This window comes from Pseudomonas sp. 20-5 (assembly GCF_056782835.1).
This window is the reverse complement of record NZ_CM165584.1, coordinates 5169904-5397433: the sequence shown is the minus strand read 5'-3', so window position 1 is coordinate 5397433 and position 227530 is coordinate 5169904. Positions and strand designations below refer to the sequence as shown.

Genomic DNA, 227530 nt, shown 5'->3' with positions numbered 1-227530 from the left:
CCGGCAAGCTGTTCCGCCTGCGCGGCAAGGGCGTGGCCCCGGTGCGCGGCGGCGGCGCCGGCGACCTGATGTGCAAGGTGGTGGTGGAAACCCCGGTGAACCTGGACAAGCGCCAGCGCGAGCTGCTCGAGGAGTTCCGCAAGTCGTTGCAGAGCGACACCTCGCATTCGCCCAAGGCCAGTGGCTGGTTCGAAGGCATGAAGCGTTTCTTCGACGACCTATAAACAAAGCCATGGGCGCGGCCTGACAGCCGCGTCCGGGTTCCGCGTGGAGTGGTTTTATGCGACGTATAGCCGTAGTGGGCGCCGCCGGGCGCATGGGCAAGAACCTGATCGAGGCCGTTCAGCAGACCGGCGGTGCCGCCGGGCTGACGGCGGCGGTGGATCGTCCGGATAGCACCCTGGTGGGGGCGGACGCCGGCGAGCTGGCCGGTCTCGGCCGGATCGGCGTGCCGCTGTCCGGGGACCTGGGCAAGGTCTGCGAGGAGTTCGACGTCCTGATCGACTTCACCCATCCCTCCGTAACCCTGAAGAACATCGAACAGTGCCGCAAGGCGCGCCGCGCGATGGTCATCGGCACCACCGGCTTCAGCGCCGACGAGAAGCTGCTGCTGGCCGAGGCGGCGAAGGATATCCCGATCGTCTTCGCTGCCAACTTCAGCGTCGGCGTGAACCTTTGCCTGAAGCTTCTGGATACCGCGGCACGGGTGCTGGGCGACGAAGTGGATATCGAGATCATCGAGGCCCATCACCGGCACAAGGTCGATGCACCGTCCGGCACCGCCTTGCGCATGGGCGAGGTGGTAGCCCAGGCGCTCGGCCGGGACCTCCAGGAAGTGGCGGTCTACGGACGTGAGGGGCAGACCGGCGCGCGGGCGCGGGAAACCATCGGCTTCGCCACCGTGCGCGCCGGCGACGTAGTGGGCGACCACACCGTGCTGTTCGCCGCCGAGGGCGAGCGCGTGGAGATCACCCACAAGGCTTCCAGTCGCATGACCTTCGCCCGTGGCGCGGTGCGTGCGGCGCTGTGGCTGGAGGGCAAGGAGAACGGCCTGTACGACATGCAGGATGTGCTCGGCCTACGCTGAGGCGCTGCCGCACGTCGTCTTATTGGTGGACCGGAATGTCGCGATTCTGTAAACTACAGCTTTAGTGTGTCCACTAAAAGCAGCGCAGCATGAATCGAAAAAAAGCGGGATGACTCTTCACGGTGTCATCCCGCTTTTTTACACCTGCGCGACCAGTCAGGCTTGATTTACGGGAGGTCTTCTTGACTAAGCCAGCCATACTTGCACTTGCCGACGGCAGCATTTTTCGCGGTGAAGCCATCGGTGCCGACGGTCAGACCGTTGGCGAGGTGGTGTTCAACACCGCCATGACCGGCTACCAGGAAATCCTTACCGATCCTTCCTACGCCCAGCAGATCGTCACCCTGACCTACCCGCACATCGGCAATACCGGTACCACCCCGGAAGACGCCGAGGCCAACCGTGTCTGGGCCGCCGGCCTGATCATCCGCGACCTGCCGCTGATCGCCAGCAACTGGCGCAGCAAGCAGTCGCTGCCTGACTACCTGAAAGCCAACGGCACCGTCGCCATCGCCGGCATCGATACCCGTCGCCTGACCCGTATCCTCCGCGAGAAGGGTTCGCAGAACGGCTGCATCCTGGCTGGTGCCGACGCTACCGAGGAACGCGCGCTGGAGCTGGCTCGCGCCTTCCCCGGCCTGAAGGGCATGGACCTGGCCAAGGAGGTCACCACCGCCGAGCGCTACGAGTGGCGCTCCAGCGTCTGGAACCTGGAAAGCGACAGTCACCCGGAGATCCCGGCCGGTGAACTGCCGTATCACGTGGTGGCCTACGACTACGGCGTCAAGCTGAACATCCTGCGCATGCTGGTGGCGCGGGGCTGCCGCCTGACCGTGGTGCCGGCGCAGACGCCGGCCAGCGAAGTGCTGGCGCTGAACCCGGACGGCATCTTCCTTTCCAACGGCCCCGGCGACCCCGAACCGTGCGACTACGCGATCCAGGCGATCCGCGAATTCCTCGATACCGAGATCCCGGTGTTCGGCATCTGCCTCGGCCATCAGTTGCTGGCCCTGGCCTCTGGCGCCAAGACCCTGAAGATGGGCCACGGCCACCACGGCGCCAACCACCCGGTGCAGGACCTGGACAGCGGCGTGGTGATGATCACCAGCCAGAACCACGGTTTCGCGGTCGACGAGAGCACCCTGCCGGACAACCTGCGAGCCACTCACAAGTCGCTGTTCGACGGTACCCTGCAGGGTATCGAGCGCACCGACAAGGTCGCTTTCAGCTTCCAGGGCCACCCCGAGGCGAGCCCCGGTCCGCATGACGTCGCCCCGCTGTTCGACCGCTTCATCTCGGCGATGGCCGAGCGTCGCTGAGGAGCAGAGCCATGCCGACCCTGGGGATAACCGATTTCTGGACCTACGTGCTGGGTGTGGTTTTCGTGATCCTGTTGCCCGGGCCGAACTCGTTGTTCGTCCTCGCGACTTCGGCCCAGCGTGGCGTGGCGACCGGCTACCGGGCCGCCTGCGGCGTGTTCCTCGGCGACGCGGTGCTGATGCTGCTGTCGGCCCTTGGCGTGGCGTCCCTGCTGAAGGCCGAGCCGATGCTGTTCATCGGCCTGAAGTACCTCGGTGCGGCCTACCTGTTCTATCTCGGCGTCGGCATGCTGCGGGGCGCCTGGCGCAAGCTGCGCAATCCCGAAGCGACGGCGGCGCAGGCCGAACAGGTGGATGTCCACCAGCCGTTCCGCAAGGCGCTGCTGCTCAGCCTGTCGAATCCCAAGGCGATCCTGTTCTTCATCTCCTTCTTCATCCAGTTCGTCGATCCCGGCTATGCCTATCCGGGTCTGTCGTTCCTGGTGCTGGCGGTGATCCTGGAACTGGTCAGCGCCCTTTACCTGAGCTTCCTGATTTTCACCGGTGTGCGGCTGGCGGCCTGGTTCCGCCGGCGGCAACGGTTGGCTGCCGGCGCCACTTCGGGCGTCGGCGCCCTGTTCGTCGGCTTTGGTGTGAAGCTGGCCACCGCAACCCTGTCCTGATTATTGCAACGAGAGTCCCATGCCAAAACGTACAGACATAAAGAGCATCCTGATCCTCGGTGCCGGCCCCATCGTGATTGGCCAGGCCTGCGAATTCGACTACTCCGGCGCCCAGGCCTGCAAGGCCCTGCGCGAGGAGGGCTACCGCGTCATCCTGGTGAACTCCAACCCCGCGACCATCATGACCGACCCGGCGATGGCCGACGCGACCTACATCGAGCCGATCAAGTGGGCCACCGTGGCCAAGATCATCGAGAAGGAACGCCCCGACGCGCTGCTGCCGACCATGGGCGGCCAGACTGCGCTGAACTGCGCCCTGGACCTGGAGCGCCACGGCGTGCTGGAGAAGTTCGGCGTGGAGATGATCGGCGCCAATGCCGATACCATCGACAAGGCCGAGGACCGCTCGCGCTTCGACAAGGCGATGAAGGATATCGGCCTGGCCTGTCCGCGCTCGGGCATCGCCCACAGCATGGAGGAGGCCTACGGCGTGCTCGAGCAGGTCGGCTTCCCCTGCATCATCCGTCCGTCCTTCACCATGGGCGGCACCGGCGGCGGTATCGCCTACAACCGTGAAGAGTTCGAAGAGATCTGCGCCCGTGGCCTCGACCTGTCGCCGACCAACGAGCTGCTGATCGACGAGTCGCTGATCGGCTGGAAGGAATACGAGATGGAGGTGGTCCGCGACAAGAAGGACAACTGCATCATCGTCTGCTCCATCGAGAACTTCGACCCGATGGGCGTGCACACCGGTGACTCGATCACCGTGGCACCGGCGCAGACCCTGACCGACAAGGAATACCAGATCATGCGCAACGCCTCGCTGGCGGTATTGCGCGAGATCGGCGTGGAAACCGGCGGTTCCAACGTGCAGTTCGGCATCTGCCCGAACACCGGGCGCATGGTGGTGATCGAGATGAACCCGCGGGTTTCCCGCTCCTCGGCCCTGGCCTCCAAGGCCACCGGTTTCCCGATCGCCAAGATCGCCGCCAAGCTGGCGGTCGGCTACACCCTCGACGAACTGCAGAACGACATCACCGGCGGTCGCACCCCGGCGTCGTTCGAGCCGGCCATCGACTACGTGGTGACCAAGATCCCGCGCTTCGCCTTCGAGAAATTCCCGAAAGCCGATGCCCGCCTGACCACCCAGATGAAGTCGGTCGGCGAAGTCATGGCCATCGGCCGGACCTTCCAGGAGTCGGTGCAGAAAGCCTTGCGCGGCCTGGAAGTCGGCGCCACCGGCTTCGATCCGAAGCTCGACCTGAACGACCCGGAGGCCGACAGCATCCTCAAGCGCGAGCTGACCGTGCCCAGCGCCGAGCGTGTCTGGTACGTCGCCGACGCCTTCCGCGCCGGCAAGAGCGTCGAGGAAGTGTTCGAGCTGACCCGCATCGACGAATGGTTCCTGGTGCAGATCGAGGACCTGGTCAAGGACGAGGAGAAGGTCAAGACCCTCGGCCTGTCCTCCATCGATCGCGAGCTGATGTACAAGCTCAAGCGCAAGGGCTTCTCCGACGCGCGCCTGGCCAAGCTGCTCGGCGTCACCGAGAAGAACCTGCGCAGCCATCGCCACAAGCTGAAGGTACTGCCGGTCTACAAGCGCGTCGATACCTGCGCCGCCGAGTTCGCCACCGACACCGCCTACATGTATTCGACCTATGAGGAAGAGTGCGAGGCCAACCCGTCGAGCCGCGAGAAGATCATGATCCTCGGCGGCGGTCCGAACCGCATCGGCCAGGGCATCGAGTTCGACTACTGCTGCGTGCACGCGGCGCTGGCGATGCGCGAAGACGGCTACGAGACCATCATGGTCAACTGCAACCCGGAAACCGTCTCCACCGACTATGACACCTCCGACCGCCTGTACTTCGAGCCGGTGACCCTCGAGGACGTCCTTGAGATCGTCCGCGTCGAGCAGCCCAAGGGCGTGATCGTCCAGTACGGCGGCCAGACCCCGCTGAAGCTCTGCCGCGCCCTCGAAGAGGCCGGCGTGCCGATCATCGGCACCAGCCCGGACGCCATCGACCGTGCCGAAGACCGCGAGCGCTTCCAGCAGATGGTCCAGCGCCTGAACCTGCGCCAGCCGGCCAACGCCACCGCGCGCAGCGAAGACGAGGCCCTGGCCGCGTCCAAGGCCATCGGATATCCGCTGGTGGTTCGCCCGTCCTACGTGCTGGGCGGGCGGGCGATGGAAATCGTCTACCAGGAAGAAGAACTCAAGCGCTACATGCGCGAGGCGGTGCAGGTTTCCAACGACAGCCCGGTGCTGCTCGACCACTTCCTCAACTGCGCCATCGAAGTCGACATCGACGCGGTATGCGACGGCGAGATCGTGGTGATCGGCGCGATCATGCAGCACATCGAGCAGGCTGGCGTTCACTCCGGCGACTCCGCCTGTTCGCTGCCGCCGTACTCGCTGCCGCAGCACATCCAGGACGAGATCCGCGAGCAGGTCAAGAAAATGGCCCTGGAGCTTGGCGTGGTCGGCCTGATGAACGTGCAGATGGCGGTGCAGGGCGAGGATATCTTCGTCATCGAGGTCAATCCGCGCGCCTCGCGTACCGTGCCGTTCGTCTCCAAGTGCGTCGGCGAGTCGCTGGCCAAGGTCGCCGCCCGCGTCATGGCCGGCAAGACCCTGGCCGAGGTCGGCTTCACCCAGGAAATCATCCCGCCGTTCTTCAGCGTCAAGGAAGCGGTGTTCCCGTTCGCCAAGTTCCCCGGCGTCGATCCGATCCTCGGCCCGGAAATGAAGTCCACTGGTGAAGTGATGGGCGTCGGTGATAGCTTTGCCGAAGCCTTTGCCAAGGCTCAGTTGGGGGCCAGCGAGATCCTCCCGACCGCCGGTTGCGCCTTCATCAGCGTCCGCGAAGACGACAAGCCGTTCGCCGCCCAGGTGGCTGGCGACCTGGTCGCGCTGGGCTTCGAAGTGGTAGCCACCGCCGGTACCGCGCGTGTCATTGAGGCCGCGGGCCTGCCGGTGCGTCGCGTGAACAAGGTGACCGAAGGTCGCCCGCACGTGGTGGACATGATCAAGAACGACGAGGTCACCCTGATCATCAACACCACCGAGGGCCGGCAGTCCATCGCTGACTCCTACTCCATTCGTCGAAACGCCCTGCAGCACAAGATCTGCTGCACCACCACCATTGCGGGTGGGCAGGCGATCTGTGAGGCGCTCAAGTTCGGTCCCGAGAAGACCGTTCGGCGTCTGCAGGATCTCCACGCAGGAATCAAGGCATGAGCAAGTTCCCCATGACCGTCCAGGGCGCCCGCGCCCTGGAAGAAGAAGTGAAACACCTGAAGGGCGTGCTGCGCCCGCAGATCAGCCAGGCCATCGCCGAAGCGCGTGAACTGGGCGACCTCAAGGAAAACGCCGAGTACCATGCGGCGCGCGAACAGCAGGGCATGGTCGAGGCGCGTATCCGCGACATCGAGGCCAAGCTGTCCAACGCCCAGGTCATCGATGTCACCGCCATCCCGCACAGCGGCAAGGTGATCTTCGGCACCACCGTCGACATCGCCAATGTCGAGACCGACGAGACCGTGACCTACCAGATCGTCGGCGACGACGAGGCGGATATCAAGGGTGGCAAGATCTCGGTGAATTCGCCGATCGCCCGTGCGCTGATCGGCAAGACCGAAGGCGATGCCGTGCTGGTGAGAACCCCGGGCGGCGACGTCGAGTACGAGATCGTCGAGGTTCGCCATATCTAAGCGCGCCCCGTTGCGCGCAGGCGCGATCAGTTGGCTGCTGGCCCAGACGTTCTGGGTCGGCGGCCTCTGGTTGCTGCAGTTCGTGGTCCTGCCTGCGTTGGCCAAGACCGGACTGGCGCCGCTGCTGGTGGAAACCGTAGCCGCGGCGTTGACGCCGCTGCTGATCGGCTTCGCCGGATTCTGTGCGGTGCTGCAGGCGCTGGTGTTGGTGTCGAGCCACGGGCCGAGGAGCCTTTGGCGAGACCTTCGCGGTCAGCTGTTGCTCGCCGTCGCGCTGCTCTGCCTGGTGTACTTCCTGGTGCGTGGGCTGGCGCCCGAGGCGGTGCGCTGGCTGCTGTTCAACTACCTGGCGGTGGCGATGTGTGGCCTGCTGCTGGTGTTGCAGCCGGTACCGGGGCGGGACGAGGAATACGTCTGAACCAGGTCGGGAAGTTTCCCGACCTTGGTTGGATGGGACATCAGATGCCGGCGAAACGGCTGATGTTCGAGAGATTCTTGTTCGGCTTCGGGTTCTTCCGATAGACCAGCGCCATCTTGCCGATGCTTTGCACCAGGTCGCTGCGCGACTGCGCGCAGAGTTCGTCGAGCAGGGCGCGGCGATCGTCGCGCTCGGCCAGCGCCAGTTTCACCTTGATCAGTTCGTGATCGTTGAGTGCGCGCTCGAGTTCGGCGAGAACGCCTTCGGTCAAGCCGTTCTCGGCTACGATCAATACCGGTTTCAGGTGGTGACCGATAGATTTGAACTGTTTCTTCTGCTCTTGAGTGAGCGCCATAATCAGACCCCTGGGAAAAAGTCGTCTATTTTACCCCAGTTTTAGTCCAAGTGATGCTGCCCCCGCCGACCGGGGGTGCCCGAAGAGGTATTCCGTGGCCCGCTCCAAAACCAGCCAGCGTTGGCTGAAAGAACATTTCGACGATCCCTACGTGAAGATGGCCCAGCGCGATGGCTATCGCTCGCGCGCCAGCTACAAGCTGCTGGAGATCCAGGAGAAGGACCGCATCCTGCGTCCGGGCATGACCGTGGTCGACCTGGGCGCCGCGCCGGGCGGGTGGTCGCAGGTCACCAGCCGGGTGATCGGCGACCGCGGCCGGCTGATCGCTTCGGACATCCTCGAGATGGACAGCATCCCCGACGTCACCTTCATCCAGGGCGACTTCACCGAGGACGCGGTGTTCGCGCGGATCCTCGAGGCGATCGGCGACCATCCGGTAGACCTTGTGATTTCCGATATGGCCCCCAATATGAGTGGAGTGCGGGCCGCCGACCAGCCGCGCGCCATGTATCTCTGCGAACTGGCGCTGGACCTGGCCGGCCGTGTGCTGCGGCCGGGCGGCGATTTCCTGATCAAGATCTTCCAGGGCGAAGGTTTCGACCAGTACCACAAGCAGGCCCGGGAAATGTTCGACAAGGTACAGATGCGCAAGCCCCTGTCGTCGCGTGATCGTTCGCGGGAACAGTATCTGCTCGCACGCGGCTTTCGCGGGGAATAGACTGGAATGATTGACCCTATAGCCTGTCTATTGGTCGATGACCTGTTGTGCCGGGACGGGCGAGGGTTCATAAAGGGTTACAGACAACGCCTGCGTGCGCGGGCGCTTGTGTAGTACTTTTGGCCGGAAGGAGTCTGGCCGTCGTGTGAAGCGGTTTCCAGGACGGAGCCGGCTTCAGAGGGTAGTCAATTGAACGACATGGCAAAGAATCTGATTCTGTGGCTGATCATCGCGGCGGTACTGGTGACCGTGATGAACAATTTCTCGAGCCCGAGCGAGCCACAGACGCTGAACTACTCGGACTTCATCCAGCAGGTCAAGGATGGCAAGGTCGAGCGAGTGACCGTGGATGGCTATGTCATCACCGGCAAGCGTAGCGACGGCGATACCTTCAAGACCATCCGCCCGGCGATCCAGGACAACGGCCTGATCGGCGACCTGGTCAACAACAACGTCGTGGTCGAGGGCAAGCAGCCCGAACAGCAGAGCATCTGGACCCAGTTGCTGGTCGCCAGCTTCCCGATCCTGGTGATCATCGCCGTCTTCATGTTCTTCATGCGCCAGATGCAGGGTGGCGGCGGCGGTCGCGGCGGCCCGATGAGCTTCGGCAAGAGCAAGGCGCGCCTGCTGTCCGAGGATCAGGTCAAGACCACCTTCGCTGACGTCGCCGGCTGCGACGAGGCCAAGGAGGAGGTCAGCGAGCTGGTCGAGTTCCTTCGCGATCCGGGCAAGTTCCAGCGCCTGGGCGGCCGTATCCCGCGCGGCGTGCTGATGGTCGGCCCGCCCGGCACCGGCAAGACCCTGCTGGCCAAGGCCATCGCCGGCGAAGCCAAGGTGCCGTTCTTCACCATTTCCGGTTCCGACTTCGTCGAGATGTTCGTCGGCGTGGGCGCTTCCCGTGTCCGCGACATGTTCGACCAGGCCAAGAAGCATGCGCCGTGCATCATCTTCATCGACGAGATCGACGCCGTCGGCCGCCATCGCGGCGCCGGCCTGGGCGGTGGTCACGACGAGCGCGAGCAGACCCTCAACCAGTTGCTGGTGGAGATGGATGGCTTCGAGATGAACGATGGCATCATCGTCATCGCTGCCACCAACCGTCCGGACGTTCTGGACCCGGCGCTGCTGCGCCCGGGCCGCTTCGACCGCCAGGTGGTGGTCGGCTTGCCGGATATCCGCGGGCGCGAACAGATCCTCAAGGTGCACATGCGCAAGGTGCCGCTGGGCGACCATGTCGATCCTGCCGTCATCGCCCGCGGTACGCCCGGTTTCTCCGGCGCCGACCTGGCCAACCTGGTCAACGAGGCTTCGCTGTTCGCCGCGCGCTCCAACAAGCGCATCGTCGACATGCGCGAGTTCGAGCTGGCCAAGGACAAGATCATGATGGGCGCCGAGCGCAAGACCATGGTCATGTCCGAGAAGGAGAAGCGCAACACCGCCTACCACGAAGCCGGCCACGCCATCGTCGGTCGCCTGGTGCCGGAGCATGACCCGGTCTACAAGGTGTCCATCATTCCGCGCGGACGCGCCCTGGGCGTGACCATGTTCCTCCCCGAGGAAGATCGCTACAGCCTGTCCAAGCGCGCGCTGGAAAGCCAGATCTGCTCGCTGTTCGGCGGCCGTATCGCGGAAGAGATGACCCTCGGCTTCGAAGGCGTCACCACTGGCGCTTCCAACGACATCATGCGTGCTACCCAGTTGGCGCGGAACATGGTGACCAAGTGGGGTCTGTCCGAGAAGCTCGGCCCGCTGATGTACGCGGAGGAGGAGGGCGAGGTGTTCCTCGGCCGTAGCGCCGGCAGCCAGCACGCCAATGTGTCGGGCGAGACCGCCAAGATGATCGACCAGGAAGTCCGGCGCATCATCGACGACTGCTACGGTACCGCCAAGCGACTGCTCGACGAGAACCGCGACAAGCTGGAGATGATGGCCGACGCACTGATGAAGTACGAAACCATCGACTCCGACCAGATCGACGACATCATGGCCGGTCGCGTGCCGCGCGAGCCGCGTGACTGGCAGGGTGGTTCGGGTACCGGCACCCCGCCGGCCAACCTGGAAGAGTCGGGCCGCCGCGAGAACACCCCTCCCATCGGTGGGCCGGCCGGCGAGCACTGAGAGCCCTGAATGAGCAATCCGCAATACCCGACCCGACTGCCTTGCGGCAGTCGGGTTCTTGATTTGGCCCGCCCACATGTCATGGGCATCCTCAATGTCACCCCCGATTCCTTTTCCGATGGCGGCCGTTACGACCGGCTGGACGATGCCCTGCGGCATGCCGAGCGCATGGTGCGGGAAGGCGCAACGCTCATCGACGTCGGCGGCGAGTCGACCCGTCCCGGTGCGCGCAGCGTTTCTCCGACGGAGGAGCTGGAGCGGGTCGCTCCGGTAGTCGAACGCATCGCTCGCGAGCTGGACGTCGTGATTTCGGTGGATACCTCCACGCCCGCGGTCATGCGCGAAACTGCGCGTCTCGGAGCGGGTCTGATCAACGACGTCCGTTCGCTGCAGCGCGACGGTGCGCTGGATGCTGCGGTGGATAGCGGCCTGGCGGTCTGCCTCATGCACATGCGTGGAGAACCGCAGACCATGCAGGATGCGCCTGCCTACCAGGATGTGGTGGCGGAAGTCGGCGCGTTCCTGCAGGAGCGTGTGAATGCCTGCGTGGCGGCCGGAATCGACCGCGAGCGGCTGTTGCTGGATCCGGGTTTCGGTTTTGCCAAGACACTGGAGCACAACCTGGTGCTGTTCAGGCATCTGCAGGCACTCCATGGCCTGGGCTTGCCGTTGTTGGTCGGCGTTTCGCGCAAGAGCATGATCGGCAAGGTACTGGGGCGGGAGGTGGACGAACGCCTCTACGGCAGCCTAGCTCTGGCGGCCCTGGCGCTGGCCAAGGGCGCACGGATAATTCGAGTGCATGACGTGGCGGCGACCGTCGACGTGATGCGAATGATCTCCGCCGTTGAAATGGCGGATTGAGCACGGAAGACAAAAGATGAGCAGAAAATACTTCGGGACTGACGGTATCCGTGGTCGTGTTGGCGAGTTTCCGATTACTCCGGACTTCGTTCTCAAGCTGGGCTGGGCGGTGGGCATGGCCTTCCGCCGGCAGGGCAACTGCCGGGTCCTGATCGGCAAGGACACGCGCAGCTCGGGTTACATGTTCGAGTCGGCCTTCGAGGCCGGGCTCTCCGCTTCCGGCGCCGATACCCTGTTGCTGGGACCGATGCCTACCCCCGGCATCGCCTACCTGACGCGGACTTTCCACGCCGAGGCCGGGGTGGTGATCAGCGCTTCGCACAATCCCCACGACGACAACGGCATCAAGTTCTTCTCCGGGCAGGGGACCAAGCTGCCGGACGACGTCGAGCTGATGATCGAGGAGCTGCTCGATGCGCCGATGACCGTGGTGGAGTCCGCCCGTCTCGGCAAGGTTTCGCGGATCAATGACGCGGCGGGGCGCTACATCGAATTCTGTAAGAGCAGCGTGCCGACCAGCACCGACTTCAACGGTCTCAAGGTCGTGCTCGACTGCGCCAACGGCGCTACCTACAAGATCGCTCCCAGCGTCTTCCGGGAACTGGGCGCGGAAGTGACGGTGCTGGCGGCCAGCCCGAATGGCCTGAACATCAACGACAAGTGCGGTTCCACTCACCTGGATGGCCTGCAGGCTGCGGTGGTCGAGCACCATGCCGACCTCGGCATCGCCTTCGACGGCGACGGCGACCGGGTGATGATGGTCGACCATACCGGTGCGGTCGTGGATGGCGACGAACTGCTTTTCCTCATCGCGCGCGACCTGCAGGAAAGCGGGCGCCTGCAGGGCGGTGTGGTCGGCACCCTGATGAGCAACCTCGGCCTGGAGCTGGCTTTGCAGGAACTGCATATCCCGTTCGTGCGGGCGAAGGTCGGCGATCGCTATGTGATGGCCGAACTGCTGGCTCGGAACTGGATGCTGGGAGGGGAGAATTCGGGACATATCGTCTGCTGCCAGAACACCACGACGGGCGATGCCATCATCGCGGCGCTACAGGTGCTGATGGCGCTCAAGCATCGCGGCCAGACCCTGGCCGAGGCGCGCCAGGGGATTCGCAAGTGCCCCCAGGTGCTGATCAATGTGCGCTTCAAGGGCGAAAACGATCCGCTCGAGCACCCCTCGGTGAAGGAGGCCAGCGTCCGCGTCACCGAGCAAATGGGCGGGCGCGGTCGTGTCCTGCTGCGCAAATCCGGCACAGAGCCGTTGGTCCGGGTGATGGTCGAGGGTGACGAGGAAGCTAGCGTTCGTGCCCACGCCGAACAGCTGGCAAAAATTGTTTCTGAGGTATGTGCTTGATTTTGCTTGCCAGTCTGGAAACTGTTGAGTAACATCTGCGCCCACTTTGCCCCGCGAGGTACAGCATGCGTCGACCCTTGGTGGCCGGTAACTGGAAAATGCACGGTACGCATTCCAGTGTGGCCGAGTTGATCAAAGGCTTGCGTCAGCTGGCGTTGCCGGGCGGAGTCGATGTAGCTGTGATGCCACCTTGCTTGTTCATCAGCCAGGTCATCCAGGGCCTGGCCGGCAAGGCGATCAATGTAGGTGCGCAGAACAGCGCCGTCGAGCCGATGCAAGGCGCGCTGACCGGTGAGACTGCTCCCAGTCAGTTGGCGGATGTCGGTTGTAGCATGGTCCTCGTGGGCCACTCGGAGCGTCGCCTGATTCTCGGCGAGAGTGACGAGGTTGTGAGTCGCAAGTTTGCCGCGGCTCAGTCGTGCGGCCTGGTGCCGGTGCTGTGTGTCGGGGAGACCCGGGCGGAGCGCGAGGCGGGCAAGACGCTGGAGGTTGTCGCAAGGCAGCTGGGAAGCGTGATCGACGAGTTGGGTGTTGGAGCTTTTGCTCGCGCAGTCGTGGCTTACGAGCCGGTCTGGGCGATCGGGACCGGGTTGACCGCGTCCCCCGCGCAAGCCCAGGAAGTGCACGCGGCGATCCGCGCGCAACTGGCAGCGGAAAATGCCGAGGTCGCAAAAGGTGTGCGACTCCTTTACGGCGGCAGTGTAAAGGCGGCAAGTGCAGCCGAGTTGTTCGGCATGCCGGATATCGATGGGGGGCTGGTAGGTGGAGCCTCCCTCAATGCGGATGAGTTCGGCGCGATCTGTCGTGCCGCGGGAAGCTGAAGATGCTGGAAAAGGTCGTAATTGTCGTGCACCTGCTGATGGCATTGGGTCTTGTTGGCCTGATCCTCGTTCAGCATGGCAAGGGTGCGGATGCAGGGGCTTCTTTCGGTGCAGGTGCTTCGGCAACTGTTTTCGGAAGCCAAGGTTCCGCTACCTTTTTGAGTCGGATTACTGGTATACTGGCAGCGGTTTTTTTCTTGACCAGCCTTGGCTTAGCGTACTTCGCTAAAGAAAAGTCTGATGCTCTGCAACACATCGGGCTGCCGGATCCGGCAGTTCTGGAGCAGAAGCAAGAGAAAGCACCGGCCGCTGACGATGTGCCGGTTCTTCAGGAGCAGTCCAAGCCTGCGGAAAGTGCAGGCGATGTACCGGCGGCTCCTGAACAGAAGTAAGAGAAAGGTTTCTGCCGAGGTGGTGGAATTGGTAGACACGCTACCTTGAGGTGGTAGTGGCCATAGGCTGTAGGGGTTCGAGTCCCCTCCTCGGTACCATATAAGCAAGCCCCGTCCTGCGGGGTTTGTCTCTGCAAGGTTCGGTTGACCCATCAAGGTGTCGGTCGTATAATCTTGCACCAGCTTTGACGCGGGGTGGAGCAGTCTGGTAGCTCGTCGGGCTCATAACCCGAAGGTCGTTGGTTCAAATCCAGCCCCCGCAACCAGTTTTTCAGGGCCCCTTTTTAGGGGCTTTTTGTTAGCTGGACAGTCCATGCCACGGTTCCGAGTGGCAATTTAGGGATGGGCGTTTCGCCCATTTTTTGTTTCTACGACATACGCGAGGCGATCAGGTGTCGAGCAAGCTAGAACAGTTGCAGGCCTTGCTGGCCCCTGTGGTCGAGGCGCTCGGCTATGAGTGCTGGGGCGTCGAGTTCATTTCCCAGGGTCGTCATTCGGTGTTGCGCGTCTATATCGACCGCCCCGAAGGCATCCTCATCGATGACTGTGAAGCCGTCAGTCGGCAGGTCAGCGGTATTCTCGACGTCGAAGACCCGATCAGCGGCGAGTACACCCTGGAGGTGTCCTCTCCGGGCATGGATCGGCCGCTGTTCACCCTCGAACAGTTCGCCAAGCATGCCGGCGAGCAAGTGAAGATCAGGCTGCGTTCGCCCTATGAGGGGCGGCGTAACTACCAAGGCATTCTCCGTGGTGTGGAGGAGCAGGATGTGGTGGTCCTGGTGGACGATCACGAGTACCTGCTGCCGATCGATTCGATCGACAAGGCCAACATCATTCCCCGTTTTGATTGAGACGCGAATCCGCGGATCCAATGGATTGAAAGGCGAGGCGTACAATGAGCAAAGAAGTACTGCTGGTTGTTGAGTCGGTATCCAACGAAAAGGGCGTACCGGCCGGCGTGATTTTCGAGGCGCTGGAGCTGGCTCTGGCGACCGCCACCAAGAAACGTTTCGAGGACGAGGTCGACCTGCGCGTCGAGATCAATCGTCATAACGGCAGCTACGAGACTTTCCGTCGTTGGCACGTCGTCGCCGACGAGGACTACCAGGACCCCGCCACCGAGATCACCGTCGAGGACGTCCAGGAGCAGAAGCCGGGCGCGAAGGTCGGCGAGGTCATCGAAGAAAAGATCGAATCCATCGAGTTCGGCCGCATCGCTGCGCAGACTGCCAAGCAGGTCATCGTGCAGAAGGTCCGCGAGGCCGAGCGCGCCCAGGTGGTCGATGCCTACCGCGAGAAGGTCGGCGAGATCATTTCCGGTACCGTGAAGAAGGTCACCCGCGACAACGTCATCGTCGATCTCGGCAACAACGCCGAGGCGCTGCTGGCCCGCGACCAGATCATTCCGCGCGAGACCTTCCGCGTTGGCACCCGCGTGCGTGCCCTGCTGAAGGAGATCCGTACCGAGAACCGCGGTCCTCAACTGGTCCTGTCGCGTACCGCGCCGGAAATGCTGATCGAGCTGTTCCGCATCGAAGTACCGGAAATCGCCGAGCAGTTGATCGACGTGATGGCCGCCGCCCGTGACCCGGGCTCGCGCGCCAAGATCGCCGTTCGTTCCAAGGACAAGCGCATCGACCCGCAGGGCGCCTGCATCGGCATGCGCGGTTCGCGCGTCCAGGCGGTATCCGGCGAGATCGGTGGAGAGCGGGTGGACATCGTCCTGTGGGACGACAACCCGGCGCAATTCGTGATCAACGCCATGGCTCCGGCCGAGGTGGCGGCGATCATCGTCGACGAGGATACCCATACCATGGATATCGCCGTCGCCGAGGACAATCTGGCGCAGGCTATCGGCCGCAGTGGCCAGAACGTCCGTCTGGCCAGCCAGTTGACCGGCTGGACCCTGAATGTGATGACCGAGGCGGATATCCAGGCCAAGCAACAGGCCGAGACCGGGGATATCCTGCAGCGCTTCGTCGACGAGCTGGATGTCGACGAGGAACTGGCCCAGGTACTGGTGGAAGAGGGCTTCACGACTCTTGAGGAAATCGCCTACGTACCGATGGAAGAGATGCTCAGCATCGATGGCTTCGACGAAGACATCGTCAACGAGCTGCGCTCCCGTGCCAAGGATCGCCTGCTGACCAAGGCCATTGCGACCGAAGAGAAGCTCGCCGACGCACAACCGGCAGAAGACCTGCTCAGCCTCGATGGCATGAGCAAGGAGCTGGCCCTGGACCTGGCGCTGCGTGGCGTAACCACCCGTGAAGATCTGGCCGAGCAATCGATCGACGATCTGCTCGACATCGACGGCATGGACGAAGAGCGTGCCGGCAAGTTGATCATGGCCGCCCGGGCCCATTGGTTCGAGTAAGCAGTCGCGGCCTGAGGAGAGAAGTGCATGACGCAAGTCACGGTGAAAGAACTGGCCCAGGTGGTCGACACACCGGTGGAGCGCCTGCTGCTGCAGATGCGTGACGCAGGTCTGCCGCACACCAGTGCCGAACAAGTTGTAACGGATAGCGAGAAGCAAGCCCTGCTGACCCACCTGAAAGGCAGCCATGGCGATCGCGCCAGCGAGCCGCGCAAGATCACCCTGCAACGCAAGACCACTACCACGCTGAAAGTGGGTGGCAGCAAGACGGTGAGCGTCGAAGTTCGCAAGAAGAAAACCTATGTCAAGCGCAGCCCCGACGAGATCGAGGCCGAGCGCCAGCGCGAACTCGAGGAGCAGCGCGCGGCGGAAGAGGCGGAGCGTCTGAAGGCCGAAGAGGCCGCTGCCCGCCAGCGTGCCGAAGAGGAAGCGCGCAAGGCCGAGGAAGCTGCGCGTGCCAAGGCTGCCCAGGAAGCAGCGGCTACTGCCGGTGCCGAGCCTGCCGTGGTGGCGGATGTCGCGGTTGCCGAACCAGTGGCCAAGCCTGCCGCCGTGGAAGAGCGCAAGAAGGAAGAGCCGCGCCGCGTGCCCAAGCGTGACGAGGACGATGACCGCCGCGACCGCAAGCACACCCAGCACCGTCCCTCGGTCAAGGAGAAGGAAAAGGTTCCTGCTCCGCGCGTGGCTCCACGCAGCACCGACGAGGAAAGCGATGGTTACCGTCGCGGCGGTCGTGGTGGCAAGTCGAAGCTGAAGAAGCGCAACCAGCACGGGTTCCAGAACCCGACAGGACCGATCGTGCGTGAAGTGAACATCGGTGAGACCATCACCGTAGCCGAGTTGGCCGCCCAGATGTCGGTCAAGGGTGCCGAAGTCGTCAAGTTCATGTTCAAGATGGGCTCCCCGGTGACCATCAACCAGGTCCTGGACCAGGAGACCGCCCAACTGGTCGCCGAAGAGCTGGGCCACAAGGTCAAGCTGGTCAGCGAGAACGCGCTGGAAGAACAACTGGCCGAGTCCCTGAAGTTCGAAGGCGAGGCAGTCACCCGCGCGCCGGTCGTCACCGTCATGGGCCACGTCGACCACGGCAAGACCTCGCTGCTCGACTACATCCGTCGCGCCAAGGTCGCCGCGGGCGAGGCCGGCGGCATCACCCAGCATATCGGTGCCTACCACGTCGAAACCGAGCGTGGCATGGTGACCTTCCTGGATACCCCCGGCCACGCCGCGTTCACCGCGATGCGTGCCCGTGGCGCCCAGGCGACCGACATCGTGATCCTGGTGGTCGCGGCCGACGACGGCGTCATGCCGCAGACCCAGGAAGCCGTGCAGCACGCGAAAGCGGCGGGCGTGCCGATCGTGGTCGCGGTGAACAAGATCGACAAGCCCGAGGCCAACCCGGACAACATCAAGAACGGCCTGGCCGCTCTCGACGTGATCCCGGAAGAGTGGGGCGGCGACGCTCCCTTCGTCCCGGTTTCGGCGAAGCTCGGTACTGGCGTCGATGAACTGCTCGAAGCGGTCCTGCTGCAGGCAGAAGTGCTCGAACTGAAAGCCACTCCGTCGGCCCCGGGCCGTGGCGTGGTGGTCGAGTCGCGCCTGGACAAGGGACGCGGCCCGGTGGCCACCGTGCTGGTCCAGGACGGTACCCTGCGCCAGGGCGACATGGTGCTGGTCGGCATCAACTACGGTCGTGTCCGCGCCATGCTCGACGAGAACGGCAAGCCGATCAAGGAAGCCGGCCCGTCGATCCCGGTCGAGATCCTCGGCCTGGACGGTACGCCGGATGCCGGTGACGAGATGACCGTGGTCGCCGACGAGAAGAAGGCCCGCGAAGTCGCCCTGTTCCGTCAAGGCAAGTTCCGTGAGGTGAAACTGGCGCGTGCCCATGCCGGCAAGCTGGAAAACATCTTCGAGAACATGGGCCAGGAAGAGAAGAAGACCCTGAACATCGTCCTCAAGGCCGATGTGCGCGGTTCGCTCGAGGCTCTGCAAGGCTCGCTCAGCGGCCTGGGCAACGACGAAGTGCAGGTCCGCGTGGTCGGTGGCGGCGTCGGTGGCATCACCGAGTCCGACGCCAACCTGGCGCTGGCTTCCAACGCGGTGCTGTTCGGCTTCAACGTGCGCGCCGACGCCGGCGCGCGCAAGATCGTCGAAGCCGAAGGTCTGGATATGCGTTACTACAACGTGATCTACGACATCATCGAGGACGTCAAGAAGGCCCTGACCGGCATGCTCGGCAGCGATCTGCGGGAGAACATCCTGGGCATCGCCGAGGTGCGCGACGTGTTCCGCTCGCCGAAGTTCGGCGCGATCGCCGGCTGCATGGTCACCGAGGGCATGGTGCACCGCAACCGTCCGATCCGCGTGCTGCGCGACGACGTGGTCATCTTCGAAGGCGAGCTGGAGTCTCTCCGTCGCTTCAAGGACGACGTCGCCGAAGTGCGTGCCGGCATGGAGTGCGGCATCGGCGTGAAGAGCTACAACGACGTCAAGGTCGGCGACAAGATCGAAGTGTTCGAGAAGGTCGAAGTCGCACGCAGCCTTTGATGGCGAGTGCGTAACCACAGCGCCCGGGCCGGCTTCCAGCTGTCCCGGGCGTTTGTCGCTTTTTTTTCCAGTGACCGGGTGTCGCTGGAGGCAGGTTGAAAAATGGCAAAAGACTACAGCCGTACCCAGCGTATCGGCGATCAGATGCAACGCGAACTGGCTCAACTGATCCAGCGCGAGATCAAGGACCCGCGCCTGGGCCTGGTCACCATCACCGGTGTCGAGGTCAGCCGCGACGTGGCGCACGCCAAGGTGTTCATCACCGTCATGGGCCAGGACGATGCCGGCAAGATCGCCCTGAACATGGAAATCCTCAACGACGCCGCCGGCTACCTGCGCATGCTGCTGGGCAAGTCGATGAAGCTGCGCAGCGTGCCGCAACTGCATTTCCACTACGACGAAAGCATCCGCCGCGGCGCCGAGCTGTCGGCGCTGATCGAGCGTGCGGTGGCCGAAGACGGCCGCCGCCACGGCGACGAGACCGAGGACTGAGCGTGGCCCAGGTGAAGCGTATCCGCCGCTCCATCAGCGGCATCCTGGTGCTCGACAAGCCGCGCGGCATGAGTTCCAACCAGGCACTGCAGAAAGTCCGCTGGCTGCTCAATGCCGAGAAGGCCGGCCACACCGGCAGCCTCGACCCGCTGGCCACCGGGGTGCTGCCGCTGTGCTTCGGCGAGGCGACCAAGTTCTCCCAGTATCTTCTCGATGCCGACAAGGGTTACGAGACGGTGATGCGCATGGGCATCACCACCACCACCGGCGACGCCGAGGGCGAACTGCTCGCCGAGCGGGACGTGACCGTCGGTCGGGACGATCTCGAACAGGCCCTGCCGCGCTTCCGTGGCGACATAGAGCAGGTGCCGCCGATGTACTCGGCGCTGAAGAAAGACGGACAGCCGCTGTACAAGCTCGCCCGTGCAGGAGAGGTAGTGGAGCGCGAGGCGCGTTCTGTTACTATTACGCGCCTGGATTTGCTCTCCTTCGAGCCGCCCTGTGCGACCCTGGCCGTTTCCTGCAGCAAAGGCACCTACGTGCGTACGCTGGTGGAAGATCTCGGCCAGGTCCTGGGCTGCGGCGCGCACGTCGCGGCACTGCGGCGGACCCAGGCCGGGCCGTTCGCCCTGGCCCAGGCGATCACCCTCGAGACGCTCGAACGCGTGCATGCCGAAGGTGGTCCGGAAGCGCTGGACCAATTCCTGATGCCGGAAGACAGCGGCCTGTTGCATTGGCCGGTGTTGCAGTTGTCCGAGCACAGTGCGTACTACTGGCTGCACGGGCAGCCGGTGCGGGCCCCGGAAGCGCCGAAGTTCGGCTGGCTGCGGGTGCAGGATCACACAGGTCGTTTCATCGGTATCGGTGAAGTGACCGACGATGGGCGTATCGCCCCGCGTCGACTGATTCGGTCATAAGACCGATACGAGGGTGGCTGTCAGCAGGCACGGTCACTCCTCCTTTTAAAACACGGGAAGCGATTCCCGGCCTGTTCACTCAGAGGAAGCCCATCATGGCACTGAGCGTTGAAGAAAAAGCGCAGATCGTTAACGAATACAAGCAAGCTGAAGGCGACACCGGTTCCCCGGAAGTGCAGGTAGCCCTGCTGTCCGCCAACATCAACAAGCTGCAGGATCACTTCAAGGCCAACGGCAAGGATCACCATTCCCGCCGTGGTCTGATCCGTATGGTTAACCAGCGCCGTAAGCTGCTGGACTACCTGAAGGGCAAAGACGTGTCTCGCTACACTGCCCTGATCGGCCGTCTGGGTCTGCGTCGCTAAGCGACGCCGGTCGGCAGCTTGAAGCAAGGAGCTGGAAGTCTGGCGTCGATACCCGCACACGAGGCGGGTATCGGCGTCGGGCTTCCAGCTTCGCGCTTTCTAGGAATCGATTCGGGTCCGACTCCCGGCATTCCACCGATTTCCCCCAAGGCAACATAGAAGGTAAAGACACCGTGAACCCGGTAACCAAGCAATTCCAGTTCGGTCAGTCGACCGTCACTCTCGAGACCGGCCGTATCGCTCGCCAGGCCACCGGCGCCGTACTGGTCACCATGGACGACGTCAGCGTGCTGGTCACCGTGGTCGGCGCCAAGTCGCCGGCCGAAGGCCGCGACTTCTTCCCGCTGTCCGTGCACTACCAGGAAAAGACCTACGCCGCAGGCCGTATCCCCGGTGGTTTCTTCAAGCGTGAAGGACGTCCTTCCGAGAAGGAAACCCTGACCTCGCGCCTGATCGACCGTCCGATCCGTCCGCTGTTCCCCGAAGGTTTCATGAATGAAGTGCAGGTCGTCTGCACCGTCGTTTCCACCAACAAGAAGTCCGATCCGGACATCGCCGCGATGATCGGCACCTCCGCCGCCCTGGCGATCTCCGGCATTCCGTTCGCCGGCCCGATCGGCGCCGCCCGCGTCGGTTTCCACCCGGAAATCGGCTACATCCTCAACCCCACCTACGAGCAACTGCAGAGTTCCAGCCTCGACATGGTCGTGGCCGGTACCGAAGACGCCGTGCTGATGGTGGAGTCCGAGGCCGACGAACTGACCGAAGACCAGATGCTCGGTGCCGTGCTGTTCGCCCACGACGAGTTCCAGGCGGTGATCCGTGCCGTCAAGGAGCTGGCCGCCGAAGCTGGCAAGCCGGCCTGGGACTGGAAAGCCCCGGCGGAAAACACCGTGCTGGTCAACGCCATCAAGGCAGAGCTGGGCGAAGCGATCTCCCAGGCCTATACCATCACCATCAAGCAGGACCGCTACAACCGTCTGGGCGAGCTGCGCGACCAGGCCGTGGCCCTGTTCGCCGGCGAGGAAGAGGGCAAGTTCCCGGCTTCCGAGGTCAAGGACGTATTCGGCCTGCTGGAATACCGCACCGTTCGCGAGAACATCGTCAACGGCAAGCCGCGTATCGACGGTCGTGACACCCGTACCGTGCGTCCGCTGCGCATCGAAGTCGGCGTGCTCGGCAAGACCCACGGTTCCGCGCTGTTCACCCGTGGCGAAACCCAGGCCCTGGTCGTCGCGACCCTCGGCACCGCGCGCGATGCCCAGCTGCTGGATACCCTGGAAGGCGAGCGCAAGGACGCCTTCATGCTGCACTACAACTTCCCGCCGTTCTCGGTAGGCGAGTGCGGCCGCATGGGCAGCCCGGGTCGTCGTGAAATCGGCCATGGCCGTCTGGCCCGTCGTGGCGTCGCCGCCATGCTGCCGACCCAGGACGAGTTCCCCTACACCATTCGCGTGGTTTCCGAGATCACCGAGTCCAACGGTTCCAGCTCGATGGCCTCCGTGTGCGGCGCCTCCCTGGCGCTGATGGATGCCGGTGTGCCGGTCAAGGCGCCGGTCGCCGGTATCGCCATGGGCCTGGTCAAGGAAGGCGAGAAGTTCGCCGTCCTGACCGACATCCTCGGTGACGAAGACCACCTGGGCGACATGGACTTCAAGGTTGCCGGTACCGACAAGGGCGTCACCGCCCTGCAGATGGACATCAAGATCAACGGTATCACCGAAGAGATCATGGAGATCGCCCTGGGCCAGGCCCTGGAAGCTCGCCTGAACATCCTCGGCCAGATGAACCAGGTCATCGCCAAGCCGCGCGCCGAGCTGTCCGAGAACGCCCCGACCATGCTGCAGATGAAGATCGACTCGGACAAGATCCGCGACGTCATCGGCAAGGGCGGCGCGACCATCCGTGGTATCTGCGAAGAGACCAAGGCCTCGATCGACATCGAGGACGATGGCAGCGTGAAGATCTACGGCGAAACCAAGGAAGCCGCCGAGGCCGCCAAGCTGCGCGTCCTGGCGATCACCGCGGAAGCCGAGATCGGCAAGATCTACGTCGGCAAGGTGGAGCGCATCGTCGACTTCGGTGCCTTCGTCAACATCCTGCCGGGCAAGGACGGCCTGGTGCACATCTCGCAGATCAGCGACAAGCGCATTGACAAGGTCACCGACGTGCTGCAGGAAGGCCAGGAAGTGAAGGTTCTGGTGCTCGACGTGGACAACCGTGGCCGCATCAAGCTGTCGATCAAGGACGTGGCTGCCGCCGAAGCTTCCGGCGTGTAAGTCGAGTCGTGATCGATGAAAACAGGGCCCTCGGGCCCTGTTTTCGTTTCCGCGACACGCTTCTCGGCGAAGGGGCGAATCCTTGCATTTTGCAAGCCCTGTCATCCCCAATTCGGCATTCTGCAACCGTCTCGCTTCCAGTCTGTTTTTTAACTTATTGTTTTTAAAGGATTTTATTTTAGAGGAAAACTGGCACAGCGCTTGCGATATCTACTATGCAACTGACGCCAGGAATGGCTGCAGTTTTTCGAAATCCATAGGAGAAACCGCAATGAAATTCAGCAAACTCGCTATTGCCGCTGCTACTGCCACTGCTCTGAGCTTCTCGATGGCCAATGCGTTCGCTGCCCAGCCCATCAGCCTGGCGGCCAACGACACTATGCAGAAAACCGAAGAAGCGGTTTCCGATACCTGGATCACCAGCAAGGTGAAATCCAGCCTGATCGCCAACAAGAATGTCAGTGGCGTCGATATCAAGGTCGAGACCAACAAAGGTGTGGTTTCCCTTTCCGGCAACGTGAAGAGCGATGCCGAGCGTGACCTGGCGATCGAGACCGCCAAGGGCATCAAGGGCGTGAAAGCCGTTTCCGCCGATGGCCTGAAATCGGTCGAGTAAGCGCCCGAGCCGAACGATCCCTTTTCCCTCGTCACCAGGAGGAAGACCGATGAATTCCGATGTGATCAAAGGTAAGTGGAAGCAACTCACCGGCAAGATCAAGGAGCGTTGGGGCGATCTAACCGACGACGATCTCCAGGCTGCCGACGGACATGCCGAATACCTGGTCGGCAAGCTGCAGGAACGCTATGGCTGGTCCAAGGAAAGGGCCGAACAGGAAGTTCGCGACTTCAGCGACCGCCTGTGAACAGGTAGAAAGAAGCCCCGCCGGGATTGCCCGGCGGGGCTTTTTCATGGGCGCTGGATTCAGTCGCCGCGCCGGCTCTGGATGGCGCTGAGGCGGTTGCCCTCGAAACGGACGAAATACAGCATGCCGTTCCATGGGCCATAGACCCATTCCTGGACCTCGACCTCGTAGCGCTTGCCCCATTCCCCGACGACCTCGCGATAACCCAGGCTGTCGCGGCTGCGTGGCTCGCCGCAGCGCGCAAGGACGTCGGCGCTGCTGTCGCCGGTACTCACCAGGCGGCTGCCGCAACGCAGCGAATCGGCCTGAGCATGTGCCAACGGCAGCAGGGACAGCAACGCCACCAGCCCGGTGCGCGGAAGCGAGCGATTCAACGCTTGAACTCGATGCGTTTCAGCTTGTTGGCTTCGAAGGTCAGTATGTAGGTCACGCCGTTGCGCGGGCCGTACACCCACTCCTCGACCTTGAATTCCCGCCGATCGTAGCTGCCCAGGGTATAGCCGACGTCGTCGCGGTGATCCGGATCGCCGCACTTTTGCTGTACTTCGAAGGCCCGGTCGCCGACGCTGACCAGCGCACTGCCGCAACGCATGGTGTCGGCCTGCGCGCTCGCGCAGGCAAGGTAGAGCAGGGGGGCCGCGAGGGCGGCGAATCGCTTGTGCAAGGTATCACTCGCTATCCAGGTGCAGTTGGGTGTCGACATTACCCTTGTCTTCGCCTTCGGCGAAACTGACGTCGATCAAGTAGATGCGATCGTCCGGCAACTGGCCTTTCTCCACCAGGTAATCCTTGATCCGGGTGGCCCGGGCCTGGCCGATCTGGCGCAGCAGCACCTGGCTCTTGGCCCAGGAAGCGATCACCGCTTCGCGCATCTTCGCGGTGCGTTCGTCGCTGTCCAGTTCCTTCCACTCGGCCGGTGGCTGCTGCTTCAGGCGGGTCCGGTAGATGCCTTCGAGCAGCGGTGCCTGCATGTTCTCCGGCACCTCGAGCTGCTTGGCGTCGCTCGGTACCTTGTCGCCGCGACGCTGGAGCATGCGGTAGTAGGTGTTCTGGTATTCCAGTTCGAGACGCTTGGCGCCGATCGAGGGACCGTCAGCCGCGGCGGAGGCCACGCCTTCCACTTCCAGGCGCAGCGCCGGCCGCTCCTTGAGCGCATCGGCGAGCTTGTCGAGGTTGGCCTGGGCTTCTGGCGTCAGCTCGTCGCTGCCCGCGGCGAAGGTTACCGTGCCGAGATCCTCGTTACCGCCGGCGGCTAGGCCGGCGATGAACTTGAACGGCGCCTGCACGGCGCGCAGGACCAGGTTGCGCAGGGTCTGCCAGACGATCGGCATGACGCTGAACTCCGGGTTGTTCAGATCACCGGCCACCGGCAACTGGATATCGATGTTGCCCTTGGTGTCCTTGAGCAGGGCTACCGCCAGCTTCACCGGCAGGTCCACAGCATCCGGGCTGTCGACCTTCTCGCCGAGTTGCAGGCCTTCCAGCAGGACCTTGTTTTCCGCTTTCAGTTGGCTACGTTCGATCTGGTAGTGCAGGTCCAGGTTGAGTCGCCCCTTACGGATGCGGTAGCCGGCGAACTTGCCGGAATAGGGCGTCAGGGTGGTCAGCTCGACGCGCTTGAAGCTGGTGGTGATGTCGAGCTTCTTCAGCGGGTCGAATGGGTCCAGTTCGCCGGCGATGGTCACCGGTGCGTACTTGTCGACCTTGCCCTTGATGTCCACCTTGGCCGGCTGCGAGTTGCGCGTGTCGAGGGTGCCGACTTCGCCGCTGAGCTGCTGGATGGCGGTACCGAACGGCGGCATCAGGGTCAGGTCGGCGAAGTTCGCCGAGCCGTTGTTGATCCGTACGCCGCCGATGTGGATGCCCAGCGGCTTGCTCGCCGGCGCATTCTTGCTTTCGGCGGCGGTCTTGCCGGACGAACTAGCCGGTTGCGGGATGATCAGCTCGCTGACGTTGGTGCTGCGATCTTCGTTGATGATGAAGCGGGCGTAGGGCTCCTCGAAGGACACGCTCTGGATCGACAGGCTGTCCTCGTGCCGGTAGGCGAGGCCGTTGAGGGTCAGTTTGGTCCATTTGACGAAGTCGCGGTCCTTGATGGTATCCAGGGTATGCAACTGGCTGACTTCGGCGCTGCCGTCGACGCTGAAAGCCAGCGGCTCGACGCTCTTCAGGTCGACCGCCAGCTCGCTGCCAAGGAAGCCGCTGCGCAGTTCCAGGCGGATGAACGGCGAGATGTAGGCCTGGGCCACGCGCAGGTCGATGTCGCGGGTACTGACCTTGAGCCTGGCGCTGACCGGGTCGAGCACCACCTGGCCGCTGGCCTGGACCTGGCCGCGGTTGCCGAGGCTGGTCTTGAGCTTGAGGTCGAAGGGGGTCTTGCCGAGGCTGTCGACGTTCTGCAGGTCGAGGTCCAGCGGGCCGACTTCCAGCGGGACCTCGGTGGCCGGCTGGCGATCCACCAGGTGCGCCTTGTAGCCGCGCAACTGGGCGTCGCGCAGGACGATGTGCCAGGGCTTGGCAGGCGTCTCCGCGGCGGCTTTCGTACTTTCCGGCGGAGGCGTCTTTGCAGTGCCGGCGAGCTGTTGCGGAGAGTCGCTGGCCGCCTTGTCGATCTCCGCAGTCTTGGCCGTTTCCTGCCCGGTTGCCTTGCCGGTCTTCGGAGCCTTGCTCGTCTCTTGCTTGGCTACCTTGTCGGCAGCGCCTTCCGCGGCCTTGGCGGACTCTTTGTCGTCCGTTGCCCTTTCCGTCTCGGCGACGCTGGCGTCCTTCTCCGCCGGCCTGTCCTTGCCCGCGTCGCCCGAGGCTATCGCGGCTGCCTTGGCGGCACCGTCGGTTGCCGGTTCGCTGGTGGTCTTCGCCGCGTCGGTCGGGGCAGCGGCGGGATCGGTGTTTTCCGCCGGCTTGGGTGCAGGCGCCTTGCGTGGCGGCGGAGTGAAGTCGGCGAACAGTTTCTGCCAGTCGAGCTGGCCGTCCTTCTCGCGCGCGGCCCAGGCCTCCAGGCCCTGGCTGCGGACTTCGCCGAGCACCACTTCCTGCTTGGCCAGGTCCAGGGTGGTAGCGGCCACGTCGAGGCTGGCGAGCTTGGCCAGCGGCTTGCCCTGGGGCGAATTGATGCTGAAGTCGGCGAGTTTCAGCGCGGCCTTGTCGAGCAGCAGCTGGGTGTCCTTGGACAGGTCCAGGCGATAGTCGCTGGAGAGGCTGACCACGCCGTTCTCCAGCACCAGCGGGGCATTGTCGCGGACATAGGGCCACCAGGCCTTGAGCTGGATATCCTTGACGCTCAGGTGGCCCCTGGACGTGATCGGCACCAGGGTCAGGTCGCCTTCCCAGTCGAGGCGGCCGCCGTTCGGGCCGGTGGCGACCAGGGTCATCTTCGCGCCGTCGTCGGGCAGGGTGCTGAGGTTGTGCAGCTCGAAGCCCAGCGGATCGAAGCTGAAGTCCACCGGCTCGCTCGGTCGCAGGTCCTGGAAGTGCAGGCTGCCCTCGGCCAGTTGGATGCGGTCGATGCGCAGCGGGAACGGGTCGCTCGGCTGTTCAGGCTCGGGCGATTCGCTCGGCGGGATCCTGAACAGGCTGGCCAGGTTGAGCTGGCCCTTCTCGTCGAACAGCAGTTCGGTATGCGGACCTTCCAGCTCGACGTCGGCCAGGTGCAGCTGGCGTTTCCACAGGCTGTCCAGCTGCAGGTTGGCGTACAGCCGGCGGAAGGCGAGCTGGGGGTTCTTCTCCTCGCCCAGGCGCAGACCCCAGAGGGTCAATTCCAGGCTGAAGGGGTTGAATTCGATACGTTCGAGACGTGCGGGGACGGTGGCGTATTGCGCCAGTTGCTGGTTGGCGACGCGCAGCCCGATGCCGGGTATGAGCAGGAAGCCCAGCAGGCAATAGACGAGGAAGGTGATCAGCAGGGCGCTGACAGCGCGTTTCAGTCCTTTGGGCATGGCTCTCTTTCGTTTTCCGTTCTAAGCGGTGCGTTGGAGTATGGCACGGCCTCAAGGTTCCGACCGTGATTCGCGCCGTTTCAGAGCCTTTGGACGGGTATTCTTGCTGTCACGGCACGAAAGTTCAGTGGCTCACCGGCGGCAGCCCCATGCGCCGGCAGGCTCGATGCATCGAAGCGTTGCGCACCGCCCAGCGCAGCAAGGGTACGCTGCGCCTGACGCTGCCGCGGATCAGGCGGCGTTGTAGCGGACTGAACGGGAGGTCGAGCATCGATCCGGCCCATTCCGGCAACAGCTCGGCGCCTGCGCGCAGCATCAGCGCGCCGAACGGCCTGGCCAGGGTGCTGGGCGCTGGTGCGTTGAAGAGAATCCGCACCACTTCGCGGGTGCGTTCGTCGCAACGCAGGCGTGGACGCATGGCCTCCAGGTAGGCGGCGATCTGCTGGCGGTCGCGCGGTACCGCGCGGGCGCCGAGGCGTTCGGCGACCAGGGCGATTTCCGAGTAGTAACGGTCCTGCTCGCTGCCCGGCAGGTCGGGATTGAGATAGCGCAGGTAGGACTTGAGAAAGCTGCTGACCTCGGCGACATGCACCCAGGTCAGCAGGTCCGGGTCGCTGGCGGAGTAGGGCGTGCCGTCGGGCAACTGGCCGATGACGCTTTCGTGGATGCGCCGGACCCGCTCGATCAGTCGCTCGGCATCGGCCAGCGGGCCGTAGGTGGTGGCCGAGATGAACTGACCGGTGCGACGCAGGCGCCCGAGCAGGTCGTCGCGGAAATTGGAGTGGTCCCACACCCCCGCCAGGGCCAGCGGATGGAGCATCTGCAGGAGCAGCGCGCCGATGCCGCCGATCATCATGCTGCTGAAGTCGCCGTGGACCTTCCAGCAGGCGGCATCGGGGCCGAACAGGCCCGGATCGCCTTTCGGCGACTCGAAGTCGACACCGCCGACGGCGAGCCCGGTAAGGCTCAGCACCTGGCTTTCGATATGGCGACGGACGCTTTCCATGGGGGGCTCGCTACGACAGGGCAGGCACGAGCTTAACCCAGGCGCCGGAGAGACTGGAACCGTCCCGCGCCGCAGGGCGGCGGGACGGTTGCGCGGGTCAGCGGTTGAGGCGGTTGTCGATCAACCCCTGCACCACTCCCGGATCGGCCAGGGTCGAGGTATCGCCGAGACTGTCCAGCTCGTTGCAGGCGATCTTGCGCAGGATACGCCGCATGATCTTGCCGGAGCGGGTCTTCGGCAGGCTGGGCGCCCATTGCAGGTGATCCGGCTTGGCGAAGCTGCCGATCTCCTTGCCGACCAGGGCCAGCAATTCCTGTTGTAGCGCCTCGCTGGGCTGACTGCCGGCCATCAGGGTGACGAATGCGTAGATGGCCTGGCCCTTCACATCATGCGGGCAGCCGACCACTGCCGCCTCGGCCACCGCATCGTGCAGGACCAGCGCGCTCTCGACCTCGGCGGTGCCGATCCGGTGTCCGGAGACATTGATCACGTCGTCGACCCGGCCGGTGATCCAGTAGTAGCCGTCCTCGTCGCGGCGCGCGCCGTCGCCGCTGAAGTAATACCCGGGGTAGGGCTTGAAGTAGGTGTCGATCATCCGCTGGTGGTCGCCGTAGACGCTGCGGATCTGACTCGGCCAACTGGCCTTGATCGCCAGTACGCCGCTGCCCGCGCCGTCGATTTCCTTGCCTTTCTCGTCGAGCAGCACGGGTTGCACGCCGAAGAACGGGCGGGTAGCCGAGCCTGGCTTTAGCGCAGTGGCGCCGGGCAACGGGGTGATCAGGATGCTGCCGGTCTCGGTCTGCCACCAGGTATCGACGATGGGGCAGCGCTTCTCGCCGACCACCTGGTAGTACCATTCCCACGCCTCCGGGTTGATCGGCTCGCCCACCGAGCCGAGCAGGCGCAGGCTGCTGCGCGAGGTCTGGCGGACCGGGGCGTCGCCTTCGCGCATCAGCGCGCGGATCGCGGTCGGCGCGGTGTAGAAGATATTCACCTGGTGCTTGTCGATCACCTGCCAGAAGCGCGAGGCGTCCGGGTAGTTGGGCACGCCCTCGAACATGAGGGTGGTGGCACCGTTGGCCAGCGGGCCGTAGACGATATAGCTGTGTCCGGTGACCCAGCCGACGTCGGCGGTGCACCAGTAGACGTCGCCATCGTGGTAGTCGAACACGTACTTGTGGGTCATCGCCGCGCCGAGCAGGTAGCCCCCGGTGGTGTGCAACACGCCCTTCGGCTTGCCGGTGCTGCCGGAGGTATAGAGGATGAACAGCGGGTCCTCGGCGTCCATCGCTTCCGCCGGGCAGTCGGCTGAGGCCGCGTGGAGCGCCTCGTGGTACCAGATGTCGCGACCTTCGACCCAGGGTATGTCGCCCTGGGTGCGCTCGACCACCACCACGGTAGAGACGTCCGGGCAGTCCTTCAGTGCCTTTTCCACATTCTGCTTCAGCGGGATGTACTTGCCGCCGCGCACGCCCTCGTCGGCGGTGATCACGGTGCGGCAGTCGGCATCGAGGATGCGGTCGCGCAGCGAGTCCGGCGAGAAGCCGCCGAACACCACCGAGTGCACCGCCCCGATACGGGCGCAGGCGAGCATGGCGTAGGCGGCCTCGGGAATCATCGGCATGTAGATGCAGACCCGGTCGCCCTTTTCCACGCCGCGGCTCTTCAGCACGTTAGCCAGGCGGCAGACGTTGTGGTGCAGCTTGCGGTAGGTGATGTGCGCGGATTCGCTGGGGTTGTCGCCTTCCCAGACGATCGCGATCTGTTCGCCGCGGCGTTCCAGGTGGCGATCGATGCAGTTGTAGGCGACGTTCAACTGGCCGCCCTTGAACCAGGTGGCCTGGCCTTTCCTCAGGTCGCCGTGGTGGACGCTGTGCCAGGGCTTGAACCAATCGAGGAAGGCCTTGGCCTGCTCGCCCCAGAACTCGTCGGGGTTCTCGACGGATTGGCGGTACAGGCGCTGGTAGTCGTCGTCGTTCAGGTAGGCACGCTGGCGGACGGCGTCCGGCACCGGGTGGACGCTGATCTCGAACATGGCGGTTTCCTTTGTTTTTCTGCTCCGCAAGGTGTCGAGAGACCGCACGCGGCCCCTCTCCAGGTTCGACCAAGGGTGGGCCAGGCGAGAGCCATGTTCAAGTGCCAAAGACGCGAGCGGGGAAGGCGCGGGGGTCAATCGCCGGACGGAATGAAAAAGCCCGGCCTAGGGCCGGGCTTTGGGGAGAGGCGGATCAGCCGCGATGGCGGCCGCGGAAGAAGTCGATCAGGCCTTGGGTCGAGGCGTCCTCGGCCGGGGTTTCCTCGCTGCCGACCAGGCGCGAATAGACACCCTTGCCGAGTTCCTTGCCAAGCTCCACGCCCCATTGGTCGAAGGCGTTGATGCCCCAGAGGATGCTCTGTACGTAGACCTTGTGCTCGTACATGGCGATCAGCGCGCCGAGGCGGCGGGCGCTGATGCGCTCGACCACCAGGGTGTTGCTCGGTCGGTTGCCCGGAATCACCTTGTGCGGCGCCAGGCGCTGCACTTCGGCTTCCGGCAGGCCCTTGGCGCGCAGTTCGGCCTCGGCCTCCTCGCGGCTCTTGCCGAGCATCAGCGCCTGGCTCTGCGACAGGCAGTTGGCGTACAGCCACTGGTGATGGTCGGCCACCGGGTTGTAGCTGCTCACCGGGACGATGAAGTCCGCCGGGATCAACTGGGTGCCTTGGTGCAGCAACTGATGGTAGGCGTGCTGGCCGTTGCAGCCGACACCACCCCAGATCACCGGCCCGGTGCCGCTGGTGACCGGCGTGCCGTCCTGGCGCACGCTCTTGCCGTTGGATTCCATGTCCAGTTGTTGCAGGTGGTCGGTGATATTCCGCAGATAGTAGTCGTAGGGCAGGATCGCGTGGCTGTTCGCGCCCCAGAAGTCGCCGTACCAGACGCCGAGCAGGCCGAGCAGCACCGGGATGTTGCGTTCGAACGGCGCGGTCTGGAAATGCTGGTCCATGTTATAGGCGCCGGACAGCAGTTCCTTGAAGTTGGAGATGCCGATGGACATGGCGATCGGCAGGCCGATGGCCGACCACAGCGAGTAGCGGCCGCCGACCCAGTCCCACATGGGGAAGATGTTTTCCTCGCGGATGCCGAAGGCGATCGCGGCTTCCTTGTTGCTGGAGACGGCGATGAAATGGCGGTAAAGCTCTTCCTCGGTGCCGCCCTGGGCCAGGTACCAGGCGCGTGCGGCCTGGGCGTTCTTCAGGGTTTCCAGGGTCCCGAAGGACTTGGAGGAAACGATGAACAGGGTGGTCTCGGCGTTCAGGCGGCTGGCCAGTTCATGGAACTCGCTACCGTCGATGTTCGCCAGGTAGTGGCAGCGCACGCCTTTCTGGGCGAACGGCAGCAAGGCTTCGGATACCAGTTGCGGGCCGAGGAAGGAGCCGCCGATGCCGATGTTCACCACGTCGGTGATCGGCTTTTCGGTATAGCCGCGCCACAGGCCGTTGTGCACGTAGCCCACCAGCTCGGTCATCTGGTGCAGGACGCGGTGGACTTCCGGCATCACGTCGACGCCATCGACCAGCACCTTGTCGCCGATCGGTCGACGCAGCGCGGTATGCAGTACCGGCCGGCGCTCGGAGGCATTGATCGCCTCGCCGTCGAACATCGCCCGGATCGCGTCGCTCAGCCGTGCTTCCTCGGCCAGCTTCACCAGCAGGTCGATGGTGTCCTGGCGAATCAGGTTCTTCGAGAAGTCGAGGAACAGCCCACAGGCGCTGAAGGAAAACCGCTTGAAGCGCTCCGGATCGTCGATGAACGCCTGGCGCATCCTGAAGTCCTGCAGTTCCTGGCGATGGGCGGCCAGGGCGCGCCAACTGTCGAGTTGCGTGGCATCCAGCGGAGTGAGGTGGTGCTTCATGGCTGACCTTCTGGTTGGAATTCGATGGCGCACTTATTTGAACATGAAAAAGCCCGGATGAAACCGGGCTTTATCCAGAGGGGGCGAGGTCAGGCGACCTGTATCGGAATCGCCTCGCTGGTATGGCTGAGCTGGTTGCCCGGCGCCATGTACAGCATGCGCGGCTTGTGGCTGGCCAGTTCGGCTTCGCTGTAGTGTGCGTAGGCGCAGATGATCACGCGGTCGCCGACCTTGGCCTTGTGTGCCGCGGCGCCGTTCACCGAGATCATCTTCGAGCCGTTCTCGGCGCGGATCGCATAGGTGGTGAAGCGCTCGCCGTTGTCGACGTTGTAGATCTGGATCTGTTCGTACTCGCGGATTCCGGAGAGGTCCAGCCAATCGCCGTCGATGGCGCAGGAGCCTTCGTAGTCGAGGACGGCATGGGTGACTTCGGCGCGATGCAACTTGGCTTTGAGCATTATGGCGTGCATGGGGCGACTCCTATCGGGTCCGCGGGGGGCGGCAGAGTATGGCGAGTCCGTGGTGAGCGCTCAAGCCCCCGGGAACCGGGGGCTCGGCATGCGTCAATCGAGGTGGACTGAGAGGTTGTCGATCAGCCGCGTACTGCCCAGGTAGGCGGCGACCAGGATCACCAGTTGGCGGTCGCCGGGTACCCCGGGGCGCAGGCTGATCGGCTCGCGGATTTCCAGGTAGTCGGGGCGCAGCCCGGCCTGTTCCAGGGCCTGGCGGGCGTCGGCGAGCAATGCCGGGAAGTCCTCGGCGCCGGCGCGGATGCGTTCGCCGAGCTGCCGCAGGGTGCGGTAGATCGCCGGGGCGGCGGCGCGCTGCTGCTCGTCGAGGTAACCGTTGCGCGAGGACAACGCGAGGCCATCGGCGGCGCGCACCGTCGGCTCGCCGAAGATCTGCACCGGCAGGTTGAGGTCGCGGACCAGCTTGCGGATCACCGCCAACTGCTGGAAATCCTTTTCGCCGAACAGCGCGAGGTCCGGCTGGACCATGTTCAGCAGCTTGCTGACCACGGTCGCCACGCCTTCGAAATGGCCGGGACGACTGGCGCCGCAAAGACCTTCGGAGACGCCGGGAACATGGATGCGGGTCTGCCCGTCCATGCCGTCGGGGTACATTTCCTCGACGGTCGGGGTGAACAGCAGGTGGCAGCCGGCTTCGAGCAGGCGTTCCTGGTCGGCTGCGAGGGTTCGCGGGTATGTGTCGAGGTCTTCGCTGGGGCCGAATTGCAGCGGGTTGACGAAGATGCTGACGACCACGAAGTCGGCGCGTTCGCCGGCTTTCTTTACCAGCGCGGCATGGCCGGCGTGGAGGTTGCCCATGGTCGGCACGAAGCCGATGCGCTTGCCTTCGCTGCGGGCGCGCGCCACCGCGGCGCGCAGTTCACGGACGGTCTTGACGGTGTTCATGCGTTGAATCCGTGTTCGGCGGCGGGGAAGGACACGTCCTTGACGGCGCGGACATAGGCCGCGATGGCGGCCGGGATGCTCTCCTGGCCTTGCATGAAATCCTTGACGAACTTGGGCGAGCGGCCGGTCAGCGAGAGACCGAGCATGTCGTGCATGACCAGCACCTGGCCATCGGTCGCCGCACCGGCGCCAATCCCGATCACCGGGATCTTCACCGCCTGGGTGATCTCTTCGGCCAGCACGCTGGGCACGCACTCCAGCAGCAGCATGGCGGCGCCGGCCTGCTCCAGGGCGATGGCATCGGCGCGCAACTGGCGCGCCTGGGTTTCCTGGCGGCCCTGGACCTTGAAGCCGCCGAACAGGTTGACCGCCTGCGGGGTCAGGCCGAGATGCGCGCAGACCGGCACGCCCATCTGTGCCAGGCGGGCGATCGGCTCCGCCAGCCAGGCCCCACCCTCCAGCTTGACCATGTGTGCGCCGGCCTGCATCAGGCGGACCGCGTCGGCAAGGGTCTGGGCCATGGAATGGCTGGATTCGAAGGCCAGGTCGGTGACGATCAGGGAACCTTTGTTACCGCGTTTCACGCAGGCCGTGTGATAGGCCATTTCCTCGTTGCTGACCGGCAGGGTGCTGTCGTGACCCTGCAATACCATTCCGAGCGAATCTCCGACCAGAAGCACGTCCACGCCGGCCTGGCTGGCGGTGTGGGCGAAGGTGGCGTCGTAGCAGGTCAGCATGGCGATCTTCTCGCCGCTCTGCTTCAACCCTTGCAGGGTGGTCAGGGTTACATCAGGCATGGAAAGGCTCCTCGTTGGGCCGGTGATGAGCCGGCGCGGGGCAAACGGCCACTTATAGTCCGGATGGGGTGGCTCGAAGTCAATTGCAGGTGTTACCGCATTGTTACGGCGTTACTGCCACTGCCGAACGCCGCGCCGCCTGCGGTTGCGCGCGCAGTGTACGCCCATCCGCGGCGTCCTTCGTCAGCTTTTCGGTAACAGTGTGAAGAGCCCGCCGCGAGGTATCCGCGCAGCGGCGGGCAGGCAGGGTCAGGCGCCCGGAAGGCGTTCGATGCCCTCGAACGGACAGGCCGCGAGCAGCTCCGGCAGGTGGCGGCCATCGGGCAGGCGCAGGTCGGGGGCGAGATCGGCGAGGGGATAGAGCACGAAAGCGCGCGCCTGCATGTGGTAGTGCGGCACCTTCAGGCGCGGCAGGTCAAGCAATTGTTCGCCGAACAGCAGGATGTCCAGGTCGAGCGTGCGCGGACCCCAGCGCAGGTCGCGGACGCGCCCTTGTTCCAGTTCGATGGCCTGCAGGGCGTCGAGCAGGTCGAGCGGCGCCAGGTTGGTGTCGAGGGCCGCCACGCCGTTGACGAAGCGCGGCTGGTCGGCGGGGCCGAGCGGGTCGCTGATATAGAGCGGCGAGACGGCGACCAGGCGGGTCTCGGGAAGCCGCTCGAAGGCATCGAGGGCAGCCTGGATCTGCTCGCGCGGTTCGGCCAGGTTGCTGCCCAGCGCCACGTAGACGCGCTGGATCATTCGCCGCTTCCGCCGCTGCCTTCCTTGCGCGGCCCGCGGCGCCGACGGCCGCTGTTGCCGCCGCGGCGACGCTTGCGCGGGGCGCTGCCGTCTTCCTGGCTGACCAGGTCGCGGATCATGTTGCGCCGCTCGCTGTCGCTGACTTCCTGGTAATCGGTCCACCATTGGCCGAGTCCTTCGGTTTCCTCGCCGGCACTTTCGCGCAGCAGGAGGAAGTCGTAGCCGGCGCGGAAGCGCGGGTTTTCCAGGAGCAGGTCGGCGCGCTTGCCCTGGCGTCGCGGCAGACGTTCCTGCATATCCCAGATCTCGCGGATCGGCAGGGTGAAACGCTTGGGAATGGCAATCCGCTGGCACTGTTCGCTGATCAGTTCGTGGGCGGCTTCCTGCATCGCCGGGATGGCCGGCATGCCTTTCTCCTGCAACTGCGCGACGCGCGCCGGCAGGGCCGGCCAGAGCAGCGCGGCGAAGAGGAAGGCCGGGGTTACCGGCTTGCCCTGGCGAATGCGCGCATCGGTATTGGCCAGGGCCTGGCGGATCAGCTTGCCGGTGTAGTCGGGGTTGGCCTGCAGTGCCTTGGCGCTGGCCGGGAACAGCGGCGCGAACAGTTCGTACTCGACCAGCAGTTCGAAAGTGCGCTCGGCCCGGCCGGCGAGGAACAGCTTGAGCACCTCGTCGAACAGGCGCGCCGAAGGGATTTCCCGCAGCAGCGGGGCCAGCCGGCGAATCGGCGCGGCGCTGTGCTTCTCGATTTCGAAGTCGAGCTTGGCGGCGAAACGTACCGCCCGCAGCATCCGCACCGGGTCTTCCAGATAACGCTGCTCCGGATCGCCGATCAGGCGGATCAGGCGATTGCGGATGTCGTGAACGCCATTGGCGTAGTCCAGCAGCCGCTCGCTGGTGACGTCGAAGTACAGGGCATTGATGGTGAAGTCACGGCGCTGGGCGTCGTCTTCCAGGCTGCCATAGACGTTGTCGCGCAGGATGCGGCCGCTTTCGTTGCTGGACGCGCGGCTATCGCCATCGTCCTGGCCTTCCGGATGATGGGCGCGGAAGGTGGCGACCTCGATGATCTCGCGGCCGAAGTGCACGTGTACCAGTTTGAAGCGGCGGCCGATGATCCGCGCGTTGCGGAATTCGGCGCGGACCTGCTCCGGCGTGGCGCTGGTGGCGACATCGAAGTCCTTGGGAGCGATGCCGAGCATCTGGTCGCGTACGCAGCCCCCGACCACGTAGGCCTGGTAGCCGGCCCGCTGGAGGATCTCGACGACCTTGACGGCGTTCCGGCTGAACTGGTCCCGGCGCAGGGAGTGCTGGTTGTTACCGATGACTTCCGGGGTTGTACGGACGGCGCGCGGACGGCGCAGGGGGGAACGAATGGTCTGGATCAGCTTTTTCAGCATGGATGTGTTATCGGGAGCACGATGTGGGTGATTGCACGCCTGCGTTGCTCAAACAGGACGGACGTCGGGTAATGCTGCGGCATTATCAGGACCTCTCGGGCGAGGCGTGTTCTGTACCCGTTGAATGTTTGGCCCCGCGACGCACAGGGCGTCCCGGGCGCCGGAACCGACTGCGCCATGCATCCTGACAGAAACGAACAGGGGCCGTACATCCTGTTCCCGCGAAGCGGGAGAGGGCCGGGAAGGCTGCGGTGAATCTGGCAAGGCATGCGGATGGCCGCATAGTCTGCGCGGATTCTAGCATTGGATGGGGAAATGGTGTAAGGCGAAGGAAAAACGGGGAAAACGGAGGGAGGGGGTGAAGCTACTGGGGGAGCCGAAGCTCCCCCCCAAGTAGGTGCGTGCTTTGTTTTTATTATGATTTCGGGCTTGTTGTTTTTGTTTGTCGACCCGTCCCTTGAGCCAGTCGCTTCAGGGATATCTCCCAGGCTGGGAGTTCAATAGCAAACGGATTGCTTTGGTCGCTGATGCTGCCATGATCGTCGAGCGATCCAACCAGTCTGTGCGCTGCCTCAAGGCAGTTTTATTCTTCTTCCGACTGGCTGCGGGACGGGTCCCGACAGCAACTCCTCTCCAAAAGAATCAGTTAGCTGCGCCTCCGCGATTTTGTTTTTGTTGTGCTGGAGTCGTTACGTGTTGTTTTTATTGTCTTCGTCGTTGCTTGTTATTGTTGTTGTGCCAATACATAAGCAGATGCCGTGCCAGTTTTTCGAAACCCAGTAAAATCAAGGGGTTGAGGTTTTCGGTGGGTCGGCGGAGGGCACAAAAAAACCGGGTTCCCGTTACCGATGAACCCGGTTTCTGTTACGCGGTACGTCCGCGGTAACAGGTTGCAGGGTGTTACGAGTCGGCCGAGGCCCCTGATTTACGCCGCGGAATGCCCAGGCGCTGGCGGCGTTCCCACAGGCATTTGCGGCTGATGCCCAGCTTGCGGGCCAGCTCGGTCTCGGTCATGTGGTCCTGGTGCTCGAGGACGAAGTGCTGGAAGTAGTCTTCCAGCGAAAGGTCCTCGGTGGGCTCGTGGTTGCTGGCCGCGGCGCCCGCCGGGCCGAGGCCGAGGTCGGCGGCGAAGTCGTCCTCGAGGTCGTCCAGCTCGATGTCGATACCCAGCAGGTCGGCGTGGATTTCCTGGCTCTCGCTGAGGATCACCGCCCGCTCGATGGCGTTTTCCAGTTCGCGCACGTTGCCCGGCCATGGGTAATGGCGGATCGCCTGTTCGGCGTCGTGGGCGAAGCTGAGCGGCGCGCGCCCCATCCGGGTGCACTGGCGAGCCAGAAAGGCGCGGGCGATCTCCATCACGTCGTTGCCACGCTCGCGCAGGGCGGGCAGCTTCAGCGAGATCACATGCAGGCGGTAATAGAGGTCTTCGCGGAATTGCCCGGTCTTGGCCAGGGTTTTCAGGTCGCGGTGGGTGGCGGCGATCAGGCGCACGTCGACCTTCTGCGATTGCACCGAGCCGACCCGGCGGATCTCGCCTTCCTGCAATACGCGCAGCAGGCGGGCCTGGGCCTCCAGCGGCAGTTCGCCGATCTCGTCGAGGAACAGGGTGCCGCCGTCGGCCGCTTCGACCAGCCCGGCGCGCCCGGCGCTGGCACCGGTGAAGGCGCCTTTTTCATGGCCGAACAGCTCGGATTCGATCAGGGTTTCCGGAATCGCCGCACAGTTCACCGAGATCAGCGGCGCCTTGGCGCGCTTCGACAGGTTGTGCAGGGCGCGGGCGACCAGTTCCTTGCCGGTGCCGGACTCGCCCTGGATCAGTACCGTAGAGTCGGTCGGCGCGACCTTGCGAATCTTGCTGTACAGCTCTTGCATCGGCGCACAGGAGCCGATGATGCCTATCTCGCCGTCGGCTGCCGCCGGGCTGGCGCCGCGCTCGCCGCCGGCCTTGCCGCCGTTGGCGGAGACCGGGGCCGCGCTGCGGTTCTCCTGGCGGTCCTTGAGGATGCGCGCCACGGCCTGGAGCATTTCGTCGTGGTCGAAAGGCTTGGCGATGTAGTCCACCGCGCCCATCTTCATCGAATCCACCGCCGAACGCAGGCTGGCGTAGCTGGTCATGATCAGCACCGGAATGCCTTCGGCGAGCTTGATCAGTTCGGTGCCGGGGGCGCCCGGCAGGCGCAGGTCGCTGACCACCATGTCGAAGGAGGGGATGGTGTAGCGCTCCTGGGCTTCCTGCACCGAGCCGGCTTCGCTGACCTGGTACTGGTTGCGCTCCAGCAGGCGTCGCAATGCAGATCGGATAATGGTTTCGTCTTCGACGATCAGAATATGTGCCATGTATTCAGCTCTCTCGACGTGCTCGTCTACAGCTCGGCCGTCGGGCCAGGGTGCCGCGGCAGGGTCACGCGGAAGCGGGTGCCGCCTTCTCGCTGGTGATCCGTCGGGCTCTCGATGGTTATCTGTCCATAATGCTCTTCCACGATCGAATAGACCAGTGCGAGGCCGAGCCCGGTCCCCTTGCCGGGGTCCTTGGTGGTGAAGAACGGTTCGAACAACTGGTCCATGATCGCCTTCGGAATGCCGCTGCCCTCGTCCTCGACGACCAGGTCCACGGTATGTTCCGAGGCTTCGCTGCGGACCCGGATCGCGCCGCCCGGCGGGCTGGCGTCGCGAGCATTGGAGAGCAGGTTGATCAGCACCTGGGCCAGGCGCTGCGAGTCTCCCTCGACCCAGTGCGCCGGATCGCAGAGGTTGAAGAACTCTACTTCGACGCTACGCCGGTTCAGCGACAGCAGTCCGATGGCCTCCTGGGCGACTTCGCTCAGGCACACCGGTTCCAGGGCCTGCAGGTGGCTGCCGGAGTGGGCGAAGCTCATCAACGACTGGACGATGCGCGATACGCGCTTGGTCTGGTCGAGGATCTGCTCGCTGATCTCGGTCAGCTCGCCGTCGCCTTCGCGTTCCTCGCGCAGGTTCTGCGCCAGGCAGGCGATGCCGGTGATCGGATTGCCGATCTCGTGGGCCACCCCGGCGGCAAGGCGGCCGATGGAAGCCAGGCGCTCGGAGTGGACCAGCTTGTCTTCCAACAGTTGGGTTTCGGTGAGGTCTTCCACCAGTAGCACCAGGCCGCTGTTGCCCGGCGCCAGGGGTTCCTCGATGGCCGCCTTGTGCAGGTTCAGCCAGCGGGTGTGGCCGTCGTAGACCAGGCGCTGCTTGTGCAGGTGCTCGTCGGGGGCGTCGATGAAACGTTCCAGCAGGCCCTTCCAGGGTTCGGGCAAGGCCGACAGGCGCGAACCGACGACCTTCTGCGCGCCGACCCCGGTGAGTTCCTCGATGGCGCGGTTCCACATCAGCACTTCCTGGTCCTTGGCCAGGGAGCAGACGCCCATCGGCAGGTCTTGCAGGGTCTGCCGGTGGTAGCGGCGCAGGGTGTCGAGTTCGGCAGCCAGGCCAGTCAGCCGGGAGTGATAGTCCTCCAGGCGGCTCTCGATGAAGTGGATGTCCTCGGTGACATAGCTTTCTTCGCTGGTCTTGTAGGGAAGGAAGGTCTCCACGATGTCCTGGGCGACACTGGGTCCCATCAGCCCGGAAAGGTTCGCCTCGATGCGGTCGCGCAAGCGACGCAGGGCATAGGGGCGACGTTCGTCGAAGGGCAGGTGGAGATCGCGCAGGGCCTGCTCGACCTCCTTCTGCGCGGTCTTGGCGCCCAGCGGCTTGGCCAACTGGCTGGCGAACTCCTGCGGCGAACCGGCGAACAGTTCGCGGCGTTGCGGACGGCGTACGTTGTCCACCGCGCAGGCCTCGGCGGCGCCTTTTTCCTCGTCGCTGGCCTCGGTGAACAGCGACACCAGGGTGAATACCAGCACGTTGGCCGCCAGCGAGGACAGCGCCGCCAGGTGCCAGTTCGAATCGTCCAGCACGTAGATCACGTCGAACAGCGGCAGGTACAGGCCCTGTACGTTCCCCATCAGGGGCAGCAGCATGGTGATCGCCCAGACCAGCATGCCGGCGATCAGCCCGGAGATGAAGCCACGGCGGTTGGCGGTCGGCCAGTACAGCACCGAGAGGGCGCCGGGAAGGAATTGCAGGGTGGCGACGAAGGACACTATGCCCAGGTTGGAGAGGTCCTGTTCGGCGCCCAGCAGCAGGTAGAAGGCGTAGCTGGCCATGATGATGGCGACGATCAGCAGGCGCCGGGTCCATTTCAGCCAGCGGTAGATGTTGCCCTGCGCCGGCGGCTGGTAGAGCGGCAGCACCAGGTGGTTGAGGACCATTCCCGAGAGCGCCAGAGTCATCACGATAGTCAGCCCGCTGGCGGCGGAGATGCCGCCGATGAAGGCGGCCAGGGCCAGGGCCGGGCTGTCCACCGCCAGGCCGAGGCCGATGGTGTAGTACTCCGGTGTGGTCGAGGCGCCGAGGCGCAGCCCGGCCCAGAGGATCGGCGGTACCGCCAGGCTCATCAGCAGCAGGAACAGCGGCAGGCCCCAACTGGCGGAAATCAGCGCGCGCGGGTTGAGGTTCTCGGTGAAGATCATGTGGAACATGTGCGGCATCACGATGGCCGCGGCGAAGAACACCAGCAGCAGCGTTCGCCATGGACCTTCGGCCAGCGGCGTGTGCAGGGTGGTCAGCGCGGTCTGGTTCTGCAGCAGCCAGACTTCCAGGCCTTCCGGCCCGCCGAAGACGCCGTACAGGGCGTAGAGGCCGATACTGCCGAGCATCACCAGCTTGACCAGCGACTCGAAGGCGATGGCGAACACCAGTCCCTCGTGGCGTTCGCGGGTGGCGATGTGGCGAGCGCCGAAGAGGATCGCGAACAGGGTGATCAGGGTGCAGAAGACGAACGCGACCCGCTCCTGGGCCGGGTCGCGGGTGAGAATGCTGATCGAGTCGGTGACCGCCTGGATCTGCAGGGCCAGCATCGGCAGCACGCCGATCAGCATGAACAGCGTGGTCAGGGCGCCGGCCCAGGTACTGCGGAAACGGAAGGCGAAGAGGTCGGCCAGCGAGGACAGCTGGTAGGCGCGTGTCACCCGGAGGATCGGATAGAGCAGCACCGGGGCGAGCAGGAAGGCCCCGGAAATCCCCAGGTAGATGGCGAGGAACCCGTAGCCGTACTGGTAGGCCAGGCCTACCGTGCCGTAGAACGCCCAGGCACTGGCGTAGACGCCCAGCGACAGGGTGTAGACCAGCGGGTGGCGTACCAGCCGGCGCGGCACGTAGCCGCGCTCGGTGATCCAGGCGATGCCGAAGAGGGTGGAGAGGTAGGCGACGCTGATCAGGATCAGCTGGGTCAGGCTAAAGCTCGTCAGCATCGCGCTGGCTCTGCAGGATGAAAGTGACCACGATGAGGATCAGCCACAGCAGGTACGGGCGGTACCAGGCGCCGTTGGGGTCGATCCACCAGTCCATGATGGCGGGGGAAAAGAGATAGATGCCCACGACCAGGAGCAGGACCAGTCGGTAGATGTACATGCCGCTTCCCTCATGCTTGGGCCGGCAGGCTACAGGCTGCGGGTGGGTGCCGGCAAGCCGCCGGGCGGGCTACAGGCGTTCCTCGGGAAGGGTAGCGCAGCGCGGGATGCGCGTGGCGTCCCAGTGCGCGACGCCCCAGGCCAGCGCCTCGCTGGCGCTGGCCTGGGCCAGTTCGGCCGGCGGCCGCTGGCCGAGCGCGCGCAGGGCGCGGGTCAGCGGCGCGGCGGCCTGCTCGGCGGGCAGTGGCGGGGAGCGGTAGGACTTGCCGAGCTTGTGCCCGTCCGGCTGGACGATCAGCGGCACGTGCAGGTAGCGCGGCTGGCTCAACCCCAGCAATTCCTGGAGGTAAAGCTGGCGCGGGGTCGAGTCGAGCAGGTCGGCGCCGCGGACGATGTCGGTGATGCCCTGCCAGGCGTCGTCCAGCACCACCGCCAGTTGGTAGGCGTAGAAGCCATCGCGGCGCTGGATGACGAAATCGCCGACCTCGCGGCCGAGATGCTGGTGGACTTCGCCCTGCACGCGGTCGACGAAGCGATATTCCAGCTCCGGCACGCGCAGGCGGATCGCCGCATCCTCGCGGGCGTGCCCGGCGTCGCGGCAGAAGCCCGGGTAGATCCCGGCGAATCCCTCAAGCTGCTTGCGCGAGCAAGTGCAGGCGTAGGCCAGGCCGCTGCGCAGCAGTTGCTCGACCACTGCGGCGTAGTCCGGGAAGCGTTCGCTCTGCCGCTCCACCGCGCCGTCCCATTCGAAGCCGTAGCGCTCCAGGGTTTCCAGGATCGCCTGCTGGGCGCCCGGGACTTCGCGGGGCGGGTCGAGGTCCTCCATGCGCACCAGCCAGCGGCCGCCGACGGCACGTGCGTCCAGGTAGGAGGCGACGGCCGCCACCAGGGAACCGAAGTGCAGGTAGCCGCTGGGCGTCGGGGCGAAGCGGCCTACATAGGAAGAGGTCATGGCGCGAGCGGTGCGGCGGGGAACGGCGGAAACGAAACGGGGCGCCTTGGCGCCCCGTCGGTCCGGCTCAGGAGCCGAGTTGCTTCTCGCGGATTTCCGCGAGGGTCTTGCAGTCGATGCAGAGGGTCGCGGTGGGGCGCGCCTCCAGGCGACGGATGCCGATCTCGACGCCGCAGGAGTCGCACCAGCCGTACTCTTCGTCTTCGATCAGTTGCAGGGTCTCGTCGATCTTCTTGATCAGCTTGCGCTCGCGGTCGCGGGCGCGCAGTTCCAGGCTGAATTCTTCTTCCTGGCTGGCGCGGTCGGCCGGATCGGGGAAGTTGGCCGCTTCGTCCTGCATGTGATGCACGGTACGGTCGACTTCTTCCATCAGCTCCTGTTTCCATTTGTTCAGGATCGCGGTGAAGTGCGCGCGCATGCGCTCGCTCATGTACTCCTCGCCCTTGGTTTCCTGATAGGGTTCGAAGCCGCGGGTCATCTGCTGGCTGCTCTGTTGTTTTGCTTTGGTGGACATGAATGGCCGCCTCTCACTTTCGCTAATCCTGTCCGCGGCAGGGTTCCCTCGCCGGCTCTCCGGCCCCGCGGTCGCAAGCGGGCGAACTTACCAGAACGATAACCTTGGCGCTACTCCCGGTTGTCGAGGCTGGTGTCGCCCGCGTAATGGCTTGGTTAGAATCGGTTTTTCCTCGCAAAGTTCGGAATATCCATGGCTACCTCCTATAGCGCGCGCAGTCGGGCCATCGAGCCTTTCCATGTCATGGCCCTGCTGGCGCGGGCCAACGAGTTGCAGGCCGCCGGCCACGATGTGATCCACCTGGAGATCGGCGAGCCGGACTTCACCACGGCCGAGCCGATCGTCGAGGCCGGGCGCGCCGCCCTGGCCGCCGGGCATACCCGCTACACCGCCGCCCGCGGCCTGCCGGCGCTGCGCGAGGCGATCGCGAAATTCTACGGCGAACGCTACGGGGTCGACCTCGACCCACAGCGCGTGCTGGTCACTCCGGGCGGTTCCGGAGCCCTGCTGCTGGCCAGCAGCTTGCTGGTCGACCCCGGCCGCCACTGGTTGCTCGCCGACCCGGGCTACCCGTGCAACAGGCATTTCCTGCGCCTGGTGGAAGGCGCCGCGCAACTGGTGCCGGTGGGGCCGGACAGCCGTTACCAACTGACACCGGATCTCATCGAGCGGCACTGGGATTCAGACAGTGTAGGCGCTCTGGTGGCGACGCCGGCGAATCCGACCGGGACCCTGCTCGATCGCGACGAACTGGCCGGCCTGTCGGGCGCCTTGAAGGCCCGCGGCGGGCACCTGGTGGTGGACGAGATCTATCACGGGCTGACCTATGGCGTGGACGCCGCGTCGGTGCTGGAAGTCGACGACGACGCTTTCGTCCTGAATAGTTTTTCCAAGTATTTCGGCATGACCGGCTGGCGCCTGGGCTGGCTGGTGGCGCCGGCAGCGGCGGTGCCTGAGCTGGAGAAGCTGGCGCAGAACCTCTACATCAGCGCGCCGAGCATGGCCCAGCAGGCCGCGCTGGCCTGTTTCGAGCCGACCACCATCGCCATTCTCGAAGAGCGTCGCGAAGAGTTCGCCCGCCGTCGCGACTTCCTTCTGCCGGCCCTGCGCGAGCTGGGTTTCGGAATCGTCGTGGAGCCGGAAGGCGCCTTCTATCTCTACGCCGATATCAGTGCGTTCGGCGGCGATGCCTACGCCTTCTGCAAGCACTTCATCGAGACCGAGCACGTGGCCTTCACTCCGGGGCTGGATTTCGGCCGCCACCAGGCCGGCCACCACGTGCGTTTCGCCTATACCCAGAACCTGCCGCGCCTGCAGGAAGCGGTGGAGCGGATCGCCCGCGGCCTGAAGAACTGGCGGCCCTGATGCGTTTCGAGCAGCCACTGGAAGAAGGCCGCCTGCTGCGTCGCTACAAGCGTTTCCTCGCCGATATCGAGAGCGCCGGCGGCGAGCGCCTGACTATCCACTGTCCGAATACCGGTTCGATGCTCAATTGCATGAGCGAAGGTTGCCGGGTCTGGTTCAGCCGCTCCAACGACCCCAAGCGCAAGCTGCCGGGGACCTGGGAGCTGAGCGAGACTCCGCAGGGCCGCCTGGCCTGCGTCAACACGGCGCGGGCCAACCGCCTGGTAGAGGAGGCGCTGCTGGCCGGGGACATCGCGGAGCTTGCCGGTTTCACCGCTCTGCGCCGGGAAGTGGCCTACGGCGTGGAGAACAGTCGCGCCGACTTTCGCCTGGAATACCCCACGGGCGCACTGTTCATCGAGGTGAAGAGCGTCACCCTGGGCTTCGACGAAACCGCCGTGGCGGCCTTTCCCGACGCGGTGACGCTGCGCGGCGCCAAGCACCTGCGCGAACTGGCGGCGCTGGCGCGGGAGGGGATCCGCGCGGTGCAGCTGTACTGCGTGAACCTTTCCGGGGTCGAGGCGGTGCGCCCCGCCGACGAGATCGATCCAGCCTATGGCAAGGCGTTGCGCGAGGCGGCGCAAGCGGGCGTCGAGGTGCTGGCCTATGGCGCCGAGGTGACGACGGAAGGATTGCACCTGGCGCGGCGCCTCCCGGTGCGACTCTGAGGCACGGCCGCGCCGTGGGGCGCGGCCACTCGCTCAGCGGCGTTCGAGCAGGACGCCGCTTTCCATGTGGTGGGTGTAGGGGAACTGGTCGAACAGCGCGCAGCGGCTGATCCGGTGCGTGTCGTGCAGTTGGGCGATGTTCTGCGCCAGGGTTTCCGGGTTGCACGAAATGTACAGGATGCGCTCGAAGCGTCGGGCCAGCTCGCAGGTGTCCGGATCCATGCCGGCTCGTGGCGGATCGACGAAGACACTGCCGAAGGCGTAGCTCTTCAGGTCGATGTCGGCCAGGCGGCGGAACGGGCGAACCTCGTTCAGCGCCTGGGTCAGCTCTTCGGCCGACAGGCGCACCAGGCTGACGTTGTCCACCGCGTTGTCGGCCAGGTTGGCCAGCGCCGCATTGACCGAGGACTTGCTGATCTCGGTGGCCAGCACCTTGCGTACCCGGGTGGCCAGGGGCAGGGTGAAGTTGCCGTTGCCGCAGTACAGTTCGAGCAGGTCGTCGTCGCGCTGGCCGAGCGCCTCGTAGGCCCAGCCGAGCATCTTCTGGTTGACCTCGCCGTTGGGCTGGGTGAAAGCCCCCTCGGGCTGGCGGTAGCGGAAGCGCCGGCCGGCGACCGACAGTTCCTCCTCCACATAGTCGCGTCCGACGACGATGCGCTTGCCGCGCGAACGCCCCACCAGGTTCACGCCCAGTTCCGCCGCGAGCTTTTCCGCTGCCTGTCGCCAAGCGTCGTCGATCGGCCGGTGGTAGCAGAGGGTGATCAGCGCGTCGCCGGCCAGGGTGGTGAGAAACTCCACCTGGAACAGCTTGAAGCCCAGCGCCGGGTCGGCCCAGGCCGCCTTCAGGCGCGGCATCAGTTCGTTGATGCGGCGGCTGGCGATGGGGAAATCCTCGATCAGGATCGGCGTGTGCTTGTCGCCCTGCTCGAACATCGCGTAGTGACGCTTCTCGTTGCCGGTTTCCCGCCACAGGCGGAATTCGGCGCGCAGCCGGTAATGCTCGCGCGGCGACTCGAAGACCTCTGGCGCGGGTGCCGCGAACGGGGCCAGCAATCCGGCGAGGCGGGACTTCTTGTCTTCCAGTTGCGCGGCGTAGGCGCTGGGGTCGAACTGTGGACGGCTCATGCGTTGAAGAAGCCCAGCTTGATCACGAACAGCACGGAGAGGATCACCAGCGCCGGGTTCAGTTCGCGCCAGCGCCCGGACAGCACCTTGATCGCGGTCCAGGAAATGAAGCCGAAGGCGATGCCGGTAGCGATCGAATAGGTGAACGGCATGGCCAGCGCGGTGACGACCACCGGCGCGGCGACGGTGATGTCTTCCCAGTCGATCTCTGCCAGGCCCGAGGCCATCAGTACGGCGACGAAGAGCAGCGCCGGGGCGGTGGCGAAGGCCGGTACGCTGCCGGCCAGCGGGGCGAAGAACAGCGCGAGGAGGAACAGGATGGCGACGACGATGGCGGTCAGGCCGGTGCGGCCGCCGGCGCTGACGCCCGCGGCGGACTCGATGTAGCTGGTGGTGGTCGAGGTGCCCAGCAGCGAGCCGCCCATGGCGGCGGTACTGTCGGCGATCAGCGCGCGGCCCATCTTCGGCATGTGGCCGTCCTTGCCCATCAGTCCGGCGCGCTTGGCGACGCCGATCAGGGTGCCGGAGTTGTCGAACAGGTCGACGAAGAGGAAGGCGAAGATCACGCTGACCAGGCCGATGTCCAGCGCGCCCTTGATGTCCAGTTGGAGGAAGGTCGGCGCCAGCGACGGCGGCATCGAGACCACGCCGCCGAACTGGGTCACGCCGAGCAGGATGGCGATGGCGGTGACCACCAGGATACCGATCAGCACCGCGCCGGTGACGCTACGCGCCTCCAGGGCGACGATCAGGATGAAGCCGAGGGTGGCGAGGATCGGCGCCGGCTTGGTCAGGTCGCCCATGCCGATCAGGGTTGCCGGGTTGTCCACCACGATGCCGGCGTTCTGCAGGGCGATCAGTGCGAGGAACAGGCCGATGCCGGCGGCGATCGCCGAGCGCAGCGGCAGGGGGATGCTGTTGATGATCCATTCGCGGATGCGGAAGATCGACAGCAGGAAGAACATGGTGGCGGAAATGAACACTGCGCCCAACGCGACCTGCCAGCTGTGGCCCATGTGCAGCACCACGGTGTAGGTGAAGAAGGCGTTGAGGCCCATGCCGGGGGCCAGGGCGATCGGGTAGTTGGCGATCAGGCCCATGATGGTCGAGCCGATGGCCGCTGCCAGGCAGGTGGCGACGAACACCGCGCCCTTGTCCATGCCGGTCTCGCCGAGGATGCTCGGGTTGACGAAGAGGATGTAGGCCATGGTCAGGAAGGTGGTTATCCCCGCCAGGATCTCGGTGCGCACCGTGGTGTTGTGCGCCTTTAGTTGAAACAGCTTTTCCAGCATGTTGGATTCCCCTGAATGTGCTCTGCAACGATCCCCATGGCGCCAGCAGAAGTGGCCGGCCGTGGAGCCGGCCGCCGACCAGGGAAAACCGAATTTCCGCGTGGCGGGCGTTGCATCGCTGTCTCGTCGGCGCGGTACCGCGAACGATCCCGGCAGACGGCTGAGTCCCGAAAATGCGCGAGCCGCATGAAACGACCCACGCACGCCAGGGGCCTCGCGGCGGCCTGCGTGGGGTTCATACGGCTCGAAAAGGCGCGCATCATACCAGTTCGCGGGAGATGGGTGAATTTCCGCCAGTCTAGTCGATCGTCGCTTCGCGGAAGGGCCTGCTCGCCCGCCCGGCGCGGGCGGCGTTAACATAGGCGTTGGCGTCCGGACGGACGCTCCGCCCAGGTTTTCTGCAGTACCTCATCATGAAACGCTCGAAACTCGCACTCCTTCCGCTGGGCCTGGCGCTGCTGCTGGCCGCCTGCGCCAGCGATCCGCTGCCGATCCCGCAGCACAGCTTCGGGGTCTATGCCACCGCCAGCACGCCTTCCGCGGCGTTCCGCACCCTGGCCGACCCGCAGGGCAAGGCCATGCTGGTGGCGCTGAAGCCCAGCCTGACCCAGGCTGACGTACTCCGCGCCGAGGTCCTGTACGACCAGAACGGTCGACCCGGCGTCGAAGTCACCTTCACCGAACCGGCCGCCCGCCGCCTGGCCGCGCTGACCGGCGAGGCCCGGGGGCGCACTCTCGCGGTACTGGTGGACGGGCGCCTGCGCCTGGCGCCGCGGGTGCGCGAGCCGATCCGCAACGGCAAGGTCTATCTCGACGGGTTGGCTTCGGTCTACGAGGCCAGGGAACTGGCCGATCAGTTGAATGCGCTGGGAAGCCAGCCGGGGCGCTAAGCGCCCGGCTGGCGGCGAGGCTCAGAGCGTCTGGGCCTTGAAGGTATCGCAACTGGCCGGCGAGCCGCTCTCGAAGCCGGTCTTGAACCAGCGCATGCGTTGCGCCGAGGAGCCATGGGTGAAGGAATCCGGCACCACCATGCCGCGGCCCTGGCGTTGCAGGCGATCGTCGCCGATGGCGTTGGCGGCGTTCAGGGCTTCCTCGATGTCGCCCGGCTCCAGCCAGTTCAGCCGCTGCTGTGCACGGTTGGCCCAGACCCCGGCGAAGCAGTCCGCCTGCAGTTCCTGGCGTACCGACAGGCCGTTGGCGCCCTCCATGCGCGCGCCGCGCTGGCGGGCTGCGTTGATCTTGGCCGAGATGCCCATCAGGTTCTGCACGTGGTGGCCGACCTCGTGGGCGATCACATAGGCCTGGGCGAAGTCGCCGGCGGCGGAGAAGCGCTGTTCCATCTCGCGGAAGAACTCCAGGTCGAGGTAGACCCGGCGGTCGGCCGGACAGTAGAACGGCCCGGTGGCCGACGAGGCGAAGCCGCAGGCGGAATTCACCCCATTGCTGAACAGCACCAGCTTGGGCTGTTGGTATTGTGCCTGGCCGCTGGCGAAGATCTGTTCCCAGGTGTCCTCGGTGTCGCCGAGGATCGAGCGGACGAACTCGCTCTGCTCGTCGTTGGCCGCCGGGGCCCGACCGCCGGCCTGCTGCTGGGTGGCCGGCGCCGGGCTGTCCATCTGGCCGAGCAGCGACCCGAGGATCTGCATCGGATCCTGGCCCATCAGCAGGCCGACCACCACCACGATGGCCACCCCACCCAGGCTGAGGCCCTTGCCGCCGATGCGCATGCCGCCACCGCCGCCTGCGCCTCCTTCGCCCCGGGCATCAATCACGTTGTCACTGCGTCGTCCTTTGCGCCAGAGCATGGCGGTTCTCCTGTACGTTTCGCTTCTTCAGTGTTGTCGTCGTCCGCCGCCAGCGCCACCCCGACCGTCAGGCCGAGGTCAGCAGCTCGGCGCGGGCGAGCAGTTGGACGTGGCCGCCGACCCTGACGCCGCCGTCTGTCGCGACCTGGACGTCGAGCCGGCTCGGCCGGTCGAGGAAGCGTCCCTGGTGCAGGACGAAGGGTTCGCCGCGCGCGGCAAGCCCGTATTCCACCAGGTAGGCGGCGACCGGACCGGCAGCGCTGCCGGTAGCCACGTCTTCCACCAGCCCCAGGTTGTCCCAGGTGCGGCCCTCGCGCCCGTCGACGTCGAGCAGATAGACAAACGCCGCGCCGAGTTTATCCAGGGCTTCTTGCAAATCGTTGACCTGACGGGCTCGACCCAGTGCCTCGGCGGTCACCGGCAGGAGCAGGTAGGGCAGGCCGGTGCTCACCACCCGCGGCGGATGCCCGGACAGGTCGTTGGCCGATAGCGAGAAGGCTTCGGCGAACCAGCGGCAGGTCCCGGCGTCCGGGGTGGCGCCGAATTCGGCGCGGCCCTGGTCCATCTCGGCGTAGAAACCGCTGCCCGCCCGCACGCTGCGCAGGGCCACCGACTTGCTGGCCAGGTGCAGCGTCCAGTGCTGTTCGTTGTCGCCGCCGCGCAGGTGATGGAGCAGGGCGGCGGCGCCGAGCAGCGGGTGGCCGGCGAACGGCAGTTCTTCCTCCAGGGTGAAGATCCGTGCGCGGAAGGCCCGTGGGTCGTCGCCCGGCAGCAGGAAGATCGACTCGAACTGGCGCAGTTCGCGGGTCCAGGCCTGCATGGCGGCGTCATCGAGGGCGCTGGCGTCGTCGAATACGGCCAGGCCGTTGCCGGTGAGCGGACGCTCGGCGAACACATCGAGTTGCCAGTAGCGTCGGGACATGGGCCTTTTCCTGTGAAATGGAATGAAAAACGCGAGGGGGGACTCGACAAGCAGCCTATCGGCCTTTATGTTCGCCGACAAGAAAGCGCCTGGCTGGCGCTTTCCAGGCCGCCGCAGCGGCCGGCGTCGCTCGGACGGTTCCGGGCGCTTACGTTACTCCGAGGACAGCATGGCTGAATCACGCCCTGCGCGCCGTTTCGCGCGCATCGACCGCCTTCCCCCCTACGTTTTCAATATCACCGCCGAACTGAAGATGGCCGCTCGTCGCCGTGGCGAGGACATCATCGACCTGAGCATGGGCAATCCCGACGGGCCGACCCCGCCGCATATCGTCGAGAAGCTCTGCACCGTCGCCCAGCGCGAAGACACCCATGGCTACTCCACCTCGCGTGGCATCCCGCGCCTGCGCCGGGCCATCTCGCACTGGTACCGTGACCGCTACGACGTGCAGATCGACCCGGAAAGCGAAGCCATCGTCACCATCGGCTCCAAGGAAGGCCTCGCGCACCTGATGCTGGCGACCCTCGACCATGGCGACACCATCCTCGTGCCCAACCCGAGCTATCCGATCCACATCTACGGTGCGGTGATCGCCGGCGCTCAGGTGCGCTCGGTGCCGCTGGTGCCGGGCATCGATTTCTTCAACGAGCTGGAACGGGCGATCCGCGAATCGATTCCCAAGCCGCGCATGATGATTCTCGGCTTCCCCTCCAACCCTACCGCGCAGTGCGTCGAGCTGGACTTCTTCGAGCGCGTGGTGGCGCTGGCCAAGCAGTACGACGTGATGGTCGTGCACGACCTGGCCTATGCAGACATCGTCTACGACGGCTGGAAAGCGCCGTCAATCATGCAGGTACCGGGTGCCAAGGATATCGCCGTGGAGTTCTTCACCCTGTCGAAGAGCTACAACATGGCCGGCTGGCGGATCGGCTTCATGGTCGGCAATCCCGAGCTGGTCTCGGCCCTGGCGCGGATCAAGAGCTACCACGACTACGGCACCTTCACGCCCCTGCAGGTGGCGGCCATTGCCGCTCTGGAAGGCGACCAGCAGTGCGTCCGCGATATCGCCCGGCAGTACCAGCAGCGCCGCGACGTCCTGGTGAAGGGGCTGCGCGAGGCCGGCTGGATGGTGGAGAACCCGAAGGCCTCGATGTACGTCTGGGCGAAGATCCCCGAGCCCTATGCGCACCTGGGCTCGCTGGAGTTCGCCAAGAAGCTGTTGCAGGACGCCAAGGTCTCGGTGTCGCCGGGGATCGGCTTCGGCGACTACGGCGACGATCATGTGCGTTTCGCCCTGATCGAGAACCGCGACCGCCTGCGCCAGGCGGTGCGCGGGATCAAGGCGATGTTCCGCGCCGACGGGCTGCTGTCGCCGCAGAGGAAGGTCGATAGCCTGGCGGAGTGATCCTCACGTCCTGCTACAAGGAAAAACGCCGTTTTCCCTGGGGAAAACGGCGTTTTCGTTAGCGTCCCGGGTACTCCACCAGTACCGAGGCCTGGCCGCTCCTGGTCAGGCCGACGACCTGGTAGGCGTCCTGGCGGTCGCCCATTTCCATGCCCGGCGAGCCGACCGGCATGCCCGGTACGGCGGCGCCGACCAGGTCGGCGCGTTCGCGCAGCTTGAGGATGTCGGCTGCCGGCACGTGGCCTTCGACGAACTTGCCGTCGATCACTCCGGTATGACAGGAGCCCACGCTGTAGGGCACGCCGAGACGGCTCTTGACTGCGCTCATGTCTGCTTCCACATGGTCGGTGACCTTGAAACCGTTGGCTTCGAGGTGCTTGATCCAGTCCTTGCAGCAGCCGCAGTTGGCGTCGCGGTGGACGTCGATGGCCAGCGGTTCGGCGGCCTGGACCAGGGAACCGTGGAGCAGGGTGGCGGCCAGGACGGCCAGGGGTGCGAAGCGGCGCATGGGATTCTCCTTGCTGCGAGCGAATGCCGGGAGCATACCGCTGGCACCCGCCGCCACCCAGCCGGTGAGCTGTATCCACTTGTGACGAAGCGATGCGCTGCCCGCCGCGCCGGGTTGCCGTTGGGCAGGGACGGATTGTCGCAGCGAACTCGTCGGCGCGGTTTGGGTCTGCTGTCCTTAGGGTTGCCGGGGCGTTCGCCGCCGGTGTCGAACTGACCGCTGGGGGCAACAGGCCCGAGGAGAAAGGGGATGCTCTTCGCCCGTTTGGTTTTGCTGGTTCAGGCGCTGGTATGGGGCGCGCTGGGAGTGCTGTACTGGGTGCGTCCCTACGAGATGGCCAATCTCAGTGGCATGCTGCTGATGGAGCCTTCGGCGGTCAGCGATGCGCGGGTGTTCTATGGCGGCCATCAGTTCGCCCTGGCGTTGTTCCTGCTGTTCGCCCTGCGCCGGGCTTCGCTGGTGCAGCCGGCGTTGATCCTGGTAGTGCTGCTGCAATCGATCCTGACCCTGTCGCGGCTATTGATTGCCTGGATCGAGGGCGGGATGGAGGCCGACGGCAACCTGTTCGGCCTGCTGTTCCGCGGCGCAATGGCTGCCCTGGGGATCGCCGCCCTGTGGTGGCTGCAACGGCGGCCGCCCCGGCTGTCGGCACCCGGCGAGAGCGCCGAGCGTCGCGAGGACGACTTCGACGGCCTGTGACATTCAAGGTTGACTGCGACTCGGGAAGTCCTTCAGCAACTGCGCGACGCCGCGGTCGAACGCTTCCTGGGTCAGCGCCGGATCGTGCAGTTGGCGGCTCAGCACGCTTTCCAGAAGGACCCTGCCGTTGCTTTCGTCAAGGATGCGCAGCGCCAGCCTGGCCTCGGTGTCTTCGGTCAGTTGGGTCTGGGTGAAGACGCCATCCTGGGTGATCACCGGGCGCATTTCCAGGCCCGGCTGGCGTTGCAGGCCGAGGGCGTAGATCACCCGCAGGTCGCCGTGTTCCGCCTGGTAGCGATAGCCCTTGGCCTCCAGGGCGCGGCGCACGGCCGTATCGAAACGCTCCTCGAAGTCGATGCGGTGCCCCTCGGCGCGTACCGCCTGGATGAAGAAAGTCCGGTAATCCGCCGCTGTTACGCCAGGGGCGAGCCGTACGGGGCCCGGTTCATTGCGGCAGGCATAGAGCAGCAGGCCGAACAGGAGCAGCAGGACGAAGCGCAGGCTGAATCGGCGCATGGCGCGTTCCTTCCTCTTTTTTATCTTTGTGCCGCAAGCCTAGCCGTTGCCTCGCGGCTTGCCGCCCATCCCCCGTTGGGTCAGTCGTCCAGCTCCACCCAGAGGCCTTCGGCGTCTTCCCGGCAGGGCAGGGCGCGCAAGCGCTCGCCAGCGCAGGGGCCGGCGACGCACTCGCCGGACTCGATGAGGAACAGCGCGCCGTGGCTGGCGCAACGGATCAGGCTGGCGCTGTCGTCGAGGAAGGCATCGGGCTGCCACTCCAACGGGATGCCGCGATGCGGGCAGCGGTTCAGGTAGATGTAGGCGCGGCCGTCGCGACGCACCGCGAACAGCCGCCGCTCATCGACGAGGAAGCCGCGGCTGTTGCCTTCGGCGAGATGGGAAGAGGGACACAGGTGGATCATGGGCGCTCCGTTTGCCGGGATCATTATCCCTGATCCGGAGGACGGCTTTCACCTGTGGCATGGAAAGCGCCCGGCATGGCCAGGCGCTGGGTATGGGGGCACTTCCGTGTGCGAAGGGGTAACGGGTCAGATGTCCCAGACCAGGTTGACCGCGAAATTGCGGCCTGGCTGGGACAGTCGGTCGATGTTGGCCGGGGCCAGCGCCGAAGCCTCGCCGACGCTGTCGTAGCCGCGCACGTCATCCCACAGCCAGTATTTCTTGTCGGTCAGGTTGTAGAGACCGGCGTTGAGGGTCAGGTCCTTGCTCAGCCTGTAGTAGGCGTTGAGGTCGAGGACGCCGAAGCCCGGGGTCTTGAACTGGCTGGCGGTGCCATCCGGGGTGTGGAAGGTGCTGTCGTCGACGCGATCCTTGCGTTTGACCAGGGTCCAGCTGAGCAGCCCGCCGTAGTTGCCGTCTGCTTCGTCGTAGCCCAGGCCGAACACTCCGGTGAGTGGGTTGACGCTGTTGATCGGCTCGCCGTTGTCCTTGTTGCGACCGTAGGCGTAGGCCACGCTGCCCTGGGTGTAGAGTCCCTGCGGCGCGCCGAAGGCGCCCAGCTCCAGGCGGCCCTTGAGCTCGACGCCCTTGATCACCGCCCGCTCGATGTTGTTGGACTGGAAGGTCTGGCCGTTGCCGCCGGTGCTATCGGTATTCAGGGCGTCTTCGTCGATGAAGTCGCGATATTTGTTGTAGAACACCGCTACGCCGAAGCTGCCTTCGTCGAACTTGCCGCGCAACCCGGTCTCGAAGCTCTGGCTCTTTTCCGGCTTGAGGTTGGGGTTAGGCTCGATGTGGTAGCCCGCCTGCAGGTTCTCGAATCGACCGTACAGCGCCTTGGCGGTGGGCGTGCGGAAGCCCTGGGCGTATTGGCCGTACCAGGTGTAGTGCTGGGCGAAGTCGTAGGTCACGCCGAACTTGGGCGAAACCCGGTGCCATTTCTTGTCCGACTCGTCGACCGCGGTGTTCTGGCTCTGCTTCATGGTGCGCAGGAACTCGTCGGTGATGTGCGGCTCCATGCGCGTGTAGTCGTAACGCAGGCCGGGAGTGAAGGTCCAGTCGTTCCAGCTGATGCTGTCCTGGGCGAACAGGGCGTAGGTCTTCACCGTCGGATCGGGAAAGTCGCTGCTGCGTTCCAGGGCATCGCGCGGGCTGTCCGCGCCGGTGTCCAGGTTGGTGCCGGTGCCGCTGCGCATGCCGGTGACCTTCTGGTGCTTGAGATTGATCCCGTAGCTCAGCAGGTGCTCGGTCTCGCCGATGGCGAAGCTCTTGTCCAACTGGCTGTCGAAGACCCACAGGCGTTCCTTGTAGGTAGTGTCGCGGGTGCGCAGGACCTTGCGGGTGATCGGGTAGTAGAACTCGCGGGTCGCCTGGTCGGTCTTCGCCAACTGGTAGTTCAGGCTCCACTGGATGCGATCGGCGACCGGGCTGTCGAGCAGGAAATGGTGCTCCAGGCCGTAGCGCTCGCGAGTCAGGGTGTCGTTGCCCTTGCGCCACTGGTACATGCCGCCCGGCAGCATGCTCGGCGGGATGGCCGGCTTGCCCTTGTCGTACGGGCCGCCATAGGCGCTCTTCTGGTCGGTATCGACGTCGCTCTTGTACTTCTCGAAGACCAGCCCGAAGCGGCTGCCCTCGGCGTAGTTCCAGCCCAGCTTGCCGAGCAGGCTGTAGCTGTCGGCGTCTTCCGGGTTGGCTTCGCTGCGCGAGAGCCCGGTGCCGCCGTGGCCGCCGTTGGATTCGGTCTCGTGGCCCTGGCGGTAGCCATAATGCAGCAGGCCGTCGAAGTCGTCGGCGCGGCCGGCGACGGTGGCCGAGGTCAACCAGGAGTGGCTGGCCGACTCGTAGCCGGCCTTCAGCCGGGCGCCGACGTCCTTGCCGTCCTTGATGATGTCCGACGGGTCGAGGGTGAAGTAGCTCACCGCGCCGCCGATGGCGTTGCTGCCGTACAGCGCCGAGGCCGGGCCGCGAAGGATTTCCACGCGCTTTACGATGTCCGGATCGACGTAGTTGCGGTGGGTCTGCGCGTAGGGGCCGCTGAAGAAGTCGTTGGGCAGTTCGACCCCGTCGATCTGCGTAAGGATGCGGTTCCCGTCGATGCCGCGGATGTTGTAGCCGGTGATCCCGGCACGCTGGCCGGCGCCGCCGACCGAGACTCCCGGTTCGTAGCGCACCAGTTCCTTGATGTTGTTGACGTTCTGCCGGTCCAGTTGTTCGCGGGTCTGCACGCTGACGGTGCTTGGCACCGAATCCACTGCCTGCTCGGTACGGGTGGCGGTGATGGTGGTCGGGGTCAGCGGGACGGCGTTCCCCGCCAGGGCCAGGGAAGGGCTGAGCAACAGCAGGGCCAGGCAGGGGCGCAGGGCGAAGGGCGGGGAGAGCGGCATGTGGGACTCCTTGGGGCGGGCCGGTGGCGAATAGCCAGGGGGACGTCGGGCGCACAAGGTACTGCCAGAAAAACGCTAATGCAAATAATTATCAAATGGATTCAGATATGCGTTTTGTGGCAAAGTTCACCTGTTTTGCGCGTAGCGCGACCGAACCGGATATGCCCGAGGAACCGTCGATGAGCAGCACTCCCAGCCTTTCCCATTCCCCTGCCGAGCTTTACCGCGCCTGGCAGGACCTGCGCGCCGAGCGACCGCAGCTACGCGCGCGCGACGCCGCCGCGCTGTTGCAGGTCAGCGAAGGCGAGCTGGTCGCCAGCCGGGTCGGCATCGATGCCGTGCGCCTGCGGCAGGACTGGGCCGCCTTGCTGCCGGCGCTCGGCGAACTGGGGCCGATCATGGCGCTGACCCGCAACGAGCATTGCGTCCACGAACGCAAGGGGCCGTATCGCGAAGTGACGGTCTCTGCCAATGGGCAGATGGGCCTGGTGGTCTCGCCGGATATCGACCTGCGCCTGTTCCTGGGGGGGTGGAACGCCGTCTTCGCCATTGCCGAGGAGACAGCGCGGGGTACCCAGCGCAGCATCCAGGTGTTCGACCAGCAGGGCGTGGCGGTGCACAAGGTGTTCCTTACCGAGGCCAGCGACGTCCGCGCCTGGGAACCGCTGGTCGAGCGCCTGCGGGCTGCCGAGCAGGATGCCGTGCTGGCCCTGCGCGAACCCCGCGCGCCGGCTGCGGCGCTCGTCGATGCGCAGATCGATGCCGCCGCCTTGCGCGAAGGCTGGGCCGCGTTGAAGGACACCCATCATTTCCACGCCCTGCTGAAGAAGCATGGCGCGCAGCGCACCCAGGCGCTGCGCCTGGCTGGCGGCGAATGGGCCGAGCGCCTGGACAATGGCGACCTGGCGAAACTCTTCGAAGCGGCGGCCGAAAGCGGGTTGCCGATCATGGTGTTCGTCGGCAACGCCCACTGCATCCAGATCCATACCGGGCCTGTGTGCAACCTGAAGTGGCTGGACGACTGGTTCAACGTGCTCGATCCGGAATTCAACCTGCACCTGAAGACCACCGGCATCGCCGAGCTTTGGCGGGTGCGCAAGCCGAGCACCGATGGCATCGTAACCAGTTGGGAGGCCTTCGACGCCGACGGCGAACTGATCGTGCAACTGTTCGGCGCGCGCAAGCCCGGCGAGCCCGAGCGCGACGACTGGCGCGAACTGGCCGAATCCTTCAAGGCGCTCTGAGGAGAGATCATGCGTATCGATCGACTATTCAACGGGTTGGCGCTGGGCATCCTGCTCGGCACCGGCATGGCCCAGGCCGCCGAGCTGCCGCAACGCTGGGTGAGCGCGGGCGGCTCGCTGAGCGAATGGGTAGTGGCGCTGGGCGGCGAGAGCAAGCTGGTCGGGGTGGACACCACCAGCCAGCATCCGCAGGCGCTGAAACAGCTGCCGAGCGTCGGCTACCAGCGCCAACTGGCTGCCGAGGGCGTGCTGGCGTTGCGTCCGGATATCCTCATCGGCACCGAGGAAATGGGGCCTCCGCCGGTACTCAAGCAGCTCGAAGGCGCCGGCGTGCGGGTCGAGACCCTCTCCGCCAAGCCGGATCTGGAGGCACTGGAAAGCAACCTGAAGAAGCTCGGCGACTGGCTCGGCGTGCCCCAGCGTGCCGAGGCCGCCGAACTTGACTATCGTCAGCGGCTGCGGCGCCAGGCGGACTGGATCGCGGCCGCGCAGAAGAGTCAGCCGGCCCCGGGCGTCCTGCTGGTGATCGGCAACGCCGGCGGTCAGTTGCTGGTAGCCGGGCGCAATACCGGCGGCGATTGGGTCCTGAACCGAGCCGGAGCACGCAACCTGGCTACCCATGAGGGTTACAAGCCGATCTCGGTGGAAGCCCTGGCAGCGCTCGATCCGGTCGCGGTGGTGATCGCCGACCGCAGCCTCGAAGGTGATGCGGCGCGTGCCGCGCTGCTCAAGCAGAACCCCGGCCTCGCCGCGACCCGCGCGGCGCGTGACGGACGTCTGCTGGTGCTTGACCCGACGCTCCTGGTGGGCGGCCTCGGTCCGCGCCTGCCGGATGGCCTGGCGGCTCTCTCCGCAGCCTTTTATCCTTCCGCGAAACCGCTGAGTACGGAAGCCGCCCATTGAAATCGGTTGTTCGCCCCCGCGCACTGTTCGGTGCGCTGGGGATTTCGCTCGTGTTGGTCCTCTGGTTGTCCCTCGCCCTCGGTCCCGTCAGCCTGCCGCTGGGCGATACCCTGCGCGCCGCGCTGCGCCTGGCCGGGCTGCCGCTCGATGGAACGGGCCTGGCCCAGGCGGAAATGATCCTCGGCCAGATCCGCCTGCCGCGGACCCTGCTCGGCCTGGCCGTGGGCGCGGTGCTGGCGCTGTCCGGGGTGGCGATGCAGGGCCTGTTCCGCAACCCGCTGGCCGATCCAGGGCTGGTCGGGGTGTCCAGCGGCGCGGCCCTCGGCGCGGCGCTGGCCATCGTATTCGGCGCCTCGCTGGGTGGCTTGCCGGCGTTCCTCGCGCCCTACCTGCTGTCGCTGTGCGCCTTCGGCGGCGGCCTGGGGGTGACCTGGCTGGTCTATCGACTTGGCCGCCGCGATGGCCAGACCAGCGTGGCCACCATGTTGCTGGCAGGGATCGCCTTGACCGCGCTGTCCGGCGCGGTGATCGGACTGTTTACCTATCTCGCCGATGACGCCACCTTGCGTACCCTGACCTTCTGGAACCTGGGCAGCCTGAACGGCGCCAGCTACCCACGACTCTGGCCGCTGCTGCTGGTGGCGCTGCTGGTGGCCTGCTGGCTACCGCGCCGGGCAGATGCGCTGAACGCACTGCTGCTCGGCGAGTCCGAGGCCCGTCACCTGGGCTTCGACGTCGAGCGATTGAAGGCCGAACTGGTGCTTTGCACTGCCCTCGGCGTTGGCGCCGCAGTGGCGGCGGCGGGGATGATCGGCTTCATCGGCCTGGTGGTGCCGCACCTGATCCGTCTGGTTGCCGGTCCGGATCATCGGACGTTGCTGCCGGCCTCGATGATGGCCGGCGCCATTCTCCTGCTGCTTGCCGACCTGCTGGCGCGCCTGGCGCTGGCTCCGGCGGAGTTGCCGATCGGCATCGTCACGGCACTGATCGGCGCGCCGTTCTTCCTTTATCTGCTATTGCGGGGGCGGGCCTGATGCTGCGCGTGGAGAACCTGTCCATCCGCCGTGGCGGAAAGACTGTACTGGAAGGCCTCGAGCTGGAGCTGCGGCCTGGCGAGATGCTCGGCGTACTCGGCCCCAACGGCGCTGGCAAGAGCACCTTGCTTGGCGCTCTCTGTGGCGAACTGGAGCCGGCCGAAGGGCAGGTGCTGCTCGACGAGCGCGGTCTCGACGACTGGCCGGGCGTCGCTCGCGCGCAGCGCCTGGCGGTGCTGCCGCAGAGTTCGTCGCTGGGCTTCGCCTTTCCGGTGGAGGCGGTGGTCGGCTTCGGTCGGCTGCCCCATTCCAGCGGCCGCGAGCGCGATGTGCAGATCGTCGCCGAGGCCTTGGCGGCGGCCGACGCCAGCCATCTGGCCGGGCGCAGCTACCTGGCGCTGTCCGGCGGCGAACGCCAGCGCGTGCACCTGGCGCGGGTGTTGGCGCAGCTGTGGCCGGGCGAGCCGGGGCAGGTGCTGCTGCTCGATGAACCGACCTCGGCGCTCGACCCGCTGCATCAGCACACTACCCTGCAGGCGGTGCATGATTTCGCCCGCCGCGGTGCCTCGGTGCTGGTGATCCTCCACGATCTCAACCTGGCCGCGCGCTATTGCGACCGCCTGCTGCTGTTGCAGAATGGTCGCCCGCACCTGCTCGGTACGCCCGAGGAAGTCCTGCGCCCCGAGCCGTTGCGCGCGGTGTTCGGCCTCGAGGTCCTGGTCCAGCGTCATCCCGAGCGAGGTCATCCGCTGATCGTCGCCCGTTGAAGGAGTCGCCATGCGCATTCGCCTGTTCGCTTTCTGTCTGCTGCTGGGCGGCTGCCAGTCCCAACTGCCGCCGCTGCCTGATTGGCAGAGCGCGGAAGGGCGCGACGATCCGCAGACGGGACGAATCGTCGAATTGCGCAGCGGCGTGACGCTGAGCCCGCAGCAACTGGTCGCACGCCTGGCGGCCGCGCCGCGAGTGATCGTCGGCGAGAAGCACGACAATCCCGATCATCATGCCGTGGAGCTGTGGCTGGCGCAGGCCCTGGGCGAATACCGGGCGCAGGGCAGCCTGCTGCTGGAAATGCTCGATCCCGGCCAGCAACCACGGGTGGATGCGGTCCGCGCACAACTCGGGAACGGCAAGCCGGTGGCGAACCTGGAGGAGGCCCTGGACTGGCAGAAAGGTTGGGACTGGACGCAGTACGGACCCCTGGTGTCCTGGGCGGTTGCGCAACCCGCGCCGTTGCTGGCGGCGAACCTCCAGCGGAGCGAGATCATGCGCATCTACAGGGAGCGACCGCCGCTTCCCGGAACGGCCTCCAGGCGTGACAGCGTGCGCCTGCCGCTGCTTGCGCAGATTCGCGAATCCCACTGCGGCATGCTTCCCGACGATCAATTGCCGGCGATGCTCGCCGTCCAGCAGCAACGCGACCGCCGCATGGCCGAGCGTTTTCGCGATGCGCCACTGCCGGCGATGCTCGTCGCCGGCAGCTTCCACGCCCGACGCGACCTCGGCGTACCGGTCCACCTGCGCGACCTTGGTGCGGAGAAGGGTGCGCAGGTACTGATGCTGGTCGAGGCCGGGCAGGCGGTAACGACGCGTGAGGCCGACTACGCCTGGTACACGCCGGCACAGCCGGACAAGGACTATTGCGCGGAGATGAAGAAGGCACGTTGAAGGAAGGGCGCGAGGCCTGGAGCCGTGTATCGCGCTACGTTTTCGCGGGCAAAAAAAGACCCGGCAAAGTGCCGGGTCGAAACCGTGATTAGCCTGATGAGGAGATAATCTGAAGAGTCCGACTGCTTGGTCTCTCAGCTTACCTGCTGGCCTCGCGACCAGTTGTTGTAATAATAACTATTCTCATTATCAGGTCAAGCCGGTTCTCATTCATTCCATCGCCAGCCGATGAACGGTCGTCTCCGGCCGAATCGCAGGCAAAAAAAGACCCGGCAAAGTGCCGGGTCAAAAACCGTGATTAGCCTGATGAGGAGATAATCTGAAGAGTCCGACTGCGTGGGTCTCTCAGCTTACCGGCTGATCTCGCGACCAGTTGAGTGACATAATAATGATTCTCATTTCCATGTCAAACGCTTTCGCCAAACTTTTCTGCTAGCTAGTCGCGAGCCCTCTGGAATGGGCCTCAGGCGCTGCGGCGCAGGCGCAGCTGGGTCACTTCCCGGTTAAGCAGGTCTATCCGCCGGGCCATGCCTTCGATCAGGCTATGGGCGATTCGCGGGTTGTTCTGCATAAGGCCGAGGAACTGCTCCTTGGGAATCACCATCACCGTGCAGGGTTCGCTGGCGACCACCGTGGCGCTGCGTTTCTCGCGAGTGAACACGGCCATGGCGCCGAAGATCTCGTCCTTCTGCACATCGCCGACTTTCTGGCCGTCCACCAGCGCTTCGGCATGCCCCTCGATGATGATGAACACATGATCCGCATCGTCGCCCTGGCGGATCAGCGCCTCGCCCGCGGCGAAGTGGCGGAAGCCGGTGGCCGGGTGGACTTCCGGCTGCTTCAGGTGCGCCAGCGCATCGCCGAGCAGGGCAGTCTGTCCGATCAGGTACTGCAATAGCAGTTCCTGACGTTCCTGGTCAGCATGGATGTGCTGGAGCAGCGCATCGCGCGAATAGGGCAGCAGGCGGATCGGTTCTTCGTTGGCATGCCGGCAGGCGGGGAGCTCGAGTCCGCGTCGAAGGCCGAGGAGGTCGCCTTCCTGGAGGTAGAACAGTGGGCGTTCGTCGACCAGCGCATGCAGCAGGCCACTTTCCACCAGGAATACCTGGTCGGCGGGCAGCTCGCGTTCCAGGTCGTCGCTACGTTCCAGTTCCAGGGCGGGGCCGCTGGGTGCCAGGCCTTCGAGCAAGCGGTGAGGGATCCCCTGCAGGCGATTGATCAATTGGTCGGCATAAGCCGGTTGCTCGCCGAGTAGATACATGGCCATTTCCTTGAGCTGCCTGGTCGGGAGAGGAGGTACGAACGTCCACGAGACGATAGGTGGGCGCCCGGGGGGAGTAAATATCTTCCCGTGGCAGGTGTGAGCTAGCTCTTGTTTCGCACGGGGAAAGTCTCCAGCTCGCCGAGCAGTGCGGCCTTGTGGTCTGGGGACAGCTCGTTCCAGTGAACGTCGAGGAGTGCGCCTTCGATGGCATAGAGCAAGACTTTCGAGGCTCGGAAGCCGCGCGCGCGGACCGCGCGATAGGCTCCCACCGAGCCGAGCCGACGCAGATCGGTGGCGCTGTGGATACCCACGGCATGCAACCATTGGGTCGAGGTTTTCCCGAGGTTTTTCAGGTTCAGCAGTTCGTCGTTCATCGTCGGTCCTTGCGATGCCGCTCAGAAGCGTGATGGCGCGGAACTGCCTGGAACCGGTCCGGAGCCGACAGGGCCGGCGCGATGGAGCGAGATGGCCGACGCGAGCGGCCTTCGCCCTTACGATCCGGCGTAGGCGGTCCGGGACCGATCCTCAGCCGGCCGGGTACCTGCCAGAAGTGTAGCGGCCTCCCGGCAAAACGTGGCCTGGCGTGGTCCTTCCGCTTCTCAGGGCTCCGGCAGGTAGCGCAGGCGGGTGCCGAAGTTCACCGACATGCGGATCTCGTCCGGCGCCAGGCGCAACGGGAAATACGTACCGGATATCTGCGCATGGGCCAGGCTGGCGCCCTCCAGGCGCGCCTCGCGCAGATCCACGCCGCGCAGGTCGGCGCCGCGGAAATAGGCATCGCTGAAGTCGACGCGGGCGGCATCCAGCAGACGCAGGTCGAGGCCGCGGAAGTCGCCGCCGGCCAGGTCGATCCAGCCGTCGGCCGGCTTCTGTCGGTTGAAGCCTTCGATGTCTTCGGCGTGGAGCAGTTGGTAGAGCGGCGAGTCGAGCTGACGGGGCGAGTTCATGGGCGGCGTCCTGTGCAGAAGGCTCGCCGTGAGTATAGAAGAGCAGCGGCACGGCGCCCGCCCTGGAGGGGCGGGCGCCATGGCAGTTCGTTCAGAGACCGGGCAGGCGCTGGCGAATGCCGTCGACCAGCCCGTCGAGGCTGGCCGCGTCGTGGGTGTCTACGCGCTTGCTCTGGACTGTCTCCGCCGCTGTCAGCGGCTCGCGGGTAGCCTGCTGGGTGCGGATCACGTCGAGAGTCGCGTCGGACGGATCCTTGCCTTCCGCCTGGCGTTGCGCAAGCCAGCCGGCGATCACCGCTTCGGGCGCCTGGCAGTCGAGGATCAGGAACGGCACGCCGGTTTCTTCCGCGATGTGGCAAGCGGCCTGGCGCTGATTCTGCTTCAGGTAGGCGGCATCGATCACCACCGGATAGCCGGCCTGGAGGATCTTCGCGGCCAACTGGTGAAGGTGCGCATAGGTCGCTTCGCTGGCCTGGCTGCTATAGATGCCGGCGGCGAACTGGCCCCTGTCGTGTTCCGGCTGCTCGCCGAACAGACGCTTGCGTTCGATATCCGAGCGCAGGCGCACGGCGCCCAGAGCCTCCACCAGACGCATGGCCACCTGGCTCTTGCCGACCGCGGAGACACCATGGGTGACCGCCAGGAAGCGCGAGGGAATGGCGCTGTAGCTTTCCGCCAGGTTGGCGTAGTTGCGGTACTGGCGCAGGGTCGCGGCGCGCTGCACGGCATCGGTCTGGTAGCCGAGGCTGAACAGCGCGACCTTGGCGCGGACCATGGCGCGGTAGGCCTTGTAGAAGTTCAGCAGTTCCAGGGCCTGGTAGTCGCCGGTGTGTTCCAGATAGAGGCTGACGAAGCGTCGAGCGTGGCACTTCAGGCCGCGATCTTCCAGGTCCATCGCGAGGAAGGCGAAGTCGGCGCAGACATCGGTGAAGCGGAACGGTTCGTTGAATTCGATGCAGTCGAACAGCACTACCCTGCCGTCGATCAGCGCGGCGTTGCCCAGGTGGATGTCGCCGTGGCATTCGCGGATGAAGCCCTTCGCCTTGCGCTCCTGGAGCACCGGCAGCAGGCGTTCGAAGCTGCTTTCCGCCCAGGCTTCGAGGGCATCCAGCTGTTGCAGGTCGGCCTTGTCCTTGAGCAGCGGGCGAACCTGCTCGAAATTCTGCCGCACCGGCGCCATGCAGGACTCGGCGGTGCCCAGCGGGTGCTCCAGCGGCACCTTCGGAGTGTTCTGGTGGAAGTGCGCGATCTGCTCGGCCAGTTCGTCGATATGCTGGTTGGACAGTTCGCCGCGGCCCTGGATTGCCGCCAGCAGGTTGTCCTGCGGGAACTGGCGCATCTTCAGCAGGTATTCGATTGCCTCGCCGTCGCCGCCGATCCGCGGCGTCTCTTCGCTGCCGGTGATCGGCAGGACCTCCAGGTAGAGATCGTCGGTGAGGCGCTGGTTCAGGCGCAGCTCTTCGTTGCAATAGAAACGGCGCTTGTCCAGGCTGGTGAAATCGAGAAAGCCGAAATCCATCGGCTTCTTGATCTTGTAGGCGTAGGGACCGGTCAACAGGACCCAGGAGATATGCGTCTCGATGACCTCGAAGCGCTCCACCGGGTGGGGGTAGAGGGCCGGGTTCTGCAGGGCGGCGATCAGGGTCTGGCTCACGGGATATCCTTGCCTCTGAAATATGCGAAAACCCGCATTATGGCGGGAAGGGGTGACAGTGCAAACCTCGCTGGCGGATAGCAACCATTTGCCGGATCGCCGGTCGAATGCGCCGCGCTGCCGCCGCGCCTATCCACCGGGGCCGCGCAGACCGTGGATGCCGCCGATGCGGTGTCTGTCCGCTGTGGATAAAGTACGTATAATGCGCCGCCATGACGCGTCCCCGATCCCCCCGTTCCCGTAACAGCAAAGCACGCCCGGCACCCGGCCTGAACAAATGGCTCGGCTGGGCCCTCAAGCTCGGCCTCGTCGGCCTGGTGCTCCTCGCCGGCTTCGCCATCTATCTCGATGCCGTGGTGCAGGAGAAATTCTCCGGCCGGCGCTGGACCATCCCGGCGAAGGTCTATGCCCGCCCGCTTGAGCTGTTCAACGGCCTGAAGCTGAGCAGGGAAGACTTCCTGCGCGAACTCGACGCCCTCGGCTACCGTCGCGAGCCCAGCGTGAGCGGTCCTGGAACCGTATCGGTGGCGGCCAGCGCGGTCGAACTCAATACCCGTGGCTTCCAGTTCTACGAAGGCGCGGAACCGGCCCAGCGCGTGCGCGTGCGCTTCAACGGCAACTACGTCAGCGGGCTGAGCCAGGCCAACGGCAAGGAACTGGCGGTGGCGCGCCTTGAGCCGCTGCTGATCGGCGGCTTGTATCCGGCGCACCATGAGGATCGCATCCTGGTCAAGCTCGACCAGGTGCCGACCTACCTCATCGACACCCTGGTCGCGGTCGAGGATCGCGACTTCTGGAACCACCATGGTGTGTCGCTGAAGTCCGTGGCGCGGGCGGTGTGGGTCAACACCACGGCCGGCCAGTTGCGCCAGGGCGGCAGCACCCTGACCCAGCAGTTGGTGAAGAACTTCTTCCTGAGCAACGAACGCAGCCTGAGCCGCAAGATCAACGAAGCGATGATGGCGGTGCTGCTGGAGCTGCACTACGACAAGCGCGACATCCTCGAGTCCTATCTCAACGAGGTGTTCCTCGGCCAGGATGGGCAACGAGCGATCCATGGCTTCGGCCTGGCCAGCCAGTATTTCTTCAGCCAGCCGCTGGCCGAGCTCAAGCTCGACCAGGTGGCGCTGCTGGTCGGCATGGTCAAGGGACCGTCCTACTTCAACCCGCGGCGTTACCCGGATCGTGCGCTGGCGCGGCGCAACCTGGTGCTCGACGTGCTCGCCGAGCAGGGCGTGGCGACCCAGCAGGAAGTCGACGCCGCCAAGCAGCGCCCGCTCGGCGTGACCCGGCAGGGCAGCATGGCCGACAGCTCCTATCCGGCCTTCCTCGACCTGGTCAAGCGCCAGTTGCGCCAGGACTACCGCGACGAGGACCTGACCGAGGAAGGGCTGCGCATCTTCACCAGCTTCGATCCGATCCTGCAGGAGAAGGCCGAGACCTCCGTCAACGAAACGCTCAAGCGTCTCAGTGGGCGCAAGGGGGTCGACCAGGTCGAGGCGGCGATGGTCGTGACCAATCCGGAAACCGGTGAGATCCAGGCCCTGATCGGCAGTCGCGACCCGCGCTTCGCCGGCTTCAACCGGGCCCTGGACGCGGTGCGGCCGATCGGTTCGCTGATCAAGCCGGCGGTCTACCTGACCGCTCTCGAGCGGCCGAGCAAGTACACCCTGACCACCTGGGTACAGGACGAGCCCTTCGCGGTGAAAGGCCAGGACGGCCAGGTCTGGCGACCGCAGAACTACGACCGGCGCTCGCATGGCACGATCTTCCTGTACCAGGGCCTGGCAAACTCCTACAACCTGTCCACCGCCAAGCTCGGCCTCGACGTCGGTGTGCCCAACGTGCTGCAGACCGTCGCCCGGCTGGGTATCAACCGTGACTGGCCGGCCTATCCTTCGATGCTGCTGGGCGCCGGTTCGCTCAGTCCGATGGAGGTCGCCACCATGTACCAGACCATCGCCAGCGGCGGCTTCAACACGCCGTTGCGGGGGATCCGCAGCGTCCTCACTGCCGACGGCCAGCCGCTCAAGCGCTATCCGTTCCAGGTCGAACAGCGCTTCGACTCGGGCGCCGTCTACCTGGTGCAGAACGCCATGCAGCGGGTCATGCGCGAAGGCACCGGGCGTTCGGTGTACAGTCAATTACCGTCGTCGCTGACCCTCGCCGGCAAGACCGGCACCAGCAACGACTCGCGCGATAGCTGGTTCTCCGGTTTCGGCGGCGACCTCCAGGCTGTGGTCTGGCTCGGTCGCGACGACAACGGCAAGACGCCGCTTACCGGCGCCACCGGTGCCTTGCAGGTGTGGGCCAGCTTCATGCGCAAGGCGCATCCGCAATCGCTGGAAATGCCGATGCCGGAGAACGTGGTGATGGCCTGGGTCGACGCGCAGACCGGGCAGGGCTCGGCGGCGGATTGCCCGAATGCCGTACAGATGCCCTATATTCGTGGCAGCGAGCCCGCCCAGGGCCCAGGCTGCGGGAGCCAGAACCCCGCCGGTGAGGTGATGGACTGGGTACGTGGCTGGCTGAATTGATCCGAGAGGACCTGACGTGAAGAAGATTTTCGTATTCGCCGCGCTTGCCGGCAGTGCCCTGCTCGCGGGCTGCGCCAGCCCGCAGCACGGGGCGATCCCGGTGGTGGATTCCGGTACTCCGGTTTCCAACCAGGAAAGCGGCGGTTTCCGCATCACCCGTACCCAGGTACCGCGTACCCAGCAAGGCGCCGCCACCCAGGGCATTCCCCAGGGCGGCGACTCCGGCGTGGTGGTGATGGTGCCGCAGGGCGCCAATTCCGCACCGATCCAGACTTTCCCGGCGCAGTCCGGCGCCGCGCCGATCAGCAGCGCTCCGCTCGGCACCGGCACCCAGTACCAGGCTCCGCCGAGCAGCGCCTCCACTCCACCGCTGGGCGGCAGCTACAACATGCCTTCCAGCGGCGCCAGTCGTTCCGCGCCCACCGGCATTCCGGCCTCCGGCTCGGCCGGCAGCCTGGCGGCCGACGAGCAGTTGGACGGGCCGGTCCTGGTGATGCTCACAACCGCCCAGCAACAGCAGGGCAGCGGCGACCTGAACAGCGCCGCCGCCAGCCTCGAGCGAGCCCAGCGCATCGCTCCGCGCGAGCCGCAGGTGCTCTATCGCCTGGCCCAGGTGCGCCTGGCCCAGGGCGATGCGGCCCAGGCCGAGCAGGTCGCGCGCCGTGGCTTGAGCTACGCCAATGGCCGGCCGGCCTTGCAGGCCGGGCTCTGGGAACTGATCGCCCAGGCGCGGGAGAAGCAGGGAGACTCCGCCGGCGCTGCGCTGGCCCGGCAGAAGGCCAAGGTCAGCTCCTGATGGATCGACGGGTCTATGCGCTGGCCGACCAGTTGTTGCTGATCGAGCGTGAGTTGCGTGCCCTCGGCTGGTGGAGCGAAAGCAGCCCCGCCCCGGAAGCGCTGGCCAGCCCCGAGCCGTTCTGCGTGGATACGCTGGCGCTCGAGCAATGGCTGCAATGGATCTTCCTGCCACGGATGAAGCTGATTCTCGAAAGCGACAGCGCCTTGCCGCAAGCCTCGGGTATCCTGGCCATGGCCGAGGTGGCCTATGCGCAGCGTGGCGAGGAAGTCGCCGGCCTGCTGGCGGCGCTTGGCGAGTTCGACCGGCTGATCGGCGGGCCGTCATGAGACTTCGGCAGTAAAGAAAAGCCCGGCTACAGGCCGGGTTTTTCTTTGCTTCAAGCAAGGCGGAGAGTCGGATCAGCCCCATGCTGCGGGACGGGGCTGTGTTCGCCTCAGCGGCAATTCTCCTGGATCGCCTTTTCGGCCTTGGCGATTCGCTCCTGGCGTTCTTCCTCGCCGAGGCGACGGAGTTCGCCCTTGCCTTCGTCGACCCTTACGCGCGGGTTGTTCTTCAGTTGCGCGAGGTTGTTGCGGGTCTCTTCGCAGAACTGCTTGCGCTCGGCCTCTTCCTTCGCCACTTGCTGCTTCACCTTGTCGTCGATCGCCTTCTGCTCGGGATCGGCCGGTTTCTGCTGGATGGTCGGTGCCGGGGTCGAGGGGGGCAGGGGGAAGTTGTCCGGCGGCGGGGCGGTCTGGGTATTCACCGTGGTCGCTTGCGCACCTTGCGGCGGTTGTGCGCCGAAGTGGGTGACGCCCTCGGCGTCGACCCATTTGTAGATCGGGGCGGCCATGGCGAAAGAGGAGAGGGCGAGCAACAAGCTGGCCGGGAGGATCATGCGTCGCATGCGGAGTCCTTGGAATGCGCTAACTGCGGCTAACTATAACCAAATCCGCCAGCGCGGCATGCTGCACGGCATCACAACCGCCGCCGGAGACGGCCTCGCCGTGGCAAGTCCTCGCGGGAATCATGGGCATTTTGGAAAAGTTTGCTCTAAATCGGAATTTTATAGCCATAAAATCTGTTTTTGGTCATTGATCAGCTTTTTTATGGAAGGGTATGGCAGCTTCCTTGGAATTTTTTTTGATAATTTTCAGAATAAAGCTTGACTTGCGTTCGACGAATGCGAAGAATCCAAGCTCGCTGTAGCGGGCCGTCTGCAACCCAGTCCCCTCTCCGGCAGACCATGAGGTGCCTACCCGCGCCGAAAGTTACACCCTGCTTCGCGTTACCTCGCGCTGGGTGGAAGAGCTCCGTAACACCAGGCGCCCTTCCAAGTTTGCTCAATCGGCAGTTGACGTAGCCGGTGACTACCGTCACCCATGCTCTGCCGGGCAGCCAACCGAATTTCGGTCGCCCGCCCCTGGGTGGCCGTATAGCGTTCTAGAGGTGAAAACGTGGAGCTTTTATCTGGCGCTGAAATGGTCGTCCGCTCGTTGCGCGACGAAGGCGTTAAGTACATCTACGGGTACCCGGGTGGTGCCCTCCTGCATATCTACGACGCGCTCTTCAAGGAGCACGACGTGACCCACATCCTGGTGCGCCACGAACAGGCGGCTACCCATATGGCCGACGGCTACGCCCGCGCCACCGGCAAGCCCGGTGTCGTGCTGGTGACTTCCGGCCCGGGCGCGACCAACGCCATCACCGGTATCGCCACCGCATACATGGACTCCATCCCGATGGTGATCCTGTCGGGCCAGGTGCCGAGCAACATGGTCGGTACCGATGCGTTCCAGGAAACCGACATGGTCGGGATCTCCCGGCCGATCGTGAAGCACAGCTTCATCATCAAGCATCCCTCGGAAATTCCCGAGGTGATCAAGAAGGCCTTCTACCTGGCGCAGTCCGGTCGTCCGGGGCCGGTGGTCGTGGATATTCCGAAGGACATGGGCGACCCGACGCAGAAGTTCGAATATTCCTATCCGAAGAAGGTCAAGTTGCGTTCGTACAGCCCGGCCGTTCGCGGTCACTCGGGACAGATCCGCAAGGCCGCCGAGATGCTCCTGGCCGCCAAGCGCCCGGTGGTCTATTCCGGCGGCGGCGTGATCATGGGCAATGCCGCGGCGCCGCTGACCGAGCTGGCGCAGATGCTCAACCTGCCGGTGACCAACACCCTGATGGGCCTCGGCGGGTATCCCGGCGCGGACCGCCAGTTCCTCGGCATGCTCGGGATGCATGGCAGCTTCACCGCCAACCTGGCGATGCATCACAGCGACGTGATCCTCGCGGTCGGCGCGCGTTTCGACGACCGGGTCATCAACGGTGCGGCGAAGTTCTGCCCGAACGCCAAGATCATCCACATCGACATCGATCCGGCGTCGATTTCCAAGACCATCAAGGCCGACATCCCGATCGTCGGCCCGGTGGACAGCGTTCTCACCGAAATGGTCGCGATCGTCAGGGAAATCGGCGAGACCCCGAACCAGGATGCCCAGGCTGCCTGGTGGAAGCAGATCGACGAGTGGCGTGGTAACCGTGGGTTGTTCCCGTACGACAAGGGCGACGGCAGCATCATCAAGCCGCAGACCGTCATCGAGACGCTCTACGAGGTTACCCATGGCGATGCCTTCATCACCTCCGATGTCGGCCAGCACCAGATGTTCGCCTCGCAGTACTACAAGTTCAACAAGCCCAATCGCTGGATCAACTCCGGCGGTCTCGGCACCATGGGCTTCGGCTTCCCGGCGGCGATGGGCATCAAGCTCAACTTCCCGGACGACGATGTCGCCTGCGTGACCGGCGAGGGCAGTATCCAGATGAATATCCAGGAACTGTCTACCTGCCTGCAGTACGACCTGCCGGTGAAGATCGTCAACCTGAACAATGGTGCCCTGGGCATGGTCCGCCAGTGGCAGGACATGCAGTACAACAGCCGTTATTCGCATTCCTACATGGAATCCCTGCCGGACTTCGTCAAGCTTGCCGAAGCCTACGGGCATGTCGGCATGCGCATCACCGACCTGAAGGATCTGAAGCCGAAGATGGAGGAGGCGTTCGCCATGAAGAATCGCCTGGTCTTCCTCGACATCCAGGTGGACGCCAGCGAACACGTCTATCCGATGCAGATCCGTGACGGCGCGATGCGCGACATGTGGCTGAGCAAGACGGAGCGTACCTGATCATGCGACACATCATTTCCCTGCTGCTGGAAAACGAGCCAGGCGCATTGTCCCGTGTGGTCGGCCTGTTCTCCCAACGCAACTACAACATCGAAAGCCTGACCGTGGCGCCGACCGAGGACCCGACCCTGTCGCGTCTGACGCTGACCACCGTGGGGCACGATGAGGTGATCGAGCAGATCACCAAGAACCTCAACAAGCTGATCGAAGTGGTCAAGCTGGTGGATCTGTCGGAAAGCGCCCATATCGAGCGCGAGCTGATGCTGGTGAAGGTCAAGGCCACGGGCGCCCAGCGCGCCGAGGTCAAGCGCACCACCGATATCTTCCGTGGGCAGATCGTCGACGTCACCAGTAGCGTCTATACCGTGCAACTGGCGGGTACCAGCGACAAACTGGACAGCTTCATCCAGGCCATCGGCACCGCGTCGATCCTGGAAGTGGTCCGCAGTGGCGTCACCGGCATCGCCCGTGGCGACAAGACTCTGAGCATCTGAACTGAAAGCAGGCCCGCGAGGCCTTACTGAAGGGGAATTCCCATGCGCGTTTTCTACGATAAAGACTGTGACCTCTCGATCATCCAGGGCAAGAAAGTTGCCATCATCGGCTACGGCTCCCAGGGCCACGCCCATGCCTGCAACCTGAAGGACTCCGGCGTCGACGTCACCGTGGGCCTGCGTAGCGGCTCCGCCACCGTGGCCAAGGCCGAAGCGCACGGTCTGAAGGTTGCCGACGTGAAGACCGCCGTCGCCGCAGCCGACGTGGTCATGATCCTCACCCCGGACGAGTTCCAGGGCCGCCTGTACAAGGAAGAGATCGAGCCGAACCTGAAGAAGGGCGCCACCCTGGCCTTCGCTCACGGCTTCTCCATCCACTACAACCAGGTCGTCCCGCGCGCCGACCTCGACGTGATCATGATCGCGCCGAAGGCACCGGGTCACACCGTGCGTTCCGAGTTCGTCAAGGGCGGTGGCATCCCTGACCTGATCGCCATCTACCAGGACGCTTCCGGCAACGCCAAGAACGTCGCCCTGTCCTACGCCTGCGGCGTCGGCGGCGGTCGTACCGGTATCATCGAAACCACCTTCAAGGACGAGACCGAAACCGACCTGTTCGGTGAGCAGGCCGTTCTCTGCGGTGGTTGCGTCGAGCTGGTCAAGGCCGGTTTCGAAACCCTGGTCGAAGCCGGTTACGCGCCGGAAATGGCCTACTTCGAGTGCCTGCACGAGCTGAAGCTGATCGTCGACCTGATGTACGAAGGCGGCATCGCCAACATGAACTACTCCATCTCCAACAATGCCGAATACGGTGAGTACGTAACCGGTCCGGAGGTGATCAACGCCGAGTCCCGTGCTGCCATGCGCAACGCCCTGAAGCGCATCCAGGACGGCGAGTACGCGAAAATGTTCATTACCGAAGGTGCGGCCAACTACCCGTCGATGACTGCCTACCGCCGCAACAACGCCGCTCACCCGATCGAGCAGATCGGCGAGAAGCTGCGCGCGATGATGCCGTGGATCGCAGCCAACAAGATCGTCGACAAGAGCAAGAACTAAGCGGCTCCGGCGACAGACGAAGAAACGCGGCCCCGGCCGCGTTTTTTCGTTCTTGCCTGGCGATCTGGTATAAAGCCTGGGCCGGCGGAGTTGTCTTCCTAGTCAGAAGTGCTGTCGGCATATTCGTACCCCATCAGTTCCCAAGGAATTGTCCATGAGTGAACGTCCCGAGGAGCCGAACAAGGCCTCCGACGAAGAAAGCCTGCTGCCCATCGACGAACATATAGAAGAAGGGCACGACGCCGAAGGGCGGAAGGTTCGTCACCGCGGTATCTACCTGCTGCCCAACCTGTTCACCACGGCGGCCCTGTTTTCCGGCTTCTACGCCATCATCAATGGCATGAGCGGCCAGTTCGCCAACGCCGCCATCGCTATCTTCGTGGCCATGGTCCTTGATGGACTGGACGGCCGCGTGGCTCGCCTGACCAACACCCAGAGCGCCTTCGGCGCCGAGTATGACTCGCTGTCCGACATGGTCGCCTTCGGTGTGGCGCCGGCGCTGGTCGCCTTCGAATGGGCGCTTGGCAGCCTCGGCAAGGTCGGCTGGATGGTCGCCTTCATCTACGTTGCGGGCGCAGCCCTGCGTCTGGCTCGTTTCAACACCCAGGTCGGCAAGGCCGACAAGCGCTATTTCATCGGCCTGGCCAGTCCGGCCGCCGCGGCGCTGGTGGCGGGCACGGTATGGGCGTTCAGCGATTTCGAGATCCAGGGCGCCAAGGTTGCCTTCCTCGTCGCCCTGCTGGTCGCCGCCGCCGGTGTGCTGATGGTCAGCAACATCAAGTACCACAGCTTCAAGGATCTCGACCTGCGCGGCCGGGTGCCGTTCGTGGCGATCCTTATCGTGGTGCTGGCCTTCGCCGTGGTCTTTACCGACCCGCCGCGCATCCTCCTGTTGCTGTTCCTTGCCTACGCGGCCTCCGGTCCTGTGCAATACCTGCTGCAACTGCGTCGCCGGAAGCAGCCGAGCTGATGTAATTTCCAACGGGCTCCGTAGTCTACTGGCACAAAGCTGGTCATTGCGGAGCCCGTCATGCTGATCAAGATTCCCTCCCGTTCCGACTGTTCCGAGTCGGAAGTCACGTCCGAAACCCTCTACCTGTCCCGTCGGCGTCTGCTCGGTGCTTCCTTCGCCGGATTGGCGCTGGCCAGCGGCCTGCCGCGCCTGGGCTTTGCCGACGAACAGCGCTATGCCGGCGTCGAGTCGGTACCGGCGCCGGGCTGGTTCGCCGAAAAGCTACCGCAGACCCGCTGGCAGGCGGTGAATGTCCAGGGGGAGGCGATCACGCCATTCAAGGACGCCACCCACTACAACAATTTCTACGAGTTCGGGCCGAACAAGGGCGACCCGGCGGAAAACGCCTCGGCCCTGAAGACCGAGCCCTGGTCGGTGGTGATCGACGGCGAGGTCGGCAAGCCGGGTACCTATGCCCTCGAGGATTTCGTCAAACCCTACCAACTGGAAGAGCGCATCTATCGGCTGCGCTGCGTGGAAGCTTGGTCGATGGTGATCCCTTGGCTGGGCTTTCCCCTGGCGGACCTGCTCAAGCGGGTCGAACCCAATGGGCAGGCGAAGTTCGTCCGTTTCGAAACCCTGCAGCGTCCGGAACAGATGGTCGGCCAACGCTCCGGTTTCTCGGTGATCGACTGGCCTTATATGGAAGGCTTGCGCATGGACGAGGCGATGCATCCCCTGGCAATTCTGGCGGTGGGCATGTACGGGCGGCTGTTGCCCAACCAGAATGGCGCGCCGTTGCGCCTGGTGGTGCCGTGGAAGTATGGCTTCAAGAGCATCAAGTCTATCGTGCGTATCAGTCTGGTCCGCGAGCAGCCGAAGACCACCTGGGAAAGCATTGCCGCCAACGAGTACGGGTTCTATGCCAACGTCAATCCGCAGGTCGACCACCCGCGGTGGTCCCAGGCCCGCGAGCGGCGCCTGCCCAGTGGGTTGTTCAGTCCCAATGTGCGGGATACGCAGATGTTCAATGGCTACGGGAGTGAGGTCGCTTCCCTTTATAGCGGCATGGATCTGAGGAAGTACTACTGATGCGCTACTGGTATCTGCGCCTTGCGGTATTCCTGGGGGCGCTGGCAGTACCGGCCTGGTGGTTGTACCAAGCCTGGATCTTTGCCCTCGGACCCGACCCGGGCAAGACCCTGGTCGATCGACTGGGGCTGGGCGCCTTGGTATTGCTGCTACTCACCCTGGCGATGAGGCCACTGCAGAAGCTGAGCGGCTGGCCGGGCTGGATCGCCGTGCGCCGCCAGTTGGGGTTGTGGTGCTTCACCTATGTGCTGCTGCACCTGAGCGCTTACTGCGTGTTCATCCTGGGGTTGGACTGGGGGCAGTTGGGCATCGAGTTGAGCAAGCGTCCCTACATCATCGTGGGAATGCTTGGATTCGTCTGCCTGTTCCTGTTGGCGATCACTTCCAACCGCTTCGCCATGCGCAAGCTCGGTAGCCGCTGGAAGAAGCTGCATCGCCTGGTCTACCTGATCCTTGGGCTCGGCTTGTTGCACATGCTCTGGGTGGTGCGGGCAGACCTGGAGGAGTGGACCCTGTACGCTGTGGCTGGTGCGTCGCTCATGCTGCTGCGGCTACCCTCGATCGCTCGCCGCCTGCCCAGGCTTCGAACTCGTCACGGTGTTTCGTAATAAAAGTTTCAAATAAGTGTTGACGCCAGTTTCTATCTCCCTATAATGCGCACCACTCCCGGCGACGACGAAGAGTAAGTGCTTGAAAATCAAGGATTTACGGATTCTCTCCCAGGGGTGGTGAAGCGCTCCGGCAGGTTGTCCGCCGCAGCGGTTCGGTCCCGAAAGGGGCTCGAAACGAAGCTTCACCGAGGTGCTTGACAGCGAATTTGAACGCTGTAGAATGCGCCTCCCGCTGATCGGAAGATGGTTTGAAGGTCGGCGCAAGCGGTTGAGTAGAAAAGAAAATTTTCGAAAATAACGCTTGACGGAACGAGAGGTTGCTGTAGAATGCGCGGCCTCGGTTGAGACGAAAGCCTTGACCAACTGCTCTTTAACAAGTCGAATCAAGCAATTCGTGTGGGTGCTTGTGATGTAAGACTGGTGATCGCAAGATTATCAGCAACGCAAGTAACACTCGTGAATTCGAGAGTTTTATCTCTTTTTAAGAGAATGCGATTGCTGAGCCAAGTTTAGGGTTTTCTCAAAACCCAAGCAGTATTGAACTGAAGAGTTTGATCATGGCTCAGATTGAACGCTGGCGGCAGGCCTAACACATGCAAGTCGAGCGGATGAAGGGAGCTTGCTCCTGGATTCAGCGGCGGACGGGTGAGTAATGCCTAGGAATCTGCCTGGTAGTGGGGGATAACGTCCGGAAACGGGCGCTAATACCGCATACGTCCTGAGGGAGAAAGTGGGGGATCTTCGGACCTCACGCTATCAGATGAGCCTAGGTCGGATTAGCTAGTTGGTGGGGTAAAGGCCTACCAAGGCGACGATCCGTAACTGGTCTGAGAGGATGATCAGTCACACTGGAACTGAGACACGGTCCAGACTCCTACGGGAGGCAGCAGTGGGGAATATTGGACAATGGGCGAAAGCCTGATCCAGCCATGCCGCGTGTGTGAAGAAGGTCTTCGGATTGTAAAGCACTTTAAGTTGGGAGGAAGGGCAGTAAGTTAATACCTTGCTGTTTTGACGTTACCAACAGAATAAGCACCGGCTAACTTCGTGCCAGCAGCCGCGGTAATACGAAGGGTGCAAGCGTTAATCGGAATTACTGGGCGTAAAGCGCGCGTAGGTGGTTCAGCAAGTTGGATGTGAAATCCCCGGGCTCAACCTGGGAACTGCATCCAAAACTACTGAGCTAGAGTACGGTAGAGGGTGGTGGAATTTCCTGTGTAGCGGTGAAATGCGTAGATATAGGAAGGAACACCAGTGGCGAAGGCGACCACCTGGACTGATACTGACACTGAGGTGCGAAAGCGTGGGGAGCAAACAGGATTAGATACCCTGGTAGTCCACGCCGTAAACGATGTCGACTAGCCGTTGGGATCCTTGAGATCTTAGTGGCGCAGCTAACGCGATAAGTCGACCGCCTGGGGAGTACGGCCGCAAGGTTAAAACTCAAATGAATTGACGGGGGCCCGCACAAGCGGTGGAGCATGTGGTTTAATTCGAAGCAACGCGAAGAACCTTACCTGGCCTTGACATGCTGAGAACTTTCCAGAGATGGATTGGTGCCTTCGGGAACTCAGACACAGGTGCTGCATGGCTGTCGTCAGCTCGTGTCGTGAGATGTTGGGTTAAGTCCCGTAACGAGCGCAACCCTTGTCCTTAGTTACCAGCACCTCGGGTGGGCACTCTAAGGAGACTGCCGGTGACAAACCGGAGGAAGGTGGGGATGACGTCAAGTCATCATGGCCCTTACGGCCAGGGCTACACACGTGCTACAATGGTCGGTACAAAGGGTTGCCAAGCCGCGAGGTGGAGCTAATCCCATAAAACCGATCGTAGTCCGGATCGCAGTCTGCAACTCGACTGCGTGAAGTCGGAATCGCTAGTAATCGTGAATCAGAATGTCACGGTGAATACGTTCCCGGGCCTTGTACACACCGCCCGTCACACCATGGGAGTGGGTTGCTCCAGAAGTAGCTAGTCTAACCGCAAGGGGGACGGTTACCACGGAGTGATTCATGACTGGGGTGAAGTCGTAACAAGGTAGCCGTAGGGGAACCTGCGGCTGGATCACCTCCTTAATCGAAGATCTCAGCTTCTTCATAAGCTCCCACACGAATTGCTTGATTCACTGGTTAGACGATTGGGTCTGTAGCTCAGTTGGTTAGAGCGCACCCCTGATAAGGGTGAGGTCGGCAGTTCGAATCTGCCCAGACCCACCAATTGTTGGTGTGCTGCGTGATCCGATACGGGGCCATAGCTCAGCTGGGAGAGCGCCTGCTTTGCACGCAGGAGGTCAGGAGTTCGATCCTCCTTGGCTCCACCATCTAAAACAATCGTCGAAAGCTCAGAAATGAATGTTCGTGAATGAACATTGATTTCTGGTCTTTGCACCAGAACTGTTCTTTAAAAATTCGGGTATGTGATAGAAGTAAGACTGAATGATCTCTTTCACTGGTGATCATTCAAGTCAAGGTAAAATTTGCGAGTTCAAGCGCGAATTTTCGGCGAATGTCGTCTTCACAGTATAACCAGATTGCTTGGGGTTATATGGTCAAGTGAAGAAGCGCATACGGTGGATGCCTTGGCAGTCAGAGGCGATGAAAGACGTGGTAGCCTGCGAAAAGCTTCGGGGAGTCGGCAAACAGACTTTGATCCGGAGATCTCTGAATGGGGGAACCCACCTAGGATAACCTAGGTATCTTGTACTGAATCCATAGGTGCAAGAGGCGAACCAGGGGAACTGAAACATCTAAGTACCCTGAGGAAAAGAAATCAACCGAGATTCCCTTAGTAGTGGCGAGCGAACGGGGATTAGCCCTTAAGCTTCATTGATTTTAGCGGAACGCTCTGGAAAGTGCGGCCATAGTGGGTGATAGCCCCGTACGCGAAAGGATCTTTGAAGTGAAATCGAGTAGGACGGAGCACGAGAAACTTTGTCTGAACATGGGGGGACCATCCTCCAAGGCTAAATACTACTGACTGACCGATAGTGAACCAGTACCGTGAGGGAAAGGCGAAAAGAACCCCGGAGAGGGGAGTGAAATAGAACCTGAAACCGTATGCGTACAAGCAGTGGGAGCCTACTTGTTAGGTGACTGCGTACCTTTTGTATAATGGGTCAGCGACTTATATTCAGTGGCAAGCTTAACCGTATAGGGTAGGCGTAGCGAAAGCGAGTCTTAATAGGGCGTTTAGTCGCTGGGTATAGACCCGAAACCGGGCGATCTATCCATGAGCAGGTTGAAGGTTAGGTAACACTGACTGGAGGACCGAACCCACTCCCGTTGAAAAGGTAGGGGATGACTTGTGGATCGGAGTGAAAGGCTAATCAAGCTCGGAGATAGCTGGTTCTCCTCGAAAGCTATTTAGGTAGCGCCTCATGTATCACTCTGGGGGGTAGAGCACTGTTTCGGCTAGGGGGTCATCCCGACTTACCAAACCGATGCAAACTCCGAATACCCAGAAGTGCCGAGCATGGGAGACACACGGCGGGTGCTAACGTCCGTCGTGAAAAGGGAAACAACCCAGACCGCCAGCTAAGGTCCCAAAGTTGTGGTTAAGTGGTAAACGATGTGGGAAGGCTTAGACAGCTAGGAGGTTGGCTTAGAAGCAGCCATCCTTTAAAGAAAGCGTAATAGCTCACTAGTCGAGTCGGCCTGCGCGGAAGATGTAACGGGGCTCAAACCACACACCGAAGCTGCGGGTGTCACGTAAGTGACGCGGTAGAGGAGCGTTCTGTAAGCCTGTGAAGGTGAGTTGAGAAGCTTGCTGGAGGTATCAGAAGTGCGAATGCTGACATGAGTAACGACAATGGGTGTGAAAAACACCCACGCCGAAAGACCAAGGGTTCCTGCGCAACGTTAATCGACGCAGGGTTAGTCGGTTCCTAAGGCGAGGCTGAAAAGCGTAGTCGATGGGAAACAGGTTAATATTCCTGTACTTCTGGTTACTGCGATGGAGGGACGGAGAAGGCTAGGCCAGCTTGGCGTTGGTTGTCCAAGTTTAAGGTGGTAGGCTGAAATCTTAGGTAAATCCGGGGTTTCAAGGCCGAGAGCTGATGACGAGTCGTCTTTTAGATGACGAAGTGGTTGATGCCATGCTTCCAAGAAAAGCTTCTAAGCTTCAGGTAACCAGGAACCGTACCCCAAACCGACACAGGTGGTCGGGTAGAGAATACCAAGGCGCTTGAGAGAACTCGGGTGAAGGAACTAGGCAAAATGGCACCGTAACTTCGGGAGAAGGTGCGCCGGCTAGGGTGAAGGATTTACTCCGTAAGCTCTGGCTGGTCGAAGATACCAGGCCGCTGCGACTGTTTATTAAAAACACAGCACTCTGCAAACACGAAAGTGGACGTATAGGGTGTGACGCCTGCCCGGTGCCGGAAGGTTAATTGATGGGGTTAGCGCAAGCGAAGCTCTTGATCGAAGCCCCGGTAAACGGCGGCCGTAACTATAACGGTCCTAAGGTAGCGAAATTCCTTGTCGGGTAAGTTCCGACCTGCACGAATGGCGTAACGATGGCGGCGCTGTCTCCACCCGAGACTCAGTGAAATTGAAATCGCTGTGAAGATGCAGTGTATCCGCGGCTAGACGGAAAGACCCCGTGAACCTTTACTGTAGCTTTGCACTGGACTTTGAGCCTGCTTGTGTAGGATAGGTGGGAGGCTTTGAAGCGTGGACGCCAGTTCGCGTGGAGCCATCCTTGAAATACCACCCTGGCATGCTTGAGGTTCTAACTCTGGTCCGTGATCCGGATCGAGGACAGTGTATGGTGGGCAGTTTGACTGGGGCGGTCTCCTCCTAAAGAGTAACGGAGGAGTACGAAGGTGCGCTCAGACCGGTCGGAAATCGGTCGCAGAGTATAAAGGCAAAAGCGCGCTTGACTGCGAGACAGACACGTCGAGCAGGTACGAAAGTAGGTCTTAGTGATCCGGTGGTTCTGTATGGAAGGGCCATCGCTCAACGGATAAAAGGTACTCCGGGGATAACAGGCTGATACCGCCCAAGAGTTCATATCGACGGCGGTGTTTGGCACCTCGATGTCGGCTCATCACATCCTGGGGCTGAAGCCGGTCCCAAGGGTATGGCTGTTCGCCATTTAAAGTGGTACGCGAGCTGGGTTTAGAACGTCGTGAGACAGTTCGGTCCCTATCTGCCGTGGACGTTTGAGATTTGAGAGGGGCTGCTCCTAGTACGAGAGGACCGGAGTGGACGAACCTCTGGTGTTCCGGTTGTCACGCCAGTGGCATTGCCGGGTAGCTATGTTCGGAAAAGATAACCGCTGAAAGCATCTAAGCGGGAAACTTGCCTCAAGATGAGATCTCACTGGGAACTTGATTCCCCTGAAGGGCCGTCGAAGACTACGACGTTGATAGGCTGGGTGTGTAAGCGTTGTGAGGCGTTGAGCTAACCAGTACTAATTGCCCGTGAGGCTTGACCATATAACACCCAAACAATCTGATGATTGTGTGTTGTAAGGTGAAGTCGACGAACCGAAAGTTCGCATGAACCGCAAACACCTTGAAATCACATACCTGAATCTGGATAGACGTAAGCCCAAGCGAACGGATATCCAACCGAATTGCTTGACGATCATAGAGCGTTGGAACCACCTGATCCCTTCCCGAACTCAGTAGTGAAACGACGCATCGCCGATGGTAGTGTGGGGTCTCCCCATGTGAGAGTAGGTCATCGTCAAGCTCCTATCCCAAAACCCCTGGTCAGCGATGACCAGGGGTTTTGCTTTTGCGCGCGGAAAAGTGGCAAGCCAGCAGCGCTGCGGACGGTAATCGAAAAACTTCGAGAGCTGCCGGGCGGCGTACTTCCGAGGGCATGGGAGACGCGATTTGCACTGTGCGCTCGTCTACAATAGCCGACAAATCCAGCCGAGCTCATTCATGTCCGATACCGATGTCCGTGGCCTGCAGGATCTTCCCCTGGAAGAACTGGTTGCTTGCCATGAGTGTGATCTGTTGATGCGCCGGGAACCCCTGGGACCGGGCGAGAAAGCCAATTGTCCGCGCTGCGGTTTCGAGTTGGCCGCGCATCGCCATCAATGGAAACGCCGTTGCTTCGCGCTGGTTCTGACGGCGCTATTTCTCTATATCCCAGCCAATTTCCTGCCGATCATGAATCTCAGCCTGCTCGGCCAGACCCGCAGCGATACGGTCTGGACGGGAGTGCTCGGTCTTTACGACAGTGGCATGCAGGGCGTCGCCATCCTGGTATTCCTGTGCAGCATGGTGATCCCGTTGGTCAAGTTGCTCTGCCAGTTGCTGGTGATGATCAGCGTGCGTTTCGGCATCGCCCGTCACATCGGCATGCTGCTCTACCGCGGCTATCACCATCTGCGCGAGTGGGGGATGCTCGAGGTCTACCTCATGGGTATCCTGGTTTCCATCGTCAAGCTGATCGACATGGCCGACCTCAGCCTGGGCATCGGCCTGGCCTGTTTCGTGGCGCTGCTGTTCACCCAGGTCTGGCTGGAGGTCACCATGTCGCCGCACCAGGTATGGGAAGCGCTGGGCGGCGAGGACGACGATGCGCGCGCTTGATGCCGGAATTCTGGTGTGCGGCGAGTGCCACCAGTTGAATCGCGCCGACGGGGACGAGCATCCGCGTTGCAGTCGCTGCGGTGCGGTTCTGCACGCCCGGCGCCCAAACAGCCTCACGCGCACCTGGGCGTTGCTGATCACCGCGGCGATCCTCTACATACCCGCCAACCTGCTGCCGATCATGACGGTCAACCTCTTCGGCAGCGGAATGCCCGCCACCATCATGGAGGGCGTGGTCGAACTGGTGCATGCCGACATGTTCCCCATCGCCATGGTGGTGTTCGTCGCCAGTATCCTGGTTCCTACTTTCAAACTGGTGGGCATCGCCCTGCTGCTCTATTCGGTGCAGCGGCACCAGCCGATGTCGGCCCGCCAGCGTATCCTGATGTATCGCTTCATCGAATGGATCGGGCGCTGGTCGATGCTCGATATCTTCGTCATCGCCATCCTCGTGGCGCTGGTGAATTTCGGCAACCTGGCGAGCATCGAGGCCAACCTCGGCGCCGCCGCCTTCGCCAGCGTGGTGGTGCTCACCATGCTCGCCGCCGTGACGTTCGACCCCCGGCTGATCTGGGACAACACCAATCTGGATGACGAGAATGAGTGATCTGCCAAGTCCGAAGAAACACAAGACCTCGAACTGGTCGGCGATCTGGGTGCTGCCGCTGGTGGCCCTGGCCATCGGTGCCTGGCTGGCGTGGCGTGCCTTCGACCAGGCTGGCGTGGACATCCAGGTTCGCTTCGAGAGCGGCGACGGGATCCAGGCCAACAAGACCGAGGTGCTGTACAAGGGCATCTCGGTGGGCAAGGTGACCGACCTGCATGTCAGCAAGGACATCAAGGGCGTGGTCGCGACCATCGAGATCAAGAAGGAAGCCCAGGAGTACCTGAGCAAGGACACCCGCTTCTGGCTGGTCAAGCCGCGGGTTTCCCTGGCTGGCGTCACCGGCCTGGAAACCCTGGTCTCCGGCGTCTACATCGCGGTCGATCCGGTGAAGGGCGAGAAGGAAGAACGCTACTTCACCGCGTTGAAGGAGCCGCCACCCCTTTCCGACAAGCTGCCCGGCCTGCACCTGACCCTCAAGGCCGATCGCCTGGGCTCCCTGGAGCAGGGCAGCCCGGTGTTCTACCGGCAGATCCAGGTCGGCCAGGTGAAGAGCTTCCAGCTGGGCGATGACCAGAGGACCATCGAGATCAAGGTGCACATCGAGCCGGCCTACGCCGACCTGGTGCGCAAGCACACGCGATTCTGGAACGCCAGCGGCATCTCCATTTCCGGCGGCCTGTCCGGCTTCAAGGTGCACAGCGAGTCGCTGCTGACCCTGGTCGCCGGCGGTATCGCCTTCTCCACCCCGGAGAACCGCACCGACAGCCCGCCGACCGATCCGAGCAAGCCGTTCCGCCTGTACGACGACTACGACGCGGCCCAGGCCGGTCTGCGCGTGAAGCTGAAGATGAACGACGTCAGTGGTATCGATCCGGGCCGCACCCCGGTGATGTTCAACGGCGTGCAGGTCGGCCTGGTCAAGTCGATCGACATGGGCAAGGACTACAGCAGCGCCACTGCCGACCTGGCGATGGATCCGCGGGTCGAGGACATGCTGCTGGAAGGCACCGAATTCTGGACCGTCAAGCCAAGCATCTCCCTGGCCGGCATCACCGGCCTCGAGGCCCTGGTGAAAGGTAACTACATCGACGTGCGCTTCGCCAAGAGCGGCGCGCCGAGTCGCGAGTTCACCATCCGCCCGAAAGCGCCGCCGCTGAACACCGACGCGCCCGGCCTGCACCTGGTGCTGACCAGCGACAAGCTCGGCTCGATCGACATCGGCGCGCCGATCCTCTACCGCCAGGTCCGCGTCGGCAGCGTGCAGAGCTACCAGCTATCGCGCGACCGCCAGCGAGTGGTGGTGGGTGTGCACATCGAGCCGGAGTACGCGCACCTGGTGAATACCTCGACGCGCTTCTGGAACTCCAGCGGGATCACCCTGACCGGCAACCTCAGCGGCGTGCAGGTGAAGAGCGAGTCGCTGCAGACCCTGATCACCGGCGGGATTTCCTTCGACACCCTCGATCCGAAGGCGCCGACCGTGACCAAGGTGCGGCGCTTCACCCTCTTCGACAGCGAGGAGGCGGCGATGGCCCGTGGCGTGGAGATCCAACTGAGCATCGACAATGCCGATGGACTGCGCGAAGGCACGCCGATCCGCTTCAAGGGCCTGGACATCGGCAAGATCGAAAGCGTCGAGCTGAACCCGGACCTCTCCGGGGTACTGATGAAGGCCCGCCTGACTTCCGCCGGCGAGCGCGTCGCCCGCAGCGGAACCCGCTTCTGGGTGGTGCGTCCGGCGCTCGGCCTGCTGCGTACCGAGAACCTCGGAACCCTGGTCAGCGGCCCCTATATCGAGGCGCTGCCGTCGAGCACGCCGGGCGAGCGCCAGGCACGCTTCCAGACTCTCGCCGAAGCGCCCAACCTGCTGGGTCGGGAAAACGGCCTGCGGCTGACCCTCAGCGCGCCGCGCAAGGGCTCGATCAAGCCGGGCAACCTGGTGACCTACCGGCAGATCCCGGTGGGCAAGGTCGTCGACCTGGCCTTGGGCGAACAGGCCGACCGGGTGCTGATCAGCATCCTCATCGAACCGCGCTACGTACCGCTGGTGCGTACCGGCAGCCGTTTCTGGAATGCCAGCGGCTTCGGCGTCGACGCCAGCCTGTTCAAGGGTCTGTCGCTACGCACCGAGTCGATGGAGGCGCTGATGGAGGGCGGCATTGCCTTCGCCACCCCGAACAATGCGCAGATGGGCGAGCCCGCCAAGCCGGGGCAGACCTTCGCCCTGTTCGATTCGGCCAATGACGAATGGTTGGAGTGGGCGCCGAAGATTCCTCTGAAGGAAACCGCCCGCCGCTGATTGTCGGACCGGCAAAAAGAAACGCCGCTTACCTGGGTAAGCGGCGTTTTCGTTCATGCCTGCCTGCTGGGAAGTGGGTGTCAGTGAGTGCTGAGATGCGCCCGGGTGGTCAGCAGGTACACCGGCAAGCCGGAGATCAGGATCAGCAGCGCGGCGTAGGGTGCGGCGGCAGCGTACTCCAGGTTGGCGGTGTGCACCCAGACCGAGGTGGCCAGGGTCGACAGCCCGGTGGGACCTAGCACCAGGGTGGCGGTCAGTTCCTTCATGGTGTCGAGGAACACCAGCACGAAGCCGGCGCCGATGGCCGGCGAGATGATCGGCAGGGTGATCCGCAGGAAGGCCATCAAGGGCGTCTGGCCGAGAGTGCGGGCGGCTTCCTCCAACTGCGGCGAGGCCTTTTCCAGGGCCACGCGGATCGGTGCCTGGGTCAGCGGCATGAACAGCAGGGCATAGGCGACCAGCAGCAAGCCGGTGGTCTGGTAGGTGGCTGGCAGGTAGTGCAGCGAGAAGTACACCAGCGAGAGTGCGATCACCAGTCCCGGCAACGCTTGCAGCAGGTACGGCAGGCGCTGGGTCCAGCGCGCCAGGGCGCCGGGGTAGCGCACCACCAGGATGCTTACCGGCAGCGCCAGCAGGCAACTGAGCAGGGCCCCGCCGAAGGCCAGCGACAGGGAGGAAAGCAGGGTCGAGGCGATTTCCATCAGCGGGAAGCTGGCCGAGGAGCCTTCGTACAGCCAATAACCGAGCATCACCAGGGGGATACCGGTACCGACCAGCACCAGCGTCGCCAGCAGCGCCTGGATCGGCCACTTGCCAAGCCCCAGGCGGACCCGTTCGGCCCGCCGCGCGCTGCCCTGGCCGGTGCGTACCAGGCGGCCGCGGCCGCGCATGCGCAACTCCAGCCAGAGCAGCAGGAAGCACAGTGCCAGGAGTACCGAGGAGAGCATCGCCGCGGTGGCGTTGCTGAACTCCAGTTCGAACTCCTGGTAGATGGCTGTGGTGAAGGTCTGGTAGCGCAGGATCGACAGCGCGCCGAACTCCACCAGCATGTGCAGCGCCACCAGTAGTCCGGTGGCGGCCAGGGTCGGGCGCAGCAGCGGCAGGGTGACCCGCAGGAACACCTGGCGCCGCGACAGACCGAGCATCCGCGCCGACTCCTCCAGGGAAGGATCGATGCCGCGCAGGGTCGCCGCTACCGGCAGGTAGACCAGCGGATACTTGGACATGGTCATGACCAGGATGGCGCCGCCGAGGCCTTCGTACATCGGGCTCAGCGAAACCCAGGTGAAACTGCTGACGAAGGCGGGGATGGCGAACGGCAGGCACAGCACCACGTTCCAGAAGCGCCGCGCCGGCAGGTCGCTGCGCTCCACGCACCAGGCCAGGGCCAGGCCGAGCAGGGCGCTGAGCAGGGTCACGCCGAACATCAGCCACAGGGTGTTGCCCAGCAAGCGGAATACGTAGGGGCGCCAGAGCAGTTGCCAGGCGCTGTGCCAGCCGGCGTCCCAGGCCTTGGCCGCGACGTAGAGCAGCGGCAGGCTGGCCAGCAGGGCTAGGAGCAGGACCGGCAGGAGCAGCCAGAATGGCGTTCGCCGGCGCGAGCCCGTGCGCAGGCGCACGGGCGTGGAGGCGGCGCCGATCAATTCAGGCCAACGTCGCGTTCGAGGCTGAGGGCCTCGCTGGCCTCACCCAGATCGGCCGGGGTCAGTTTCGGTGGGTCCAGTTCGGCGAACGGCTTCAGCGCCGGATCGGCCTGCATCCCCTTGCGCATCGGGTACTCGGCGGACTGGCTGAGGATCGCCTTCTGGCCTTCCTCGCTGAGCATGAAGGCGACGAACTGCTGGGCTTCCCTGGGGTGCTTGCTGGACTTGAGCACCGCGGCGCCGGAGACGGTGACCAGCGCGCCCGGGTCCTGGTTGCCGAAGTAGTGCAGGCGCGAGTTCAACTCGCCCTTTTCCTTCTTCAGGGTGTACCAGTAGTAGTTGTTGATCAGCGCCATGTCGACCTCGCCGTTCTCCACGGCTTTCATGGCGGTGACGTTGTTGGTGTAGATCGAGCCGAAGGCCTTCAGGCCGGTCAGCCAATCCTCGGCTTCCTCCTGGCCCTTGAGCTTGATCACTGCGGCGACCTGTTCGAGGAAGGCGCCACTGGTGGGCACGAAGCCGAAACGGCCGGACCAGGACGGATCGGAAAGATCCATCAGGCTCTTCGGCAGATCCTTCTCGTCGATCTTCTTCGGGTTGTAGGCCAGTACCCGGGTGCGGGCGGTGATGCCGATCCAGTCGCCGTTGCCGCCGGCGTGCTCCGGCTCGACCAGGGCCAGGGTCTCTGGCTCCAGCTTGGCCAGCAGGCCGGCGCTGGCCAGGCGGATCAACGGTGGCGATTCCTCGGTGTAGAGCACGTCGGCCGGCGAGCGTGCGCCTTCCTCGGTGATCTGGCTGGCGAGCTGGCCATCGCCGCCCTTGCGGATCTTCACCTGGATGCCGGTCTTGTCCTGGAAGGCCTTGGCGATGGCGATACCGGTGGCGGCGTGCTGGCCATTGTAGAGGGTAAGGGTGACGGGATCGGCCGCCGCATTGAGGGAAAGCGAACCGAGCAGGCACGCCAGGGCGGCGTGGCGGAAACGGTTGAGAAGTCGAACAGGCATGGATTCTCCCCGTGGGTTACAAATGCGAATGTAACCAATTATATCTTCGCGGGAGCCTCGGGCCTATCGGAAAAGTCCACGGCCCTGTCAGGCAGGGCCGTGGCAGACGCTTCACGCCGGTTCGCCGGCTTCCTCCGGCTCGCTGGCTGCGCGGGTTTCGCCGCTGGCGGCGGCATCCCGGCGACGGATGTATTTCCAGTCCGCTTCGTCGATATAGATGCCGTTCGGGCCGCTACCGCCTTCCAAGTCGATCGCCACGTGTGCGGAAACCTGCGGCTTCACGCTCGCCAGGATCGGCACGAAGCCCAGTTGCAGGCTGGTCTCCAGCAGCGCGGCCTGGTTGCGCTCGTCGATGTCCGCCGCCTCGTCCAGGTAGTAGGGCAGGCGCACGCGCCCGGCCTGCTCGCGGTCCATCAGGTGCAGCAACAGGTACATGTTGGTCAGCGCCTTGATGGTCATGGTGGTGCCGTTGGAGGCGGCGCCGTCGATGTCGGTGTGCATGATCGGCTGGCCGTTGACCTTGGTGATCTCGAAGGCCAGTTCGAACAGGTCCTTCAGGCCCAACTGGTTGTGGTTGGCGGCGACCAGGCGGGCCAGGTATTCCTTGGCCTCCTCGTTCTTCGCGTCCTGCTCGGCGCTCTGGGTCAGGTCGAACACCGAGAGGTTCTCGCCTTCCTCGTACTGGCCGGCGCTGTGGATGATCTGGTCGATGTGCTTGAGCGCATCCTTGTTCGGCGCGAGGACGATGCGGAAGCTCTGCAGGTTGGAAACCTGGCGCTTGTTGATCTCGCGGTTGAACAGGGCCAACTGGTGTTCCAGGTTGTCGTAGTCGCTGCGGATGTTGCGCAGGGTCCGGGCGATGTCGGTGACCGCCGCGCGGCGCGCCTTGGCCAGCGTCAGGGCCTCGTCCTGGCGATGCGCGTAGGCGTTGATCAACAGCTTCAGGCGGCGCTCGGTGTCGTCTTCGCTATCGAACTTGGCGACGCCCTTCAGGCGCACCTGGGCGTACAGCGCCTCGATCTGCCCGTCGATGCGCTGCAGCGCCTGCCAGGTGTCCTGGTAGTCGTTGAGCAGCGGCAGCAGGTTGTCCAGCGAGTCGTCCACCGGCTCCATGAACGGCGTGCCGAAGGGCAGGTCGGCCGGCAGTAGCTGGCGGCGGCGCAGGGCATCTTCCAGGGTGCGCTCCTTGGCCTCCAGGTCGCCCAGTTGCCGGGCCACCAGTTGCAGGCGCGCGGAGAGTTGCTGGACGCGCTCGGCGAAGGCGTCGCTGGAGCGCTTGAGTTCGTCCTGGGACGCCTCCAGCTGGGCCAGTTCGGCGAGCTTCTCGGGCTCCTCGGCGGTCAGCGTCTGGGTGCGGCGGAAGTCTTCCAGGGCCTTCTGCGCATCCAGCACGTCCTGGTACAGCTTCTCTGCCTGGGCCTTGCTCGCGGCGCGGTCGGCGGCGACGCTCTGCTGGGTCTTGAGCTGCTTCAGCTCCTTCTCCAGACGCTCCTTCTGGTCGCGCAGGGCGGCGCGGTCGGCCAGGGCCTGCAACGCCGGCGGTTCGATGTGCGACAGGTCGATGCTCAGGCCAGGGGCTTCGAAATGCTCGCCCTTGAAGTGGTCGAGGATGGCTTCGACGCTCTTCACCCAGACGTCGCCGTCATCCAGGTTCACCCCGTTCTCGCCGAGCGGCAGGCTGAACAGCGCGCCGTTGAACAGACGCATCAGGCGTTCCACGTCCTGCTGGCTGAACTCCTCGCGCAGGCGTGCGTAGCTGTTGTTGTCGGCGTGTTCGAGCTGCTGGCGGACGTTCTTCAGGCGTTTTTCCAGGTCGCGCAGGCGCTCTTCCAGGTCTTCGCTGGAGAACTGCCGCGAATGGGCCAGGGCGCCGGCCAGTTCGTCGTGGGCATCCTTGGCGGCGAGCAGCTGTTGTTCGAGGACCTTGGCGTCGTCGACCAGGGCGAAGCGGGTCTTGAGCACCGACAGCTCGCCGAGCCAGCGCTGGATGCCGGCGATCTCGCGCTCCAGGCGCATCAGCTCCTGGGTGCCGCCACGCTGTTCGTTCTGCAGGCCGTCCTGCTCGGCGCGGTATTGCTCGTGCTGGATCAGCAGTTCCTCGCGGCGCGCCCCGGCGTAGTCGTGCCAGGTGCCGAGCAGGCTGTCGAGCAGCGGTGAAAGGCGGTGCATCTTGCCGCGCAGTACGTCGCGCTGGGTCACGCCGTTGGCCAGGGCTTCCACCAGCGGGCCGGCGGCGACCAGCGCCTGGTAGTCCTGCTCCATCCGCCGCACGTCGCGGAAGGCCTCCTCGCAGGCGGCGATGTAGTCGACATTACCCGAGCGCAGGCTGTGCTCGAAGGCGTCGAGGAACAGCTGCTTGAGCTTGGCCGCGGTGATCTCGCGCATGTGCAGCAGGTTGATGAACAGCGAGCGGAAGGTCTTCAGGCTCTGCTCGCTGGTGGAGCGCAGCGGGATCATGGTCAGGTCGAGCGGGATCGACGTGTGCCCGCCGACCAGCAGGCGGCGCAGCTCTTCCGGCTTCACCTCGTAGGCCTTGATGCCTTCGCGCTCAAGGTTGGCGAACAGCTCGCGCTGGCGCAGGCAGGTACCGTTCTTCTGGTAGTGGTCCAGGCTCAGCTCGCCGGCGTAGGCGAAGAACTGGTGGCCGAAGCCGCCGCCCGGGCCGCGCCCGGCCACGCCGATCACGTGCGGACCGTGGGGCAGCATCAGTTCGAGGAGGATGTAGCTGGTGTCCGAGGCGAAGTAGAAGCGCCGCGACTGCTCCATGCTGTACTTGCCGAAGCTCATGTCCGACAGGCGGGCAAGGATCGGGAACTGCAGGGCGTTGATCGAGGCGCTCTTGCCCAGGTTGTTGGCGCCGTAGATCGAAAGCGGGTTTTCCAGCGGGAAGATACCCAGGCTGTAGCCGGCGGTATTGAGCAGGGCGAAGCGGCGGATGCCGTAGCGGGTCTGGCTCATGCGTCAGCCTCCTGTTGCGCGTGTTCTTCGGCGATGGCGCGGGCGAGAGCGTCTTCCTCGCTCTCTTCGGACAATTCTTCGTCGCTGGCCATCAGCGGTTCGATCTCGCCGTCATCGACCAGCACCGGCGTCTGCAACGGCAGGTCGGCGTGCAGGCTGGCGGACAGGTTGCGGTCCTGCTGCACCGACAGGCAGACGTCGAGGAAACGGTGCATCGGCGGCATGAAGCGGTACACGCCGCTGTCCTCGGAGGCGAAGCCGAGCTGGGTCAGGCGGCGCATGACCTTCTCTTCCAGTTCTTCCTGGGTCTGCACCTCGGCCTGGAGGAACAGGTCGCGGTATTTCTCCAGCAGCGGCGGCAGCTCTTCGCGGCCGATGCTGCCGCCGTCCAGCACGGACAGCGGGTCGCGGCCCTGGTCGGCGAGGTGTTCGACGAGGATGAAGGTGAACAGCGCCAGGCGTTGGGCGGTCTTGTTCACCTGGGCGCCGACCTGCTCCGGGACGAAGTAGTAGAAGCCGCGGGTGTCGCAGACCAGCTCGAAGCCCATGGCGCGGAACAGGCCGCGGTACTGGTCCTGGTGCGAGGACAGCTGGGTGTACAGCTCGGGGTCGCGGTGGCTGATGTGGTAGCCCTTGAACAGCTCGCGGAAGATTGGCGCGAGCTGGGTCAGTTCGGAGAGATCAAGATGCATGGGTTTCGCTCGCGGAAAGGGTGTCTGCGTCCCTGGCCTGGCCCTTGTCCTTGGCGGCGGGGTTCAGGGCGAAGGAGCAGAGGCTGACGCAATGTTCGGTGGTTTCGTACTCGCGGCGTTGCAGGCGTTCGCGCTGGAAGCGCGCGTCGCGCGACAGCCGGGAGAACCAGTAGAGCAACTCGTCGGTGGCGCCGTCCGGTTCCTGGGCCAGCAGCCATTGCATGAGGTCCGGCAGCGGCAGCGCCGCCTGGCAGCGCTCGATCATTTCCCGCGCGGTCCGCGGTGGTCGCGTCGGCCCGTTGCTCTTGCGCGTGCCGCTGGACTTGGGGAACTGCGCCGGCTTCGGCTCGAAGCGGGCGAGGGCGAAGACGTAGCTCTCGACCTGCGAGGCGGTGCCGAGGAAGGTGCTCTGCGGCCGGGTGAATAGCGGCATCGCCGCCTGCGGCACGGCATCCAGGCCCTTGCGCCGGATCGCCGCCAGCGCCAGGGCGGCGCCACGGGTCACCGCGTTGTGCCGGCGCGCTTCCTCGCGCAGCGGCAGCAATAATTCGCGGGCGCGGCGCAAGGTCAGCTGGGCGTTGGTCTGCATCTCGAGGATGCGCGCGTGGGTGCGCAGCACCAGGTCGTCGTCGACCAGGTGGCCGAGGCGCTGCTGTTCGCCGAGCAGGCGCAGCAGGACCTGTTCGACCCGCCGCACGCCCTGCTCGAAGGCGCCGTCGGCGCTGACCAGTTGGATCATCGGCTCGACGTACTCGTCCCAGGTCGCCAGGACCTCCGCGTAGCGCTGCGCCAGGGGAATCTGCCGGTCGCTGGTCTTGGCCCGCTCGGCCACGCCGATCAGTGCCTGCTCGTCATTGCCGAGCTTCTTCAGTACATCGCGCACGCGCATGTCGAGCAGTCGCAGCTGGCGCGCCAGGTCCTGGCTGTCGCGGGTCTCGAAGGCGTCCTGGATGTACCCGGCGAGGCGCTCCAGATGGCGCAGGTAGGCCTCGATCTCCAGGCACAGACCAAGGCGATGCTCGTGGCGCAGGTAGGCGAGGAAGTCGTGGATCTGCGCGTTCAGCTCGAAACGGTTGGGGCTCTTGGCCACCGGGACCAGGATATCCAGGCGGATCCACTGGTCGAGCAGGGCGGTGATTTCCGCCGGGTTGCTTTCCGGTAACTGGGTGTTCAACTGGCTGCGCAGTTCCGCCAGGCTCAGGGTGCCGGCATCGAAGCGCTCGCAGAGAGGCTCGAGCAGGGCCCAGTGTTCGGCAAGCGCACGCAGTACGCGTCGGGGGTCGATCATCGGGAGGGCCGGTCCGTGGAAAAAGCGCCGATTGTACTGCAAAGGCACGGGCGACGCAGACGCCGCCGATGAGTGCGATGCAGGCCGTCGACACGTCTGCGGCGCAGGTACGGGCCCGGTATCGGTGGGTGGCATCTGGCTATCACCGAAGTGTCGAAAAGCGGCAGTTTATGACTGCGTAAGGACTTTCCTGCCCCGCCTGGTCCGGGGAATGGGGCTTCCAGGGGCTGGCACGCTTTCTGCTGAAGTCCCCAGGCCTGTCTATTCCAAATGAATGCCGACTCTTGAACGACGCCGCCTACGCCGAGGCCCGCTGGGCCGAACTGCAGAACCAGGGTGACCTTGCCTGGGACCTGGATGCCATCACCAACCGCAGCGAGGCGATCGCCTTCCTCAAACGTTTCGAGAACCGCCTGTGCATCTACTCGGCCTATGTCGAGAAGCTCTACAGCAACTACAGCTTCGTGATTCCCGAGAGCGACCATGGCGGCATCACCATCCTGCCCAGCGAGCAGGCCTGGCACGACACCTTCCACGATATCCCGCTGGCCGCGGTGGAGCCCACCGGGATCCATATCCTGCCGGGCGAGACCATGGGCTATCGCGGGCTCTACCTGAAGATTCCCGGCGAGCACCGCCTGGTGGCGTCGAAGGAATTGCCGTTCCAGGAAGGATTGAAACTGCTGATCCAGCGTTACCAGGCTCACGACGACGTGTTCCTGCCGATCCTGGTCAAGGGCGACCTGCGCGAGTACGAAGCGCGCATGCCCTCGCTACACCTGCACCGGATCAACCCCGCCCGCCTCAGCGCACACTCCCTGCTCAGCCTCAACGCCATCAAGGGCGCCATCGCCGACCATCTGATCGGCCTGTTCCGCCAGCAGTGAAAGGCTGACGTTACCCCCGTGTGACGATGGGTAACATCCATCCTGGCCGAGCGACCGCTCATCCGCTGCAGCGAGCGCGGCGACCGCGTCGTTCGCCGGTTTTTCTCGACTATGGGTCGGCCCCGATTCGCCCGGGGCTTTCTATAGTGACTACAGGTCGCAGTGTCTCTGCCGTCGGCCACGAGAAGAACAAGAGGTGAGCCCATGTCCCGTCGTCTGCCCTTCCTGCTGCGTTGCGCGCTGTTCTGCGGCGCCGGTCTGCTGGCTGCCACCGCCCAGGCGAGGATGGAGTCGCTGGACGACGACCAGCTTTCCGACGTGGTCGGCCAGGCCTTCATCAACCTCACCACCGACGCCGCCAACGGACTGAACTTCACCCGCATCAACTTCGGCGCCGACATCGAGACCCAACTGAACATGAAGAAGCTGCAGTTGGGCCAGTACAACCGCAGCGGCGAGCTTGCCGGCAGTGCCGACATCGCCATCGACAACTTCGCCCTGGGCACGGTCAACGACACCACCGGCGCGATCAACCCGTTCCTCATCAGCAATCCCTACATCGAGTTCGCCTACGACGGCAGCAAGATGGTCGGCATCCGTATCGGTTTCGGCGAAGCCAAGGGCTACCTCTCGGGCGATATCAAGACCCTCACCGGCAACGTGCCGGTGGACCTGTACGGCACCGGCAGCCAACTGGGAGGCAGCATTTCCTGCGGCCTGCTGGCCCTCGACTGCCTGGCGGCGAAGACCGCCATCACTCTCACCGGCAGCTCTCAGTACACCGCCCAGGCAGAGCTGGTGAACAGCTCCGGCAACCCCGACCCGATCCGCGCTGCCATGATCGGCCTGAAGAACGGCACGGCCCTGGACATGCACGACAGCACCATCATCGGCAGCCTGGTGAACGTCCTGCTGCCCTTCCTGACCTCCAACGACTGCAAGCTGATGGGCGCCCAGACATGCTTCAACCTGGCCCAGTACCAGTCGTTCCCGATCGGCACCGTGGATCCGAACAACGCGCAGAACTTCATCGACTCGTCGAAAGGCTTCTTCATCTCGATGCAGAGCCAGAACGTCCAGTGGCGCGACCAGCAGGATCCCTCCAAGCTGGTCGCCGCGCTGGCCGGTGCCTTCCTCAACATGTCGCGCAACGCCGATGGAACGGCGCCGATCAAGGTCGACTTCGGTCAGGCCTTCAATGGCATTCCACGGCAGGACACCTGCCTGGGCGGCCTGAACAAGGGCTGCTGAGATGAGTCGCGCCTGCCTGCTCGCGGCCCTGCTGGCCGCCCCCTTCGCCCATGCCGAGATGACAGCGCTCGACGACGAGCAACTGTCGGACGTGCAGGGTGCCGGCATCGGCTTCGTCCTCGACAGCGCCATGGTCGACGGCAACAAGGCCACCATCGCGATCAATGGCGTGACCAACACCGCCACCGGGCAGAACGTGCCGATCACGGTAAAGGAGCTGTACGTCGCCGCCACTGGCAGCAACAAGGGCAGCACCCTGGCGCCGGTGACTCTCGGCCGTCTCAATTTCCCGTTCAAGCTGAATCTGGCCAAGGGTTCGGTGCTGACCACCCAGCTCGACGACGGGCGGGTGGTCAGCACCTTGCCGGACACCGCGGACGTGATCGAGCTGGCTTTCCCCAGCCTGGTGAGCGGCGCCGGCGGCCAGCCGTGCATCGCTGGTTACGCCGGTGCCGGCAGCAACTGCTCGAGCCGGGCCAGCGAAAAGGTCGACGCCGGCATCCGCTTCGACTTCGGCGTCACTTCCACGCGCACCGATGTGCTCAACCTGGACTTCTCCGAACTGGCGATGGACGGTTCCTACCTGCGCTTCTGGGGCGCCAACGCGCGCAGCCAACTGGTTGGCGAGATGCGCCTGAACCTCTACGCCAAGACTTTCGAGATCATGTCCTGCGGTGCTGGCTCGCCCAGTTGCGTCAGCGCCGCCGAGCAGGCCGCGCGCACCGTCTACCTGACCAACGCCTATGCCAGCGTCGCGCTTGGCTACGGGAAGTCGCAGCCGTTGCTGTTCTCGGTCACCGCCGACGGCAACTTCACTTTCGAACTGCCCAAGCTGACCCTGGCCAACGCCGCCGACTTCTACGCCAATGCGCCGCGCACCAGCCTGGTGATCGAGAACCTCAACATCGGCGGTACCCGGCCAGGCTACGGGCAGGTACCGACCGGCGGCTACAACATGGGCCGCAACGAGATATCCGGGCTCAGCTTCAACTACCTGAAGGTGACGTCGCACAACCTCTGAGGTGGCGGCGGGAAACGAGGTACGCAGCACATGGCCAAGCAGACTCATCCACTGGCAGGCGGCATCGGCATCCTCGCGGCGCTGGCGCTGCTGTTCAGCGCTTCGGCCGGGGCCGAGTTGCGCTCGCTGGGCGATAGCGATCTGGACGACGTGGTCGGCCAGGCCGGGATCAGCATCAGCGCCTCGCTCAATCTCCAGGAAAATCCTTCGCAGACGCGCTGCGCCGGCGGCTGCGGCGCGCGCCTGGCGATCCAGCCGGCCGGCAGCGGCAACAACTACCTGGTGATCGACGATATCAGCGGCAAGTTCAGCTTCGACGAAGTCACCCTGGACGTGGTGACCATCAAGGACGGTTTCGGCGGCGACGGCGCCGCCTTCAACCGCCCGGTGCTGCGCGTCGGCCTGAAGGACACCAGCTTCCAGGACCTGCGCTTCACCATCGCTGGCGCCAACAAGGCGCGCGGTACCGATCCCGGGCTGGTGCAGACCAACCTGGTCAGCGCACGCATCGACGGCACCCTCAAGCTGCAGGGCAACGTCAATATCTTCACCGTCGCCCCGCGTTGAGGGCGAACCGTCGCATGGCGGGACAAAGCCGCTCCGCCGAGGTCGAAGAACCGCTATCATTGCCTGCCTGAACGCCGGGGGCGAAACCGTCCCCGCGCATCGCCTAATTGCCGGTGCCCGAGATTTGATCGAAGAACAGCGTCGCCGCGCCTTCCTGGGCGCGATGCAGATAACCAGTTGGCTGCCCCGCCAGCCGTTGCCGTTCGCCGCACCCTCGCGGCCGGAGTTGCTGGAGACCCCGCCCCGGGAAGAGCCGGCGGTGCCTGTGCGTGCGCGCGCCGCGATCGATGCGCCGCAGGCCCGCGTCCCGCAAGCCGAGGCGCCGGCCAGCGCGCCGAGCGTGGCTCCCGCCGCGCCCGTGGAAGGCCGCGGGATCCCGATCAGCCTGCCGAAGCCGGGCGCCCCGGCGGCGAAGAAAGCCGAGCCGGTCGCGCCGGTCGAAGAGGCCCCGGCCGAGTCGCCGGCGGTCCAGGCCCCGCCGCCGCGCTTCGCCTTGCAACTGCTGCAGGCGGGCTCCTGCACCCTGCTGGTCGAACTGCCCACCGGCGAACCCTTCGCCAGCCGCGATCCGGGTTACCTGCTGCTGCGCGACCTGCTGCGCGCCGCCGGCCTGCCGGACAGCCCGCGGCTGATCGGCGAACCGGTACGCTGGCCGCTGCTGGCGCGCGGCAACCTCGACCAGGGGCCGCAGGCGGCCCTGGAGTTCGTCCAGAGCTTCGTCGCCGCGCGCATGGAGGAGAGCGAGCGTAGCCGCTGCCTGTGGTTGGTCGGCCTGCCGGCGATCCGCTTCGCCGGCGAGGGCGACGAGGGCAGCCTGTTCCGCGAACTGCAGGTGGACGGTCTGGGCGCAACCTGGGCCGTGCCGGGCCTGGAAGCCCTCATGGAAGAACCCGCCCTCAAGGGCGAGCTGTGGCGCGCCATGCGCCGTGTCCGTCAGCGCTGGTCGAGCGAGATTCAATGAGCGATGCGATTTCCTTCCGCCCGATGACCGAGGCGGACCTCGATGCCGTGCTGAAAATCGAATATGCCGCCTTCAGCCACCCCTGGACCCGTGGCATCTTCAGCGAAGGCCTGAAGAACTACCATTGCTGGCTGATGTTCGAGGGTAGCCAGCAGGTCGGCCATGGCGTCATCCAGATCATCCTCGACGAGGCGCACCTGCTGAATATCACGGTGAAGCCCGAAAGCCAGGGGCGTGGCCTCGGTCTGCGCCTGCTCGAACACCTGATGCGCGAGGCGGCCGGCCACCAGGCTCGCGAATGCTTCCTCGAAGTGCGCGCTTCCAACCAGGCCGCCTACCGCCTCTACGAACGCTACGGTTTCAACGAGATCGGCCGCCGTCGCGACTACTACCCCGCCGTCGGCGGGCGCGAAGACGCCCTGGTCATGGCCTGTACCCTGTTCGACTGAGGCTTGCTCCGCTTCCCTGCCGGCAACTAGCTATCACTTGGAGTAGCTGGCTGGCCTTCTGGCACCGCCGTACCCTTACCAGCATTCCGATTCTCGCCTGCATACCGCAGGCAGGTCCCTTCATGCGGTAACCCTTCGCGGGAGTGCGAAGTCAGGTCGACAGCGGCCGGTGGCAGGATGCGCAGACTGGAGCCCCCCATGTGCGACACCCTGATCCTTCGCCACCAGGGCCAGACCTGGTTCGCCAAGAACAGTGACCGCGAGCCCGCCGAACCGCAGCGTCTGCTGCGCCTGCCGGCGGTGCGCAACGATCCGGAAGCGCGCTTGCGCACCACCTATCTCGACATTCCCCAGACCGCCCAGCGACATGCGCTGGTGATCAGCCAGCCGAGCTGGATCTGGGGCGCGGAAATGGGCGTCAATGAGCACGGCGTGGCCATCGGCAACGAAGCGGTGTTCACCAAGCTGACCCGTCAGCGCGGCACCGCGCTGCTCGGCATGGACCTGCTGCGCCTGGGACTGGAGCGCGGCGCCAGCGCCCGCGAGGCGCTAGAGGTGATCACCGGGTTGTTGCAGCGTTACGGCCAGGGCGGCCCGGCCGGCTACCGCGACAAGCGCATCCGCTACGACAACAGCTTCCTCATCGCCGACCCCGGCGAAGCCTGGGTGCTGGAAACCGCCGGCAACCTGTGGGCGGCGAAGAAGGTCGAGCGCTGGGCCATCTCCAACGCCCTGACCCTTGGCCACGAATTCGACCTGTGCAGCCGCGACCTCGAGGACCAGGCTCGCCGCCAGGGCTGCTGGGATGGTCGCGGCGACTTCCACTTCGCGCGGGTCTTCGACACCCGCCTGCTACCCTGGGTCGGCGGCGCGCACCGGCGCTGTCGGATCAACCAGCGCTTCCTCGACAGCCTGCCTGGCGAGCCGGACTGGCACGCGCTGTTCGCCGCGCTGCGCCACCATGGCCCGCGCGGGGACCACTTCCGCCGCCACAACAACCGCCAGGTATGCATGCACGCCGGCAGCTTCTGGCGGCCTTCGCAGACCACCGCCAGTCTGGTCGCCCGCTTGCGCGACGACGGCCCGCTGCTGGCCGCCACCGGTACTTCGGCGCCGTGCCTGGGACTGTTCCAGCCGCTGTCCTTCGATCCGGCCTCCGGCGCCGCCGTGCTCAGCCAGCCGCGCGAGGCGGTACAGGAGTCCCCCTGGTGGCGCTTCGAGGCGGTGCACCGCCGCGCGCTTACCGACCGCGCCTTCCGCCGGCTCCTGCGCAGCGGCCGTGATTGGCTGGAACGGGAACTCTTCGCCGACCTCGAACAGCCCGACTGGCCGCGCCTGGCAGAGGACGCCGCAGCCTGGCACGCCTGTTGGCATGATCAGGTCGCCATGCAGCCGCTGGCGCAGCAGCGCTGGTGGCGTAGCCACGCCGCGCTGTGACGCTTGTCAAACGGGCATCGCCTTCCGTAAGGTGCTGCACCGGTCAAACGAGGGGCATGCCATGAGCGACTTGCAGCAACTGTTCGAGAACAACGTCCGCTGGGCCGAAGCGATCAAGCAGGAAGACCCGGACTTCTTCGCCAAGCTGGCCCGCCAGCAGACCCCCGAGTACCTCTGGATCGGCTGCTCCGACGCGCGGGTGCCGGCCAACGAAATCGTCGGCATGCTGCCCGGCGACCTGTTCGTCCATCGCAACGTCGCCAACGTCGTGCTGCACACCGACCTCAACTGCCTGTCGGTGATCCAGTTCGCCGTCGACGTGCTCAAGGTCAAGCACATCCTGGTCACCGGCCACTACGGCTGCGGCGGCGTGCGCGCCTCCCTGCACAACGACCAGCTCGGCCTGATCGACGGCTGGCTGCGCAGCATTCGCGACCTCGCCTACGAATACCGCGAGCACCTGGAGCAGTTGCCGACCGAGGAAGAGCGCGTCGATCGCCTCTGTGAGCTCAACGTGATCCAGCAGGTGGCCAACGTCAGCCACACCAGCATCGTCCAGAACGCCTGGCACCGCGGCCAGTCGCTGTCCGTGCATGGCTGCATCTACGGGATCAAGGATGGCCTGTGGAAGAACCTCAACGTCACCGTCAGCGGCCTCGACCAGTTGCCGCCGCAGTATCGCTTGAGTCCGCTGGGCGGTTGCTGCTGAGAGAGGCGGAAGCTCTTTCCCACGAGTTCCCCTCTCCCTGGAGGGACAGGGGAACTGTCGAGGACGGCTTCAGAACTCCACGCTATACGTCAGGCTGTAGGTCCGCCCCCGTCCCTTGTAGTCGAACAGTCCCGCTGGTGCGAGCCCGCCGTAGTAGACCTGCGCGCGTTGTCCCCAGACCGTGGTGTAGTCCTTGTCCAGCAGGTTCTGGATGCCCGCGGTGAGGGTGCCCACCGGCAGCGCCTGGGTGCCGAGCAGGTCGAACAGCGCGTAGCCGTCGATCTTGTTGCCCGGCTCGTCGTTCAGGTTGAAGGTGCGCACGCCCTGCAGGCGCAGGCTGCGCTGGTCGTCCTTCCAGCCGACGAAGGCGCCGGCCTTGGACGGGCTGGCCGAGGTCACGTCCTGCTTCAGCCAGCGGCCGTCGACCTTCTCCTGGGAGCGGATGGCCAGGCCGTTGACGCCGACCTGCCAGTGATCGTCCAGCCAGTAGGTAGCCTGGCCCTCCAGGCCGTAGTTGCGCTTCTTGGTGTCCTGCTGCAGCACCGCCAGGGTCTTCGAGTCGTACTTGATGCTCTTGTCCGACCAGGAATAGAACGCCGCCACCTGGGTATCCAGGGCACCGTCGGTGTGCCGCCAGCCCAGCTCGACCTGCTTGGTCTTGATCCCGTCCAGCGGCGAGTCGTTCACGCTGACCCCCTGCAACAGCGGGTAGTGGCCATTGCCGTCGGCTGCGCCGTAGCGCCCGAAACCGTAGTACTTGGCCGGATCCGGCAGCTCGAAGCCTTCGCTGTAGTTGGCCCAGACCTGTTGTTGCAGGTTCAGCTTGTAGATGGCGCCGACGTTGACCAGGTTGACGTCGTAGTCCTTGCTCCCGCCCGGAACCGCGTCGGCGGTCTTGCCGAGGCCGTTGGCGATGAGGATCTGCTGGTTCGCCGCAACGAAGTCGCTGACGTCGGTGCTCATCGACTGGCGCCGCACGCCGGCGCTCAGGGTCAGGTCGTCGGTGGCCTTCCAACTGCCCTGGAGGAAGAAGGCGCGGCTGTCGGTATCGATGTCCGGGTAGCGGCCCAGCTTGGCCTGTTCACTGGCTACCAGCCCGCCGCTGGCGGCGGCGAGCGGCAGGTTGAAGAGCATCTGGTCGGACGTGAATTTTTCCCGGTCCAGGTCCACCCCGTAGGTCAGGCTGGCGCGCTCCCAGGTCTTCACCAGGGCCAGTTTCATCCCGTAGTAGTCGGTGTCCTGCTGCGAGGCCGAGTAGTAGGAGGTGCCGTAGTTGATCGCGCCGCTATTGCTGTAGCGGATGGTAGGGAAGGGATTGAAGGCCATCTTCTCGTTGCGGTAGTAGGCCTGCAGGTAGAGGTCGTGACCCAGCACTTCCGGCGCGTGGTAGGTGGCGTTGAACTGATGGCGCTTGCTCTCCGGCTCGCGGTCGAGGTCGACGCCGCCCTTGATCGAATAGGTTGCCCGTCCGCGCAGGGCGTCGAAGTTGCGCCCAAGATCGAGGCCGCGGTCGCCGTCGTAGCCGGAGTCGTAGTACTGCAGGCCGAGATCGAGGCTGTGGCCATTGGCGAAAGTGAAGCCAAGGCTGCCCATCAGGTCCACCGACCTGTTGTACTGCAGGTCGGTCTGGGTGATGTCCGTCAGTACCTGGTCGCCACTGCCGTCGTAGGCCGCGCCGTTCTTCTGGTAGGCGATGGCCAGGCGGCCATTGAACAGGTCGTTGCCGCCGCTGATCGACTGCGCCGCGCGCAGGTCGTGGTCCTCATGGCTCTGGAAGCCGCTGCGGGCGCCCAGCTCGGTGTTGAAGCGAGTGTCGCCGCCGACGCCCTTCTTGGTCACGATGTTGATGATCCCGCCGGTGGCGCCGCCGCCGTACACCGCGCTGGCGCCGGACATCACCTCGATGCGCTCGATGTTGAATGGGTCGATGGAGTCGAACTGCCGGCTGATGCCCCGTGAACTGTTCAGCGACACCCCGTCGATCATCACCAGTACGCTGCGTCCGCGCAGGTTCTGGCCGTTGTTGGTACGACCCTGGGAGCCGATATCCAGGCCCGGGATCAATTGTCCCAACGCCTCCTTCAGCGGCACGCCGGCCTGGGTCTGCTGGTCCAGTTGCTCGCGCTCGATCACCCAGACCGTGCCGGGCAACTCGCTGATGCTGGTCGGCGCGCGCGAGCCGATCACCACCATCTGCTGCTCCACCGGATCGGCAGCCAGCGCAGGAGCGGAAAACGAAGCGAAGAGGGACAGGGAAAGCGCCAGGGGAGCCGGGCGCAAAGGGATGGAGCGGGGCATGAGGAGATTTCCGAGTTGCTGTTGTTTTGATGGGCGGCAAAGCTAAACAAATCGATAATGATTATCAAATGATTCGAACTGTTTCAATGAGGCATGCCTGGCATCCAAAGCAAGATGAAATGCCTGACACGGGGCGCTGCGCATGGCGTGGCCCTACAGCGGATCCTCGGGCATTCCTCGATGACGATGCGGTATGCGCACCTAACGCCGGAGCACTTGGAATCGGCGATGCGCTTTTCTCCGATTACTCAGTCTGGCTACAAATTGACCACATGAGGATCTGTGGTAATCTGTAGTGAAGTTAACGCTTAACGTTAAGGGTTAATGAATGATTCTGACCTTTCGCTGCGACGAGACTCGTCAGCTTTTTGAGACGGGTCTTTCGAGGCGGTGGGGAGCGATCCTCACAGTCGCTACGCGTAAGCTCGCAATGCTTCATGCGGCTACGGAGCTTCGAGACCTGCGCTCTCCACCTGGAAACCGGTTGGAGCCGTTGCAGGGAAAGCGGGCGGGCCAACATAGCATCAGGATCAATGACCAGTGGCGTGTCTGTTTCGTCTGGACGGATGCGGGTCCCGAAGAAGTCGAAATAGTTGATTACCACTGAGGAGGTGGACCATGGCTACCAATGGTATGCGCCCCATCCATCCTGGGGAAATATTGCGCGATGAGTTTCTGATGGAGTTGGATATCTCTCCAGCTGCTCTAGCACGCGCTTTGAAAGTCTCCGCTCCGACAGTGAATGATATCGTTCGTGAGCAGCGTGGTATCTCCGCAGATATGGCGATTCGTCTGGGGCGTTACTTTGATACGTCCGCTCAGTTCTGGATGAATCTCCAGAGTGAGTATTCGTTAGCAACTGCTTATGCGGCGAATGGCGAGCAGATCGAACATGAGATTGAGCCGCTGCTTGCTCAGGGATAGCGGTGACGTTGATCGTAGAGCCCCGCAGATGCGGGGCTTTTTTATGCGAACCGTAAATCGGTAAAGGGGGCGTAGACGGTTTGTAGTCGGTTTGTAGTCTGCCGACCAAAACAAAAAGGGGTTAGCTTGCGCTAACCCCTTGAAAAATATGGTGGCTACACCGGGACTTGAACCTGGGACATCAGCATTATGAATCCGTTACGCCCTTCCCCGTTGGGCCAGAGAGCCCCATAGAACGGGTTTTATAGCCACCTTCTAACCTCACTAAGCCAGAGCCTTTCGCGAAAAGCTGGCCATGTAGTCACCTTTGCTTTATCCGTGTTTTGCCGTTACCCTAGCCTGATAGCCCCCTGCCAGCAGGCTTCTCAAGGAGTGAGTGTGCGTTCTAATTATCACATTATATCTAAGGCCAAATAGTATGGCTCTGGATATCTCTTTCGCTGATAAAAAGATAAGGTCTATATGCCTAAAAGAGTCAGCAGCCAAGAGGAATTTACCGCTAGCAGCAGTTAGAATCCTTCACAGAAGAATAGATGATATCTGTGCAGCAGATAATCTATTTGATCTCCCGTTCTCACTAGAGTTCTTATCTAAAATTCCTCCAGGTTCATTCTCCATGCCGCTATCCGAGGGATATCATGCAATTTTTTGTGCCGTTGATCTGAAAATGCCTCTGGACCCGCATGGCAATGTAAACTGGCAAATGGTACGTAGAATTAAACTCATGGAGATATCTAAAGATGCTTGAGATATCAAAGTTTACGCATGGATCAGTCTGCCCACCGGGAGAGACAATCTCTGACGTACTGGAGGAAAAGCAAATTAGTTTTTCTGACTTCGCAAATATGCTAGGCGGAAGTCATGAGCTTGCAGACTCATTGCTGAAAGGAGATGCAAGAATTAATGATGATCTTGCTATACGTTTATCAGAAGTTCTTGGTGCATCCCCAGGCTTTTGGCTTAGAAGAGAAAAACTATACGTAGAATTTTTGGAGGTGGTTAATAGCCCAATCTCCGAAGCAGAGAACCAATGGCTATCTGAACTACCAATTCCGAGCATGCAAAGATATGGCTGGATTCCGAAAACACGTTCACCGGCAAGAAACTTAATTAATTGCCTTAATTTTTTTGATGTTTCCAGCGTTGATTCTTGGAGAGAATCTTATAGAAGCACACCGGAGCTCGCAAAATTTAGAACCTCTCAAGCATTTAGCCCTCAATTAGGGGCTGTTGCTGCATGGATAAAACAATGCGAGACAGAAGCAGATTTCTTGGATTGCGCCCCTTGGAACAAAGAGAAATTTGCTGAATCTCTCCATGAGATAAAAAAACTAACACTTGAACCAGATCCAAGTATTTTTCTACCAGAGTTGCAGCGCATTTGTGCAAAAAATGGCGTCGCTGTTGTTATTGCACGAACACCTAGTGGCTGCCAAGCAAGCGGAGCCACAAAATTTATATCAAACTCAAAAGCACTTCTAATGCTTAGTTTTAGATATTTATCCGACGATCACTTCTGGTTCACCTTCTACCATGAGGCCGCACATCTAATCCTTCATGATAAGGATAGTGTATTCGTAGAAGGAGGGAATAATAATGAAGATATCCGCGAAACAGAGGCCAATACCTTCTCTCAAAATTTTCTTATACCTCCAAATGTTTCGCCTGAGTTACCCGCATTAAAGGATAACATGAGGGGTGTACTTAAGCTTTCTAAGAGGCTTGGCATATCCCCGGGAATCATCGTTGGGCAACTTCAACACCGAGGTATAATCAAACAGAATCACATGCAAAAGCTAAAGGTTAGATACCGCTGGACAGAAGAATAGCTAGCCGCGAAATTGAATATATTTCCCGGGGGACTTCTGCCAATTGCAGAGAGCGTCCTCTAGGACTTGCATACCGACATCAAGATAAGTGTCTAGGCTCACTATCCATTGATCAAGTGTTCTCCTAGACGCTTCACCATTAGTGCGCCCTAAAAAAAGCAGCTTAGCCCCATCATAAGGGCCTGTAGCATTACCCATGTATGTGGAGTCGGCCTGGATATTGGCAACGCCGACTTTCCCGATCATCGTAAGATAGTCAAATCGACCTGTTCTGCCGAAACGACAAACAGCACTCATCGATTTATATAGATCACGAAATGCCTGTCTCGGGTCTTGATTGTGACGTTCAAGTGCCTTGCCGAACAAATCTATGTGAGAGCCGCTCGCAAGAACCCAATGAACATAACTCCTTAAAACAATACCAGTAAAACTCCTCCGCGCTGGATTCATCGATTCGTATTTTCTATGGTTTCCAAAACGATATTTTCTATCCGAAATTTCCTGGTAATTCCGCTCAAGCCACTCAACCATTCTATCAGGATTATAGGTTGCTCTTTTCCAGTCCCAGGTGAAACCTTGCCCGAGAGCACTATAAAAGACTTGCGCAAGTGACCATCCATCCTTACCACTCTTACCGAAATGAGTTGCCAGGAATATCAACCAACTAGCTTCGTCTATATTTCCATTTTTAGCATGAATTACCGCCGCTTTAATCGGATCAAACATATCACTTCCAGCTTCTCCTCTTAGGGGGCTCAGCCTTCTTTGCCGAATCACTTCAACGTATTTGATCCTTCTAATACTATCTATTAGCTGAGCAATGAGAGTTTCTCTGTTCTCAGGAAACTCAACCCCAGGCAATCCCCTCACTTCTTTTGAATATGCTAATAATTGAACGTCCAAATTACGAGCGGTTTCTATATCTCTCTTCCGCATCAGAGCACCTCAGCAGTTTGCTTGGCTATCCAGTCTCTAATTGACGCCCTAACCTTCGACGTCACCCCATAGCTGCTTTGAATGTTATGATTAAATCCGAGAACCAAAATCGGATTATCCAAACTAACATCGGATATTCTATTTATAACCCCCTGATACGAAAAGCCTTTTACACTCGCAATGTTATTCCTCTTTAGGTCCCAATCTGAAACATTCTGCATGTTTAGCTTGCGACCAATCATACCTTCAAATCTTTCCACAACGGTCTTTCCATTAAGAACTAGAACCCTTATCGGAGTACCCTTCATTATCTGCCCCAGCGTATTGATGGAGGCATCAAGAAGAGCTCTCTTTTGAGTACTAGTTAAAGCAGCCCACTTTGTATGCGTTGCAAAAGGAATCAAATCCAAGTGAACCGCATGAAAAAGCTTATTGTAATAAGATGTCGAAGTTCCACTAATTAATAAATCAAGAGACTTAAACCAAGTGTTATATGGATTTCTAGAAAAGTACTCCCTACAAGACTCCTCGATAAGCTTGATATGTCCTTCTGAAATCTGCTCCCACTTTTCTAGACCAAGCGAATTCAGTGTATGAAACCGCCGCTCACCACCTTGGATCTCCTGATTTTGATTATCAACAAACTCTTTATTACTTGGATTTAAGCCTAAGGTCGCTACTGCCGCTAGCGATGGATCACCAAACGATGGTATCGGAGCCGCCCAAGGTACAACGTCAGAGGCTAGTAATCTCTGATCTCTTAGTAAGTCTATTAACTCTATTATTATTTTACGCATTTAGGCCTTAGCATGAAGGAGCATTTCAAGTTGTGCGGGTGCTACCTCTATTGAGGGATCTTTGTCTTGTCTTCTTTTTTCTAGATATGACATATACACGTCGGAGATCATCTCACGTAGTATTCTCTCTATTTTCTCGGCTTCCACTTTATCCTTTGTATATGTGAAAAACTGGAAAACCCTTGCAAGATCAGCCCAATAGTCATCAAGGCAAAGATCTTTAACACTTATCTCCTCGCCGCCTCGTATTTTTCTCTCGGCCTCTAACAGCTTATTTATACTTGGCCACGGATCTCCCTCAGGCATAGCTGGCATTTCAGAAATCTGCTGAAAGCCACTATTCACATAAGCTCTGGCTTCTTCAAAGTTTTTTTCGTAAAGATGCAGGCTTGTGACGTAGTGCTTATACTCTCCAATTTCACACCCCAAGGAGCGCGCTAACATTTCCTGTATCATCGTGAAGGCAAACACATCATGCGGCAGGCCAAGATATACATCGTTCGACCTCATTGAAGTGAACATATGCAGCCTTTGCTTTCTAATTAAGAACTGAAGAGTACATGTGCACGGAATATCTTTCCTAGGCTTCAAGATATCCTTAGCATCAAAAAGCTGCACTACAGCTTGCCGCGATGTTTTTTTATCACTCAGCAATCTTACAACTGATTGGAGCTGATTTTTATTTCCCTCCCCCATCATCCGCGGGCCATATCCACCATAAACAGTGCGCCCATCATCGGAGCTGTCCTTGTACATGGGGATATAGTGACGGATAAAGCTTAGATCCTTAGAGCCAGCCAAGTACCAAGCCAACTCACCAAGACAGCTAAACAACTTTCCCTTTCCCTCCGCCCGACTCAAGCGGGCACGAGGGTTTTTTAGATGAAGTAAAGCCCCAGTTATCTCAGTAAACGCCCCTTTGCTCGCTATTATTTTTTCTCTCTTTTTTAAGAGCTTGTCATATACTTTATTAAGAAGATCATCCAATGTCTCTTCTTTTATATACATTCCCTATCCCTCGCGCCTGCCTTGGCCAACACAGGCTCAGAATAATTTAAGCTGTGGATTTACTTCCTTAACCCTTAAACCTAGATTCCCCTGCTCGGCCTTTAAACTTTTAGCACAAGATATTATTTTTCTTCTACACCCAGGAAGAGCCCCCAACTCCAGAGCCTTTATCCTTACAGAAGTCGTTATGTCATAGTGCGGATATGATGCCGAATACTGATACCAGCTTCTCTTTAAACCTAAAAGCTTGGCGAAATCATGCAACTCTTCTAGCGTATCAGCTACTAAATGGCACCATTCTTTTCCTCTCCATTTTGTTCTTACGTTATCTACGTAGATCGGCATATTTCTAGCCTTCAGTTTCGCCATTTAGACTCTGTCTAGATATTTAGCTAATACTTGTACCATTACTCCGGGCGTACCAGCGCCTAGCTACTTCCTGTGTGATCGCTATCCCGCGTTTGGATTGGCCAAGTTTCGATTGGCCTCATCGTAGTCAGGACTCGTCTGTCCTTGCTCAGGCATGACTTCACCCGTTAGGAGCCACCAGCGGTAGCTGGGGAACGCACGGGCTAAGGTCTCGATCTCGTCTGCCCCAATCCTCGCTTTTCCTCTCTTGATGTTTTGCCAGCGGACATAGTCCGTAGTTCCGGCTTCTGCAAGCTCTTTGATGCTTGCTGCCTGGAGCAATCGAAGCCCTCTATCAGAAAGACGCTCGGTCATTACAAAAAACCATAAATGTCCTATGTACATACGCCACTTTATGTGTATTATGTACATGTGTAATTTGTACATGTCACATGAGGCAGCCTTTTGCCGAGTATAGGGGGAATACATGGAAGAGTCTGGAATAGTGGGGTTCACCGTCACAGGTGCTGTGGAAAAGGTCACGGACTTCCGCACCGCGCCGTTCTGCTCGCAGGCGGTCTTCGCGCAGATGCTGGGTCTGGAAGACATCACGGAAGACGTGGTGCGGGGCTGGGTGGAAACCAAGACGATCCCGACTGCCAAGATTGGCCGTCGCCGCGTGGTGAACCTGCACCATATTCGCCGTGACCTCGACCGGGGCAAATCGATCTTCTGCCAGGGTGATTACGATGCCGAGTGATCGCCCAGTGCCGATGGAAACCTTCCAGTTCTGCTTCGCGGGCATTGTCGGCGGCGTCTCCGGCAGGGTTGTGTCCTGGGGCGGCCTGACTGTCGATATCGACCAGGTCGAGAATGCTTGGCTCCGTCGGGCGATTGAAGACTATCGCTGTGGTCGTAGGGGGCAGAAATGAGCCATGGCCGCCAGACCCTACTACCTGCGCCAAACCCACGCCCCGGACTGCGCCTGCTCTGTGTGCTGGTCCGCAAGGCAGGCCATCCCATTGCACAACCCGTCGCGGTGTCCGGACTGCCGGCCCCCTGGGCTGCCCTATCTGGAAGATGGCCGTTGGCTCTGCCGTCCCCGTTCCTTCTGCGCGAAACACGACCCGTCCCGGCGTCCGCCGAAGTACTGGCACGTTGTGTACGACAGCGGGAAACCCACGCCCGGCGTTCGACTGCACAAACCTTTCGTCCTGGAGTGACTGCCTTATGAGACAGCCAACCGCACTGATTGCCTGCGAGTTCTCCGGGCGTGTCCGCGATGCACTGGCCCGGGTTGGTTTTTACGCCGTGAGCTGCGATCTGCTGCCTTCGGAAACCGAAGGGGAACACGTCCAGGGGGATGTCCTGGAAATTCTGGACTGGGGGTGGGATTTGCTGATTGCTCACCCGCCCTGCACTGACCTGGCTACCTCGGGTGCCCGCTGGTTTCCCGAGAAGATTGCTGACGGTCGTCAGGCACGTGCCCTGAAGTTCGTTCGTACCCTGCTGTCGGCGCCTATTCGATTCAAGGCACTGGAGAACCCCAAGTCTGTGATCTCCAGCCATATTCGCAAGCCGGACCAGATCATCCAGCCCTGGATGTTCGGACATGGCGAGCGCAAGGAAACGCACCTCTGGTTGCAGAACCTGCCGCTTCTGGAGCCGACCCGTATCGTCGATGGACGTTCTCCGGTCGTGCATTACATGGCGCCAGGCCCTGACCGCTGGAAGGACCGTAGCCGGACCTATATCGGTATCGCCGAGGCGATGGCCGAGCAGTGGGGCCGTTATGTGATGCGGGCCTTGGCAGAACCAGAATCTGTGAGTTTTCACCCCCAGCAGCAGGACCTGCTGCGTATCCTGGAGGGCTGACCCATGCTCGCTGATACCTTGAAAGCGCTGCTCCTGCTCTGCCTGATCCAAGCCGCCCGCACCGTGGCCGATCCGGTCAAGGGCCGCGCTCCCGGCTCGTCGGAACAGCTTTACCGTTCCGGCGAACGGAAGCACGGGCGGAGCGCACCCTTGAACGCCTCCCCCCTGAAACAGCCTCCGCTGGGGAGTGTGGGGCAGCTCCTCCGCCCCGCGCTCCCGAGCCCTCGGCGGCAAGAGCGGGATGACAAGGGCAGAGCCCTTGGTGTTGCTCTGCGGGTTCCAAGGGGAAGCGTTCCCCTTGGCCGTCGGAGACGACGTTGCGATAGGGGTCGTTACCCGGATGGGCTGAGACGAACACCCGTGGTTGGCTTGGTTCGCTAGCGAATAGAGCCCGGCCCGCAGGGATCGCCCGACAAATCACTTTCACCCAACACCGCTGAATGAAGGCGAAACAGCCGAATTTGCAGCAGCGGGACAACTCACGCCGAAAAAGGCGAATTGAAGGAGAAACACCGATGAACATGTTTGCAACCCAAGGCGGCGTCGTCGAACTGTGGGTCACCAAGACCGACACCTATACCTCGACCAAGACCGGGGAAATCTACGCCTCGGTCCAGTCCATCGCCCCGATCCCGGAAGGTGCCCGTGGCAACGCCAAGGGCTTCGAGATCAGCGAATACAACATCGAGCCGACCCTGCTGGACGCCATCGTCTTCGAAGGCCAGCCGGTGCTCTGCAAGTTCGCCAGCGTGGTCCGCCCGACCCAAGACCGTTTCGGTCGGATCACCAATACCCAGGTCCTTGTGGATCTGCTGGCCGTGGGCGGCAAGCCGACCGCGCCGACCGCCCAAGCCCCGGCTCGTCCGCAAGCACAAGCCCAAGCCCCGCGCCCGGCCCAGCAGCCGCAGGGCCAGGACAAACAAGACAAGTCCCTGGACGCCAAGGCCTAAGCCGTAGGAGGCCGCGATGCTCCGCTATCTCTCGCTGTTCGCGGTAGGTCTGGCCACCGGTTACGCCTGGGGCTGGATCGACGGCCTAGCGGCCTCCCTGGCTGTTTGAGGACTGATCGCTATGTCAGGCGTTGTCGCTGTGCAGGTGTGTACCGCGTGGACCTCGACCCCCGAGGGCTTCATGGCGTGTCGCGAACTCGCATGGCAACAGGCCTACCTGATTCCGCCCGAGGCCGCTGGATACGTGGACATCCTGGTCAACGGTGGTTTCTCCCCGGAAGCCTTTGGCATCGGTGCCGCTGGCGTCCTGGGATCGTTCGTGACGGGGCTTTTGATTGGCTGGGTCGCGTCACTTCTTCGTAAAGCCAAGTAGAGAGGAAACACCATGAAAGCAATGAAGCAACGCATCGCCAAGTTCAGCCCGGTCGCCTCGTTCCGCAACCTGTGCATCGCCGGTTCCGTCACTGCCGCGACTTCGCTGCCGGCCTTCGCCGGGGTGATCGACACCAGCGCGGTGGAATCGGCGATCACCGATGGGCAGGGCGATATGAAGGCCATTGGCGGCTACATCGTCGGCGCCCTGGTGATCCTGGCCGTCGCCGGCCTGATCTACAGCATGTTGCGCAAGGCGTAACGGGTGCTCTGGTCGGTGTGGTTGGGGGCGTTCTTCGCCGGCGCCTTCATCACCGGGTACCGGACCGGCGAATTCTTCTAACCGAACAGACCGAGGCGGAAGCCCCCTCCGGAGTTTCCGGCAGGGGGCTTTTTCATGGGTGACTGGATGAGTAACAACGCACGTTCCGGCCTTGGCCGGCTTCTTCCGCTGCTGGGCCTGCTGGTCTCGTTGCTGTGGCATTCCTTGGCGAGCGCGGACTTCTACCAATGGAAGATTTCCATCCCCGGAAAGCCCACGGCCTTCTTTCCATCCTATACGGCGGCGTGCCAGTACTACTTCGATAACACGTCGGCCAACTGGCTAAAGAAAATCAACAAGCTGAGCTACGACGTAGTTCAGTGCAGTGTTTCGGGTTCTGGCGGAATTACCTGGGAGCCGTCGGCTGCCATCTTGACTGGCGATAGCTGCCCTCCGGAACAAGAGATCGATCCCGCCGACGGTGCCTGCAAACCGCCGCCCGAAGAATGCAAGGAAGGCGAACTGTTCCCGGCCAAGGGGCCGGACTCGCCGGTAGTCACCTCGGGCGGGCGGAACTATGTGGGCGACGGCGGCGCACCGAGCGCCTGTTATCAAAGCTGCGAGTACGGCGGCAACCCCAGCCCGGCCAGTTGCTATCTGGTCAAAGGCTCCACCACGACCGGCTTCTGCAATTACATCCTCAAGGGCACCGGACAGAATTGCGGTGCCGATTCCTACACCTTCGCGCAGACCGGCGATTCGCTGAACCCACCCGACACCCCGAACACCGATCCCTCCGACCCGAACGATCCCGGCTGCCCGCCCGGCTGGTCGTGGTCGGGGACTACCTGCGTCAAGACCCCGACCGATCCCACGGATCCAACCGACCCAACCACGCCGGGCGGTGATGGCGACGGCGGCGGCGATGGCAATGGCGGTGGAGACAACAACGGCGGCGGCAACGACGGCGGCACCGGCAATGGCGGCGACGGCAGCGGGGGAGGGGACGGCAACGGCGGGGGCGATGGTAGCGGCGACGGTGACGGCAGCGGCACGGGCGGCGATGGCAACGGTACATGCGACCCGGCGAAAGAGAACTGCTCCACCGGCCCCGAAGGCCCCGGCGGCGAACTCAAGGAACCCACGCCCGGCACCTGGGATGACGCCATCGCCACCTGGGAAAAGAAGGTCGAGGAAGCCAAGAAAGAACTCAAGACCAAGGTGAAGGCCAACGTCGACCAGATGAAGGGCGCCTTCGACCTCAACCTGGCGGAAGGCGGCGGGCAACTGCCCTGCGAGCCCATGACCATTTGGGGCAAGTCCTACTCCCTCTGTATCTCCGACTACGCCGGCCAACTCTCCAGCCTGCGCGTGGCGCTGCTGCTGATGGCCGCGCTGATCGCCGCCCTCATTCTGCTGAAGGACTGACCCTATGGAATGGCTCTCCGGTTTTCTCGATCAGATCATCGCCTTCTTCCAGTGGATCTGGGATTTCTTCGCCCAGGGCATCTATGACTTCGTGCGCGACGGCCTGGTGGTCGCCACCAAGGCGTCGATGTACGCCGCGCTCCAGACCCTGATCCTGCTGATCGATGTCAGCTACACCGCCGCCCGCGAACTGATCGACAGCCTCGGCGTGCCGCAGATGATCCGCAGCATGTACGCCGCGCTACCGGGGCCGATTGCGGCGGGTCTGGCCTTCTTCGGCGTGCCGCAGGCGCTGAACATCATCATGGTCGCGGCGGCGACGCGCTTCTGCATGCGCTTCGTGCCGTTCATTGGGAGGTGATCCGTGTCGATCAAGATCCACCACGGCCCCAATGGCTCCTACAAGACCTCCGGCGCTATCCAGGATGACGCCGTGCCCGCGCTGAAAGACGGGCGGGTGATCATCACCAACGTGCGCGGCTTCACCCTGGAGCGGGCCTATCAGGTCTTTCCGGACCTGCCCAACACGGCGGAGATCATCAACCTCGATCTGGAGTCGCTGGAAGACCTCGAAAAGATGCGCACGTGGTTTCAGTGGGCGCCCCGCGGGGCCTTCCTGATCTTCGACGAAACCCAACTGCTGTTTCCCAAGTCCTGGCGGGAAAAAGACCTCGAGCGCTTCGACTACCCCGGTGGACCGGAAGCGGCCCATGCGGCCGACCGCCCCATGGGCTGGCTCGACGCCTGGACCCGGCACCGGCATTTCAACTGGGACATTGTCCTCACCACGCCGAACATCTCCTACATCCGCGACGACATCCGCATGACCTGCGAGATGGCCTACAAGCATTCCAACCTCGCGGTGATCGGCATCCCTGGCCGCTACAAGGAGGCCCAGCATGACGCCCAACTCAACCGTCCGCCCGCCGATGGCACCATCATCGAGTACAAGCGGATCCGAAAGCAGACCTTCGCCCTCTACCAGTCCACGGCCACCGGCAAGACCCAGGACACCAAGGCGGGCAAGAGCCTCTTCCGGTCGCCTAAGCTGGTTCTTCTACTGGCATTGCTGGCCGGCACTATTGGCTTTGTCTGGTATATGGGGCCTCTGCGCACGATTGGCGGTCCGGCTGCTGCGACACCTGCCGACGCTCCTGGCGACCCTGCTCAAGCCCCTGCTGCGCCCGCTGCTGTGGCTGCTCCAGCGCGTCCTGCTGCGAATAGCTTTCTTCCTCCTGGGCTTGTACCTGATGGGCCTGCTGCTGCGCCTGTTGATCTGAACGCCCATCCCTTCGCCGATCGACGGATCTCCATCCTCGCCCACGCCTACCGCAAGTCGCGGGGCGATATCTACCTGTTCGCCCTGGAGGATCCCACGGGCCGGCGCCTGGAACTCACCAGTTGGCAACTGATCGGCTCCGGCTACCGGGTGACGCCCAAGGGCGAGTGCGTCGTAGAGCTTCGCTATGAGGACTGGAAACAGACCGTCACCTGTGCCGGGAGGCAGCCCGGCGCGGTGGCCAGCATCGCTCCGGCAGCGCCTGTCGCCGCGTCCGCAGACGCACCGGCCAGGGGCCAGTCGCCGCTGACCATCGTCCCCGATTCCGAATACGCCTCGCGGCCCTGGAGGCAGAAATGATCGATTGGGAATTTCTCGTCCCGGTGGCGATGGGCTGGGCGCTGCATCACTGGTGGACGGTGATGACGGCGCTAGCGGCGGTAGGGGTGCCGCCATGAGGGGCGGGCCGCGCCGCCGGCCGGGAGCGCAAGGCATGAGCGATAGGCCGAAGGCGCGGCCGACGCCCCTGTAACACGTCAGATAACCCCCGATCAGCAACCCCATAGAACCTCATTAACGGGTAAAGAACATGAAGACTCCGATCCATCCAACGCGACTGGTCCTCGAAGAGAACGGGGATTTCCACAAGTCCCCGAAGGGGATGCTTTTCATGGACCCGCTCAATGGACAGTTCACCGACCTGTCAGGCGTGCGCATTCTGCGGTGCGGCGTGGATACGGTGCGGCAGTTGTACAACGGCAAATTGCGTCCGGAAGTGATGGCGCTGTTCGACCTATCGGTGGATGTGGTCGAGTTTGCCGGCTACGAGTGGTCCAAGGGCCGTATCGGTCGCGACTCTGGCTATCAGTACCGCCTGCAGAACGCCGAAATGGGCCTGATCCTGCTGATCAAGAACCACAACATCAAGGTCGACACCATTGGCTCGCACCTCAAGATCGAGGTGTCGCCCCACGCCATTGACGGCGCCGATCCGCGTATTCTCCAGGGCGTGCTGGATGACCTGGCCGCGGCGGTGCTGAGTCACTGCGAGACCAACCAAGCAGCCGTGCATATCGCGCTGGATGTGCAGGGCTGGACGCCTCCGGCTGATCTCGTTGACCGCATGCATTGCCGCTCGCGTCGGGTGCGGCAAATCAGCGGGATCGAGCGGATCGAGTTCGACGGCAACGCCTCTGTCTACGGGCGTGGCGAGACGTACATGTTCGGCTCGGCCAACGGTCTGCAACTGTCGATCTATAACAAGACTCTCCAGGCTCGGGCCACCGACAAGCTCGACTATTGGGAAAGCGTGTGGGCGACCTTGAACGGGGATCCGTTCGGCGATGGCGACCCGGCCTATAACCCCCTGGAAACGGTGTGGCGGATCGAGTTTCGCTATCACCACTCCATCGTCCAGCAGTTCTCCGAAGGCTCGCGTATGGCTTCGGGAGAGGTCATCGGCTGCCGCACCTACGAGGGCCTTTGCCCGCACCTACAGGGGCTGTGGAACTATGCCTGCGAGGCATTCCGTGTGCTCTCCCGGGAGGGCATGTATGACGCCTTCTGGAGCCTGATCAGCCAGGATGCCCGCGTCCAGGTCGAGTGCGATCCGCTGATCGAGCGCACCGAGTATCGGCGCTATTACAAGACCGCCAAGGGCTTTAGCGGGCGCAACTGCGAGATGTTCCTCGGCCAGTTCGTGAGCCTGATCGCGCGGGAGCGTGTCCCGGCAAAAAAGGCTATTGAGTCCGCCCGCAAATTGGAGTTCTGGCACGTTATCGAAGACCACTATCTCGCCAAGGGTTGGACTCGTCGCGATCTGGAAAGGCATATCCACAAGCTCATGTGTGATCGCTATCTGCGCAAGGGATATGCGATATGACGGTACGCAAGGACGGCAAGACGTGGACGGCTGACTTCTATGAGAATGGTCGTTCCGGGCGCAGGATTCGCAAGAAAGGCTTCGCTACCAAGTCTGCCGCGATTCGCTATGAGCAGGATTTTTTTGCCGTGAAGGGCGAGACGGGCCGACCGCTGGATGACCGCCTCTCCGATCTGGTGAAGGTTTGGTATGACCTCCACGGCTGCACCTTGAAGGATGGCAAGCAACGCTTGGCGCGCTGCGAGGCGCTGGCGAAGCGGCTAGGGAACCCCTTGGCGTTCGAGTTCGATTCGTTGGCGTGGGCACGCTACCGGCAACGTCGCTTGACCGAGGTGAAGCCTGAGACGGTCAATCACGAGCAACGCTACTTGTCGGCGGTCTTCTCTGAACTGATTCGCCTGGGCTCCTGGCACAAGGAAAACCCGCTGGGCAAGGTCCGGCAAATCAAGACGGATCAGGTCGAACTTACGTTTCTGTCCCTGGATCAGGTCGCTCGACTGCTGGAAGAGTGCAAGGCCAGTACGAACAACCATACCTATCCGGTCGCGCTGTTGTGTCTCGCCACGGGAGCCCGCTGGGAAGAGGCGGAAAGCCTGACGCGGGGCGCTGTGCATGGCGGCAAGGTGCACTATCACCGGACCAAGAATCGGCAGAGCCGATCAGTGCCGATCCCGGACGAGTTGGAGAGGTTGATATTCAAGGTGGGCATGCCTGGATCTGGCCGCCTGTTCATGTCCTGCCGCGCCGCGTTCCGCTGCGCCTATCAGCGTTGCGGGTTCCAGACGCCGGGCCAGATGACCCACATTCTCCGCCATACCTTCGCCAGCCACTACATGATGGGGGGAGGGGACATCCTGACCCTACAGCGGATCCTCGGCCACTCATCGATCACGATGACCATGCGGTATGCGCACCTATCGCCGGAGCATTTGGCCTCGGCTATGAGCCTGTCCCCGCTGTATCAGATAAAGCACTTCGCTAGTCAGGTACACCAGTAGAAGCCTTTTCAGGTTTTTCCAGGGAGCTATCAATACGGCTGAGGAGGTTTCGCTCCTGAACGACCCAAATCTTCGGAGCGGCATAACCCACAACGAAGGATAGAGCCCATATCTTTGCAAAAACTGCTGGTGTCTCTTGTAGTGCTCCAATGAAGTACAGCCCAACAACGAAGCCTAATACGCCTCCAACAAAAAGCCGCATGAATAGCCATGCGGAGCGAAGTTCTTGTAGTTGAGTCGAGGCGAGTTTCATATCTCCTTCCTTGCGGGGAAGGTGAGTGAGGTTGTAATTCGCGACCATTGTCTGTGCCAGGCTCCCAAAGATCGCACCGATAGTGCAGGCAATGGGAAGAAGCACGTCAAACATAGAAAAGCCGAGTTCGCTGAACATGTCCCTTGTCTCTACTGGCTGATGACCGAAGGGTAGGGCAGAGGCAGGGGTGAGGGAAGAGGTAGACACGCTGTAGTCACTTTGTAGTCACCACAGGCAAAAGAAAAGGGGTTAGCTTGCGCTAACCCCTTGAAAAATATGGTGGCTACACCGGGACTTGAACCTGGGACATCAGCATTATGAATGCTGCGCTCTAACCGACTGAGCTATGTAGCCGAGTGGCGCGCATTTTCCGTATCTCGAGCGGGGCTGTCAACCCCTGGGGCTAGATAATTTTCTGATCTTTCAATCGTTTAGACGGAAGGGGTCGGATCGCCGGAGAGCGGGCGGTGGGGAGGGACGGGAACGAAAAAGCCCCGGCACTTGGCCGGGGCTTTCCTGGGACGGGAAGGGGATTACACGTTGAAGCGGAAATGCATCACGTCGCCGTCCTTGACGATGTAGTCCTTGCCTTCCAGGCGCCATTTACCGGCTTCCTTGGCGCCCTGTTCGCCCTTGAACTGGATGAAGTCGTCGTAGGCGACCACTTCGGCGCGGATGAAGCCTTTCTCGAAGTCGGTGTGGATCACGCCGGCGGCCTGCGGGGCGGTGGCGCCGACGCGGACGGTCCAGGCGCGGACTTCCTTCACCCCGGCGGTGAAGTAGGTCTGCAGGTTGAGCAGGCCGTAGCCGGCACGGATCACACGGTTCAGGCCGGGCTCCTCGAGACCGAGGGACTCGAGGAACATGTCCTTCTCTTCGCCGTCTTCCAGCTCGGCGATCTCGGCTTCGATCTTGTTGCACACCGGCACCACCACCGCGCCTTCTTCCTCGGCGATGGCCTTTACCACATCCAGGTGCGGGTTGTTCTCGAAGCCGTCCTCGGCGACGTTGGCGATGTACATCACCGGCTTGCTGGTCAGCAGGTGGAAGCTGCGTACCAGGCGCTTCTCCTCGTCACCGAGGTTCTTCAGCAGCGAACGCGCCGGCTTGCCCTCGGTGAAGTGGGGGATGAGCTTTTCCAGCAGGGCCTTCTGGGCCAGGGCTTCCTTGTCGCCGCCCTTGGCGTTGCGGGCGACTTTCTGCAGTTGCTTCTCGCAGCTGTCGAGGTCGGCGAAGATCAGTTCGAGGTCGATGATCTCGATGTCGCGCTTGGGGTCGACACTGTTGGACACGTGGATCACGTTGTCGTCTTCGAAGCAGCGCACCACGTGGGCGATGGCGTCGGTCTCGCGGATGTTGGCGAGGAACTTGTTGCCCAGGCCCTCACCCTTGGAGGCGCCCGCCACCAGGCCGGCGATGTCGACGAATTCCATGGTGGTCGGCAGTACGCGCTCGGGCTTGACGATCTCGGCCAGGGCGTTCAGGCGCGCGTCGGGCATCGGCACGATGCCGCTGTTCGGCTCGATGGTGCAGAACGGGAAGTTTTCCGCCGCGATACCGGATTTGGTCAGGGCGTTGAACAGGGTGGACTTGCCGACGTTGGGCAGGCCGACGATGCCGCAGTTGAATCCCATGCTATGTCCCTCGCGCTCAGACAGGCGCTAGAAAAGTGGTTCAGGCCTTCTGGCTGTGCAGCTTCTGCATCGCCCGGGTCCAGTCCCCGGCGAGCATTTCCGGCAGCACGCCGAGGGCGAAGTCGATGCTGGTGTCGAGCAGTTCCTGCTCGCTGCGCGGGGCGCGGCCGAGCACGTAACCGGAAACCAGGCTGCTGTGCCCCGGATGGCCGATGCCAAGCCGCAGGCGATGGAAAGAATTCTGATTGCCGAGCTGGGCGATGATGTCGCGCAACCCGTTGTGCCCGCCGTGTCCGCCGCCGGTCTTGAGCTTGGCGACGCCAGGGGGCATGTCGAGTTCGTCGTGGGCCACCAGGATGGCGTCCGGGGCGATCCGGAAGAATCCCGCCAGCGCCGCCACGGACTGGCCGCTGCGGTTCATGTAGGTGGTCGGGATCAACAGACGAACGTCCTTGCCCTGGTGGCTGAACTTGCCGACCAGGCCGAAATACTTGCGGTCAGCCACGAGGCTGACGCCCTGGGCATGCGCCAGGCGCTCAACGAAAAGGGCCCCCGCGTTATGCCGGGTCTGGTCGTATTCAGGACCCGGGTTTCCCAGGCCAACGATCAGTTGTACGGCAGTCACGACGGGAGCCCCTCTCTAATAAAAAGGCGATCGAGTAATGAATTACTCGGCGGCGCCTTCTTCGCTACCTTCTTCCTTCACCACGCGGGAAGCGTGGATGTTGGCAACGGCCAGGTCGTTGCCGTGGGCCAGTTGTACCAGCTCGACGCCTTTCGGAGCCTTGAGGTCCGACAGGTGAACGATCTGGCCCAGCTCGACCTTGGCCATGTCGACTTCGATGAATTCCGGCAGGTCTTTCGGCAGGCAGGAAACTTCGACTTCGGAGATGGTGTGGGAGATCTCGCCACCGGCTTGCTTGACGCCAACGGCTACTTCTTCGTTGATGAAGTGCAGCGGTACGTGGGCGGTCAGCTTGTGGTCGGCGACCACGCGCAGGAAGTCGGCGTGCATCACGAAGCCTTTCGCCGGATGGCGCTGCAGGGCCTTGATCAGTACGGTTTCCTTGGCGCCGCCAACGTTCAGGGCGATCACGTGGCTGAAGGCAGCCTCGTTTTCCAGGAGCTTGGCGATTTCGCGCAGTTCCAGGGTTACGGACTGGGGCTCTTTGTCGCCGCCGTAAACGACAGCAGGAACCAGACCGGCGTTACGACGCAGGCGGCGGCTCGCACCTTTCCCCAGATCGGAACGCACTTGGGCATTCAGAATAAAGTCGACCATTGTGTATCTCCAAAAATAACAATGCGCCCGAACGCTTGCGACCAGCGTTCGGGCGATTTCAAAGGCCCCGCCGGAGCGGGGCGTTTTCGTTCAGGCGCGTTCGTCGAGGCTGGGCCTCAGCGGAACATCGCGCTGATCGATTCTTCGTTGCTGATCCGGCGCATGGCTTCCGCAACGACCGGAGCGATGTCCAGCTGGCGGATGCGGCCACAGGCCTGGGCAGCGGCGGACAGCGGGATGGTGTTGGTCACCACCAGCTCGTCCAGTACGGATTTCTCGATGTTCTCGATGGCACGGCCGGACAGCACCGGGTGGGTGCAGTAGGCGATGACCTTGGCGGCGCCGTGCTCTTTCAGGGCCTTGGCGGCGTGACCGAGGGTGCCGGCGGTATCGACCATGTCGTCTACCAGTACGCAGGTACGGCCTTCGACGTCACCGATGATGTGCATCACTTCGGACTGGTTGGCCTTGGGACGACGCTTGTCGATGATCGCAAGGTCAACGCCCAGGGACTTGGCCACGGCGCGCGCGCGCACCACGCCGCCGATGTCCGGGGAGACGATCATCAGGTTCTCGAAGCGCTGGTCTTCGATATCGTCCACCAGCACGGGGGAACCGTAGATGTTGTCTACCGGGATATCGAAGAAGCCCTGGATCTGATCCGCGTGCAGGTCGACCGTGAGGACACGGTTGACCCCGACGACGGTCAGCATGTCGGCCACTACCTTGGCGCTGATGGCCACGCGGGCGGAACGCGGACGGCGATCCTGGCGGGCATAGCCGAAGTAGGGGATGACAGCGGTGATACGAGTGGCCGAGGAGCGGCGGAAGGCATCGGCCATCACCACCAGTTCCATCAGGTTGTCGTTGGTCGGCGCGCAGGTCGGCTGAATCAGGAATACGTCCTTGCCGCGGACGTTTTCGTTGATTTCGACGCTGATTTCGCCATCGGAGAATTTGCCAACTGAAACATCGCCAAGAGGAATGTGCAGCTGACGCACGACGCGTCGTGCAAGATCGGGGTTAGCGTTCCCCGTGAAGACCATCATCTTGGACACGCTACAGGTACCTGTGTCGACCGAAGGGATCCGGATGAAATACAGAAGAGGAAAATGGCAGGGGCGGCTGGATTCGAACCAACGCATGGCAGGATCAAAACCTGCTGCCTTACCGCTTGGCGACGCCCCTGTGGTATTGCTCGAATGCCGTTTCGGCATTCCTTTCTCAGACCAGAGTTTCCAGCTTCCGGTGCAACATCGAGATGTTGCTTCCTTTGGCGACGAACCTCTGAAGGTGGCCTGGAAGAAGGGCCGAGACTTTATCAGCTTCAGCTTTGTTTGGGAAGCTCCCAAACACACAACCTCCAGTGCCGGTTAATCTAGCTGAAACAAATTTGTTTAGCAAGATCAAAGCGTTACGAACTTCTGGGTAACGCCTCTCGACTACCGGCTGACAGTCGTTTCGGCTGTCCCCCTCGAGAACGGTGCGCACTTTAATGGCGGGAGAATCGCGTGTCAACAGTGGATCTGAAAAAATTTCTGCTGTGCTGACAAGTACTTGCGGAACCACGACGAGATACCAGGGCTCCGGGATGTCCACCGGGGTAAGCTTTTCGCCCACTCCCTCGGCGAAAGCCGCGCGTCCGCGGGTGAAGACCGGCACGTCGGCGCCCAGGCGCAGGCCCAGGGCGGCGATGCGGTCCTCGTCCCAGCCGAGTTGCCAGAGATGGTTCAAGGCCAGGAGCGTCGTGGCGGCGTCGGAGCTGCCGCCGCCGATGCCGCCCCCCATGGGCAAGCGCTTGTCCAGCCAGATGTCGACGCCTTGCGGGCTGCCGGAGGCTTCCTGCAGCCCGCGCGCGGCGCGCACGATCAGGTTGCTGTCGTGCGGCACCCCGGCGATTTCCGTGTGCAGGCGTACCTGGCCGTCCTGGCGGGCTTCGAAATGCAGCTCGTCGCCGTGGTCGAGGAATTGGAACAGGGTCTGCAACTCGTGATAGCCATCGTCGCGGCGGCCGAGGATATGCAGGAACAGATTGAGCTTGGCCGGGGCTGGCAGGCTGAGGCGCACGCTCATGTCAGCGGCCGAGCTGGCGCGGCTGCCAGTCCTTGATCACCAGGGTGACGTCGAGGTCCTGGCCGTGCAGTTTCAGGCGCTCGGGTAGCCAGTAGCCGTTCTGTTCGGCGTAGCGGGTGTATTCGATCTGCCAGCCGTCCTGTTCCAGGCGCGCCAGGCGGCTGTCGGCGTCGAGGGTCAGGCGGCTCTTGCTGTCCGGCGCCGGGAGGCCGCGTACCCACCAGAGCAGGTGCGAGACCGGCAGGCGCCAGCCTAGTTGTTCTTCCAGCAGTGCTTCCGGGGACTCCGCCTGGTAGCGGCCCTGACCGGCGACTTCCAGGCTCACCGCGCCTTCACGCCCGGTCAGGCGTGCTGCGCCGCGGCCGAGCGGGCCGGACAGGCGGATGTCGTAGTAGCCCTGGCGCTGCAGCCAGAACAGGGTGCCGCTGCCGGAGTCGCGCGGGGCGCGGATGCCGACCTTGCCGTCGATCTGCCAGGCATCCAGCTCGCTGAGCTGCTGCTTGTGGGTTTTCCAGGTCTGCGCATCGCCCTGGCCTTCCAGGGCTTCGTGGGAGGTCAGGCCGGCGCAGCCGCTGAGCAGGGCCAGCGCGGAGGCGGCGAGGAAAAGACGTAGACGCATGGTTTCAAGGAGTCTCGGCGCCGGTCAGGCGCTTGATGGTGCGGCGCAGCACGTCGCTGTCGGGCTGCTTGTCGAGGTATTCGCGCCAGATGGCCCGGGCGTCGCCCTGGCGCCCCTGGGCCCAGAGGACTTCGCCCAGGTGCGCGGCTACCTCGTGGTCGGGGTAGCGCTGCAGCGCCTGGCGCAGGTAGCGCTCGGCGTCGGCCAGCTTGCCCTGGCGATAGTTGATCCAGCCCATGCTGTCGAGGATCGCCGGGTCGTCCGGGTTCAGCTTGTGCGCCTTGAGGATCAGCTCGCGGGCCTCGCCGTAGCGGGTGGTGCGGTCGGCCAGGGTGTAGCCGAGGGCGTTGAGGGCCATGGCGTTGTCCGGCTCGCGGGCGATGACGAAGCGCAGGTCCTTTTCCATCTGCGCCAGGTCGTTGCGCTTCTCCGCCAGCATCGAGCGGGTGTAGAGCAGGTTGAGGTCCTCCGGGTACTGCTTCAGACCCTCCTGGATGGCCTGCCAGGCCTTTTCCTGCTGGTCGTTGTTGGACAGCGCCTCGGCTTCGATCAGGTACAGCTGGATGGCGTAGTCGGGTTGCTCGCTGCGCGCCTTGTCCAGGCGCTGGGCAGCTTCGTCGACGCGACCGGCCTTGAGCAGGACGTCGGTCTGGCGCAGTTGCGCCGGGAGGAAGTCATTGCCCGGACCGACCTGGCCGTACTCGTCGAGGGCACGCGCGGTGTCCTTCTGTTCCTCGGCGAGGCGTCCGAGGTTGAAGTGGGCGGCGTCGACGTGGCTGTCGCGCTCGACCAGTTCTTCCAGGTAGATCCTGGCTTCGTCCCAGGCCTGGGCTTCCAGGCAGACCAGCGCCAGGGAGAAACGCAGGTCGTCGTCGTCGGGGAATTGCTGGACCAGTCCGGCGAACTCGGCCTTGGCGTCGTCCAGGCGGTTCTGCTCCACCAGCAGGCGCGCGTAGGCGAGGCGCACGCGCTTGTCGTCCGGGTGTTCCTTGATCCCGGCCTTGAGCAGCGGCAGGGCCTCGTCGCTGCGCTTCATGCTCTGCAACAGGCGCGAGCGGAGCAGCAGGGGGGCCACTTCGTGGCGGCTTGCGGAGTTGTCCTCGAGCAGGGTCAGGGCATCGTCCGGGCGGCCGTCCTGTTGCAGCAGCAGGGCCTTGCCGAACAGCAACTGGCCGTTGTTCGGGTATTTCTTCAACAGGTGGTCGAAGCTCTGCAGCAGGCCGGCGCGGGTATCCGGGTCGGTCTCCGCGGCAGACAGGGCGAGGAAGTCGAAGTGCGTGTCGCCCTGGCCGTTGAGGACCTTCTCCATGTACACCATGGACTCCTCGTAGCGCCCGGCGCGGGCCAACTGGATCGCGGCGGCGCGTTGGGCATCGAGGTTGTCCGGCGCGCTGCGCGCCCAGAGCAGGGAGGTGTCGAGGGCTTCCTGGTCGGCGCCGAGGTATTCGGCGATGCGGAAGGCGCGCTCGGAAACCCCGGGGTCGCGGGTTTTCTGCGCCTGCACCACATAGTTGCTCAGGGCGATGTCGAAGCGGTTGCGCTGCCCGGCCAGTTCGGCCACCAGCAGCGAATACAGGCTGTCCTCGCTGAAGGAGGCGTACTTTTCCGGCTTGGCCTTGGTCTCGACCGCGGTGTCTTCCACCGGCGGGGTGCCATCGGGAGTCTTGTGGATAAGTGACTGGCAGCCGCCGAGCAGCAGCGTGACGGTCAGCAGCGCAAGGGATTTGTTCATAGAGGAAGAAAGCCGGCCTTGAACCTGCGAGGGTGGCGCCATCATGACATAAGCCGTCCGGCAAGCCCAAGGGGGCCGGGACGGGCGTCGACGAAGCTGTCTATGGGGTCAATACATCGGCAATGGTTGTCCTGCCCTTGGCGAAGTAGGAGAATTGCGCGTTTCCCCGATTAGCTCAGCGATCCTGCATGGCCTTCATTGCCCTCGGCATCAATCACAAGACCGCCTCGGTGGCTGTCCGCGAGCGCGTGGCTTTCACTCCGGAACAGATGGTCGAGGCGCTGCAGCAGCTCTGCCGCCTGACCACCAGCCGCGAGGCGGCCATCCTGTCGACCTGCAACCGGAGCGAACTCTACCTGGAGATCGACCATCCGACCGCGGACGACGTGCTCGCCTGGCTGGCGGACTACCATCGCCTGACTCTCGACGAGTTGCGCGCCTGTGCCTATGTGCACCAGGACGAAGACGCGGTGCGCCACATGATGCGCGTGGCCTCCGGCCTCGACTCGATGGTCCTCGGCGAGCCGCAGATCCTCGGCCAGATGAAGTCGGCCTACGCCGTCGCGCGCGAGGCCGGCACCGTCGGTCCGCTGCTCGGCCGCCTGTTCCAGGCCACCTTCAGTACGGCGAAGACCGTCCGCACCGATACCGCCATCGGCGAGAACCCGGTGTCCGTGGCGTTCGCCGCGGTGAGCCTGGCCAAGCAGATCTTCAGCGACCTGCACCGCAGCCAGGCGCTGCTGATCGGCGCCGGCGAGACCATCACCCTGGTCGCGCGCCACCTGTTCGAGCAAGGCGTGAAGCGCATCGTGGTGGCCAACCGCACCCTGGAGCGCGCCAGCCTGCTCGCCGAGCAGTTCGGCGCCCATGCGGTGCTGCTTTCGGAGATCCCCGAGGAGTTGGCCAACAGCGATATCGTCATCAGCTCTACTGCCAGCCAGTTGCCGATCCTCGGCAAGGGCGCCGTGGAGCGCGCGCTGAAGCAGCGCAAGCACAAGCCGATGTTCATGGTCGACATCGCCGTGCCGCGCGACATCGAGCCGGAAGTCGGCGAACTGGACGACGTCTACCTCTATAGCGTCGACGACCTCCACGAAGTAGTGGCGGAGAATCTCAAGAGCCGCCAGGGCGCTGCCCAGGCCGCCGAGGAACTGGTCGGCAGTGGCGTCGCCGAGTTCATGCAGCGCCTGCGCGAACTGGCCGCGGTGGACGTGCTGCGCGCCTATCGGCAGCAGGCCGAGCGCCTGCGCGATGAGGAGCTGGGCAAGGCCCAGCGGCAACTGGCCAACGGTGCCGACCCCGCCGAGGTGATGGCCCAGCTGGCCCGCGGCCTGACCAACAAACTGCTGCACGCGCCCAGCGTGCAGATGAAGAAAATGTCCGCCGAGGGCCGCATCGACGCGCTGGCCCTGGCCCAGGAGCTGTTCGCCCTCGACGAGGGCGCGCCGCGCCACTGACCGGTACCTATGCCTGCATGAAAGCTTCTCTGCTGAAAAAGCTGGATGTCCTCAGCGATCGCTACGAAGAACTGACGGCGCTGCTCGGCGACGCCGAGGTGATCAGTGACCAGACCCGCTTCCGCGCCTATTCCCGCGAGTACGCCGAGGTCGAACCGGTGATCCTGGCGTTCCGCGACTACCGCAAGGTGCAGGCCGACCTCGAGGGTGCCCAGGCGTTGCTCAAGGACAGCGACCCGGAGTTGCGCGACCTCGCCGAGGAGGAGGTCGCCGAAGCGCGCGGCCGCCTCGCCGCCCTCGGCGACAGCCTGCAGCGCATGCTGCTGCCGAAGGATCCCAACGACAGCCGCAACGTGTTCCTGGAGATCCGTGCCGGCACCGGTGGCGACGAGGCGGCGATCTTCTCCGGCGACCTGTTCCGCATGTATTCGCGCTACGCCGAGCGCCAGGGCTGGCGGGTCGAGACGCTGTCGGAGAACGAGGGCGAGCACGGTGGCTACAAGGAAGTGATTGCCCGGGTCGAGGGCGACAACGTCTACGCCAAGCTCAAGTTCGAGTCCGGCGCGCACCGCGTGCAGCGGGTGCCGGAAACCGAATCCCAGGGCCGGATCCACACTTCCGCCTGCACCGTCGCGGTGCTGCCGGAGCCGGACGAGCAGGCAGCGATCGAGATCAACCCGGCCGACCTGCGGGTGGACACCTACCGTTCCTCCGGTGCCGGCGGCCAGCACGTCAACAAGACCGACTCGGCGGTGCGCATCACCCACATTCCCAGCGGCATCGTGGTCGAGTGCCAGGAAGAGCGCTCGCAGCACAAGAACCGCGCCAAGGCCATGGCCTGGCTGGCGGCCAAGCTCAACGACCAGCAGCAGGCCGCGGCGCAGCAGGCGATCGCCAGCACGCGCAAGCTGCTGGTGGGCTCGGGCGACCGCTCGGAGCGCATCCGTACCTACAACTTCCCGCAAGGGCGGGTCACCGACCATCGCATCAACCTCACCCTGTACTCCCTGGGCGAGGTGATGGAGGGCGCGGTGGAACAGGTGATCGAGCCGCTGCTGCAGGAATACCAGGCCGATCAACTGGCGGCCCTGGGCGACTGACATGACCACTATCTGTACCCTTCTCAAGGATTCCCAACTGCCCGATTCGCCCAGCGCCCGGCTCGACACCGAGTTGCTGCTGGCGGCGGCGATGGGCAAGCCGCGCAGCTTCCTGCGTACCTGGCCGGAGCGCATCGTGCCGCGCGAGGCCAACGAGCGGTTCGACGACTGGATCGCCCGTCGGCGCAACGGCGAGCCGGTGGCCTACATACTTGGCCACCAGGGCTTCTGGAGCCTGGACCTGGAGGTCGCGCCACACACCCTGATCCCGCGCCCGGACACCGAACTGCTGGTGGAAACCGCGCTGGCGACCCTCGCGGCGGATACCGCTACGGTGCTCGACCTGGGCACCGGCACCGGCGCCATCGCCCTGGCCCTGGCCAGCGAACGGCCGCTGTGGACGGTGACTGCGGTGGACCGCGTGGAAGAGGCCGTGGCGCTGGCCGAGCGCAATCGCCAGCGGTTGCTCCTGGAGAACGTCGAGGTGCGCCGCAGCCACTGGTTCTCCGCTCTCGATGGCCGACGCTTCCGGATGATCGTCGGCAATCCGCCGTATATCCCTGCCAGCGATCCGCACCTGAGCGAGGGCGACGTGCGTTTCGAGCCGAAGAGCGCGCTGGTCGCGGGTAGCGATGGCCTCGACGATATCCGCCAGATCGTCGCCCAGGCGCCGCAGCATTTGCTGGACGAAGGCTGGTTGCTGCTCGAGCACGGCTATGATCAAGGGGCGGCGGTGCGCGAACTGCTCGGCGCCCGCGGCTTCGCCGGGGTACATACGTTGCGCGACCTCGGCGGCAACGAGCGGATCACTCTCGGACAATGGGTATGCTGAGCGACGAGGAACTGCTGCGCTACAGTCGCCAGATCCTGCTGGCGCAGGTCGACGTCGAGGGCCAGCTGCGCCTGAAGCGCAGCCGCGCACTGATCGTCGGTCTTGGCGGCCTGGGTTCGCCGGTGGCGCTGTACCTGGCCGCGGCCGGGGTCGGCGAGCTGCACCTGGCGGATTTCGATACGGTCGACCTGACCAACCTGCAACGGCAGGTCATCCACGATGGCACCAGCGTCGGTGTCGGCAAGGTGGAGTCGGCGATGCGCCGGCTGGGCGCGCTGAATCCGCAGATCCGCCTGGTCAGCCATAGCGCCGCGCTGGACAAGGACTCCCTCGATGCCGCCGTGGCGGCGGTCGACCTGGTGCTCGACTGCACCGACAACTTCGCCACCCGCGAGGCGGTCAACGTCGCCTGCGTGCGCGCCGGCAAGCCCCTGGTCAGCGGCGCGGCGATCCGTCTCGAGGGCCAGCTTTCGGTATTCGATACCCGCCGCGACGAAAGCCCCTGCTACCACTGCCTCTACGGGCACGGCAGCGAGGCCGAGCTGACCTGCAGCGAGGCCGGCGTGATCGGTCCGCTGGTGGGGCTGGTCGGTAGCCTGCAGGCGCTGGAGGCGCTCAAGCTGCTGGCCGGTTTCGGCGAACCGCTGGTGGGCCGCCTGCTGCTGGTGGACGCCCTCGGCACGCGCTTCCGCGAATTGCGGGTGCGTCGCGATCCTTCCTGTGCCGTCTGCGGGCAACGCCATGGCGGTTGAGTCGGCCGCGGTCGGCGTTTTCGATTCCGGGGTCGGCGGGCTCAGCGTATTGCGTGAGATTCGCGCGCGCCTGCCATCCGAATCGTTGCTCTACGTCGCCGACAACGCCCATGTGCCCTACGGCGAGAAGAGCGCGGAGTACATCCGCGAACGCTGCGAGCGGATCGGTGATTTCCTTCTGGAGCAGGGCGCCAAGGCTCTGGTACTGGCCTGCAATACCGCGACGGCTGCGGCTGCGGCGGAATTGCGCGAACGTTATCCGCAGGTGCCGCTGGTGGCCATGGAGCCTGCGGTGAAGCCGGCCGCGGCGGCCACCCGCAACGGTCGGGTCGGCGTCCTGGCCACCACCGGAACTCTGAAGAGCGCGCGTTTCGCCGCCTTGCTCGACCGCTTCGCCAGCGACGTACAGGTCTTCACCCAGCCCTGCCCGGGGCTGGTCGAGCGCATCGAAGCCGGCGATCTCTATGGGCCGCAAACCCGGGCACTGCTGGAACGCCTGCTGGCGCCCATCCTCGAACAGGGCTGCGATACGCTGATCCTCGGCTGTACTCATTATCCCTTCGTCAAACCCCTGCTGGCCGAGCTGATCCCGGCGGAGATGGCGGTGATCGATACGGGAGCGGCTGTCGCCCGGCAGCTGGAGCGCGTATTGTCGGCGCGGGCGCTACTGGCCTCTGGCCAGGCCGCGACGCCGCGTTTCTGGACCAGCGCGCTGCAGGAGGAGATGGAAAGGATCCTGCCGATCCTCTGGGGAAGCCCGGAAAGCGTAGGAAAATTAGTCGTTTAGTCGTTCCTGGCAGACGTGTCAGCGATTTTTTGAACTAAAGCGTTTGGTCTAGTATCTGCTTTAGTAAGTGCGCTCTTATAATGCGCAGCTTGAATGCGGGGGCTTTCATGCAACTTTCGAAAAGGACGTTTCAATGAAGAAACTACTTCCGCTGGCCGTTCTGGCCGCACTTTCCTCCGTCCACGTGGCGTCCGCCCAGGCGGCAGACGTCTCGGCCGCCGTCGGTGCGACCGGCCAGTCGGGCATGACCTATCGCCTGGGCCTGAGCTGGGATTGGGACAAGAGCTGGTGGCAGACCTCCACCGGGCGCCTGACCGGTTACTGGGATGCGGGCTACACCTATTGGGAAGGTGGCGATGAAGGCGCCGGCAAGCATTCGCTGTCGTTCGCTCCGGTATTCGTCTACGAGTTCGCCGGCGACTCGATCAAGCCATTCATCGAGGCCGGTATCGGCGTGGCGGCGTTCTCCGGCACCCGTGTCGGCGACCAGAACCTGGGTTCCTCCCTGAACTTCGAAGACCGCATCGGCGCCGGCCTGAAGTTCGCCAACGGCCAGTCGGTCGGCGTTCGGGCGATCCACTATTCCAACGCCGGCCTGAAACAGCCGAACGACGGTATCGAGTCCTACAGCCTGTTCTACAAGATCCCGATCTAGTCGGCACGGGCGAAAAAAGCCGGGTTCATCCCGGCTTTTTCATGCCTGCGATTCTTCCGCCCCGCCGCACCGCCCTATGGAAAGAGCGAGCCATTTGGCGGGAGGCGATAGCTCGCTGACGCGCCCTACGCGCGACCATCGCGCGGCGGCAGGTTGCGGAAAGCCGCCAGCGCCCGTTCGCGGCTGGCCTTCAGGTCGACCATCGGCCGTGGATAGTCGACCCCGGCGAACAGCCCCAGGCTGGACGGATCGTGGATCGCCTTGCGCTCCAGGCCGGCCAGTTCCGGCAGCCAGTGGCGGATGAACTCGCCGCGTGGATCGAAGCGTTCGGACTGCGAGAGCGGATTGAACAGGCGGAAGTAGGGGACCGCGTCGGTGCCGGTGGATGCGCTCCACTGCCAGCCGCCGTTGTTCGCCGCCAGGTCACCGTCGATGAGGTGGCGCATGAACCAGCGTTCGCCTTCGCGCCAGTCGATCAGCAGGTTCTTGCTGAGGAACATCGCTACCACCATCCGCAGGCGATTGTGCATCCAGCCGGTGGCGAGCAACTGGCGCATTGCTGCATCGATGATCGGTATGCCGGTGCGCCCCTGTTGCCAGGCTTCGAGTTCCGCCGGGGCCTGGCGCCAGCACAGGGCTTCGGTCTCCTCGCGGAAGGGGCGGTGCCGGGAGACCCGGGGGTAGCCGACCAGGATGTGCTTGTAGAACTCGCGCCAGAGCAGCTCGTTGATCCAGGTCGCGGCGCCTTGCTGGCCGCCGCTGAACTCGCCGCGGTTGGCAACCAGCGCGGCGTCCAGGCATTGCCTGGGCGAGAGTACGCCGGCGGCCAGGTAGGGCGACAGTTGGCTGGTGCCGGGAAGCGCCGGGAAGTCGCGCCGTTCATGGTAGTCGGCCAGATGCTGGTCGGCGAAGTCGCGCAGGCGTTCCTGCGCTACCTCTTCGCCTGCCGGCCAGAGGCGGCGCAAGCTATCGGCCGGCCGCGGGAAGGCGGGCACGGCATCCGGCAGCGGGTCGCTGGCCAGCGCGTGCGGTGGCTGGGGCTGCGGACGCGGGCGGACACCCGGCAGGGCCTGGTACAGCCGTTCGTGGCAGACCTTGCGGAACTGGCTGAACACCTGGAAATAGCCGCCAGTTCGGGTCAGCACCGAGCCGGGGGCGAAGAACAGCTGGTCGAGGTGGCTGTGGAAGGCCACGCCCTGTTCACGCAGGCGTTGGCCGACGGCCTGGTCGCGGCGTTCCTCGTTCACCCCGTATTCCTGGTTGACGTGTACCGCGCCGACTCCCAGTTCCCGACAGAGCCGGCCGATGACTTCCGGGGCTTGCCGCCAGTGGCCGCAGTCGCGCACCAGCAGCGGGATGTTCAGCGCGGCGAGCTGGCGTTGCAGCTCGCCCAGGTTGCGCAGCCAGAAGTCGACCTTGCAGGGCGCATCGTCGTGTTCCCGCCACTGCGCCGGGCTGAGCAGGTAGAGAGCCACGCAAGGGCGCCCATCGGCGGCGGCGAGGAGCGCGCTGTTATCGGTGGTTCGCAGGTCGCAGCGAAACCAGATCAGGTTCATCGGAAGTCCGTTCATGGGTTCAACAGACCTCGTTCGCCGAGCAGGCGGCGGGCTTCCAGGGGCGTGCTCGCCAGCAGCAGGCCAGTTAGCGCCAGGGTTTCGAAGGCTTCGCGCTGGATCTCCACGGCCGGTCCGACCAGCACCACCGGGCAGCTCACCCCTGCCAGCAGGCGCGGCAGGTGCTCCGGATTGAGGCGATGACTGGCGTACAGCAACACGCCGCGAGCTTCCAGGCGTTCGCAGGCCAGGGCCAGTTCGGCCGGTGGCAGCGGCCAGTCGAAGACCTGCAGCGGCACCTCGCCGCTGCCGAGCAACCAACTGCACAGCCAGAGGTTCGGTTCCAGCGACAGCTCGGACTGGTTGACCAGCAGCAGCGGCGCGCCCTGTTGCAGCCGTTGCTGGTGATAAAGGCGGGCGCCCAGCTTGCTGCGCAACCAGGAGAAGAAGAAGGCCCGCTCCATGCGCGCGCCGAACTGTCCCTGCCAGCGTCGTTCGAGGTGCTGCAGCAAGGGTTGCAGAAGCTTTTCGCAGAGGGTCGCTACCGGATAGAGCGACGCGGCCTGGTTGAACAGATCGTCGAGGCGTCGCTCGGCCAGCGCGGCGATGGCGTCCAGCAGCTGTTCGTGCAGGCGTTCCCAGGGGGATTCGACATCCGCCGCCGGGGTTTCCTCCGGACGCTCCAGCAGCGCGCGCACCTGGCTGATGGCGACGCCACGCTCGAGCCAGACGAGTATCCGGCGGATGCGCTCGACCTGCTCTTCGCTGTAGAGCCGGTGCCCCTTGCCGGTGCGTTGCGGCACCACCAGGCCATAGCGGCGCTCCCAGGCGCGCAGGGTGACCGGATGGACGCCGGTCAGACGAGTGACTTCGCGGATCGGCAGGCCGCCGCGTTCGAGGTGGGGCGAGTTCATCGGGAAATCCTAGAGCGCGTTGCGCAGGCCGAGTTCGGTCGGGTGCGGTTGCAGGTAGGCCTGCTGGGCGATGTATGCATGCGGGTGGCGACGGAAGTGGTGCTTTAGCAGGGTCAGCGGTACCACCAGCGGCACGCTGCCATGCCGGTATTGCTCGATCAGCTCGCGCAATTCACGCCTGTCTTCGGTTGCGAGGTCGCGTTTCAGGTAGCCGCTCAGGTGCAGCAACACGTTGCCATGGCTGCCGCGGGTCGCGCAGCGGCGCAAGCCCTGCATCAGCTCGCCGAAGTAGCGAGTGCCGAGGGCTTCCGGCTGGTAGTGGCCGGCTTCGCCGAGCAGGCGGCCGAGGCTGCGGTAGTGCTCCGGCGAATGGGCCAGCAACTGGTACTTGTAGCGGCTATGGAAGGCGACGATGGCCGAATGGCTGAGGCCGCGCTGGCGCAGGGCCTGCCAGTGGGCATGGGCATACACGCGGGTGAGGAAGTTCTCCCGCAGGACCGGATCGTGCAGCCGGCCTTCTTCTTCCACCGGTAGCTCCGGCAAGGCTTCGCAAAGGGCTGCGGCGAAGCGTCCACGGCCTTCGGCGCGCGGCGCGCCGCCGCCTTCTGGATAGACCTTGACCCGTTGCAGCCCGCAGGACGGCGAGCGTTGCATGAAGATGAAACCGTCCAGCGTATCCGCCCGTTGCGCCACCCGCCGCGCATATTCGGCGAGCGCTCCGCCGACCGCCAGGCCGTCGCGGCTCCGCGCCTCGGCGGCTTCCGGAGTGCCTTCCAGGCGAATCGCCGGGCGCGGCGTGCCCAGGCCGATGGCCTGTTCCGGGCAGAAGGAGACGAACTCGACGTGCCGCGCCAGTTCCTCGCAAAGCGCGGATCGCTTGTGGCCGCCGTTGAAGCGCACCGGTTCGCCGAGCAGGCAGGCGCTGATGCCGAGTCGGGGCGTCAGGGAAGGGTGAGATTCGTGCATCGGTGTCGTCTCCCAAGGGGAAAGGAGGTTCGCGCGCAGCTCGACAGCCAGGCGGTCATACGACACATCCTAGAACTTATCTTGTACAGGTCAATGTATTTGTATAGGTATTTTCTTGTCACATCGGGCCGCCAGGCGACGGCCCGATCCCCTCAGAGATGTTCCAGCAGGCGCCGCGCGGCTTCCTGGCCGCTGAGCCAGGCGCCTTCGACGCGGCCGCTGGAGCACCAGTCGCCGCAGGCGTAGATGCCCAGGTCGGGATCGCCGAGGGCGCCCCACTGGTGGGCCTCCGCCGGGCGTGCATAGAGCCAGCGGTGGGCGATGCTGAAGGCGGCTTCCGGTACGGCGCAGCCGATCACTTCGGCGAAGGCGCAGCGCAGGTGCTCGACCACGTCCTCCTTGGCCATGTCGATGTGCTGCCGGCTCCACTGGCTGGTGGCGTGCAGCACCCAGGTGTCGAGGGTGGTGTCGCGCCCCGGCTTGCTGCGATTGCAGGCCAGCCAGGCGATCGGACTGTCGTGCACGAAGCAGCCCTGCACCGGGGTGTCGAGTACCTCGCGGAAGCCCAGCGCCACCGCCCAGGTCGGCTCCATGACCACGCTCGCGGCGGTGGCCGCCAGTTTCGGCACGCTGGCCAGCAGCGGCGTGGCCTGGGGAGCGGGGATGGCGATCAGGACCTGGTTGAACGGACCGTGGTTCTGTCCCTCGGAGTCCTGCAGGTGCCAGTGCTGCTTGCCGCGGAAGACCTCGGTGATGCGGCAGGAGAAGACCACTTGCAGATCGGTGAGCAGGGCGCGGGTGATCGCACTCATCCGCGGGATGCCGACCCAGCGTGGCTGCTCGTCCGGGGAGGGGCTCAGCTGGCCGTCGCGGTATTGGTAGAGAGCGGGTTTCCACTCGTCCACCCAGCCTTCCTCGCGCCAGTGTTGCAAGGCGTCGAGGAAGCGCCGGTCGCGGGCGGTGAAGTATTGCGCGCCGAGGTCCAGCGTGCCGGCCTCGCTGCGCTTGCTGGCCATGCGGCCGCCGCTGCCGTGGCCCTTGTCGAACAGTTGTACGGTCTGGCCGGCGGATCTCAATGCGTGGGCGGCGGAAAGCCCGGCGATGCCAGTACCGATGATGGCGATGGGGACGCTCATGACATGCCTCTCTGGTTGTGTAGCGTCTGGACAGGCGAATCAGGTTTCTTGTACAAGCTTGATTTAATGTACAGTGTTGCGCGTGCTTCGAGGCGCACCTTGCGTCGCGCCGATGGCGCGCTTGCGGCGCACGGCTCGCTTCCTGGCCTGTCGAACCTTCAGACGTTCCGTTCGGAAGTATCAACCGAGTTATCTGAAGAATAGACGGCTGGCGCCGTTCACTAGGGCACCAGTGCGATGCAAGCCCTGTTCCTTGGCTGAGTCGAAAACGACGCCAGGGTTCCCCGGCCGGAGCCGACGGATCTTCCATTCACAGGATAACGCCGGAATGGGGGGAGGATGCACGGTCATCGGGCAGATCGATGTCCAGGGTCCAGACTGAAAGGGCACGCAGGCAAAACGAGGAGACAGCCATGCACATTCTCTTGACCGGCGGTACCGGCCTGATGGGGCGCCGCCTGTGCGCCCGCTGGCGACAGGCCGGGCACCGGCTGACCGTGTTCAGCCGGCGGCCGCAGCAGGTGGAATCGCTGTGCGGCGTCGGCGTGCGCGGCATCGATCGTTTCGACGAGTACGGCGACCAGCCGCTCGACGCGGTGGTCAACCTGGCCGGCGAGCCGATCGCGGACAAACCCTGGAGTCACAAGCGCAAGGCGCTGCTGTGGGAAAGCCGGGTACGCCTTACCGAGCGCCTGGTGGAATGGCTGGACGCTCGCGAGCAGCGCCCGGACCTTCTGTTATCGGGTTCTGCGGTGGGTTGGTATGGCGACAGCGGCGAGCGCCCGGTGACCGAGGAGGGGGCGGCGGCCGGCGAGGATTTCGCCAGCGAGCTATGCCTCGCCTGGGAGCAGATCGCCCGCGAGGCGGAGAAGCTCGGCACCCGTGTCGTGCTGTTGCGCACCGGCCTGGTGCTGGCCCCCGAGGGCGGCTTCCTCGGGCGCCTGTTGCCGCTCTACCGGCTCGGCCTGGGCGGACCGCTGGGTGACGGCCGGCAATGGATGCCGTGGATTCATATCGAGGATCAAATCGAGCTGATCGATTTTCTTTTGCGGCGGCCCGATGCCAGCGGTCCCTATAATGCGTGCGCTCCCAACCCGGTGCGCAACCGCGATTTCGCCAAGGCCCTGGGCCGGGCGCTGCACAAGCCGGCGCGGATACCGACCCCCGGGTTCGTCCTGCGCCTCGGGCTGGGAGAAATGTCCGGATTGCTGCTCGGCGGCCAGCGAGCCTTGCCGCAACGCTTGCAGGACGCCGGCTACCGTTTTCAATTCACCGACCTGGACGTGGCGCTGGCCGATGTCCTGGCCGCCCGACGAAAGGATCAGGCATGACCGAGAATGCCCTGCTGTTGCTCAACCTGGGCTCCCCGGATTCGACCCGGGTGGAGGATGTCCGCCGCTATCTCGACCAGTTCCTCATGGATCCCTACGTGGTCGACCTGCCCTGGCCGCTGCGGCGCCTGCTGGTGTCGCTGATCCTGATCAAGCGTCCGGCCGAATCGGCGCACGCCTACAGCTCGATCTGGTGGGACGAAGGGTCGCCACTGATCGTCCTCAGTCGTCGCCTGCAGGAGGCGATGAAGCCGCACTGGCCGCATGGGCCGGTGGAACTGGCGATGCGCTACGGCCAGCCGGCCATCGAGAAGGTCCTGCTCGACCTGGCACGCCGTGGTATCCGGCGGGTGACCCTGGCGCCGCTGTATCCGCAGTTCGCCGACAGCACCACGACCACCGCCGAACAGGAGGTGCGCCGGGTGATCGCCGCCCATCGCCTGGGCCTGGAGGTCAGCACGCTGCCGCCGTTCTACGACCAGCCGGTCTACCTCGATGCCCTGGTGGAAAGCGTGCGTCCGTACCTGCAGCAGCCCCACGACCATCTGTTGCTGAGCTTCCATGGCTTGCCCGAGCGGCACATCCGCAAGCTGGTGAAGGATCCTGCCCACGACCTGCTGGCCGAGAACAGCCGCAACGTCAGCCCCGAAGCCCTCGCCCTCTGCTACCGCAGCCAGTGCCTGCGCACCGCCGAGGCCTTCGCCGAGCGCGCCGGCCTGGAGCAGGGGCGCTGGTCGGTGTCGTTCCAGTCGCGCCTGGGGCGCGCCAAGTGGATCGAGCCCTATACCGACGCCAAGCTCGACGAACTGGTGCAGCGCGGGGTGAAGCGCCTGCTGGTGATGTGTCCGGCGTTCGTTGCCGACTGCATCGAGACCCTGGAGGAAATCGGCATGCGCGGCCGCGAGCAGTTCATCAGTGCCGGCGGCGAGGACCTGGTGCTGATTCCCTGCCTCAACGACCACCCCGCCTGGGTCGGCGCCCTGGCCGAGATGAGCGGGCGCTTGGCCAGGCCGCTCTGAGAGCCTGTTCATGATCCGCTGCGCGGCGCGGTATGACGGCTTTGAAGTGCTCATTTGCCGCTCGTCAGCTCCGCTTCCCCGCCCAGCTCGCGAGATGCTGGACAGGCTCTGAGCGCATGCGGCGGCGAATGACCTGGCGGTCATTCGCCGGAACCCGCTTCCCGCATTCAGCAGTTCTATAGTCCCTTGCCCTGGGTATAAGCCCGGATGTTGCCGGCTTATCCTGCCTGTCGACCCTCCCTTCGCATCCGCCGCTTCGGCGGCGTCCAGGAGTTCGGCATGCATAACAACAATAACGGCTATCCCTCCAACCTTGCGGCCTGGACCACGGTGGCGATCCTCATGGTCGCCTATGTGCTGTCCTTCATCGACCGGCAGATCCTCAACCTGCTGGTCGGCCCGATCCGCCGTGACCTGGCCATCAGCGATACGGAAATGAGCCTGCTGATGGGCTTGTCCTTCGCCCTGTTCTACACCCTTTGCGGTATCCCGCTCGGACGCATGGCCGACAACCGCAGCCGGCGCGGCCTGATCCTGTTCGGCGTGCTGGTGTGGAGCGCGATGACCGCGGCCTGCGGTCTGGCGCGCAGCTATTGGCAATTCCTCACCTTCCGGGTCGGCGTCGGGGTCGGCGAGGCGGCGCTGTCGCCAGCGGCCTATTCGCTGATCGCCGACAGCTTCCCGCGCGAGCGTCGGGCGACGGCGATCAGCGTCTACTCGATGGGCATCTACCTGGGCTCGGGGCTGGCCTTCCTGCTCGGCGGGCTGGTGATCAAGTTCGCCTCGGCCCAGGGCGACGTGCATCTGCCGCTGTTCGGCGAGGTGCGCCCGTGGCAACTGATCTTCCTCATCCTCGGCGCCGCCGGCGTGCTCTTCTGCCTGTTGCTGCTGGCTATCCGCGAGCCGGCCCGGCGCGGAGTCGGCGCAGGCGTGGCGGTGCCGCTGGGCGAGGTCGGCGCCTACCTGCGGGCCAACCGCAAGACCGTGCTCTGCCACAACTTCGGTTTCGCCTGCCTGTCCTTCGCCGGCTACGGCAGCGGCGCCTGGGTGCCGACCTTCTTCGTCCGCACCCACGGCTGGGACGCCGGTCATGTCGGGGTGGTCTACGGCAGCATCGTCGCGGTGTTCGGCTGTCTCGGCATCGTCTTCGGCGGGCGCCTGGCCGACTACTGGGCGAAGCGCGGGCGCAGCGACGCGAACATGCGCGTCGGGCTGCTCGCCGCCTGGGCGGTGATTCCCTTCACCCTGGTCTATCCGCTGCTGGACAACGCCAATTGGGCGGCGGCGCTGATGGCGCCGACGGTGTTCTTCCTGAGCATGCCGTTCGGCGTGGCCCCGGCGGCGATCCAGGAGATCATGCCCAACTCGATGCGCGGCCAGGCCTCGGCGATCTACCTGTTCGTGGTCACCCTGTTCGGTCTCGGCGTGGGCCCGACGGCGGTGGCGCTGGTCACCGATTTCGTCTTCGCCGACGACATGGCGCTGCGCTACTCGCTGCTGCTGGTGACCCTGGCCGCGGTGCTTGGTGCGGTGGTCCTGCTGGGGATCGGCCTCAAGCCCTATCGCGCCAGCCTGGAGCACCTGAAGGACTGGAGCCTGCGACGGGAAGGCGAGGGCGGCGAGGATTGGAAGGCGTCCCGGCAGCCGGCCTGACTCAGTAGGTGAGGATCACCCGCACGGTATCGCTGTAGGTACCGGCGGGGACGTTGCCCTGGGCCGGGTTGACGATGGCCCGGTACGGCACGTTCTGCGCGGCGCCGCTACCGGTGCCTGCCTGGGTGTTGCTGGTGGTCCAGACCGTCGAGTCTCCCGGTTTGTAGAGGTTGTACTGGATCGCGTTGGCGCCGCTGAGCATTCGCCGCCAGCCGCCGCTGAAGTTGTTGCCGTTGTCGAAGCCGATGGTATAGGTGGCGTTCAGGGTGCAGCGCACGCCAATGTTCTGGTTCACCGCGGTGAAGGCCGAGACCAGCGCGGCGCTGCCGAAGCTGAGGTCCGGAGCGCTGTCGATGAAGCAGTCCTTGAGCACCGTCAGGGTAACGTTGACGCTGCTGCTGGCGGTGCCGTCGTCGTATACGCAGACTGGGCCGATGCCCGCCGCGCACAGGTGCCAGGCCCAGTTCAGGCCGATGGTATCGGTATAGGTGCCGGCCGGCAGGGTCACCCCGGTGGCGGTGCGCAGGTACAGCGGCAGGCTGCCGTCGGTGGCGTTGAACAGGCCGAGGATGCCGAGGAAGGTGGTGCTGCTCCAGCGTACCGTCGAGCCGACGTTGTAGACGGTGCCGCAGCCGTTGTCCTTGCAGATACTGTAGGGCAGGTAGGTGCCGCTGGCGGCGTTGTACAGCCGCGGCGTGGTGCCCAGCGGATTGGCGGTGCTGGCGATGGTCGCGTCGATGGTGTTGGTGCTGAGGATCGACAACAGGCTGCCGGTGCACTTGAAGCCGGTGGTGCCGGTGATGGTCTGGGCGGTGCTGGCCACGGTGAACGAGCTCAGGCTGCCGAAATTGCCGGTGCCGGAGCTGGTGGTGCAGGCGGCGAGCAGCAACGGGCTGGCGCAGAGCGTAGCGAAGCCGAGCAGGCAGGCGGACGTGGAGTGGCGGCTCATGGCGTATCTCCGATCGGGGCCGAGCAGGTCAGCGGGCCGACCTGGCTGACGGTGGGTTTGCGCGTGTCCAGGCGGAAGCGTGCCTGGCAGGCCCGGCCGTCGGGGCGGACCACGCGTAGCTGGTTGTCGCTTTGCAATCCTTCGAAATAGACCTGGCCGTCCCAGCCGACGCTGGCGCGCTGGCCGCTGCCGGTTTCTTCGGCCTGGCTGCCCAGCGGCAGCGGTTCGCCGCGCTCGTCCACCAGGCTGATGCTGGCGGCGACTACGGCACGGATCGGGAAGTCCAGCAGCAGGCCGCTGCCCTGGCGTACCGCCACGCGCTGCTCGACTTCGGGCGCGCTGACGTTGGCCGGAAGGTCCAGCGGCTCGATCTGGAACTTCGCCGGGTAGTAGGCCGCGACCCAGGGCACCAGCAGGTGGCCGTTGTCGTCGGTGCTGCCCATCAGTTGGTTCTCGTAGCGGATCGGCACCTGTGGATAACCCTTGGTGCTGACCAGGACGAAGGCGTCGTTGATCCGGTTGCTGGCGAACACGGCGTTGTCCATCCATACCAGCGAGCCGCTGAGATCGGCCCAGCGCGTGTAGTTGCCGGTCTCGCCATAAAGGCCGCCCTGCAGTTGCACGTTCTGCATGCGCCAGGTCAGGTCGGCCTGCTGGTAGCGGCTGGCGCCGCCGCCATAGCCGAGGTTCCAGCCGAGGCCGCCCTGGCTCGGCGTGGAGCGGCTCCAGATCACCCGCTCGCTGTAGCGCCGGTCGCTGTCGCGGGTGACGCCGATGTTCAGCAGGCCGTTGATGTCGAAGGGAATCACCAGTTGCATCAGCGCGCTGTAGCCGTCGCCGTCGAGATCCTTGTTCAGCGCCAGGTAGAAGCTGCTGCGGCTGCCGATCGGGCGGCTGTAGGAGAGGTTGGCCAGGCGCGTGCGGCTGCCGTCGCGGGCGCGGATGTCGAAGTAGCCGGTACCGATGGTGCCCTGCTCGTCGAAGGTCAGGCTGGCGGTAGCCTGGTCGGTGCGCCGGCTCAACTGGTACTCGCCGTCCAGGGTGCCGAGGTCGCCATAGCCGGCGCTGCGCTCGATGTGTTGCAGGCTGAGGCCGAGCCGTCGCGAATAGTAGGAGTAGCCGAGCAGGTATTGCTGGCCGCTGTCGCCCTGGCCGTCGCTGCCGCTGGCCGCCAGGCTGAGGGTGCCGAAGGTGGCCACGGCGATGTCGCCGCCGATGCCGAGCAGGCGCAGGTCGCTGGCGGCCTCGGCGTGGGTGGAGAGGGTCAGGCGGTCGCTGACGCCGTAGCGATAGATGCCGCTGGCGGCATTGTCGGCATAGGAGAAGTTGCGCAGGCCGTAGTCGTCGCGCAGACGCCCGACGGACAGGTCGAAATCGCTCAGGCCGCGCGCCAGCAGGGTGTTGGATACGTAGAACGGCAGGCTGGTCACCACTTGTCGGCCCTGGGCGTCGGTGGTCACCACCGTGGCTTCGCCGGCTCCGTTGATATACGGCACGTTGCTGATGGCGAAGGGACCGGGTTGCAGGTCGGCGCTGCTGGCCTTGTAGCCGTTGATGAAAAGGTCGACGGTGCTGGGTACGGCGGCCTGGCCGTCGAAGCGCAGCAGCGGATAGGTGACCAGGTCCGGACGTACGCCGAAGTTGCGGGCGAAGCGAAAGCCGCCCATGCGTACCGGGGTGGTCCAGTTCAGCGCGCCGTTGACGTAGTCGCCCAGTTGGTAGCTGTGCATGTTGCGTTCGTCGTTGTACAGCCAGTAGGTGTCGTAGCGCAGGTAGCGGCTGTCGAGGTTGTCGGCGTCGCCGAAATAGCGGGTGTAGACGCCGGTGTTGGAGATCACCCCGAAGCCGTCGAACAGGCGTTGCTCGAGCAGCGCGGAAAGCCAGGGCGTGGCGCCGTCGGCGGGGTCCGAGTAGTACAGGTCGTAGTTGAACAGCGCGCCGAGGCTGCTGCGCGCCGGGGCGCGGGCGACCAGTCCGGGATCGTCGAAGCGCTGCTCCGGCAGCCAGTCCGGCGGCACTTGCAGGTGCAGTTGCTGGCTGGCGCTGTCATAGTCCGCCCGGACCTCGGGCAGGGCGTCCACCGCGACCTGTCCGGCGGGGTTGCCAGGCAGGCGCACGCCGGCTTCGCGCAGGGCCGCGGCGTCGAGCAGGTAATGGCCATCGGCGGCGTTGACCGGCACCACCTGGCCGCTGTCGCGGCCGTTGATCACCAGTTCCAGGTAGTAGAGGACGTTGCCGCCGCCGGACGGAGCGGGTTGCGGCGGCGGCAGTCCGGCCAGGTAGTCCGCCGCATGGACAGGGGAGAGCAGCGCCAGGCCGATCAGTAGCGAGCGGTGGCGGCGAGAGCGCCGCTGACACGGGCGAGGCACGGGACCGACGTCCGCCTCAGTACCCGGGAACGCTGATCGGCGCGTCGTTGTCCGCCAGTTGCAGTTTCAGGGTCATGCCGGAGTCCGGCAGCAGCCCCGGCGGCAGCGGCCAGCGCATCTGCCGGCCGGGCAGCACGTAGCCGAGAAGGCCGTCCAGCAGCGCCAGGCTGCGGCCGTTGCCCTCCCAGCGGACATGGCTGAGGCGGGCGTGCACGCTACCCTCGTTGCGCACCTGCAGGTAACGCTTGCCCTGTTCCTCGACCAGCCGCCAGGCCAGCTTCGGCCGGGTCGCGTCGGCCGGGTCGCGCTCGACATCGCTACGCGGCTGGGTCCAGACGCCGTCGGCGCTGACGAACAGCGGTACCGAATAGCGCATCTGGAAGTGCAGGGCGAGACCGGGGCTTCGTTGCGTCTGCCCCGCGTCGCCGTCGGGCACTTCGTCGATCAGCACCCGGTAGGCGTCCTCCGGCGTGCTGGGCTGGCCGCCCTGGCGGATCAGCCGGACCAGTTGCCGGCGGCCCGGCTCGACCTTGACGAAGGGCGGGCTGGGAATCACTGCCTGCTGGTTGCGATAGACGTCCTGGAAATCCGCCTGGGACCAGCCGAGCACGCGCACCTGCAGGGTCACCGGTTGCTTGCCGCGATTCTCCAGCCACAGCGCCGTGGCCGGCTGGTCGGCTTCGATGGCCGGGTTGATCGGCCAGATCAGCACCGCACTGGCGGCCTGTGCCGGGCCGCCCAGGAGCAGCGCCAGCAGCGCCGCAAGCCAGCGGCCGGGGCGGAGAGGTAGGTGTGGACTGGGCATGTGATCCTCCATGACGGCTCAGAACGAAAGGGTGACGGTGACGGTATCGCGGTAGTTGCCGGCGGACGGCAGGCTGCCGACCGCGAACAGGCGCGCGTATACCGTGTAGGTCTGGGTGCTGGCGGGAAAGTTGGCGATGGTCCGCGCGAGTGCCCCGTTGCCCCAGACCTGGGAGTAGGCGGCATCCTGGTAGAGCTGGTAGGCGAGGGTCTCGTTGCCGCTCACCCGCTTCAGGTAGCGCTGGCTGCTGCTGCCGCCATTGACCCCGTAGTCGAGGGCGACGGAGACGGTCATTCCCGGAGTGCAGGTCAGGACGATGGAGCCGGCCCCGGAGCTGCTGGCGACGTTAACCGGACTGGCCAGGTTGCCGAGGGTGCCGAAGCTCAGGGTGCCGAGGTCATAGGCGTTGTTGCTGATGGCGGTGCCGAAGGCGCAGCCGTTGGCGACCACCGCCTGGACCTGGAAGGCGCGGCTGATCGGCGATGGATCGGCATGCGCGACCAGGTTCGGCAGCGGGAGCAGGAGAAGCGACAGGAATAGACGCCGGCTGGACATCGGCATCACCAACTGATGGTCACGTTGACGGTGTCGCGGTAGGTCCCGGCGACCGGCGTGGTCTGTGCCGGCACCAGGCCGTAGATGGGGTACCACTGGTCGTTGCCGTTGCCGGTGGCGGCAACGCCGGTGGTGTTGTCCCAGACGATGCCGCCGGGGCGGTCGCTGTACAGGTTGTAGGTCAGGGTGAGGGCGGTGTTGGCGATGTTCGCCATGCGCCGCGTGGCGACGCTGCCGTAGAGCCCGCCGTCGAGCGTGATCGCATAGGTCTGGCCGCTGACGCACCTGACCCGGATGGAGCCTGCGCCTTGCTGGCTGGTGGCGCTGATGGCGTTGTTCAGGGAGGCGTACTGGCCGAAGTCGAGGGTGCCGAAGGTGATCGCGCCGCCGCTGCCGACGCTACCTGCCTCGCAGGCCGGGAGCAGCGTGGCGCTCAGGACGATGGTGGCGGTCTGCGCGTTTGCCGGGTTGCAGCCGAGCAGGCAGAGCAGTCCTCCGGTGAAGTAGCGGTTCAGGCTCATCGGTCCCCCCAGGACCATGCTGCCTGGCGCCGCGCCTGGCGGCGCGTCTTACCAGGCGATGGTGACCAGCAGGGTGTCGGTGTAGGTCCCCGCCGTCGGCGTGGGTGTGCTTTGTCCGGTGGGCACCACGCGGCCATAGAGGGGGATGTTGACCGCGGTGCCGGTGGAGACCGAGGAGATGTCCACCGGTGTGTTGGCCTGGATCAGCGCGCTGCGCGCGGCGTCCGAATAGATGTTGTAGGCGATGGTGCTGCTGGTGGTGGTGGTGTTCTGCATGTAGCGCTGGCCGCCGCTGGCGTGCAGGCCTGCGTTCACCGTCAGGCTCGGGGTCAGGCCGGTGCTGCACTGGATCTGGATATTGCCGCTGGTGCCGACGGTCTGCGCGTCGACCACGTTGGTGAGGTCGGAATGGCTGCCGAAGTCCAGGGTTCCCCACTGGTTGATACCGCCGCTGACGCTGCCGTTGATGATGGTGCAGCCGGCACCGATGACCATCTGCACGCCGACCTGGCCGATCAGCGTACCGGCGGCCTGGGCGGTGCCCAGCAGGCTGGCGCAGGCACAGAACAACAAGACTGCCGGAATGCGTTTATTCATCTCTAACTTCCTGTCGATAACGAATGTCGGTGGCGCAGGACGATGTTGGCGGATAAATAAAGTTCCCACGACTTTAAATGATCGGCCTTATATATCCGCCAAACTCGAAGTTCATGGCTGGCGACGCGCCGGGTGCGGCGCAGAGCGGCTCGCCAGTCATGCTTGACTGGCTATATAGCAGCGCGAATAAGCCTCTGCCAGTTAGATGACGTGATTATTTGGAAAATACAGGGAAGTTTAATTACAAAGTAGTAAGCGATTGGCTACATGCTTTTGAAAATAACGTGGCGGGTGGAAAATGGACGGAACAGCGAAGTGTTCCGTCCGTTGTTTTCAGTGTGAATCCTTGTGTTGTTCGTCGAGCGCCTTGTTCTGCCAGCCGTCGTTGCCCGGCAGCAACAGGTTGAGGACGATGGCGACGATGGCGCACAGGGCGATGCCCTTCAGGCCGATGTCGTCGGGGCCGGTACCGCTGCCGATCAGCACGCCGCCGATGCCGAACACCAGGGTCACCGAGACGATCACCAGGTTGCGTGCTTCCGAGAGATCGACCTTGTGCCGGATCAGGGTGTTCATGCCGACCGAGGCGATGGTGCCGAACAGCAGGCAGAGGATGCCGCCCATCACCGGTACCGGGATGCTTTGCAGGATCGCGCCGAACTTGCCGACGAAGGCCAGGGTGATGGCGATCACCGCCGCCCAGGTCATGATCTTCGGGTTGTAGTTCTTGGTCAGCATCACTGCGCCGGTGACTTCCGCGTAGGTGGTGTTGGGCGGTCCGCCGAACAGGCCGGCAGCCGAGGTGGCCAGGCCGTCGCCGAGGAGAGTGCGGTGCAGGCCGGGCTTCTTCAGGTAGTCCTGGCCGGTGACGCCGCCCACCGCGATGACCCCGCCGATATGCTCGATGGCCGGGGCCAGGGCCACCGGGACGATGAACAGGATCGCCTGCCAGTTGAATTCCGGCGCGGTGAATTTCGGCAGTTCCAGCCAGGGTGCGGCGACGATCGCGGCGGTGTCGACCACGCCGAAGACGAACGACAGGGCGAAGCCGACCAGCACGCCGGCGATGATTGGCACCAGGCGGAAGATACCCTTGCCGAATACCGCCACCACCAGGGTGGTGAGCAGCGCCGGCATCGAGATCATCATCGCGGTGCGGTACGGCAGCAACTCGCTGCCGTCGCCGGCCTTGCCCATCGCCATGTTCGCCGCGATCGGCGCCATCGCCAGGCCGATCGAGATGATCACCGGGCCGATCACCACCGGCGGCAGCAGTTTATCGATGAAGCCGGTGCCCTTGATCTTCACCGCCAGGCCCATGAAGGTGTAGACGAAGCCGGCGGCGACCACCCCGCCCATGGTCGCGGCCAGGCCGAACTGGCCCTTGGCGAGGATGATCGGGGTGATGAAGGCGAAGCTGGAGGCGAGGAACACCGGTACCTGGCGCCCGGTCACCAATTGGAACAGCAGGGTCCCGAGGCCGGCGGTGAACAGCGCGACGTTGGGATCCAGACCGGTGATCAGCGGCATCAGCACCAGCGCGCCGAAGGCGACGAACAGCATCTGCGCGCCTGACAGCACCTGGCGCCAGAGCGGCTCCTGGAAGGCATCGCCCATGTTCAGGCTTCCTTCTGCTTGGTACCGAAGATCTTGTCGCCGGCGTCGCCCAGGCCCGGAATGATGTAGCCGTTCTCGTCGAGCTTCTCGTCGATCGAGGCGGTATAGATGATCACGTCCGGGTGGGCCTTGCGTACCGCCTCGATGCCCTCGGGGGCGGCGACCAGCACCATGGCGCGGATTTCCTTGCTGCCGGCCTTCTTCAGCAGGTCGATGGTGGCGACCATCGAGCCACCGGTGGCGAGCATCGGGTCGATGATCAGCGAGCGGCGCTCGGCGATGTCCGGCGCCAGTTTTTCCAGGTAGGTGCGTGCTTCCAGGGTCTCTTCGTTGCGGGCGACGCCGACCGCGCTGACCTTGGCGCCGGGAATCAGGCTGAGCACGCCGTCGAGCATGCCGATGCCGGCGCGCAGGATCGGCACCACGGTGATCTTCTTCCCGGAGATCTTCTCCACCGTCACCGGGCCGGCCCATCCGGGGATTTCGTACTGTTCCAGGGGCAGGTCCTTGGTCGCCTCGTAGGTCAGCAGGGCGCCGACTTCCTGGGCCAGTTCGCGGAAGTTCTTGGTGCTGATATCGGCACGGCGCATCAGGCCCAGTTTGTGGCGGATGAGGGGGTGGCGGATCTCATGTACGGGCATGGGCGACTGTCTCCAACGGGGGCGGGCAAAAAAATTGCGCTAGCGTAATGCATTCCGCACAGTCTGGACCATTATTCTGATTCGCACTCGACCGCCGGGGGTTGCCCGATGGCGACCGGATGAGTACCTTTGCCGACTTTTTCTCAGCCCAGCCAGGGAGAAGCACCATGTCCGTCGATCTCGCGCACATCCGCCAAGTCATGGCGGAAGCCGACTGCCTGTTCAACAACGACGAGGTCGAGGCAGCCATCGGTCGCGTCGCCGAGGCGATCAACCGCGATCTCGGCGAGACCAACCCGGTGGTCTTCTGCGTGATGAACGGCGGCCTGATCTTCTCCGGCAAGCTGCTCCCGCTGCTCGACTTCCCCCTCGAACTGTCCTACCTGCATGCGACCCGTTACCGCAACGAGACCTCCGGCGGCGAACTGTTCTGGAAGGCCAAGCCGGAAATCTCCTTCATCGACCGTGACGTGCTGATCATCGACGACATCCTCGACGAAGGGCACACCCTCTCGGCGATCATCGACTTCTGCAAGCATGCCGGCGCACGCGCGGTGCACACCGCCGTACTGGTGGACAAGGAACACGAGCGCAAGGCCCGGCCTGACCTCAAGGCCAGCTTCACTGGCCTCTACTGTGCCGACCGCTACGTGTTCGGCTACGGCATGGACTACAAGGGCTACTGGCGCAACGCCGCGGGCATCTTCGCGGTCAAGGGGCTCTGAGATGGCCGGACCGCGCTACCTCGACCAGCAATTGTTCGCCGAACTGGCGAGCGGGGCGGGTAACGCGCCGCGTGGTCGCCAGCATCACAACTTCCACCGCATGGAGGAGCCCTGCCACCGCATGGCGGTGGGCCTCCAGCCGAATACCTACATCCCGCCGCACCGGCACCTGGATGCGGGCAAGGCCGAGGCGCTGATCGTGCTCAAGGGCCGTCTCGGCCTGCTGGTCTTCGCCGAGGACGGGGAACTCCTCGACAAGCGCGAGTTGAGCGCCGCTGGGGACTGCCCCGGTGTCGACCTGCCGCCCGGGGTGTTCCATGCCCTGGTGGTGCTGGAGCCGGACAGCATCCTGTTCGAATGCAAGGCCGGGCCTTACCGCCCGCTCGGCGAAGGCGAGTTCGCCAGTTGGGCGCCTGCCGAAGGCAGCGCCGATGCGCCGGCCTACCGGGACTGGATGCGCGCCCAGTTCGCCTGAGCGCTTCGGCGGCGGGTCGGCAGCCATGCTAGAGTGCCGGCTCGCCCTGTCCGGAGGTCCCGATGTTCGCCCGTAGCCTGTGCGGCTCCCTGCTCCTGTTCGTCAGTCTGGCCGGCCTGGCCGCCGAGAATCCCCCGATGCACGCGCGCTTCCTGCCGCCCGACGACGGCCAGTTGCGCCAGGAGGCGCCGGAGCAGCAGCAACTGATCCAGATCACCGAGTACAGCGTGGTGCTGGGCAACCAGCGGCAGTCCAACCAGCAGCCGATCCCGATCACCACGCCGACCCTGCTGCGCCTGAAGGGCAAACCGCTGAGCAAGGGCGCGACCCTGGCCCAGGTGCTGATCCAGTTCGACAGCGAAGGCAAGAGCCTGAAGAAGCCGGTCTACGATGCCGGGACCCGCACCCTCACGCTCAACTACCCGTTGGCGCAGTACCCGGCGTTGCTCGACCTGCTGCGCAACCAGACGGTCTATTGCCAGTTCCTCGCCTATCCCAACGGCCATGTCTGGGCGGACCTGCACACCGGCGCGGTACGCGCGCGTTGAGCCTCGCCGCGCGCCGGGAGTAAACTGCCTGGCCTTATCCCGCGCCGGGCGAGCCCGGCCCCAGAGCCGTTGAGAGAAAGCGATGCGCAAAGACAAGAAACAGATCATTGGCGAAGAGATCAGTGACGAGTCGATCAAGCTGTTCCTCGGCGTCGAGCCGGCCGACGACACCCCCCCCTCGCTGCACAAGCTGATCAAGGCCTATCGCGGTCTGCGCATCGACGACTTCGAGCGCTTCCTCACCTTCTTCCGCGAGGCCGGCTACGATCTCGACGCGCGCGACGCCAAGGGCAACGACTTCGTCGCCCTGGTCGCCGACCAGCGCCAGGCCGTGCCCTACATCGAAGCGCTGCAGGCGGCCAAGGGCGCCTGAGCCGGCCATGCAGCGAAAAGCCCGCCCTTCGGCGGGTTTTTTCGTTGCGCGGTCCGCCGAGTCACGCCCGTCGGAGAACGCCAGCGTCCGAATGGCGGCTGGTGGTGGCAAGGGTCGATAGACGCCGCGCGGGCCCCGCCGCGGTCGCGGATCGCCAGGGCGGCGGGGAAGGGCGAATGGCCAGGACTGCGTTATTCGCTCTGCGAGAGGCTGCCTGTCGGCTGTTGCTTTTCTACACTCACAGGAAAAACAGCCTGCCGAGGTTCCCATGTACGTCCAGCCCTACGTCTGCTTCAACGGCCGTTGCGAAGAGGCCCTGCGTTTCTATGAACACGCCATCGGTGCCAGGGTGAGTTTCCTGTTCCGTTTCGACGAGGCGCCCGGTCCGGTGGTGGTGCCCGAAGGCTGGTGCGACAAGGTGATGCACGCCAACCTGCAGATCGGCGACAGCCAGATCATGGCCTCGGACGGGCACGGGCCGGCGTTGCAGCCGATCTCCGGGATTTCCCTTTCACTGAATACCCGCGACCCGCAGCAGGCGCGGCGCTGCTATGACGCCTTGCTGGAGGACGGCGGGCGGGTCGAGCTGGAGTTGGGCAAGACCTTCTGGTCGCCCTGTTTCGGTACCCTGGTGGACCGTTTCGGGGTGTCCTGGATGATCAATTGCGAGGCCGGCGCCTGACTCCACAAATGAAAAAGCCGCCCGAAGGCGGCTTGTTCCGTAGCGCGGCTCACTCGGCGTTGACCGGGGCCTGCACGTCGTTCTTCGCGGTCAGTTCCAGCACCTCGCTGCAACGGCTGCTGACGCTGCGGTACAGCTCAGCGTCGCTTTCCAGCTCTTTCTCGCGAGCCGGGAAGATTTCCTTCAGTTTGGCGCTCCACTCCGGCGAGCGGGCCTGCTCCGGGAAGCAGCGCTCGATCAGGCCGAGCATGATCGAGACGGTCACCGAGGCGCCCGGCGAGGCGCCCAGCAGGGCGGCGATGGAGCCGTCGTGGGCGGCCACCAGCTCGGTGCCGAACTGCAGGATGCCGCCTTTCTTCGGATCCTTCTTGATGATCTGCACGCGCTGGCCGGCGACTTCCAGGCGCCAGTCCTCGGCCCTGGCTTCGGGGTAGAACTTGCGCAGGGCTTCCAGGCGCTGTTCCGGCGACTGCATGACCTGGCCGATCAGGTAGCGGGTCAGGTCCATGTTGTCGCGGGCCACCGAGAGCATCGGCAGGATGTTGCCCGGGCGTACCGACAGCGGCAGGTCGAGGAACGAGCCATGGCGCAGGAACTTGGTGGAGAAACCGGCATAGGGGCCGAACAGCAGGGATTTCTTGCCGTCCACCACGCGGGTGTCCAGGTGCGGCACGGACATCGGCGGCGAGCCGACCTCGGCCTGGCTGTAGACCTTGGCCTGGTGCTGCTTGACGATTTCCGGGTTGTCGCAGCGCAGCCACTGGCCGCTCACCGGGAAACCACCGAAGCCCTTGCCTTCCGGGATGCCGGAAAGTTGCAGGAGCGGCAGGGCGCCGCCGCCGGCGCCGAGGAAGACGAAGCGTGCCTGGATCTCGCGGTCGCCGCCGTTGCGGGTGTCCTTGACGGTGACCCGCCAGCCGTTATCGGCGCGGCGCAGGTGGGTGACCTTCTGGTTGTAGCGGATCTGCGCGCCCGGCTGTTGCGCCAGGTGTTGCAGGAGCTGGTTGGTCAGGGCGCCGAAGTTGACGTCGGTACCGCCCTCGACGCGGGTCGCGGCGATCGCTTCGTCGGCCGGACGACCCGGCATCATCAGCGGCATCCACTCGGCGAGGGTGGCCTTGTCCTCGGAGTAGACCATGGTCTCGAAAGCGTGGTGCTTCGTCAGCGATTCGAAGCGCTTCTTCAGGTAGGCGATGCCTTCGCTGCCGCGCACGAAGCTCAGATGCGGTACCGGGTTGATGAAGGTCTTCGGCGAGCCGAAGGTGCCCTTGGCGACCAGGTGCGACCAGAACTGCTTCGACACCTCGAACATGGTGTTGATGCCCACGGCTTTCTTGATGTCGATGCTGCCGTCGGCCGACTGGGGGGTGTAGTTCAGCTCGCACAGGCCGGCGTGGCCGGTGCCCGCGTTGTTCCACGGGTTGGAGCTTTCGATCGCGCCGGACTCCTGGAGTTCGACGACTTCCATCTTCAGGTTGGGGTCGAGTTCCTTGAGCAGGACCGCCAGGGTCGCGCTCATGATGCCGGCGCCTACCAGCAGCATGTCGACTGTTTCGTGATCGTTTTGCGCCATTAACGCTTCTCCAAAATCTTCAGCACCAAATTGACGACAGACGGGGCGGGGCCGAGGCCGGTACGGGCCGGCAGGCAGCGGCGGAGGGAGCCGTCATGTCCGATTCTTCGCAACAACGGCGGGACGCCGGGCGTCATCGCCTATGGATGCCGGGCGCGGGGCTGGCGATCTGGCAGCCTGGCTGGCCCATGCGGGCATCCGGTCGTGCAAGCACATTCGCGACGGAACGGGCCGTCAGGCTCTGGTCATGAGGTATCCGCTGCGGTCGCGTCTGCGGGGGGCTGTTTCAAGCGCTAATGGCGCACTTACCGACGCAAAACTCTTCATTGCTCGCCACACTCTCGTGAAGTAGTGAAATACCTTCGATCCACGCTCTTTTGGAGACATGGGCCGGAAGGGCTCGTCTGTCGCGGGCATGCCTTCGCAGAATCGTGCGGGGTCATGCGGCATTCCTTGCCGAAAAACTCGCTACAGGCGTTTCAGGGCGTCTGCCTCATGGGGCAGCGCTCTACTGGCGGCTCTCTGTGGGGGGATGGCGCGGGGGCCGGAACCCGATCAGGAGGCGTCCTTATAATCGGGGGGCGATTATAACGGTGAAAATCAAAAAATACCCCGCTCCTTAGACTTTTTTCCCATTCCCGGTCACGAAGTGCCCGCCGGCGAAAGCCCCCTGGGACAATCCGCCGCGCCGTATCTGCCAAACGCCGGGCATGCGTGCCCTGCGCCACCTGCCACAGGCGAGGAACCGCGCCCCGTGGCGAACGTCCAAGGCAATGCTGCGGTGCCTTCGCGGCGCCGTTATACTGCCGGCCATTCGTGCCCAACCCATGGAGAGATGAGCATGCTGCATCGCCTGTTGCTCAGCCTGATGACCGCAAGCGCCCTGGTTCTCGGCGGCTGCGCCCTGAGCCCGCAACAACTGGACCCGCAACCGGTCCTTAAAGGACCGTTGACCGCAGTCGGCCATGGCCAGCCGGTGGTGGTCAAGGTGGTCGATGGCCGTCCCGGCCCGTCCCTGGGCACTCGCGGCGGCCTCTACGCCGATACCAGCACCCTGACCGTCCGTAGCGAGGACGTGGTGCCCAAGCTCCAGGCCCAGGCCGAGACGGCCGTGCGCCTGCTCGGCTACACGCCTTCGGCCAACGCCTACAACGCGCCGCAACTGACCCTGACCCTGGCCGAGCTGAAGTACCAGTCGCCGAAGGACGGCGTCTACGTCACCCAGGCCGACATCACCGCGACCTTCCGCGCCGACGTGCAGAACAGCAGCCGGCGCTACACCGGTCGCTATGGCGCCTCGCTGAACCAGCGCTTCGGCATGGCGCCGAACCAGGCGACCAACAGCAAGCTGGTCAGCGAGGTGCTCAGCGACGCCCTGACCCGCGTGTTCAAGGACCCGACCATCGCTCAGACCCTCGGCCAGCAATGAGCCGGCGGTAACGAGAAAGCCCGGCGGATGCCGGGCTTTTTCATGCGCTCGGGAAACTCAGGCGGCCTGGTGGAACGGGTCCGGCTCGCCGATGCTGATGCGTTCGTCGGTCTCAGGCAGGTCGAGGTGTTCATGGCCGCAGGCGGTGCAGTACACCAGCCAGCGGTCGTCCTGGACATTGAAGGAAAGATCGACGATCACGGCCTCGATCTCGTCCAGGTGGTCGATCAGATAGTTATGTTCGTGGGGTGCGGTTTCCAGCATGACGACTCTCCTGTGTTGTCGTTTGCCTGGGTGGGGTTCTGTGACCGGAAAAGCACTTTCAGACTAGTCGGTCACTCTGGCGAGGCCGCGCCTTTTTTAGACGGATTGCTGCTAACCGCTGCGCTTCGTCGCGACAACCCGGGTGCCGCTGGCCGTCGCTCATGCATTCTGGATAGAATTCGACCAGTCCTTCCCCGCCGTCCCCGACGGTCCGTCCTGTCATCAGCTCACCCAAGGCGTTATTCGGTAGCCCCGGCGTGTGGTCCTGTTGCGGAGGTTATCGATGTCCTTGCAAGCCTTGTGGGCGCTGTTCCTCGCCCATCCCGCGCAGGCCGTGAACGGCCTTGCGCTGTTCTTCGGTGTCGCCGGCGCCTGGCTGCTGCTGGCCACCCGCGCACGCGAGCGTCGCGCCCTGGCGCGCTGGGCCGCGGAGGGCGAGGCGGGGGAGGCGGCATTGCCGATGGACGAGGCGACCCTGCGGATCAACCTGTTCTTCTACCGATTCGGCACCGCCTGCCTGGGCCTGGCGCTGCTGGTCAGCTGGGCCAGCACGCGGCTCTGAGAGCCCTGCCTCGGCGAGCCGAACCGCACGCGGATAAGCGTATCGCGGTTATCCGTCCATCGCCTGCGGGTTCGAAGCCGTTGCCCGATGGAGAAGCCCGGCGGCGCCGGGCTTTCGTCTTCAGGATTGCTGCTTGATCCGGTATTGGTTGAGCACCGGGTTGGCGTATTGCAGCACCAGCCAGGGGCGCTGCTCGGCCGGGCATTGCTCCAGGCGGCGGTTCCATTCCTTGCGCGCCTTCTCCAGCTCCTCGCTGCCGAACAGGCTCTCGGCCGTGGGGACGGCGAGGCCCGGGTCGCGGTTCTCGCTCATCTCGTAGGCCAGGTAGTGCACCGGGAACAGACGGTAGTTGCCGAGGATCTGCCGGTCCAGTTCGGCGGCCAGCTGCTTGGCGTCGCTGAACTCGCCCTCCAGCTCGGCGCCGAAGTTGATGTGCACGCGGCCCTTGTAGCCGGTGATGCCCAGGGCGATGCTGGCATCGTCCTCGCCCGGCGCCTTGCGGTACTCGCCGGTGCTGGCGCGGGTGTGCAACTCGCGGGCCTTGGCCAGGTCGCAGGGGTCGTATTCGTAGCTGATCGACACCGGGATGAAATGCAGGGCGCGCACCATTTCGGCGAAGGGTTCGTCCTTGCGGCTCATGTGGAACATCTTGAGGATCGCCGAGTCGGTACGGTCGTCGCCGTCCTTGGCCCGCCCTTCGGCCTGGGCGATCCACACCGACTGGCGGTCCTCGCGGATCGAGTGGTTGATGTAGGCGGAGAGCGTCTGGTAGGCGGCGAGCTTCTCGCGCCGGCCGCTCAGCGAACGGTGCACGATGAAGCTCTTGTTCAGGCGCATCAGGTCGCTGACGAAGGATTTCTGCAGCAGGTTGTCGCCGATGGCGATGCGCGGGGTCGGCAGGCCGGCGTGGTACACGGCGTAGTTGACGAAGGCCGGGTCCATCACGATATCGCGGTGGTTGGCGATGAACAGGTAGGCGCAGCCTGGCTTGAGGCGATTGACCCCGGAGTAGGTGACGCCATCGGTGGCCTTCTCGATGGTGTGGTCGACGTAGGGCTCGAACTTGTCCTGCAGCGTGGCGACGCTGCGGATGCCGGTGACCTCGCGGGCCAGGCGATGGGCTATAAGAGGTTTGAGCAGCCAACCGAGGGGACCGGCCAGGCGCGGGAAGCGGTAGCGGACCAGGGCGCCGAGGAAGGCGTCGTCGCTCAGGAGGCGTTGCAATACCGCGGGGACTTCGGCGTCACTGTAGGGTCGGATGGCTTCGAACTCGCCCATCATGCTTTCTGGTTCCATATGGATGCTGCGAAGGCCGCCCAAGGGGGTGGCCGAAAATTGAACCGCGCGATTATAAACGGAACTCATAGGGGGTGCAGCGATGCTCGAAAGCCAGGCCTATAGCTGCCCTTACTGCGGGGAACCGGCCGAGGCGCTGCTCGACCTGAGCGCCGGCGACCAGCAGTACTACGAGGACTGCCCGGTGTGCTGCCGGCCGATCCTGTTCGACCTGCGCACCGATGGGCAGGACTGGTCACTGAACGTCCGCCGGGAGGATGACTGATGCAGCGCGTATATGAGCCGGCCGACCTGCTGGAGGCCGAGATGCTGGTGGGAATGCTCGCCAGCGAAGGGATCGCCGCCCATGTCAGCGGCCGCCACCTGGTCGGCGCCATCGGCGAACTGCCGCCTGGCGGACTGCTGGCGTTGTTGGTGGCGGACGAGCAGACGGAGCGGGCGCGAGAACTGATCCTCGCCTACAACGCCGCCGCCCCGTTGGCCGAGGAGCCGCCGGAGCCCTGCGGCCCCGGCAGCCTGTTGTGTTGAGGCGGCCGCCGCTCAGTCGGCCGCCAGTTCGAAGACCTGCCAGCGCACCGAGCTGACGCCTTTCTCCAGGCTGACCCGGCTGACCAGGCGTTCCAGCTGCGCCGGAGCTTCGGGGGTGCCGAGCAGTTCGGCGCGGACTTCCAGCTTGGCCGGGTTGTCCAGATCCTCGCTGTGCAGCGATTGCAGGCGCAGGTCGCTGCTGCCGAGGCTGTGCAGCATCAGGCTGCGAACCTGGATCTCGTCCTCGGCGCGGCAGACGATCTGCACTTCGTAGCGTTGCTCGGCCTCGCTGGCCGGCAACACGTCCTGGCGGTTCAGGCGTTGGGCGATGTCGCGCAACAGGATGTTGGCGCAGAGCACCACCAGGCTGCCGAGCGTGGCCTCCAGCAGCAGGCCCATGCTGCACAGGACGCCGATGGCGGCGGTGCACCAGAGGGTGGCTGCGGTGTTCAGGCCGCGCACGTTGAGGCCGTCGCGCATGATCACGCCGCCGCCGAGGAAGCCGATCCCGGAGACTACATAGGCGGCGATCCGTGAAGCGTCGCCGGCCAGGCCGGGCACGCCCTGGGTCATCAGCACGAACAGGCAGGCGCCAGTGCTGACCAGCGCGTTGGTGCGCAGGCCGGTGAGGCGTTGGCGCAGCTGGCGTTCGGCGCCGATCAGGGCGCCCAGGGCCAGCGCGACCGCGACGCGCAGGAGAAATACTTTCCAATCCATGTTTCACCTCGTTGCCGGCCGACGGCCGGAGCTGGCGCGGGCCGTCGGTCCGCGCGGATAAGGGACGATGGATTGCGCAGGACCGCGGCTTCCCGCTGCGCGGTTGGCGCGAGGGAAGGGACACGAAGGGAAAATGGGGATGCGTCATCCCGGACGGGATGCGGATCGCCACTGTCCGCCATGTTCGGCGAGGCAGTGGCAGAGGGTTCTGCTGGACTAGCTCGCCGGATGGACCTGTCGCAATCGACTAGGGCTGTTGTCCAATGCAGGACTCCTGTGTGGGTTACAGAATGCGGGCGGCACCTTAAGCCTGGAGGATAGGCGCGTCAAGTTAAGATTGGGTTTCATTCAGCTTGCGTTCGGCAAGGCCAGTGTGGCGCTTCGGGTTACACTGTGCGGCTTTCCCTCACCAGGCAGTGCCAAGCATGAGTGGTCGTTACGCCCTGTTCCGCTGGAATCCGTCGCTGGCGGCCCTGCCGGGCTTTCCGGCGGATTGGCGGGCGCAGTGGAACATTTCTCCGGCGAACCAGGTGCTGATGGTTCGCGAGGACGCCGGTGCGCGCCGCGCCGACATGGCGCGCTGGGGGCTGACCCCGGCCTGGCTCACCGACCTGTCGCGTACGCCCAGCCACGCACGGGCGGAAACCCTCGCCGAGCAACCGATGTTCCGCGAGGCGTTCCAGCAGCGCCGCTGCCTGCTGCCGGCCAACGGCTTCTATGAATGGCGCGGGGTGCGCAAGCGTCCGTACTGGGTCTCCACCGGCGAGCGCCTGTTGTTCTTCGCCGGCATCTGGGAGGCCTATCCGGTGCATGGACAAACCTGGCTCAGCGTGGCCCAGGTATCCCAGGCGGCCGCCGAGTTCCGCCGGCCGCTGCTGCTCGACGAGGCCGAGCAGGATACCTGGCTGGCTCCGGACACGCCGCTGCCGGCGCTGATAAGCCTGCTCGCCAAGCCCCAGCCGAACCTGCGCAGCGTGGCCCTGGCCGGCTTCGTCAACAAGCCTGAAACCGACGGGCCGGAGTGCCTGACCCCGGCCTGACGCTAGACCCTGAACTGATTCACCAGGCGCCGCTGCTGCTCGGCCAGGCGGGTCAGCTCGGCGCTGGCCTGTGAGGCCTCGTCGGCGCCGCCGGCCACCTGGTTGGCGACCTGGCCGATGTTGGCGACGTTGCGGTTGATGTCCTCGGCCACCGCGCTCTGCTCCTCGGCGGCGCTGGCGATCTGGGTGTTCATGTCGTTGATCACCGATACCGCCTGGGTGATCGACTCCAGCGCCTCGGCCGCTTGGCGCGCATGGCGCACGCTGTCGTCGGTGCGCTCCTGGCTGTCCTGCATGACCTTCACCACGTCGCGGGTGCCCTGCTGCAACTGCTGGATCATGCTCTGGATTTCTTCGGTGGCCTGCTGGGTCTTCTGCGCCAGGTTGCGTACCTCGTCGGCCACCACCGCGAAACCGCGACCCTGCTCGCCGGCGCGGGCGGCCTCGATGGCGGCGTTGAGGGCGAGCAGGTTGGTCTGCTCGGCGATACCGCGGATCGCCACCAGGATCGCGTTGATGTTTTCGCTGTCCTTGGCCAGGTTCTGCACCACTCCGACCGCGCGGCCAATCTCGCTGGCCAGGGCCTGGATCGCCGCCGAGCTGCTTTCGACGATCTGCTTGCCCTGGTGCGCGGCCTGGTCCGCGTGGTTGGCTGCCTCGGCGGCGTGGGTGGCGTTGCGCGCCACGTCCTGGGCGGTGGCGGTCATCTCGTGGACCGCGGTGGCCACCAGTTCGATCTCCGCCAGTTGCTGCTGCACGCCCTGGTTGGTGCGGATGGCGATGTCGGCGGTGTGCTCCGAGGAGTCGCTGACCTTCTGCACCGATTGCACCACCTGGCCGATCATGTTCTGCAGTTTGCCAAGGAAGGTATTGAAGCCCTTGGCGATGGAGCCCAGCTCGTCGGCGCGCTCGCTGCTCAGGCGGCGGGTGAGGTCGCCTTCGCCCTGGGCGATGTCGTCGAGCATGCCGACCAATTGGCGCAGCGGCCGGGCGATGCCGTAGCCGACCAGCCAGACCACCAGCAGGCCGAGGGCCGCTACCACCAGGCCGGCCAGGCTCATGCCGAGGATATCCTGCTGGCGCTGGTCGCTCAGCTCGCCCTGGAGTTGCTGCAGTTCGCCGAATACCGCCGCCTGGGGAATCTGCAGCATGAGGGTCCAGCGCACGCCGCTGTCGGCGATGGTGAAAGGCAGGAACAGCTCGATGTGGCCGTGCTCGGCGTCGATGTCGTAGAGCGGCTGGTCGACCGTGAGGTTCTTCAGGTTGTCCACTTCGTTGCCGTCGAGGACGCTGCCGGCGGGCTCGCCGAGCTTGCTGTCGTCGCGGGTGTAGGCCACCAGGCGGCCGTTGCTGGCGATCAGCGCCATTTCCCCGGCGCCATCGTAGAGCTGCTGGTCGGCGCGCTTGAGCAGGTCCTGGATGAAGGCCAGCGAGAGGTCGGCACCGACTGCGCCGCGGAACTGGTCACCGACCATGATCGGCACGTTGAAGGACGACATCATCACGGTCTTGCCGCCCATTTCGTAAGGGGCCGGGTCGATGATGCAGGGACGCTTGTTCTCTTTCGGACAGGCATAGAACTCGTTCTCGCGCACCCCGGTGGGCAGCAGCTTTTCGCTATCGATGCTGTCGGCCATGGCCTCCACGATCGGCTTGCCGTCGGCGCCGCGATACCACCAGGGCAGGTAGCGGCCGTCCGGGCCGTAGCCCTTGCCGGGTTGCCCGGCGAAGGCGGCATCGGTATCGAAGGCATTGGGTTCCCAGGCCATGAAGGTGTCGAGCAGCTTGGGGTTGTTCTGCACGGTGCTGCGCAGCAGCGCGGAGATTTCGTCGCGGCTGGCGTTCAGCTGCGGCATGCCGTCGGCGCCCGGCTCGCCGAGCAGGCGGGTGCTGTTGGCCAGGCCGTGGACCACCGTCAGCGGATACTCCAGCTCGCGCTGGATCTGGCTGACCTGGGCGCGGGCCAGGGCCACCAGGCGCTCGTTGATGACCTTCTCCAACAGGCCCTGGGTGCGTTGCTGCACCAGCTCCTGCGTTCGCGCGCCGGCGAACAGGGCGTACAGCACCAGCACCACGACGACGCTTAGAACGCTGGCGCCGGCGAGGGCGGCGACAGAAAACTGGATCGACTTGAGCTTCATGATGGGACTTCTGACCCTTGTTGGAATTGTCTCTGAGGAGCTTATCGGCAGGAGGACGGCAAATCCTTAATCGGCCGTCGGAGATTTCCTCGCCAACGGCTGTTGCCGGCGTTCGAGGCGCGGCCTACCATGCGCTCGGCCTTCAGAGGAGAACAAAGGACCATGGCTCATCCCTTCCGATTCGCCACCCTCGCCGGCGCGCTGCTGCTCGCCGGTTGCCAGGCAGTGAACACCACCAGTGGCGGCGCCGTCGGCGTCGACCGCAAGCAATACATGTTCAGCATGTTGTCCAGCCAGGAAGTCGACCAGATGTACGCACAGTCGTACCAGAAGACTCTCGGCGAGGCGAAAAGCGCCGGCGTGCTCGATACCAGCAGCGCCGACGCGCGGCGAGTCAAGGCGATCGCCCAGCGGCTGATCCCGCAGACCGCCGCCTTCCGCCCGGACGCCACCGGCTGGAACTGGGAAGTCAATGTGGTGAAGAGCGACGAGCTCAATGCCAACTGCGGTCCCGGCGGCAAGATCATTTTCTACACCGGGCTGATCGACAAGCTGAAGCTCACCGACGACGAGATAGCCGCGGTGATGGGCCACGAGATCGCCCACGCCCTGCGCGAGCATGGGCGCGAGGCCATGTCCAAGGCCTACGGCGTGCAGGTGGCCAGCCAGATCGGCGCCCTGGCCGGCCTCGGCCAGGAAAGCCTGCAACTGGCCAATACCGGCGTCGACTACCTGATGACCCTGCCCAACAGTCGTGCCAACGAGAACGAAGCCGACCTGATCGGTCTCGAGCTGGCCGCCCGCGCCGGCTACAACCCGGAAGCGGCGATCACCCTCTGGCAGAAGATGGGCAGGGCCAGCGGCGGCGCCAGCCAGCCCGAGTTCACCAGCACCCACCCCTCCGACAGTTCGCGGATGGCCAATCTCCAGGCCGCGATTCCCAAGGTGATGCCGCTGTACCAGCAGGCCAGGCGCGGCAAGTGAGGCCAGGGCGCGCGGTCGCGGGGGGCGGCCGGCGCGCCGACAGGCTTACCATCGGAAACGCCTGTTGTGTATTTCCGTAACCTGCTGTTTGGTATCTCGCCGGTGTTCGGCCTAGACTGCTGGCCGACCCGCTTGCGGGACCCGTGGACGAACAGCCACTCTCACGCCCTGGAGCTCATGTGAAATACGCCGTACTCGGAGCCACCGGCCTGCTGGGACATCACGCCGCGCGCGCCATCAGGGCCGCCGGTCACGATCTGGTGCTGATCCACCGTCCTTCTTCGCAGATCCAGCGTCTCGCCTATCTGGAGCCCGAGTGCCGGGTCGCCGAGATGCTCGACCACGCCGGCCTGGAACGCGCCCTGCGCGGCCTCGACGGGGTGATCTTCAGCGCCGGCTACTATCCTTCGCGGCCGCGCCGCTGGCAGGAGGAAGTGGCCAGCGCGCTGGGCCAGACCAACCCGTTCTATGCCGCCTGCCTGCAGGCCAGGGTGCCGCGCATCCTCTATGTCGGTTCGGCATATGCCATGCCCCGCCATCCCCAGGGACTACCGGGCCACGAAGGGTTGTTCTACGACAGCCTGCCGAGCGGCAAGAGTTCCTACGTGCTGTGCAAATGGGCGCTCGACGAGCAGGCCCGGGAGCAGGCGCGCAACGGCCTGCCGGTGGTGATCGGGATTCCCGGCATGGTACTCGGCGAACTGGACATCGGCCCGACTACCGGGCGCGTGATCACCGCCATCGGCAATGGCGAGATGACCCACTACGTCGCCGGCCAGCGTAACGTCATCGATGCCGCCGAAGCCGGGCGCGGACTGCTGATGGCCCTTGAGCGCGGGCGTATCGGCGAGCGCTACCTGCTGACCGGGCACAACCTGGAAATGGCCGACCTGACCCGGCGCATCGCCGAGCTGCTCGGCCAGCCTGCGCCGCAGCCGATGTCGATGGCCATGGCTCGCGCGCTGGCCACCCTGGGCCGCTTGCGCTACCGGGTCAGCGGCCAGTTGCCGCTGCTCGACGAAACCGCCATCGAGGTGATGGCTGGCGGGCAGTTCCTCGATGGACGCAAGGCCCGCGAGGAACTCGGCTTCTTCTCCACCACCGCCCTCGACGACACCCTGCTGCGCGCCATCGACTGGTTCCGCGACAACGGCTATTTCAATGCCTAGGACGGTTGGCTAGGGCAGCGTTTTTTCCGCGAAGGGTCGGGTCTGCAGTCCCAGCTGGGCGCGAAAGCTCTCCATGTCGAACATGGTGCACAGCTCCTGCAACTGGCCCTGCGGGTTGAACACCCAGAAGCCCATCGCGGAAATGCTCAGCACCTTGTCGCTGGCCGGATAGCCCAGGGTCGGCCGGACGATGGTGCCGATCAGCGTGCTCCAGGTGAACACCTTGCGTTCCTCGCCGATGCAGTCTTCGACCACGACCTCCAGGTCCGGCATCGCCGTGCGGATGTCCTGCAGCAGGCGGATATAGCCGGCGGTATCCAGGGGACGGCCGATGAACGAGCTTTTGTAGAGGAAATCCTTGCTGTGCAACTGCTCCACCAACGCCATGCGGCCCTTGTTCCAGGACAGCTCGATGTGATGGCGGGCGAGTCGTTTCAGGTCGTGTGAGGGCATCTCCGGCTCTCGAGGGCGAGTGGTGGGGCAGGCATCCGGTGCCTGCCTGAACTGTAGCCGTTCCCATGCATTTTGCATTGGCCGCCCAGCCATCCCGGGCCCGGCGGCGCAGTCCTTCAGAGCCAGCCGGTCAATTGCGCGGCGTGCCAGGCGGCGTACAGGCCAAGTGCGGCGAAGGCGGCCGCGGCCAGGCGGCGGATCAGGGTCAGCGGCAGCTTGTCGGCGGCCAGGTTGCCGATCAGTACCACCGGTACGTTGGCGATCAGCATGCCCAGGGTGGTGCCGATCACCACCAGCCAGAAATGCGGATACTGGGCGGCCAGCATGACCGTGGCGACCTGGGTCTTGTCGCCCATCTCGGCGAGGAAGAACGCGATCAGGGTGGTGAGGAAGGGGCCGTATTTCTTCAGTCCGGACTCTTCGTCGTCGAGCTTGTCCGGTACCAGCGTCCACAGGGCGACGGCGATGAAGGAGGCGGCGAGGATCCAACTGAGGGTGGCTTCCGAGAAGAAGCTGGCGACCCAGGCGCCCACCGCGCCGGCAGCGAAATGGTTGGCCAGGGTGGCGGCGACGATGCCGGCGATGATCGGCCACGGCTTGCGGAAACGCGCCGCGAGCAGGAGTGCCAGCAACTGGGTCTTGTCGCCGATTTCCGCGAGGGCAACGATGAGGGTAGGGACGAACAGCGATTCCATCAGGCTTCCTAAGGGGCGGGTCGACCAATCACCATGACACGCGCCATCTGCCCGCCCCGGGTCAGATCGTGCGTGTCATAGGTCTTGTCAAACCCTTGGCCTGTCTGGGCAGGCTTGGGTCGCGCGCGCCATGGTCTGCGGACCAAGTGTGTTGACGCGTGCCGGGCGAGGCCGGTGCGGCGCTCGCGGGAGACTACTCCCCTAGGACGGGGCGCATTCTGCCCAAGCCGGGCGGCTTGGGCAAGCCCGGGACGGAAACTTTCGTCCGGGAGGGCGGCGAGGGAGCCTGATCGCAAGGAAACGTGCCGGCATCCGCAGCGATCCGCGAGGAATCGCTGGGCGGCAGGGTGAGTCAGGTATTGGTCGGGCTGACGTCCATTTCGTGGTAGCGAACGAAGCGTGCGCGCTTCTTCCAGCGGTATCCCAGCCAGATCGCCAGGAACAGCGGCAGGCTGATATAGGTGGCGAGGAGGCCGATCCAGTCGATGCGCTCGCCCACCAGCGCCTGGTAGTTCTGCCCGAGGGTGATGACCATGCACAGGGCGAAGGCGAACAGCGGCCCGAAGGGGAACAGCTTGGCCCGGTAGGGCAGGTCTTCCAGGCGGCCGCCCTGGGCCAGGTAACCCTTGCGGAAGCGATAGTGGGAGATGGCGATGCCCAGCCAGGCGATGAAGCCGCACATGCCCGAGGTGTTCAGCAGCCATGTGTAGACGGTGCTGTCGCCGAAGGCCGAAGTGAGGAAGCACAGGGCGCCGACCAGGGTAGTGGCGTACAGCGCGTTGCGTGGCACGCCGCTGCGCGAGACGCGGGAGAACAGGCGCGGTGCCTTGCCCTCGAGGGCGAGGTTGTAGAGCATCCGGGTCGAGGCGTACATGCCGGAGTTGCCGGCGGAGAGGATCGCCGAGAGGATCACCGCGTTCATCACCCCGGCCGCCGCGGCGAAGCCGGCGCGCTCGAAGAGCAGGGTGAAGGGCGACACGCTGATGTCGCTGGCATCGTTCTTCAGCAGGTTCGGGTCGGTGTAGGGAATCAGCATGCCGATCACGAAGATCGCCAGGATGTAGAACATCAGGATGCGCCAGAACACCTGGCGAATGGCGATCGGGATGTTCTTCCGCGGATTTTCCGATTCACCGGCGGCGATGCCGATCAGTTCGGTGCCCTGGAACGAGAAGCCGGCGATCATCGCCACCCCGACCATCGCCTGGAAGCCGCCGACGAAGGGCGCGTCGCCCATGGTGAAGTTGCTGAAGCCGGGCGACTCTACGCCATGCATGATGCCGAAGATGGTCGCCAGGCCGACGCCGATGAAGATCACCACCGTGACTACCTTGATCAGGGCGAACCAGAATTCGCTCTCGCCGAAGCCGCGCGCGGAAATCACGTTGAGGCCGAACATGATGCCCAGGAAGATCGCGCTCCAGTAGATGCCCGGCACCTCGGGGAACCAGAAACTCATCACCAGTTGCGCTGCCACCAGCTCCGCGGCGATGGTCACCGCCCAGTTGTACCAGTAGTTCCAGCCGAGGGCGAAACCGAAGCCATCTTCGACGAACCGGCTGCCATAGGTGCAGAACGAGCCGGAAACGGGCATGTAGGCGGCCATCTCGCCGAGACTGGTCATGAGGAAGTACACCATCAGCCCGATCAGTGCGTAGGAAAGCAGCGCACCGCCGGGCCCGGCGGTGGCCACTGTGGCCCCGGAGGCGACGAACAGCCCGGTGCCGATGGAGCCGCCGATGGCGATCATGTTCAGGTGGCGCGGCTTGAGCACCCGCCGCAATTGCTGGCCCTGGCTGGCGTTCAGGTCAGTCATCGGCGGCCTCCCGGCGGGTGGCCACGGAAGGGTCTGGCTGCGGGCGTGCGGGCAGGGAGAGGAAAAGCTTCATTCACAGGGTTCCAGGCAGAAATCAGGAGCGACGGGCGGAGTAGATGCGGAAACCGTCGCCTTCGGCGAGTGTCCGGCAGGGGCCGAGGTGGCGTTCGATCAATGGCGGGTACTTCAGGAAGCTGTTGGCGACCAGGCGCAGTTCGCCGCCCGGCGCCAGGTGCTCGGCGGCGCGTTGCAGCAGGCGCTCGGAGGCCTGGTAGTCGGTGTGCACGCCCTGGTGGAAGGGCGGGTTGCTGACGATCGCGGCGAGTTCGCGCGGCGCGCCGTCGATGCCGTCGGCGGCGATCACTTCGCCGTCCAGGCCGTTGGCGGCGAGGGTCAGTCGGCTGCTCTCGACAGCGAAGGCGTCGACGTCGAGCAGGCTCAGGCGACTGGCGGGGTAGCGACGCTTGAGGACCGCCCCGAGTATCCCGGCACCGCAGCCGAAGTCCAGCAGATGGCCGCCGGGCAGGGCTTGCAGTTGCCCCAGCAGCAGCGCGCTGCCGCGATCCAGGCGGCCATGGCTGAACACCCCCGGCAGGCTCACCACCTGCAGCTCGCCATCGGCCAGCGGCAGGCTGTAGCGCTGGGCCAGGGCGTGCAGGTCGGGCTCAGCCGGCGCCTGTTCGATACGCACCTGCCAGAGCTGGCAATGCCGCGCGCTATCCAGTTTGCGGGGCTTGCCGTAGGCGGCCAACTGCTTGCTCGCGCGCTCGATCCCGCCGCGCTTTTCGCCGACCAGGAAGAGTTCGCCGCCGGGCAGGCGGGCGGCCAGGCTGGCCAGCAGGTAGTCGGTCAGTTCGCGGGACTTGGGCAGGAACAGAACGGCCGAAGTCCAGGCGCCGGTCGGCGCGCGCGTGTCGAAACGGCTACGGTCGGGGAAGCGGGCGTCCAACTGCGCCTGCTCGCCGGCGTGCCAGCTCCAGCCCTGGGCCTGCGGTAGCTCGGCGAGCAGGTCGTCGGCGGGCAGGCCGGCCAGCAGCAGCGGGGTCGCGAAGAGGTGGCGCTGGCGCAGCAGCACTTCACTGCGAGGGTCCATGCGGGCTCCGGAAAAAATGGGAAATCTTAACAGGCTTGGGCCTGGCATACCCGCATGGATTGTCGGCGAGGATCGCCGTTCATCCGTGCGCGGTGCCCGCAGCGCCGTATCAGCCGGCGTTGACTACCCGCAGGGCGCGCCCGGCCTTCCATGCCTCTGCGTTTTCCGCCAGTTGGCCGACGATGCGCTGCCGCGCCTCGCGACTGCCCCAGGCGTTATGGGGGGTGACGATCAGGCGCGGGATGTCGGGGGCCAGCAGCGGATTGCCGTTTCTCGGCGGCTCGACGCTGAGCACGTCGGTGGCGGCGCCGCCCAGGTGGCCGCCGCGCAGGGCGTCGGCCAGCGCCTGTTCGTCGACCAGGCCGCCACGGGCGGTATTGACCAGGAAGGCGCCAGGCTTCATCAGCGCCAGTTCGGCGGCGCCGAGCATCCCGCGGGTGTCCTCGGTCAGCGGGCAGTGCAGGGTCAGGGCGTCGACCCGTGGCAGGAGTTCGCCAAGCGGCAGGCGGTCCGCCCGGGCGGGCCGTCCTGGCAACTGACCGAGCAGCACACGCATGCCGAACGCCTCCGCCAGCCTCGCCACCGCCCCGCCCAGTTCGCCATGGCCGAGCAGGCCGAGGGTCTTGCCTTCCAGTTCGACGATGGGGAAGTCCAGCAGGCAGAACTGGCTGGATTGCTGCCAGCGGCCGCCGCGTACCGCCTGCTGGTAGTCCGGCAGGCGCGTAGCCAGGGCCAGCAGCAGCGCGAGGGTGTGCTGGGCTACCGAGGGCGTGCCGTAGCCATGGCAGTTGGCGACGACGATACCGCGCTCGCGAGCGGCAGCGAGATCGATGTTGTTGGTGCCGGTAGCGCTGACCAGGATCAGTTCCAGCTCTGGGCAGGCGGCGATGCATTGCGCGTCGATCGGCGCCTTGTTGCTGATCGCGACCCGCGCACCGTGCAGCCGCGCGGCGACTTCCTGCGGTTGGCTGGCGGCATGCAGTTGCAGCTCGTCGAAGGCGGCGTGCAGGGGGCGCATGTCCAGATCGCCGAGGTCGAGGGAGGCATGGTCGAGGAAAACGGCGCGCAGGGCATGGCTCATGGACGGTTCCTTGGCGGCAGCGGACGGGGGCTGCCTAGCCTAGCAAACCCGCGTGCCAGGGAGGTCTTCCGGTTTTCTTGACAGTGATTATCCAGAAAGTATTGTCGGTTTTTTGACGGTATTACATATTTAACCTCTGTAGTGTCATTTTTGAGTCACTCCGACGAACGGTCGCCCTTTCAAGTGGACAATTTTTGATCTGAAAGGCATTTTTTTGGCACACAAGGCGCAATGTGAATTGCTTCTCAGATTTTCGTCATTTAACTGACGAAATGCAGTGCTGGAAAACTGACGTGCGCCACGCAGATAGGGAGATTTTCATGGTCCGTCCGGATAGCCAGCGCGGCAAGCGCACCTCTTCGAAAGCTGGTAGGGAAGGGCGTTTCGTCCTTGCCGCCAGCAGCACCCTCATGTTCGCCATCGCCAGCATCAACGCGGCCATGGCGGCACCTACCGGTGCCCAGTTCAACCCCAACGAGATCAAGATCAGCCAGCAGGGCAAGACCACGCTGATCGACCAGAGCACCCAGCGCGCGATCATCAACTGGAAGGGCTTCGACGTCTCCGCCGACGAGGCGGTGCGCTTCAACCAGCCCGGCGTGACCTCGTCGACCCTGAACCGGGTCACCGCAGGCCAGGAAAGTGTGATCGCCGGGCGCATCTCCGCGCCCGGCCAGGTGATCATCTACAACTCCAACGGCGTGGTATTCAGCGGCTCGGCCAAGGTCGACGTGGGCTCCCTGATCACCACCACGGCGAACATCAGCGACGAACACTTCCGCCAGGGCAAGCTGATCTTCGACCAGCCCGGAAACCCCGACGCGCGGATCGTCAACGACGGCAGCATCAGCGTCGCGGAGAAAGGCCTGGCGGCCTTCGTCGCGCCGTCCGTGGCCAACAACGGCGTGATCAACGCCCGTCTCGGCACCGTGGCGATGGCCGCCGGCAACGCCGCGACCATCGACCTCTACGGCGATGGCCTGGTGTCCATCGCCGTGACCGACCCGGTTACCCGCAAGCCGCAGGATGCCCAGGCGCTGGTCAGCAACGGCGGCGCGATCCAGGCCGACGGCGGTAGCGTGCTGATCACCGCCGAGCAGGCTTCCCGGGTGGTCGACAACGCGGTCAACCTGTCCGGCGTGATCCTCGCCCGCGGTACCGAGGTGCGCGAGGGCAGCGTGGCGCTGGTAAGCAAGTCCGGGGACATCCAGGTCGCCGGCAAGATCGACGTCAGCGGTCCGAAGAGCGGCGGCGACGTGCTGGTCAGCGGGCAGCAGGTGGCCCTGGCGAGCACCGCCAGCATCGACGCCCGCGGCGCCGCACAGGGCGGCAGCGTGCGCATCGGCGGCGACTTCCAGGGCCGCGGCGAGCTGCCACGAGCGAAGAACGCTACGCTGGCCAAGGGCGCCAGCATCGACGTCTCGGCTACCGGCAAGGGCAATGGCGGCCTGGCGGTGGTCTGGTCCGACGGCAATACCCGCATGGACGGGCGGATCCTCGCGCGCGGCGGCGCCCAGGGCGGCAACGGCGGCCTGGTGGAGACCTCCGGCAAGGTCAACCTGAGCATCGCCGACAGCGCCTACGTCAGCGTCGCCGCACCCTACGGCAACGGTGGCACCTGGCTGCTCGACCCGACCACCCTGCGCATCGTCGCATCCGGCGGCACCTCAGGTTCGGTGGGGGGCGCCAACGGCGCCAGCGGCGATGCGACGGTGAATGCCTCGGTGGTTACCGGTGCGCTGGCAGGCGGCAAGGTGACCCTCAGCGCCAGCGACCGGCTGTCGGTGGAAGCGCCGCTGATCACCAGCAACCTGGGCGGCGCCAGTCGCGGCCTGGAGCTGATCGCCACCGGACCTGCCGGTGCGGTGGATATCTCTGCGCCGATCCTGTTCCGCAACGGCAGCCTGGCAATCCGCGCCGGCGGCAACATCAACTTCCTCAGCGGCGGCACGCCGCAGACCAGCGGCATCGTCGACCTGGGCAGCGGCACCCTGTGGATGCAGACCAGCACCGCCGGCAAGATCAGCCAGCAGGCCGGTACCGCGCTGATCGCCGCCAACCTCGCCGGCCGTGCCGGTAGCATCGACCTGGCTTCCTGGGACAACTACGCCGGCAACCTGGCGCTGCAGACCTTCAACGGTACGCTCAAGTACCGGCAGAGCAACGCCACCGGCGTGACCACGAGCGGCACGGTGTTCGATCCGTTCATCAACCAGAGCATGACCGGCACCGCGCAGAACATCGTCTCCAGCGTCGGCACGCGGATTCTCGAGGCCAACAGCGTCGGCACCACCGGCAACTACACGCTGACCGCCGACGGCAACAGCGAGTTCGACCGCCTGGTGTTCACCGCGCTGCCCTATCGGCGGGTCAGCGGTTCCGCCAGTTTCCCGACCAACGACTCGTCGGACTACCTGGTGACCAACCTGCGCTACCAGGTCAACGGCAGCAACGTCACCGCCACCCCGAACGGCGGTGCGCCCAGCGGGTTCACCGTCGCCGCCGGCAACGGCAGCGTCACCACCTGGACCGGAAACTGGGGCACCAGTTGGGGCGTCAAGGGCTTCGGCGGCGTGATCGGCGTGACCGACGAGCTGCAGTACGACGTCGGCACCGGCCTGACCGAGGAACTGATCTTCGGCCTCGGCGGCAAGACCAGCCGCGTCGATACCCGCCTGGACCTGTTCATGCGCGAGGGAGCGTTCAACAGCTTCGCCGAGCGCGCCCAGGTGGAGATGTTCAAGACCACCACCACTGCCGGCGACATCCTTTCCCGCCAGCAGACCGCCACCCTGACCGCCAATGACGCTACCCGCGTCTACGGTGATGTGAATCCGACTCTGACGGCCACGATGTCCGGCATCAACGCCATCGACGCCTACGTCAACAGCCAGTTCAACGACCTCTACCAGGCGACCGCCAGCACCACGGCGACCCAGGCGTCGAACGTCGGGCAGTACGCGATCACCGGTAACGCCAATGGCAGCGAGTATTTCAGCCAGCGTTACCAACTGGTGCGCCAGGACGGCAAGCTGACCGTCACGCCGGCGCAATTGATCGTCAGCGCCGACGCCAAGACCAAGGTCTATGGCGACGCCGATCCGACCCTTACCTACCAGGTCAGTGGCCTGAAGAACAGCGATACCGCCGCTGGCGTGCTGAGCGGCAACCTCGGCCGGGTGGCCGGGGAGAACGTCGGCAACTACGGGATACTCCAGGGCGGGCTGGGCCTCAACACGGCCAATTACACCCTCAGCTACGTCGGCAACGACCTGCGCATCACCCCGGCACAACTGAACGTGATCGCCGATGCCAAGACCAAGGTCTACGGCGACCTGGATCCGGCGCTGACCTACCAGGTCTCCGGTCTCAAGCGCGGCGATACCGCCGGTGCCGTGCTCAATGGCGGCAGCCTGAGCCGCGTGGCTGGCGAGAACGTCGGCGTGTACGGCATCAACCAGGGTGGACTGGGCCTGGTCAGCAGCAATTACACCCTGAACTACCAGGGCAATAACCTGACCATCACCAAGGCACTGCTCAATGTGATCGCCGATGCCAAGACCAAGGTCTATGGCGACGCTGACCCGAGCCTGACCTATCAGGTCAGCGGCCTGAAGAACGGTGATACCGCTGGCGCGGTGCTCAACGGTGGCAGCCTGAGCCGCGTGGCTGGCGAGAATGTCGGCGTGTACGGCATCAACCAGGGCGACCTGGCATTGAACAGCGGTAACTACGACCTGAGCTACCAGGGCAATAACCTGACCATTACCAAGGCACTGCTCAATGTGATCGCCGATGCCAAGACCAAGGTCTATGGCGATGCCGACCCGAGCCTGACCTACCAGGTCAGCGGCCTGAAGAATGGCGATACCGCTGGCGCGGTGCTCAATGGCGGCGGCCTGGTTCGTGTCTCCGGCGAAAACGTAGGCAACTATGCGATTCAGCAGGGTGGCCTGGGTCTGGTCAGCGGTAACTATGACCTGGCTTACCAGGGCAACAACCTGACCATCACCAAGGCGCTGCTGAATGTGATCGCCGACGCCAAGACCAAGGTCTACGGCGATGCCGATCCGAGCCTGACCTACCAGGTCAGCGGCCTGAAGAACGGTGACAGCGCCGGTTCGATCCTGACCGGTGGGTTGAACCGCGCCGCAGGCGAGAACGTGGGTGTGTATGGCATCAACCAGGGCGACCTGGCATTGAACAGCGGCAACTACGATCTGAGCTACCAGGGCAACAACCTGACCATCACCAAGGCACTGCTGAATGTGATCGCTGATGCCAAGACCAAGGTCTATGGCGATGCCGATCCGAGCCTGACCTACCAGGTCAGCGGCCTGAAGAACGGTGATACCGCTGGCGCGGTGCTCAACGGCGGCAGCCTGAGCCGCGTGGCTGGCGAGAATGTCGGCGTGTACGGCATCAACCAGGGTGGACTGGGCCTGGTCAGCGCGAACTACGACCTGAGCTACCAAGGCAATAACCTGACCATCACCAAGGCGCTGCTGAATGTGATCGCCGACGCCAAGACCAAGGTCTACGGCGATGCCGATCCGAGCCTGACCTACCAGGTCAGCGGCCTGAAGAATGGCGATACCGCTGGCGCGGTGCTCAACGGCGGCAGCCTGAGCCGCGTGGCTGGCGAGAATGTCGGCGTGTACGGCATCAACCAGGGCGACCTGGCATTGAACAGCGGTAACTACGACCTGAGCTATCAGGGCAATAACCTGACCATCACCAAGGCGCTGCTCAATGTGATCGCCGACGCCAAGACCAAGGTCTACGGCGATGCCGACCCGAGCCTGACCTTCCAGGTCAGCGGCCTGAAGAACGGCGATACCGCCGGTGCCGTCCTCAACGGCGGCAGCCTGAGCCGCGCCGCAGGCGAGAACGTCGGCGTGTACGGCATCAATCAGGGCGACCTGGCATTGAACAGCGGTAACTACGACCTGAGCTACCAGGGCAATAACCTGACCATCACCAAGGCACTGCTGAATGTGATCGCTGATGCCAAGACCAAGGTCTACGGCGATGCCGACCCGAGCCTGACCTTCCAGGTCAGCGGCCTGAAGAACGGCGATACCGCCGGTGCCGTCCTCAACGGCGGCAGCCTGAGCCGCGTGGCTGGCGAGAACGTCGGCGTGTACGGCATCAAACAGGGTGGACTGGGCCTGGTCAGCGGTAACTACGACCTGAGCTACCAAGGCAACAACCTGACCATCACCAAGGCGCTGCTGAATGTGATCGCCGACGCCAAGACCAAGGTCTACGGCGATGCCGATCCGAGCCTGACCTACCAGGTCAGCGGCCTGAAGAACGGTGACAGCGCCGGTTCGATCCTGACCGGTGGGTTGAACCGCGCCGCAGGCGAGAACGTGGGTGTGTATGGCATCAACCAGGGCGACCTGGCATTGAACAGCGGTAACTACGACCTGAGCTACCAGGGCAATAACCTGACCATCACCAAGGCACTGCTCAATGTGATCGCCGACGCCAAGACCAAGGTCTACGGCGATGCCGATCCGAGCCTGACCTACCAGGTCAGTGGCCTGAAGAACGGCGATACCGCCGGTTCGATCCTGACCGGTGGGTTGAACCGCGCCGCAGGCGAGAACGTGGGTGTGTATGGCATCAACCAGGGCGACCTGGCATTGAACAGCGGTAACTACGACCTGAGCTACCAGGGCAATAACCTGACCATCACCAAGGCACTGCTCAATGTGATCGCCGATGCCAAGACCAAGGTCTATGGCGACGCTGACCCGAGCCTGACCTATCAGGTCAGCGGCCTGAAGAACGGTGATACCGCCGGTTCGATCCTGACCGGCGGGCTGAACCGCGCCGCAGGCGAGAACGTGGGTGTGTATGGCATCAACCAGGGCGACCTGGCATTGAACAGCGGCAACTACGATCTGAGCTACCAGGGCAACAACCTGACCATCACCAAGGCACTGTTGAATGTGATCGCCGACGGCAAGACCAAGGTCTACGGCGATGCCGATCCGAGCCTGACCTACCAGGTCAGTGGCCTGAAGAACGGCGATACCGCTGGCGCGGTGCTCAACAGTGGCAGCCTGAGCCGCGTGGCTGGCGAGAATGTCGGCGTGTACGGCATCAACCAGGGTGGACTGGGCCTGGTCAGCGGTAACTATGACCTGGCTTACCAGGGCAACAACCTGACCATCACCAAGGCGCTGCTCAATGTGATCGCCGACGGCAAGACCAAGGTCTATGGCGACGCTGACCCGAGCCTGACCTACCAGGTCAGCGGCCTGAAGAACGGTGACAGCGCCGGCTCGATCCTGACCGGCGGGCTGAACCGCGACGCAGGCGAGAACGTGGGTGTGTATGGCATCAACCAGGGCGGCCTGGTGCTGACCAGTGGCAACTATGACCTGGCCTACCAGGGTAATGACCTGACCATCACCAAGGCGCTGCTCAACGTATTCGCCGATGCCAAGAGCAAGCAGGTCGGCACCGCCGACCCGGCGCTGACCTATCAGGTTTCCGGCCTGAAGAATGGCGATAGCGCCGGTCAGGTGCTCGCCGGCGGGCTCGGTCGGGTGGGCGGCGAAGCCGTAGGCCAGTACGACATCCTCCAGGGTGGGCTTGCCCTCACCAGCGGCAACTACCAGCTCAACTACCAGGGCAACCTGCTGAGCATCCTGCCGCTGCCGGTCACGCCGGGCGACCTGGGGCAACTGGCAGCGCTCTCCGACTTGCGCGAACTGCAGAAGGGGCGCGATCCGGATACTCCCGGGGATGCGGTCTACCGCACCACCACGCTGGAAAACCCGTTCCTCGAAAACCCGTTCCTGCGCGCCTACGCTCTGGGCATGGACGTCAGCGATCCTAACCTGCTGCCGGCTACCGCCGCGGGTCCGGCGGAGGACGCCAGCGCCAAGCGGGTGGGGCAGTTCACCGATCGTCCGCTCAGGGCAGAGGCCGAGAGTGGGGCGGGTTGCTCGAACCAGAGCTACCTGGCCGACTACTGGAGCTGCTTCAACAAGCCTCTGAATTTCTAACCCTTTTCGCAATGCGCACTATCGTCTCCGGGCGGTAGTGCGTCATCTGCCCGAGGTGAATGATGAAACCTTCGCAATGGACGCTTCGCTGGGTGACGCTCTGTGGCTGCGGGATGCTGGCTGCTTCCGCCGCCGCCGTGGAGTTGCCAGGGACTGTACAGCCATCCCAGCTCGATGAACGCTTCAAGCCCCGCAGCGAGCCGCAAGCCAAGCCCGAGGCGCCGCTGGTGGTGCCCAAGCAGGTCGCGCCGCAAGGCAGCGAACAGATCCGCTTCGAACTGCGCGAGATACGCATCGAAGGCAACACCCGCTATGACAAGGCGGTGCTCGAGTCCTATTACCAGCATATGCTCGGCAAGCAGGTGTCCCTGGCCGAACTGGTCGACCTGGCCAACCGCCTCACCGCCAAGTACCGCCAGGACGGCTACCTGTTGACCCAGGTAGTGGTGCCGGAGCAGAGCATCGAGGGCGGCAAGGTACGCCTGCAGGTGATCGAGGGTTACCTCGAACACGTGCAGATCAAGGGAACCGTCGATGGGCCGCGGGTGCGAGTGGAGGAACTGCTCGCGCCGCTGACCGAAAAACGTCCGCTGGATGCCGATACCCTGGAGCGCGGCCTGCTGCTGGTCGGCGACCTGCCGGGGGTCAACGTGCAGAGCGTGCTCAGCCCGGGTCAGGCGCTGGGCTCGTCGAACCTCGACGTGGCCTTGCAACAGCAGCGATACGAAGGCTTCGTCAGCCTCGACAACCGCGGCTCGCACTACACCGACCCGACCACCCTGGCCTTCGGCGCCACCGAGTTCTCCCGCCTGGGCTTCTACGAGCAGATCGACGTGCTCGGCGCGATCTCGCCGTTCAGCGATGCCACCCGCTACATCCAGTTGCGCGGTACGTTGCCGCTGGGTGGCATGTTCGCCGGCGATACCCTGCAGATCATGGGTTCCTATTCGAAGGTCAACCCGGACATTCCGGACTCGGTATTCCCCTTCGACAGCGTCAGCAAGAGCACCGAAGGCAGCATTTCCTACAACCATCCCTTCATCCGCTCGCGCTCGCAGAACCTGAGCGGCGGCCTGGCGTTGCAGTGGAAGGATACCGAGACCCGCCTGCGCGACTTCGCCAGCGACGCCTCGAACCCCGGTCGTGACCATGTGCGGGTGTTCCAGCAACGCCTGACCTATGACTGGGTCGACCGCTGGATGGGCATCAACCTGGCGGAGGTGCGCAACAACATCGGCCTGGACATGTGGGGCGCGACCAAGAAGGACGATGAACGTCGTTCCCGCGAAGTGGCCGACGGACGTTTCGTCTATCTCAACGGCAACATCGGGCGTCTGCAAGGGCTCGGCGGACCCTGGTCGGTGTATGGCGAGTTGCAATGGCAGTACAGCTTCGACCCGTTGCTGCCGAGCGAGCGCTTCGGCGTCGGCGGCAGCGGGATCGGTCGCGGCTTCGCCCCGGGCAACATCACCGGTGACCGTGGCTTCGCCCTGAAGCTCGAACCGCGCTATGGCCAGGCGGTGGGCTATAGCTGGCTGCGCAGCTACCAGGCCTACGCTTTCTACGACTGGGGCAAGACCTACAACCTCGACGTGGACGATGACGAGCAGCAGAAGCTCGGCTCGATCGGTGCCGGGGTGCGCTTCAACCTCACCGACCAGTTGTCGTTCAACCCGGAGATTGCCCGCCAGGTCATCGGCGAGCCAGCCGACCAGCGCGATGGGAAGCGCGAGACGCGGGTCCTGTTCAACGTGGTGGCGCGCTTCTGAACCCTGCCGGCTTCCGTTCCGGAGGCTGCTGACGGAGCCCCTCTCCGGTTCTGCGGAGAGGGAGGTTCGTGCTCAATTCCGAGTGTTCTTCTCAAACTTTCGATTTCTTCGATTTTTCATATCGATGCCGTCAATCCGTGCCAAGGCCGGTCGGAGAGGCGTATTCTTGCTGTAACTGCTGTGCTAGAGCGGTTATTTGCACTATTTCAAACGTCGATGAATACTATTGGCGCGCTTCGTTTTCCAATCGAGTTTCCCGAACAGAGAATGGCCCCACGTAACGAATACCTGGAGCCACTGCCATGAAACGCCCGCTGATCCTCGCCATCGCCCTTGCTACCCTGACCGCCAATGCCGCCTTCGCTGCACCGCGGGTCGAATCCATCGCCCTGCGCGGTGCCCAACAACTGATCGCCTCCGACGGTTCCGACCGTACCCTCGAACGCCTGCGCAAGACCCAGGCGCCGCGCGTCCAGGAAGAACGCCGGGTCGCCGAAAGCGGCAGCGAGCAGACCATCGATCGCTTGCACCGCGACATGACCAGCCGCGAGGCGCGCCTGGCCGAGAACGGCAGCGAACAGACCGTCGACCGTCTGCACAAGGACATGGGGCGCGTCGATCTGCGCCTGGCCGACAACGGTAGCGAGCGCACCGTCGACCGCCTGCATCGGGAGATGCGGCGCCCCGCCTGACACCGCGGATCACGCCGCAAGGTGCGAGAAAAGCCCGGCTCGATGCCGGGCTTTCTTATTGCCGAGAAGGTGCGGTGTTCCATGGGGAGGACGGATAACGCCCCAGGCGTTATCGCCGATACGCCGCTGTCGGGGCAGCGACGCGCGACGGCATTGGCCTCAGTGCAGGCGGTCGCGTTGCGCCAGGCTAGGGAACAGCTTCATCCATGCTCCGGTGACCACCAGGGTGCCGATCCCGCCGAGGACCACTGCCGGTACCGTGCCGAACCAGTGTGCGGTGAGCCCGGACTCGAACTCGCCGAGCTGGTTCGAGGCGCCGATGAACAGGCCGTTCACCGCGCTGACCCGGCCGCGCATCTCGTCGGGGGTTTCGAGCTGCACGAAGGCGCCGCGGATGACCATGCTGACCATGTCCGCGGCGCCGAGTACCACCAGCACGCCGAAGGACAGCCAGAACGATTTCGACAGGCCGAAGGCGATGGTTGCCAGGCCGAAGATGCCCACGGAGAGGAACATGATCCGCCCGACGTTGCGTTCGATGCTGAAGTGCGCCAGCCAGAACGACATCGCCAGGGCGCCCACCGCTGGAGCCGAGCGCAGCAGGCCGAGGCCCCAGGGCCCGGTGAGCAGGATGTCCTTGGCGAACACCGGGAGCAGGGCGGTGGCGCCGCCGAGGAGCACGGCGAACAGGTCGAGGGAGATCGCCCCGAAGATGTCCGGTCGGCTGCGGATGAAACGGATGCCGGCGAGCAGCGAGTCGAGGGTGGCCTTGCCCTGGGTGAGCGGCTGGTTGCGTACCGGCAGGCTGAGCGTCAGGACGCAGGCGAGGACGTAGAGAGTCGCGGTCGGCACGTAGACCCAGGAGGCACCGAACGCATAGAGCAGGCCGCCGAGGGCCGGGGCGGCAATGGTCGCCGCCTGCATCGCCGAAGCCGAAGCGGCCACCGCGCGCGGGAACAGCCCGGCCGGTACCAGGTTCGGCAGCAGCGCCTGGGTGGTCGGCATTTCGAAGGCGCGGGCGGTACCGAGGGCGAAGGCGAGGACGAAGATCATGTTGCGGGTGATCTCTCCCGAAGCCGCGCCGAGCACCAGTGCCACCGCCACCAGGGCCTGGCCGGCCTGGCAGAGGGCGGCGATTCTGCGTCGGTCGTAGCGGTCGGCAACATGCCCGGTGTGGAGCATGAACAGTACCCGCGGGAGGAATTCGACCAGGCCTACCAGGCCCAGGTCGAGGACATTGCCGGTCAGTTCGTAGATGTGCCAGCCGATGGCCACGGTGAGCATCTGGAAGCCGCTGGCGGTGCAGACGCGGGCCAGCCAGAAGGCGAGGAAGGGACGATGGCGGAGCAGGGAGCTGGGTTGGCTGGACATGCTGGGGTCGGGCGTTTCGAGAGGAGGGCGGAGAGTAACATGTGGTTACCTCTTGGCTGTTGCCATTGCCGAAATCGAAGATTCAGAGAAGCGCACGAAAAGGTTGGAGCCGGCCTGGCAGGCGACCAAAGTCGAGTGTCCATGGGTCCTTCCAGCGGTAGACGGGACTTTTCCTCGGGTGCGACTTGTCGCTAAAATTAACTCCTGAGTCAGGTTTTTCCGCCTGCGTGCTCCACCTCGTCCGTCCGGACGAGCTGTTCAAGCCTGAATAACGACATGGGTGGGAACCGTACCACCCAGAGGAACTTGCATGTCCAACCGTGATATATCCCGGCGCGCCTTTCTCCAGGGCGGGTTGATCGCCGGCGTGGGTGTCACCCTGGCGCCGCTCGGCAGCCAGGCGTTCGCTGCCTTGTTCGAGAACCAGGTGACCGTTTCCGCCCAGCGCTGGATGGCGGGCAACGGTCAGGTCCGTTTCCGTAACGACGCCTTGTCCAAGGTCTGCGGCAACAAGGTGTTCGCCCGCGATATCCGCGCCAGGGACATGCCCGGCTGGCCGCAGCAGCAAGGCCACGCCATGTTGCTGAAGACCGTTCGCGCCGACCGCATCTACGAAGGCCACGACCTTTCCTGGCTGGGCGCCGAGTTGCAGCCGGACCGTATCGTCACCGCCGCCGACCTGGAGAAGGACGGCATCGTCTTCCCCGAGGCGCATTCGCCCGATCCGCTCCTGCCGCCGGGCAAGGTGCCGATGTTCATCGGCCATCCGGTGGCGATCCTGATCTGGAACGACTTCGAGCGCTTCCGCCGGGCCAAGCTCAAGCTCAAGTTCAACGACAAGGCGATCCGCTATGGCGCCCAGGCCCCGCTGTACCAGGGCGATCCCTACGGCAGCTATCGCTTCGTCCGGGTCGGCGGCAAGACGCCCTACGAGGACGACGAGTTCTCCAGCCTGAAGGACTCGATGCTGTTCCCCACCATCCTCAACCGCAAACCGGTATGGACCAGCGAGCCGAAGCTGCACGGCGACCTCACCGAGCAGGGGCTGTTCCATGCCAAGCGCATGGCCGAGCAACTGGAAAACCCGCCGCAGGACTGGCTGGTCTTCGACGAGCGCTACAAGACCCCATCGATCGAGCCGGCGGCACTGGAGCCGGACAACGGCAACGGCTGGTACGACGCGGCGAGCAAGACCTTGCACTTCGTGGTCGCCACCCAGTGCCCGTTCGAAGTCGCCTACGAAAGCGTGCACATGATCAAGCCGTCGCGCTTCGCCCTGGAGAAGTTCAACATCCATCCGGGCTATACCGTCGGCTACGGCTCCAAGGACAACAACATCTTCGTCTTCTATGCCGCGCTCGCCGCGCTGTATGGCGAGGGTGTGCCGGTGCGCCTGGCCAACGACCGCTACGAGCAGTTCCAGAGCGGCATCAAGCGCCACCCGTTCGACATCCGCTACCAACTGGCGGTAGACAGGAACGACCTCGGCTTCCGCATCTTCCGCGCCGACATGAGCGCCGACGGCGGCGGGCGCGCCAACTACAGCGCCTCGGTGGCGGCGGTGGGCGCCACCGCCGCGCAGTCGATCTACTACATGCCGCAGAACGACCTGGCGGTCACCGCCTATCATTCGCGCGGCGTGGAGGCCGGCTCGATGCGCGGCTACGGTACCCTGCAGACCATGGCCGCGACCGAGATGATGGTCGACGAGATCGCTGGCCGGCTGGGCGTCGACGCCATCGACCTGCGTCGTCGCAACGCCCTGCGCTCGGGCATGAAGAACACCCAGGGCGCGGTCCCGGCCGGTGCCCTGCGCCTGCACGAGATCCTCGACAAGGCCGCTGCCCACGAGGTCTGGAAGGACCGCGACGCACGCAAGAAGCGCTTCGACGCGGAAGACCCGGACAACTGGTATGGGGTCGGCTTCGCCATTTGCCAGAAGGACTTCGGCACCGGCGCCGAGGCGCCGATGGCGAGCATCGAGTTCAGCGCCGACGGGCGCATCAGCCTGCGCCACATCGGCACCGAGATCGGTACCGGGATGTCCACCTCGCAGGCCTTCGTGGTCGGCGACTTCCTCGGCCGTCCGGCGGACGAGGTGAAGACCGCCGAGACCGAATGGCCCGAGCTGCGGCTCACCACCAAGGGCAATCCCTACCTGATGAGCCAGGCCGAGCAGGACGCCGCGCTACGCGATCCGCGCTGGGTCGGCAAGCTGGCCTCGCCGTCGTCGGCGACCAACTCGGCGTTCTATTTCAGCCACGCCACCCGCGAAGCCGCGCGCGTGCTGTTCAACCACGGCCTGTGGCCGGCGGCCCTGGAGCTGTGGCGCAGCGGTCCGTTCGGCGGCCAGGCCAATCCCTATGTGGTGCGCCGCGAAAACGCGGTATGGGTCGACGGCCAGTTGACCGGCAACGGCCTGGCGCCGATTCCCTTCGCCGAGCTGGCGAAGAAGGCCCACGAGATGGGCCTGGTCACCGGCGTCAGCGTCCACGGCTTCAACCGCTGGAGCTGGGCCGAGGCGGACTTCGTCATCGATGGCGTGCGCGAGCGCCTGCCGCTCGACGCCATGGCGGTGAAGTACGGCGACGGCGCGCCGGGAGTGAAGAAGGCGATGATGAACAGCGCCGGCTTCCACCTGCTCGACCGGCAGAATCCGGCTTATCCGGCGACCCAGCTGAACAACGCGATGGTCACCTACTACAGTCCGGTGGCGACCCTGGTCGAGCTGAAGGTGAACAAGGGCAGCGGCGAGGTGCAGGTGCTCGACCACCATTCCTGGATCGAGTGCGGCCGGGTGCTGGTGCCGGAGCTGGTCAAGGGCCAGCTGGAGGGCGGCATCGCCATGGGTATCGGCCATGCGCTGCTGGAGGAAATGCCGCTCTACGAGGGCGGCCCCGCGGAAGGGGACTGGAACTTCAACCGCTACCGGTTGCCGCGGGCGAAGGACGTGGCGGTTTGGAACCAGACGGCGGAGATCCTCCCGCCGCTGTCGCCGACCGATCCGGCCAAAGGCATCGCCGAGGTGGTGATGATCCCGGTGGTCGGCGCCATCGCCAACGCCGTGGCGCACGCCACCGGCAAGCGCGTCCGCGACCTGCCCATCACTCCCGCCCGCATCAAGGAGGCCCTCCATGGCTAACCGCAAGCTCCAGATGACCCTCAACGGTCAAGCCGTCGGTCCGGTGGAGGTCGCCGAAGACCTGCCGATGATCGACTACCTGCACGAATACCAGAACCTCACCGGCTCGCGCCTGGGCTGTGGCCAGGGCATCTGCCATGCCTGCGTGGTGATCGTCGACAATCCGGACGGCACCAGCGAGGAAGTGCGCACCTGCATCACCGGCGCGCACTACTTCGACGGCAAGAAGGTTCGCACCATCGAGGGCCATGCCCAGCGCGACGAGAATGGCGACATCCGCGAGCTGAACCCGATCCAGCAGAAGTTCGTCGACCAGTTCGCCTTCCAGTGCAGCTATTGCGCGCCGGGCTTCGTCAACGCCGCCACCGTGCTGGTGGAAAAAGCCCAGCGCCAGCCGATCAAGCGCAGCGAGCTGGAGCAGGCGATCGAGGACAGCCTCGGCCATCACATCTGCCGTTGCACCGGCTACGTGCGCTACTACAGCGCCACCCGCGACGTGCTCGACGAACTCGGCCTGGTCAAGGAGGCTTGAGGATGAAGCGCACCCTTTCCGGCCTCGCCCTGGCGCTGGCCGCGCTGTCGCCGTTCCTGGCCTCCGCCGCCGGCGCCGACGCGGCGCTGGTCAAGCGCGGCGAATACCTCGCCCGCGCCGCCGACTGCATGGCCTGCCATACTGCCGAGGGCGGCGCGCCGTTCGCCGGCGGGCTGCCGATCCAGTCGCCGTTCGGCACCATCTACGGCACCAACATCACCCCGGACAAGGAACACGGCATCGGCGCCTACAGCGCCGACGAGTTCTTCGCCGCTCTTACCGAGGGCAAGCGCAAGGACGGCGCCTACCTCTATCCGGCGATGCCCTACACCTCCTATCACCTGATCGAGCGCGAGGATGCCGACGCCATCTACGCCTACCTGATGGCCCAGGAGCCGATCGCCCGGCCGGCGCCGCAGACCAGCCTGAGCTTCCCGTTCAACGTGCGCATGGGCCTGGCCGGCTGGAACCTGCTCTACGGCAAGAGCGTGCGCTTGCAGCCGGAGGAAGGGCGCAGCGAGGCCTGGAAGCGCGGGCAGTACATGGTCGAGGTGCTCGGCCACTGCGGCGAGTGCCATACCCCGCGCAACCTGGCCGGCGCCCTGGAGCAGGACAAGCGCCTGAGCGGCGGCCTGCTCAACGGCTACCTGGCGCCCAGCCTGCTGCCCGGCGACCTTGCCGCGCGCGGTTGGACCCAGCCGGACCTGGCGAGCTTCCTCAAGCACGGCATGAGCGCCCAGGGCAGCATGTTCAACGAGATGTTCCCGGTGGTGCACCACAGCACCCAGCACCTCGACGACAGCGACCTGGCAGCCATGGCCACCTACCTGCTCGGCGACCAGCCGCCGCCGGCCAAGGTGGTCCAGGCGCTGCCCGAGGCGCAGCTGAACGACAGCGGCAAGCGCGGTCGCCAGCAGTACCTCAACGTCTGCGCCGGCTGCCACGGCGGCGAAGGCGAGGGCAAGCCGCATATCGCGGTGGCGATGAACGGCAACACTACCCTGCGCCTGCAAGACCCGCGTAATCTGTTGCGAGTGATCGAAGACGGCATCGTCGAACAGCAGTTCACCGGCTTCGAACGCATGCAACCGATGCCCGGTTTCGCCGGGAAACTCGACGACGAGCAACTCACGGACCTGCTCAACTACCTGCGTCAGACCTGGGGCGGATTGCCCGGTGACCTCGGTCCCCAACAGGTCGCGCAATTGAAGATGGAGAGCGCTTCGGCGCATACCGTCAAGGTGAAGTGAATCGTGCAACACCTCGATCTACAGGTGGTCCGCAAGGCGCTGAAGTGGTCCGTGGGCGGCGAACGGGTGTGGTTCTGTACCGTGCTCACGACCTACGGCTCGGCGCCCCGCGCGCCGGGATCGCTGCTGGCGGTGAACGCCAGCGGTGAATGGATCGGCTCGCTGTCCGGCGGCTGCGTCGAGGATGATTTCCTCGAGCGGGTCGCCGCCGGCGGTTTCCCCGATCCCGCGGTGATCGTGCGCTACGGCGAGGGCGACGACCCGAACTCGAACATCCGCCTGCCCTGCGGCGGCATCCTCGACGTACTGGTGGAAAACCTGGCGCCGGACTGCGATGTCCAGGCCCATCTGCGCGAGCTGGAGTCGGCGTTGCTTGGTCAGCGCCGCCTGCTGCGCGAGGTCGAGCTGGGCAGCGGCGCGCGCAGCCTGCGCGACGATTCCAGCCACGGCCCTCGGGCTGAACGCGACGGCGAGTGCGTGCGCTTGCGCGTCGGCGCTGCCCAGCGCCTGCTGCTGGCCGGCTATTCCAGCGTCGCCCATGCCTGCGCCGAGTTCGGCAAGGGCCTGGGCTTCGAGGTGATCCTCTGCGACCCGCGCGAAGAAGCCTTGCGCGGCGTGGTGCTGGAGGGCATCGAGATCCGTCGCGAGCTGCCCTCGCTGTTCATCGCCGACGGCGGTTGCCACGCCGATACGGCGGTGGTGGCGTTGACCCACGATCCGAAGATCGACGACCTGGCGATGCTCGAGGCGGTGCGTACCGAAGCCTTCTATATCGGCGTGATGGGATCGCGGGCGACCTCGGAGAAACGCTTCGAGCGCCTGCGGCGCATCGGCGGCCTGGGCGATGCCGAACTGGCGCGGATCCACGCGCCGATCGGCCTCAACCTCGGCAGCAAGACGCCGGCGGAAATCGCCCTGGCGGTGCTGGCGGACATTCTTCGCATCCGCAACGGCATTCCCCGCGAGCGGCTCTGATGGTCGCCGCCGACGAGGTGCTGTGCCTGGTCCTGGCGGCCGGGCAGGGGCGCCGCTTCGGCAGCGACAAGCGCCTGGCGCGCCTGGCTGATGGCACGACCCTGCTGGCGGCCAGCGTGGCGCGGGCGCGCGAGGCGTTCGCCGAGGTGCGGGTGGTGGTGCGTGCCGGAGACACCCCGGCGAGCCTGGGCCTGCCGGCGCAGCAGCGGCTTGTCCACAGCCTCGATGCATCGTTGGGCATGGGCCACAGCCTGGCCGCCGGCGTCGCGGCGGCGAGGAACAGCACGGCCCGGGCCATCGCCGTCCTGCTCGGCGACATGCCCTGGATCGCCGCCGATACCCTCGAGCGTCTGGCCGCGATGGCCACTCCCGAAGCCATCGTGTTTCCCCTGTACGACGGTCAGCGCGGCCATCCGGTGCTGTTCGGCCGCGCTTTCTGGGACGCGCTTGCGCAACTGGACGGCGACCAGGGCGCGCGCCATGTGCTGCAGGCCCATCGTCCGGCCTGGTGCGAGGTGCCGTGCGACGATCCGGGCGTACTCCGCGACGTGGACACCCCGGCGGCGCTCGGCTGACTATTTTACCGCTTTCAGGATCACGAACTTCGGATTCGCCGCGACCTGCTCGACCCCGCGGAACAGCCGCTTGAGCTTGGCGTGGTAGCCCAGGTGGCGGTTGCCGACGATCCACAGTTCGCCGCCCGCCGCCAGGGCATCGCGAGCCTGGAGAAACATGCGCCAGGCGAGGAAGTCGCCGACCACCTGCTGCTGGTGGAACGGCGGGTTGCACAGGACCAGGTCCAGCGAGCCCGCCGCCTGGCCGGCCAGGCCATCGTCGGCGCGGAACGTCGCCGGCCGCTCGCCCAGCGCCGCTCGCCAGTTTTCCCGCGCCGACTGCACGGCCATGTACGACTCATCCACCAGGGCCAGCTCGGCCTGCGGGTTGAGCAGCGCGTAGGCGATGCCGAGCACCCCGTTGCCGCAGCCCAGGTCGGCGGCGCGTAGCGCGCCGAGGCTGCGTGGCAGGTGCGGGAGGAAGGCGCGGGTGCCGATGTCGAGACCCTCCCGGCAGAATACGTTGGCGTGGTTGAGCAGCGTCAGCGGCGGCTGCTCCAGGCGATAGCGGGTCGGATAGGGCGAGCGCGGCTGCGGGCGCTCCGCTGCCTCGGCGATCAGCAGGCGGGCCTTCTTCACCGCCAGCGAAGCGTGCATCGGGCCGATGTAGCGTTCCAGCAGGTCGCCGGCGGCGCGCGGCAAGTGCTTGACCATCCCCGCGGCGACGACCTGCGCGCCCGGTGCCAGTTGGCCGTGCAGGCGGATCAGTTGCTCCTCCAGCAACGCGAGGGTCTTCGGCACCTTGACCAGCACGTGATCGAAGGGCCCCACGGCGGTTTCGCTGGCCGGGACGAAGCGCACCGAGCCCAGGTCGAGGCCGTTGCGCGCGAGGTTCTTGCGCAGGGCGAGGAAGCCCAGGTGCGAATCGCCGCTGCTGGTGACCTGAACGTGCGGCGCCAGGCTCGCGGCGAGGGCGCCGAAGGCGTCGTTGAGGACCAGCACCCGGCATTGCGCCGTCACGCCCCGTTCGTGCAACTGGTTGAGCAGGTATTCGTCGGCGGCGTCGAACGCCTGGAGGGGCTCGCCGTCCTGCTCGGGCTGGCGGACCAAATCGAGCTGGGCGAAGGAGGTGGCGAATAGAGGCATCGGGTTCCCGGCGGGGCGAATCCCGCTCGTCAATTAACAATCTGTCGAAACTGAGAGCTGGTTGGAGTTCTCCAGCTTGTGCGGCACACGGATATGCCGAAAAATTCTTTACCCGGCTCTGGTTAGTCGTTTCCTTACCGACGAGTCATCCAGCCGGGCACGCCAATAATAACCGGGCTAGGGCTTCGATAGCGCCTGTCATGACCCGGTAGCGCCTGGACGGGCGCCTTCGCCACTTCGAGCGGCGACCGTCACCCAACCCGTTTTCCGAACGAGACCCGTGCGAGCCGTCGCGGGGCTCGTCGTTGCCATCGCACAGGTACATCGATGTTCAAGCCGTTTGTCGGTGTGGCGCTCGCCGCACTGTTCGCCGTTTCCGCCGTCGCCCATGCCGAGGACGCCGGCCCGATCGTGATCAAGTTCTCCCATGTGGTCTCCGACGACACGCCCAAGGGCAAGGGGGCGCTGTTGTTCAAGAAGCTTGCCGAGGAGCGTCTGCCGGGCAAGGTCAAGGTCGAGGTCTACCCCAACTCGACGCTGTTCGGCGACGCCGACGAGATCGAGGCCCTGCGCGCCAACAAGGTGCAGATGCTGGCCACCTCGCTGTCCAAGTTCGAGCCCTATACCAAGCAACTCCAGGTGTTCGACCTGCCGTTCCTGTTCGATGACCTGGAGGCCCTGAAGCGTTTCCAGAAGCGCGACAAGAGCCGCGAACTGCTGCGCTCCATGGCCAAGCACGGTATCTATGGCCTGGCCTACTGGAACAACGGCATGAAGCAGCTTTCCGCCACTCGCGAGCTGCACCGGCCGGACGATGCCAAGGGCCTGGTCTTCCGTATCCAGCCGTCGTCGGTGCTGGAAGCGCAGTTCGCCATGCTCGGCGCCACCGCCAAGCAGTTGTCCTACGCCGAGACCCTCAAGGCCATGCAGGCCGGCAGCGTGCAGGGCACCGAGAACACCTGGTCGAACCTCGCCGGACAGAAGATCGACAGCGTGCAGCCGTACATCACCGAGACCAATCACGGTGCGCTCAGCTACATGCTGATCACCAGCTCGGCATTCTGGACCAGCATCCCCTACCAGACCCGCACCGAACTGGAGAGCATCGTCGACGAGGTCACCCTGGTGGTGAACAAGGAAGCCGAAGCGCTCAACCAGAAGGAGCGCGAGCACCTGCTGGCCGCCGGCAAGAGCCGTCTGGTCAGCCTCAGCGCGGAAGAGCACGAGGCCTGGCGCAACGCCATGAAGCCGCTGTGGAAGAACTACGAGGCGCAGATCGGTAGTGACGTGTTGCGCGCGGCCCAGGTGGTCAACCGCAAGCGCTGATCGGCCGCTGGCTATTCCCGTCAGCGGGGATAGCCACAAGCCTTGCGGGTGTTTCTGCCGGGTGCTTTGCGGGACACTAGGGGAGTATCGGTATCCGGAGCGGACCATGACCGCCAGCGAAGAGAAATTCACCCGCCAGACGCTGCTCGACGTGCAGCCTCTGACTCCCAACCTGTTCACCCTGCGTACCAGCCGCGACGCGGGATTCCGGTTCCGCGCCGGGCAATTCGCCCGGCTCGGCGTGTACAAGCCCAGCGGCAGTATCGTCTGGCGCGCCTACTCGATGGTTTCGGCGCCTCATGACGAATTCCTCGACTTCTTTTCCATCGTCGTCCCGGACGGCGAGTTCACCAGCGAACTCAGCCGCCTGCGCGAGGGCGACCAGTTGCTGGTCGATCGCCAGGCCTTCGGCTTCCTCACCCTCGACCGCTTCGTGGATGGTCGTGACCTTTGGCTGCTGGCCACCGGTACCGGTGTGGCGCCGTTCGTCTCGATCCTGCAGGACTTCGAGGTCTGGGAGCGCTTCGAAAGCATCAAGCTGGTCTACAGCGTGCGTGAGAGCAAGGAGCTGGCCTACCGCGAGCTGATCGCCGGCCTCGCCGAGCGCGAATACCTGGCCGAGCATGCCCACAAGCTGCATTTCATTCCGGTGGTGACCCGCGAGCAGGTACCCGGTTGCCTGAACGGACGTATCACCACGCTGATCGAGAACGGCGATCTGGAGCGTGCCGCCGACTTGGAACTGACCCCGGAGCATTCGCGGGTGATGCTCTGCGGCAACCCGCAGATGATCGAGGACACCCGCGCCGTGCTGAAGGCTCGCGGCATGAACCTCAGTCTGACGCGGCGCCCGGGGCAGGTGGCGGTGGAGAACTACTGGTAGGTGCGTGCCCGCGCAGTAGCGGCGGATAACGCTGCCGCCCGGCGTGTTGTCCGGCAATGAAAAAGGGCCCGTTCGGGCCCTTTTTCATTGTTCCGCCGACGCGATCACGACTTGTTCTGCTGGGCTTTCAGCAGATCGCGGATCTCGGTCAGCAGGGTTTCCTCGGCACTCGGCACTGGCGGTTCGGACGGCGCGACGGCTTCTTCGCGCTTGAGGCGGTTGATCGCCTTGACCCCCATGAAGATGGCGAAGGCCACGATGACGAAGTCGAGTACGGTCTGAATGAACTTGCCATAGGCCAGCACCACCGCCGGCACGTCGCCTTCGGCGGCCTTCAACGTTATCGCCAGGTCGGAGAAGTCGACTCCGCCGATCAGCAGTCCGATCGGCGGCATGATCACATCGCCCACGAAGGACGAGACGATCTTGCCGAAGGCCGCGCCGATGATGATACCGACAGCCATATCCACGACATTGCCCTTGACGGCAAAGGCTTTGAATTCACTCAGAAGACCCATGGGTTCACTCCCTGTATTTCGCTAATAGGTAAAGGCAGTCTAATGCAGCCTTCGGCAAGTTGCTCAGGCTGGAAGATTGGTGTTTTGGTTCCCCCCGGCAACGCGAAAATTCGCAAGGCATACGTTTGCGTCGGGTCTTGTGGGGAGAAACGAAGTTTAGAGGAAAAACATTACACTCATGTCGATTTTCAGGAATTCGCCAAGAAAGAAGACAAAGCAACTTCGGCAACTTGAAACTGCGCCATGCAGATGCCGGAAGTTGAAGTTGGAGTGGCGAGGTTCTCCGACCTAACTTCGCAGGCAAATAACGAAGGTGAGCTCGTTTACCGGCGAGCGAACTGGGAGTGCCTGGTGCACCAGCGCGGGCTTTCTTCGGCTGGCGGTCTTTTTTATTTCTTTTTGCGATTCATGGGCGCATTGATATTCCTAATCGGCGCGGTGAGGTTTTTCAATTTAGCGTCGCCGGCGGCGCTCCTTACCTTGGTCGGGCGCAACAAGACGCCTGACAAGCCATTAGGAGCTCTTCCATGAACCCTTCCCTGAACGCCTTCCGTCCCGGCCGCCTGCTGGTGGCGGCAAGCCTGACCGCCAGCCTCCTGTCGCTGTCCGTGCAGGCCGCGACCCTGACCCGTGACAACGGTGCGCCAGTGGGCGACAACCAGAACTCGCAGACCGCCGGGCCCAACGGTTCGGTGCTGCTGCAGGACGTGCAACTGCTGCAGAAGCTGCAACGTTTCGACCGCGAGCGTATTCCCGAACGCGTGGTGCATGCCCGCGGCACCGGCGCCCATGGCGAGTTCGTCGCCAGTGCCGATATCAGCGACCTGAGCATGGCCAAGGTCTTCCGCAAGGGCGAGAAGACCCCGGTATTCGTGCGCTTCTCCGCGGTGGTGCACGGCAACCACTCCCCGGAAACCCTGCGCGATCCGCGCGGTTTCGCCACCAAGTTCTATACCGCAGACGGCAATTGGGACCTGGTGGGCAACAACTTCCCGACCTTCTTCATCCGCGATGCGATCAAGTTCCCGGACATGGTCCATGCCTTCAAGCCGGACCCGCGCAGCAACCTCGACGACGACTCGCGACGCTTCGATTTCTTCTCCCACGTGCCGGAGGCGACCCGCACCCTGACCCTGCTGTATTCCAACGAGGGCACCCCGGCCAGCTACCGGGAAATGGACGGCAACAGCGTGCATGCCTACAAGCTGGTCAACGCCAGGGGCGAAGTGCACTACGTGAAGTTCCACTGGAAGAGCCTGCAGGGCCAGAAGAACCTCGATCCGAAACAGGTGGCGGAAGTCCAGGGGCGCGACTACAGCCACATGACCAATGACCTGGTGAGCGCGATCCGGAAGGGCGACTTCCCGAAATGGGACCTGTACATCCAGGTGCTCAAGCCCGAGGACCTGGCGAAATTCGACTTCGACCCGCTGGACGCGACCAAGATCTGGCCGGGCATTCCCGAGCGCAAGATCGGCCAGATGGTGCTGAACCGCAACGTCGACAACTTCTTCCAGGAAACCGAACAGGTCGCCATGGCGCCGTCGAACCTGGTGCCGGGCATCGAGCCCTCCGAGGATCGCCTGCTCCAGGGACGGCTGTTCGCCTACGCCGATACCCAGATGTACCGGGTCGGCGCCAACGGCCTGGGCCTGCCGGTCAACCGCCCGCGCAGCGAGGTCAATACCGTCAACCAGGACGGCGCGCTGAACGCCGGACACAGTACCAGCGGGGTGAACTACCAGCCGAGCCGGCTCGATCCGCGCGAGGAGCAGGCCAGCGCCCGCTACGTGCGGACCCCGCTGAGCGGTACCACCCAGCAGGCGAAGATCCAGCGCGAGCAGAACTTCAAGCAGACCGGCGAGCTGTTCCGCTCCTACGGCAAGAAGGACCAGGCCGACCTGATCGCCAGTCTCGGCGGGGCGTTGGCGATCACCGACGACGAGAGCAAGTACATCATGCTTTCCTATTTCTACAAGGCTGACAGCGACTACGGCACGGGCCTGGCCAAGGTGGCCGGGGCCGATCTGCAGCGCGTCCGGCAACTGGCGGCGAAGCTCCAGGATTGATCGCAACCGGGGCGGCCATCCAGGCCGCTCTTCCTCTATCGGTTTGGTGGGAGATGACGACGATGCGAGGTTGGATTCTGGCAGGCTTGCTGCTCGCGGCGCTGGCCGCGCAAGCTGGCGAGGTGCATGGGGTCGAGGTCGAAGCGCGGTTGCGCGACTACTTCTTCGATGCCGCCCGACGCGGTGACCAGGCCATGCTGAAGGAGTTCGTCGAGGCCGGCTTCGACCTCGATGTGCAGGATGCCAAGGGCTATACCGGGCTGATCCTGGCCGCCTACCACGGCCATGGCGGAGCGGTGGAACAATTGCTGGAGGCCGGTGCCGACCCCTGCGTCCAGGATGCGCGCGGCAACACCGCCCTGATGGGCGCCATCTTCAAGGGCGAGGTCCGCATCGCCCGGCGCCTGATCGGCGCGCAATGCAGCCCCGACCAGCGCAACGGCGCAGGGCAGACCGCGGCCATGTACGCGGCGCTGTTCGAGCGCGAGGAGCTGCTCCAGGCGCTGTCGGCGCGCGGTGCCGACCTTGGCGCCCGCGATGCGCTGGGCAACAGCGTGGAAAGCCTGCGACGCGGCGAACTGAACGGCACTGCGGCGGCGAGGTGATCGGGGGCAATGTTCGGAGGAGGCCTGCTGGGCTAGTCTGGAGGTGTCGTATACAACGTCAGAGGAGGTCCGTCATGCCGCTCGAGCAACATCCGCTTTCCCGGGAGTTTCCGGATTTTCATGCCGAACTGAAGCAACTTCATGGCAACGACGCCCACTTCACTCGCCTGGCGGCGGACTATGAGAGCCTCGACAAGCGCATCTACGAGGTCGAGGGCGGTCGCGAACCCCTCGACGACCTGGCGCTGCAGGGGTTGAAGCAGCAACGGGTGCAACTCAAGGACGAAATCGCCGAGAGGCTGAGGAAGGCCAACGGAAAAGGCCATTGATTCATTCACGACAACGGCATGAAAAAGGGCGCCTCCGGCGCCCTTTTTCATGTGGGCATGCTCAGAAGGCGCCGCCGAAACGGAAACTCTGTCCGACCGCGACGAAACCCAGGCCCACCAGGGTGATCGCGGCGATGTGCCAGCCCAGCTTCGGCAGGCTCTCGGCGTCCAGGTTCGGGATCAGGCGCAGGCGCGCATGCACGCCCAGGGCGGCGGTCGCCGCCAGGAGCAGCAGCTTGAGCTGCAGGGCACGGGCCACCGGCGTGGCGCCGAACCAGTGGTCGAACGGCAGCCACAGGCTGGCCAGCCACAGGCCGCTGACCACCTGCAGCAGCAGGGCGGGGATGCCGATCCGCTCGTAGACCTGCTCGAAGGCGCGGATCGCCTGGGGATCGCGGCGGCGCAGGGCGCCGGGGAGGATGCCGAGGGCCAGGACCAGGTGGCCGCCGACCCAGATCGCGGCACCCAGCAGGTGCAGGAACAGCAGTGTGCGCATGGAAGTCTCCTTGTCCGGCCATCAGTGTCGCGCGAAGCGCGGTCGATCGAGGCTGATCGGAATCAAGCCAGCGGCTATCATCTGCGCTTTGCCCGCGAGAGGAGTTCCCATGGCCAAGGCCAAGCGCATGTACGGCTGCACCGAGTGTGGCGCGACCTTCCCGAAATGGGCCGGCCAGTGCGCGGACTGCGGGGCCTGGAACACCCTGGTGGAGACCGTCGTCGAGGCCGCGCCGAGCGGCTCCGGCCGCGGCGGCTGGGCCGGCCAGCAGGCCAACCTGAAGACCCTGGCGGAGGTCAGCGTCGAGGAAATGCCGCGCTTCACGACCGGCTCCACCGAACTGGACCGGGTTCTCGGCGGCGGCCTGGTGGACGGTTCGGTGGTGCTGATCGGCGGCGATCCCGGCATCGGCAAGTCGACCATTCTCCTGCAGACCCTTTGCAACCTGGCCAGCCGCGTCCCGGCGCTGTACGTCACCGGCGAGGAATCCCAGCAGCAGGTGGCGATGCGCGCGCGGCGCCTGTCGTTGCCGGAAGACAAGCTCAAGGTGATGACCGAGACCAGCATCGAAACCATCATCGCCACCGCGCGCCAGGAGCAGCCGCGGGTGATGGTGATCGACTCGATCCAGACCATCTTCACCGAGCAGTTGCAATCGGCGCCGGGTGGCGTCGCCCAGGTCCGCGAGAGCGCCGCGATGCTGGTGCGCTATGCCAAGCAGAGCGGCACGGCGATCTTCCTGGTCGGCCACGTGACCAAGGAAGGCGCCCTGGCCGGCCCGCGGGTGCTCGAACACATGGTCGACACCGTACTGTATTTCGAGGGCGAATCAGACGGCCGCCTGCGCCTGCTGCGGGCGGTGAAGAACCGCTTCGGCGCGGTCAACGAACTGGGAGTGTTCGGCATGACCGACAAAGGCCTGAAGGAAGTGAGCAATCCTTCGGCGATCTTCCTCACGCGGGCCCAGGAAGCGGTGCCCGGCAGCGTGGTGATGGCCACCTGGGAAGGCTCGCGGCCGATGCTGGTGGAGGTCCAGGCGCTGGTCGACACCAGTCACCTGGCGAATCCGCGGCGGGTGACCCTGGGCCTCGACCAGAACCGCCTGGCGATGCTGCTGGCGGTGCTGCACCGGCACGGCGGTATCCCGACCTACGACCAGGACGTGTTCCTCAACGTGGTGGGTGGGGTCAAGGTGCTGGAAACCGCCTCCGACCTGGCGTTGATGGCGGCGGTGATGTCCAGCCTGCGCAACCGCCCGCTGCCGCACGACCTGCTGGTGTTCGGCGAGGTCGGGCTGTCCGGCGAGGTGCGTCCGGTGCCGAGCGGCCAGGAGCGCCTGAAGGAAGCCGGCAAGCATGGTTTCAAGCGTGCCATCGTACCCCTCGGCAACGCGCCGAAGGAGGCGCCGGCGGGATTGCAGGTGATCGCCGTGACGCGCCTCGAGCAGGCCCTGGACGCCCTCTTCGAGTGACCCGCCTCAGTCGTCGTGGGCGCTGACCAGCAGGGCCAGCTCGCGCTCGAGGAGTTCCTCGTCGCCCAGGTTCAGTTCCACCAGGCGGCGCAGGTGGCTGATGGAGTCGAGGTCGATGTGCTGGCATTCGAAGCCGAGCAGGCCGTCGCGAGCCCAGGCCAGGCTGATCTCCATGCGGATCAGTACATCCAGGCCCAGGTACAGGCGGGCCTCGAAGGGCCGTTGCGGGTCGCCGTTCCAGTCCTGCGGCTGGCCGACCAGGATGCCGTGCAGGGAGACGTCGTGGAGCAAGACCTCCCAGCGCCGTTCGCCCTGGAGGATCTCGCTGTCGGCGTCGAAGGCGATCCGGTGGAAACGTCGACGTTCGTCGTGCTGGTCACTCATGTCGCGATCCCTCGGTGCGCGCTGCTGGATACCACTATAGCCAAGCCATGCCGGCGGGGAAGTGGCGGAATTCGATCGGCGGTGCCGTCCGTCCTCGCCTGTGCGGCTGGATCGGCGGCATGTGTCCGAGTTTGACAGTTCGTCAAGTCTCGCCAAAGCTGCTAAAGCGTTTTTCTCCAAAATACAACTGCGGAGCGCAGACATGGACAAGCGACTTTTGAGCAAGGGGTTGGTTCTGGGGCTGCTGAGCCTGGGCAGCATGACGGCACACGCCGACGCGGCAGGCGGTAATGGCTGTGGTTGGGGCAACATGGTGTTCGAGGGCCAGCGCGGCCTGTTCCCGCACCTGCTGGCCACCACCACCAACGGTACCTCGGGCAACGCCACCTTCGGCATGACCTCCGGGACCAACGGTTGCAACACCAATGCTCGCCTGGGCTACGGCGGCCGCTCGATCTTCGCCATGAACGGGATGCTCGACAACATCGCCGAGGACATGGCCAAGGGCCAGGGCGAAGCGCTCGACGCCTATGCCGTGCTGCTCGGCGTGGAAGCCAAGGACCGGGCGCACTTCGCCCAGGTCACCCAGCAGCATTTCGGCGAGATATTCGCGAGCAAGGATGCGACGGGCGAGCAGGTCCTGAGCAACACCCTGGCGGTGATGAGTCGCGACGGCACCCTGGCGCGCTACGCCAAGCAACCGGCCTGAGATTTCAGGCCCAGGAAAGAGCCCGCTACGGCGGGCTTTTTCGTGTGCGCGGCCTGCCCGCCGGAGGTTGCCGCCTCCGTTGCCACGGCAGACGAGCGGCTTGGGCATACGGCGTTTTCCCAGGGCGCTTCCTACGGAGAGGGCAAGGCCGCGCCGAAGTGTTTTCGCCTGGCCGGCCCTTGTCGGCCATGGACTTTTCCGGCGGATTCCTGCGACATTGCGCCTACCGCCATCGTGCGGTAACCGCTCTAGACTAAGGTCGTATGACCCCTGGTCGGTTCGCGGCTAGAATTTTCGCTGCAGAACTGCGCCCTCCATCTGTCGGAAGCCAAACACTATGAACAATAACAATAGCCTGCTACGTCACCTCGCCTGGCTGGTGGTGGCGATCGTGGGCGCCGCGGCCCTGGGCGTCGTCGCCCTGCGTCGTGGCGAAGCGATCAACGCCTTGTGGATCGTGGTGGCGGCGGTGGCCATCTACCTGGTCGCCTACCGTTACTACAGCCTGTTCATCGCCAGCAAGGTGATGCAACTGGACCCCAACCGCGCCACTCCCGCGGTACTCAACAACGATGGCCTGGACTACGTCCCGACCAACAAGCACATCCTCTTCGGCCACCACTTCGCCGCCATCGCCGGCGCCGGTCCGCTGGTCGGTCCGGTCCTTGCCGCGCAGATGGGCTACCTGCCCGGCACCCTCTGGCTGATCGCCGGCGTAGTCCTCGCCGGCGCGGTGCAGGACTTCATGGTCCTGTTCATCTCCAGCCGTCGCAACGGCCGCTCGCTGGGCGAGCTGGTGCGCGAGGAAATGGGCCAGGTGGCCGGGACCATCGCGCTGTTCGGCGCCTTCCTGATCATGATCATCATCCTCGCGGTGCTCGCGCTGATCGTGGTGAAGGCTCTGGCCGACAGCCCCTGGGGCATGTTCACCGTCCTCGCGACCATTCCCATCGCGCTGTTCATGGGCGTCTACATGCGCTTCATCCGCCCCGGCCGGATCGGCGAGATCTCGATCATCGGGGTGTTCCTCCTGCTCGGTTCGATCTGGCTCGGCGGGCAGGTCGCGGCCAGTCCGGAATGGGCGCCGCATTTCACCTTCAGTGGAATCCAGATCACCTGGATGCTGATCGGCTACGGCGCCGTCGCCTCGGTACTGCCGGTGTGGCTGCTGCTGGCGCCGCGCGACTACCTGTCGACCTTCCTCAAGATCGGCACCATCATCGGCCTGGCGATCGGCATCCTGATCGTCATGCCGGAACTGAAGATGCCGGCCCTGACCCAGTTCACCGACGGCACCGGCCCGGTCTGGAAAGGCAGCCTGTTCCCGTTCCTGTTCATCACCATCGCCTGCGGCGCGGTGTCCGGCTTCCACGCGCTGATCTCCTCGGGGACCACGCCGAAGCTGCTCAACCGCGAGCCCGACGCCCGCTACATCGGCTACGGCGGCATGCTGATGGAGTCCTTCGTGGCGATCATGGCGATGGTCGCCGCCTCGGTGATCGAGCCGGGCATCTACTTCGCCATGAACAGCCCGCCGGCGGTGGTCGGCGCCGACGTCAACGCGGTGGCCGCGACCGTCAGCAGCTGGGGCTTCGCCATCACGCCGGAGCAACTCACCCAGACCGCCCAGGACATCGGCGAGACCACCATCCTGGCCCGTGCCGGCGGCGCGCCGACCCTGGCGGTGGGGATCGCGCACATCCTCCACCAGGTGCTGCCGGGCGAGAACACCATGGCCTTCTGGTACCACTTCGCGATCCTCTTCGAGGCCTTGTTCATCCTCACCGCGGTGGACGCCGGCACCCGTGCCGGGCGCTTCATGCTGCAGGACCTGCTGGGCAACTTCGTGCCGGCGCTGAAGAAGACCGAGTCGTGGACCGCCAACATCATCGGCACCGGCGGCTGCGTGGCGCTGTGGGGCTGGCTGCTGTACCAGGGCGTGGTCGACCCGCTGGGCGGGATCAATACCCTGTGGCCGCTGTTCGGCATTTCCAACCAGATGCTCGCCGGCATCGCGCTGATGCTCGCCACCGTGGTCCTGATCAAGATGAAGCGCCAGCAGTATGTCTGGGTCACCATCCTGCCGGCGGCCTGGTTGCTGATCTGCACCACCACCGCGGGCCTGATCAAGATCTTCGACAGCAACCCGGCGGTCGGCTTCGTCGCTCTTGGCGAGAAGTACGCCACCGCGCTGGATGCCGGCCAGGTGCTGGCGCCGGCCAAGGATATCGGCCAGATGCAGCACGTGGTGCTGAACGCCTACATCAACGCCGGTCTGACCGTGCTGTTCCTGCTGGTGGTCTTCAGCGTACTGTTCTACGCCATCAAGGTCGGCATCGCGGCCTGGGGCAAGAGCGAGCGGACCGACAAGGAAACCCCGTTCGAGCCCATCCCCGACGCCTGACCGGCCGCGCTCCCCGGTTCGCCGGGGAGCCTTAACGAGGAACTCGCCATGTTCAACGACCTCAGCCGCATGGGCAAATACCTGGGCCAGGCCGCCCGGATGCTGGTCGGCATGCCCGACTACGACACCTATGTCGAGCACATGCGCAACAAGCACCCGGACAAGCCGGTGATGACCTACGAGGAGTTCTTCCGCGAGCGCCAGGAGGCGCGCTACGGTGGCGGCAAGGGTCGGCCGATCCGCTGCTGCTGAATCCCCATCCTTCCGCGGGCCACGTCTGACGTGGCCCGCGTCTTTTCTGGAAGTTGCGCATGTCCGAAGTAGCCAACGACAACCACGCCCCGATCCCCGTCACCGTGCTCACCGGCTTCCTCGGCGCCGGCAAGACCACCCTGCTCAAGTACCTGCTGCAGGCCGAGCACGGCATGAAGATCGCGGTGATCGAGAACGAGTACAGCGAGACGCCGATCGACGGCCAGTTGCTCGGCGTCGAGCCGGTGCAGGTGATGACGCTGTCCAACGGCTGCGTCTGCTGCTCGATCAACACCGACCTGGAAAAGGCCCTGTTCCTCCTGCTGGAGCGCCGCGACAACGGCGAGATCGACTTCGACCGCCTGGTGATCGAGTGCACCGGCCTGGCCGATCCGGCGCCGGTGGCGCAGACCTTCTTCGCCGACGAGGAACTCTGCCAGCGCTACGTGCTGGACGGCATCATCACCCTGGTGGACGCCGCCAACGCCGAGCGTCACCTGCAGGAAACCATCGCCCAGGCCCAGGTCGGCTTCGCCGACCGCATCCTGGTGAGTAAGACCGACCTGGTCGACGCCGCCACCTTCGAGGCCCTGGGCCAGCGCCTGCAACGGATCAACCGGAGGGCGCTGGTGCATGTGGTCGAGCACGGCCGCATCGACCTGGCGCACCTGCTCGACGTACGTGGCTTCAACCTCAACGCCGACCTCGGTCCGGGCATCGGCCTGCGCCCGCTGCGAGCGGTGGCAGCCAAGGACAGCCGCGATCGCATCGGCACCCTGGTACTGCGCAGCGACACGCCGCTCGATCTCGAAAGGCTGAGCGAGTTCATGGACGACCTGTTGCAGTGGCATGGCAATTCCCTGCTGCGCTACAAGGGCGTGCTGAACATCGCCGACGAGCCGCGTCGCCTGGTGTTCCAGGGCGTGCTGCGACTCTACGGCTTCGACTGGGATAGCGAGTGGCGGGACGACGAGGCGCGCGAGAGTGTGATCGTGTTCATCGGCGACAACCTGCCGGAGGACAGTATCCGCGAGGGCTTCGAACGCATCGTCGAAGGCCGCTGAGGCGCATCGACGTCAAAGGAGCGTGGAAATGGACAGGGAGGCATTGATCGGCGCCTGGCGGGACTGCATCCGTGGCGCGGACAAATCCTGGGTGCTGTTCGCCCGGGGCACTTGCGTGATCCTCACGCAGCCGGAGCCGGACCTCGCGGCCCAGGCGCGGGCATTGCTGGCCGAGTGGGGAGCGGTACAGGTCGGCACGCCGGCGGGCGACTTCGGCGTGATCACCCTGGACAACGGCCGCGGCTGGGTGGTGACCGGGCATCACCCGGACATCCTTACCTTCGTCCCTCGCGAGGAACTGGAGGAGGACGCCGGCGAGCTGCTCGTCGGCATGCACGGCCGCTCCCGGCGGGGCGAGGATGCCGAAGCCTTGGCGGTGATCCATGTCGAGGACCGGCGATAACGCTACCCGGCGCCTCCTTCCTCGGAGGAAATGAAAAAGCCCGGCATTTGCCGGGCTCTTTCGTCTTGCCTTGTCGCTTAGTTGCCGTAGACCGGGAACTTGGCGCAGATCGCCTTGACCTTCTCGCGTACGCCGTCGATCACGGACTCGTCGCCCATGTTCTCGAGGATGTCGCAGATCCAGCCGGCCAGCTCGCGGCACTCGGCTTCCTTGAAGCCGCGGGTGGTCACGGCCGGGGTACCGATGCGCAGGCCGGAGGTGACGAACGGCGAGCGCGGGTCGTTCGGGACCGAGTTCTTGTTCACGGTGATGAACGCGCGGCCGAGGGCGGCGTCGGCGTCTTTGCCGGTGATGTCCTGCTTGATCAGGGAGAGCAGGAACAGGTGGTTCTGGGTGCCGCCGGAAACCACGTCGAAACCGCGGTCGAGGAAGACCTGGGCCATGGTCTGGGCGTTCTTCAGGACCTGCTGCTGGTAGGTCTTGAACTCCGGCTGCAGGGCTTCCTTGAAGCACACCGCCTTGGCCGCGATCACGTGCTCCAGCGGACCGCCCTGGGCCCCGGGGAATACCGCGGAGTTGAGCTTCTTCTCGATCTCCTCGTTGGCGCGCGCCAGGATCAGGCCACCGCGCGGACCGCGCAGGGTCTTGTGGGTAGTGGTGGTGACCACGTCGGCGAACGGCACCGGGTTCGGGTAGACGCCAGCGGCGACCAGGCCGGCGACGTGGGCCATGTCGACGAACAGGTAGGCGCCGACCTTGTCGGCGATGGCGCGGAAGCGGGCGAAATCGAGGACCTGGGAATAGGCGGAGAAGCCGGCGACGATCATCTTCGGCTTGTGCTCCACGGCCAGGCGCTCGACTTCGTCGTAGTCGATCAGGCCATTGGCGTCGATGCCGTACTGCACGGCGTTGTACAGCTTGCCGGAGGAGGAGACGCTGGCGCCGTGGGTCAGGTGGCCGCCATGGGCCAGGCTCATGCCGAGGATGGTGTCGCCGGCCGACAGCAGGGCCAGGTAGACCGCGGCGTTGGCCTGGGAGCCGGCGTGCGGCTGGACGTTGGCGTAATCGGCGCCGAACAGTTGCTTGGCGCGGTCGATGGCCAGTTGCTCGACGATATCGACGTACTCGCAGCCGCCGTAGTAGCGCTTGTGCGGATAACCTTCGGCGTACTTGTTGGTCAGCACCGAACCCTGGGCTTCCATCACCGCCGGGCTGGTGTAGTTCTCGGAGGCGATCAGCTCGATGTGCTCTTCCTGGCGCTGGGCTTCCTGCTCCATCGCGGCAAAGAGTTCGGCATCGTAGCGGGCGAGGGTCAAATCACGGCTGAACATGGCGGTCCTCATAAGGATCGGTGCTGGGAAAAGGCGCGCATTCTAACCCATGCGGCGGGTGCTGGCACATGAAAGGCCATCATGTCGCGGACAAGCGGCGCTCAAGCGCGCCGCACGGCGGCTCAGCCCTCGTTGAACATGAACAGCACGTCGCTGGCGTAGAGCATGCCGAACTGCTCGGCGGGCATCGGCCGGCCGAACAGGTAGCCTTGCACCTCGTCGCAGCCGTGCTCGCGAAGGAAGTCCAGCTGGGCCTGGCTCTCCACGCCCTCGGCGATCACCATCAGATTCAGGCTGTGGGCCATGGCAATGATCGCCCGGGCGATCTGCGCGTCCTGTTCGCCGTGGGGCAGGCCGTCGACGAAGCTGCGGTCGATCTTCAGCACGTCGATGGGGAACTGCTTGAGGTAGTTCAGCGAGGAGTAGCCGGTGCCGAAGTCGTCCACCGCGATGGCCAGGCCGAGGCGCTTGAGCCCGGAGAGGATCTGCATGGCCTCGGCGACGTCACTCATCAGGATGCTTTCGGTCAGCTCCAGCTCCAGGCAGGCCGGCGGGATGCCTGTCTCGTAGAGGATCGCGGCGATCCGCTCGCCCAACTGGCCATCGGCGAACTGCCGTGCCGAGAGGTTCACCGAGACCTTTGGCACCCGCACCTTGGCCTTGTGCCAGCTGCGCAACTGCTTGCAGGCTTCCGCCAGCAGCCAGTCGCCGACCTGGGCGACCAGGCCGATCTCCTCCAGCACCGGAATGAACTCGCTCGGCGGAACCAGTCCGCGGCGCGGATGCTGCCAGCGCAGCAGGGCCTCGGCGCCTGTCAGGCGGCGGCCGTCGCCGGTGAACTGCGGCTGGTAGTGGAGGACGAACTCGCCCAGTTCCAGGGCGCGGCGCAGGTCGCTTTCCAGTTCCAGGCGCTCCAGGGCGCGGGCGTTCATCTCGGCCTGGTAGAACTGGAAGTTGTTCTTGCCCATCTCCTTGGCGTGGTACATCGCCGTGTCGGCGTTCTTCATCAGCAGGCTCAGTTCGGCGCCGTCCTGGGGCGACAAGGCCACACCGATGCTGGCGGTGACGAAGAATTCACGGCCTTCCAGGGTGAACGGCCGGGCCAGACGGCCGAGGATCAGCTCGGCGACCTGGATCGCCCGTTTCAGGGCGATCTCGCGGTCGCCCTGGGAAGGCAGCAGCAGGGTGAATTCGTCGCCGCCCATGCGCGCCACGGTATCGTCCTGGCTGACGCAGGCGCTCAGGCGGGTCGCCACTTCCTGCAGCATGCGGTCGCCGGCGGCGTGGCCGAGGGAGTCGTTGATCGGCTTGAAGCGGTCGAGGTCGAGGAACATCAGCACCACCCATTGGCCGTTGCGCTCGGCCTGTTGCAGGGCGGTATGCAGACGGTCCTGGAACAGCGTGCGGTTGGGCAGGTGGGTGAGGGCGTCGTAGTAGGCCAGGCGGTGGATGCGCCGCTCGCTGGCCTTGCGCTCGCTGATGTCGCTGAAGAAGCAGACGAAGCTGACCAGGTCGCCTTCCTCGTCGCGCACCGCGGTGATGCCGACCCAGGACGGATAGAGTTCGCCGGTCTTGCGCTTCTGCAGGATCTCGCCTTCCCAGCTGCCGCTGTGCTGCAGGCTGGCGAGCACGTGCTTGAGCTGGTTGGCTTCCTGGCGGTCGGCGGTGAGCAGGCGCGGCTGCTGGTCGAGCACGTCGGCCGGGCTGTAGCCGGTCAGGCGCGAGAAGGAATCGTTGACCTGGACGATGTAGCCGGCCGGGTCGGTGACCATGATCGCCGCCGTGGAGTGTTCGAATACCGTCGCCGCCATCCGCAGCTCGCGTTCGGCGCGGCGCTGCTGGCTGATGTCGCGGGCGATGCCGAGCAGGCCTTCGAAGCGGTCGTGCTCGTCCCACATCAGGACGATCCGCAGTTCGATGGGAATCTTGCGTCCGTCGGCGCGCAGGCAGTCGAGGGCGAACAGATGCTGGCCAGGGTTTTCCCGCAGCTCGGCGAGCTTCTGGCGGTCGCCGATGGCGTGTCGCACGCGGCGCAGCAGGCCGTTCAGGCGGCCGAGCTGGCGCGGGTTGGTGGCGGTCTGGTGGAGGCCGTTGAGCAGCGCCCATTCCGGGCTGTAGCCGAACACGTGCTGTACCGAGGGGCTGACGTAGCTGGCGTTGAGTTCGGCGTCGGTGGAGAAGATCACGTCGCTGATGTTTTCCGCCAGCATGCGGTAGCGTCGGCCGTTCTCGCGCAGCGCGTTGTTCGCCTCGACGGTGAAGGTGATGTCCTTGGCCACGCCGATCAGGCGCGCCACGCGACCGCTGCGGTCGCGGCTGAAGGCCTGCTCGCGGATGTCGAACCAGTGCCAGCGGCCGTCGCGGTGGCGCCAGCGCAGCTGGCTGTCGAGCAGCAGGCCGTCGCCGACCACGTGCTGCAGGTTGCGGATGCGCCAGTAGTATTCCTGGTCGTCGGGGTGCAGCAGGGTTTCCCAGAAGTTCTCGCCCATCCGCGCCAGTTCTTCCTGGTTGTAGCCCAGTTGCTGGCCCAGGTGATGGTTGCTGAAGATCACCCGGCGCGCGTGCAGGTCGTGGATGTAGAGGGTATCGGGCACCGCCTGGACCGCGTCCGACCAGAACTTCTCGCGCTCGATCAGCGACAGTTCGACTTCCTTGCGACTGGTGACGTCGGACAGGCTGAGGGTCACCGCATGCCATTCGCCGGGGTTTTCCGGCAGGCGCAGTTGCAACCACAGGTGCCGCGGCGTGCTCTTGCCGCAGCGCAGCGTGGCTTCCAGTTCGAGTACCGGCCGGCGTTCGATGAGCGCCTCGATCACCTGCAGGCGCAGGCTGTCCGGTTGTAGCGGGCCGTGGTCGAGCAAGCGCTGCCAGGCCTGTTCGGTGGACTCGATCTGCAGCAGGCGGCGACTGACATCGTTGATCTCGGTGATGCGGATCCGCTCCAGCAGCGCCTGCTGCCGCCCGGGTTCGCCGGCGAGCCAGGCGCGCAGTGCGGCGCAGCTGTCCAGGCCTTGTTCCACCAGAGCCTGGCGCAGGGCGGAGAGGTCGAGCACGCAGAGGGCCACGCCGACCCCTTCGAAGATGTCCTGGTAGCGCCGCCGGGTTTCCTCCAGGACGCCGAGGGCGTGCTGTTCCTCGGTGACGTCGCGCAACACCCAGACCTGCCCGCCCTGGAGGATCTGCTCGCGGAGGGTCCAGGCCTGGTCGGCGAGCGCCGGATAGCTGGCCAGCGGATGGCGGCTGAGGGTGAACGTCCGCGGCTCGCCGCGCACCCGCAGCGGCAGCAGCTCGCTACGGGTCTCGCCGTCGCCACCGGCGTCCGTCAGCCAGCCTGGCTCGAGGTCCGGCAGCAGGCCCAGCAGGTGATGCTGGCGGGCCTGGGCCGAACTGATGCCGAAGAGGCGTTCGGCCTGGGGATTGAGGTAGCTGAGGCGGCCGTCGGCGCGGGTCACCAGCACCCGCTCGTCGATCGCCGCCAGTGCCGTGGCCGCCTGGCGCAGGCTGCGCTGCGAGGCCAGGGTCATGGCGCGCAGGCCCTGTTGCTCGCGGTGCAGGCGCAGCAGCATGTACACGGTGACGCCGACCAGCAGGAGGAAGATCGCCAGCTCGCCGCCGATTCCCGGCAGCAGGCCGAGCCGCACTCGCGTGCTGTCGTAGAGCCCGCGAAGCTGCCAGTCGCTGTTGCGCAGCGGTTCCACGCCGAGGGTCTGCATGTCGTCGAGCAGCGCCGTGCTCCCCGGGGTATGCCAGAGCACCCGCCCGGCGTATTGGTCTTCCAGGCGCCAGAGCAGGTTGCCGGTGGGCAGGTCGGGACTCCACTGGGCGAGGCTGTCGCTGGCCAGGTGCAACAGCCAGAAGCCACTGTCGCGGCGGCTGCCGGGTTCGCGCAGGGTCAGGTAGAGGGATTCGCCGTCGCGCGGGTCGAGGCAATAGTGGTAGAGGCCGGAGCCGGCGTGCTGGCGCAACTGCTCGGGCAGCGTCCTTTCCGGCGACGGGCTGTCCGTCTGCGGGGCGCTGTCCACCCATTGCAACTGGCGCACCTGCGGCAGCGCATCGCTGATGCGCGGCAACAGCCTGCCCTGGATCTCGCCACGCTCGCTGGGGGGCACGCCCGGGAGCAGGGCGAGGGCGGTGCGCGCCTTGAGTTCGAGGGTCAGGGACAGGCGGTCGTTGAGACGATCGAGCTGGGCCGCGGCTCGCTCGTGTTCGAAGCGTTCCTGCTGGCGCAGCTCCTGGCTCATCTGCCAGAGCAGCAGGCCGAGCATCAACAGGACCAGCAACAGCAGGCCAGCCTTGGCTGCCGGTCGGTCGGGTACGGTCAGTGGGTCGCCGGCGGGAGGCGGCGACGGGGTTAGCGAGGGGGTCGACACTGACCGGAATTCCTGGGGGAGGTGTGATTCGGTAGACAGTTAGGATGCCCGGAAGCAAGGCCAAGTGCCAGTATCGCCGACGAGCGTCACGGTCCTTTCCGGCTGTCGAGGCACTTTGTCGCAGGACCGGTGACGACTGATCTTCCCGAGTGTCGAGCAGGCCTCCGGGCGGCCGAAGTCGACGGCACGCGGATCGGTCCGTGCCATGCGGCGACGAGAGGGGCGCCGCCGCGGGCGCGAGGGTCAGGAGCGAGCCGGATTGGAGGCGCCATGGAGGAACATCTGCTCCAGGGTATGCGCGGAATTGGAGCTGGCCGCCCGTCCGCGACGTTCCGCATCGACCATGCCGTAGACCAGGGTGATGAACAGTTCGGTGAACACGGCCGCCGTGATGTCGATGCGAAACACGCCTTTCTGCTGTCCGCGCAGGAAGAAGGCGTCCAGCGCTTCCAGGTAGGACTGCCAGCGTGCGCCTTCGCCGTGCGGGTCGAGGAAGTCCGGGCGGTACTGGAATACCAGGAATACCAGCAGCTCGCGGTGGGTGAGGTGTTCCTTGATCAGGCGCTGCAACGCCTCCAGAGGCTCGGCATGCTCCAGGTCGCAGGCCTGGATGATCTGGTTCAGTACGGTCTCTCCGTGGTCCTCGAGCATCTGCACCAGGTTGTCCCGCGTGCCGCAGAAGCGGTGCAGGGTGGCCTTGCTTACGCCGGCCGCCTCGGCCAGTTCCTTCAGCGTCGCTCGCGGGCGGTCGACGATAGCGACTGCCAGCGCCTTGATGAGTCGCTCGTCATGGGAAATCAGGGTCATCGATGGGTCCCGGTTGGTTTTTCTGATTGTGCGCATTGTGCAGAAAACTGGCCTCGCGTCCAAAGGAATTAGCTGTCAAAAGATCATTTGAGACAATATTGACTCAATTAGCTCGAAAAAGTACCATTCGATCCGTTTTCAATCAACGGTCGGGTGTGTCATGGCTGATTTGCGTGCAATAGGAAGGATCGGGGCGTTGGCTATGGCCATCGCGTTGGCGGGTTGTGGGCCGGCGGAAGAGCGACAGGAGGCCGCCGAAATGGTGTTGCCGGTGGAGGTCCTGACGGTGCAGGCCGAGCCCCTGGCGCTGAGTTCGGAACTGCCTGGGCGGATCGAACCGGTGCGGGTCGCCGAGGTGCGCGCGCGGGTGGCCGGCATCGTCGTGCGGAAGCGCTTCGAGGAGGGCGCCGACGTCAAGGCTGGCGACCTGCTGTTCCAGATCGATCCGGCACCGCTGAAGGCTGCGGTGTCGCGCGCCGAAGGTGAGCTGGCGCGGAACCGCGCGGTGCTGTTCGAGGCGCAGGCGCGGGTGCGTCGCTACGAGCCGCTGGTGAAGATCCAGGCGGTCAGCCAGCAGGACTTCGATACCGCCACCGCCGACCTGCGCAGCGCCGAGGCGGCGACCCGCTCGGCCCAGGCCGACCTGGAGACCGCGCGCCTGAACCTCGGCTACGCCTCGGTCACTGCGCCGATCTCCGGGCGCATCGGCCGCGCGCTGGTGACCGAGGGCGCGCTGGTCGGGCAGGGCGAGGCGACGCTGATGGCGCGTATCCAGCAGCTCGATCCGATCTATGCGGATTTCACCCAGACCGCGGCCGAGGCCCTGCGCCTGCGCGACGCCCTGAAGAAAGGCACCTTGGCCGCCGGCGACAGCCAGGCGCTGACCCTGCGCGTCGAAGGGACGCCCTACGAGCGCCAGGGCGCGTTGCAGTTCGCCGACGTGGCGGTGGATCGCGGCACCGGCCAGATCGCCCTGCGCGGCAAGTTCGCCAACCCCGACGGGGTCCTGCTGCCGGGCATGTACGTGCGCGTACGTACGCCCCAGGGCATCGACAACCAGGCGATCCTGGTGCCGCAACGGGCCGTGCACCGCTCCAGCGACGGCAGCGCCCAGGTGATGGTGGTGGGCGCCGACGAGCGCGCCGAGGCGCGCAGCGTCGGTACCGGCGTCATGCAGGGTTCGCGCTGGCAGATCACCGAGGGCCTGGAGCCGGGTGACCGGGTCATAGTCGGCGGCCTGGCTGCGGTGCAGCCGGGGGTGAAGATCGTGCCGAAGCCGGATGGTGCCCAGGCGCAAGCCCAGTCACCTGCGCCGCAACAGTAAGGGCGGGTTCGCCCCGAGGATTTTCCGATGTCCGAATTCTTCATCAAGCGGCCGAACTTCGCCTGGGTGGTGGCCCTGTTCATCTCCCTGGCCGGCCTGCTGGTCATTTCCAAATTGCCGGTAGCGCAGTACCCCAATGTCGCGCCGCCACAGATCACCATCACCGCCACCTATCCCGGCGCCTCGGCGAAGGTGCTGGTGGACTCCGTCACCAGTGTGCTCGAGGAGTCGCTGAACGGCGCCAAGGGCCTGCTCTACTTCGAGTCGACCAACAACTCCAACGGCACCGCCGAGATCGTCGTCACCTTCGAGCCGGGCACCGATCCGGACCTGGCCCAGGTGGACGTGCAGAACCGCCTGAAGAAAGCCGAGGCGCGCATGCCGCAGGCGGTGCTGACCCAGGGCCTGCAGGTCGAGCAGACCAGCGCCGGTTTCCTGCTGATCTATGCGCTCAGCTACAAGGAAGGCGCTCAGCGCAGCGACACCACCGCCCTCGGCGACTACGCCGCGCGCAATATCAACAACGAGCTGCGGCGCCTGCCGGGCGTCGGCAAGCTGCAATTCTTCTCTTCCGAGGCGGCCATGCGGGTCTGGATCGATCCGCAGAAGCTGGTGGGCTTCGGCCTCTCCATCGACGACGTGAGCAATGCCATCCGCGGGCAGAACGTGCAGGTGCCGGCCGGCGCCTTCGGCAGCGCACCGGGCAGTTCCGCGCAGGAGCTGACGGCGACCCTGGCGGTGAAGGGCACTCTGGACGATCCGCAGGAGTTCGGCCAGGTAGTGCTGCGCGCCAACCAGGACGGCTCGCTGGTCCGGCTCGCCGATGTCGCGCGCCTGGAACTCGGCAAGGAGAGCTACAACATTTCCTCGCGACTGAACGGCACGCCCACCGTGGGCGGGGCGATCCAGCTGTCGCCCGGGGCCAACGCGATCCAGACCGCTACCCTGGTGAAACAGCGTCTCGCCGAACTGTCGGCGTTCTTCCCCGAGGACATGCAGTACAGCGTGCCCTACGACACCTCGCGCTTCGTCGACGTGGCCATCGAGAAGGTGATCCACACCCTGATCGAAGCGATGGTCCTGGTGTTCCTGGTGATGTTCCTGTTCCTGCAGAACGTCCGCTACACCCTGATCCCGTCCATCGTGGTGCCGGTGTGCCTGCTGGGTACGCTGATGGTGATGTACCTGCTGGGGTTCTCGGTGAACATGATGACCATGTTCGGCATGGTCCTGGCGATCGGCATCCTGGTGGACGACGCCATCGTGGTGGTGGAGAACGTCGAGCGGATCATGGCGGAGGAGGGGATTTCCCCGGCCGAGGCCACGGTCAAGGCGATGAAGCAGGTATCCGGCGCCATCGTCGGCATCACCCTGGTGCTCTCGGCGGTGTTCCTGCCGCTGGCTTTCATGGCCGGTTCGGTGGGGGTGATCTACCAGCAGTTCTCGGTGTCGCTGGCGGTCTCGATCCTGTTCTCCGGCTTCCTCGCCCTGACCTTCACCCCGGCGCTGTGCGCCACGCTGCTCAAGCCCATTCCCGAAGGGCACCACGAGAAGCGCGGCTTCTTCGGCGCCTTCAACCGTGGCTTCGCCCGCGTCACCGAGCGCTATTCGCTGCTCAACTCGAAGCTGGTGGCGCGCGCCGGACGCTTCATGCTGGTGTACGCCGGCCTGGTGGCCATGCTCGGCTACTTCTACCTGCGCCTGCCGGAAGCCTTCGTGCCGGCGGAAGACCTCGGCTACATGGTGGTCGACGTGCAACTGCCGCCTGGCGCTTCGCGCGTGCGCACCGATGCCACCGGCGAGGAGCTCGAGCGCTTCCTCAAGTCCCGCGAGGCGGTGGCTTCGGTGTTCCTGATCTCGGGCTTCAGCTTCTCCGGCCAGGGCGACAATGCCGCGCTGGCCTTCCCGACCTTCAAGGACTGGTCCGAGCGAGGCGCCGAGCAGTCGGCCGCCGCCGAGATCGCCGCGCTGAACGAGCATTTCGCGCTGCCCGACGATGGCACGGTCATGGCCGTGTCGCCGCCACCGATCAACGGTCTGGGTAACTCCGGCGGCTTCGCATTGCGCCTGATGGACCGTAGCGGGGTCGGCCGCGAAGCGCTGCTGCAGGCTCGCGATACTCTTCTTGGCGAGATCCAGACCAACCCGAAATTCCTTTACGCGATGATGGAAGGACTGGCCGAAGCGCCGCAACTGCGCCTGTTGATCGACCGGGAGAAGGCCCGTGCCCTGGGGGTGAGCTTCGAGACCATCAGCGGCACGCTGTCCGCTGCCTTCGGCTCGGAGGTGATCAACGACTTCACCAATGCGGGGCGCCAACAGCGGGTGGTGATCCAGGCCGAACAGGGCAACCGGATGACCCCGGAAAGCGTGCTCGAGCTATACGTGCCTAACGCTGCTGGCAACCTGGTACCGCTCAGCGCCTTCGTCAGCGTGAAATGGGAAGAGGGACCGGTGCAATTGGTGCGCTATAACGGCTACCCGTCGATCCGCATCGTCGGTGACGCCGCGCCCGGCTTCAGTACCGGCGAAGCCATGGCGGAAATGGAGCGCCTGGCCGCGCAGCTGCCGGCCGGCATCGGCTACGAGTGGACCGGCCTGTCCTATCAGGAGAAGGTCTCCGCCGGGCAGGCCACCAGCCTGTTCGCCCTCGCCATCCTGGTGGTGTTCCTGTTGCTGGTGGCGCTCTACGAGAGCTGGTCGATCCCGCTGTCGGTGATGCTGATCGTGCCGATCGGCGCCATCGGCGCGGTGCTCGCGGTGATGGTCAGCGGTATGTCCAACGACGTGTATTTCAAGGTCGGCCTGATCACCATCATCGGTCTTTCGGCGAAGAACGCGATTCTCATCGTCGAGTTCGCCAAGGAACTCTGGGAGCAGGGGCATAGCCTGCGCGACGCCGCCATCGAGGCCGCGCGCCTGCGCTTCCGGCCGATCATCATGACTTCCATGGCGTTCATCCTCGGCGTGATACCCCTGGCCCTGGCCAGCGGTGCCGGCGCGGCGAGCCAGCGTGCCATCGGCACCGGAGTGATCGGCGGGATGCTCAGCGCCACCTTCCTCGGCGTGCTGTTCGTACCTATCTGTTTCGTCTGGCTGCTGTCGCTGCTGCGCAGCAAGCCGGCACCCATCGAACAGGCCGCTTCGGCCGGGGAGTGAACGAGATGCGCAAACCTGCTTTCGGCGTATCGGCGCTGCTGATCGCCCTGACCCTCGGTGCCTGCTCCATGGCGCCGACCTACGAACGTCCCGCCGCGCCGGTGGCCGACAGCTGGAGCGGCGCTGCCGCCCAGCGCCAGGGCGCGGCCATCGACACGCTGGATTGGAAGAGTTTCATCGTCGATGCCGAACTACGCCGCCTGGTGGGCGTGGCCCTGGATAACAACCGCTCGCTGCGCCAGACCCTCCTGGATATCGAGGCGGCCCGCGCGCAGTACCGAATCCAGCGCGCCGACCGGGTTCCGGGCCTGAATGCCGCTGCCACCGGCAACCGCCAGCGGCAGCCGGCCGACCTGTCCGCCGGCAATCGCTCGGAAGTGGCCAGCAGCTACCAGGTCGGGCTGGCCCTGCCGGAGTACGAACTGGACCTCTTCGGTCGGGTCAAGAGCCTGACCGACGCAGCCCTGCAACAGTACCTGGCCAGCGAGGAGGCGGCGCGCGCGGCACGGATCGCCCTGGTCGCCGAGGTCAGCCAGGCCTACCTGAGCTACGACGGCGCCCTGCGGCGCCTGGCGCTGACCCGTCAGACCCTGGTCAGCCGCGAGTATTCCTTCGCCCTGATCGACCAGCGCCGCGCGGCCGGTGCCGCCACCGCGCTGGACTACCAGGAAGCCCTTGGCCTGGTGGAGCAGGCGCGCGCCGAGCAGGAGCGCAACCTGCGGCAGAAACAGCAGGCATTCAACGCGCTGGTGCTGCTGCTGGGTAGCGACGATGCCGCGCAGGCGATTCCGCGGAGTCCGGGGCGGCGGCCGAAGCTGCTGCAGGACATCGCTCCTGGCACGCCGTCCGAGCTGATCGAGCGACGCCCCGACATCCTTGCCGCCGAACATCGTTTGCGGGCGCGCAACGCGGATATCGGCGCGGCGCGCGCGGCGTTCTTCCCGCGCATCAGCCTGACCGGCAGCTTCGGCACCTCCAGCGCGGAAATGTCCGGCCTGTTCGATGGCGGCTCGCGCTCCTGGAGCTTCCTGCCGACGCTGACGCTGCCGATCTTCGATGGCGGGCGCAACCGTGCCAACCTGAGCTTGGCCGAGGCGCGCAAGGATTCGGCGGTGGCCGCCTACGAGGGGGCCATCCAGACCGCCTTCCGCGAGGTCGCCGACGCCCTGGCGGCCAGCGATACCCTGCGTCGCGAAGAGAAGGCCCTGCGCGCCCTGGCGAACAGCAGCAACGAAGCCCTGAAGCTGGCCAAGGCACGCTACGAGAGTGGCGTCGACAACCACCTGCGCTACCTCGATGCGCAGCGCAGCAGCTTCCTCAACGAGATCGCCTTCATCGACGGCAGCACCCAGCGGCAGATCGCCCTGGTCGACCTGTTCCGGGCACTCGGCGGAGGCTGGGACGAGGGGCGGAGCCTGGTGGTACATCGAGGCGGCAGGAGTTGAGCGGGTAAACGTGTGGGAAACGGTGCTAGCGGGTGGCGACTGCCGCCCGCTCAAGGGCTGGCAGGTTGTGCGGGGTTCGACGCGCCACGCAGGAACAGTTCCTCCAGCGTGGCGGACAACCCGGCGCTGGCCGCGCGACCGCGGCGCTCGGCATCGACCATGCCGTAGATCAGGACGATGAAGAGTTCGCTGAAGGTCGCCGCGCTGATATCGATACGGAACACACGCTTCTGCTGGCCGCGCAGGAAGAAGGCGTCCAGGGCTTCGATATAGGACTGCCAACTGGTGTCCCCATGCCCGGCCTGGCGTCCCGGGTTCTGCTCGAACATCAGCAGTGCCAGCAGGTCGCGCTGGACGAGGTGTTCCCGGATCAGCTCGCGTAGCGCTTCCCGCGGCTCCAGGCGCTGCAGGGCGGCGCTGTGGCTGAGGCGTTCGAGGGTACTCCTGGCATGGCTTTCCAGGCGCCGCTTGAGACCTTCGCGGGTACCGCAATGACGGTTCAGGGTTGCCCTGCTCACGCCTGCCAGTTCCGCCAGTTCTCCCATGGTGGCGCGCGGATGATTGGCCATCGCGGTGGCCAGGGCCTTGAGCAGGCGCTGGTCCTGAGACGACGGGGTTGGCGTTGGGTCGAGACTGTCCCTGTGCGGCGAGTCGGGTAGCTGGGCGGGTCTGGGAGCGAGTGTCATTTTTGAGGTTTTTTTTGTTCTTTTGAGACTGATTTGGATCAATTGTAGCAGGATGGATCTACCCACGCCTTGCTTCGCGTCAGGTCTTGAGCGGCAGCACCATGGCCGCGAGCAATGCCAGGCCCACCCAGATCCCGCACGGGGCGATGGTCGCCGCCTCGCTCAGGCAGAACGCCTTCGACAGGACGAGGGTAGCGGAGACGGTAAGGGCGGCCAGTACGCTGCTCAGCGTCACCGTAGCGGCCTGGAATCGGACGGCGAACATTCGCCGGCAAAGCGCCTCGCCCCACGAAAACCGGGGTGGCTGGCCAGCTTTCTCTCGGTCTGTCATATACTTGGCCGAGTTTTTTTCCTTTTCTTCATGAGGTGCTCGTTTTGGCTCAGTACGTCTACACCATGCATCGGGTCGGCAAGATCGTTCCGCCCAAGCGTGAAATCCTCAAGGACATCTCCCTGTCGTTCTTCCCCGGCGCCAAGATCGGCGTGCTCGGCCTGAACGGCGCGGGCAAGTCCACCCTGCTGCGGATCATGGCCGGCGTCGACACCGAGATCGAAGGCGAGGCCCGGCCGATGCCGGGGATCAACGTCGGCTACCTGCCGCAGGAGCCCAAGCTGGACCCGCAGGCCACCGTGCGCGACATCGTCGAAGAGGCCGTCGGCCAGATCAAGCAGGCCCAGGCGCGGCTGGACGAGGTCTATGCCGCCTATGCCGAGCCGGATGCCGACTTCGACGCCCTGGCCGCCGAGCAGGCCAAGCTGGAGGCGATCCTGCAGGCATCCGACGGACACAACCTGGAACGCCAGCTGGAAGTCGCCGCCGACGCCCTGCGCCTGCCGCCGTGGGATGCCAAGGTCGAGCACCTGTCCGGCGGCGAAAAGCGCCGCGTAGCGCTGTGCCGTCTGCTGCTGTCGGCTCCCGACATGCTGCTGCTGGACGAACCGACCAACCACCTGGACGCCGACTCGGTGGCCTGGCTGGAGCATTTCCTGCACGACTTCCCCGGCACCGTGGTGGCGATCACCCACGACCGCTACTTCCTCGACAACGTCGCCGGCTGGATCCTCGAACTCGACCGTGGCCATGGCATCCCGTTCGAAGGCAACTACTCCGGCTGGCTGGAATCCAAGGCCGCCCGCCTGGCCCAGGAAGCCAAGCAGGAAGCCTCCCACGCCAAGGCCATGAAGGCCGAGCTGGAGTGGGTACGCCAGGGCGCCAAGGGCCGCCAGGCCAAGTCCAAGGCGCGCCTGCAGCGCTTCGAGGAACTGCAGTCGCAGGAATTCCAGAAGCGCAGCGAGACCAACGAGATCTACATCCCGGCCGGTCCGCGCCTGGGCGACAAGGTCATCGAACTGCACAATGTGACCAAGGGCTACGGCGACCGCGTGCTGATCGACAACCTGTCCCTGAGCATTCCCAAGGGCGCCATCGTCGGTGTGATCGGCGGCAACGGCGCGGGCAAGTCGACCCTGTTCCGCATGCTTACCGGCAAGGAGCAGCCGGACTCCGGCACCATCGAGATCGGCGAGACCGTGCAGATCGCCAGCGTCGACCAGAGCCGTGACAGCCTGGAAGGCAACAAGACCGTGTGGGAGCAGGTTTCCGACGGTTTCGAGCAGATCAAGATCGGCAACTACGAAGTCCCGTCGCGCAGCTATGTCGGTCGCTTCAACTTCAAGGGCGCCGACCAGCAGAAGTTCGTCAAGGACCTCTCCGGCGGTGAGCGTGGCCGTCTGCACCTGGCCCTGACCCTGAAGCAGGGCGGCAACGTGCTGCTGCTCGACGAACCGTCCAACGACCTCGACGTGGAAACCCTGCGTGCGCTGGAAGAGGCGCTGCTGGACTTCCCCGGCTCCGCCATCGTGATCTCCCACGACCGCTGGTTCCTCGACCGGATCGCCACCCACATCCTCTCCTACGAGGACGATGGCAAGGTGACCTTCTTCGAAGGCAACTACACCGAGTTCGAGGCGGACCGCAAGAAGCGCCTGGGCGACGCCGCGGCCCAGCCGCACCGCGTGCGCTACAAGAAACTGGCGTAAGCGCACCCTCGAGAAACCGCCCGCCGGCGTTGCCGGCCGGCGGTTTTTTCATGCCTGGAATTCAACGAGCCATGCGCTGGGGAACATGGGAACTGCGCAGGGACACCTCCATCGGCGGTACCCGGGGGAGGCTCCCACGCAGCATGCCTGAGCCTTCACCTAACTAAAGATGGGGGTGCATCGACGGCTGCGATGGTGTCAGCTCTGCTAGTGGTCTGCGCAGCCGATCCGTGCGCTCAATACCGCCTGCCCGGAGAGGCCGCGCCATATGGCGAAGCCCGGCGGAATCGAGTACCGGCATTGGCCGGGCGGACCAGCCGCTACCTTCGCTCGGCGCTGGCGCCTCGGGGTAGCGTTGCCGGTGGTGGCGGCTTGTGCGCTGTCTCCATCATCAGCAGTATGGCCGTTCGGCCTGTATCGCCGGCCTTGCGGCGGTACGACCGGGCGGGCCTTGAAGGGATGCGAGCGGTCGGGTGCGAATGCCAACAACAAACAAGCACGAATCATTGATCTCCCTGCGGGGGATCGGCAAGGGCTACCTCCTGGGGGGGCAGCCGCTGCAGATACTGAAAGACGTCTGCCTGGACATCTTTCCCGGAGAAAGCTGCGCGATCGTCGGCGCGTCGGGCTCGGGCAAGAGCACCCTGCTGAATATCCTCGGCCTGCTCGACCGCCCGGACAGCGGTGCCTACCGCTTCGCCGAGCACGACATCTTCAGCGTCGACGGGGACCGACTGGCGGCGATCCGCAACCGCCTGATCGGCTTCGTCTTCCAGAGCTTCAACCTGTTGCCGCGGCTGAACGCGCTGGACAACGTCGCGCTGCCCCTGAGCTATCGAGGGATGCCGCGCCGCGAGGCACTGGCGCGGGCCGAGGCGATGCTCGCCCGGGTCGGCCTGGCCGAGCGCGCCGGCCATCGTCCGGCGGACCTTTCCGGCGGCCAGCGGCAGCGCGTCGCCATCGCTCGCGCGCTGGTCGGCGAGCCGGCGCTGATCCTCGCCGACGAACCAACCGGCAACCTCGACGCGAGCACCGCGAAAGAAGTGCTGGAGCTGCTCCTCACCCTCAACCGCGAGCGCCAGGTGACCCTGGTGGTGGTCACCCATGATCCCAGCCTGGCCGCCCGTCTCGGGCGCCAACTGACAGTGCGGCATGGCGAGGTGCACGAGGACCTGGCGGAGGCCTGCCGGTGAGCGCCAGCCCGTCGCCCCGGCAATTGCTTCACGAGGCCCTCGCCAGTCTTCGCGGGCTGGGGCGCCGCTCGCTGCTGGCGTTGCTGGGTATCGTCATGGGCTGTTCATCGGTGATCGCGATGCTGAACATCGGCAGCAACGCGACCGACGAAGCGATGAGCATCTTCAAGGACATGGGCACCGACACCCTGGTGGTGCAGTTCCCGTTCGCCCCGCAGGCGCCGATGCCGATGCCGGCGTCGCTCGACACCGAACCGCTGCTCCGCGACGTGGCCGGTCTGGAGCACCTGGCGGCGCTGGGCCTGTACTCGGCGCCGGTGACCTTTCACGGACGCACCAGCAACGCCAGTATCGTCGGCGCCAGCGCCGGGCTCGCGGCTGCCGCCAGGCTGCGGCTGCGCGAAGGACGTTTCCTCTCGCGCTTCGACGATCACGACACCTACGTGGTGGTGGGCGCGACAATCGCCGAGGCCCTGGGGGCGCCCGGCGATCCGCTGCGCCTCGGCGAGCAACTGACGGTCAACGACTATCTGTTTCGCGTGATCGGCATTCTCCAGCCGCAGGCCAGCGCCGCTCTCTTGCCGTTCGCCGCCAACGACTCGCTGTTCGTGCCGGCGCCGGGCATGCCGCGCCTGCAGCCGGCCGCCGAGGTCAGCCATGTGGTGGCGCGGGTCTCGCCGGGAGCGGACGTCTATAGCGTCGGCGCGGCCCTGGGCGCGGCCCTGACGGCGCGGTTGCCCGGCCACGAGGCGCAGGTCCAGGTCTCGCAGCAGGTGCTCGATGGACTCAAGCGGCAGACCCGGACCTTCACCTACCTGCTGGCCGGACTGGGGATCATCTCCCTGCTCGGCGGCGGCGTCGGAGTGATGAACGTGATGCTGATGAGTGTCGCCGAACGCCGCCGGGAAATCGGCGTGCGCATGGCGCTGGGCGCGCGCCAGCGGGACATCCGCAACCTGTTCCTGATCGAGGCGGTGACCCTGACCGCCGCGGGCGCGCTGTCGGGCGCGGTGCTCGGCGTGGCGGCTGCGTATCTCTACGCCAGGTTCTCCGGCTGGACCTTCTCCCTGGCCTACGCGGCCCTGCCGCTGGGGATGGGCAGTACCCTGCTGGTGGGGCTGTTCTTCGGGCTCTATCCGGCGGTCTCGGCGGCTCGCCTGCAACCGGTCGAGGCGCTGCGCGATGAATAGGTGGGGCCTGGGCGTGCTGTGGCTGGTCGCCGCTCTTCCGGTGGCGGCCAGCGTCAACCCGGCGCTGAGTCCGGACGTACCGAGCATGGCCCGCGAGCAGGGCAGGTCGGTGCTGCTCAGCGAGCAGGTGATCGACCTCAGCCTGAGCGACGCGGTCTATCTTGGCCTGCGCAACAACCGTGGAATCCGTAGCGCCTACCTGCAACGGATCGCGCAGAAGTTCGACCTGCGCGTCGCCGCCGACGCCTTCAACCCGAAGCTGGTGGTGCGCGGCGACTATCGCGCCAACCGCGCCACCGAAGACCGCACGAGGACCAGCAATGTCTCGCCCACCGCGACCCTGCTTGGCGAATATGGCACTCGCTTCAGCCTGGCCTGGGTCAAGCAGTTCCGCACCGCCGACGAGGCCGGGCGCTACCGCAGCGATGGCCTCGACCTGACCGTCGTCCAGCCGTTGCTGCGCGATGCGGGCTGGGACGTCACCACCGCGCCGCTGCGCCTGGCACGTCTCTCCGAAGACGCCAATCGCCTGCAACTCAAGGCCAGCGTGTCGCAGACCATCAGCCAGGTCATCGGCGCCTACCGGGAGCTGCTGCGCGCCCAGGAGCAGGCGCGCATCGCTCGCGAAGCCCTGGCGCGGACCCAGGAGCTGCTCGAGGTCAACCGGGCGATGATCCGCGCCGGGCGAATGGCCGAATTCGAGATCGTGCAGACCGAGGCCGACGTCGCCAGCCAGGAGCTCAACGTCGAGGAGTCCACCAACCAGGTCGACAGCGCACGCCTGGCCCTGCTGCAACTGCTGGCGCTGGACCTGTCGACGCAAATCCGCGCCAGCGATGCGCTGGCCGCCACGCCGATCGAGGTCGACCGCCAGCAGGCGATCAGGACCGCCCTGCAGCAGCAACCGGAATACCTGCAACGCCTGATCGGCAGTCGCCAGGCCGACCTCAACCTGGTGCTGGCGAAGAACCAGCGCCTGTGGGATGTCTCGCTGGTGGGCGGCGCCAGCCAGATCCGCGACCGCTACAGCGAGGGCGGTGGCGACAATTCACGCAGTTGGGACAGCTACGCCGGGGTACAGGTGGAAATTCCCATCGGCGACCTCAGCCGCCGGCAGGCCGAGGTGCGCGCCCAGGTCGACGTAGAGAACCAGAAGATCCTGATCGAGGATGCCCGGCAGACCCTGGAGCAGAACGTCATCGATGCGGTGCGCGACCTCGGCACGCGCTGGCGCCAGTACCAGATCGCCCAGCGCGCCACCGCGTTGTCGCGGCGCAAGCTGGAGATCGAACGGGAAAAGCTGCGCGTCGGGCGTTCGAGCAACTTCCAGGTGCTGAGCTTCGAGACCGACCTGCGCAACGTCGAGAACACCCAATTGAATGCCCTGATCTCGTTTCTCAATGCGCAGACGCAGCTCGACCTGATCGTCGGCATGACCCTGGATAGCTGGGAGATTTCGCTCAATGACCACTGACCGGTTTTCCTTCCTGCGCCGGCCGGCATTGTCGCTCGCCGCCGGCCTGGCGGTTGTCGCGGCGCTGGCCTGGCTGGTCCTCGCCGGCGGCACCGCGAAACGCACGGAAGGGGAGCGCTGGGTCGCCGTACGGGCGGCCCCGCTGGTGCATCAGATCGGCCTGGTCGGACGCCTGGAACCGGGGCGCGTGGTGACCCTGGCGGCGCCCTTCGCCGGCAATGTCGAGGCGCTGCTGGTGGAGCCGGGACAGCGGGTCGCGGAAGGACAGGAGCTGCTGCGCATGGACACCCGCGAGATCGCCGTGCAGGTGCGCGAGGCACAGTCGGCGTTGCTCAAGGCCCGTCGCACCCTGCAGGACCTGCGCGACTGGGAGCGTGGCGAGGACATGGCGCGGGTCCGTCGTGCCCTGCGCAGCGCGCAGCTGGCGCAGAGCAGCACCGAGCGCAAGTTGCGCGAGACCCGCGAGCTGTTCCAGCGCGGGATCGTCCCGCGCAACGAACTCGACGATCTCGAACAACAGGCCAGCCAGCAGCGCATGGACCTGGAGGCGGCCCGGCGGGAAGTGGAGTCGACCCGCGCCAAGGGGCAGGGCGAGAATCGCCAGATCGCCGAAATGGACCTGGCCAACGCCAGCGTGAAATACGAGACGCTGCAGGCCCAGCTGGATGGCCGTACGGTGCGCGCGCCCTTTGCCGGTATCGTCGTCGCGGCGCCCGGCCTGGCTGGCGAGCAGGGCAGCCGCGAACCGGTGCAGGCCGGTAGCAAGCTGGGGCAGGGCCAGGCGTTGTTCGGCCTGGCCAGCGTCGAGCGGCTGAAGGTATCTGCGAAGGTTTCCGAACTGGATATCAACCAGTTGCGCGAAGGGCAGGCGGTGGAAATCAGTGGCGACGGCTTCGAGGGCACCACGCTGGCGGGCGTCATCGCCGCCCTCGGTGGTCAGGCTCTGCCCGGCATGGCCCAGGGAGGCAGCCCGCAGTTCGAGGTGACGGTGTCGGTAGCGCCGCTTGATCCCCGCCAGTTGCAGAAGATTCGTCTGGGAATGAGCGCCAAGCTGACGGTCACCACCTATCGCAACGAACAGGCCATCGTCGTGCCGCCGGAGGCGATACGCCACGAGGGTGACCGGCTGTTCGTGGACTTTCGCCAGGCTCCCGGCGCCAGCGTGATGGCGCAACAGGTCAAGATCGGACGCTCCACGCCGGAGGGCGTGGAGGTGTTCGAGTTGCAGCCGGGTCTCGTTCGCGTGCCGTCATCGTCCGACCGATAGTTGGCAACCTAACTTTGGGTTGGCTGGGTGGCTTCGCGAGCTGACAATTCTGGTAGGTACGCCCCGTCATGGTGCGTTTCTTCCCGACGCGGATGTTGACAGAGGTATCAGGATTCCTTCGCGACAACGCTTCGTCCGCCCTCCACGGCATTCACCGACCTTCCTTCGGAGGGTCAACCCCCTTCTTTCGCTAGGCTTTTCCAGAGCCGTGCTGACCGTACTCTGGCCCCCGTCGTTGACTGGTCCACTGCCCCTTCGTGGTGATTGCCAGCCCTGTCAGGCCTGCGTTCGCGGAGGTCGGCCAGGAGGGCATCTCGAGGCGCGGCGGGTTGGCAAACCCTATCGGATCTTTCCGATATCCGGTCTGTCCCGGCTCGTCGTGGGGACCGTCAGCGTCGGCACCGGATAGGACTCATGAGGTAAAGCCTCTCCCGATCCCGGTACGCACGGCCAAGGCGGGTGGTGTGGTTCGCCTGGCAGGTGGATCGGACGGGAAGGCACAAGGTGGTCGTGGGGGCGGGTCGGTGACGATCCTGCCGCATGATCAAGGCTCGGCAACCGCGAGCGTTGCCAACTCACTGGAAGGATACAAAACAATGAAATCCATCAAGTCCCTGCCGTCCTTTGCTGCTCTTGCTCTCTGCCTGAGCGTTTCGTCCATGGCCAGCGCGGCCACCATCACCCCGGTCAACTCGGCCTTCACCGCACCTGGCACCATCAGCGTGAGCTCGCCGGCGTCGCTCAATCTGCCAGTGACCTGCAACATCACCTTCAAGGGCAAGACCGCCGCCGATGGCTCCTATGCCTCGATCGACAGCGTCACCGTCAGCGGCAGCAACACCCTGTGCAGCGTGCCGCAGATGACCGGCCTGCCGTGGAAGCTGACCGTTTCCAGCACCACCGCCGGCAAGGTCGATGGCGTCGGCTTCAAGATTCTCTCCTCTACCTGTGGCCCGAGCACCGTCAACGGTTCCTGGAGCAACGCCACCAATACCCTCAGCGCCAGCAATCAGTCGCTGGCAGGCAACTGCAAGATCAACAGCCTGAGCGTGAAGCCGACCCCGGCCTTCGTAGTCAACCCGTAATCCGGGCTGCCGCTGGCGCCCTCGGCGCCAGCGGTTTCGCGCTCCCGCTGCCAGGCGTCCTTCGCGGGCCGGCAGGTCCGAGGGAGTTTCCGCCGGAAGCGGCGCAGAATCTCGTTCGCACATGGAAAACGGTCTGGGGGAGGGTGTCCGCCAGGACGCTCAAGCAGGCCGACCATCGTGCCCCGTGCACTAGCAGTCCACCAGGGGTGAAACCTTGAACAACAAAAACGATATTTCCTGCCTGTTTGCCAGAAAACCATTGCCATTGCTCTGCGCCCTGATCGTCGGCGGACTGTTCGGCACGTCCCAGGCGCAAGCCGGCGGCTTCATGGTGCCGACCACCAACACGGCGGGCTGGGGCCGTGCGATGGCAGGCGGTTCGCTGTTTCCCAACGATCCGAGCGCCGCGTTCAACAACCCGGCGGCCATGGCGTTCATCGACAAGCGGATCGCCCAGTTGACGGTCAACTACGCCGATATCGACATCAAGTACAACGGCGATGCCTACGACTACCAGGGTAATCCCATGACCGGCGGCTACCAGGACGGGCCGGGCACCCCCGAGCTGGGTACCAACGATGGTGGCCAGGCTGGATTCGGCGCGTGGCTGCCGACCGGCTTCCTGGTCGTACCGATCAACGACCGCTTCGCCTTCGGTCTGAGCCAGGTCGTTCCGATGGGAATGCGCAGCACCTGGGACCCGAACTGGAAAGGCCGCGATTTCGCGGTGGACACCAAGATCGAGACGATCGGCCTGACCGGCTCCCTGTCGTTCAAGGTCAACGACAACTTCTCCCTGGGCGCCGGGGTGATCATCCAGCGCACCTCCGGCTTCGTCAGCCAGAACCTCGATCTCTATGCCTCGGCCGCCAACTCCCCGGGCATGGGCGGGATTCCGTTCCCGGCCTCGAACTCGTCCGCGCTGATGCGGGTCAAGGTGGACAACACCTCGCCCGGCTTCTTCGCCGGCGCGGTGTGGAAGCCGACCGACCGCGACACCCTGGGCTTCGCCTACCACGCGAAGATCCGCAACAAGCTGAAGGGGCACTACAACCTCTACGACCACGACGGTGGACTGACCGAGGGCGCCATCGAGGGCGGCACCCCGGGCCTGGCCTATCCGGGCCTGGACCTGCGCATGGGCGCTTCCGCCTCGGCGCGCCTGGATATCCCCGCCTACGCCTCGCTGGATTGGGTACACCAGTTCAACGACCGTCTGAGCCTGGGCGCCAGCGCCACCTGGACCGAGTGGTCGTCGTTCCAGGACCTGACCCTCAAGTCCCACGGCAACACGATCGTCTCCATCCCCTACACCTACCGGAACACCTGGACCCTGGCGGTGGGCGGCGACTACAAGGTGACCGACCAGTGGACCATGCGCGCCGGGGTCGCCTACGACCAGACGCCGACCCACAATGCCACCCGCGACCCGCGGATTCCCGACGGCGATCGCTACTTCGCCTCCCTGGGCGCCGGCTATCGCTTCCAGTCGATGCCGGAGTTGTCGATCGACGCGGCCTACTCGCGGCAATTCGTCAAGGAGGTGCCGTTGAAGACGGTCAACCAGGATCGCCTGGGCGGCGGGCGGCTGGATGGCAGGGCAACCAGCAAGGGACAGGTGTTCAGCCTGTCCGCGACCTACGACTTCTAGACCCGGCCGTAGGTAGAGGAAGGGCCTCCCCCTGGCGGGGGAGGCCCTTTCGCATCTGGCGCCGGGATGCACGCGAACGGTGCTTTCGTCGCCCTTCAACAGTGCGTGGCCAGCCCGGGAGGCAGCCTGGTTCCGGGCGCGTGCTCTGGCCCGAGCCGTTCTGGCGGACCCGGAAAGTTTCAGTTTTGCACCATAAAGATTCATCAATGCGTCATTTCGCACTTTCTAGGTGCCGCCTGGCTTGTTAGAGTCACGCGCAAAAAATTGTTCACAAAACTAGAAACCGGTGAGAAAAATGACGCAATCCGTCGACGCTTTCCTCGAGCGCCTGAAGCGGCGCGATCCCGATCAGCCCGAATTCCACCAGGCGGTGGAAGAGGTGCTGCGTTCCCTCTGGCCGTTCCTCGAGGCCAACCCGCACTACCTGGAAGCCGGCATCATCGAACGCATCGTCGAACCCGAGCGGGCGATCCTGTTCCGCGTACCCTGGGTCGACGACCAGGGCCGGGTACGGGTCAACCGTGGCTACCGGGTGCAGATGAGCAGCGCCATCGGCCCCTACAAGGGCGGCCTGCGCTTCCATCCCTCGGTCAACCTCGGGGTGCTGAAGTTCCTCGCCTTCGAGCAGGTCTTCAAGAACTCCCTGACCACTCTGCCCATGGGCGGCGGCAAGGGCGGCTCCGACTTCGATCCGAAGGGCAAGAGCGACGCCGAGGTGATGCGTTTCTGCCAGTCGTTCATGAGCGAGCTGTACCGCCACGTCGGCGCCGACCTGGACGTGCCGGCCGGCGACATCGGCGTCGGCGCGCGTGAGATCGGCTACCTGTTCGGCCAGTACAAGCGCCTGTCCAACCAGTTCACCTCGGTGCTGACCGGCAAGGGCCTGAGCTATGGCGGCAGCCTGATCCGCCCGGAGGCGACCGGCTTCGGCTGCGTCTACTTCGCCCAGGAAATGCTCAAGGATCGTGGCCGCGGCTTCGACGGCCAGCGGGTGGCGATCTCCGGCTCGGGCAACGTCGCCCAGTACGCGGCGCGCAAGGTCATGGAAATGGGCGGCAAGGTGATCTCGCTGTCCGATTCCGAAGGCACCCTGTATGCCGAGGCGGGGCTCTCCGACGAGCAGTGGGAATACCTGATGGAGCTGAAGAACGTGCGCCGCGGGCGCATCCGCGAGATGGCGGAGCAGTTTTCCCTGCAGTTTCTCGAAGGGAGCCGGCCCTGGGGCCTGGCCTGCGATATCGCGCTGCCCTGCGCGACCCAGAACGAACTGGATGCCGAGGATGCGCGGCGCCTGCTGGCCAACGGCTGCGTCTGTGTCGCCGAAGGCGCCAACATGCCCTCGACCCTGGAAGCCGTCGACCTGTTCCTCGAGGCCGGCATCCTCTACGCGCCGGGCAAGGCGTCGAACGCCGGCGGGGTGGCGGTGAGCGGCCTGGAGATGTCGCAGAACGCCATGCGCCTGCGTTGGAGCGAGGGCGAGGTGGATACCAAGCTGCACGGCATCATGCAGTCGATCCACCATGCCTGCCTGCTGTACGGCGAGGAGCAGGGGCGGGTCAACTACGTGAAGGGGGCGAACATCGCCGGCTTCGTCAAGGTCGCCGATGCGATGCTGGCGCAGGGCGTGGTCTGAGGTCGTCCCATAGAGGAAAAACGGGGCTCCAGGGGAGCCCCGTTTTTCCTTGTGGCGGTTATTCCGCGGGACGCGGCGTGGTCTCCGTGCTGGCCGGCAGCAGCGGATATTCGACGCGCGGCTGCTTGCCGCTCAGGCTGTGCAGGAAGGCGACGATGTTCTCCACGTCGTCCGGCGCCAACTGCTTGCCGAGCTGGGCGTTGCCCATGATCGCCACCGCGTCCTTGAGTTCCCAGACCTGGCCGCTGTGGAAGTACGGCGCGGTGAGGGCGACGTTGCGCAGGGGCGCGGCGCGGAATACGTACTCGTCGCTCTGGGTCTTGGTCACGGCGAAGCGGCCCTTGTCGCCGCTGGGCAGCACGCTGGCGTCGGGCTTCTTCACCAGGCCGAACGGGAAGTAGGCCTGGCCGCCCAGGTTGATGCCGTTGTGGCAGGCGCTGCAGCCACTGTCCATGAATGCCTTGAGGCCTTTCTTCTGCTGTGCGTCGAGGGCCTTGTCGTCGCCCTTGAGATACAGGTCGAAGGGCGAGTCCGGAGTCACCAGGGTCGCCTCGTAGGCCTCGATGGCCAGCGCCATGTTGTCGAAGCTGACCGGCTTGCCGGCCTTGGGGAAGGCCTTGCGGAAGGCGTCCACGTATTCCGGGATGCTGCCCAGGGTCTGTTCGACCAACTGCGGGGTACTGTGCATCTCGACGCTGTTCTGGATCGGCCCCTTGGCCTGCTCCCCCAGGTCCTTGGCACGGCCATCCCAGAACTGCGCGGCATTGAACACGGCGTTGAAGACCGTCGGTGAATTGCGTGGCCCCTTCTGCCAGCCGTGACCGACCGACGTCGGTACGTTGTCGGCGCCGCCGGTGCCGACGTTGTGGCAGGTGTTGCAGCTGAGCACATGGCTGCGTGACAGGCGCGGGTCGAAGAACAGTTTCTTGCCGAGTTCGCGCTGTTGCTCGCTGATGGGCTGGCCGCGTAGCTCGGTGACCTGCTCGGGGATGGGTTTGAACAGCGCGCTGGCCTGGTCGTGCAGGGCATCGGCCTGGGCGAGGGGCGTGGCGAACGACAGCAACAGGCTGCCAAGCGGGAGCAGTTGCGAGGACTGCATCTTTTTTTCTCCTTATCAGGCGTTACAACCGGTCCTGTGAGGAGAGGCCAGCGGCGCGCTGCCCGGCTTGACGTGGATCAAGCGCACCGGGATCGGTGCTGCGGATGGTTGTCGCAGCGTGCTTCAGCGCTCGCGCAAGGCCCGGGCCAACGCGCGGTCGCGGTCGCGCTGCCAATCGTCGTCGCGGTCGTCCCACTGGCGCTCCTCGAAACGCCGCCGCTCTTCGCTCCGCGCCATCGACCGGCATTGCTCGAAGCCGTCGCCCCAGCCGCTGGCGTAGATCGCCTCGCGCAGGTAGCGGGGGACGTCCTTGCGGAATTCGCCGCTGATCGAGCCGGCCGCCTGGCGGCCGCTACCGCAGCCATCGTCGAAACCGTCGGCATAGGCGGGCGGGTAGCCCTTGGCGAGCAGGTACTGGTGGGTGCTTTCGCAGCCGCCGAGCAGGGTGGCGGTGAGCAGGATCAGGGCGAGGACAAGCACGCCGAGACGCGAAGAAGACATGGCCGGGACTCCTCGACCGCCGGGATGGGGCTCCCGGAGATTCGCGCCGGGCCCGCTGGCAGGTCCGGCGCGAGTCTAGGTCGGCATTGGTGAGGAATTCGTCAAGCCGATGTGATGACGATGCGATGACCGCCGCCGTCCAGCGCCTGGTCGCCGATCCTCACCGGCAGGAAGCGTTCGATAACCCGGCGGTTGCTTTGCAGATGGGCGCTCAGCCGCGGCGTGGTGAAGCTGCCGGCGCCGGCCAGGGCCATGGGCAGCAGCAATTGGTCGGCGAGGTGCTCGTCCGCCGCGCAGCCGCTTTCCATCCAGCCGATGGCTTGCGTCGCGACCTGTTCCGCCACCCGTTCGGCGCTGACGCCGGCCTGGCCGAAGGCGCAGAAGGTCGCGCAGATGTGCTCGCAGTCGATCCGCAGCAGCATGGCGTTGCCCGGCCCCTGGTCCTCCGCGAGGAACTCCAGCTGGCGTTCTTCGTCGCTCCAACCGAGGCGCTGGCGGACCCTCTCCAGCTCACGCTCGCCGACGTGCCCGGGAATCCCGGCGAGCAGCGCCCGCGCCTGGCGCCGCAGCGCCGCGCCGGGATGCTCCAGTTGCAGCGGCCGCCAGCGTGCCGGGCGTACCCGCGCCAGCAGCTCGCCACCGCCGGCGGGTACGAAGCCGTGGCGCAGCAGTTCCAGGTCGACTTCCGCGCCCATCCGCTGCAACAGCGGCAGCCAGCTGTCGCGGAGAAAGTCCGCCGGCGGCGCCAGTGGATTGTGGGTGCCGCCGCTGATCCTCACCCGGCTTTCGCCGTTTGCCGCGAGCAGCGCCGGCAGCAGGGTTTGCAGTACCAGCGAGCAACTGCCGGCGGAGCCGATGGCGAAGGCGTAGTCGCCGGCGCGGATCGCACCGGGCCGGAACGCCAGCTCGCGTGAGCCGAGCTCGGCACCCTCGACCTCGGCCGCGCAGATTTCCGCCGCCGCGCGCACCGCGGTGAGGTGCTGCCGCAGCAGCCCCGGACGGCTGCGCCGGCCACGGATGTTGCGGATGCGCAGCGGCTGGCCGCTGGTCATCGACAGGCTCAGGGCGCTACGCAGGATCTGCCCGCCGCCTTCGCTGCCGTCGAGTTCGATGAGGTCCTTTCTCATGAGGTTTCCCTTGTGTATTGCCATATCTTGTCGTGGAGGTAGCGATCCAGCAGTCGGCTGTCCTGGCGCGCGCCGGTTGGTTGGGTGGCCCCTCGTTCGGCCTGGAGCAACTCCGCTTCGATGAAGCGTTGCAGCGCCAGGCGCGGAGGGCCGTAGGCCGATTCGTCGCGCTGACGCTTGAGGCTCAGCAAGGCATCCAGTTCTTCGCGCAGCGACGGATCGTCCAGCGTGGCTTCCACTAGCCTCTCGAACGCCACCGGCGGCAAGCCCAGGCCTGCATCCAGCCAACGCACCGCGAACAACGGACGCAGGACGTAGAGGTATTTCTTCAGCCGGACGCTGTCGCCCTTCAGGTAGCCCCGGTAGTTCTTGCGTGCCATCGACAGGTAGTGATGGCGACTGCCTGGTACGGAGTGAAAGGCGCTGCCCAGCCAGAGCAGTTCCTCGCGCACGCCAGGCTCTTCCCGATACACCAGCGGCGAGCCGAGCCACTCCAGCAGGGCCGGGTTGGATTTGCGCATCAGGCGCAACGCCTTGCGCAGTTCCCAGCCGCTGATGTCCAGCTCGTCGCTCAGCGGACGTTCTATCACGTCGCGAGGTTCCTCGACGCGCTGATACCACTCGGGCTGATGCACATAGACGAAGCGTACGTCGTAGTCGCTGTCCGGCGAAGCGAAGCCCCAGGCCCGGCTGCCCGACTCGCAGGCGTAGAGCACGACTACGTCGTGCTCGCGTTCGATCCGTTCCAGCTCATCCAGTACCCGCTCGCGCATGGCGGCGGGGAGCGGATGGCGTTCTTCCCTGTTCATTTCGATTCTTCCCCAGCGGGCGCCACAGGGCGCCCGTCATCCTTTCACGCACACCACCTGACGCAGGGTGTGCAGCACTTCCACCAGCTCGCGCTGGGCTTCCATGACCCGGTCGATGTCCTTGTAGGCCATCGGGATCTCGTCGATCACGTCGGCGTCCTTGCGGCATTCGACGTGGGCGGTGGCGCGCGCCTGGTCGGCGACGCTGAAGACCTTCTTCGCCTTGGTCCGGCTCATGGTCCGCCCGGCGCCGTGGCTGCACGAGCAGAACGCTTCCTGGTTGCCGAGGCCGCGGACGATGAAGCTCTTCGCCCCCATCGAGCCGGGAATGATGCCGAGCTGGCCCTTCTGCGCGGACACCGCGCCTTTGCGGGTGACCAGTACCTCCTGGCCGAAGTGGCGCTCCTTCTGCACGTAGTTGTGGTGGCAATCGACCGCCTCCAGGTTGGCTTCGAACGGCTTGCGGATCACCTGGCGCGCCGCCTCGATCACCGCGTGCATCATCAGCGCGCGGTTCTGCCGGGCGAAATCCTGGGCCCAGCCCACCGCTTCCACGTAGTCGTCGAAGTGCCGGCTGCCTTCCTCGAAGTAGGCCAGGTCCTTGTCCGGCAGGTTGGCGATGTGCTGGCGCATGTCCGCCTTGG

General features: G+C 64.7%; 205 protein-coding genes, 6 tRNA genes, 3 rRNA genes, 1 pseudogene and 1 riboswitch (2 of these 216 running past the window's edge). Of the genes and pseudogenes, 128 read left to right on the top strand and 87 right to left on the bottom strand.

What is annotated here, in order from left to right; translation table 11 throughout:
- The 7 genes from dnaJ to AC1RB9_RS24900 form a co-directional block, all read left to right on the top strand.
- Positions 1-224 carry the final stretch of a molecular chaperone DnaJ gene (gene dnaJ, locus AC1RB9_RS24930; RefSeq protein WP_003095211.1) on the top strand. The gene continues 910 nt to the left of window position 1, outside the view, so 224 of the gene's 1134 nt are visible here — the last part of the coding sequence; its start codon lies off the left edge, out of view; its stop codon occupies positions 222-224.
- 56 nt (positions 225-280) lie between these two features.
- Complete coding sequence (gene dapB, locus AC1RB9_RS24925; RefSeq protein ID WP_003095210.1) at positions 281-1087, top strand: 4-hydroxy-tetrahydrodipicolinate reductase; 807 nt, start codon at positions 281-283, stop codon at positions 1085-1087.
- Positions 1088-1269: 182 nt separating this feature from the next.
- The gene (gene carA / locus AC1RB9_RS24920; RefSeq protein WP_003095209.1) at positions 1270-2406 is read left to right on the top strand and encodes a glutamine-hydrolyzing carbamoyl-phosphate synthase small subunit; all 1137 of its coding nucleotides are present in this window, start codon (positions 1270-1272) and stop codon (positions 2404-2406) included.
- An 11-nt stretch (positions 2407-2417) separates the two neighbouring features.
- Positions 2418-3068 carry a leucine efflux protein LeuE gene (gene leuE / locus AC1RB9_RS24915; RefSeq protein WP_003095208.1) on the top strand — a complete coding sequence of 217 codons (651 nt, stop codon included), beginning with the start codon at positions 2418-2420 and terminating at the stop codon, positions 3066-3068.
- A 19-nt stretch (positions 3069-3087) separates the two neighbouring features.
- Positions 3088-6309 (top strand): carbamoyl-phosphate synthase large subunit, encoded by a 3222-nt coding sequence (gene carB / locus AC1RB9_RS24910; protein ID WP_003095207.1) that lies wholly within the window; start codon positions 3088-3090, stop codon positions 6307-6309.
- On the top strand, positions 6306-6782 hold the full coding sequence (gene greA, locus AC1RB9_RS24905; protein WP_003095206.1) for a transcription elongation factor GreA: 477 nt from the start codon (positions 6306-6308) through the stop codon (positions 6780-6782). Before carB ends, greA begins: the two co-directional genes overlap by 4 nt.
- A 10-nt stretch (positions 6783-6792) precedes the next feature.
- Positions 6793-7200, top strand: a complete 408-nt coding sequence (locus tag AC1RB9_RS24900) for a DUF4149 domain-containing protein (RefSeq protein ID WP_003100510.1) — start codon at positions 6793-6795, stop codon at positions 7198-7200.
- A gap of 40 nt (positions 7201-7240) precedes the next feature.
- Here AC1RB9_RS24900 and yhbY read toward each other — a convergent pair whose 3' ends face one another.
- The gene (gene yhbY / locus AC1RB9_RS24895; RefSeq protein WP_003095204.1) at positions 7241-7555 is read right to left on the bottom strand and encodes a ribosome assembly RNA-binding protein YhbY; all 315 of its coding nucleotides are present in this window, start codon (positions 7553-7555) and stop codon (positions 7241-7243) included.
- A 94-nt stretch (positions 7556-7649) separates the two neighbouring features.
- Here yhbY and rlmE point away from each other — a divergent pair, with 94 nt between their 5' ends.
- From rlmE to AC1RB9_RS24810, 17 genes are all read left to right on the top strand, one after another.
- Complete coding sequence (rlmE, locus tag AC1RB9_RS24890; RefSeq protein WP_003095202.1) at positions 7650-8273, top strand: 23S rRNA (uridine(2552)-2'-O)-methyltransferase RlmE; 624 nt, start codon at positions 7650-7652, stop codon at positions 8271-8273.
- Between the two features lie 198 nt (positions 8274-8471).
- On the top strand, positions 8472-10391 hold the full coding sequence (gene ftsH, locus AC1RB9_RS24885; RefSeq protein WP_003095200.1) for an ATP-dependent zinc metalloprotease FtsH: 1920 nt from the start codon (positions 8472-8474) through the stop codon (positions 10389-10391).
- Positions 10392-10400: 9 nt separating this feature from the next.
- Entirely contained in the window at positions 10401-11252 is an 852-nt protein-coding gene (gene folP / locus AC1RB9_RS24880; RefSeq protein ID WP_003121077.1) for a dihydropteroate synthase, read from the top strand.
- Positions 11253-11268: 16 nt separating this feature from the next.
- Positions 11269-12606, top strand: a complete 1338-nt coding sequence (gene glmM, locus AC1RB9_RS24875) for a phosphoglucosamine mutase (RefSeq protein WP_003095196.1) — start codon at positions 11269-11271, stop codon at positions 12604-12606.
- A 65-nt stretch (positions 12607-12671) separates the two neighbouring features.
- On the top strand, positions 12672-13427 hold the full coding sequence (gene tpiA / locus AC1RB9_RS24870) for a triose-phosphate isomerase (protein WP_003457166.1): 756 nt from the start codon (positions 12672-12674) through the stop codon (positions 13425-13427).
- A 2-nt stretch (positions 13428-13429) separates the two neighbouring features.
- Positions 13430-13819 carry a preprotein translocase subunit SecG gene (gene secG, locus AC1RB9_RS24865; protein WP_003095194.1) on the top strand — a complete coding sequence of 130 codons (390 nt, stop codon included), beginning with the start codon at positions 13430-13432 and terminating at the stop codon, positions 13817-13819.
- 13 nt (positions 13820-13832) lie between these two features.
- Positions 13833-13918: transfer RNA gene (locus AC1RB9_RS24860), tRNA-Leu, on the top strand.
- A 90-nt stretch (positions 13919-14008) separates the two neighbouring features.
- A tRNA-Met gene (locus tag AC1RB9_RS24855) sits at positions 14009-14085 on the top strand.
- Positions 14086-14211: 126 nt separating this feature from the next.
- Positions 14212-14670, top strand: a complete 459-nt coding sequence (gene rimP / locus AC1RB9_RS24850; RefSeq protein WP_003095193.1) for a ribosome maturation factor RimP — start codon at positions 14212-14214, stop codon at positions 14668-14670.
- Positions 14671-14714: 44 nt separating this feature from the next.
- Positions 14715-16196: a transcription termination factor NusA gene (nusA, locus tag AC1RB9_RS24845; protein WP_003095192.1), complete on the top strand. Its 1482-nt coding sequence runs from the start codon at positions 14715-14717 to the stop codon at positions 16194-16196.
- Positions 16197-16223: 27 nt separating this feature from the next.
- Complete coding sequence (gene infB / locus AC1RB9_RS24840; protein WP_003113908.1) at positions 16224-18746, top strand: translation initiation factor IF-2; 2523 nt, start codon at positions 16224-16226, stop codon at positions 18744-18746.
- A 102-nt stretch (positions 18747-18848) separates the two neighbouring features.
- On the top strand, positions 18849-19238 hold the full coding sequence (gene rbfA, locus AC1RB9_RS24835; RefSeq protein WP_003095188.1) for a 30S ribosome-binding factor RbfA: 390 nt from the start codon (positions 18849-18851) through the stop codon (positions 19236-19238).
- 2 nt (positions 19239-19240) lie between these two features.
- The gene (gene truB / locus AC1RB9_RS24830; RefSeq protein WP_003100522.1) at positions 19241-20155 is read left to right on the top strand and encodes a tRNA pseudouridine(55) synthase TruB; all 915 of its coding nucleotides are present in this window, start codon (positions 19241-19243) and stop codon (positions 20153-20155) included.
- Between the two features lie 95 nt (positions 20156-20250).
- On the top strand, positions 20251-20520 hold the full coding sequence (gene rpsO / locus AC1RB9_RS24825) for a 30S ribosomal protein S15 (protein WP_003095184.1): 270 nt from the start codon (positions 20251-20253) through the stop codon (positions 20518-20520).
- A gap of 173 nt (positions 20521-20693) precedes the next feature.
- The gene (pnp, locus tag AC1RB9_RS24820) at positions 20694-22799 is read left to right on the top strand and encodes a polyribonucleotide nucleotidyltransferase (protein ID WP_003095181.1); all 2106 of its coding nucleotides are present in this window, start codon (positions 20694-20696) and stop codon (positions 22797-22799) included.
- A 271-nt stretch (positions 22800-23070) separates the two neighbouring features.
- Positions 23071-23415: a BON domain-containing protein gene (locus tag AC1RB9_RS24815; RefSeq protein WP_003095177.1), complete on the top strand. Its 345-nt coding sequence runs from the start codon at positions 23071-23073 to the stop codon at positions 23413-23415.
- Between the two features lie 49 nt (positions 23416-23464).
- Positions 23465-23662: a CsbD family protein gene (locus AC1RB9_RS24810; RefSeq protein WP_003095174.1), complete on the top strand. Its 198-nt coding sequence runs from the start codon at positions 23465-23467 to the stop codon at positions 23660-23662.
- Positions 23663-23721: 59 nt separating this feature from the next.
- On the opposite strand, the gene AC1RB9_RS24805 is transcribed toward AC1RB9_RS24810, so the two are convergent.
- The 16 genes from AC1RB9_RS24805 to dksA all read right to left on the bottom strand — a co-directional run bounded on the left by AC1RB9_RS24805 (position 23722) and on the right by dksA (position 43786).
- Positions 23722-24036 (bottom strand): DUF2845 domain-containing protein, encoded by a 315-nt coding sequence (locus tag AC1RB9_RS24805; protein WP_003100526.1) that lies wholly within the window; start codon positions 24034-24036, stop codon positions 23722-23724.
- Entirely contained in the window at positions 24033-24326 is a 294-nt protein-coding gene (locus AC1RB9_RS24800; protein ID WP_003100541.1) for a DUF2845 domain-containing protein, read from the bottom strand. Before AC1RB9_RS24800 ends, AC1RB9_RS24805 begins: the two co-directional genes overlap by 4 nt.
- Positions 24327-24330: 4 nt before the next feature.
- Complete coding sequence (locus AC1RB9_RS24795) at positions 24331-27597, bottom strand: DUF748 domain-containing protein (RefSeq protein WP_003457162.1); 3267 nt, start codon at positions 27595-27597, stop codon at positions 24331-24333.
- 124 nt (positions 27598-27721) lie between these two features.
- Entirely contained in the window at positions 27722-28603 is an 882-nt protein-coding gene (locus AC1RB9_RS24790) for an oxygenase MpaB family protein (protein WP_003113910.1), read from the bottom strand.
- Between the two features lie 97 nt (positions 28604-28700).
- Positions 28701-30638, bottom strand: a complete 1938-nt coding sequence (acs, locus tag AC1RB9_RS24785; RefSeq protein WP_003095161.1) for an acetate--CoA ligase — start codon at positions 30636-30638, stop codon at positions 28701-28703.
- Between the two features lie 193 nt (positions 30639-30831).
- The gene (gene pgi / locus AC1RB9_RS24780) at positions 30832-32496 is read right to left on the bottom strand and encodes a glucose-6-phosphate isomerase (protein WP_003100194.1); all 1665 of its coding nucleotides are present in this window, start codon (positions 32494-32496) and stop codon (positions 30832-30834) included.
- An 89-nt stretch (positions 32497-32585) separates the two neighbouring features.
- Positions 32586-32966, bottom strand: coding sequence for an aspartate 1-decarboxylase (gene panD / locus AC1RB9_RS24775; protein ID WP_003095150.1), 381 nt, complete (start codon positions 32964-32966; stop codon positions 32586-32588).
- Positions 32967-33059: 93 nt separating this feature from the next.
- A complete protein-coding gene (gene panC / locus AC1RB9_RS24770) occupies positions 33060-33911 on the bottom strand; it encodes a pantoate--beta-alanine ligase (protein WP_003457159.1) in 852 nt (283 codons plus the stop codon).
- Positions 33908-34708, bottom strand: a complete 801-nt coding sequence (gene panB / locus AC1RB9_RS24765) for a 3-methyl-2-oxobutanoate hydroxymethyltransferase (protein WP_003457157.1) — start codon at positions 34706-34708, stop codon at positions 33908-33910. Before panB ends, panC begins: the two co-directional genes overlap by 4 nt.
- Positions 34709-34957: 249 nt before the next feature.
- On the bottom strand, positions 34958-35446 hold the full coding sequence (folK, locus tag AC1RB9_RS24760; protein ID WP_003095144.1) for a 2-amino-4-hydroxy-6-hydroxymethyldihydropteridine diphosphokinase: 489 nt from the start codon (positions 35444-35446) through the stop codon (positions 34958-34960).
- Positions 35443-36846 (bottom strand): polynucleotide adenylyltransferase PcnB, encoded by a 1404-nt coding sequence (locus AC1RB9_RS24755; RefSeq protein WP_003095142.1) that lies wholly within the window; start codon positions 36844-36846, stop codon positions 35443-35445. The genes folK and AC1RB9_RS24755 overlap by 4 nt, the downstream gene beginning before the upstream one ends.
- A 900-nt stretch (positions 36847-37746) precedes the next feature.
- A complete protein-coding gene (gene cbrB, locus AC1RB9_RS24750; RefSeq protein ID WP_003095138.1) occupies positions 37747-39183 on the bottom strand; it encodes a two-component system response regulator CbrB in 1437 nt (478 codons plus the stop codon).
- A gap of 26 nt (positions 39184-39209) precedes the next feature.
- Positions 39210-42161 carry a two-component system sensor histidine kinase CbrA gene (cbrA, locus tag AC1RB9_RS24745; RefSeq protein WP_003095132.1) on the bottom strand — a complete coding sequence of 984 codons (2952 nt, stop codon included), beginning with the start codon at positions 42159-42161 and terminating at the stop codon, positions 39210-39212.
- Positions 42145-42321 carry a hypothetical protein gene (locus AC1RB9_RS24740; protein ID WP_003095129.1) on the bottom strand — a complete coding sequence of 59 codons (177 nt, stop codon included), beginning with the start codon at positions 42319-42321 and terminating at the stop codon, positions 42145-42147. The genes cbrA and AC1RB9_RS24740 overlap by 17 nt, the downstream gene beginning before the upstream one ends.
- 69 nt (positions 42322-42390) lie before the next feature.
- A complete protein-coding gene (gene gluQRS, locus AC1RB9_RS24735; protein WP_003116072.1) occupies positions 42391-43272 on the bottom strand; it encodes a tRNA glutamyl-Q(34) synthetase GluQRS in 882 nt (293 codons plus the stop codon).
- A gap of 67 nt (positions 43273-43339) precedes the next feature.
- Positions 43340-43786, bottom strand: coding sequence for an RNA polymerase-binding protein DksA (gene dksA / locus AC1RB9_RS24730; protein ID WP_003095122.1), 447 nt, complete (start codon positions 43784-43786; stop codon positions 43340-43342).
- Between the two features lie 192 nt (positions 43787-43978).
- Here dksA and AC1RB9_RS24725 point away from each other — a divergent pair, with 192 nt between their 5' ends.
- Together AC1RB9_RS24725 and sfsA are read left to right on the top strand one after the other, a co-directional pair.
- Positions 43979-45151 carry a pyridoxal phosphate-dependent aminotransferase gene (locus tag AC1RB9_RS24725; RefSeq protein WP_003457154.1) on the top strand — a complete coding sequence of 391 codons (1173 nt, stop codon included), beginning with the start codon at positions 43979-43981 and terminating at the stop codon, positions 45149-45151.
- Entirely contained in the window at positions 45151-45858 is a 708-nt protein-coding gene (sfsA, locus tag AC1RB9_RS24720; RefSeq protein ID WP_003100180.1) for a DNA/RNA nuclease SfsA, read from the top strand. The genes AC1RB9_RS24725 and sfsA overlap by 1 nt, the downstream gene beginning before the upstream one ends.
- A 33-nt stretch (positions 45859-45891) precedes the next feature.
- Here sfsA and trmA read toward each other — a convergent pair whose 3' ends face one another.
- Both trmA and AC1RB9_RS24710 read right to left on the bottom strand, forming a co-directional pair.
- Entirely contained in the window at positions 45892-46983 is a 1092-nt protein-coding gene (gene trmA / locus AC1RB9_RS24715; RefSeq protein ID WP_003116071.1) for a tRNA (uridine(54)-C5)-methyltransferase TrmA, read from the bottom strand.
- The gene (locus AC1RB9_RS24710; RefSeq protein ID WP_003095114.1) at positions 46980-48275 is read right to left on the bottom strand and encodes an NCS2 family permease; all 1296 of its coding nucleotides are present in this window, start codon (positions 48273-48275) and stop codon (positions 46980-46982) included. The genes trmA and AC1RB9_RS24710 overlap by 4 nt, the downstream gene beginning before the upstream one ends.
- 413 nt (positions 48276-48688) lie before the next feature.
- Here AC1RB9_RS24710 and AC1RB9_RS24705 point away from each other — a divergent pair, with 413 nt between their 5' ends.
- A complete protein-coding gene (locus tag AC1RB9_RS24705; RefSeq protein ID WP_003100175.1) occupies positions 48689-49165 on the top strand; it encodes a SecDF P1 head subdomain-containing protein in 477 nt (158 codons plus the stop codon).
- A 21-nt stretch (positions 49166-49186) separates the two neighbouring features.
- On the opposite strand, the gene ypfJ is transcribed toward AC1RB9_RS24705, so the two are convergent.
- Both ypfJ and AC1RB9_RS24695 read right to left on the bottom strand, forming a co-directional pair.
- Positions 49187-50080, bottom strand: coding sequence for a KPN_02809 family neutral zinc metallopeptidase (gene ypfJ / locus AC1RB9_RS24700; RefSeq protein ID WP_003095112.1), 894 nt, complete (start codon positions 50078-50080; stop codon positions 49187-49189).
- A 67-nt stretch (positions 50081-50147) separates the two neighbouring features.
- Positions 50148-51002 carry a PhzF family phenazine biosynthesis protein gene (locus AC1RB9_RS24695; RefSeq protein WP_003161370.1) on the bottom strand — a complete coding sequence of 285 codons (855 nt, stop codon included), beginning with the start codon at positions 51000-51002 and terminating at the stop codon, positions 50148-50150.
- A gap of 169 nt (positions 51003-51171) precedes the next feature.
- On the opposite strand from AC1RB9_RS24695, the gene alaC reads away from it, so the two are divergent.
- Positions 51172-52407 (top strand): alanine transaminase, encoded by a 1236-nt coding sequence (gene alaC, locus AC1RB9_RS24690; RefSeq protein ID WP_003100170.1) that lies wholly within the window; start codon positions 51172-51174, stop codon positions 52405-52407.
- Positions 52408-52465: 58 nt separating this feature from the next.
- Here the strand turns inward: alaC and AC1RB9_RS24685 are convergent, their stop codons facing one another.
- Positions 52466-52915, bottom strand: coding sequence for a DUF411 domain-containing protein (locus tag AC1RB9_RS24685; RefSeq protein WP_003100168.1), 450 nt, complete (start codon positions 52913-52915; stop codon positions 52466-52468).
- Between the two features lie 249 nt (positions 52916-53164).
- Between AC1RB9_RS24685 and AC1RB9_RS24680 the strand changes: the two genes are divergently transcribed.
- Positions 53165-53614 (top strand): DUF4345 family protein, encoded by a 450-nt coding sequence (locus tag AC1RB9_RS24680; RefSeq protein ID WP_003095105.1) that lies wholly within the window; start codon positions 53165-53167, stop codon positions 53612-53614.
- A 3-nt stretch (positions 53615-53617) separates the two neighbouring features.
- Here AC1RB9_RS24680 and AC1RB9_RS24675 read toward each other — a convergent pair whose 3' ends face one another.
- From AC1RB9_RS24675 to phuR, 3 genes are all read right to left on the bottom strand, one after another.
- Entirely contained in the window at positions 53618-54130 is a 513-nt protein-coding gene (locus AC1RB9_RS24675; protein ID WP_003095104.1) for a DUF4136 domain-containing protein, read from the bottom strand.
- Positions 54131-54210: 80 nt separating this feature from the next.
- Positions 54211-54558, bottom strand: coding sequence for a Rieske (2Fe-2S) protein (locus tag AC1RB9_RS24670; RefSeq protein WP_003121065.1), 348 nt, complete (start codon positions 54556-54558; stop codon positions 54211-54213).
- A 102-nt stretch (positions 54559-54660) separates the two neighbouring features.
- Entirely contained in the window at positions 54661-56955 is a 2295-nt protein-coding gene (gene phuR, locus AC1RB9_RS24665; RefSeq protein ID WP_003457149.1) for a heme/hemoglobin uptake receptor PhuR, read from the bottom strand.
- Between the two features lie 179 nt (positions 56956-57134).
- Between phuR and AC1RB9_RS24660 the strand changes: the two genes are divergently transcribed.
- The 5 genes from AC1RB9_RS24660 to AC1RB9_RS24640 are packed head-to-tail and all read left to right on the top strand — an operon-like array spanning position 57135 to position 61801.
- On the top strand, positions 57135-58199 hold the full coding sequence (locus tag AC1RB9_RS24660; RefSeq protein WP_003457146.1) for a hemin-degrading factor: 1065 nt from the start codon (positions 57135-57137) through the stop codon (positions 58197-58199).
- Positions 58200-58208: 9 nt separating this feature from the next.
- Entirely contained in the window at positions 58209-59102 is an 894-nt protein-coding gene (locus tag AC1RB9_RS24655; RefSeq protein ID WP_003095100.1) for a hemin ABC transporter substrate-binding protein, read from the top strand.
- A 50-nt stretch (positions 59103-59152) separates the two neighbouring features.
- Positions 59153-60136 (top strand): FecCD family ABC transporter permease, encoded by a 984-nt coding sequence (locus AC1RB9_RS24650; protein WP_003121063.1) that lies wholly within the window; start codon positions 59153-59155, stop codon positions 60134-60136.
- Positions 60136-60903: a heme ABC transporter ATP-binding protein gene (locus AC1RB9_RS24645; RefSeq protein ID WP_003457143.1), complete on the top strand. Its 768-nt coding sequence runs from the start codon at positions 60136-60138 to the stop codon at positions 60901-60903. Before AC1RB9_RS24650 ends, AC1RB9_RS24645 begins: the two co-directional genes overlap by 1 nt.
- A 10-nt stretch (positions 60904-60913) precedes the next feature.
- Complete coding sequence (locus tag AC1RB9_RS24640) at positions 60914-61801, top strand: ChaN family lipoprotein (protein WP_003457140.1); 888 nt, start codon at positions 60914-60916, stop codon at positions 61799-61801.
- A 463-nt stretch (positions 61802-62264) separates the two neighbouring features.
- Here the strand turns inward: AC1RB9_RS24640 and cbpA are convergent, their stop codons facing one another.
- The 4 genes from cbpA to AC1RB9_RS24620 all read right to left on the bottom strand — a co-directional run bounded on the left by cbpA (position 62265) and on the right by AC1RB9_RS24620 (position 65666).
- Positions 62265-63062 (bottom strand): cAMP-binding protein CbpA, encoded by a 798-nt coding sequence (gene cbpA / locus AC1RB9_RS24635; RefSeq protein WP_003457138.1) that lies wholly within the window; start codon positions 63060-63062, stop codon positions 62265-62267.
- A gap of 104 nt (positions 63063-63166) precedes the next feature.
- Positions 63167-63439, bottom strand: coding sequence for a TfoX/Sxy family protein (locus AC1RB9_RS24630; RefSeq protein ID WP_003095094.1), 273 nt, complete (start codon positions 63437-63439; stop codon positions 63167-63169).
- 225 nt (positions 63440-63664) lie between these two features.
- Positions 63665-64012 (bottom strand): pentapeptide repeat-containing protein, encoded by a 348-nt coding sequence (locus AC1RB9_RS24625; RefSeq protein ID WP_003095090.1) that lies wholly within the window; start codon positions 64010-64012, stop codon positions 63665-63667.
- A 91-nt stretch (positions 64013-64103) separates the two neighbouring features.
- Entirely contained in the window at positions 64104-65666 is a 1563-nt protein-coding gene (locus tag AC1RB9_RS24620; protein ID WP_003457136.1) for a bifunctional aminoglycoside phosphotransferase/ATP-binding protein, read from the bottom strand.
- 212 nt (positions 65667-65878) lie between these two features.
- On the opposite strand from AC1RB9_RS24620, the gene mrcB reads away from it, so the two are divergent.
- From mrcB to AC1RB9_RS24605, 3 genes are read left to right on the top strand one after another with little or no spacing between them, the layout of a single operon-like run.
- Positions 65879-68203, top strand: coding sequence for a penicillin-binding protein 1B (gene mrcB / locus AC1RB9_RS24615; RefSeq protein ID WP_003111352.1), 2325 nt, complete (start codon positions 65879-65881; stop codon positions 68201-68203).
- A 16-nt stretch (positions 68204-68219) separates the two neighbouring features.
- Positions 68220-68999, top strand: coding sequence for a penicillin-binding protein activator LpoP (gene lpoP / locus AC1RB9_RS24610; protein WP_003457134.1), 780 nt, complete (start codon positions 68220-68222; stop codon positions 68997-68999).
- Positions 68999-69328 carry a YqcC family protein gene (locus AC1RB9_RS24605; RefSeq protein ID WP_003111351.1) on the top strand — a complete coding sequence of 110 codons (330 nt, stop codon included), beginning with the start codon at positions 68999-69001 and terminating at the stop codon, positions 69326-69328. The genes lpoP and AC1RB9_RS24605 overlap by 1 nt, the downstream gene beginning before the upstream one ends.
- 107 nt (positions 69329-69435) lie before the next feature.
- Here the strand turns inward: AC1RB9_RS24605 and AC1RB9_RS24600 are convergent, their stop codons facing one another.
- Complete coding sequence (locus AC1RB9_RS24600; protein ID WP_003095076.1) at positions 69436-69888, bottom strand: DUF4124 domain-containing protein; 453 nt, start codon at positions 69886-69888, stop codon at positions 69436-69438.
- On the opposite strand from AC1RB9_RS24600, the gene AC1RB9_RS24595 reads away from it, so the two are divergent.
- The 15 genes from AC1RB9_RS24595 to AC1RB9_RS24525 all read left to right on the top strand — a co-directional run bounded on the left by AC1RB9_RS24595 (position 69878) and on the right by AC1RB9_RS24525 (position 85827).
- Positions 69878-70150, top strand: a complete 273-nt coding sequence (locus tag AC1RB9_RS24595) for a hypothetical protein (RefSeq protein WP_153549457.1) — start codon at positions 69878-69880, stop codon at positions 70148-70150. The two genes, AC1RB9_RS24600 and AC1RB9_RS24595, sit on opposite strands and share 11 nt — an antisense overlap.
- Before the next feature lie 288 nt (positions 70151-70438).
- On the top strand, positions 70439-72163 hold the full coding sequence (locus AC1RB9_RS24590; RefSeq protein WP_003095071.1) for an acetolactate synthase 3 large subunit: 1725 nt from the start codon (positions 70439-70441) through the stop codon (positions 72161-72163).
- 2 nt (positions 72164-72165) lie between these two features.
- Positions 72166-72657 (top strand): acetolactate synthase small subunit, encoded by a 492-nt coding sequence (ilvN, locus tag AC1RB9_RS24585; RefSeq protein ID WP_003095069.1) that lies wholly within the window; start codon positions 72166-72168, stop codon positions 72655-72657.
- Between the two features lie 42 nt (positions 72658-72699).
- Positions 72700-73716: a ketol-acid reductoisomerase gene (gene ilvC, locus AC1RB9_RS24580; protein WP_003095066.1), complete on the top strand. Its 1017-nt coding sequence runs from the start codon at positions 72700-72702 to the stop codon at positions 73714-73716.
- 154 nt (positions 73717-73870) lie between these two features.
- Complete coding sequence (pssA, locus tag AC1RB9_RS24575; protein ID WP_003095061.1) at positions 73871-74686, top strand: CDP-diacylglycerol--serine O-phosphatidyltransferase; 816 nt, start codon at positions 73871-73873, stop codon at positions 74684-74686.
- A 60-nt stretch (positions 74687-74746) separates the two neighbouring features.
- Entirely contained in the window at positions 74747-75760 is a 1014-nt protein-coding gene (msrP, locus tag AC1RB9_RS24570; RefSeq protein WP_003100146.1) for a protein-methionine-sulfoxide reductase catalytic subunit MsrP, read from the top strand.
- Positions 75760-76368, top strand: a complete 609-nt coding sequence (gene msrQ / locus AC1RB9_RS24565) for a protein-methionine-sulfoxide reductase heme-binding subunit MsrQ (protein WP_003457130.1) — start codon at positions 75760-75762, stop codon at positions 76366-76368. The genes msrP and msrQ overlap by 1 nt, the downstream gene beginning before the upstream one ends.
- A 542-nt stretch (positions 76369-76910) precedes the next feature.
- Positions 76911-78446: ribosomal RNA gene (locus AC1RB9_RS24560) — 16S ribosomal RNA — on the top strand.
- Between the two features lie 64 nt (positions 78447-78510).
- Positions 78511-78587, top strand: a tRNA-Ile gene (locus AC1RB9_RS24555).
- 28 nt (positions 78588-78615) lie between these two features.
- Positions 78616-78691: transfer RNA gene (locus AC1RB9_RS24550), tRNA-Ala, on the top strand.
- Positions 78692-78917: 226 nt separating this feature from the next.
- Positions 78918-81808: ribosomal RNA gene (locus AC1RB9_RS24545) — 23S ribosomal RNA — on the top strand.
- A 143-nt stretch (positions 81809-81951) separates the two neighbouring features.
- A 5S ribosomal RNA gene (gene rrf, locus AC1RB9_RS24540) occupies positions 81952-82067 on the top strand.
- The 16S, 23S and 5S rRNA genes sit together here with 2 tRNA genes alongside, the layout of an rRNA operon.
- Before the next feature lie 146 nt (positions 82068-82213).
- Positions 82214-82921, top strand: a complete 708-nt coding sequence (locus AC1RB9_RS24535) for a paraquat-inducible protein A (protein ID WP_023187661.1) — start codon at positions 82214-82216, stop codon at positions 82919-82921.
- Positions 82908-83528 (top strand): paraquat-inducible protein A, encoded by a 621-nt coding sequence (locus AC1RB9_RS24530; protein WP_003107436.1) that lies wholly within the window; start codon positions 82908-82910, stop codon positions 83526-83528. Before AC1RB9_RS24535 ends, AC1RB9_RS24530 begins: the two co-directional genes overlap by 14 nt.
- Positions 83521-85827, top strand: coding sequence for a PqiB family protein (locus tag AC1RB9_RS24525; protein ID WP_003107435.1), 2307 nt, complete (start codon positions 83521-83523; stop codon positions 85825-85827). The genes AC1RB9_RS24530 and AC1RB9_RS24525 overlap by 8 nt, the downstream gene beginning before the upstream one ends.
- 80 nt (positions 85828-85907) lie before the next feature.
- On the opposite strand, the gene AC1RB9_RS24520 is transcribed toward AC1RB9_RS24525, so the two are convergent.
- From AC1RB9_RS24520 to mksB, 5 genes are all read right to left on the bottom strand, one after another.
- Entirely contained in the window at positions 85908-87446 is a 1539-nt protein-coding gene (locus tag AC1RB9_RS24520) for an ABC transporter permease (RefSeq protein WP_003161946.1), read from the bottom strand.
- Positions 87447-87466: 20 nt separating this feature from the next.
- Positions 87467-88474, bottom strand: a complete 1008-nt coding sequence (locus tag AC1RB9_RS24515) for an iron ABC transporter substrate-binding protein (protein WP_003095046.1) — start codon at positions 88472-88474, stop codon at positions 87467-87469.
- Between the two features lie 111 nt (positions 88475-88585).
- The gene (gene mksF, locus AC1RB9_RS24510; RefSeq protein ID WP_003106141.1) at positions 88586-91432 is read right to left on the bottom strand and encodes an Mks condensin complex protein MksF; all 2847 of its coding nucleotides are present in this window, start codon (positions 91430-91432) and stop codon (positions 88586-88588) included.
- Positions 91429-92124 (bottom strand): Mks condensin complex protein MksE, encoded by a 696-nt coding sequence (mksE, locus tag AC1RB9_RS24505; protein ID WP_003095041.1) that lies wholly within the window; start codon positions 92122-92124, stop codon positions 91429-91431. The genes mksF and mksE overlap by 4 nt, the downstream gene beginning before the upstream one ends.
- Positions 92114-93412: an Mks condensin complex protein MksB gene (gene mksB / locus AC1RB9_RS24500; RefSeq protein ID WP_003117421.1), complete on the bottom strand. Its 1299-nt coding sequence runs from the start codon at positions 93410-93412 to the stop codon at positions 92114-92116. Before mksB ends, mksE begins: the two co-directional genes overlap by 11 nt.
- Positions 93413-93696: 284 nt before the next feature.
- Here mksB and AC1RB9_RS24495 point away from each other — a divergent pair, with 284 nt between their 5' ends.
- From AC1RB9_RS24495 to can, 8 genes are all read left to right on the top strand, one after another.
- Positions 93697-94299: a hypothetical protein gene (locus tag AC1RB9_RS24495; RefSeq protein WP_003095035.1), complete on the top strand. Its 603-nt coding sequence runs from the start codon at positions 93697-93699 to the stop codon at positions 94297-94299.
- Positions 94300-94503: 204 nt separating this feature from the next.
- On the top strand, positions 94504-95550 hold the full coding sequence (locus tag AC1RB9_RS24490; RefSeq protein WP_003106143.1) for a DUF6160 family protein: 1047 nt from the start codon (positions 94504-94506) through the stop codon (positions 95548-95550).
- 1 nt (position 95551) lies between these two features.
- The gene (locus tag AC1RB9_RS24485; protein WP_003095031.1) at positions 95552-96571 is read left to right on the top strand and encodes a hypothetical protein; all 1020 of its coding nucleotides are present in this window, start codon (positions 95552-95554) and stop codon (positions 96569-96571) included.
- A gap of 30 nt (positions 96572-96601) precedes the next feature.
- Positions 96602-97138 carry a DUF6160 family protein gene (locus tag AC1RB9_RS24480; RefSeq protein WP_003141635.1) on the top strand — a complete coding sequence of 179 codons (537 nt, stop codon included), beginning with the start codon at positions 96602-96604 and terminating at the stop codon, positions 97136-97138.
- 259 nt (positions 97139-97397) lie between these two features.
- A complete protein-coding gene (locus tag AC1RB9_RS24475) occupies positions 97398-98099 on the top strand; it encodes a hypothetical protein (protein WP_003121053.1) in 702 nt (233 codons plus the stop codon).
- Positions 98096-98548, top strand: coding sequence for a ribosomal protein S18-alanine N-acetyltransferase (gene rimI, locus AC1RB9_RS24470; RefSeq protein WP_003095025.1), 453 nt, complete (start codon positions 98096-98098; stop codon positions 98546-98548). The genes AC1RB9_RS24475 and rimI overlap by 4 nt, the downstream gene beginning before the upstream one ends.
- 198 nt (positions 98549-98746) lie before the next feature.
- On the top strand, positions 98747-99985 hold the full coding sequence (locus tag AC1RB9_RS24465) for a C69 family dipeptidase (protein ID WP_003113524.1): 1239 nt from the start codon (positions 98747-98749) through the stop codon (positions 99983-99985).
- 61 nt (positions 99986-100046) lie between these two features.
- Complete coding sequence (gene can / locus AC1RB9_RS24460; RefSeq protein WP_003095021.1) at positions 100047-100694, top strand: carbonate dehydratase; 648 nt, start codon at positions 100047-100049, stop codon at positions 100692-100694.
- A gap of 69 nt (positions 100695-100763) precedes the next feature.
- Here the strand turns inward: can and AC1RB9_RS24455 are convergent, their stop codons facing one another.
- Positions 100764-102992 carry a TonB-dependent receptor gene (locus AC1RB9_RS24455; RefSeq protein WP_003457077.1) on the bottom strand — a complete coding sequence of 743 codons (2229 nt, stop codon included), beginning with the start codon at positions 102990-102992 and terminating at the stop codon, positions 100764-100766.
- Positions 102993-103142: 150 nt separating this feature from the next.
- Between AC1RB9_RS24455 and AC1RB9_RS24450 the strand changes: the two are divergent.
- The 5 genes and pseudogenes from AC1RB9_RS24450 to AC1RB9_RS24430 form a co-directional block, all read left to right on the top strand.
- A pseudogene (locus AC1RB9_RS24450) lies at positions 103143-103268 on the top strand (phage integrase); the annotation flags it as partial.
- Between the two features lie 52 nt (positions 103269-103320).
- Complete coding sequence (locus tag AC1RB9_RS24445; RefSeq protein WP_003113526.1) at positions 103321-103599, top strand: type II toxin-antitoxin system RelE/ParE family toxin; 279 nt, start codon at positions 103321-103323, stop codon at positions 103597-103599.
- Between the two features lie 11 nt (positions 103600-103610).
- Positions 103611-103916, top strand: coding sequence for a HigA family addiction module antitoxin (locus AC1RB9_RS24440; RefSeq protein ID WP_003111575.1), 306 nt, complete (start codon positions 103611-103613; stop codon positions 103914-103916).
- A 418-nt stretch (positions 103917-104334) separates the two neighbouring features.
- A complete protein-coding gene (locus AC1RB9_RS24435) occupies positions 104335-104664 on the top strand; it encodes a type II toxin-antitoxin system RelE/ParE family toxin (RefSeq protein WP_124142480.1) in 330 nt (109 codons plus the stop codon).
- The gene (locus AC1RB9_RS24430; RefSeq protein ID WP_071543740.1) at positions 104657-105745 is read left to right on the top strand and encodes an ImmA/IrrE family metallo-endopeptidase; all 1089 of its coding nucleotides are present in this window, start codon (positions 104657-104659) and stop codon (positions 105743-105745) included. The genes AC1RB9_RS24435 and AC1RB9_RS24430 overlap by 8 nt, the downstream gene beginning before the upstream one ends.
- Here AC1RB9_RS24430 and AC1RB9_RS24425 read toward each other — a convergent pair whose 3' ends face one another.
- From AC1RB9_RS24425 to AC1RB9_RS24410, 4 genes are read right to left on the bottom strand one after another with little or no spacing between them, the layout of a single operon-like run.
- On the bottom strand, positions 105746-106681 hold the full coding sequence (locus AC1RB9_RS24425) for an alpha-glutamyl/putrescinyl thymine pyrophosphorylase clade 3 protein (protein ID WP_124142479.1): 936 nt from the start codon (positions 106679-106681) through the stop codon (positions 105746-105748).
- The gene (locus tag AC1RB9_RS24420; protein ID WP_096221049.1) at positions 106681-107478 is read right to left on the bottom strand and encodes a hypothetical protein; all 798 of its coding nucleotides are present in this window, start codon (positions 107476-107478) and stop codon (positions 106681-106683) included. Before AC1RB9_RS24420 ends, AC1RB9_RS24425 begins: the two co-directional genes overlap by 1 nt.
- Positions 107479-108486: a thymidylate synthase gene (locus AC1RB9_RS24415; protein ID WP_096221048.1), complete on the bottom strand. Its 1008-nt coding sequence runs from the start codon at positions 108484-108486 to the stop codon at positions 107479-107481.
- A gap of 36 nt (positions 108487-108522) precedes the next feature.
- The gene (locus tag AC1RB9_RS24410; protein ID WP_232519586.1) at positions 108523-108855 is read right to left on the bottom strand and encodes a DUF4031 domain-containing protein; all 333 of its coding nucleotides are present in this window, start codon (positions 108853-108855) and stop codon (positions 108523-108525) included.
- 466 nt (positions 108856-109321) lie between these two features.
- Between AC1RB9_RS24410 and AC1RB9_RS24405 the strand changes: the two genes are divergently transcribed.
- The 11 genes from AC1RB9_RS24405 (at position 109322) to AC1RB9_RS24355 (ending at position 117880) form a co-directional block, all read left to right on the top strand.
- Positions 109322-109594, top strand: a complete 273-nt coding sequence (locus AC1RB9_RS24405; protein WP_134614206.1) for a MerR family transcriptional regulator — start codon at positions 109322-109324, stop codon at positions 109592-109594.
- A gap of 175 nt (positions 109595-109769) precedes the next feature.
- Complete coding sequence (pflM, locus tag AC1RB9_RS24400; protein ID WP_096221067.1) at positions 109770-110057, top strand: lysogeny maintenance protein PflM; 288 nt, start codon at positions 109770-109772, stop codon at positions 110055-110057.
- Between the two features lie 7 nt (positions 110058-110064).
- A complete protein-coding gene (locus tag AC1RB9_RS24395; RefSeq protein WP_034010796.1) occupies positions 110065-110709 on the top strand; it encodes a DNA cytosine methyltransferase in 645 nt (214 codons plus the stop codon).
- A gap of 515 nt (positions 110710-111224) precedes the next feature.
- Positions 111225-111659, top strand: coding sequence for a hypothetical protein (locus AC1RB9_RS24390; protein WP_023098117.1), 435 nt, complete (start codon positions 111225-111227; stop codon positions 111657-111659).
- Between the two features lie 121 nt (positions 111660-111780).
- Positions 111781-112032: a hypothetical protein gene (locus AC1RB9_RS24385; protein WP_003115979.1), complete on the top strand. Its 252-nt coding sequence runs from the start codon at positions 111781-111783 to the stop codon at positions 112030-112032.
- Between the two features lie 12 nt (positions 112033-112044).
- The gene (locus AC1RB9_RS24380; RefSeq protein ID WP_003125072.1) at positions 112045-112293 is read left to right on the top strand and encodes a major capsid protein; all 249 of its coding nucleotides are present in this window, start codon (positions 112045-112047) and stop codon (positions 112291-112293) included.
- Positions 112294-112428: 135 nt separating this feature from the next.
- Positions 112429-113721: a hypothetical protein gene (locus AC1RB9_RS24375; RefSeq protein ID WP_034010800.1), complete on the top strand. Its 1293-nt coding sequence runs from the start codon at positions 112429-112431 to the stop codon at positions 113719-113721.
- Between the two features lie 4 nt (positions 113722-113725).
- Positions 113726-114082, top strand: coding sequence for a DUF2523 family protein (locus AC1RB9_RS24370; RefSeq protein WP_003114150.1), 357 nt, complete (start codon positions 113726-113728; stop codon positions 114080-114082).
- A 3-nt stretch (positions 114083-114085) separates the two neighbouring features.
- Complete coding sequence (locus tag AC1RB9_RS24365) at positions 114086-115360, top strand: zonular occludens toxin domain-containing protein (RefSeq protein WP_023098115.1); 1275 nt, start codon at positions 114086-114088, stop codon at positions 115358-115360.
- Between the two features lie 229 nt (positions 115361-115589).
- Positions 115590-116882: a hypothetical protein gene (locus tag AC1RB9_RS24360; protein ID WP_004352686.1), complete on the top strand. Its 1293-nt coding sequence runs from the start codon at positions 115590-115592 to the stop codon at positions 116880-116882.
- Complete coding sequence (locus AC1RB9_RS24355) at positions 116879-117880, top strand: phage integrase (RefSeq protein WP_004352688.1); 1002 nt, start codon at positions 116879-116881, stop codon at positions 117878-117880. Before AC1RB9_RS24360 ends, AC1RB9_RS24355 begins: the two co-directional genes overlap by 4 nt.
- Here the strand turns inward: AC1RB9_RS24355 and AC1RB9_RS24350 are convergent.
- The 10 genes from AC1RB9_RS24350 to lbcA all read right to left on the bottom strand — a co-directional run bounded on the left by AC1RB9_RS24350 (position 117861) and on the right by lbcA (position 125518).
- On the bottom strand, positions 117861-118271 hold the full coding sequence (locus AC1RB9_RS24350; RefSeq protein ID WP_124206042.1) for a hypothetical protein: 411 nt from the start codon (positions 118269-118271) through the stop codon (positions 117861-117863). The two genes, AC1RB9_RS24355 and AC1RB9_RS24350, sit on opposite strands and share 20 nt — an antisense overlap.
- A gap of 139 nt (positions 118272-118410) precedes the next feature.
- Positions 118411-118487 (bottom strand) — tRNA-Met (locus tag AC1RB9_RS24345).
- Positions 118488-118666: 179 nt separating this feature from the next.
- Positions 118667-119767, bottom strand: a complete 1101-nt coding sequence (gene ychF, locus AC1RB9_RS24340; protein WP_003099270.1) for a redox-regulated ATPase YchF — start codon at positions 119765-119767, stop codon at positions 118667-118669.
- Between the two features lie 40 nt (positions 119768-119807).
- Positions 119808-120392: an aminoacyl-tRNA hydrolase gene (gene pth / locus AC1RB9_RS24335; RefSeq protein WP_003099278.1), complete on the bottom strand. Its 585-nt coding sequence runs from the start codon at positions 120390-120392 to the stop codon at positions 119808-119810.
- Positions 120393-120434: 42 nt separating this feature from the next.
- Positions 120435-121049: a 50S ribosomal protein L25/general stress protein Ctc gene (locus AC1RB9_RS24330; protein ID WP_003099279.1), complete on the bottom strand. Its 615-nt coding sequence runs from the start codon at positions 121047-121049 to the stop codon at positions 120435-120437.
- A 116-nt stretch (positions 121050-121165) separates the two neighbouring features.
- On the bottom strand, positions 121166-122107 hold the full coding sequence (locus tag AC1RB9_RS24325) for a ribose-phosphate pyrophosphokinase (RefSeq protein ID WP_003099281.1): 942 nt from the start codon (positions 122105-122107) through the stop codon (positions 121166-121168).
- Between the two features lie 55 nt (positions 122108-122162).
- Positions 122163-122237, bottom strand: a tRNA-Gln gene (locus tag AC1RB9_RS24320).
- Positions 122238-122273: 36 nt separating this feature from the next.
- On the bottom strand, positions 122274-123122 hold the full coding sequence (gene ispE / locus AC1RB9_RS24315) for a 4-(cytidine 5'-diphospho)-2-C-methyl-D-erythritol kinase (protein WP_003117426.1): 849 nt from the start codon (positions 123120-123122) through the stop codon (positions 122274-122276).
- Between the two features lies 1 nt (position 123123).
- Positions 123124-123741 (bottom strand): lipoprotein insertase outer membrane protein LolB, encoded by a 618-nt coding sequence (lolB, locus tag AC1RB9_RS24310; protein WP_003095005.1) that lies wholly within the window; start codon positions 123739-123741, stop codon positions 123124-123126.
- A 4-nt stretch (positions 123742-123745) separates the two neighbouring features.
- Complete coding sequence (gene lbcA, locus AC1RB9_RS24305) at positions 123746-125518, bottom strand: proteolytic complex protein LbcA (protein WP_079275416.1); 1773 nt, start codon at positions 125516-125518, stop codon at positions 123746-123748.
- Between the two features lie 143 nt (positions 125519-125661).
- On the opposite strand from lbcA, the gene hemA reads away from it, so the two are divergent.
- From hemA to pagL, 6 genes are all read left to right on the top strand, one after another.
- Entirely contained in the window at positions 125662-126930 is a 1269-nt protein-coding gene (hemA, locus tag AC1RB9_RS24300) for a glutamyl-tRNA reductase (RefSeq protein ID WP_003095001.1), read from the top strand.
- 17 nt (positions 126931-126947) lie between these two features.
- Entirely contained in the window at positions 126948-128030 is a 1083-nt protein-coding gene (gene prfA / locus AC1RB9_RS24295) for a peptide chain release factor 1 (RefSeq protein WP_003099290.1), read from the top strand.
- Position 128031: 1 nt separating this feature from the next.
- Positions 128032-128862 (top strand): peptide chain release factor N(5)-glutamine methyltransferase, encoded by an 831-nt coding sequence (gene prmC / locus AC1RB9_RS24290; protein WP_003117429.1) that lies wholly within the window; start codon positions 128032-128034, stop codon positions 128860-128862.
- Entirely contained in the window at positions 128856-129614 is a 759-nt protein-coding gene (locus tag AC1RB9_RS24285; RefSeq protein ID WP_003099296.1) for a molybdopterin-synthase adenylyltransferase MoeB, read from the top strand. Before prmC ends, AC1RB9_RS24285 begins: the two co-directional genes overlap by 7 nt.
- Positions 129604-130401: a glutamate racemase gene (gene murI, locus AC1RB9_RS24280; RefSeq protein ID WP_003117431.1), complete on the top strand. Its 798-nt coding sequence runs from the start codon at positions 129604-129606 to the stop codon at positions 130399-130401. The genes AC1RB9_RS24285 and murI overlap by 11 nt, the downstream gene beginning before the upstream one ends.
- Positions 130402-130534: 133 nt before the next feature.
- Complete coding sequence (gene pagL / locus AC1RB9_RS24275; RefSeq protein ID WP_003099307.1) at positions 130535-131056, top strand: lipid A 3-O-deacylase; 522 nt, start codon at positions 130535-130537, stop codon at positions 131054-131056.
- A 125-nt stretch (positions 131057-131181) separates the two neighbouring features.
- On the opposite strand, the gene phrB is transcribed toward pagL, so the two are convergent.
- From phrB to AC1RB9_RS24255, 4 genes are all read right to left on the bottom strand, one after another.
- Positions 131182-132627, bottom strand: coding sequence for a deoxyribodipyrimidine photo-lyase (phrB, locus tag AC1RB9_RS24270; protein WP_012614560.1), 1446 nt, complete (start codon positions 132625-132627; stop codon positions 131182-131184).
- Positions 132624-133523, bottom strand: a complete 900-nt coding sequence (locus AC1RB9_RS24265; protein WP_003094990.1) for a MerR family transcriptional regulator — start codon at positions 133521-133523, stop codon at positions 132624-132626. The genes phrB and AC1RB9_RS24265 overlap by 4 nt, the downstream gene beginning before the upstream one ends.
- A gap of 9 nt (positions 133524-133532) precedes the next feature.
- A complete protein-coding gene (locus AC1RB9_RS24260) occupies positions 133533-134489 on the bottom strand; it encodes a DUF523 and DUF1722 domain-containing protein (RefSeq protein WP_003099314.1) in 957 nt (318 codons plus the stop codon).
- A gap of 152 nt (positions 134490-134641) precedes the next feature.
- The gene (locus AC1RB9_RS24255; RefSeq protein WP_003457069.1) at positions 134642-135625 is read right to left on the bottom strand and encodes an NAD(P)/FAD-dependent oxidoreductase; all 984 of its coding nucleotides are present in this window, start codon (positions 135623-135625) and stop codon (positions 134642-134644) included.
- A gap of 413 nt (positions 135626-136038) precedes the next feature.
- Between AC1RB9_RS24255 and AC1RB9_RS24250 the strand changes: the two genes are divergently transcribed.
- From AC1RB9_RS24250 to AC1RB9_RS24240, 3 genes are all read left to right on the top strand, one after another.
- Positions 136039-136956, top strand: coding sequence for a TIGR01777 family oxidoreductase (locus AC1RB9_RS24250; protein WP_003457067.1), 918 nt, complete (start codon positions 136039-136041; stop codon positions 136954-136956).
- Positions 136953-137975 (top strand): ferrochelatase, encoded by a 1023-nt coding sequence (gene hemH, locus AC1RB9_RS24245; RefSeq protein ID WP_003099324.1) that lies wholly within the window; start codon positions 136953-136955, stop codon positions 137973-137975. Before AC1RB9_RS24250 ends, hemH begins: the two co-directional genes overlap by 4 nt.
- Before the next feature lie 279 nt (positions 137976-138254).
- On the top strand, positions 138255-139628 hold the full coding sequence (locus tag AC1RB9_RS24240) for a spinster family MFS transporter (RefSeq protein ID WP_003099328.1): 1374 nt from the start codon (positions 138255-138257) through the stop codon (positions 139626-139628).
- A 1-nt stretch (position 139629) separates the two neighbouring features.
- On the opposite strand, the gene AC1RB9_RS24235 is transcribed toward AC1RB9_RS24240, so the two are convergent.
- The 8 genes from AC1RB9_RS24235 to upp all read right to left on the bottom strand — a co-directional run bounded on the left by AC1RB9_RS24235 (position 139630) and on the right by upp (position 147682).
- A complete protein-coding gene (locus tag AC1RB9_RS24235) occupies positions 139630-140577 on the bottom strand; it encodes a Csu type fimbrial protein (RefSeq protein WP_003099330.1) in 948 nt (315 codons plus the stop codon).
- Positions 140574-142946: a fimbria/pilus outer membrane usher protein gene (locus AC1RB9_RS24230; protein ID WP_003114701.1), complete on the bottom strand. Its 2373-nt coding sequence runs from the start codon at positions 142944-142946 to the stop codon at positions 140574-140576. The genes AC1RB9_RS24235 and AC1RB9_RS24230 overlap by 4 nt, the downstream gene beginning before the upstream one ends.
- 16 nt (positions 142947-142962) lie before the next feature.
- On the bottom strand, positions 142963-143751 hold the full coding sequence (locus AC1RB9_RS24225; protein WP_003117436.1) for a fimbrial biogenesis chaperone: 789 nt from the start codon (positions 143749-143751) through the stop codon (positions 142963-142965).
- Between the two features lie 18 nt (positions 143752-143769).
- Positions 143770-144312 (bottom strand): Csu type fimbrial protein, encoded by a 543-nt coding sequence (locus AC1RB9_RS24220; protein WP_003099337.1) that lies wholly within the window; start codon positions 144310-144312, stop codon positions 143770-143772.
- Complete coding sequence (locus AC1RB9_RS24215; protein WP_003146046.1) at positions 144312-144845, bottom strand: Csu type fimbrial protein; 534 nt, start codon at positions 144843-144845, stop codon at positions 144312-144314. Before AC1RB9_RS24215 ends, AC1RB9_RS24220 begins: the two co-directional genes overlap by 1 nt.
- A gap of 30 nt (positions 144846-144875) precedes the next feature.
- Positions 144876-145424: a Csu type fimbrial protein gene (locus AC1RB9_RS24210; RefSeq protein ID WP_003099340.1), complete on the bottom strand. Its 549-nt coding sequence runs from the start codon at positions 145422-145424 to the stop codon at positions 144876-144878.
- Positions 145425-145757: 333 nt separating this feature from the next.
- Positions 145758-147041 carry a uracil-xanthine permease family protein gene (locus AC1RB9_RS24205; protein WP_003094970.1) on the bottom strand — a complete coding sequence of 428 codons (1284 nt, stop codon included), beginning with the start codon at positions 147039-147041 and terminating at the stop codon, positions 145758-145760.
- A 2-nt stretch (positions 147042-147043) separates the two neighbouring features.
- Positions 147044-147682: a uracil phosphoribosyltransferase gene (gene upp / locus AC1RB9_RS24200; protein ID WP_003094968.1), complete on the bottom strand. Its 639-nt coding sequence runs from the start codon at positions 147680-147682 to the stop codon at positions 147044-147046.
- A gap of 167 nt (positions 147683-147849) precedes the next feature.
- On the opposite strand from upp, the gene AC1RB9_RS24195 reads away from it, so the two are divergent.
- From AC1RB9_RS24195 to AC1RB9_RS24175, 5 genes are all read left to right on the top strand, one after another.
- Positions 147850-148407, top strand: a complete 558-nt coding sequence (locus tag AC1RB9_RS24195; RefSeq protein WP_003094967.1) for a hypoxanthine-guanine phosphoribosyltransferase — start codon at positions 147850-147852, stop codon at positions 148405-148407.
- A gap of 1 nt (position 148408) precedes the next feature.
- A complete protein-coding gene (locus AC1RB9_RS24190; RefSeq protein ID WP_003094965.1) occupies positions 148409-148882 on the top strand; it encodes a WbuC family cupin fold metalloprotein in 474 nt (157 codons plus the stop codon).
- 62 nt (positions 148883-148944) lie between these two features.
- Positions 148945-149430: a hypothetical protein gene (locus AC1RB9_RS24185; RefSeq protein WP_003094962.1), complete on the top strand. Its 486-nt coding sequence runs from the start codon at positions 148945-148947 to the stop codon at positions 149428-149430.
- A gap of 82 nt (positions 149431-149512) precedes the next feature.
- Entirely contained in the window at positions 149513-149803 is a 291-nt protein-coding gene (locus tag AC1RB9_RS24180) for a PA4642 family protein (RefSeq protein WP_003099343.1), read from the top strand.
- A 268-nt stretch (positions 149804-150071) separates the two neighbouring features.
- A complete protein-coding gene (locus AC1RB9_RS24175) occupies positions 150072-150485 on the top strand; it encodes a VOC family protein (protein ID WP_003094957.1) in 414 nt (137 codons plus the stop codon).
- 49 nt (positions 150486-150534) lie between these two features.
- On the opposite strand, the gene mqo is transcribed toward AC1RB9_RS24175, so the two are convergent.
- Complete coding sequence (gene mqo / locus AC1RB9_RS24170; RefSeq protein WP_003099345.1) at positions 150535-152058, bottom strand: malate dehydrogenase (quinone); 1524 nt, start codon at positions 152056-152058, stop codon at positions 150535-150537.
- A gap of 841 nt (positions 152059-152899) precedes the next feature.
- Here mqo and AC1RB9_RS24165 point away from each other — a divergent pair.
- Positions 152900-153487, top strand: a complete 588-nt coding sequence (locus AC1RB9_RS24165; RefSeq protein ID WP_003094953.1) for a YajG family lipoprotein — start codon at positions 152900-152902, stop codon at positions 153485-153487.
- Between the two features lie 57 nt (positions 153488-153544).
- Here AC1RB9_RS24165 and AC1RB9_RS24160 read toward each other — a convergent pair whose 3' ends face one another.
- Positions 153545-153751 (bottom strand): hypothetical protein, encoded by a 207-nt coding sequence (locus AC1RB9_RS24160; RefSeq protein WP_003094951.1) that lies wholly within the window; start codon positions 153749-153751, stop codon positions 153545-153547.
- A 283-nt stretch (positions 153752-154034) separates the two neighbouring features.
- On the opposite strand from AC1RB9_RS24160, the gene AC1RB9_RS24155 reads away from it, so the two are divergent.
- Positions 154035-154313: a hypothetical protein gene (locus tag AC1RB9_RS24155; RefSeq protein WP_003114705.1), complete on the top strand. Its 279-nt coding sequence runs from the start codon at positions 154035-154037 to the stop codon at positions 154311-154313.
- A 120-nt stretch (positions 154314-154433) separates the two neighbouring features.
- Here the strand turns inward: AC1RB9_RS24155 and AC1RB9_RS24150 are convergent, their stop codons facing one another.
- A complete protein-coding gene (locus tag AC1RB9_RS24150; RefSeq protein ID WP_003099351.1) occupies positions 154434-155594 on the bottom strand; it encodes a 1-acyl-sn-glycerol-3-phosphate acyltransferase in 1161 nt (386 codons plus the stop codon).
- A 97-nt stretch (positions 155595-155691) separates the two neighbouring features.
- Here AC1RB9_RS24150 and AC1RB9_RS24145 point away from each other — a divergent pair, with 97 nt between their 5' ends.
- Positions 155692-155874, top strand: a complete 183-nt coding sequence (locus AC1RB9_RS24145) for a CPXCG motif-containing cysteine-rich protein (protein WP_003094945.1) — start codon at positions 155692-155694, stop codon at positions 155872-155874.
- Positions 155874-156137 (top strand): putative signal transducing protein, encoded by a 264-nt coding sequence (locus tag AC1RB9_RS24140; protein ID WP_003094943.1) that lies wholly within the window; start codon positions 155874-155876, stop codon positions 156135-156137. Before AC1RB9_RS24145 ends, AC1RB9_RS24140 begins: the two co-directional genes overlap by 1 nt.
- 12 nt (positions 156138-156149) lie before the next feature.
- Here AC1RB9_RS24140 and AC1RB9_RS24135 read toward each other — a convergent pair whose 3' ends face one another.
- Positions 156150-156854, bottom strand: coding sequence for an MgtC/SapB family protein (locus AC1RB9_RS24135; protein WP_003457052.1), 705 nt, complete (start codon positions 156852-156854; stop codon positions 156150-156152).
- A 425-nt stretch (positions 156855-157279) separates the two neighbouring features.
- Here AC1RB9_RS24135 and AC1RB9_RS24130 point away from each other — a divergent pair, with 425 nt between their 5' ends.
- Positions 157280-157894, top strand: coding sequence for an SOS response-associated peptidase (locus AC1RB9_RS24130; RefSeq protein ID WP_003123419.1), 615 nt, complete (start codon positions 157280-157282; stop codon positions 157892-157894).
- Between the two features lie 2 nt (positions 157895-157896).
- Here the strand turns inward: AC1RB9_RS24130 and AC1RB9_RS24125 are convergent, their stop codons facing one another.
- The gene (locus tag AC1RB9_RS24125) at positions 157897-160035 is read right to left on the bottom strand and encodes a methyl-accepting chemotaxis protein (protein ID WP_003099358.1); all 2139 of its coding nucleotides are present in this window, start codon (positions 160033-160035) and stop codon (positions 157897-157899) included.
- A gap of 162 nt (positions 160036-160197) precedes the next feature.
- Between AC1RB9_RS24125 and AC1RB9_RS24120 the strand changes: the two genes are divergently transcribed.
- On the top strand, positions 160198-161019 hold the full coding sequence (locus tag AC1RB9_RS24120; RefSeq protein ID WP_003099360.1) for a M48 family metallopeptidase: 822 nt from the start codon (positions 160198-160200) through the stop codon (positions 161017-161019).
- A gap of 143 nt (positions 161020-161162) precedes the next feature.
- Positions 161163-162188 (top strand): NAD-dependent epimerase/dehydratase family protein, encoded by a 1026-nt coding sequence (locus AC1RB9_RS24115; protein WP_003121034.1) that lies wholly within the window; start codon positions 161163-161165, stop codon positions 162186-162188.
- Between the two features lie 9 nt (positions 162189-162197).
- Here the strand turns inward: AC1RB9_RS24115 and AC1RB9_RS24110 are convergent, their stop codons facing one another.
- From AC1RB9_RS24110 to AC1RB9_RS24090, 5 genes are all read right to left on the bottom strand, one after another.
- On the bottom strand, positions 162198-162641 hold the full coding sequence (locus tag AC1RB9_RS24110; protein WP_003114708.1) for a nuclear transport factor 2 family protein: 444 nt from the start codon (positions 162639-162641) through the stop codon (positions 162198-162200).
- Positions 162642-162757: 116 nt separating this feature from the next.
- On the bottom strand, positions 162758-163336 hold the full coding sequence (locus tag AC1RB9_RS24105) for a TMEM165/GDT1 family protein (protein WP_003094926.1): 579 nt from the start codon (positions 163334-163336) through the stop codon (positions 162758-162760).
- An 89-nt stretch (positions 163337-163425) separates the two neighbouring features.
- Positions 163426-163550, bottom strand: a riboswitch (yybP-ykoY riboswitch).
- Between the two features lie 138 nt (positions 163551-163688).
- Positions 163689-165152, bottom strand: coding sequence for an amino acid permease (locus tag AC1RB9_RS24100; RefSeq protein ID WP_003094922.1), 1464 nt, complete (start codon positions 165150-165152; stop codon positions 163689-163691).
- A gap of 94 nt (positions 165153-165246) precedes the next feature.
- Positions 165247-166245, bottom strand: a complete 999-nt coding sequence (locus AC1RB9_RS24095; protein ID WP_003457048.1) for a class I SAM-dependent methyltransferase — start codon at positions 166243-166245, stop codon at positions 165247-165249.
- Between the two features lie 109 nt (positions 166246-166354).
- Positions 166355-167326, bottom strand: a complete 972-nt coding sequence (locus AC1RB9_RS24090) for a 2-hydroxyacid dehydrogenase (protein ID WP_003146034.1) — start codon at positions 167324-167326, stop codon at positions 166355-166357.
- 320 nt (positions 167327-167646) lie between these two features.
- Here AC1RB9_RS24090 and AC1RB9_RS24085 point away from each other — a divergent pair, with 320 nt between their 5' ends.
- The 3 genes from AC1RB9_RS24085 to AC1RB9_RS24075 all read left to right on the top strand — a co-directional run bounded on the left by AC1RB9_RS24085 (position 167647) and on the right by AC1RB9_RS24075 (position 176812).
- A complete protein-coding gene (locus AC1RB9_RS24085) occupies positions 167647-174351 on the top strand; it encodes an MBG domain-containing protein (protein WP_124123173.1) in 6705 nt (2234 codons plus the stop codon).
- Between the two features lie 62 nt (positions 174352-174413).
- Positions 174414-176120 (top strand): two-partner secretion system transporter CdrB, encoded by a 1707-nt coding sequence (gene cdrB / locus AC1RB9_RS24080; RefSeq protein ID WP_003094915.1) that lies wholly within the window; start codon positions 174414-174416, stop codon positions 176118-176120.
- A gap of 302 nt (positions 176121-176422) precedes the next feature.
- Positions 176423-176812 (top strand): hypothetical protein, encoded by a 390-nt coding sequence (locus tag AC1RB9_RS24075; protein WP_003106768.1) that lies wholly within the window; start codon positions 176423-176425, stop codon positions 176810-176812.
- 159 nt (positions 176813-176971) lie between these two features.
- Here the strand turns inward: AC1RB9_RS24075 and AC1RB9_RS24070 are convergent, their stop codons facing one another.
- The gene (locus AC1RB9_RS24070; RefSeq protein WP_003456803.1) at positions 176972-178183 is read right to left on the bottom strand and encodes an MFS transporter; all 1212 of its coding nucleotides are present in this window, start codon (positions 178181-178183) and stop codon (positions 176972-176974) included.
- 310 nt (positions 178184-178493) lie between these two features.
- Between AC1RB9_RS24070 and AC1RB9_RS24065 the strand changes: the two genes are divergently transcribed.
- Genes AC1RB9_RS24065 through AC1RB9_RS24045 form a run of 5 tightly spaced genes read left to right on the top strand, consistent with a single transcriptional unit; the run spans position 178494 to position 184657 of the window.
- Entirely contained in the window at positions 178494-181325 is a 2832-nt protein-coding gene (locus AC1RB9_RS24065) for a xanthine dehydrogenase family protein molybdopterin-binding subunit (protein ID WP_003106770.1), read from the top strand.
- On the top strand, positions 181318-181857 hold the full coding sequence (locus AC1RB9_RS24060; RefSeq protein WP_003094903.1) for a (2Fe-2S)-binding protein: 540 nt from the start codon (positions 181318-181320) through the stop codon (positions 181855-181857). Before AC1RB9_RS24065 ends, AC1RB9_RS24060 begins: the two co-directional genes overlap by 8 nt.
- A 2-nt stretch (positions 181858-181859) precedes the next feature.
- Positions 181860-183107 carry a cytochrome c gene (locus AC1RB9_RS24055; RefSeq protein ID WP_003116295.1) on the top strand — a complete coding sequence of 416 codons (1248 nt, stop codon included), beginning with the start codon at positions 181860-181862 and terminating at the stop codon, positions 183105-183107.
- A 3-nt stretch (positions 183108-183110) separates the two neighbouring features.
- Positions 183111-184082, top strand: coding sequence for an XdhC family protein (locus AC1RB9_RS24050; RefSeq protein WP_003104873.1), 972 nt, complete (start codon positions 183111-183113; stop codon positions 184080-184082).
- Positions 184082-184657, top strand: a complete 576-nt coding sequence (locus AC1RB9_RS24045; RefSeq protein WP_003116293.1) for a nucleotidyltransferase family protein — start codon at positions 184082-184084, stop codon at positions 184655-184657. The genes AC1RB9_RS24050 and AC1RB9_RS24045 overlap by 1 nt, the downstream gene beginning before the upstream one ends.
- Here AC1RB9_RS24045 and AC1RB9_RS24040 read toward each other — a convergent pair whose 3' ends face one another.
- Positions 184658-185782, bottom strand: coding sequence for a methyltransferase (locus AC1RB9_RS24040; RefSeq protein WP_003456799.1), 1125 nt, complete (start codon positions 185780-185782; stop codon positions 184658-184660).
- A 327-nt stretch (positions 185783-186109) separates the two neighbouring features.
- Here AC1RB9_RS24040 and AC1RB9_RS24035 point away from each other — a divergent pair, with 327 nt between their 5' ends.
- Together AC1RB9_RS24035 and AC1RB9_RS24030 are read left to right on the top strand one after the other, a co-directional pair.
- Positions 186110-187108: a DctP family TRAP transporter solute-binding subunit gene (locus tag AC1RB9_RS24035; protein ID WP_003094894.1), complete on the top strand. Its 999-nt coding sequence runs from the start codon at positions 186110-186112 to the stop codon at positions 187106-187108.
- Between the two features lie 106 nt (positions 187109-187214).
- Positions 187215-187991, top strand: a complete 777-nt coding sequence (locus AC1RB9_RS24030) for a ferredoxin--NADP reductase (protein WP_003456796.1) — start codon at positions 187215-187217, stop codon at positions 187989-187991.
- A 104-nt stretch (positions 187992-188095) separates the two neighbouring features.
- Here the strand turns inward: AC1RB9_RS24030 and mscL are convergent, their stop codons facing one another.
- The gene (mscL, locus tag AC1RB9_RS24025; RefSeq protein ID WP_003104883.1) at positions 188096-188509 is read right to left on the bottom strand and encodes a large-conductance mechanosensitive channel protein MscL; all 414 of its coding nucleotides are present in this window, start codon (positions 188507-188509) and stop codon (positions 188096-188098) included.
- Positions 188510-188752: 243 nt separating this feature from the next.
- Here mscL and AC1RB9_RS24020 point away from each other — a divergent pair, with 243 nt between their 5' ends.
- The 4 genes from AC1RB9_RS24020 to AC1RB9_RS24005 all read left to right on the top strand — a co-directional run bounded on the left by AC1RB9_RS24020 (position 188753) and on the right by AC1RB9_RS24005 (position 191512).
- A complete protein-coding gene (locus tag AC1RB9_RS24020; RefSeq protein ID WP_003116291.1) occupies positions 188753-189040 on the top strand; it encodes a hypothetical protein in 288 nt (95 codons plus the stop codon).
- Positions 189037-190578 carry a catalase KatB gene (gene katB, locus AC1RB9_RS24015; protein WP_003094881.1) on the top strand — a complete coding sequence of 514 codons (1542 nt, stop codon included), beginning with the start codon at positions 189037-189039 and terminating at the stop codon, positions 190576-190578. Before AC1RB9_RS24020 ends, katB begins: the two co-directional genes overlap by 4 nt.
- Before the next feature lie 53 nt (positions 190579-190631).
- Positions 190632-191183 (top strand): ankyrin repeat domain-containing protein, encoded by a 552-nt coding sequence (locus AC1RB9_RS24010; protein WP_003121338.1) that lies wholly within the window; start codon positions 190632-190634, stop codon positions 191181-191183.
- Positions 191184-191257: 74 nt separating this feature from the next.
- Positions 191258-191512, top strand: a complete 255-nt coding sequence (locus AC1RB9_RS24005; RefSeq protein ID WP_003104887.1) for an HP1242/YdcH family protein — start codon at positions 191258-191260, stop codon at positions 191510-191512.
- Positions 191513-191573: 61 nt separating this feature from the next.
- Here the strand turns inward: AC1RB9_RS24005 and AC1RB9_RS24000 are convergent, their stop codons facing one another.
- Entirely contained in the window at positions 191574-192008 is a 435-nt protein-coding gene (locus AC1RB9_RS24000; RefSeq protein WP_003112796.1) for a CopD family protein, read from the bottom strand.
- Positions 192009-192117: 109 nt separating this feature from the next.
- Between AC1RB9_RS24000 and radA the strand changes: the two genes are divergently transcribed.
- Complete coding sequence (gene radA / locus AC1RB9_RS23995) at positions 192118-193479, top strand: DNA repair protein RadA (protein ID WP_003094867.1); 1362 nt, start codon at positions 192118-192120, stop codon at positions 193477-193479.
- Between the two features lie 6 nt (positions 193480-193485).
- On the opposite strand, the gene mapZ is transcribed toward radA, so the two are convergent.
- Positions 193486-193863 carry a cyclic di-GMP-binding protein MapZ gene (gene mapZ / locus AC1RB9_RS23990; protein ID WP_003094864.1) on the bottom strand — a complete coding sequence of 126 codons (378 nt, stop codon included), beginning with the start codon at positions 193861-193863 and terminating at the stop codon, positions 193486-193488.
- A 202-nt stretch (positions 193864-194065) separates the two neighbouring features.
- Between mapZ and AC1RB9_RS23985 the strand changes: the two genes are divergently transcribed.
- The 5 genes from AC1RB9_RS23985 to AC1RB9_RS23965 all read left to right on the top strand — a co-directional run bounded on the left by AC1RB9_RS23985 (position 194066) and on the right by AC1RB9_RS23965 (position 198695).
- Entirely contained in the window at positions 194066-194572 is a 507-nt protein-coding gene (locus AC1RB9_RS23985; protein WP_003094862.1) for a DUF3015 domain-containing protein, read from the top strand.
- 337 nt (positions 194573-194909) lie between these two features.
- Positions 194910-196976 carry a carbon starvation CstA family protein gene (locus AC1RB9_RS23980; protein WP_003094859.1) on the top strand — a complete coding sequence of 689 codons (2067 nt, stop codon included), beginning with the start codon at positions 194910-194912 and terminating at the stop codon, positions 196974-196976.
- Positions 196977-197024: 48 nt separating this feature from the next.
- Positions 197025-197228 carry a YbdD/YjiX family protein gene (locus AC1RB9_RS23975; protein WP_003094856.1) on the top strand — a complete coding sequence of 68 codons (204 nt, stop codon included), beginning with the start codon at positions 197025-197027 and terminating at the stop codon, positions 197226-197228.
- A 59-nt stretch (positions 197229-197287) separates the two neighbouring features.
- The gene (gene yjiA / locus AC1RB9_RS23970; RefSeq protein ID WP_003094852.1) at positions 197288-198292 is read left to right on the top strand and encodes a GTPase; all 1005 of its coding nucleotides are present in this window, start codon (positions 197288-197290) and stop codon (positions 198290-198292) included.
- A gap of 22 nt (positions 198293-198314) precedes the next feature.
- Entirely contained in the window at positions 198315-198695 is a 381-nt protein-coding gene (locus tag AC1RB9_RS23965) for a hypothetical protein (RefSeq protein ID WP_003146010.1), read from the top strand.
- Positions 198696-198772: 77 nt separating this feature from the next.
- Here AC1RB9_RS23965 and glyA read toward each other — a convergent pair whose 3' ends face one another.
- From glyA to nfxB, 3 genes are all read right to left on the bottom strand, one after another.
- Positions 198773-200026, bottom strand: coding sequence for a serine hydroxymethyltransferase (glyA, locus tag AC1RB9_RS23960; protein WP_003146008.1), 1254 nt, complete (start codon positions 200024-200026; stop codon positions 198773-198775).
- A gap of 122 nt (positions 200027-200148) precedes the next feature.
- Entirely contained in the window at positions 200149-204396 is a 4248-nt protein-coding gene (morA, locus tag AC1RB9_RS23955; protein WP_003456785.1) for a cyclic di-GMP receptor MorA, read from the bottom strand.
- 243 nt (positions 204397-204639) lie between these two features.
- The gene (gene nfxB / locus AC1RB9_RS23950; RefSeq protein ID WP_003094842.1) at positions 204640-205203 is read right to left on the bottom strand and encodes an efflux pump transcriptional repressor NfxB; all 564 of its coding nucleotides are present in this window, start codon (positions 205201-205203) and stop codon (positions 204640-204642) included.
- A gap of 160 nt (positions 205204-205363) precedes the next feature.
- Between nfxB and mexC the strand changes: the two genes are divergently transcribed.
- From mexC to oprJ, 3 genes are read left to right on the top strand one after another with little or no spacing between them, the layout of a single operon-like run.
- Positions 205364-206527 (top strand): multidrug efflux RND transporter periplasmic adaptor subunit MexC, encoded by a 1164-nt coding sequence (gene mexC / locus AC1RB9_RS23945; protein ID WP_004352726.1) that lies wholly within the window; start codon positions 205364-205366, stop codon positions 206525-206527.
- A gap of 27 nt (positions 206528-206554) precedes the next feature.
- On the top strand, positions 206555-209686 hold the full coding sequence (mexD, locus tag AC1RB9_RS23940; RefSeq protein WP_003103150.1) for a multidrug efflux RND transporter permease subunit MexD: 3132 nt from the start codon (positions 206555-206557) through the stop codon (positions 209684-209686).
- 5 nt (positions 209687-209691) lie between these two features.
- A complete protein-coding gene (gene oprJ, locus AC1RB9_RS23935) occupies positions 209692-211131 on the top strand; it encodes a multidrug efflux transporter outer membrane subunit OprJ (protein ID WP_003456783.1) in 1440 nt (479 codons plus the stop codon).
- A 50-nt stretch (positions 211132-211181) separates the two neighbouring features.
- On the opposite strand, the gene escR is transcribed toward oprJ, so the two are convergent.
- Together escR and AC1RB9_RS23925 are read right to left on the bottom strand one after the other, a co-directional pair.
- Positions 211182-211700 (bottom strand): TetR/AcrR family transcriptional regulator EscR, encoded by a 519-nt coding sequence (gene escR / locus AC1RB9_RS23930; RefSeq protein WP_003456781.1) that lies wholly within the window; start codon positions 211698-211700, stop codon positions 211182-211184.
- A gap of 196 nt (positions 211701-211896) precedes the next feature.
- Positions 211897-212082, bottom strand: a complete 186-nt coding sequence (locus AC1RB9_RS23925; RefSeq protein WP_023980537.1) for a hypothetical protein — start codon at positions 212080-212082, stop codon at positions 211897-211899.
- A 110-nt stretch (positions 212083-212192) separates the two neighbouring features.
- Between AC1RB9_RS23925 and ettA the strand changes: the two genes are divergently transcribed.
- From ettA to gdhA, 8 genes are all read left to right on the top strand, one after another.
- Positions 212193-213857 carry an energy-dependent translational throttle protein EttA gene (gene ettA / locus AC1RB9_RS23920; RefSeq protein WP_003094829.1) on the top strand — a complete coding sequence of 555 codons (1665 nt, stop codon included), beginning with the start codon at positions 212193-212195 and terminating at the stop codon, positions 213855-213857.
- A 506-nt stretch (positions 213858-214363) separates the two neighbouring features.
- Positions 214364-215050 (top strand): ABC transporter ATP-binding protein, encoded by a 687-nt coding sequence (locus AC1RB9_RS23915; RefSeq protein WP_003456777.1) that lies wholly within the window; start codon positions 214364-214366, stop codon positions 215048-215050.
- Positions 215047-216240 (top strand): ABC transporter permease, encoded by a 1194-nt coding sequence (locus AC1RB9_RS23910; RefSeq protein ID WP_003103140.1) that lies wholly within the window; start codon positions 215047-215049, stop codon positions 216238-216240. Before AC1RB9_RS23915 ends, AC1RB9_RS23910 begins: the two co-directional genes overlap by 4 nt.
- Complete coding sequence (locus AC1RB9_RS23905; RefSeq protein ID WP_003456774.1) at positions 216233-217714, top strand: TolC family protein; 1482 nt, start codon at positions 216233-216235, stop codon at positions 217712-217714. Before AC1RB9_RS23910 ends, AC1RB9_RS23905 begins: the two co-directional genes overlap by 8 nt.
- Positions 217704-218981 (top strand): efflux RND transporter periplasmic adaptor subunit, encoded by a 1278-nt coding sequence (locus AC1RB9_RS23900; RefSeq protein ID WP_003116277.1) that lies wholly within the window; start codon positions 217704-217706, stop codon positions 218979-218981. The genes AC1RB9_RS23905 and AC1RB9_RS23900 overlap by 11 nt, the downstream gene beginning before the upstream one ends.
- A gap of 596 nt (positions 218982-219577) precedes the next feature.
- Positions 219578-220066, top strand: a complete 489-nt coding sequence (praA, locus tag AC1RB9_RS23895) for an alkane oxidation protein activator PraA (RefSeq protein WP_003119407.1) — start codon at positions 219578-219580, stop codon at positions 220064-220066.
- Between the two features lie 259 nt (positions 220067-220325).
- On the top strand, positions 220326-221717 hold the full coding sequence (locus AC1RB9_RS23890) for an outer membrane protein transport protein (protein WP_003123403.1): 1392 nt from the start codon (positions 220326-220328) through the stop codon (positions 221715-221717).
- A gap of 295 nt (positions 221718-222012) precedes the next feature.
- Positions 222013-223350, top strand: a complete 1338-nt coding sequence (gene gdhA / locus AC1RB9_RS23885; protein WP_003116276.1) for an NADP-specific glutamate dehydrogenase — start codon at positions 222013-222015, stop codon at positions 223348-223350.
- A 58-nt stretch (positions 223351-223408) separates the two neighbouring features.
- Here gdhA and ccpA read toward each other — a convergent pair whose 3' ends face one another.
- The 5 genes from ccpA to AC1RB9_RS23860 all read right to left on the bottom strand — a co-directional run.
- Complete coding sequence (ccpA, locus tag AC1RB9_RS23880; protein WP_003094815.1) at positions 223409-224449, bottom strand: cytochrome-c peroxidase CcpA; 1041 nt, start codon at positions 224447-224449, stop codon at positions 223409-223411.
- Between the two features lie 123 nt (positions 224450-224572).
- Complete coding sequence (locus AC1RB9_RS23875) at positions 224573-224950, bottom strand: hypothetical protein (RefSeq protein ID WP_003107850.1); 378 nt, start codon at positions 224948-224950, stop codon at positions 224573-224575.
- A gap of 101 nt (positions 224951-225051) precedes the next feature.
- Positions 225052-226077 (bottom strand): RNA 3'-terminal phosphate cyclase, encoded by a 1026-nt coding sequence (rtcA, locus tag AC1RB9_RS23870; protein ID WP_003161783.1) that lies wholly within the window; start codon positions 226075-226077, stop codon positions 225052-225054.
- Positions 226074-226886: a nucleotidyltransferase domain-containing protein gene (locus tag AC1RB9_RS23865; RefSeq protein ID WP_003105094.1), complete on the bottom strand. Its 813-nt coding sequence runs from the start codon at positions 226884-226886 to the stop codon at positions 226074-226076. Before AC1RB9_RS23865 ends, rtcA begins: the two co-directional genes overlap by 4 nt.
- A gap of 36 nt (positions 226887-226922) precedes the next feature.
- Positions 226923-227530, bottom strand: partial view of an RtcB family protein gene (locus AC1RB9_RS23860; RefSeq protein WP_003119410.1) — the 3' portion only. The gene runs 607 nt beyond the window's last position; only the last 608 of its 1215 coding nucleotides appear in the window; the start codon falls outside the window, past its right edge; its stop codon occupies positions 226923-226925.

Bases quoted from the DNA above. Each gene is read 5' to 3' on its own strand.
- AC1RB9_RS24490 (WP_003106143.1), top strand. From the start codon at position 94,504: ATGTCCCGTCGTCTGCCCTTCCTGCTGCGTTGCGCGCTGTTCTGCGGC.
- hemH (WP_003099324.1), top strand. From the start codon at position 136,953: ATGACCGAGAATGCCCTGCTGTTGCTCAACCTGGGCTCCCCGGATTCG.
- AC1RB9_RS24035 (WP_003094894.1), top strand. From the start codon at position 186,110: ATGTTCAAGCCGTTTGTCGGTGTGGCGCTCGCCGCACTGTTCGCCGTT.
- AC1RB9_RS24105 (WP_003094926.1), bottom strand. From the start codon at position 163,336: ATGGAATCGCTGTTCGTCCCTACCCTCATCGTTGCCCTCGCGGAAATC.
- mksB (WP_003117421.1), bottom strand. From the start codon at position 93,412: ATGATCGACCCCCGACGCGTACTGCGTGCGCTTGCCGAACACTGGGCC.
- AC1RB9_RS23975 (WP_003094856.1), top strand. From the start codon at position 197,025: ATGTTCAACGACCTCAGCCGCATGGGCAAATACCTGGGCCAGGCCGCC.
- tpiA (WP_003457166.1), top strand. From the start codon at position 12,672: ATGCGTCGACCCTTGGTGGCCGGTAACTGGAAAATGCACGGTACGCAT.
- secG (WP_003095194.1), top strand. From the start codon at position 13,430: ATGCTGGAAAAGGTCGTAATTGTCGTGCACCTGCTGATGGCATTGGGT.
- AC1RB9_RS23875 (WP_003107850.1), bottom strand. From the start codon at position 224,950: ATGTCTTCTTCGCGTCTCGGCGTGCTTGTCCTCGCCCTGATCCTGCTC.
- AC1RB9_RS24795 (WP_003457162.1), bottom strand. From the start codon at position 27,597: ATGCCCAAAGGACTGAAACGCGCTGTCAGCGCCCTGCTGATCACCTTC.
- mexC (WP_004352726.1), top strand. From the start codon at position 205,364: ATGGCTGATTTGCGTGCAATAGGAAGGATCGGGGCGTTGGCTATGGCC.
- AC1RB9_RS24265 (WP_003094990.1), bottom strand. From the start codon at position 133,523: ATGAACTCGCCCCACCTCGAACGCGGCGGCCTGCCGATCCGCGAAGTC.
- AC1RB9_RS24205 (WP_003094970.1), bottom strand. From the start codon at position 147,041: ATGGGCGATGCCTTCCAGGAGCCGCTCTGGCGCCAGGTGCTGTCAGGC.
- infB (WP_003113908.1), top strand. From the start codon at position 16,224: ATGACGCAAGTCACGGTGAAAGAACTGGCCCAGGTGGTCGACACACCG.
- msrQ (WP_003457130.1), top strand. From the start codon at position 75,760: ATGCGCTACTGGTATCTGCGCCTTGCGGTATTCCTGGGGGCGCTGGCA.
- AC1RB9_RS24375 (WP_034010800.1), top strand. From the start codon at position 112,429: ATGGGTGACTGGATGAGTAACAACGCACGTTCCGGCCTTGGCCGGCTT.
- AC1RB9_RS24120 (WP_003099360.1), top strand. From the start codon at position 160,198: ATGGCTCATCCCTTCCGATTCGCCACCCTCGCCGGCGCGCTGCTGCTC.
- sfsA (WP_003100180.1), top strand. From the start codon at position 45,151: ATGCGTTTCGAGCAGCCACTGGAAGAAGGCCGCCTGCTGCGTCGCTAC.
- AC1RB9_RS23865 (WP_003105094.1), bottom strand. From the start codon at position 226,886: ATGAACAGGGAAGAACGCCATCCGCTCCCCGCCGCCATGCGCGAGCGG.
- rpsO (WP_003095184.1), top strand. From the start codon at position 20,251: ATGGCACTGAGCGTTGAAGAAAAAGCGCAGATCGTTAACGAATACAAG.
- acs (WP_003095161.1), bottom strand. From the start codon at position 30,638: ATGTTCGAGATCAGCGTCCACCCGGTGCCGGACGCCGTCCGCCAGCGT.
- AC1RB9_RS24600 (WP_003095076.1), bottom strand. From the start codon at position 69,888: ATGCGACGCATGATCCTCCCGGCCAGCTTGTTGCTCGCCCTCTCCTCT.
- AC1RB9_RS24020 (WP_003116291.1), top strand. From the start codon at position 188,753: ATGCAGATGCCGGAAGTTGAAGTTGGAGTGGCGAGGTTCTCCGACCTA.
- folP (WP_003121077.1), top strand. From the start codon at position 10,401: ATGAGCAATCCGCAATACCCGACCCGACTGCCTTGCGGCAGTCGGGTT.
- AC1RB9_RS24125 (WP_003099358.1), bottom strand. From the start codon at position 160,035: ATGAAGCTCAAGTCGATCCAGTTTTCTGTCGCCGCCCTCGCCGGCGCC.
- AC1RB9_RS24145 (WP_003094945.1), top strand. From the start codon at position 155,692: ATGCTCGAAAGCCAGGCCTATAGCTGCCCTTACTGCGGGGAACCGGCC.
- AC1RB9_RS24675 (WP_003095104.1), bottom strand. From the start codon at position 54,130: ATGCGCCGATTCAGCCTGCGCTTCGTCCTGCTGCTCCTGTTCGGCCTG.
- AC1RB9_RS24480 (WP_003141635.1), top strand. From the start codon at position 96,602: ATGGCCAAGCAGACTCATCCACTGGCAGGCGGCATCGGCATCCTCGCG.
- AC1RB9_RS24075 (WP_003106768.1), top strand. From the start codon at position 176,423: ATGAAACGCCCGCTGATCCTCGCCATCGCCCTTGCTACCCTGACCGCC.
- trmA (WP_003116071.1), bottom strand. From the start codon at position 46,983: ATGAGCCGTCCACAGTTCGACCCCAGCGCCTACGCCGCGCAACTGGAA.
- AC1RB9_RS24810 (WP_003095174.1), top strand. From the start codon at position 23,465: ATGAATTCCGATGTGATCAAAGGTAAGTGGAAGCAACTCACCGGCAAG.
- gluQRS (WP_003116072.1), bottom strand. From the start codon at position 43,272: ATGACCTCTTCCTATGTAGGCCGCTTCGCCCCGACGCCCAGCGGCTAC.
- msrP (WP_003100146.1), top strand. From the start codon at position 74,747: ATGCTGATCAAGATTCCCTCCCGTTCCGACTGTTCCGAGTCGGAAGTC.
- AC1RB9_RS23905 (WP_003456774.1), top strand. From the start codon at position 216,233: ATGAATAGGTGGGGCCTGGGCGTGCTGTGGCTGGTCGCCGCTCTTCCG.
- yhbY (WP_003095204.1), bottom strand. From the start codon at position 7,555: ATGGCGCTCACTCAAGAGCAGAAGAAACAGTTCAAATCTATCGGTCAC.
- cbrA (WP_003095132.1), bottom strand. From the start codon at position 42,161: ATGCTGACGAGCTTTAGCCTGACCCAGCTGATCCTGATCAGCGTCGCC.
- greA (WP_003095206.1), top strand. From the start codon at position 6,306: ATGAGCAAGTTCCCCATGACCGTCCAGGGCGCCCGCGCCCTGGAAGAA.
- AC1RB9_RS24415 (WP_096221048.1), bottom strand. From the start codon at position 108,486: ATGTATATAAAAGAAGAGACATTGGATGATCTTCTTAATAAAGTATAT.
- ychF (WP_003099270.1), bottom strand. From the start codon at position 119,767: ATGGGATTCAACTGCGGCATCGTCGGCCTGCCCAACGTCGGCAAGTCC.
- mexD (WP_003103150.1), top strand. From the start codon at position 206,555: ATGTCCGAATTCTTCATCAAGCGGCCGAACTTCGCCTGGGTGGTGGCC.
- AC1RB9_RS24755 (WP_003095142.1), bottom strand. From the start codon at position 36,846: ATGCTGAAAAAGCTGATCCAGACCATTCGTTCCCCCCTGCGCCGTCCG.
- AC1RB9_RS24625 (WP_003095090.1), bottom strand. From the start codon at position 64,012: ATGAACTCGCCCCGTCAGCTCGACTCGCCGCTCTACCAACTGCTCCAC.
- radA (WP_003094867.1), top strand. From the start codon at position 192,118: ATGGCCAAGGCCAAGCGCATGTACGGCTGCACCGAGTGTGGCGCGACC.
- AC1RB9_RS24630 (WP_003095094.1), bottom strand. From the start codon at position 63,439: ATGAACGACGAACTGCTGAACCTGAAAAACCTCGGGAAAACCTCGACC.
- ilvC (WP_003095066.1), top strand. From the start codon at position 72,700: ATGCGCGTTTTCTACGATAAAGACTGTGACCTCTCGATCATCCAGGGC.
- alaC (WP_003100170.1), top strand. From the start codon at position 51,172: ATGGCTGAATCACGCCCTGCGCGCCGTTTCGCGCGCATCGACCGCCTT.
- AC1RB9_RS24195 (WP_003094967.1), top strand. From the start codon at position 147,850: ATGTCCGTCGATCTCGCGCACATCCGCCAAGTCATGGCGGAAGCCGAC.
- oprJ (WP_003456783.1), top strand. From the start codon at position 209,692: ATGCGCAAACCTGCTTTCGGCGTATCGGCGCTGCTGATCGCCCTGACC.
- AC1RB9_RS24185 (WP_003094962.1), top strand. From the start codon at position 148,945: ATGTTCGCCCGTAGCCTGTGCGGCTCCCTGCTCCTGTTCGTCAGTCTG.
- AC1RB9_RS24405 (WP_134614206.1), top strand. From the start codon at position 109,322: ATGGAAGAGTCTGGAATAGTGGGGTTCACCGTCACAGGTGCTGTGGAA.
- AC1RB9_RS24725 (WP_003457154.1), top strand. From the start codon at position 43,979: ATGGCTACCTCCTATAGCGCGCGCAGTCGGGCCATCGAGCCTTTCCAT.
- AC1RB9_RS24350 (WP_124206042.1), bottom strand. From the start codon at position 118,271: ATGTTCAGCGAACTCGGCTTTTCTATGTTTGACGTGCTTCTTCCCATT.
- AC1RB9_RS24260 (WP_003099314.1), bottom strand. From the start codon at position 134,489: ATGCACGAATCTCACCCTTCCCTGACGCCCCGACTCGGCATCAGCGCC.
- upp (WP_003094968.1), bottom strand. From the start codon at position 147,682: ATGCCCGTACATGAGATCCGCCACCCCCTCATCCGCCACAAACTGGGC.
- ypfJ (WP_003095112.1), bottom strand. From the start codon at position 50,080: ATGCTCTGGCGCAAAGGACGACGCAGTGACAACGTGATTGATGCCCGG.
- nfxB (WP_003094842.1), bottom strand. From the start codon at position 205,203: ATGACCCTGATTTCCCATGACGAGCGACTCATCAAGGCGCTGGCAGTC.
- AC1RB9_RS24685 (WP_003100168.1), bottom strand. From the start codon at position 52,915: ATGCGCCGCTTCGCACCCCTGGCCGTCCTGGCCGCCACCCTGCTCCAC.
- mqo (WP_003099345.1), bottom strand. From the start codon at position 152,058: ATGGCGCAAAACGATCACGAAACAGTCGACATGCTGCTGGTAGGCGCC.
- AC1RB9_RS24330 (WP_003099279.1), bottom strand. From the start codon at position 121,049: ATGGTCGACTTTATTCTGAATGCCCAAGTGCGTTCCGATCTGGGGAAA.
- AC1RB9_RS24165 (WP_003094953.1), top strand. From the start codon at position 152,900: ATGCTGCATCGCCTGTTGCTCAGCCTGATGACCGCAAGCGCCCTGGTT.
- ispE (WP_003117426.1), bottom strand. From the start codon at position 123,122: ATGAGCGTGCGCCTCAGCCTGCCAGCCCCGGCCAAGCTCAATCTGTTC.
- AC1RB9_RS24150 (WP_003099351.1), bottom strand. From the start codon at position 155,594: ATGATGGGCGAGTTCGAAGCCATCCGACCCTACAGTGACGCCGAAGTC.
- AC1RB9_RS24605 (WP_003111351.1), top strand. From the start codon at position 68,999: ATGGATCGACGGGTCTATGCGCTGGCCGACCAGTTGTTGCTGATCGAG.
- AC1RB9_RS24445 (WP_003113526.1), top strand. From the start codon at position 103,321: ATGATTCTGACCTTTCGCTGCGACGAGACTCGTCAGCTTTTTGAGACG.
- AC1RB9_RS24055 (WP_003116295.1), top strand. From the start codon at position 181,860: ATGAAGCGCACCCTTTCCGGCCTCGCCCTGGCGCTGGCCGCGCTGTCG.
- AC1RB9_RS24070 (WP_003456803.1), bottom strand. From the start codon at position 178,183: ATGTCCAGCCAACCCAGCTCCCTGCTCCGCCATCGTCCCTTCCTCGCC.
- AC1RB9_RS23925 (WP_023980537.1), bottom strand. From the start codon at position 212,082: ATGTTCGCCGTCCGATTCCAGGCCGCTACGGTGACGCTGAGCAGCGTA.
- AC1RB9_RS24255 (WP_003457069.1), bottom strand. From the start codon at position 135,625: ATGAGCGTCCCCATCGCCATCATCGGTACTGGCATCGCCGGGCTTTCC.
- AC1RB9_RS24485 (WP_003095031.1), top strand. From the start codon at position 95,552: ATGAGTCGCGCCTGCCTGCTCGCGGCCCTGCTGGCCGCCCCCTTCGCC.
- lbcA (WP_079275416.1), bottom strand. From the start codon at position 125,518: ATGATGGCGCCACCCTCGCAGGTTCAAGGCCGGCTTTCTTCCTCTATG.
- AC1RB9_RS24705 (WP_003100175.1), top strand. From the start codon at position 48,689: ATGAAACGCTCGAAACTCGCACTCCTTCCGCTGGGCCTGGCGCTGCTG.
- AC1RB9_RS24430 (WP_071543740.1), top strand. From the start codon at position 104,657: ATGCTTGAGATATCAAAGTTTACGCATGGATCAGTCTGCCCACCGGGA.
- AC1RB9_RS24410 (WP_232519586.1), bottom strand. From the start codon at position 108,855: ATGGCGAAACTGAAGGCTAGAAATATGCCGATCTACGTAGATAACGTA.
- AC1RB9_RS24090 (WP_003146034.1), bottom strand. From the start codon at position 167,326: ATGAGCCATGCCCTGCGCGCCGTTTTCCTCGACCATGCCTCCCTCGAC.
- AC1RB9_RS23985 (WP_003094862.1), top strand. From the start codon at position 194,066: ATGGACAAGCGACTTTTGAGCAAGGGGTTGGTTCTGGGGCTGCTGAGC.
- AC1RB9_RS24420 (WP_096221049.1), bottom strand. From the start codon at position 107,478: ATGCGTAAAATAATAATAGAGTTAATAGACTTACTAAGAGATCAGAGA.
- AC1RB9_RS24040 (WP_003456799.1), bottom strand. From the start codon at position 185,782: ATGCCTCTATTCGCCACCTCCTTCGCCCAGCTCGATTTGGTCCGCCAG.
- AC1RB9_RS24235 (WP_003099330.1), bottom strand. From the start codon at position 140,577: ATGAGCCGCCACTCCACGTCCGCCTGCCTGCTCGGCTTCGCTACGCTC.
- phuR (WP_003457149.1), bottom strand. From the start codon at position 56,955: ATGCCGCTCTCCCCGCCCTTCGCCCTGCGCCCCTGCCTGGCCCTGCTG.
- prfA (WP_003099290.1), top strand. From the start codon at position 126,948: ATGAAAGCTTCTCTGCTGAAAAAGCTGGATGTCCTCAGCGATCGCTAC.
- praA (WP_003119407.1), top strand. From the start codon at position 219,578: ATGAAATCCATCAAGTCCCTGCCGTCCTTTGCTGCTCTTGCTCTCTGC.
- AC1RB9_RS24100 (WP_003094922.1), bottom strand. From the start codon at position 165,152: ATGACTGACCTGAACGCCAGCCAGGGCCAGCAATTGCGGCGGGTGCTC.
- AC1RB9_RS24680 (WP_003095105.1), top strand. From the start codon at position 53,165: ATGCTCTTCGCCCGTTTGGTTTTGCTGGTTCAGGCGCTGGTATGGGGC.
- AC1RB9_RS24250 (WP_003457067.1), top strand. From the start codon at position 136,039: ATGCACATTCTCTTGACCGGCGGTACCGGCCTGATGGGGCGCCGCCTG.
- AC1RB9_RS24045 (WP_003116293.1), top strand. From the start codon at position 184,082: ATGGTCGCCGCCGACGAGGTGCTGTGCCTGGTCCTGGCGGCCGGGCAG.
- AC1RB9_RS24425 (WP_124142479.1), bottom strand. From the start codon at position 106,681: ATGCGGAAGAGAGATATAGAAACCGCTCGTAATTTGGACGTTCAATTA.
- AC1RB9_RS24710 (WP_003095114.1), bottom strand. From the start codon at position 48,275: ATGCTGGAAAAGCTGTTTCAACTAAAGGCGCACAACACCACGGTGCGC.
- panC (WP_003457159.1), bottom strand. From the start codon at position 33,911: ATGAACACCGTCAAGACCGTCCGTGAACTGCGCGCCGCGGTGGCGCGC.
- gdhA (WP_003116276.1), top strand. From the start codon at position 222,013: ATGACGCAATCCGTCGACGCTTTCCTCGAGCGCCTGAAGCGGCGCGAT.
- AC1RB9_RS24005 (WP_003104887.1), top strand. From the start codon at position 191,258: ATGCCGCTCGAGCAACATCCGCTTTCCCGGGAGTTTCCGGATTTTCAT.
- AC1RB9_RS24220 (WP_003099337.1), bottom strand. From the start codon at position 144,312: ATGCCGATGTCCAGCCGGCGTCTATTCCTGTCGCTTCTCCTGCTCCCG.
- AC1RB9_RS24695 (WP_003161370.1), bottom strand. From the start codon at position 51,002: ATGTCCCGACGCTACTGGCAACTCGATGTGTTCGCCGAGCGTCCGCTC.
- AC1RB9_RS24355 (WP_004352688.1), top strand. From the start codon at position 116,879: ATGACGGTACGCAAGGACGGCAAGACGTGGACGGCTGACTTCTATGAG.
- AC1RB9_RS24595 (WP_153549457.1), top strand. From the start codon at position 69,878: ATGCGTCGCATGCGGAGTCCTTGGAATGCGCTAACTGCGGCTAACTAT.
- cbrB (WP_003095138.1), bottom strand. From the start codon at position 39,183: ATGGCACATATTCTGATCGTCGAAGACGAAACCATTATCCGATCTGCA.
- phrB (WP_012614560.1), bottom strand. From the start codon at position 132,627: ATGAACGGACTTCCGATGAACCTGATCTGGTTTCGCTGCGACCTGCGA.
- AC1RB9_RS24095 (WP_003457048.1), bottom strand. From the start codon at position 166,245: ATGGACCCTCGCAGTGAAGTGCTGCTGCGCCAGCGCCACCTCTTCGCG.
- AC1RB9_RS24210 (WP_003099340.1), bottom strand. From the start codon at position 145,424: ATGAATAAACGCATTCCGGCAGTCTTGTTGTTCTGTGCCTGCGCCAGC.
- AC1RB9_RS24655 (WP_003095100.1), top strand. From the start codon at position 58,209: ATGCGTATCGATCGACTATTCAACGGGTTGGCGCTGGGCATCCTGCTC.
- AC1RB9_RS24440 (WP_003111575.1), top strand. From the start codon at position 103,611: ATGGCTACCAATGGTATGCGCCCCATCCATCCTGGGGAAATATTGCGC.
- AC1RB9_RS24085 (WP_124123173.1), top strand. From the start codon at position 167,647: ATGGTCCGTCCGGATAGCCAGCGCGGCAAGCGCACCTCTTCGAAAGCT.
- AC1RB9_RS24740 (WP_003095129.1), bottom strand. From the start codon at position 42,321: ATGTACATCTACCGACTGGTCCTGCTCCTGGTCGTGGGCATCTATCTC.
- AC1RB9_RS24790 (WP_003113910.1), bottom strand. From the start codon at position 28,603: ATGGAAAGCGTCCGTCGCCATATCGAAAGCCAGGTGCTGAGCCTTACC.
- prmC (WP_003117429.1), top strand. From the start codon at position 128,032: ATGACCACTATCTGTACCCTTCTCAAGGATTCCCAACTGCCCGATTCG.
- AC1RB9_RS24645 (WP_003457143.1), top strand. From the start codon at position 60,136: ATGCTGCGCGTGGAGAACCTGTCCATCCGCCGTGGCGGAAAGACTGTA.
- can (WP_003095021.1), top strand. From the start codon at position 100,047: ATGAGCGACTTGCAGCAACTGTTCGAGAACAACGTCCGCTGGGCCGAA.
- AC1RB9_RS23980 (WP_003094859.1), top strand. From the start codon at position 194,910: ATGAACAATAACAATAGCCTGCTACGTCACCTCGCCTGGCTGGTGGTG.
- mksE (WP_003095041.1), bottom strand. From the start codon at position 92,124: ATGCATCTTGATCTCTCCGAACTGACCCAGCTCGCGCCAATCTTCCGC.
- hemA (WP_003095001.1), top strand. From the start codon at position 125,662: ATGGCCTTCATTGCCCTCGGCATCAATCACAAGACCGCCTCGGTGGCT.
- AC1RB9_RS24030 (WP_003456796.1), top strand. From the start codon at position 187,215: ATGACCGCCAGCGAAGAGAAATTCACCCGCCAGACGCTGCTCGACGTG.
- mksF (WP_003106141.1), bottom strand. From the start codon at position 91,432: ATGAGCCAGACCCGCTACGGCATCCGCCGCTTCGCCCTGCTCAATACC.
- AC1RB9_RS24530 (WP_003107436.1), top strand. From the start codon at position 82,908: ATGCGCGCGCTTGATGCCGGAATTCTGGTGTGCGGCGAGTGCCACCAG.
- pflM (WP_096221067.1), top strand. From the start codon at position 109,770: ATGGCCGCCAGACCCTACTACCTGCGCCAAACCCACGCCCCGGACTGC.
- AC1RB9_RS24455 (WP_003457077.1), bottom strand. From the start codon at position 102,992: ATGCCCCGCTCCATCCCTTTGCGCCCGGCTCCCCTGGCGCTTTCCCTG.
- folK (WP_003095144.1), bottom strand. From the start codon at position 35,446: ATGATCCAGCGCGTCTACGTGGCGCTGGGCAGCAACCTGGCCGAACCG.
- AC1RB9_RS24155 (WP_003114705.1), top strand. From the start codon at position 154,035: ATGTCCTTGCAAGCCTTGTGGGCGCTGTTCCTCGCCCATCCCGCGCAG.
- panB (WP_003457157.1), bottom strand. From the start codon at position 34,708: ATGCCTGATGTAACCCTGACCACCCTGCAAGGGTTGAAGCAGAGCGGC.
- AC1RB9_RS24815 (WP_003095177.1), top strand. From the start codon at position 23,071: ATGAAATTCAGCAAACTCGCTATTGCCGCTGCTACTGCCACTGCTCTG.
- glyA (WP_003146008.1), bottom strand. From the start codon at position 200,026: ATGTTCAGCCGTGATTTGACCCTCGCCCGCTACGATGCCGAACTCTTT.
- rimI (WP_003095025.1), top strand. From the start codon at position 98,096: ATGAGCGATGCGATTTCCTTCCGCCCGATGACCGAGGCGGACCTCGAT.
- AC1RB9_RS24515 (WP_003095046.1), bottom strand. From the start codon at position 88,474: ATGCCTGTTCGACTTCTCAACCGTTTCCGCCACGCCGCCCTGGCGTGC.
- AC1RB9_RS24180 (WP_003099343.1), top strand. From the start codon at position 149,513: ATGCGCAAAGACAAGAAACAGATCATTGGCGAAGAGATCAGTGACGAG.
- rbfA (WP_003095188.1), top strand. From the start codon at position 18,849: ATGGCAAAAGACTACAGCCGTACCCAGCGTATCGGCGATCAGATGCAA.
- AC1RB9_RS24380 (WP_003125072.1), top strand. From the start codon at position 112,045: ATGAAAGCAATGAAGCAACGCATCGCCAAGTTCAGCCCGGTCGCCTCG.
- glmM (WP_003095196.1), top strand. From the start codon at position 11,269: ATGAGCAGAAAATACTTCGGGACTGACGGTATCCGTGGTCGTGTTGGC.
- AC1RB9_RS24285 (WP_003099296.1), top strand. From the start codon at position 128,856: ATGCTGAGCGACGAGGAACTGCTGCGCTACAGTCGCCAGATCCTGCTG.
- AC1RB9_RS24435 (WP_124142480.1), top strand. From the start codon at position 104,335: ATGGCTCTGGATATCTCTTTCGCTGATAAAAAGATAAGGTCTATATGC.
- mapZ (WP_003094864.1), bottom strand. From the start codon at position 193,863: ATGAGTGACCAGCACGACGAACGTCGACGTTTCCACCGGATCGCCTTC.
- AC1RB9_RS24395 (WP_034010796.1), top strand. From the start codon at position 110,065: ATGAGACAGCCAACCGCACTGATTGCCTGCGAGTTCTCCGGGCGTGTC.
- ilvN (WP_003095069.1), top strand. From the start codon at position 72,166: ATGCGACACATCATTTCCCTGCTGCTGGAAAACGAGCCAGGCGCATTG.
- AC1RB9_RS24060 (WP_003094903.1), top strand. From the start codon at position 181,318: ATGGCTAACCGCAAGCTCCAGATGACCCTCAACGGTCAAGCCGTCGGT.
- pgi (WP_003100194.1), bottom strand. From the start codon at position 32,496: ATGAAGCACCACCTCACTCCGCTGGATGCCACGCAACTCGACAGTTGG.
- AC1RB9_RS24110 (WP_003114708.1), bottom strand. From the start codon at position 162,641: ATGCCCTCACACGACCTGAAACGACTCGCCCGCCATCACATCGAGCTG.
- dksA (WP_003095122.1), bottom strand. From the start codon at position 43,786: ATGTCCACCAAAGCAAAACAACAGAGCAGCCAGCAGATGACCCGCGGC.
- mscL (WP_003104883.1), bottom strand. From the start codon at position 188,509: ATGGGTCTTCTGAGTGAATTCAAAGCCTTTGCCGTCAAGGGCAATGTC.
- lolB (WP_003095005.1), bottom strand. From the start codon at position 123,741: ATGCGTCTACGTCTTTTCCTCGCCGCCTCCGCGCTGGCCCTGCTCAGC.
- escR (WP_003456781.1), bottom strand. From the start codon at position 211,700: ATGGCCAATCATCCGCGCGCCACCATGGGAGAACTGGCGGAACTGGCA.
- AC1RB9_RS24175 (WP_003094957.1), top strand. From the start codon at position 150,072: ATGTACGTCCAGCCCTACGTCTGCTTCAACGGCCGTTGCGAAGAGGCC.
- AC1RB9_RS24370 (WP_003114150.1), top strand. From the start codon at position 113,726: ATGGAATGGCTCTCCGGTTTTCTCGATCAGATCATCGCCTTCTTCCAG.
- leuE (WP_003095208.1), top strand. From the start codon at position 2,418: ATGCCGACCCTGGGGATAACCGATTTCTGGACCTACGTGCTGGGTGTG.
- AC1RB9_RS24135 (WP_003457052.1), bottom strand. From the start codon at position 156,854: ATGGATTGGAAAGTATTTCTCCTGCGCGTCGCGGTCGCGCTGGCCCTG.
- cbpA (WP_003457138.1), bottom strand. From the start codon at position 63,062: ATGTATCTACTCGGCGAGCAACCGGCTTATGCCGACCAATTGATCAAT.
- AC1RB9_RS24010 (WP_003121338.1), top strand. From the start codon at position 190,632: ATGACGACGATGCGAGGTTGGATTCTGGCAGGCTTGCTGCTCGCGGCG.
- AC1RB9_RS24225 (WP_003117436.1), bottom strand. From the start codon at position 143,751: ATGCCCAGTCCACACCTACCTCTCCGCCCCGGCCGCTGGCTTGCGGCG.
- AC1RB9_RS24640 (WP_003457140.1), top strand. From the start codon at position 60,914: ATGCGCATTCGCCTGTTCGCTTTCTGTCTGCTGCTGGGCGGCTGCCAG.
- carB (WP_003095207.1), top strand. From the start codon at position 3,088: ATGCCAAAACGTACAGACATAAAGAGCATCCTGATCCTCGGTGCCGGC.
- AC1RB9_RS24065 (WP_003106770.1), top strand. From the start codon at position 178,494: ATGTCCAACCGTGATATATCCCGGCGCGCCTTTCTCCAGGGCGGGTTG.
- ccpA (WP_003094815.1), bottom strand. From the start codon at position 224,449: ATGCAGTCCTCGCAACTGCTCCCGCTTGGCAGCCTGTTGCTGTCGTTC.
- AC1RB9_RS24215 (WP_003146046.1), bottom strand. From the start codon at position 144,845: ATGGTCCTGGGGGGACCGATGAGCCTGAACCGCTACTTCACCGGAGGA.
- pssA (WP_003095061.1), top strand. From the start codon at position 73,871: ATGAGTGAACGTCCCGAGGAGCCGAACAAGGCCTCCGACGAAGAAAGC.
- AC1RB9_RS24670 (WP_003121065.1), bottom strand. From the start codon at position 54,558: ATGATCCCGGCAAACGGAGCGCCCATGATCCACCTGTGTCCCTCTTCC.
- panD (WP_003095150.1), bottom strand. From the start codon at position 32,966: ATGCACGCCATAATGCTCAAAGCCAAGTTGCATCGCGCCGAAGTCACC.
- AC1RB9_RS24140 (WP_003094943.1), top strand. From the start codon at position 155,874: ATGCAGCGCGTATATGAGCCGGCCGACCTGCTGGAGGCCGAGATGCTG.
- rtcA (WP_003161783.1), bottom strand. From the start codon at position 226,077: ATGAGAAAGGACCTCATCGAACTCGACGGCAGCGAAGGCGGCGGGCAG.
- AC1RB9_RS24360 (WP_004352686.1), top strand. From the start codon at position 115,590: ATGAAGACTCCGATCCATCCAACGCGACTGGTCCTCGAAGAGAACGGG.
- AC1RB9_RS24660 (WP_003457146.1), top strand. From the start codon at position 57,135: ATGAGCAGCACTCCCAGCCTTTCCCATTCCCCTGCCGAGCTTTACCGC.
- yjiA (WP_003094852.1), top strand. From the start codon at position 197,288: ATGTCCGAAGTAGCCAACGACAACCACGCCCCGATCCCCGTCACCGTG.
- AC1RB9_RS24465 (WP_003113524.1), top strand. From the start codon at position 98,747: ATGTGCGACACCCTGATCCTTCGCCACCAGGGCCAGACCTGGTTCGCC.
- dapB (WP_003095210.1), top strand. From the start codon at position 281: ATGCGACGTATAGCCGTAGTGGGCGCCGCCGGGCGCATGGGCAAGAAC.
- nusA (WP_003095192.1), top strand. From the start codon at position 14,715: ATGAGCAAAGAAGTACTGCTGGTTGTTGAGTCGGTATCCAACGAAAAG.
- pagL (WP_003099307.1), top strand. From the start codon at position 130,535: ATGAAGAAACTACTTCCGCTGGCCGTTCTGGCCGCACTTTCCTCCGTC.
- AC1RB9_RS24385 (WP_003115979.1), top strand. From the start codon at position 111,781: ATGTCAGGCGTTGTCGCTGTGCAGGTGTGTACCGCGTGGACCTCGACC.
- mrcB (WP_003111352.1), top strand. From the start codon at position 65,879: ATGACGCGTCCCCGATCCCCCCGTTCCCGTAACAGCAAAGCACGCCCG.
- AC1RB9_RS24160 (WP_003094951.1), bottom strand. From the start codon at position 153,751: ATGCTGGAAACCGCACCCCACGAACATAACTATCTGATCGACCACCTG.
- katB (WP_003094881.1), top strand. From the start codon at position 189,037: ATGAACCCTTCCCTGAACGCCTTCCGTCCCGGCCGCCTGCTGGTGGCG.
- AC1RB9_RS24240 (WP_003099328.1), top strand. From the start codon at position 138,255: ATGCATAACAACAATAACGGCTATCCCTCCAACCTTGCGGCCTGGACC.
- AC1RB9_RS24525 (WP_003107435.1), top strand. From the start codon at position 83,521: ATGAGTGATCTGCCAAGTCCGAAGAAACACAAGACCTCGAACTGGTCG.
- AC1RB9_RS24190 (WP_003094965.1), top strand. From the start codon at position 148,409: ATGGCCGGACCGCGCTACCTCGACCAGCAATTGTTCGCCGAACTGGCG.
- ftsH (WP_003095200.1), top strand. From the start codon at position 8,472: ATGGCAAAGAATCTGATTCTGTGGCTGATCATCGCGGCGGTACTGGTG.
- AC1RB9_RS24000 (WP_003112796.1), bottom strand. From the start codon at position 192,008: ATGCGCACACTGCTGTTCCTGCACCTGCTGGGTGCCGCGATCTGGGTC.
- cdrB (WP_003094915.1), top strand. From the start codon at position 174,414: ATGAAACCTTCGCAATGGACGCTTCGCTGGGTGACGCTCTGTGGCTGC.
- AC1RB9_RS23900 (WP_003116277.1), top strand. From the start codon at position 217,704: ATGACCACTGACCGGTTTTCCTTCCTGCGCCGGCCGGCATTGTCGCTC.
- AC1RB9_RS24130 (WP_003123419.1), top strand. From the start codon at position 157,280: ATGAGTGGTCGTTACGCCCTGTTCCGCTGGAATCCGTCGCTGGCGGCC.
- murI (WP_003117431.1), top strand. From the start codon at position 129,604: ATGGCGGTTGAGTCGGCCGCGGTCGGCGTTTTCGATTCCGGGGTCGGC.
- AC1RB9_RS24390 (WP_023098117.1), top strand. From the start codon at position 111,225: ATGAACATGTTTGCAACCCAAGGCGGCGTCGTCGAACTGTGGGTCACC.